Origin of the sequence: Micromonospora sp. NPDC047620 (assembly GCF_043205005.1) — a bacterium.
In the GTDB taxonomy this organism is placed as follows: domain Bacteria; phylum Actinomycetota; class Actinomycetes; order Mycobacteriales; family Micromonosporaceae; genus Micromonospora.
On record NZ_JBIDDG010000015.1, the window covers coordinates 1 to 203,116 of the forward strand.

The following is a 203,116-nucleotide window of genomic DNA, read 5'->3' on the forward strand; positions in this document are numbered from 1 at the left end:
ATTGCCTTACTTCCGCGCCCGTCCGGTCTTCGCCAACCTGCTCTACCGCTACTAACCCCCCCGGCAGGTGGAGGGCCGGTGGAGCCCGCACCCGGCCCTCGACCGTCCACCCTCCCGCCTACTCCCCGCGTTGATCATGAAGTTGTTGCGCGACACGCCGGTGCCGAGGACAACAACTTCATGATCAACGGGCTTAGGCCCAGGGTCAGAGTTCGGGTTCGGGGGTTTGGCGGGGGGTGGGGGTGGTGCCGCGGAGGTGGGCCACCAGGCGCATGCCGTGGTAGACGACCAGGGCGGCGGCGGTGCCCAGGGCGATGCCGTTGAAGGAGAGGTCGCCGGCGGTGAGGGTGTAGTTCGCCGCGCCGACGATCACCGCGACGGCGGCGGTCATCAGGTTCACCGGGTCGTGGAAGTTCACCCGGTTCTCGATCCAGATCCGGGCGCCGAGGATCGCGATGAGGCCGTAGAGGGCGGTGGTGGCGCCGCCGAGCACGCCGGCCGGCACGGTGAGGATCAGCGCGCCGAACTTCGGGCTGAGCCCCAGCAACACCGCCGCCACGCCGGCCACCCAGTACGCGGCGGTGGAGTAGACCCGGGTCGCGGCCATCACGCCGATGTTCTCCGCGTACGTGGTGGTGCCGGAGCCGCCGCCGGAGCCGGCGAGGACGGTGGCCAGCCCGTCGCCCAGGAACGCCCGGCCCATGTCCCGGTCCAGGTTGCGGCCGGTCATCGCGGCGACCGCCTTGACGTGCCCGGCGTTCTCGGCGATCAGCACCAGGATCACCGGGATCACCAGCACCACCGCGCGCAGGCTGAAGCTCGGCGCGTGGAACTGCGGCAGGCCGACCCAGGCGGCGTCCCGCAGCCCGTCGACCGCCTTCGGGTCCAGGTCGCCGAGCGCGGCGGCGAGCAGCCAGCCGACCAGCACACCCAGCAGGATGGACAGCCGGGCCAGGAAGCCCCGGAAGGCGACCGTGGCGAGCAGGATCGCGGCCAGGGTCACCACCGCGATCAGCGGCTGCGCCTTCACCCCGCTGCCGCTGCCGCCGCCGTCCCATGCGACCGGGGCGAGGTTCAGGCCGATCAGCGCGACGATCGCCCCGGTGACGACCGGCGGCATCAGCGCGTCGATCCAGCGCGACCCGGCGAGTTGCACGACCAGCCCGACGCCGGCCAGCGCGACGCCGGCCACGACGATGCCGCCCAGCGCCGGGCCGATGTCCCCGCCGGCCTTCGCGGCCAGCACCGGCGCGATGAAGGCGAACGACGAGCCGAGGTACGAGGGCAGCCGGTTGCCGGTGATCAGCAGGAACAGCAGCGTGCCGAGCCCGGAGAAGAAGAGGGTGGTGGCCGGCGGGAAACCGGTGATCAGCGGCACCGTGAAGGTGGCGCCGAACATGGCCACGACGTGCTGCACGCCGACGCCGAGCGTGCGCGGCCAGGACAGCCGTTCGTCGGGGTGGACCACGTCGCCGGGGCGGACGGACCGGCCGTCGCCGTGGACCGCCCAGGCGGCCCAACGGGAGCGCGGCTCGGTGGAGGACTTGGTCATGTGTCGCCCTTCGCGTCGTCAAGAGGTGACGGGGGCGCTGACGAAACCCAGGAGTCGTTTCTAGCAGAGCGCCGCCCCGCCCCACCCGCCACCCCGGCCACCAGGCACGATCGGTCCCGCACCTGATGTCCCTGTCATGCGGCCGATGGCGTTTTGTCCGGGCAGGAGGGTGCAAGATCGGCGGACGGGGACCGGGACGGGAATCAGCTGCCGGTGAGAACCCGGTCGTGGTCGGGGCCGGACTGGCGGACGATCGTCGGTGCCGGATGCGTGGGGCGGAGCGTGAGCAGGCTGCCCACCAGGCCGGAGAAGAGCACGACCACGCCGAGCGCGATCGCGGTGGCCGACGGGAGCACCACCCGCAGCGTGTCGTGCGGGTTCAGGTCGCCGAAGCCGTCCAGCCCCCAGTAGGCGACCGCCCCGACGGTGCCGGCGACGCCGGCGACGAGCAGCAGCAGGCCGACGGCGACGCTGGTCTCCAGCCGCAGCAGACGGATCCAGCGGTCGGACGCGCGCTGCGGGACGAGCCTCTCCTGCCGGCCGTAGATCTCGGCGAGGCCACCGAAGAGCACGAGCTGCATCCCGACGAGCACCATCAGGCAGGCGTACACGAGCGTGCTGACGTCGAGGCGGACCGGGCCGAGGGTCAGCGGGCCCGGGGTGAGCGCCCCCACGCCGGCCAGCCCGAGCGCGGTCAGCGCGGCGCCCGGCCGGACGAGGGTCTTGCGCGGCGCGAACACCAGCAGGAACCGCAGGTGCCGCCAGCCGTCCCGCCAGGTCCGCAGGTGCGGCGGGCGGGACCGGCCGTCCGGCGACAGGGTGGTCGGCACCTCGACGATGTCGTACCCGGCCAGCGCGGCGCGCACCACCAGCTCGGAGGCGAACTCCATGCCCGGCATGCACAGCCCGAGCGCGCGGATCCGCTCGGCGTTGAAGCCGCGCATGCCGCAGTGGAAGTCCCGGACCTCGCGCAGCCCGAACAGCCGCCGGCCGAGCCAGCTCAGGACCGGGTTGCCCAGGTAGCGGTGCAGGGGCGGCATGGCGCCCGGTGCGATGCCGCCCCGGAACCGGTTGCCCATCACCACGTCGTGCCCGGCGCGCAGCGCCTCGACGAACGGGCCGAGGTCGGCCAGCGCGTACGAGTCGTCGGCGTCGGCCATGATGACGTACCGGCCGCGTGCCTGGTCGATGCCGTTGAGCAGGGCGCCGCCGTAGCCCCGGATCGGGGCGTGCACCACCCGGGCGCCGGCCCGCTCGGCGATCTCCTGCGACCCGTCGGTGGACCCGTTGTCGGAGACCAGCACCTCCCCGACGACCCCGCACTCCCGCAGCGAGCGCAGCGCCTTGCGGACGCAGACCTCCAGCGTCTCAGCCTCGTTGAGGCACGGCAGCAGCACCGTGACCTCGATCTCCGGTTCGTTCGTCATGCTCCCCGTTGCTTTCTGCCGTGGTGGGCGCGAGCCGGTCCGGCTCGCCGTCAGCCGAGATGAGCCCGCCCGGATCGCCGTCGGCCGGCGGGCGTCCGACCGGCTCGCCGTCGGCCGGCGCGGGCCGATCCGTCGGATGTGGTGTCGAGCGCAGCCGCTGCCAGCCGAGAGCGGCGGCGATCGGGAGGAACGCCAGGGCCGGCAGGCCGTATCGGTGGTCGAACATCGAGGTGGCCACCGAGAAGACCATGATCCCGAGGCCGATGCCGGCGTACAGCAGGACGATCAGGCTCAGCCGCAGCCGGCCCCGGCGCGGCCACACCGCCCCGACCAGCGCGATCAGCACCATGGCGGCCAGGACCGGCGGCGGGGTGACGCCGTACCGGCCGTAGCCGTGCAGGAAGCGGCTGGCCGCGTTCGGCTCGACGTCCCGCGACGGCGCCGGTTTCCACTCGTAGCCGGGGCTGGCGGTGCGCGGCACGCAGTCGTAGTCGGCCGCCCAGTCGGTCGGCGCGGGCTGCGGTCGCCACCAGTTGGCCAGGCACGACTCGGTCGGCGCGAGGGGGGCCGGCCAGAAGTAGCGCGCGGTGTCCGACGCCACGGCGGCCAGGTAGTCGCCGGGCTGCTGGCGGAGCACCTCCCGGGCGAACTCGTCGAGGTCCTCGGGGCGTTCGGCGTCGCGGATGGGGCTGTCCCGGTTCCAGATGAACCAGTCGGGTCGGGCGGGGCGCTGGTCCAGCGGCTGCGTCGGGCAGAGCTTGCGCAGCCCCGGCCGCAGTTCCAGCCGGTCGCAGTCGGCGATCTGCGCGGTCCGTCCGTAGAGGAACTTCCCGCCCTCCAGCCCGAGCGCGCCCTTGACGGTGCCGATGCCGGCGAAGGCGGCGCCGAAGAACACGACGATGCCGAGCAGGTACGCGGCGGGTGCCCGCCAGCCGCGCCACGGCACGAGGAGGAACAGCAGCAGGGCGCCGAGGGCGACCACGCCGGTGGGTCGGGTCGCCATGCCCAGCGCGACGGCGACGCCCGCGCCCAGGGCGGCGAGCGTCCCGGGCCGTTCCCGGCGGACCAGCAGCAGAGCCGCGACGGCCAGTGTGGTGGTGAACAGCGTCTCGGTGAGCAGGTACTGCTCCAGCGTGAGCTGGGTGGCGTCGAGCAGGATCGGCGTCGCGGCGAGCGTGGCCGGCCACGGGCCGACGCCCAGGCGGCGCAGCAGCAGGTAGGACGCGACGCCGAGGGCGAGCCCCGCGAGGTGCTGCAAAGCCACCACCGTGGCGACGGTGCCGGTCCACTCGAAGGCCTTGAGCAGCCACGGGTACGTCCACCGGGCCGGCATGTCCGGCCACTGTGCGGAGAGCCTGAGGTACGTGCCGGAGTCGCCCTGGAACCACAGCGCGGGCGGGTACGCCGCCATCGTCGTGATCCGCAGCGCGAGGCCGGCGGCGAGCACGACGACGAGCCCGACGTGGCGACGCAGCAGGGCGGGGAGCGAACGAGCGCCGGCACGACGTGCGGCCGGGCGTCCAACGAGCACGGAAAGCTCCAGGAGACAGCGGAGAGTGATTGAGTGGTCAAGCTAACACGGCGACCGGTGACGGTGGGTGCACCGACCCGGACCCGAGGGCGGCTCAGGCGACGCCGGCGGGTCGGAACTGGACGCTGACGCGGGGCCCGACGGGGCGGGCGCTCTTCGGCACCGCGTGCTCCCAGGTGCGCTGGCAGGAGCCGCCCATCACCACGAGGTCGCCGTGCCCGAGCGGGAAGCGCAGGCTGTCGCCACCGCCCCGGGGCCGCAGCAGCAGCGTGCGCGGCGAGCCGAACGAGACGATGGCGACCATCGTGTCGGTGTGCGCGGAGCGGCCCTGGGTGTCGCCGTGCCAGGCGACGCTGTCCCGGCCGGAGCGGTAGAGGCACATGCCGGCGGTGACGAAGGGCTCGCCGAGCTCGGGGGCGTAGTGCCGGGTGAGCGCGGCGCGCGCCTGCGTGAGCAGCGGGTGCGGCAGCGGCCGGTGGCCGGAATACCAGCACAGCAGCCGCGGCACGTCGACCTCGGCGTCGTACATCGTGCGGCGCTCGGCCCGCCACGGCACGTCCCGCAGCAGCGTGTCGAAGACCTGGTCGGAGCCGGCGACCCAGCCGGGAAGGTGGTCGACCCACGCGCCCCGGGTGAGCGGGTGCCGGCGCAGCCGGCCGGCCAGCGGCCCCAGCGACGGCCCCGCGTCGGTCAGGTCCAGCATCGACGGCTGGTAGGCGCCCCCGGTCATCCGCCCAGCGTACCGGCCCGGTTGGCACAGGTGTACGACGCGGGGATCTCGTCGCCCGCCCGTCACCTGGCGCACACGTCGGCGTCGCCCGGCGTCGGCGGGCCGCCCCTACCGTGAGGCGGCTCCGTCCGGGCCCGGGCGGGCCGCGCGCCGAGGAGACGACCAGTGCAGAGCAGTTCCACCCGCGTGCCGGTGGCGCCGCGCCCGGCGGCCCCGCCGCAGGCCACCCCGGTCCGCCCGGCCCGCCGACCCGCGGCCGTCGTCGGTTGGCTCGCCGCCGCCTGGGTCGTCCCGGTGCTGGCGTACGCGCTGGGCGTGGCCGCCGTGCTCCCGCCGCTCGTGCTCGTGCTGACGGCCGCGCTGCTGCGGGTCGGGCGCACCCTGCTGGACCGGCTGGTGCTGGCGACGGCGCTGCTGCTCGGGGCGCTCTGCGCCGCCGCCCTGCTCTTCTCGGTCTGGCCGTGGGGCCTGCACCCGGTCCCGGTGGCCGGCACGGCGCTGACCGCGCTGCTCGGCCTCGCCCTGGTCACCGGGGTCCGGCCGGGCCTGCCCCGCCCGGTGGCGGCCGACGCGGCGCCGGTCGTCGCGGCGGCGTTGGCGACGCTGGCCCTGGCCTGGCCCTACCTGCGCGCCGACGGACTGGCCGGCCGGCTCGCGTACGCGATGACGGGCGAGGACAACAGCCGGCACCTGGCTGCCGTGGAGGCCATCCGAGCGGTCGGCGGCTACCTGTTCAGCGACCCGGACGGCGCGGCCCGGATCGCGCCCGAGGCGATGGTCTGGTACCCGCAGGGCTTCCACGTGACGGCCGCGCTGCTGGACGGCTTCCTGCGGTCCTCGACCGCGCCCGGCTCGGCGACGAGCACCCTGGACCACTACCTCGGCTGGTCGCTGGCCGCGTACGCCCTGCTGGTGCTCGCGGTGCTCTGGGCCGCCGCGCGGATCGCCGGCCGGCTGCTCGACCCGCTGCGCGCCGCCGCCCTGGCCGGCGCGGTCACCGCGCTCGCCCTGGGCTCGGAGCTGGCCCGCTTCGTGGTGTACGGCTACCCGGGGGAGAGCCTGGGCCTGGCGCTGACCGCGATCCTGGTCGCGCTGGTGTGCCGTCCGGTGGACCGCACCGGCACCCAGCTCTGCCTGCTCGGGGCGCTCTGCGTCGGGGTCGGGTTCGCGTACCTGATGTTCCTGCCGGTGGTCGGGGCGCTGGTGCTGGCCTGGCTGGTCCGGCACCGGCGGGCGGTGCGCCGGCGGCCCTGGCTGGCCGCGACGGTGGCCCTGGCCACGGCCGTGCTCACGCCGCTGCCGAGCGTGGCGGGCCTGCTCTTCACCGACCAGGTCGACAACGCCGCGACCGGCGGCGGCGTCTTCCCGCGCTACGACGCCTATCTGGCGCTGACCGGCGTGGTCGCCGCGGGGCTGCTCGCCGGCGGCCTGCGGCTGCCGGTGTGGCGCCGGTACGCGGGCGCCCTGGGCGCGTCGCTGGCCTTCGCGGCCGGCTTCCACCTCTGGTTCACTCTGCAGGGCACCGACCCGCGCTACTACTACGGCAAGACCCTGCACCTGCTGCTGGTGGTCCTCTTCGTCGGGGTGGGCGCGGTGTTCCTGCTGCGGCCGGTCCCGTGGCGCGCGCGGCGCCACCCCGGCCGGTCCGGCCCGGTCGCCCGGGTGCTCGTGGCGCTGTCGCTGGTGGCGGCGACAGCCGGAGTGGCCGGCGTGGCGCGCGGTGGCGGGATCTTCGCCCAGCCGTTCGGCGCCCGCAGCACCACCTGGGCGGCGGCCTGGTGGTCGGGCCTGCTGGACCGGCCCCGGCAGGCCGACGTGACCGTGCGCGCGCTGGCCCACGCGCCGGTACGCGCCGGCGAGGTCACGGTCGTGGTCAGCGAGCACCGGCGGGAGGGCTACCTGGAGACGCTCTTCCTCGCCACCCTCCAGGGCACCCACGGCGACTCCGCGCCCGCGTTCTACAACCTGCCGCTGTCGGAGCCGGCCCGCTCGGCGGCCGTGGTGGAGCGGGAGCGGCGGCCGATCCGCTTCCTCGCCACCGGGCCGGAGGCCGCGGCGGTCGTCGAGGGTCTCCTGGCCGAGCGGCCGGAGCTGCGCTCCCGGGTCACCCTCGACCTGCTGCCCTGACGGCGGCCGTGAGTAGGGTGCCGACGTGCTCATCTCCCAGTACACGTACTTTGCCTTGAGTTCGACACAGGTGTCGGCAGTCCAGATCACCGCCCGGCTCGGCATCGAGCCCGATGAGGTGATCATTCGCGGCAGCCGTCGGGAAGAGCCGGTAATACCCGCCATGCATCGCTGGAAGGTCACTTGCCGCAAGCCCGGATTGACCGTCGACGAACAGGTCGCACGGATTGTGGACCGCTGTTCGACAACGCCGAACGCATTGGCGCACTTGCCGATGAGTTGGGGCGGATCGACGGGACGTCGTGCGCGAGCACGCTGCAAGTCGTCCGGGTGTTCGAACACCCGGACGGTGAGGAGGAGGACCTGAGCAGCCCGGTCGAAGGCTGGCAGAAGCTCCCTGGGCAACACCAACTGTTGGGCTGGCATCTCGACGGCCGAGCACTGGAGTTCCTTCGGCTGACGGGAGCGGAACTGGACGTGGACGAGTACGCCTACGGATGAAGCACTCAGGTCGACGATTTCGGGTTCAGTTGGTGGTGGGCGTCGCGACCCACCAGTCTGGTTTTTCTTCGCGCCAGGTTAGCTGGCCTGTGTAGTTCCAGTGCCTGCGGAGGTGTTCGAGGAGGTCTTGTTGGGCGGCCTCGATGGGTGCGTCTGGTGGCGTGTCGGGTAGGTCGCCGCATCCAACGGCTTCTGGTGTTTCCCAGACCGAGATCCGCCACCGGTCGGGCGTCCGGTAGAGCAGGACCTGTTGGACGACCCTGTTCATGAGGCTCCCTGCCTGCTGCCTGTAGGCGGCTACTCGGCGACGAAGACGCCCACGCCGGGCAGCGTCTCGGTCATCCCCTTGATCCGTAGCACCTGCATGGCGCGGTCGATCACCGGCTCGGTGACCCCGTAATGCTCGATCAACTCTCGCCGGCTGGGCAGCTTGGAGCCGGGCGAGAACTCGCCGGCCGCAATGCGTTCGGCGAGGTCATCGGCGATCTGCTCGTAGCGGTAACGCGGTGGCACGGTGTTCCCCTCGGTTGGCAACACGAGTAGACCACCTACGTCAGCCCTTGACTACCCAACGGTACCTATGGGAGGTTGCCGAGGAGGTCGATTCCCCCGGTTGGCGCTGTGGGCCGCCCTCGCCGGCGTGGATGCCCGGGCGCATACCCGCGATCGGGCATCCATGCCTCCGGACACCTGCGGCACGAGGAGGCGGCCGTGATCCCTTCCATGTCTTCAACAGGGCGATTCATGACCGAAGCCGCAGGGGCGAGCCGATGAAGCGGGTCTCTTACGACGAGTACGTCCTGGCAGTGGCGCTGACCCTCGCGCGCCGCCATCGGCCGGTCTGGTCATGGCGGCAATGGCGACGCGTCTGCCGGTGCGGAAGCGACCTGCCGTGTCGAAGCCGTCATCTCATCCCGATCAACCGTGGTCACTGGCCCCGCCAGAACGGCCCGAGATGACGACCCATCGTCCGATCGTGCCGACCTGGACGTGCGGCGGCTGCGGCACCGAGTGGCCCTGCCAGACCCGCCGCCGGGAACTGGTGGCCGAGTACGACCGCGCCCCGGTGTCGCTGGCCCTCTACCTGGCCGCCCAGCTCGTCGATGCCGCCCATGACCTGGCCCACGTTCCCGCCGGCCGCCTGCACCACCGGTTCCTCGGCTGGATCCGATGAGCATCCTGCGGGCCGGCGATGAGAAGTTCCACTACAGCGACGGCTCCCACCGGTGGATCCCGCCGGACCCGGACTACGACCAGGAGGTCTGGGACGAGCAGGTCCGCCAGCACAAACTGGGCCACCTGAGGAACGAGAGGCCGAAGGTGCGCATCCAACGCCTCGTCTGAACCCAGCAGTGCCGGCGGTTCCCCTCCGGGATCAGGCCGGCGTGGCGGCGAGGGCGGCGAGCACCGCGTCGGCCACCCGGCCCCGGCCCAGGCCATCCACGGTGGACCAGGCGCGGGCGGAGAGTGCGGCGCGGCGCTCCGGGGAGGCGAGCAGCCCGGTGAGGGTCCGGGCGGCGGCGGCCCGCGCCGCCCGCCCCGGCACCCCGGCGGCGGCCAGCTCCGGCAGCTCGCCGAGGCCGGCGACGAGACCGTGCGCGACCACCCGCTGGTACGACTCCCGCTGGTTGTCCACGACGCAGACCAGCGCGGACGGCGCGCCGAGGCAGCACAGCTCCCACGTCGACGTGCCGGCCGCGCTGACCACCAGGTCCGCCGCGCCGATCAGCGCGGGCAGCTCGTCGGTGGGCGGCACCGGGCGCAGCGACTGCCCCCGCCCCGGCGGCACCGCCGCCAGTTCCGCCTCCACCTCGGGGCGGCCGACCACGACGGTGAGGTCCATCGGGTGCCCGGTGGCCAGCAGCACCCGGGTCAGCACCGGGGCCGCCCCGACCGCGTCGGTGCCGCCGAAGAACGCCAGCACCCGGGGCCGGCCCACCGCCGTCGCGGGCCGGGGCGCCGCCGGCCGGGCGGCCACCACCGAGTCCCGCAGCAGGGCGTACGCGCTGCCGGCGAGCAGCCGGCCGGCCGGCGCGACGGTCGCCGCGCCGAAGTTCTGGTCCAGGTAGAGGTCGGCGTCCTGCCCCCGGGTGTCGCCGTCGACGACGGCCAGGGTCAGCACGCCCGCCGCGCGCAGCGCGCCCGCCCCGGCCGGGTCCAGCTCGTAGGAGTCGAGCACCATGACGTCCAGCGCGTGCCGGCGCGCGGTCGCCACCAGCTCCTGCGGGGTCTCCGGGCCGGGGTGCAGCGGGATGCCGCGGGCGGCCAGTTGCGCGCCCGCCCAGCCGACCCGCTCGACGGTGCCGAACATCTCGACCCGGGCGCCCCGGGCGAGGAACTCCTCGCCGAGGGCGAGACAGCGGACCAGGTGCCCGACGCCGCGCCGCGGCCCGGCGTCGCAGCGCAGTCCGACGCGTAGGGTGCTCAGGACTCCTCCAGCCGCTTCTGTCGTACGCCGGCGTTGACGGCACGCAGCGCCGGTTGCCCGTCGAGCCAGTCGGCGAGCTTGGCCAGCGGCACGCTGACGTCCCCGAAATGGTCGGTCACCGCCCGCACCAGGGTCCAGTCGGCCTCGGTGTCGAGCGTGAGCCGCAGGTCCGACCGGTCCGGGGTGAGCGTCACCCCGAGCACCCGGAACAGCTCCGGGCGGGAGTACGCGTACGAGGTCACGTGCACCCGGTGGTGGTCGGTGGCGAGCCGGTCCAGCGTCCGCAGCGTCTCCGCCCGGACGATCTCCACGTCCAGGCCCCGGGGGAGGGTACGGGCGATGGACGTGCTGGCGTAGTCGAGCCCGGGCACCGCGCGCCAGACCGCCGCGACCAGCGTGATGATCTCGGGGTCGAGCAGCGGGCAGTCGGCGGTGAAGCGCATCACCGCGTCGCCGGGGTAGGCGTCCAGCGCGCCGACGAAGCGGGTGAGCACGTCGTCGACGGGCCCCCGGTGCCACGCCACGCCCAGTCGGTCGCACTCAGCCACCACCGCGTCGTCGGCGGGCTCGGTGCTGGTGGCGACCACCAGGTCGGCGAGGACGGCGCTCTCCCGCGCGGCCCGCACCACCCGGCCGAGGACGCTGCGCCCGGCGAGCGGCCGGAGCACCTTGCCGGGCAGCCGGGACGAGCCCATCCGGGCCTGCACGACGCCCACGATCCGTGGGCCGGCCCCGGCCGTGCCCGCCTCGGGCGGCCGGCCGGCTCCCGTCGGTCCGGGTGCCGGCCGGGGGCCGGCGGCGGTCTGGTCGGGCGCCGCCGGGGTGCCGGCGGCCGGTGCGTCGGTCACTGTGTCTCCTCCGGCTTCGGGGCGAGGGCCTCTCGGGCCCGGCGCTTGGCCGCCCGGGCGCCCCGCTTCGCGATCCGCGCCGGGGCGATGGCCAGCCGGCCCACCCGGTAGCTGAGCGAGCCGCTGAGCAGGTGGATCGTCGCGTCGGCGCGGCGCAGCGCCCGCTCCCGCGAGGTGAGCAGTTCCTCGGTCCACTTGAGCAGCGCGGCCAGCCGGGTCAGCTCCTCGCGCTGGCGCAGCCACGCCTCCCGCAACTGCTGGTAGCTGCGACTGCCGATCGGTGGGTCGGTCGGCTCGACGGCCCGCAGCTCGGTGGCGAGGGCGACGCGCCCGTCGGCGTCCAGCCCGTGCAGGGCGGCGGCGATCGCCGCCTCGGCCTCCACGGCCGCGGCGACGGTCGGCCGGTCCAGGTCGTGGCCGGCGACGCCGCCGAGCACCACGGTCAGGCCCGCCACGTCCAGCGTGGACGTCCACGGGTGGGCGTACCCGCCGGTGAGCAACTCGGCGGCGAAGCGCCACAGGCTCCGGGCGAGTACCACGTCCACGGCGAGCGGTTCGGCGGCCCGCCAGCTCGGGTCGAGCACCGCGTAGGCGTCCCCGGTCACGACGACGTTGTCCACGCTGGCCAGCCCGAACGGGCCGGCGAGCCGGCCGTCGGCGTCGACCTGCCCGGCGAGCCAGCGCGCGTACCCGCCCAGGAGCCGGCGCAGCGCGTCCGTGTCCCGCCGCAGGCAGCCGTCCAGCAGCAGGGTGCGCAGCAGGCGCCCGTCCGGCACCGGCCCGGTGAGCGCCCCCGGGTCCCGGTACGCGGCCAGCCGGCTGGCGAACGGCGCCGCCGCCGGCCCGCCCCGGGTCTCCGCCTTGGCGGCCCGCCACCGCCAGCCGTCCGGGCCGTCGACCACCTCGACCACGCCGGCCCCGGGTGGCCCGGTCTGCACCAGCGCCACGGGCAGGTCGGCGCGCCCCCGAGCGGCCGGGTCCACAACAGCCGGGTCCGCAACAGCCGGGTCCGCAACAGCCGGGTCCGCAACAGCGGGGTCCGCGCCGGCCGGGCCTACGGTCGCCGGGGCGTCGGACTTGCGGGCGAGCACCAGCCAGGCCGGCGCCAGCTCGCCCGCCCGGCCGGCGTGCAGCGCGTCGACCGCGAGCCGGGCCGGGTCCTGGAGCACCGTGCCCCGGGCGACGGCGCGGGAGCACGCGCCGTGCAGCGCCGCGTCGAGGAACCCGGACGTGGTCCGCCGAGCCAGCGCGCCCGTGTCGACCAGCGCGGTCGGCGCCGCCGGGTGCGGGTACGCGGCGAAGCAGGCGTCCGCGCGCAGCCCCCGGGCGCCCAGCCGCCCGCGCAACTGCTCCAGGTTGGCCGGGCGGTCCGCGTCGAGCACCCCGCCGATCAGCCAGGCGGAGTCGTCACGCCCGGCGTACCAGGGGGAGGTGGCGACGAGCCGGTGCAGGCCGAGCGGGTTGTCCAGGCGCAGCAGCAGCGCGCCACCGGGGCGCAGCGCCGCCGTCAGGCGGTCGAGCACGCCGGTCCAGCCGAGCCGCGTCCCCTCCACCGACTCGACCGCGTCCAGGCCGGCGGCGGCGATCACCACGTCGAACCGCTCGCCCGCCGGCAGCCCGGCCGGGCCGGCCACCACGACCTGCGCGGCGCGCTCGGCGAGGGCGACCCCGTCGGGGTGGCTGCGCAGCAGGCAGGTCACCTCGGCGTGGGCCAGCCGGTCGAGCAGCGCGGGGTCGTGCGGCCCGGCCAGCAGCACCCGCGCGCCGGCGGGCACCACGCGGGCGGCCAGCGCCGCCAGCGGCCCGCCCTCGGCCAGGCGCTCCGCCGGCAGGTCGGACCAGGCCAGCATCTCCCCGCCCGGCAGCGCGATGCGCGGCGCCGTCTCAGTCGTCACTCTCGTCCTCCTGGAGGTTCGCCCACCCGAGCAGCTCGCGCAGCTCGGCCGGCGTGCAGCGGTGGTCGGTGCCCAGTTCGGCGCGGGCGATCGAGACGGCGGTGGGCAGGTCCACCTGCTCGCCGTGCAGCTCCGGCCACTGGCGGCGGATCCGGGCGGTCCCGCCGAAGGTGGGGTCCTCGTCCGCGAGCACCATCGGGTCGCCGTACACGGCCGGCTCGCAGCCGGCGGCGATGCCGTAGAAGATGGCGCTGGTCAGCCGGTTCGACGCCACCCGCCGGTGCCGGCGCAGCTCGGTGAGCTGCTTGTCGAGGAAGAGCGGGTCGGTGTCCTTCCACCAGTGGCCGCGGTAGCCGTGGCAGATCACCCGGAAGCCGGCGTTCTCGTAGAGCCGGCGCACCCGGCGCATGCCGTACTCGTGCCAGTAGAGGCAGACGGTGACCGGGCCGGGCTCGGTGTCGCGGATGCGGGCGATCAGCTCCCGGTGGTCGCCCCGCACGTGCTGACCCTCCCAGCCGTGGAACGGGTACCAGATGGTGCCTTCCCGTGCCGACTCCGGCGGGTCCTCCGGCCGCATGGCCAGCAGGTACGCGAAGGGCGCGCCGACGACGGTGACGTTGCGCCGCCCCACCGACCAGGCCCGCCGCCGGGTCTGCTCCGACCACAGCAGGCTCGGGGTCCGCTCGGCGTACGGGTGGCCGGGGGCGAGGCCGTCGCCGATGTTCCAGCCGTGCTGGACGTACCCGTTGATCCGGGGCGGATGGCCGTCGCCGAGCCCGGCGTAGCGGGCCAGCACGTGGGCGTGGCCGTAGAAGTGGTTCGCGTGGTGCATCGGGTCCCCTCAGGCGGCGGCACGGGCCGTGGCGGCGCGCAGCGCCGTGCCGAGGGCGTCGATGACGCGGTCCTGGTCGGCCTCGGTGAGGTCCGGGAACAGCGGCAGGGACAGCTGCTGCTCGTAGAACGACTCGGCCACGGGGCAGGACCCGCGCCGGTAGCCCAGGTCGGCGAAGGCCGGGTGCCAGTGCACGGGGATGTAGTTGACCTGCACCCCGATGCCGGCGGCGCGCATCCGGTCGTACACCTCGCGGCGGCGCCCGTCGAGCACGCGGATCGGGTAGAGGTGCCATGCCGGGGCGGCCCAGGACCGCCGGCCCGGGGTCAGCACGCCGGGCAGGTCGGCCAGCGCCTCGTCGTAGCGGGCGACCAGGCGGGCCCGGCGGGCCAGGAAGTCGCCGAGCCGACGCAACTGGCTGCGGCCCAGCGCGCAGAGCACGTCGGGCAGCCGGTAGTTCAGCCCGAACTCGTGCACCTCCTGGTGCCAGCCGCCCTCGTCCGGCCAGCGCTGCTCGTCGCGTTCCCGGACCAGGCCGATGTTGCGGAACCGGCGCGCCCGCTTCAGCAGGTGCGGGTCGGTGGCGGCGACCGCGCCGCCCTCGGCGGTGGTGAGGTTCTTCGTCGGGAAGAACGAGAACGTGGTCAGGTCCGCCAGCGAGCCGACCGGCCGCCCCCGGTAGGTGGCGCCGATCGAGTGCGCGGCGTCGGCGAGCAGCAGCGCGTCCGTGCCGGCGATCGCGGCGCGCAGCGCGTCGTAGTCGGCCGGGTGGCCGGCGTAGTCGACCGCGGAGACCACCCGGGTCCGGCTGGTCGTCGCCGCGGCGACCGCCGCCGGGTCGAGGGTGAACGTCTCGTCCTCGACGTCGGCGAAGACGATCTTTGCGCCGAGTGCGACCGCGCTGCTGGCGGTCGCCACGAACGTCATGGGCGGCACGATCACCTCGTCGCCGGGGCCGACCCCGGCCGCCGCGTACGCCACGTGCAGCGCCGCGGTGCCGTTGGAGACCGCCGCGCAGCCGGCCCCGCCGGTCCACGCCGCCAGGTCGGCCTCGAACCCGTCGACCTGCGGGCCGGTGGTGAGCCAGTCGCTGCGCAGGGCGGCGACCACGGCCGCGACGTCGTCCTCGGTCACCGACTGCCGGCCGTACGGGAGCAGCCCCGTCATGCGGCGATGCCGAGCATGTCGCGCAGCTGCTCCACGCTGAGCCACTCGTCGTTGCTGTCCGACTGGTACGCGAACCCGTCCGGCACCGGCTCGCAGCCGACCGGCGGCTGGTAGCCCCAGGTGGCGATGGTCGGCTGCACGATGTAGCGGTCCTTCGCGCGCAGGGTCCGGCGGCTGTCGTCCGGCGCGATCATCTCCTCGTGCAGCTTCTCGCCGGGGCGGATGCCGACCTCGTGCGTGGTGGCCTCCGGGGCGACCGCCTCGACCAGGTCGAGGATGCGCATGCTGGGAATCCGCGGGACGAACAGCTCGCCGCCCTGCATCTGGTCGAACGAGTCCATGACGAACTGGACCGCCTGGTCGAGGGTGATCCAGAACCGGGTCATCCGCTTGTCGGTGACCGGCAGGCTCTTGCCCTCGGCGGCCAGCCGGCGGAACAGCGGGACGACCGAGCCCCGGCTGCCGACCACGTTGCCGTAGCGGACGACCGCGAACCGGGTCGGGTGCTGCGCGGCGTAGTGGTTGGCCGAGACGAACAGCTTGTCGCCGACCAGCTTCGTCGCGCCGTACAGGTTGATCGGGCTGGACGCCTTGTCGGTGGAGAGCGCGATGACCTTCTTGACGCCGGCCTCGATCGCCGCGTCCACGACGTGCTGCGAGCCGGTGATGTTGGTGGCGATGAACTCCGACGGGTTGTACTCGGCGGTGTCCACCTGCTTGAGCGCGGCGGCGTGCACCACGTGGTCCACCCCGTGCATCGCGCGGGTCAGCCGGTGCCGGTCCCGGACGTCACCGATGAACCAGCGCAGCCGCGGGTCGTCGCCGAGCTGCTGGCGCAGCTCGTACTGCTTGAGTTCGTCGCGGGAGAACACCACCACCCGGGCCGGGTCGGCCTCGGTGAGGACGTGCCGGAGGAACGTCTTCCCGAAGGAACCGGTTCCGCCGGTGATCAGAATGGAAGACCCATTCAACTCGCTCAATTGGTGCTCCCGTGGTCGTGGTTGTTTCCGCGGCGACCTTGCCCGGTCGACCGGATCGAGACGCTAGACCCGGCGGGTTAACACCTCGACGCCCCTCGGTGAACGGTCGCCGCGCCTGACGTGAATGCGGAACACCTTGCAGGCAAACACTTTTCGCCAGTTCAGGGCCAGGTTGAGGGGCCTTCGGCCTCGGCTACACTCGGCCCGCACGCCGAGGCGTGCGGACCAGTTACGGAGGAAATCGCGGTGGAACTTCAGCGACTGAGGGTCGTCTTCCGCGCGGCGTTGGAGATTTCCGACGACGCCGTTGTGGACAGTCTCGAATATCGCGGAATCGAGAAGTGGGATTCGCTAGCGCACATGTCGTTGGTGGCCGCCATCGAGGACGAGTTCGGCGTCATGCTGGACACCGACGAAGTGATCGACCTCAGTTCCTTCGACCGCGCGCGGCAGATCCTGGAGAAGCACGGTGTCGTCCTCACCGACTGACACCGGCACGGCCGCCGCGTCCGGGCCGGGCGCCGGCCGGGACGCGCTCGCCCGTCGGGTCCTGGTCACCGGGTCGACCCGGGGCATCGGCCGCGCCGTCGCCCGGCGGCTCGCCGCGCAGGGCTGCGCGGTCGCGGTGCACGGCCGGCTGCCCGGCTCCGCCGACGAGGTGGCCGCCGAACTGCCCGGCGGACCGCACCTCGCGGTGCACGGCGACGTGGCGGAGCCCGACCAGGTCCGGGCGGCGATGCGCACCGTCTTCGCGCGGTGGCGGGGGCTGGACGCGCTGGTCGTCAACGCCGGGGTGCACGAGGCGGGGCTGCTGGGCTCGGTGCCGGACGAGACGGTGACCCGGCTGTTCGCGGTCAACGCGGCCGGTGCCGCGCACACGCTGCAACAGGGGTCGCGCCTGCTGCGCCGGGGCGACCGGCCGGCGGTGGTGCTCACCGCCTCGCTGGTCGGTTCGGCCGGAGCGGCCGGCCAGGCCGTCTACGCGGCCAGCAAGGCCGCCGTCGAGGGGCTCACCCGGGCCGCCGCGAAGGAGCTCGGTCCGGCCGGGATCCGGGTGAACGCGGTCGCGCCGGGCTTCATCCGCACCGACCTGCTGGCCGGCCTCGACGAGCCGGGCCGGCGGGCCCGCGTGGACGCCACGCCGCTGCGCCGGCTCGGCGAGCCGGAGGAGGTGGCCGAGGTGGTCGCGTTCCTGCTCTCCCCGGCCGCCGCCTTCGTCACCGGCCAGGTGCTCGGCGTGGACGGCGGGCTGACCCTGTGAACGGTCTGCCGCATCCCGACGCGGCCGGTCTGCCGCATCCCGACGCCCGCCTGGTGGACGCGGCGACCGGCCGGCAGGTCGGGGGCGCCGAACTCGCCGCCCGGGTCGCCGACCTCGCCGCGCTGCTCGACCGCGAACCACCGGGCGTGGTGTTCGCCGCCGCCCCCGCCGAGATCGACGCGGTGCTGCGGATCCTCGCGGCCTGGCAGGCCGGCCGCGCGGTCGCGCTGCTCGACCCGCAGGTCGCGCCGGTCGCGCTGCGCGAGCTGGTCGACCGGTTCCGCCCCGCCGTGCTGCTCACCGGCCCGGAGCCGGTCGACGGCTACGAGCCGGGCCCGGTCGGCCTCGGCGCGGCCTGGCGGCGCACCGGCCCCGCCGGGCCCGCGCCCCACCCCGACCTGGCGCTGCTGCTGACCACCTCCGGCTCGACCGGCAACCCGAAGCTCGTGCGGCTCTCCGGCGCGGCGGTGCGGGCCAACGCGGCGGCCATCGCCACCGCGCTCGGCATCGACGGCGACGAGGTGGCCCCCACCACCCTGCCGCTGCACTACACGTACGGGCTGTCGGTGCTCACCAGCCACCTGCACGCCGGCGCCACCGTGCTGCTGGAGCGCTCCGGCCTCACCTCCCGCGAGTTCTGGACCGCCGTCGACCGGCACCGGGTCACCTCCCTGGCCGCCGTGCCCTACCAGTACGAGATGCTGCGCCGGCTGCGCTTCGCGCCCGCCCGGCACGAACGGCTGCGGACGCTCACCCAGGCCGGCGGCCGGCTGCACCCGGAGCTGGTGGCGGACTTCCACGGCCGGATGGCCGAGGTGTCCGGCCGCCTCTTCGTCATGTACGGGCAGACCGAGGCGACCGCCCGGATGACGGTACTGCCGCCCGACCGGCTGCCGGAGAAGCTCGGCTCGGTGGGGCTGCCGGTGCCCGGCGGGGCGCTGTCGGTCCGCGCCGACGACGGCACGGAGACGACCGCGCCCGACCGGACCGGCGAGATCGTCTACCGGGGGCCCAACGTGATGATGGGCTACGCCGAGACGGCGGCCGACCTGGCCCGCCCCGACGAGCTGGGCGGCGTGCTCGCCACCGGCGACCTGGGCCGGCTCGACGCCGACGGGTTCCTGCACGTCACCGGCCGGATCAAGCGGATCGCCAAGGTGTTCGGGGTCCGGGTCAACCTCGACGACGTGGAACGGTCCCTCGGCCACCACGGGCCGGTCGCCGCGATCGCGGGCGCGGACCGGCTGGTGGTGGTGGCCGAGGGCGCCGACGCCGACCGGCTCGCCCGGATCCGCGCCGAGGTGGCGGAGGCGCTGGGCACCCACTCGTCCGGCGTCCAGGTGCGCGGCGTGGACGCCCTCCCACTGACCCCGACGGGCAAGCCCGACTACCGCGCGCTGGAGGCACAGTGCTGACCGAGGTGTTCACGCTCACCCAGCCCGAGAAGGAACACCGGCTCCGCGACGAACTGGTCGGGCTGCTGGCCCACCACCGGCGCCACTGCCCGCCGTACGCGCGGATCCTGGACGCCCTGGGCGGCGCGGACGGTGACGTCGGGACGCTGGCCGACCTGCCCTGGCTGCCGGTGCGGCTGTTCAAGACCCGCAAGCTGGCCAGCGTGCCGGACGACGAGGTGATCCGGGTGCTCACCTCCAGCGGCACCACCGGCGAGGTCAGCCGGATCCACCTGGACCGGGAGGCGGCGGCCACCCAGTCCCGGATGCTGGCTCGCACGCTGGGCGCCGTGCTCGGCCCGCGCCGGCTGCCGATGGTGGTGGTGGACCGGGCCGGCGTGGTCGGCGACCGGCGCTCCTACTCGGCGCGCGGCGCCGGGGCGCTCGGCATGGTCAACTTCGGCCGCGACCACCTGTGGCTGCTCGACGCCGACGACCGGCCGGACGTCGCGGCGCTCAAGGACTTCCTGGCCCGGCACGGGGACGCGCCGTTCCTGGTCTTCGGCTTCACCTTCATGGTCTGGCGCTACCTCTACGAGGTGGCCCGCGACCACGGACTCGACCTGTCGAACGGGATCCTGGTGCACTCCGGCGGCTGGAAGAAGCTCGCCGACCAGGCGGTGGACAACGCCGAGTTCCGCCGCCGGCTCGGCGCGGACACCGGCCTGGAGCGGATCCACAACTTCTACGGGATGGTCGAGCAGATCGGCACGGTCTTCCTGGAGGGTCCCGACGGCGGCTCCCTCTACTGCCCGGACTTCGCCGACGTCATCGTCCGCGACCCGGTCACCTGGCAGGAGGCGCCGATCGGCACGCCCGGCGTGATTGAGGTGCTCAGCACCCTGCCCATCTCCTACCCGGGCAACGTGCTGCTCACCGAGGACCTCGGGGTGGTACACGGCGTCGACGACGGGCACTGGCCGGGCAAGCGGTTCAGCGTGCTGGGCCGGCTGCCGCGCGCCGAGGCCCGGGGTTGCAGCGACACCTACGTCGGAGGTCAGGCATGACGGTACGGATGAGGTTCCCCGCCGGGCCGGAGGTGTCGGTGGACGACCTGCTGCCCCCGCCCGCCGACCCGCCGCTGACCGTCGGCGACGAGCGGATCGTGGACTTCCTGACCTCGGTCTCCCGGCGGCTGTTGGCCCCGGCGCTGGCCCGCCGCCACCCGGAGCTGGGCTCGCTCGGGTTCTTCCTGCGCCGCCGGGAGTTGCTGCGCGGCGTGGAGCGGCTGCACGCCGGGCTCGACGACGGGGTGCTCGCCTTCCCCCGGGGCGTGGTGTTCCACATCCCGCCCGCCAACGTGGACACCATCTTCGTCTACTCCTGGGCGCTGTCCGCGCTGGCCGGCAACACCAACGTCGTCCGGGTGTCGCCCCGCTCGGCGGCGGCGGCCGACGCGATCCTGGACGTGCTCAACGACAGCCTGGACGCCGCCGACCCGGTCGTGGGCCGTACCCAGCGCATGGTCACGTACGGCCACGACGACGCGGTGACCGGCCGGCTCAGCGCCGGCTGCGACGTCCGGGTCATCTGGGGCGGCGACCGGGCCGTGACCGCCGTGCGTCGGCACCCGCTGGCCCCCGCGGCGCGGGACCTCACCTTCCCCGACCGCTCGTCGTTCGCGGTGCTCTCGGTGGCCGGCTGGGAGGCCGCCCCGCTCGCCGCCCGGCGGGACGCCGTGGCGCGCTTCGCCAACGACGCCTACTGGTTCGACCAGGCGGCCTGCGCGTCGCCCCGGGCGGTGGTCCTGGTCGGCGACGAGCGGCGCGCCGACGCCGTCCGGGCCGAGTTCGTGGCCCTGCTCGGCGTGGCCGTGCGGGAGCGGGGCTGGGACGTGGACGCGGCGATGGCCGTCGAGAAGCGGGTCGGCGCGTACGGGCTGGCCGCCGACGGGGGAGTGGCCCGCATGGTGTTCCACGACAACCTCGTCACCTCGCTGGAGCTGGACGGGCCGGCGGCGATGCCCCGGGAGTGGCTCGGCGCGGGGACGTTCGGCTTCGTCACCCTGGGAGAGCTGGCGGAGCTGGCGCCGTTCGTGCGCCGGCGGGACCAGACGCTGACCCACTTCGGGTTCACCCGGTCCGAGCTGGTCGACTTCGCCCGGCGGCTCGGCGGCCGGGGCATCGACCGGATCGTGCCGTTCGGCGCGGCGCTGACCTTCGCGCCGGTCTGGGACGGCCACGACCTGCTCCGCGAGTTCGTCCGGCTGGTCACGGTCGCCGACTGATTCCGTACCCCGGCGCTCCGCCCGGGCGGTCGCACGAGGAAGCCGGCGCCCGCCCCGGGCGGGGTCGCACGAGGAAGGGGGCCCGGTCCGCGCGGACCGGGCCCCCTTTCGCGGTGCGGGTGGCCTCAGACGAGGTCCCAGCTCAGCGGCGTCCCCTTCGGCACGTCCCGGGTGAAGACGCGGCCGAGCACCCGGTCGAGGTCGGCCGGGGGAAGTCCGCCGGCCGGCCGGATCGAGCGCACGACCGCCGCGGTGACCGGGTCACCGGCCCGGACGTCCTCGACCACCCAGAGGGACCGACGGAACCGCAGCCCCTCCCGCTCGGTCGGGGTGGGCCCGATCTCGGTGCCGCCCAGCGCCGCCCACGCCCGCTCCGACTCGACGGTGAGGGCGGTCAGCTCCGCCGGCTCCAGCGAGAAGTCCGAGTCGACGCCCCCGTCGGCGCGGCGCAGCGTCACGTGCTTCTCGATCAGACAGGCGCCGAACGCCACCGAGGCGACCGGGACGCCGATGCCCGGCGTGTGGTCGGACAGGCCCACCGGCACGCCGAACGTGTCGGCCAGCACGGGCAGCCGGCGCAGGTTGCTGTCCTGCGGCGGCGCCGGGTAGGACGCCGTGCAGGCGAGCAGCACGATGCCGCCGGCGCCGCCCTCCCGGGCCGTGCGGACGGCCGCGTCGATCTCGCCGACGGTGGCCATCCCGGTGGAGATGACCAGCGGTTTGCCGGTGGCCGCGACGAGCCGGATCAGCGGCAGGTCCACCAGCTCCGACGACGCGATCTTGTACGCGGGCGCGTCCAGCTCCTCCAGCAGCTTCACCGCCGTCGCGTCGAACGGCGAGGAGAACACCGTCAGACCGTGCCGGCGGGCCCGCTCGAAGATCGGCGCGTGCCACTCGTACGGGGTGTGGGCGCGCTCGAAGAGCTGCCAGAGGCGCTCGCCGCCCCACAGGTCGTGCCCGTCGGAGAGGCGGAACGCGGGGGCGTCGACGTCGATGGTGATGGTGTCCGGCCGGTACGTCTGGAGCTTGAGCGCGTGCGCCCCGCTGGCCGCCACCGCGTCGACGATGGCGAGTGCCCGGTCCAGGCTGCCGTTGTGGTTGCCGGACATCTCCGCGACCACGAGGGGCCGCTCGCCGGGGCCGACCGCGTACGGGCCGATCTTGACTGTCGCCGTCATCTTCCTCTGCTCTTCTCCGTCCACACCACCTGGTGCGGCGTGCCGTCGATGTCCCGCTCGTAGCGCCGGACCTCGCGAAATCCGAAACGCCGGTGCAGGGCCAGCACCGGCTTGTTGGCGGCCAGCGTCTCGCCGCCCAGCGTCTGCGCCCCGAGGGTGTCGAAGGCGTACGCGATGGCGGCCCGCTCCAGCGACAGCCACGCCGGCAGCAGTTGCCCACGGGCGTCCAGGCCGTCGATGTCCAGGTAGAAGCCCCAGGCGAGGGCCCCGTCCGGGGCGGTGACCCCGGAGAACGTGACGATGCCGGACGGCACCTCGTCGTGCAGGTGCACCAGCACCCGCCGGTCCGGGTCGACCCGGACCCTCGTCCACCAGGCGGTGTGCTCGACCAGGCCGATCTCATGGCTGGTCAGGCTCACCGCGCGCACCTGCGGGTGGTTGCGCCAGAGCAGCATCCGGTGCAGGTCGCCGTCGTCGGCCGGCCGCAGTGGCCCGGCCACCGGAGGCTCGGCCGTCGGAAGCCCGGTCATCGGCGGCTCGCCATCGCGGTGGTCTGGTCCGCCGCCGTCCCGGTCGCGGGTCGCCCGGCCTCCGTGGCCTGCCCGGTCTCCGCGACCTGTCCGGCCTGGTCGGCCTCCGGCGAGGGGAGGGCCGGCGGGACGGGCCGGCCGCCCCGCATCCGGCCCGCCGCCCGGTGGGCCCGGCGCAGCGCCGCGTACGCGAGGTAGCTGTTCCGCCCGACCAGGCGGTGCTTGAGCCCCGCGACTCCGTCAGGGCGGGCGTAGCCCGCGTCGGGCAGGTAGCGGCGGTAGTGCTCGGCGACCCGGCGGAAGAACGCGCGGCGCAGCCGCGGGTGCAGCCGGCCGTCGTTGCCCGCCACCACCAGGTAGTGGCTGATCATCAGGGTGAACAGCTCGGCCCGCAGCCGGTCGTCCGGGGCGTGCCGGTCCAGCCAGTCGAAGAGCCGCTCGTACTGGTCGAAGGCGTCGAAGTGCCGGCGGCTGCGGGTGGAGGTGATCGCGCCGAGCCGGCCCTGCCGGTAGAGGTAGCAGACCCGGTCCAGCACGGAGATCCGCTCCGCGCCGATCAGCAGCGGGTGGCTGAACGGGATGTCCTCGTACCAGCCGGGGAAGAAGCGCAGCTCCAGCTCGGCCATGAACCCGCGGCGGACCACCTTGTTCCAGGCGGTGTGCTGCACCTTCAGCAATTGCGGCCGGTCGGCGAGGCGGACCACGCCCGGCACCCCGCGCAGCAGGTGGCTGCTCGCGTCGACCTCCCGCCGGCCGCCCTCGTGCACCCGCAGGTGGTCCAGCATCAGCACGTCGGGCCGGTCCCGGCGCAACCGGTCCAGCACCGCCGGGATCGTGCCCGGTGGCAGCCAGTCGTCGCTGTCGACGAACCAGACGTACGCGCCGGTGGCCACGTCGAGGCCGGCGTTGCGGGCCAGGCCGAGGCCGACGTTGTCGGTCAGGTGGACGGTGCGGATGCCGACCCGCCCGGCCGCGTACGACCGCAGCATCTCCCCGCAACGGTCCGGGGAGGCGTCGTCCACCGCGATCAGCTCCACCGCGCCCGCCTCGCCGGCCGGGATGTCGGCGCGGATCGACTCGAGGCACTGGTACAGGTACGGCTCGACGCCGTACACGGGCACGACGATGCTCAGCAGCGGCGCTTGCGTCGGCTCAATGACCACGCCGACACCATCGACCGCGCGGATGGACGGCCCCGGAACCTCACGTGGCCGGTGCGGGTGGAGTGTTTGAACAGCCGCCCAGCGTCGGGTTAACGGTTCAGGATCCGCCGTACCGGGCCGCCGACGGCCCGCTTGACCCGGGCCCGCAGGCGCTGCTCACGGAGCGTCTCCATGTCCGTCTGCAACTCGGTGTTGCGGTCACGCAGCCACTGGAGGCGCTCCAGCAGCACCTCGGGAGCGGTCGCGCCGGCCGGGCGCACGGCGGGCGGGTAGGTGGTGGCCCGCACCCGCGCGTCGAACCGGGCGGCGCTGTCGCCGTCGGCGAAGGCGTTGCCCAGGTCGTGCTTGGCGAGGAAGGCGAGCATCGTCTCGTAGCGTGCCTTGTGGCCGTCGTTGAGCGCCGTGTAGTCCGCCTCGTCGTAGAGCTGGGCGGCGTCGACGTCGGCCGGCACCTCCTTCATCACCCGGTGCGGGATGTCGAAGTACCGGGCCAGCTCCAGGGTGCGTGAGTCGTGCGCGAAGAGGTAGCCGGGCGTGCCGGCGACCAGCGCGGTGATGGTGCCGTGGATCCGGGTGCCGAAGGCGAACTCGAACCCGGAGAGGTAGTCCATCCAGGTCCAGGGGTCGACGAACATCCGCACCTTGTCCTCGGTGAACAGCGGGTGCGACGTGTGGATCGGGATCGCGCTGGACTTGCCCCGGTCGTCGGGGGCGTCGCCGTAGAGCAGGGTGCCGAGCGTCTTGAGATCCTGCGGCAGGTAGCGCAGGTTCGCGTACCGCTCGTGGTGCCGGGCGATGATCTTCGCCATCGACTTCACGTACGGCGAGACGGTCAGCGCGAGCCGGTCGTCGGGCGCCAGCGCCGCCTTCCGCTTCTCCACCCGCAGGCTGTCGCCGTGCAGGAACATCGACGGGCAGCCGATCACGTCCACGGCGGAGAAGCCCAGCGTGCGCAGGTAGCCCTCGGTGATCTCACCCCGTACGCCGATGCTGTGCGAGCGGTCGAGCACGGCCCGGACGAAGCGGGTGACGGCGTCGTCGATCGGGCGCAGGTACTCCCGGTTGCCCTTGACGTCGGTCTGCACGCCCACCCCGAGCACCACCACCGGGATCTTCAGCCGCTCGACGAGCTTCGTCATCAGTTCGATGCGGTGGGCGTAGCTGCGCCGGAAGGCGTTGGCGAGCGGGACGACGTAGACGTCGTACCGCTCGTTGATCATGTCGGCGTCGCGCGGGTTGACCTTGAACTCGGTCGGGGTGATCTCGGTGGTGCTGGTCTGCAGCAGCTTGTGCGCGGCGTGGCTGAAGACGAGGTTGCCGTTGTTCTCGCCGATCCAGTTCCTCTCGAAGGCCTCCTCCGGGGAGTAGACGTCGAACGGGCCCTTCTTTGCCCGCATCAGGATCCGCTGGTGCATCCGTCCCCGCCTCTCGTCACCTCCGGGTCACGGAATATTAGGCCACCGGCCGACCCTGGCACAGACGCGCGTCACTCCGCCACGGGCAGGGACGGAACCGTCACGCGGTGGACGGGGACGCAGGGGGACATCCGGGGCGGCGGGTAGGGTGCCCGGCGGCGGCGCCGACCGGAGGCCGCCGCGGGCCGTCCTGCGCCGCCCGCCACCGCCGAGGAGGAGACGTACGTGCTGGTGACCCTGCGGACCGCCGGGCCGCCGGCATGACGGGGGCCGCGACCGTCGCGCCGGAGGCCCGGCCCGCGCCCCCGGCCGGTCGGCTGCCCTCGTTGACCGGGCTACGCTGGGTGGCGGCCCTGCTCGTCTTCGGCTTCCACGCCGGCACGATGGGGATCATCGCCGAGCCGGACCACCGGGCAGTGGTGAACTGGGTCTTCACCCTGGGCCTGTCCGGCGTGCAGTTCTTCTTCATCCTCAGCGGTTTCGTGCTGGTGTGGTCGGCCCGGCCGACCGACTCCCGCCGGGCGTTCTGGCGTCGCCGGATCGCCAAGATCTGGCCCAGCCACGTGGCGCTGTGGGCGCTCGCCCTGCTGGTCGCGGCCTGGTTCGCCGACCCGGTGGACCGCGTCGTCGCGGTGGAGAACCTCTTCCTGCTCCAGGCGTGGGATCCCCGGCCGGGCGCCTTCTACAGCATCAACACGGTCAGTTGGTCGCTGTCCTGCGAGTTCTTCTTCTACCTCTGCCTGCCGCTGGCGCTGCCGCTGCTCCGCCGGGCCCGGCCGTGGGCACTGTGGACCGTGGTCGTCGCGGTGCCGCTGCTGATCCTGGCGCTCTGGCCGGCCCAGGCCCTGGTGCCCGAGGAGAGCCGTTGGTGGTTCACCCAGATCTTCCCGCCCGTCCGGTCCCTGGAGTTCTGGATGGGCGTGGCCGCCGCCGAGCTGATGCGGCGCGGGCGGTGGCGGGGGCCGGGCCTGCCGGTGGCGAGCCTGGTCTTCGTGGCCACCTGGGTGGTCGCCGCGCAGTGGGTACGCGCCGAGCTGTGGGCGGCGTTGCTCTCCGTGGCGTACATCCTGGTCATCACCGCGGCGGCGGACGCGGACGTGCGCGGTCGGCGGTCGCCGTGGCGGTCCCGGCCGATGGTCTGGCTCGGCGAGGTCTCCTTCGCCTTCTACCTGGTGCACGTGCTGGTGATGGTGACCGTGCTCCGGCTCACCGGCGACTGGGGCGTCGGGTACCGCGGCTGGTGGGGGCTGGCCGCGGTGCTCGGTTTCCTGCTGGTCAACCTGGCCCTCGCCGGAGCGTTGCACCGCTTCGTCGAGACGCCGATGATGCGGCTGCTCGGCCCGCGCCGCCCGGCCCGGGCGACGCCGCCGGTCGAGGGTGTGGCCGCCGCGCGGCAGCGACAGCCGGCCGTGCCGGGGGAGCGGGGACGCGTCGTGCCGCACCCCCGGCACGCCGAGCCGGAGGCGGACCACCGGCCGGCGTACGTCGAGTCTCCTGCGACCGCCGGCCGGCCGCACCCCCGGGCGTAGGACGACCGCGTCCATTGGCACAGGTCGACCAACTGGAGCGGCTGGACTACCCGTCCACCCTGGTCCGTGCGGTCCGGGTGGACGGCAGGACGCGCAGGGCACCGGGCCGGAGGGTCGCCGGGACCGCCGCACACGGGACACGCCGAGCGGCGATGCGGACCGGCGGCATCGGCGGTAGCGTGGTCGCGTGCTTCCCGTCGCGCTCACCTGTCCCCTGTGGTGGGTGGCGCGGTGGGCCGCGCGGCTGCTGACCGGCCTCGCCGTCGCGGTCGCGTTCGCCGTCGGCGCCGGGTCCCTCCCCGCCGCCCCGGCCCAGGCCGGAGTGCCGTCGACCGACACCTGGGTGCCCCCGGCTCACGCCTGGGCGCCCCCGGCCCCGGCGCTCCCCGTCACGCTGGCACCCGCCGGCCCGCCCGTGGCCGTCGCCGACCACCGCGTCGTCGCCGTCGGCGCCGCCCCCGACCGGGCCGCCGCAGCCCCCGACCGGGCCGCCGCAGCCCCCGACTGGGCCGCCACCGGCCCCGGCCACCCCGCCGCTTCGGCCGACCCGGGCGCAGCCGCCGGGGCCGTCACCGTCGGCCCGGCCCCCGCGTCGGTCGGGCACACCCCGGTGACGGCCGGCCCCCGGGGCCCGCCGCACGTCTGATCCGCACCACCCCGCGGGGCACGCGCGCCCCGCGCGGGCCCGCCGTACGGCGCAGGAAGGGCTCCTTCCGCTACCGCAGGCGTTGACAAGGGTGCCCGTCCTCCGCTCTCCACCACCCGCACCCGTCCCGGCGGCGGGACGTGGCGCCACCGCGCCCCGCCACCCGGGCGCCGCGTGCGCCCCGCTGCCGCACTCGCTCCCCGTGAGGTGCCGACCATGGAGACCGTCGTCTACCAGTTCCTGATCGAGGTGCCGCGGGCCGCCGCCATCTGGTCCGCCCTGCTCCTGCTGGCCCTGACCGTGCTCGCCGTGCTGGTCGCCCGCCCCGAGCGGGTCCGTCCCGCCGATGAGCCGGTCGCCCCGCCCGCGGTCGACCCCGTGGCGGAGGCGGCCGACCTGCGCCGTTACGCCGAGGAGGTGGCCGTCGCGGCGGGCCGGGCCGCCCACGCCGCCCGGCGGTGGCGGGCCGACTGGCTCGCCGCCCAGGAGGAGGCCGACCGGGCCTGGCGGGCGTACGACGAGGCGGAGACCGCCGCCCGCCGCTTCACCGGGGCCGCCGCCCTGCCCGCCCCGCGCACCCCGCGCACGCCCGCCGAGTACGCCGCCCGCGAGCGCTGGCTGCACCACGCGGCGGTGGCGGCCCACTGGCGCGGCGACCTCTCCACCCGCCAACTCCGGGAGGTGTTCGGCCGCCGGGCCGGCTGGGATCCCCGCCGGCACCCGGTCGAGCAGGAGATCGCGCTGGCCCGGGCGGTACGCGACGCGAAGCGGGCCGACCACCGGGCCGCCGCCGAGCGGGAACGGTCGGCGTGGCGGGACGCCGACCTGGCCGCCGAGGCGGCGCGGGCCCTGGCCGGCGAGGCGTACGCCGCAGCGGTCCGGCTCCGGCCGGGCCGGCTCCCGGCGGCCCGGCCCGTGTCCGCCGGGCGTCGGCCCGCGCTCGCCGCGCGCTGGCGGCCCGCGCGGGCGGGCTGAACCGCCGGGCAATTTCGTGACGCCGGTCATAGCGGTGGCGAACCGGTCATCCGGCGCGGCCCGGCCGATTCCCGCCGACGATTCCGCGCCGATGTCCGCCGCTCGTCCGGTTGTCGACGCAAGGTGCGTCGGGAAACGGTCGTCCCATTGAGTCGCGTCAGTGCCGAACTGACCGCAAAAAAAGTCCCGCGATCAAGGTTTAAGCAGGTGGAAGCGGGTTGGCAGGGCGCGGGCCGGCCAGTAGTGTCGGCCCGTCCGGTGCGGTACCCGATCGCAAGAGGCGACGCCGCGCCGACCCGCCTAATCGTGAACAGGCGAGCCGGGGACCCAGTGCAACATCGGGGTGAATCCGTGGGCCACGGCCCGCGGTAGGGCGTTCTTCCCGCCCGAATCCGTCAGCTAACCCGGTCGGCGGCGTCGGAAGGAGTTCCATCCCCGTGCAGCACCCACCCGCCCCCCGGTCGTTCCGGCGCCTCCACGGCGCCGCGGTGCCCGCGCTCGCCCGGCCGCACGCCGCGAGCTGACCCACCGGTCACCGCCCGTCGCCCGGCATCCCGGGCGCATCCCCTGAGTGGTCCACCACCGCCGGACGCCGTCCGCGCGGTCGGTCCCCCCTGCGCGGACCGGCGGCCGCTCACCCCCCGAGCCCGTGGAGGAAACCGTGAAGCACCACCTCAAGCGACAGCTCCGTCGCCTCACGTCCGAGCGTCCGTACCAGGTGGCCGCCGCGTCGGCCGCGGCGCTCGTGCTCGCGTCGGGCACCGGCGCGCTGCTGGCCGGCGCCGACGAGGCACCCGCCGCCGCACAGGCCCCGGTGGCCGTGAGCGAGCTGCGGGACGGCAGCGTCGCCTCGCGTGGCGACGCCCGCGTCGCGACCGCCCCGTCGACCGGCGCCCCGGCCGCGTCCAGCGCCGCTCCGTCGGCCAGCGCCACCAGCGCCGCCCCGAACCCCGACCTGACCCGCAAGCCGGAGCCGCCGAAGCCACCGAAGGCGAAGTCCCTGGACTACGACTACCAGGCCCAGACCACCTTCTACAACTGCGGTCCGGCCGCCGTCCGGCACGCCCTCAGCGCCGCCGGCATCGCGCGCAGCCAGGACGCCCTCGGCGCCCAGCTGGGCACCGACGAGATGGGCACCGACTCGGCCGAGGACACCACCCGGGTGCTGAACGCGACGGTGAAGGGTGACCCGTACCGGACCCGGATGATCCCGGGCGGTGCCGCGACCCCGGCGCAGATGGACCAGCTCCAGGCCGACGTGGTCGCCGCCATCACGGACGGGCGGGGCGTCGTGGTGAACGTCGCCGGCAGCGCCACGGACACCGACGGCGGCTGGCACTCGTTCCCCGGCGGCCACTACATCGCCGTCGTGGGCTACCAGGACGAGGGCCGGCTGGTGAAGATCGCCGACTCGGCGAACCCGGCGACCGCGTCGTACTGGATGTCCACCATCGCCCTGGCGAACTGGGCCGCCACCCGCGGCTACTCCGCCTGAGAAAGACACCCGTCGGGCGTCGACTCCCCACCCCGGGAGTCGGCGCCCGATGTCGTCTCCGGGTCACGGCCCTCGCCGGGGCGTACGGCGGGTGGCACACTGCGGCCTATGGTCGACGAATCGGGTGACCGGGACGGCCGGCGCGTCCTGCTGCTGCTGCACGGCATGGGCGCGACCGGGGACGTGTGGCTGCCCTGGGCGCCGTTGCTGGAGCGCCGGTGGACGGGGCGGTGGCTGGCGCCGGACCTCGCCGGCCACGGCTGGTCGCCGCCGCTGCCGGCGTACTCGTTCGCCGGGCTGGCCGACCGGATCGCCGCGGGGCTCGCGGCGGGGGACCGGCTCGTCGTGCTGGGGCACTCCCTCGGCGGCGTGGTCGGGCTGGCGCTGGCCGCCCGCCGCGCCGGGCTGCCGGTCGACGCCGTGGTCGGGCTCGGCATCAAGGCCGTCTGGTCCCCGGCCGAGCTGGCGAAGGCCGGGGAGCTGGCCGCCCGGCCGGTGACCTGGTTCGCCAGCCGGGACGAGGCGGCCCGCCGGTACCTGCGGGTGGCCGGCCTGACCGGGCTCTTCGCGCCGGACCACCCCGTGGTCGAGGCCGGGCTGCGGCAGGTCGACGGCCGCTGGCGGCTGGCGATGGACCCCGCCGCGTTCGGGGTGGGGGAGCCGGACCTGCCGACCCTGCTGGCGGCGACGGACGTGCCGGTGCTGCTGGCCCGCGGCGAGCACGACCCCATGGTCACCGACGCCCAGCTCAAGGAGCTGGGCGTGCCGGTCGCCACCCTGCCCGGCCTGGGCCACAACGCCCACGTCGAGGCCCCCGAGGCCGTCCTGGAGCTGGTCGACCCGTACCGCTGACCCGCGAGGTGCCGGCCGGTCAGGTGGTGGCGGAGAGGGTCGCCCCGTCCGGCTCGACCGGCAGGCCGGTCCCGCCAACGGCGCGCGGCGTCGGCGGGTTCCAGTCCGCGTCGAGCTGCCGCCGCGCGGCGTCGAGGAACGCCTCGGCGTACGCCTCGGCCGGGAAGTCGCCCAGGTAGCGGCTCCGGGTGGCCCAGCGGGCGGCGGCGAGCGGGTCGGTGTCGAGCAGCGCGGCCAGCACCTCGTCCACGTTGGACATGTCGCGGCGCAGCACGTAACCCGAGCCGGCCAGCGGGAACCGCTCCGCGAACCGGTCGCCCTCGTCGCCCATGTCGGTGACCGCGTACGGCTTGCCGGAGTAGAGGTAGTCGGAGATCACCCCCGACACGTCGGAGACCAGCGCGTCCGAGCGGTTCACGCACTCCGTCAGGGTCAGCTCGCGGGTGGCGGCGGCGCCGAAGACGTGCTGCCGGCCGGTACGGGCCCGGTCCGCGGCCAGCAGCTCCGTGAGCCGGCCCAGCTGCCGCGCCGAGGCCGGGTTCTGCGACGTGTACGGGTGGGCCCGCAGGATCACCGTCGCGCCCCGCGCCAGCAGCCCGCGCAGCAGCGCCTCGGCAACTGGCAGGGAGCAGTAGTTGGCGTCCGCGTGGTGGCCCGTCCAGGTCGGCGTGTAGAGCACCGTGGGGTTCGGCAGGCCGCGTACCGGCTCCGACCGGACCTCGATCGACTCGACCTGCGGCCGGCCGACCACCACGAACTTCTCCGCCGGGATGTCCACGCCCGCGCGGGCGTACCGGTCGACGGCGGCCTGACCGGCGACGAAGATCCGGTCGAAGATGGCGGAGACCGGGTTGGCGCTGGGCGCCTTGTCGCTGTCGCCGTGGTGCAGCTGGACGTGGGTGAGCTGGGTGAAGCGGATGCAGTGGCTGTTCTTCGCGCCGTGGTTGACGTAGAACGCTACCCGCAGGCTCGGCACCAGCGCCTCGTCCATCGCCTTGGTGGTGGGGCAGTAGACCACCGGCGCCGTGGTGGCCGCGGCGACGGTGGGCAGGAACTCCGGCTCCCGCACCATGACCAGGAACGGCCGGCCGATCCGCTCCAGGTAGGGCAGCCACATGGTGACCTGGTATTCCGAGCCGGGCGGGGCGGAGAAGTGGAGCAGGAACTCGGGCTGGTGCCGGCGCAGCGCGCGGGAGACCGCCGACCCGCCGGCCCCCGGCCGGAACCGCCGCCGGGCCAGGTCCAGCCCGACGGCCCCGGCGCCGGCGGCGACCAGCGCGACGGCGCCCAGCGCCACAGCGGCCGGCAGGGTCGCGGCGGCGGCTGCCGCCACCACGGCGAGCAGCCCCAGCAGGGCGTCGCCGAGGCGCGCGGCGACCAGGGGCGTCCAGGTGCGCACCGGCAGGTTCGCGGCGCGCACCTCCAGGCCGCCGGCGTCCCGCAGCGGCCCGACGAGCAGCACCAGCCCCAGCAGGACCAGCGCCGTCGCGGCCAGCGCGGGGTCGAAACCGGCCTCGAGGCGCCGGGCGTACCCGACCAGGACCGCTGCCGCGACCAGCGCGGTCTCGGCGGCGCTGTCGGCGCCCGGGCGGACCCGCCGTTCCCAGGCGGCCGCCGCGAGGGCGGCCACCGCCAGCCCCAGCCCCCAGCCGGTCGCGCCGGTCAGCGCGACGACGAGGAACGCCAGCACCGCCAGGCCGGTGGCCAGGGCGCGGGCGATCAGCTTCCGGACCAGGTCACCACGCATGTCGGCTCCGTTCCCCGCCGTGGCCCGAGACCCGCGTCAGCCGGCGCTGGCCGGGCTGGCGGCCCGCTCGGCCTGCCCCGGCACCGGCTGGGCCGGTACCTCGCCCGGCGCGCGGCGCACGTCGATGACCTGACCGGTCAGGTCCGAGATCAGCACGTCCAGCGAGGCCTGGGCGACGGTCTCGGCGGCGAGCAGGGTGTGCTCCGGCTCCTCGCCGAACGCCTTCGTGCGCATGGGGGTCGCGGTGCGCTCGGGGTTGATGCAGTTGACCCGTACGCCGAACTCGGCCCACTCGTCGGAGAGCGCCTGGGTGAGGTTGACCAGGGCCGCCTTGGTGGAGGAGTAGAGGGCGTACTGGGCGCGGCCCCGGGTGTAGGAGCTGGACGTGTAGAGCAGCAGCTGGCCCTTGGTCTGCTGGAGGTAGGGCAGCGACTGGCGGGCGGCGATGACCGGCCCGACGAAGTTGACCTGGAGCACCCGGTCCATGGTCTCCTCGTCCATCTCGACGAGGGCGCCCTTCTCCAGGATGCCGGCGGTGACCACCACGTGGTCGATCCGGCCGGTGGCCTCGAAGGCGGTCTTCAGCGCCGCCTCGACGTCCGCGGCGCGCTCCACGTGGGTGCCGGTGCTGGAGCGGCTGAACGGGAAGACCTGCGCGCCGTAGCGGCGGGCCAGCTCGGCCAGGTCGTGGCCGATGCCGTAGCTGCCGCCGAAGATGACGATGGTCCGGCCGGTCAGCTCCTCGGTGTAGCTGCGGTGGTCGGTGACCCGGGGGGCCTGCGCGGCGGCGAGCTGGAACAGCTTGTCCGCGAGGTGCACGTCGACCGGGTGGGTGACCTTGATGTTCTCGTCGGAGCCGTCGATGACCTTGATCGGCGTGCCCGGCAGGTAGCGCAGCACGACGCCGCAGTCGTCGGTGGCGGCGAAGTGGGGGTCGCCCTCGGCGATCCGGTACGCCTCGCGGATCGTGCCCGACCGGAACGCCTGCGGGGTCTGGCCGCGGCGCAGCGACGAGCGCACCGGGATGTCGGTGATGCAGTCGTCCTCGTCGACCTGGATGATCGTGTCGGCCGACGGGATGGCCACGTCGACCGCGGAGTACGTCCAGAGCGCGTTCACGCACTCCCGGACGATCCGGCCGCTGACCAGGGGCCGCACCGCGTCGTGGAAGAGGATGTTGCAGTCGCCCTCGCCGACCGCGTCCAGCGCGATGCGGGTGGTGGCGTTACGGGTGTCGCCGCCCTCGATGACCTTGGTGACCTTGCGGAAGCCGGCCTTGTCGACGATCTGCTGGGCGTCGGCGACGTGGCCGGTGGCCATCAGCACGATGATCTCGTCGATCTCGGGGGCGGCCTCGAAGACCGCCAGGGTGTGCTCGATGATCGGCTTGCCGGCGATCTTCAGCAGCTGCTTCGGGATGCCGAGACCCAGCCGGGTCCCGGTGCCGCCGGCCAGCACCACCGCCACCGTCCGCGAGGGCCGCCACGGCGCCGGGGTCTCCGGTGTGGCGTCCGGGCCAGTGGTGTGGTCCTGCGTCATTGCCGAATCCTCACTCTCAGGGGTGCGTGAACAGACGGTTCCGCCCGCGCGGCGACCGGATGAACCTTAACGCGCCGACCACGTCGCCCCAACGGGACGACGCGGTCCGCCGGCATCTCCGTCGATGCCGTCCGGCGCGCTACTTGCCGTTGGCGAACGCCTCGTACGCCCGCAGGACCTCGTCGGTCGGGCCGTCCATGCGCAGGACGCCCGATTCCAGCCAGATCGTCCGCTCACAGGTGTCCCTGATCGAGGAGAGCTGGTGGCTGACGAGGAACACCGTGCCGGCGCTCTCCCGCAGCTCCCGCACCCGCTGCTCGCTGCGCTTGCGGAAGCCCTTGTCGCCGGTGGCGAGCGCCTCGTCGATGAGCAGCACGTCGTGCTTCTTGGCCGCGGCGATGGAGAAGCGCAGCCGGGCCGCCATGCCGGAGGAGTAGGTGCGCATCGGCAGCGAGGCGAAGTCGCCCCGCTGGTTGATCCCGGAGAACTCGATGATCTCCGGGGTCTGCCGCTGCACCTCCGCCGGCGGCATCCCCATGGCCAGGCAGCCCAGCACCACGTTGCGCTCGCCGGAGAGGTCGTTGAGCAGGGCCGCGTTCACGCCGAGCAGCGAGGGCTGTCCCTGGGTGTAGACCGCGCCGCGGTTGACCGGCAGCAGGCCGGCGATCGCCCGCAGCATGGTCGACTTGCCCGAGCCGTTGCTGCCGATCAGCCCGATCGCCTCGCCCCGGTACGCGGTGAAGCTGACCCCCTTGACCGCGTGCACCTCCCGGATGTTCGGCGCCGAGGTGCGGCTGACCATCCGCTTGAGCGCGCCGACCGGGCCGCCGCCCCCGCCGCCGCCCTTGTGCACCCGGTAGATCACGTGCGCGTCGTCGACCACCACGGTCGGCACCCGGTCCTGGACCCGGGGCAGCGTCACCGTCACGTCGTTGGACGACTCGAACTGCTCAACCACGGCCGTACTCCTGTTCGCCCCGCCAGAAGTAGATGAAACCCCCGACGCCCATCACGATCGCCCAGCCCGCCGCGGCCAGCCAGAGCTGGAGCACGGAGGAGCTGAGCAGCGGCGCCTGCTCCAGCAGCGCGACGCGGGCCAGCTCGATGTAGACCAGCGCCGGGTTGAACTCGACCAGCCGGGAGGCCCAGGCGGGCAGCTGCTCCTCGAAGAGCGCCACGCTGTAGAGCACGCCGGAGCCGTACATCCAGGTGCGCAGGACGAAGGGCATGACCTGCTTGAGGTCCGCCAGCTTCGCGCCCATCCGGGCTACCGTCATGGTGAGGCCGGCGTTGAAGACCGTCTGGAGCATGATCGCCGGGACGAGCAGCAGCCAGGCGAAGGTGATCGGCTCGCCGGTCACCAGCACGATGGCGAGGAGCACCACCATCGAGCCGAGGAGCTGCTGGAACTGGGTGACCGTGACGGCCAGCGGCAGGCAGGCCCGGGGGAAGTGCAGCGCCCGGATAAGGCCCAGGTTGCCGGTGATCGACTGGGTGCCGTTCTGCACGGCGGTCTGGGTGAAGTTGAAGATGAACAGACCGGTGCAGAGGTAGGCGATGAAGTTCGGGATGCTGTCCTGCTTCAGCACCACGCCGAAGATCAGGTAGTAGACCGCCGCGTTGGTCAGCGGGGTGAGCACCTGCCACAGCTGCCCGAGCCGGGCGTTGCTGAACGACGCGACGAGCTTCGCGTTGGCGTACGCGGCGATGAAGTGCCGGTAGCGCCAGAGCCGCCGGGCGTACTCGGCCAGGGGCGGCCGCTCGCCGGCGACCCGGAGCCCGTGGCGGGCGGCCAGCTGCGCCTGGGTGAGGCCGGAGTCGGGGTCGGCCAGCGCGGTGTTGGCCATGGGATGGGCGCTCCGATCTTTCGTGACGACGGATGAGGCGCGACGATGGAACCAAGCGGGGAGCGCCGCCTCGCCGCTGCGTGGACAGTAGTCCGAAACACGTCGGGACGCAACCGTACCGTCGTTGCGCTACATTGTTCCTCGTGACAGCCGAGACGAGCTCCAGGTGACGACCGGAAAGAGGCGGGCGCCGGCCGGCGCGGCGGTGCTGCGGGACGACATCACCACGGCGATCCGCCGCGCGCTGATGCAGGAGCTCGCCGCGGTCGGCTACGGCCGGCTCTCCATCGAGGCGGTGGCCCGTCGGGCCGGGGTGAGCAAGACCGCGATCTACCGGCGCTGGAGCTCCAAGCTCGAACTGGTGCTGGAGATCGTCGCCGCGGCGGCCGCCGGCAAGCTGCCGGCGCTGGACACCGGCACCCTGCGCGGCGACCTCCAACTGCTCTTCCAGGTCGTGGCGCACGCGCTGCGGCACCCGCTGGCCTCGCAGATCATCCCCGACCTGCTCGCCGAAGCGGCCCGCAACCCGACCATCGACCAGACCCTCCAGCAGCTGCTGCGGGCGCGGCAGCAGGAGATCGGCGGCCGGCTGATCGGCCGCGCCGTGCAGCGCGGCGAGCTGCCGCCCGACACCGACCCCGACGCGGCCGTCGACCTGATCGTCGGCCCGCTCTACTGGCGGCTGGCGATCGCGCGGACCCCGCTCACCGACGCGTACCTGGACACGCTGGTCGAGGCGGTGGCCGCCGGGCTCGGCGCCGGCGCCGGCGTGCCCCGCCCCCGCTCGGCGGCCACCGACGCCACGCGCGCCTGACCGGCCGCCCCGGCGCGTCCGGGGCCGGCGCCGCCCGCCCCGTGCGGGCCCCGGGAACTCGCCCGTCCCGAACCCGTGCGGGCCCGGGAACTCGCCGGCCGCCCCGGCGTGTGCCCCGGGCCGGCGCCGCCCGCCCCGAAGGCCCGTCGGGTCAGCGCGGCGCGTCGACCGGCAGCCGGGAGACGATGTGCCGGGCGATCTCCAGCGAGCTGGTCGCGGCGGGGGAGGGCGCGTTGAGCACGTGCACCTGCCGGTCCGCCTCGACGATGAGGAAGTCGTCCACCAGCCCGCCGTCGGGCAGGATCGCCTGGGCGCGGACGCCGGCGCCGGCCCGGACGATGTCCGCCGGGGTCAGCTCCGGCACCAGCCGGGCCAGGCTCGCCGCGAACCGCTTCTTCGACAGCGACCGGGCCACCTCGGTGAGCCCGTAGCGGTAGTGCCGGCGGCCCAGCGCCCACAGGCCCCGGTAGGTCAGCTCGTCCCAGATGTCGCGCGGGCTGATCCGGCCCCAGGAGTAGCCCTCCCGGGCGGTCGCCAGCACGGCGTTCGGGCCGGCGTGCACGCTGCCGTCGATCATCTTGGTCAGGTGCACCCCGAGGAACGGGAACTGCGGGTCCGGCACCGGGTAGATCAGCCCCCGCACCAGGCCCTGCCGCTGCGGCACCAGCTCGTAGTACTCGCCCCGGAACGGCACGATCCGCACCGGCGTGGGCACCCCGGCCAGCCGGGAGATGCGGTCGGCGTGCAGGCCGGCGCAGTTGACCAGGACGTCCGCGACGACCTCGCCCCTGGTGGTGCTGACCACCACGCCCTCGGGGCGGGTGGCCACGCCGGTGACCTCGGTCTCGGTGCGCAGCTCCGCCCCGCCCGCCGCGAGCAGTTCGGCGAGCTTGCGGCAGACCGCCCCGAAGTCGACGATGCCGGTCGAGGCGACGTGCAGCGCGGCGACGGCCGCGACGTGCGGCTCGTACTCGGCCGCCTCGGCGGCCTCGATCAGCCGCGCCGGCAGGCCGTTGGCCGTGGCCCGCTCGTGCAGGGCGCGCAGCCGGGGCAGCTCCTCCGGGTCGGTGGCGACGATCAGCTTGCCGCAGATGTCGTACGCGAGCCCGTGCTGCTCGCAGAACTCGACCATCGACGCGCTGCCGGCCTTGCACATGGTGGCCTTCAGGCTGCCCGGCTTGTAGTAGACGCCGGCGTGGATGACGCCCGAGTTGTGCCCCGTCTGGTGGGCCGCCCAGCCGGCCTCCTTCTCCAGCACGGTGACCCGGTCCCCGGGCCGGTCGGTCATCAGCCGGTGTGCCACGGCGAGCCCGACGATGCCGCCACCCACCACCACGAACCTGGTCATCTCATCTCCCCTGCCGACGCCGCGACCGATGGTAACCAAGCCGTCCCGCGTGCCCGACTCGCGGACGACCCGCCCGGTTGGCCTAGACTGCTCCGGGTCCATCACTCTGGGGGTCACATGTCTGAGGTCATCGCGCTCGGCCAGCCCACGGTCGGCGAGGCGGAGCTCGCGGCCATCGCCGAGGTCTTCGCCTCCGGCTGGCTCGCCGGCTCCGGGCCCACCTGCCGCCGCTTCGAGGAGCGCTTCGCCGCCACCGCCGGCACCCGGCACGCCCTCGCCACCAGCAACTGCGGCTCGGCGCTGCACCTGGCGCTGCTCACGCTCGGTGTCAAGCCGGGTGACGAGATGATCGTCGGCGACTACACCTTCCCGGCCACCGGGCACTCGGTGATGTGGGCCGGCGCCACGCCGGTCTTCGCCGACGTGCGGCCCGACACCTGGACGGTCGACCCGGCCGCCGTCGAGGCCGCGATCACCCCGCGCACCGTCGGCATCATCGCCGTCGACGCGTTCGGGCAGCCGGCCGACTACGACGAGCTGCGCGCCATCGCCGACAAGCACGGCCTGTTCCTGGTCGAGGACGCCGCCTGCTCCGCCGGCGCCACCTACAAGGGCCGGCCGGCCGGCAGCCTGGCCGACGTCGCCACCTTCAGCTTCCACGGCCGCAAGGGCATCACCGCCGGCGAGGGCGGGGCCTACGTCACCGACCGCGACGACCTCGCCGCCCACGCCCGCAAGCTGCACACGTACGGGGTGGAGGGGGCGCTCACCCGCGCCGAGCTGTCGCACCTGCCGATCCCGACCTTCACCGAGCTGGGCTACAACTACCGGCTCTCGGACATCTCCGCGGCGATCATGCTCGCCCAGCTCGACCGGCTGCCGGACCTGCTGGCCGCGAAGCGCCGCACCGCGGCCCGCTACGGCGAGCTGCTCAAGGACCACGAGCTGATCACCACCCCGTACGAGGCGCCCGACCGCGAGCACCCCTGGCAGTCGTACGTCGTCACGCTGGCGCCCTCGGTCGACCGGGGCGCGGTGGCGCTGGCCCTGCGGGAGCGCGGCGTGCAGTGCACCTTCGGCACGTACGCCTCGCACGTCCAGCCGCTCTACGGCCAGACCACGCCCTGCCCGGTCTCGGCGGACCTGTTCGCCCGGCACCTGGCCATCCCGATGCACGCCAACCTCACCGACGCCCAGGTCGAGACCGTCGCGGCCACGCTGGTGGACGTCGTCAACACCGCGGCCGCCAGCCGCTGACCCAAGGAAGGACACGCTCCGCCATGTCGAAGCAGACCGTCTTCATCACCGGAGGCGCGGGTTTCATCGGCCTGCACGTGGTGCCGATTCTGTTGGAGAAGGGCTACAAGGTCCGCATCTTCGACAACATGTTCCGCGGTGACCGGGACCGCGTCGCGGAGCTGGTGGCCACCGGCGACGTCGAGCTGATCGACCAGGACGTCCGCTACGGCGGCGCCGTGCACGCGGCCATGAAGGGCTGCGACTACGTGATCCACCTGGCCGCGGTCTCGATCAACAAGAGCCAGGCCGACCCGTACGAGTCGATCGACATCAACATGGTCGGCAACCACAACGTGTTCGCCGCCGCCGCCGACCACGGCGTCAAGCGGCTGGTCTTCGCGTCGTCGGCTTCGGTCTACGGCGACCCGAAGAAGCTGCCGATGCACGAGGACGACCGGCTCGACCCGCTCACCCCGTACTGCATCTCGAAGCGGGCCGGCGAGGACCTGCTCGGCTTCTACCAGCGCAGCAAGGGCCTGAACTGGATCGCCCTGCGGTTCTTCAACGTCTACGGCCCCGGCCAGAAGCCGACCGCCTACTACACCTCGGTGATCAACCACTTCGTGAAGCGGCTCAAGCACGGCGAGCCGCCGGTCATCGACGGCAAGGGCGAGCAGTCGATGGACTTCATCCACGTCCACGACATCGCCCGCTCGGTGGTCGCCGCGATGGAGGCCGAGCAGGGCAACGTGCCGGTCAACATCGGCACCGGCATCGACACCTCGATCGCCACCCTGGCCGAGATCCTGATCAAGGCCGTCGGCGTCGACGTGCAGCCGCAGTTCAACCCGCGTGAGGTGCTGGTCAGCCGCCGCGCCGCCGACATCACCCGGGCCCGTGAGGTGCTCGGCTGGGAGCCGACCATCGCCGTCGAGGACGGGATGACCGACCTCATCAAGACCGAGGTCGCGTGACCCAGTCGCCGTCCGCCGGGGGCCCGTCGTCGCACGGGCTCCCGGCGAACCCGTACAACCCGCACGCGTGGGTGATCGGCGAGCCGGTGATCGGCGCGGGCACGTGGATCGGCGCGTTCACCGTCATCGACGGTTCCGGCGGGCTGACCATCGGCGCCGGCTGCGACATCAGCTGCGGCGCGCAGATCTACACCCACTCCACCGCCCGGCGTTGCGTGTCGGGGCGTGCCCATGCTTCCGTGGACCGGGCGCCGGTGGTGATCGGCGACCGGGTGTTCATCGGGGCGAACGCGACCGTGATGATGGGCGTCACCATCGGTGACGGCGCGGTCGTCGGCGCGGGGGCCGTGGTCACCAGAGACGTGCCACCGGGGGCGGTCGTGACGGGGGTCCCCGCCCGGGTGGTCTCCACAGTCGAGTTGGACGGCGGCGATGTCCGGTTCGTCCCTGTAGCGGAGAGCTAGGAGCACCCCTCCCGTGCGTATCGCAGTGGTCAACAACTTCTTCCCGCCGCGCGCGGGCGGAAGCTCGCACCTGTCCGAGTCGCTCGCCAAGGGCTACGCCGCCGAGGGGCACGACGTGCTGGTGCTCACGGCCGCCTACCAGGACGCCCCGGCGGTCGAGGAGCGCGACGGGCTGCGGATCGTCCGGCTGCCGGCGTGGATGCTGCCGCAGACCCGGCTGGCCGTGAGCTTCGACATCTCGTTCACCACCCGGCCCAGCCTGCTGCGCCGGGTCCGCAAGCTGCTCGACGAGTTCCGGCCGGACGCCATCCACCAGCACGGCCAGTTCTTCGACCTGACCTGGGCGACCGCGCTCTACGCGCGCAAGCGCGGGGTGCCGGCGCTGCTGTCCATCCACACCCGGCTGGAGAACCCGCAGGCCCGCTACGCGAAGGTGTTCCGCGGGCTGGACGCGACCATGGTCAAGCCGTTCATGTGGCGGTCCAAGCCGCGGCTCGTGGTGATGGACGTGCTCATGCAGGAGTACATCGAGGCCCGCTACCGGGGCGCGCACTCCGGCCTGGTGCCGATCCCGGTCGGGGTGGACCCGGACTGGGTGGTCGGCGGCAACGCCCAGCGGGTTCGCGAGCGGCACGACCTGGGCACCTCGCCGGTGATCCTGTCGGTGGGGCACGTGATCCCGCTGCGCGACCGCATCGCGCTGGTCGAGGCGCTGCCCGAGGTGTTGGCCAAGGTGCCGGACGCGAAGCTGCTCATCTGCGGCCAGGTCTACTACGGGGTGTTCGCGGAGCGGGCCCGGGCGCTCGGCGTCGAGCACGCCGTCATCGCGGCCGGCAAGGTGGCCAAGAGCGAGATCCCCGACTACCTGGCCGCCGCGACGGTGGAGTCGCACGAGCAGGGGCTCGGCCTCGGCACGGCGACCCTGGAGGCGATGGCGGCGGGCGTGCCCGTGGTGGCGCCCGCACGGGCGGACAACTTCCCCGGCATCTCGCTGCGCGACGGCGAGAACGTCCTGCTCTGCCGGCCCGGCGACGTGTCGGGCCTGGCCGAGCGGCTGATCGCCGCGCTGACCGACCCGGCCCTGGCCAAGCAGATCGGCGTCAACGGCCAGTCGCTCATCCGGGAGCGCTTCAGCCTCGACCGGGTGCTGCACCGGCACCTGGAGGTGCTCGGCGAGATGGCGGCGGCCCGCCGCCGCTGACCGTACGACAAAAAGGTGCCCCCCGACCACGAGCGTGGTCGGGGGGCACCGGCGTTTCGCGGGACGGTGTCCGCCGGGCACGGGCCGGCGGGGCGGCCTCAGGGGGTGGTGACCGGCGCGGCGGCCTGGTCGGCGGCGGCGCGGGGCGCCGGAACCTGCTCGACGGGGGCGGCCTCGTCGGGGGCGGCCTCGTCGGGCGTCCCCCGCCGGAGCTGCCGCACCCCGGACAGGGCGGCGATGCCGGCGGCGAGGAGGTCGGCCACCGTGAAGATCAGCCGGGAGGCGAGGGCGATGCCCGTCGCCGCCCCGATGCCCCCGGCGCCGGCGAGGAAGGGCGCCATGGTGGCGACCAGCACGGCCTCCCGGACGCCGAGCCCGGAGGGGGAGAGGAAGGCGAACATCCCGACGGTCATCGCGATGGCGAACGAGCCGATGCTGCGCAGCAGGCCGCCGACGCCGGGAGCGGCCTGGGCGTTGGCCAGCAGCCACAGGTGCACGCCGAACAGCGTGTAGCCCAGGGCGCTCCAGCCGACCACCTTCAGCACGCCGGGCAGCGTCAGCCGGTGCTGCAGCGGCGGTCGGCGCAGCACCTTGAGGACGATCTGGATCAGCCGGGTGAGCACCGCTGGGATCGCGCAGATCAGGGCGATCGGGAACAGCACGGCGACGATGTAGAGCGCCACCCGGACCGGCTCGGCGTACTCGGCCCCGGTCTCGGCGGTCGCGTCGAGCAGCGAGGGCAGGCTCAGCAGGCCGACGCCGAGCGCGGCGACCACGCCGAGCCCCAGCGCGACCAGCGTGGCCAGGAAGGCCCGCGCGCGCGGCAGCCCGGCCCGCCGGCCCAGCTCCATCTGCAGAACGTACGCCCACACGCTGCCCGGGATGTACTTGCCGAGCTGCCCGACCATGCAGATCCGCAGGGCGGCGGGAACGGACACCCGGTGCTCAAGGTCCTCCGCCGCGGCCCGCCACGCCATCGAGTTGGCGAACATCCCGGCGAGCACCGCCAGCACGGCGAGCACCACCGAGGGCCACGCCAGGTCGAGCCAGGTCTGCCGGACGTCCGGCCACTGGCTGACGACGCTCCAGGTCATGCCCGCCGCGATCGCCGCGATCACCACGACCCGTACGCCCAGCGAGAGCCAGCGGGACGGACCCTTCGCCGTGCCGGCCTCCTCGGCCGGTGCGGTCACCGTTTCGACCTGCGTCGCGGTCTCTGCCACGGCCGTCCTGCCTCCGCGTCGCCCTGACCCGTTGGGGTCGCCTGCACAATTCGCCGAGACTAGCGCAGCGCGGGGCGTACCACGAACCCAGCCCGGTCGGCGAGTCGGGCCCTCCCCCGGGCGTGCGCGGATTCTCGCCGGGGCGGTCCAGATGCGCCGGGGTCCTCCCGCGCTGCTACCGTCTGCACGCTGCCCCACACCCCAAGGAGAGCGCTTGTGATCCCGATTTCCGTCGTCAAGCTGGACGAGGCGGCCGAACGGTTGGCGGTCGAGGTGATCCGTTCGGGCGTCATCGCGCAGGGACCGATGGTGGCCCGACTGGAGCGCGAGTTCGCCGACCTGGTAGGCGTCGAGCACGCGGTGGCCGTCAACAACGGCACCACCGCGCTCGTGGCCGCGCTCCAGGTGCTCGACCTCCAGCCTGGCGACGAGGTCGTCACCAGCCCCTTCACCTTCGTCGCGACCCTCAACGCGATCCTCGAGGCGGGCGCCACCGCCCGGTTCGCCGACATCCGCGAGGACGACTTCTGCGTCGACCCGGAGGCCCTCGCCGCCGCCGTCGGCCCGCGCACCAAGGTGCTCATGCCGGTCCACCTGTACGGCCAGCCCGCCGACATGGACGCGATCGCCCCGCTGGCGCGGCAGCACGGCCTCGGCCTCGTCGAGGACACCGCCCAGTCGCTCGGTGCCACGATCTCCGGGCGCGGCGCCGGCAGCTTCGGGCTCGGCACCTTCTCGCTGTACGCCACCAAGAACCTCACCACGGGTGAGGGCGGCATGATCACCACCGACGACGCCGGCCTCGCCGACCGGCTGCGGGTGCTGCGCAACCAGGGCATGCGGCAGCGCTACCAGTACGAGGTGGCCGGGCACAACTACCGCCTCACCGACCTGCAGGCCGCGCTGGGCATCCCGCAGATCGCCGCGTACGGCGAGAACGTCAAGCGCCGCAAGGACAACGCCGCCCGGCTCTCCGCCGGCCTGGCCGACGTCCCCGGGCTGCGCCTGCCGACCGAGCTGCCCGGCCGCTCGCACGTCTGGCACCAGTACACGGTGCTGGTCACCGACGAGGCCCCGGTGAGCCGCGACGAGGTGATCACCCGGCTGACCGAGCGCGGCGTGGGCTGCGGCATCTACTACCCGAAGACCGTCTACGACTACGACTGCTACCGGGACCACCCCCGCGTGGTCGCCGACCCGGCGCCGGTGACCGACCGGGTCGTGCGCCAGTGCGTCTCGCTGCCGGTGCACCACCACCTCTCCGACAGCGACGTCGACCAGGTCGTCGAGGCCGTCCGCGCGGCGGTGGGCGCATGACCGCCAAGCTGCGTTTCGCCCTGGTCGGCACCGGGATGATGGGCTCGCTGCACGCCCGGGTGATCGCCCAGTCCGACCGGGCCGAGCTGGCCCGGGTGATCGAGCCCCGGCGCTCCGTCGGCCAGCAGATCGCCGAGCGGTACGGGGCCAGCTGGGCCCCGAACGCCGACGACCTCTCCGACGTCGACGCCGTGGTGATCGCCGCGCCGACCGAGTTCCACCACGGCCTTGCCGACCAGGTGCTCGCCGCCGACAAGCCGCTGCTGATCGAGAAGCCGGTCTGCGGCAGCCTCGCCGAGACCGAGGAGATCGTGGCCACCGCCGGCAAGCGCGGCGTGCCGCTGCTGTGCGGCCTGCTGGAGCGGTTCAACCCGGCGGTGCTGACCGCCCTCGCCCTGGTCGACCGCCCGGTGCACCTGACCGCCACCCGGCACTCGCCGTACGCGCCGCGGATCCGCACCGGGGTCGCCTGGGACCTGCTCATCCACGACGTCGACCTGGCGATCCAGGCGTTCGGCGGCGAGGAGCCGGTGGGGGTCCGGGGCACCTTCGGCCACTTCCACCCGGACTCGCTCGCCGAGGCGGAGGACGTGGCGGAGACGGTGCTGAACTTCGGCAGCGGCGCCCTGGCCAACGTCTCGGCCAGCCGGATTGGGCAGCGCAAGGTCCGGACGCTGGTGATCAGCGAGGTCGACCGGCTGATCGAGGCGGACCTGATCCGCAAGGACGTGACCATCTACCGGCACGTCTCGTCGGACGCGGCCACGCCGGACGGGCGCGGCTACCGGCAGCAGAGCATCATAGAGGTGCCGGAGCTGCTCACCAACCGGGAGCCGCTCGCCGCCCAGCTCGACCACTTCCTGGACATCGTCGCCGGCACGGCCGACGCCGACGTGGAGCGGCAGCGCATCCTGCCCGCGCACCGGGTGGTCGGCCGGCTCTTCGCCGACAACGGGCGCTGACGGACCGACACGCGAAAGGGCGGGGCGACCACGGTCGCCCCGCCCTTCGTCGTCTTCCGGCCCGGCGGCGGCACCCACGGGCGTGACCCGCCCGGCCGTGCCGCCGGCGTGAACCCCGCCCGGCCGTCCTGCCGGGCGTCTCCCGCCAGGCCCTCGGCACTGAGGGGCCGGGGCACGGGCGTGCCCCGGCCCGTCGTGCTCAGCCCCCGGTGGCGCAGCTCCGGCCGGCCTCGGTGACCCGGTAGATGCTGATCCGCCCGACCGTGTGGGCCAGCTCCAGCCGGTCGCTGGCCTCCAGCCGCTCGCGCTCGTAGTGCCTGTCCCAGGCACCGGGCATGTTCCGCTTTCCGACCACCACGTACGAGATGTTGAACTGGCGCACCTCGCACCCGGCGGGCCGGGCGTCGGCGTTGTTCACCAGCCAGTTCCACGCGTCCCACCGCCGCTCGTAGTTCTCCGTCGGCAGGCCGGGCAGCGGCGGGATGCCGAACAGCAGCGGCACCTCGTAGTCGGCGTAGGCCCAGGTGATGAACTCGTGGTGCCGGTCGTAGGCAACGGTGGCGCCGGGCGGGTTGTTCTCCGCCAGCCACTCGTACGCCTTCTCGTAGGAGGCGCCCACCGGCGCTCGGCCCTTGAACGCGCCGCGCAGCGGCTGCCAGCTCGCCGGCACCGCGGCGAGGCCGAGCAGCACCGCCACCAGCACCCCCGCGGCGACCGCCGTCGGCGCCTCCGACCCGCGCAGCGCCCCGGCCTTCGCGGCGACGCGGGTCAGCAACCACTGCACGGCCAGCCCCAGCACCACCGCGCCGGCGACCGCCAGCACTCCGTACACCGGGAAGATCATCGAGCGGACCCGCTCCCGGACGCCGTACCACAGGCTGGAGAGCGTCATCGCGGCCGCCGAGTCGGACGCGGCGGTCCACACCCCGATCGCCGTCCAGACCACGCCGGCGGCGAACCACGGCCGGGCCCACCGCAGCCGCGGCAGCACCAGACAGAGCGGGGAGAGCAGCAGGCACGGGATGACCAGCCAGAGGCCGAGCTGGATCGTCGGCTCGCTGAGCTGGAAGTCCGCGCCGCCGACCCCCGGGTAGGCGAACAGGACGTACCGCTGCGGGTCGGTGACCCAGTACTCGAACGAGTCGCCGTACCTGCCGAGCAGGGCGGGCGGGTTGGACAGCCGCTCGCCGTTGGCGCCGGCCAGCACCCCGAGCAGCGGGAGCAGCGGCACCAGCGCGGCCAGCACCATCGCGCCGGCCGACGCGGCGACCCGGCGCAGCACCCACCGGCCGCGTACGGCCAGCAGCATGCCGATCGCCAGGACGGCGATGAACAGCACGTCGTACGTGTGCGTCATGACGATCCCGGCGCCGCACAGGCCGGCGAGCAGGCCCAGCCGGACCGGGTGGGCGCCGCGCGCGGCGAGCGCGATCAGCAGCGCGATCGCCCCGGCCATGCAGGGGGCGGTCTGCTCGGTGATCCGACCCGTGATCACCGACATCCACATCGGGCCGAGCACGGCCGGCGCGGCGGCGGCGCTGGCGGCCACCACCGGCCTGCCGCCGAGGGCCCGGACGCAGGCGTAGACGGCCGCCACCAGCGCGAGCGGCCCGACGAGGATCGACCAGGCGCTCAGTACCGTGCTGATCCGCCCGCCGGAGATCTCCGCCGCCTGGGCCCAGGCCACGTTGGCCGCGAGCGGGTAGAAGGAGCAGGACAGCGCCGGATCGGTGGAACCGCTGGTGCAGGCCGAGGAGATCAGCACACTGTCGGTCTCCATGATCCGCCGGGTGAGGAAGCCGTGGTTCATGGCGTCCCATCCGGGCGGGGCGACGAGCCGGCCCAGCATCAGCCAGCCGAAGGCGACGCTGACCACGGCGGGCACGGCGATCCCGAGGACGTCGGCGCGGCGGGGGCGTACCGCCGGCAGCCGCAGCCGGGCGACCCGCGCCCGCCACCCGGCGTCGGTCGGCCGCCCGGCGGCGTCGCCGTCGACGGCGGCGGTGCGGTCGGCGGCGTCCGGCTCGACCAGGCCGCGGGTCACCAGCCGGGACGCGAGCACCGCGAGGCCGGCGAGCAGCACCTCGGCGGCGAGCACCGCCAGCGGACCGTCCGGCAGCCCGAGTTTCGGCAGCCATGTCATGGCGAGGGTGACCAGGCCCAGGGTCAACGCCGGGGCGGCGGCCCAGGTGGCCCACCGGTAGCGGCCCGGGGGCAGCGCGAATCCGAGCAGCGCGCCGGGCACGATGGCGACGGCGAGCGCGATGAGGCTGGTCAAACCGTGGATCCTTTCCAACGGAACTCGCGGTTGCCCCGCGGCGGCTGGTGCGCGGAGCCGAGGTGCGGCCGCCCGTGCGGCCACCCGGTCGGCGAGCGGCCGGACCAGTATAGGAACGGGAGCCGGCCGCGCTGACCCGGCGAACCCGGCGTCGGCGACGCGTCGTCACCCGCGTCGTTTTTGCGGTGGATCATCCCGGACCGGTGACGACTGTGGCCCGGAGGGACCAAATCGTCCCGGTGTGGCGGTACCCGAGCGATACCGGCGCGTTCCTTCGCGTTAAGGTCACACCGGCGTGGTGGCGGGTGGCCGCGGGCGCCGGTGCCGTCGCTGGTCAGCGACGATGGACGAACAGGCGGGTCGCCGCGACCGCCGTCCCGTCCCGTCGCGTTCGGCCGGGGCGCGCCGGTGGCGTCCGGGCGCCGACGGTCGCCGAAGCGGGGAACGCTGCCGTCACGGCGCCAGTGACGGTCGGTGAGCCAGTCGTCGATCTCGTAGGGAGCTAGTCCTTGTTCGGCAAGTTGATGGGACCGGCGGGAGTCGCCGCCCGCGGCGCGCTGCTGCTGCTGGCCTACCTGGTGATGCTCGCCGCCGGCGCGCTCGGTTGGATCGGCGTCTTCGCCGTCGCCGGGCTGGCCGCGCTCGCCGGCGAGTACGCGCTCGCCCGCTGGTCGCCCGCCACACACACGCTGCTCGAGAAGGTCGGCCTGCGCGGCGACTACCGGCAGCTCGCCCGCGACCTCGCGGTCGTCCTGCTGGTGGTCGCCGAGGTCCGGCCGAGCGCGTGGGAACTCAGCCTGGTCCTGGTGCTGCCGTCGACCGTCTGGCTGATCTCGGTCTTCGCCGGCGCACTCGCCACGATGATCGACCGGCGCAACCCCCTGTCGGCGCTGGTGCGCAACATCGACCTCGGCCCGATGCGGGCCGCGCCCCACCCGCCGGACTGGGCGGCCTGGCTCGCCGGCGACCGGCTGGCCCTGGTCAACGTGGTGCTGGCGCCGGCCGCCGTCTTCGCGGCGGTGCTCGACAACGCCGCCCCGGTGATCGGCGCGGGAGTGGTGGCCGTGTTCGCCGCCGCGCTGGTGGGCGGGATCATCGCGCTGACCTGGCTGCGCGGGCGCGGGATGGGTCAGAGTCCGCTGCTGCCCGCCGTCCAGCGCTGGCTGGACAGCCACCGGCCGGAGGTGGCCCTCTACTTCGCCGGCCCGGCCAAGGACGTCTACCAGGCCAACATGTGGCTCGCCCCGACCGAGGCGCTCGACCAGCGCGGCGTGGTGCTGCTGCGCAACAAGGAGGCGTTCCTCGAGCTGGCCGACACCCGGCTGCCGGTGATCTGCGTGCCGGCCGGCGTGGACTTCATGAACCTCGAACTGGGCAGCGTGCGCGCCGCGCTCTACGCCGCGAACGTCGGCGCGAACATCCACATGCTCCGCGAGCCCGGCATGAAGCACGTCTTCGTCGGGCACGGCGACAGCGACAAGCAGGCCAGCGTCAACCCGTACAGCAAGGTGTACGACGAGGTGTGGGTCGCCGGTCTCGCCGGGCGCGAGCGGTACGCCCGCGCCGGGGTGGGCGTGCTCGACTCCGACATCGTCGAGATCGGACGGCCGCAGCTCGCCGGGGTGCACACGTTCGGCGCGGAGTCGGTCGACCGGCCGTTCACGGTGCTCTACGCCCCGACCTGGGAGGGGTGGCTCGACGACGACCCGTACCACACCTCGCTGGTGCTGATGGGGGAGCGGATCGTCAAGGGGCTGCTGGCCGCCACGCCCGGGGTCCGGCTCGTCTACAAGCCGCACCCGCTGACCGGCTCCCGCGCCAAGGAGGCCAAGGCGGTGCACGAGCGCATCGTGGAGCGGATCCGCGCCGCCGGCGGCGACCCGGACGCGACCTCGCTGGACGGCACGCGGCACCTCGTGGTCACCGGCCGGACGCCGGCGCTGTTCGACTGCTTCAACCAGACTGACCTGCTGATCAGCGACGTGTCCAGCGTGGTCTCGGACTTCGTCCAGAGCCAGCGGCCGTACGTGGTGGCGAACCCGGGCGGGCTGCCGGAGGACGAGTTCCGCCGGGAATACCCGACGTCACGGGCGGCGTACCTGCTCTCTCGGGACTGCGGCGAGCTGGAGAAGATCGTGTCCGTCACCCGGGCCGGCGACGACCCGATGACCGACGCCCGGCGGGAGCTGAAGACCTACCTGCTCGGCCCGGCCGAGGCGAACCCCATGGAGCGGTTCCGGGAGGAGATCACGCGGCTCTGCCGCTGAGCACCGGCGCGTACGCGCGACGGCGGTGGACGGGAGCGCCCGTCCACCGCCGTTCTCGTCGGAGGGTCAGCCCTGCCGCTGCGGCGGGGTGTCCACGTCCCGGGAGACGACCTCGCCCCGCTCGTCGACCCAGCCCTTCGGCCGCGCCGGGTTGCCTGCCACGAGCTGGTACGGCGCCACGTCCTTGGTCACCACGGAACCCGCCGCGATCATCGCGTACTCGCCGACCTCGATGCCGCAGACGAGGGTCGCGTTCGCGCCGATCGAGGCGCCCCGGCGGACCACCGTCGGGGTGATCTTCCAGTCCGGGTTCTGCGCGCGGGGCCGGAAGTCGTTGGTGAAGACGGCGCACGGCCCGACGAACACCTCGTCCTCCAGGGTCACCCCCTGGTAGACGGAGACGTTGTTCTGGATCTTGACCAGGTCGCCGACCGTGACGCCGGCGTCGACGTACACGTTGCGGCCGATGACGCAGCCGGCGCCCACCTGGGCGGAGGACCGGATGTGGGCCAGGTGCCAGACCTTGGTGCCGTCGCCGACCCGGGCACCCTCCTCGACGTCGGCCGTCGGGTGGACGAAGACCGAGGGGGACGGGGAACTGCTGTCAGTCATCCTTCAACTCGCATGGGTCGCAGGGCGCGCCGGGCGCCGTCGGTGACCCGCGTTCGGCGTACGCCGGGAGGGGCGGCCGCCCGCGCGGGTCCGGGCTGCCGCGCCGGCCCCGGGCACGGAGAGTGAGGCCGGGGCGCGCGGACTCGGCGTAGCATATCGACCCCTCAGCCGAGCAGCGCCGCCACGGCGTCGGCGACCGGCACGTCCGCCGGCAGGGCGTCGGCGGCCACCACCGCCGGCACCGGCAGCGGCCCGTAGAGGTGGGGGAAGAGGGCGCCGCCGCGCGACGGTTCCCAGCGCAGCGCGTCGCCCAGCCGGGCCGGGTCCACGGTGAGCAGGGTCAGCCCGGTGGCGCCGGTGAAGTGCCGGCGGGCCGTCTCGACCACCTGGTCGGGCCCGGAGAGGTGGATGAACCCGGACTGTGCGTCCGTGGCGGTGCCGGCGAAGTGGCCCGCGGCCAGGGCGTCGTCCCACTCGACGGTGGTCAGCAGCTTGTAGATCACCCCGGCAGCCTATGCAGAACCGGCCCGGTTCTCCGCGGTACCGCCCGCGCCGCCGCTCTCGGTGCGGGTCTCCGGGCTCCGACCCGGGGCCCGCCGCCCGTTCCCGCCGGGGCCGGAGAGGGGTCGGGCCGCCGTCCGCACGGCGGTCTACGCGGGGCCTACCCCTCCCGCTCCCGGCCGGCTTCTGTCACCATTCGTGGTCGACACACCGACGAATGGGGGCCCCGGGTGCGCATCCTGCTGGTCGAGGACGACCGTCGGGTGGCCGCCGCGCTCTCCTCCGCCCTCACCCGCCGGGGATACGAGGTGGAGCACGCGGCGACCGTAGCCGCCGCCCTCTCCGCCGCCCCCTGCGACCTGGTGCTGCTCGACCTGACCCTGCCGGACGGGGACGGCACCGACCTGTGCCGCGAGCTGCGCCGGCGCAGCAGCCAGCTCGGCATCATCGCGGTGACCGCCCGGGGCGAGGAGCGGGACCGGGTGCTCGGCCTGCGGCTGGGCGCGGACGACTACGTGGTCAAGCCCTTCTCCATGACCGAGCTCCAGGCCCGCATCGAGGCGGTGCTGCGCCGCGCGGCGCACACGGTGCCCGCGCGCAACCTGATCGAGGCCGGGCCCGTCCGCATCGACGTGGCCGCGCGGACGGTCGCCGTGGCCGGCCGGCCGGTGGCGCTGACCCGCAAGGAGTTCGACGTCCTGCTCTCCCTGGCCCGGCAGCCCGGGGTGGCGGTGCCCCGCGAGCGGATCCTGCTCGACGCCTGGGGCACCACCTGGGGCGACGGGCACACGGTCGAGGTGCACGTCGGCTCGCTGCGGGGCAAGCTGGGCGACCCCCGCCTGGTGGAAACCGTCCGTGGGGTCGGCTACCGGCTGCGCGGCGAGTGAGGCGGCGCCGTGCGACGTCGGCTGGTGATCAGCTACCTGCTGCTGATGGTGCTGGTGCTGATCGCGCTGGAGACCCCGCTGGCGGCCACCCTGGCCACCCGGGAGACCGACCGGGTGCGCGCCGACCGGCTCGCCGACGCCACCCGGTTCGCCTCGCTGGCCGGTCCGGCGCTGCGCGGCGGGACTCCCGGCCCGCTCGACAACGAGCTGCGCAGCTACGACGACCTGTACGGGATCGGCGCGGCGGTGGTCGACCGGGACCGCCGGACGGTGGCGGCCTCCGAGAGTTGGCGGCCGGCCGCGGGGACCCGGGAGGCGCTGGACACCGCGCTCTCGGGCCAGCAGGCCAGTGGGCCGGAGTCGGTCTGGCCGTGGGTCGACCGGCCGATCGTGGTGGCGGTGCCGATCAACGACGGCGGCGAGGTGCTCGGGGCGGTGGTCACCGCCACCCCGACCGACTCGGTCCGGCGCGCGGTCACCGTCTGGTGGCTGGTGCTGGCCGGGACGGGGCTGCTCGCCGTTCTGGCCTGCGTGCTCACCGCGTTCGGGCTGGCCGGCTGGGTGCTGCGCCCGGTCACCGAGCTGGACGCGGTCACCCACGAGATCGCCGAGGGGGACCGCGGCGCCCGCGTGCAGCACCGGCTCGGCCCGCCGGAGCTGCGCCGGCTGGCGGCCAGCTTCAACCACATGGCCGACGTCGTCTCCGACGTGATGGACCGGCAGCGCGCCTTCGTGGCGCACGCCAGCCACCAGCTGCGCAACCCGCTGACCGCGCTGCGACTGCGGGTGGAGGAGCTGGGGCTGAGCCTGACCGACCCGGACGGCCAGGCCGAGCACCGGCTGGCCCTGGAGGAGACCGACCGGCTCACCCTGGTGCTGGACGCGCTGCTCACCCTGGCCCGCGCCGAGCGGCGGGAGAACCAGCGGGTCACCGTCGACGCGGCGGCCGTGGCCGCGTCCCGGGTCGCCGCGTGGGAGCCGCTCGCCCGGCACCGGGCGGTCACCCTCCGGCTCGCGGCGGAGGACTCACCGGCGTACGCGCGGACCGTGCCGACCGCCATCGACCAGGCCCTGGACGCGCTGATCGACAACGCCGTGAAGTTCAGCGGTGCCGGCGGGGCGGTGACGGTGACCGTGCGGCACCACGAGGGCGGGACGGCGCTGGAGGTCCGGGACACCGGCCCGGGCATGACGGAGAGCCAGCTCGGCCAGGCGACCGAGCGGTTCTGGCGGGCGCCGGAGGTGCAGAACGTCGACGGCGCCGGGCTGGGCCTCACCATCGTCGCCGTGCTGGTCGACGCCTCGGACGGGCGGCTCACCATGCGCCGGGGCGAGCCGCGCGGCCTGGTCGCCGGCCTGTGGTTCCCGGCCCCGATCCAGTCGGCGGACCCGGCAGACCCGACGGATCCGGCCGAGCCGGTCCCCGCCGGTGCTCCCGCGCCGCCCGTCGACGCGCCCGCCGCACCGGTCCCCGCCGGGCCGCGGCACGCCGTGACCGGGTGACGCCCCGCCCGGGCGACGTCGCCGCCGTCCGACCGAGGTCCTCCTGATCGCCCGCCGGCCGGGCGTCCCGTGACCGCCGCCGGCCGGCGGTCGGCCGCCAGGATCAGGGCTTGGCAGCGCGGTACCAGCCGGCGGCACCGGGGTGCAGCGGCAGCGGGGAGGTGGCGATGGCCGAGCGCGGGCTCATCCGGCCGGCGGCGGGATGAGCCGCGGCCAGCTCCTGCCGGCGTTCCATCAGCAGCCGGGTCACCTCCCGGACCAGCGCTTCCGGCAGGTCGGCCCGGACGATCAGGAAGTTCGGGTTGGCCACGGTGGTGACCGGGTCCGTGCCGTACACCGAGCGGGGGACGTCCCGGGAGACGTAGACCTGGGGGTTGCTGCCGCGCAGCAGCTCGGTCCACTCGCCGAGGTCGACGATCCGGGTCGCGCTGTCGTCCGCGAGCTGCTTCACCGCGCTGACCGGCAGCCCGCCGGAGAAGAAGAACGCGTCGATCGTGCCGGCCCGCAGCGCCGCCACCGAGTCGTCGAGGCCGAGCCGCTCCCGGTGCACCCGGTCGCCGCCCAGCCGCGCCACCTCCAGCAGCCGGGAGGCGGTTATCTCGGTGCCGGAGCCGGGGGCGCCCACGGAGACCCGCCGCCCGCCCAGGTCGGCCAGCGTGCGGACCGGCCCGCCGGCGGTGGTGACCAGGTGCAGCAGGTCGTCGTAGACCCGGGCGACCGCGACGACCGACGGGTGCGTCGCCGGCGCGGCCGGCAGCACGTCGGCCTGGGTGAAACCCAGCTCGGCCTCGCCCGAGCCGACCAGCCGGACGTTCTCCGCCGAGGCGGCGGTGACCACCACGCTGGCCTCGACGTTCGGCATCTCCCGGTTGAGGATGTCGGCCAGCGACCGGCCGAAGGCGTGGTAGACCGCCGTCGGGCTGCCGGTCGCGATCCGGATCCGCACCGGCGGCTCGGGGGAGTCCTGGCAGCCGGCGAGGCCGGGCAGCGTCACCACCAGCAGCAGCGACAGCAGCGCCGCCGGACGGCCATGCCCGAACCAGGACGACAGGCGCACGGCGCGGGCGCGGCAGGACCGGGTTCGACTCACGGGCTGCACTCTGCGCCGCGCGGGGCGTCACCGCAACCCGCGGCCCACCGGTCGGACTACGGCCCCGGCACCGGGTCGACGGTGAGGGTCAGTTCGCTGCCGTACGCGACCGAGGCCGGAACGGCGGTCCCGGGCGGTCCGCCGGCGCCCCGCCAGACGCGGACCGCGCGGTGGTCGCGGTCATCCGGCCGTCATGCCGGCTCGGCTGCCCGGGCGGGCTCCAGCGCGGCGCTGTGCAGGATCCGCTCGCGGTCCGGACCGTCGGCGACGCAGACCAGGAAGCACCCGGTGCCGGGGCGCAGCAGCGCCGGCACGTCCAGCAGAGCGGCCCCGCGCACCAGGACGGCGGCCAGTTCCCGGTCGGTGAGCCGGACGCCGAGGATGTGTCGGCGTACGTGCCGCCCCCCGGCGAGCAGGGCGGCCCGCCAGGCCGCCGCGGCCAGCCGGGGCCGCCACACCCGCCGCGCCGTCGACGCGCCGGGGACCGGGCCGCCCAGCAGCTCGCGCCGGCCCTGCCGCCAGCCGGCCTCCAGTGTCCGCGCGTACGCCGGCCGGTCCGCCGGGGGCACCGAGAGCCGGTGCAGCTCGTACCGGCGGCGCAGCCCGCCGACGGTCACCTCGTGCTCGATCGGGACGTCCAACCGGCCGAGCAGTTGCCGGAACCGCAGGGCGGCCTCCTCCCGGTTGAACTCGACGGTCGCCGGACGGTGGTGCGGCACCGGGCGGCGGGCGCCGGCGACGGCCGGCGGGGGCATGCAGCGCAGCAGGCAGGCGGCCTCGAACGCGTCGGCCAGGGTCAGCCAGTCCAGCGGCGGCGGGGTCGACGGGAGGCGCGGCCGGTCGAGCAGGATCGGTTCGGGAGCCAACTCAGGCACTCCTTGTCGGCGTCGGGGTCCCCCTACGGTGGCCCGAAGACGCCGACGGGGAAACCGATCCGCCCCAGCCTTGAGGAAATCTTGCGGCAGCCCTACAACTCGGTGACGACCAGGTCGACCTGGCGTGGCCGGTGGGACGGCCCGGGCTGCTCCAGCACCGTGTACTTCAGGTCGCGCAGCGCCGCCACCAGCCCGTCGGCCGAGCGCGGCCGGGCGCCCGCGGTCAGCAGGTCCCGTACCAGCCGACCCTTGGTCGCCTTGTTGAAGTGGCTCACCACCGACCGGACGGGCACGCCGTCGACCTCCCGCTCGTGCAGCACCCGGACCGTCACGGTGCGGGCGGCCACCTCGCCGCGGGGCGCCCAGGTGGCCGCGTACGCGCCGGAGCGCAGGTCGAGCACCGGCCCGGCACCGGCCGCGGCGTCCATCGCCGGCGCGAGGGCCCGCCGCCAGTACGCCGACAGCGCGCCCACCCCCGGCAGCCGCGCCCCGACCGGGCAGCGGTAGGGCGGGATCCGGTCGGTGAGGCGTACCGCGCCCCAGAGGCCCGAGCTGATCAGCACCGACCGGCGGGCCGCCCGCTGCGCGGCCGGCGGGAGCGAGGCGAGGTCGAGCGCCTCGTAGAGCACGCCGGTGTAGAGCCGGTCGGCGGGGGCGGTGGCCGCCACCCGCAGCCGGGCGTTGCGCCGCAGCTCGCCGCGCTGGCTCTCGCTGAGCCCCAGCGCCGCCCGGGCCGCCTCCTCGTCGCCGCCGTCACTGAGCGCCACCAGCGCGGCCAGCACCTCCTCCCGGGCGCCGGTCAGCTCCGGCAGGGAGAGCCGGGCGAGGTCCAGCCGCCGGCCGGTGCCGGCGTCGGCCTTCCCCTCGGAGGGCGGCAGCAGGATGAGCATCGGTGACTCCTCGCCTCGGCTCGGCGCCCGCGCGCCGGCCCGGCCAGCGTACGGCCCGTCCCTACCGCCACGGCCGCACCGGCGTCTCCGGGTGGTACACGCGATACCCGCCCACCTCGGCGAGCAGCGCCGCGTCGGCCCGGTCGCCGAGCAGCCGGCGCAGCCGCCGCTCCGCCGCCGAACCGGCCGCCAGCACGTACCCGGGCCGGTCGGCCCGCCCCACCTGCCGCCAGTACGCGGGGTAGCGGTTCTGCCCGGGGGTGAGTTCGCCGTCGAGCACCGCGCACACCACCGACTCGTCGGTGTTGAAGATCAGCCGGTTGCAGGTCCAGTAGTCCCCGTACACCTCGTGGGGGCCGCCCGCGCGGAGCCGGTCGGCCAGCTCGCGGGCCTGCCGCTCCTCGACCCGGGACGCCTCGGTGCCGGTGGCGGCGAACTGCACGGTGACCACCAGCGTGGTCGCGGTCAGCGCGGCGAGCACGGCGGTGGCGAGCGCCCCGGCCAACCGGCCGAGCGCCCCGACGGTGCCCCGCCAGCAGGCGACCGCCGCCAGCCAGAGCGGCCACAGCACCGCCGGCAGGGAGAGCTGGAGGACCGACAGGTACCGGGCGTTGTCCAGCGGGCTGGTGGCGGCCAGCGGGCTGCGCACGTACGAGAGCAGGGTCAGCGCCGCGCCCACGACCAGCGCGAGGTGCACCACCGGGCCGACCCGGCGGCCGGGTGAGGTGCCCGCAGCCCGGCGGTACGCGACCACGGCGAACGCGGCGGCGACCACCAGCAGCAGCGGGTAGAGCAGGCCGAACCACCCCTGCCAGCGGGAACAGCCGTCCACCGGGCAGAGGCCGGCGGCGAGCGGCACCCCCTCCAGCAGCCCGCCGTCGAGCCGACTGGTCCACGGCGGGGTCGTCCCGGCCCGGGTGCTGACCTCGCGCAACACCGACAGCGAGTCCTCGCCAGGCGGGGCGACCAGGTTGTCCCGGATCATCGGCGCGATCCCGACGGCGAACCCGGCCAGCAGCAGCGCCCCGGCCCAGCCGAGCAACTCCCGGCGGGCCACCCAGAGCAGCGCCAGCGCGGCCACCCCCAGGTAGGGCAGGATCAGCCAGTCCGACCAGGCGGCCACCCCGGCGAGCAGGCCGAAGAGCCCGACGGCCAGCCGGCGGTGCCGCACGGTGCCCCGGGCGAGTCCCACCACGACCAGCAGCATCAGCAGCACGGCGACCTTGACCTCCGGCCGGCCGCCGACCACGGTCAACTGGTCCCGGACCACCCGCTCCCCGCCGAGGGCGAGCAGCCCGACGACGAAGGCCGCGAACCAGGGCGAGCAGATCCGCCGGGTCAGCCGGTGGATCAGCCAGAGGAAGACGGCGTAGAGCAGCAGCAGCGGCAGGCGCAGCAGCGGCCAGCTCGGCCCGGCGACCGCGATGAGCGGCGCCGCCAGGTAGGACTCCAGCACGCCCATGTAGCGCTGGCCGTAGAGGAAGACGGGCAGCTCGCGGCCCTGCGCGATGTGCATCGCGGCCAGCCCGAAGGTGGCCTCGTCGCTGTTGGAGACGGGCACCGTGTGCAGGGTCAGCACCAGCCGGTAGCCGACCCCGGCGAGCCCGAACAGCAGCGCGACGAGCGCCGGCCGGTCGAGCTGCGGGCGCCACCGCCCACGCTTGCGTACTGGTTGCGACACGACCAACGCCCCCGTCGTCGTCCCGACCGGAGTGTTACACGCCGCCGGGGCCGGGCGGGGCGGATCGGCGCAGCCGGCGGCCGGCGAAGATCGCCTCGCGTGGCCGAGGTCGCCGGGTTGTGGCAGGGTTGCTGACGTGCCACCCACTCCCGCTGGCCAGTTGGCCGTACCGAACCTGCACCGGGCCGCGCGGATCGAGGACGCCGTGCACGCGCTGGTCGAGCGTCGGCTGCGGCGGACCGGCTGGCGGACCAACATCATCGCGTACGCCGGTTACGGCGCGCCCGGTTGGGTGCGGGTGATGTGCCGGGTGCTGCTGGGGCGGCCGGACACCCGCCAGCGGGGCCGACTGGAGAAGGTCCGCGGCTGGCGCAGCTTCACCACGCTGCCGGCCAAGCACGTGACGGTGACCGTCGAGGCCGGCGGGGTGCGCCACGAGGCGCAGGCCGACCGCAGCGGCTTCGTCGACACCGTGGTCGAGGCGGACGTGTCGCCGGGGTGGGGCGCGGTGCGGATCAGCCTGCCGGATGCAGAGCCGGTCGAGGCGCCGGTGCGCATCCTCGACCCGGAGGTGCGTTTCGGCATCCTCTCCGACATCGACGACACGGTCATGGTGACCGCGCTGCCCCGCCCGCTGCTCGCGGCCTGGAACACCTTCGTCCTCGACGAGCACGCCCGGGCGGCGGTGCCCGGCATGGCGGTGCTCTACGAGCGGCTGGCCACCGCGCACCCCGGCGCGCCGGTCTTCTACCTGTCGACCGGCGCCTGGAACGTCGCGCCGACGCTGACCCGGTTCCTGTCCCGGCACCTCTACCCGGCCGGGCCGCTGCTGCTGACGGACTGGGGGCCGACCGCGGACCGCTGGTTCCGCAGCGGCCGGGAGCACAAGCGGGTCACCCTGGCCCGGCTGGCCAAGGAGTTCCCCGACGTGAAGTGGCTGCTGGTCGGCGACGACGGGCAGCACGACCCGGAGATCTACCGCGAGTTCGCCGCCGCCCATCCGCAGAACGTGGCGGGGGTGGCGATCCGCCGGCTCTCGCCCACCCAGGCGGTGCTGGCCGGTAGCCTGCCCGCCCCGGCCGGCAGCTCCTCGGCGGGGCCGGTGGGGCAGAAGTGGCTCTCCGCGCCCGACGGCGCCGGCCTGTGGAAGCTGCTGCGCGACGCCGGCCTGGTCTGACGATGAGAGACATTCTGGTCGCGGGAATCAGCGAAAAGCCTCAGCCGGAGGGTGCCCTCATTTTCGGCGTGATAGTCGTCGTCGTGTCCCTGGTTGGCGTCTTCAACCGCAGGATTGTGTGGGGTGGCCGTCTGTATGTCCCGATAACAGGAATCCTGTTCGGGCTGGTGATGATTGGTATCGCGGTCGCCGGATCTGGCGGGAAGGCTTAGCGTGAGGCTGGCTCTGGCGTCGGTTGGCGGGACCGCCGCGCGGCCGAGGCGGCGCCCATGTGGTGCGTCCACCGGGTGTGCCGGGCGATCCTCGCCGTGGGCCGCGGGGCGACCCCCGAACGGTGAAAGCCGTGAAGGATACTTGCGTAGCTGCTCGACAGGGCTGAATATATTTTCGTGCGCAGAGGCTATGGTCGATTCCTTCCCGGCGCGGCGCTGGTCGCGGCGCTGACGCTCGGCGCGGCCGTCCCCACGGGCGCCCCCACCTCCCGGCCCGTCACGCCGGACACCGTGCCGGTCGCCGCCCAGGCGGCCTGCGTGACCGATCCGGCGACCCCGAAGCGGCAGTCCCGGGCGATGTGGATGGCCAGCGTGGCCAACATCGACTGGCCCAGCCGCACCGGGCTGACCCCGGCCGCCCAGCAGGCGGAGTACCGGTCCTGGCTCGACCTGGCGCGCCAGCAGCGGATGAACGCCGTCGTCGTGCAGATCCGCCCCGCCGCCGACGCGTTCTGGCCGTCACCGTACGAGCCCTGGTCGCAGTGGCTCACCGGCACCCAGGGCACCCACCCCGGCTACGACCCGCTGGCCTTCATGGTGGCCGAGGCGCACGCCCGCAACCTGGAGTTCCACGCCTGGTTCAACCCGTACCGGGTGGCCAACCACACCGACCTCACCAGGCTGGCGGCCAACCACCCGGCCCGCAAGAACCCGGGCTGGACCGTCGCCTACGGCGGCCAGCTCTACTACAACCCCGGCATCCCCGCCGTCCGCGCCTTCGTGCAGGACGCGATGATGGACGCCGTCCGCCGCTACGACATCGACGCGGTGCACTGGGACGACTACTTCTACCCGTACCCGGTCAGCGGGGTCGCCTTCCCCGACCAGGCCACCTACGCCCAGTACGGCGCGGGCTTCGGCAACATCGCCGACTGGCGGCGCAACAACGTCAACCTGCTGGTGCAGGAGATGGGCGCGAAGATCCACGCGGCGAAGCCGTGGGTGAAGTTCGGGGTCAGCCCGTTCGGCATCTGGCGCAACGCCGGCACCGACCCGCTCGGCTCGCGCACCACCGGCCTCCAGTCGTACGACGCGATCTACGCCGACACCCGACGCTGGGTGCGCCAGGGCTGGGTCGACTACATCGCCCCGCAGCTCTACTGGCACATCGGTCACCCGGCGGCCGACTACGCGGAGCTGGTGCGCTGGTGGTCCGAGACGGTGAGCGGCACCGACGTCCAACTGCTCGTCGGGCAGGGCACCTACCGCGCGGGCGCGGCGGGGCAGGACGCGGCCTGGCAGGATCCGGCCGAGCTGACCGACCACCTGACGCTCAACCGCGCGTACCCCCGCGTCGTCGGCGACATCCAGTTCAGCGCCAAGGACGTGCGCGCCGACCGGATCGGCGCGGTCAGCCGGCTCGTGGCCGACCACTACCGCCAGCCGGCGCTGGTGCCCCTCGCCGCCGGGCTGGGCGGCGCCGCGCCCGCCGCGCCGAACCTGACCTCGGCGGTGCGCGGCACCGGCGGGGTGACCCTGAGCTGGCAGCGCGGCGCCACGGGCAGCACCACGGCGTACGCCGTGTACCGGCTGCCCGGCGACGGCGCGGTCGACCCCTGCGACCTCGCCGATGGCCGGCACCTGCTCGGCACCGTCCGCGCCTCGGGCAGCACCGGGATGTTCACCGACGCCACCGCCGCCGCCGGCGGCACGTACCGGTACCTGGTGACCGCGCTGGACCGGCTGCACCACGAGAGCGCGGCCAGCAATGTGCGGCTGGTGACGGCGGCCGGCGGGACGTTCAGCGTGGTCGTGGACAACGCCACCGCCGGGGGCTTCGCCGCCGCCACCACCTGGGGCACGTCGTCGTACTCCTCGGCGCGCTACGGCGCGAACTACCGGTACGCCAACCCGCAGGCGGTCAGCGACCCGGCCTGGTTCAGCGCGGCGCTGCCCGCCACCGACAGCTACCGGGTCGAGGTCTGGTACCCGGCCGACCCCGGCTACAACAGCGCCACGCCCTACCTGGTGGCGACGGCGACCGGGACCGTGACGGTCACCGTCGACCAGCGGTCCGGCGGCGGGCAGTGGCGGGTGCTGGGCACCTACCAGCTCGCCGCGGGGGAGCGCCCCGTGATCGGGGTGAGCCGGTGGACGAGCGCGCAGGGCTACGTCGTCGCCGACGCGGTGCGGATCACCCGGCTCTGAGCGTGCCGCTTTCCCCGGGACGTCACGGCGTCCCGGGGAGAGGGCCGTGCGCTCAGTCCCGACGCAGCCAGAGCACGCCGAGCGGCGGCACCTGGAGCGCGGCGGACGCCGGCAGGCCGTGCCACGGCACGCTCTCGGCGTGCACCTCGCCCAGGTTGCCCACCCCCGACCCGCCGTAGTGGTGGGAGTCGGTGTTGAGCACCTCCGCCCAGGTGCCGCCGGCGGGCAGCCCGATGCGGTAGTCCGACAGCGGCCGGGCGGAGAAGTTCGCCACGCAGACCAGGGTCGCGCCGTCGGGGGCGATCCGCACGAACGAGACGGTGTTGTTGGCGACGTCGTCCGCGGCGATCCACCGGAACCCGGCCGGGTCCGTGTCCTGCGCCCACAGCGCGGGAGTGTCCCGGTAGACCGCGTTCAGGTCGCCGACGAGGCGCTGCACGCCGGCCCGAGCCGGGTCGTGCAGCAGGTGCCAGTCGAGCCCCCGCTCCTCGCTCCACTCCCGGTCGTCGGCCAGCTCGCAGCCCATGAAGAGCAACTGCTTGCCCGGGTGCGCCCACATGTACGCCAGCAGGGCGCGGACCGTGGCCAGCCGCTGCCAGGTGTCGCCGGGCATCTTGCCCGCGAGGGAACCCTTGCCGTGCACCACCTCGTCGTGGCTGATCGGCAGCACGTAGTTCTCGCTCCAGGCGTACGCCAGGGAGAACGTGAGCTGGTGGTGGTGATGCTGCCGGTAGATCGGGTCCTTCGAGGTGTAGAGCAGGGTGTCGTGCATCCAGCCCATGTTCCACTTGAAACCGAAGCCGAGCCCGCCGGCGTCGGTGGAGCGGGTGACCCCCGGCCAGGCGGTGGACTCCTCGGCGATCATCACCACCCCGGCGTGGTGCTTGTAGACCGTCGCGTTCACCTCCTGCATGAACGCGATCGCCTCCAGGTTCTCCCGCCCGCCGTACCGGTTCGGCAGCCACTGCCCCTCGGGGCGGGAGTAGTCCAGGTAGAGCATCGAGGCCACCGCGTCGACCCGCAGCCCGTCGACGTGGAACTGCTCGCACCAGTAGAGCGCGTTGGCGACCAGGAAGTTGCGCACCTCGCGGCGGCCGAAGTCGAAGACGTACGTGCCCCAGTCGGGGTGCTCGCCCCGGCGCGGGTCGGGATGCTCGTAGAGGGGGGTGCCGTCGAAGCGGGCGAGGGCCCACTCGTCCTTGGGGAAGTGCGCCGGCACCCAGTCGAGGATCACGCCGACGCCGGCGGCGTGCAGCCGGTCCACCAGGTAACGGAAGTCGTCCGGGTCGCCGAACCGGGACGTCGGCGCGAAGTAGCCGGTGACCTGGTAGCCCCAGGAGCCGCCGAACGGGTGCTCCATCACGGGCAGGAACTCCACGTGCGTGAAGCCCAGCCCGGTGACGTACGCGGTCAGCTCCTCGGCCAGCTCCCGGTAGCCCAGCCCGGGCCGCCAGGAGCCCAGGTGCACCTCGTAGACGCTCATCGGCTCCTGGTGCGGCTGCCGCCGGGCCCGCCGCTCCAGCCAGGCGGCGTCGCCCCACTCGTACGTGGACCGGTGCACCACCGACGCGGTGGCCGGCGGCACCTCGGCGTACGCCGCCAGGGGGTCGGCCTTGTCCCGCCAGTGCCCGTCGGCGCCGAGGATCCGGTACTTGTAGCGGGCGCCGGCCGAGGCGCCCGGGACGAAGACCTCCCACACGCCGCTGGCGCCGAGGGAGCGCATCGGCCAGCCGTCGTCCGGGGCCCAGCCGGTGAAGTCGCCGACGATCCGGACGCCGCGCGCGTTCGGCGCCCAGACGGCGAACGCGACGCCCTCGTCGAGGACCCGGGCGCCGAGCGCCTCCCAGAGCCGCTCGTGCCGGCCCTCGCCGATCAGGTGCAGGTCCAGCTCGCCGACGGTGGGCGGGTGGCGGTACGGGTCGTCGTGCACCCGGCCGTCGACCTCGATCCGGTAGTCGAGCACCTCGCCTGGCACCGTGGTCTCGAACACGCCGGCGTCGTGCACCCGCCGCATCGGGTGCCGCTCGCCGTCGACGAGGACGGCGACGTCGGCGGCGCCGCGGCGCAGCGTGCGGACGACCGTCCGCCCGCCGGCCGGGTGCGCGCCGAGGACGGCGTGCGGGTCGTGCGTCGCGCCGGCGATCAACTCGTCCATCGGGGATCGTCCTCCTGCGCGGGAACGGTGGGGGCGGTGCCGCCCGAGAGGTCGCCGGGAACGTTCTCGACGGTCAGGCCCTGCGCCGCCGGCGCCTGTGCCGCCGTGCCGGCCGGGGGAGCGGGCCGCCGCACGGTCAGCACGTGCGCGGGTTGCAGGTACGGGTCGAGGCGCACCGCGTTGTGCTGCCCCCAGTCGTAGCTGGCGCCGGTCAGCTCGTCGTGCACCGTGAACCGGTCGTGCCAGTCGAAGCCGAGCGCCGGCATGTCCAGCGTGGTGTTGCCCCACTGCACGCCCTGCGCGTCGAACGAGCAGACCACGACGACCGTGTTGCCGGTGTCCGGGTCGTGTTTGGACCAGCAGAGCAGCGCCGGGTTGTCGATCTCGTGGAAGACGAGGTTGCGGAGCTGGTGCAGGGCCGGGTTCTCCCGGCGTACCCGGTTGAGGGTGGCGATGAACGGCGCCAGGGAGCGGCCCTGCGCCTGCGCGCCCGCCCAGTCCCTCGGACGCAGCTCGTACTTCTCGTTGTCGAGGTACTCCTCGGCGCCGGGGCGGGCCACGTGCTCGAACAGCTCGTAGCCGGCGTACATGCCCCAGGACGGGGAGAGCAGCGCGGCCAGCACGGCCCGGATCTTGAACATGGGCGGGCCGCCGTGCTGCAACGAGGAGTGCAGGATGTCCGGCGTGTTCGGCCAGAAGTTGGGTCGCATGTGGTCGGCCGCCGCGACCAGCTCCTCGCAGTACGCCCGCATCTCGGCCGCCGAGGTGCGCCACGTGAAGTACGTGTACGACTGGGTGAAGCCGATCTTGCCCAGGCCGTGCATGATCGCCGGCCGGGTGAACGCCTCGGCGAGGAAGAGCACGTCCGGGTCGACCCTCTTCACCTCGGCGATCAGCCAGTGCCAGAAGTCGAACGGCTTCGTGTGCGGGTTGTCCACCCGGAAGATCCGGATGCCCTCGCCCACCCAGTGCAGCACCACCCGCAGGATCTCCGCCCGGATGCCCTCCGGGTCGTTGTCGAAGTTCAGCGGGTAGATGTCCTGGTACTTCTTCGGCGGGTTCTCCGCGTACGCGATGCTGCCGTCGGCCCGCGTGGTGAACCACTCCGGGTGCTCCGTCACCCACGGGTGGTCCGGCGCGCACTGCAACGCCAGGTCCATCGCCACCTCCAGGCCCTGCTCGGCGGCGGCGGCGACGAAGTCCCGGAAGTCCTCCGGCGTACCCAGGTCGGGGTGGATGGCGTCGTGGCCGCCCTCGGCGGCGCCGATCGCCCACGGCGAGCCGACGTCGTCCGGGCCCGCGGTCAGCGAGTTGTTGCGGCCCTTGCGGTTGACCCGGCCGATCGGGTGGATCGGCGGCAGGTAGAGCACGTCGAAGCCCATCGCGGCGACGCCCGGCAGGCGCTCGGTGGCGGTGGCGAACGTGCCGGAGCGGGCCGGCGCGTCGACGGTGGCCGGGACGGCCCCCTCGGAGCGGGGGAAGAACTCGTACCAGGCGGAGAAGAGCGCGCGGGGGCGGTCCACCCAGAGCCGGTGCTCCTCGCCGGTGGTGACCAGCTCCCGGACCGGGTGCTCCCAGAGCAGGCCGGCCAGCTCCAGCGCCGGAGCGACCCGCCGGGGCAACGGCAGCCGGTCGTCGCGCAGCGCCGCCACCGCCGCCGACACCCGGTCGACGTCGCCCGCCGGCACCAGCGCGGCGGCGGCCGTCAGCACCCGGGCGCCCTCGGCGAGGTCGTTGGCCAGCTCCGCCGGCCCCTGGCCGGCGGCCAGCTTCTTGGTGACCGCGTTCTGCCAGGTCAGGTAGGGGTCCTGGAACGCCTCGACGGTGAACACCCACTCGCCGACCGCGTCCGGGCGGATGACCGCGTGCCAGCGGTCCTGGCCGGGCTCGCCGGGGCGCATCCGGGTGAACGGCCGGGCCCGCCCGTCGGGGCCCAGCCACACCACGTTGCAGCCGAGCGCGTCGTGCCCCTCTCGGTAGGCGCGGGCCGACACCGGCACGGGCTCGCCCACCACCGCCTTGGCCGGGTAGCGACCGCAGGAGACGACGGGGGAGACGTCTTCGATCGGAAACCGTCCAGTCACCCCGCCAACCTACTGCGCGAGATCGATTCCCGCGCGGCTCAGCCGGCGGCGCCCACCGACCGGTACACCTCCAGCGTCCGCCGCGCCACGGCGTCCCAGGAAAACTGCTCGACGGCCCGGCGCCGGCCGGCGAGCCCGAACTCCGTGGCGCGCCCCGGGTCGGCCAGCACCTCGTTGACCCTGGCCGCGAGGTCGGCGACGAACCGGCCCGGGTCCAGCGGCCGGCCGGAGCCGTCGGCGGCCTGCTCGATCGGCACCAGCAGCCCGGTCCCGCCGTCGACGACCACCTCCGGGATGCCGCCGGTCGCGGTGGCCACCACCGCCGTCTCGCAGGCCATCGCCTCCAGGTTCACGATGCCCATCGGCTCGTATACCGACGGACAGACGAAGACCGTGGCGTGCGTGAGCACCTGGATCACCTCGTGCTTGGGCAGCATCTCGGCGATCCAGACGACTCCCGAGCGGCCCGCCCGCAGCTCGGCCACCAGGCCCTCCACCTCGGCGGCGATCTCCGGGGTGTCCGGCGCCCCGGCCAGCAGCACCAGCTGGGCGTCGGCGGGCAGGTCGCGCGCCGCGCGCAGCAGGTAGGGCAGCCCCTTCTGCCGGGTGATCCGCCCGACGTACACCACGCTCGGGCGGGCCGGGTCGATGCCGAGCCGGTCCACCACGTCGGTGCCGTGGTCCGGGGAGTACTCGTCGGTGTCGATGCCGTTGTAGACCACCCGGACCCGGTCCGGGTCCACCGCCGGGTACGCGGTCAGCACGTCACGCCGCATCCCCTCGCTGACCGCGACGACCGCGTCGGCGGCCTCGAAGGCCGTGCGCTCGCACCAGGACGAGAGCGCGTACCCGCCGCCGAGCTGCTCGGCCTTCCACGGCCGCAGCGGCTCCAGGCTGTGCGCGGTCACCACGTGCGGCACGCCGTGCAGCAGCTTCGCGGTGTGCCCGGCCAGGTTGGCGTACCAGGTGTGGCTGTGCACCACGTCGGTGCCGGCGCACGCCGCCGCCATCTCCAGATCCACGCCCATCGTCCGCAGCGCGGCGTTCGCGCCGCCCAGGCCCGCCGGTTCGGCGTACGCGGTGACGCCCGGCTCGATGCGCGGCGCGCCGAAGCAGTGCACCCGCACGTCGGCGAGCCGACGCAGCTCACGGGCCAGGTACTCCACGTGCACCCCGGCGCCGCCGTACACCTCGGGCGGGTACTCCCGGGTCAGCAGGTCGACGCGAAGGTGCGCGGATTCCGTCATCCCCCGCACCCTAGTGCAGAAGTGTGCCCGTACGAGTGGTGAAGTCCGCGGCGGATGGTTAGCGTCTGAACATGGCTGCCAAGGTGCTCGCGATCGTCCTGGCCGGCGGAGAGGGCAAGCGCCTGATGCCGCTCACCACGGACCGGGCCAAGCCGGCCGTTCCGTTCGGCGGGATGTACCGCATGGTCGACTTCGTCCTTTCCAACCTGGCGAACGCCGGCTATCTGAAGATCGTCGTGCTGACCCAGTACAAGTCGCACTCGCTGGACCGGCACATCACCAAGACGTGGCGGATGTCGACGCTGCTCGGCAACTACGTCACCCCCGTGCCGGCGCAGCAGCGGCGCGGCCCGTGGTGGTTCGCCGGCTCCGCCGACGCGATCTACCAGAGCTTCAACCTGATCAACGACGAGCAGCCGGACCACGTGATCGTCTTCGGCGCCGACCACATCTACCGGATGGACCCGCGGCAGATGGTGGAGGACCACATCGCCTCCGGCGCCGGGGTCACGGTGGCCGGCATCCGGCAGCCGCTGTCGACGGCCGACCAGTTCGGCGTGATCGAGGTCGGCGAGGACGGCCGGCGGATCCGGGCGTTCCGCGAGAAGCCCACCGACGCGGTCGGCCTGCCCGACGCCCCCGACCAGATCTACGCCTCGATGGGCAACTACGTGTTCAGCACGAAGGCCCTCTGCGAGGCGGTCGAGCGCGACGCGGAGGACAAGACTAGCAAGCACGACATGGGCGGCAGCATCATCCCGATGCTGGTCGAGCGGGGCGAGGCCAACGTCTACGACTTCCGCGACAACGAGGTGCCGGGCAGCACCGACCGGGACCGCGGCTACTGGCGCGACGTGGGGACGCTCGACTCCTTCTACGACGCCCACATGGATCTGATCAACGTGCACCCGGTGTTCAACCTCTACAACTTCGAGTGGCCGATCTACACGGAGCAGCCGCCGTACCCGCCGGCGAAGTTCGTGCACCAGTGGGGCGAGCGGGTCGGCCGGGCGGTGGGATCGATGGTCTCGCCCGGCGCGGTGATCTCCGGCTCGCTCGTGGAGAACTCGGTCGTGTCGCCGAAGGTGAAGGTGCACTCCTGGGCCCACGTGGACGGCGCGGTGCTGATGGAGGGGGTGGACATCGGCCGGCACGCGGTGGTCCGCCGGGCCATCCTCGACAAGAACGTGGTCGTGCCCGAGGGAGCCGAGATCGGCGTCGACCTGGAGAAGGACCGGCAGCGCTACACCGTCTCGGACAACGGCATCGTGGTGATCGGCAAGGGACAGAAGGTGGAACCGTGAGCAGTCATCCCCGGGCCGGCAAGCCCGCCCAGCCCGCCGACCTGGTCGACGTGCCGCGGCTGGTCACCGCCTACTACGCCGAGCACCCCGACCCGCAGGACCCGGCGCAGCAGGTCTCCTTCGGCACGTCCGGGCACCGCGGGTCGAGCCTGCGCAACGCGTTCAACTCCGACCACATCCTCGCGGTCACCCAGGCGCTCTGCGACTACCGCCGCGAGCGGGGCCTGGACGGCCCGCTGTTCGTCGGCCGCGACACCCACGCCCTCTCCGCCCCGGCCGCGGTGGACGCGCTGGAGGTGCTCGCCGCCAACGAGGTCACCGTGCTGATGGACAGCCGGGACGGCTACACGCCCACCCCGGCGGTGTCGCACGCCATCCTCACCCACAACCGGGGGCGCACCAGCGGGCTGGCCGACGGCATCGTGATCACCCCGTCGCACAACCCGCCCGACGACGGCGGCTTCAAGTACAACCCCACCCACGGCGGGCCGGCGGACACCGACGTCACGAAGTGGATCCAGGACCGGGCCAACGCCATCCTGGCCGACGGGCTGAAGGAGGTCCGCCGGATCCCCTACGCGCGGGCCCGCGCCGCCGACACCACCGGGTCGTACGACTTCCTCGCCGGCTACGTCGACGACCTGCCGGCGGCGATCGACGTCGACGCGATCCGCGACGCCGGGGTGCGCATCGGCGCGGACCCGCTCGGCGGGGCGAGCGTCGCCTACTGGGGCGAGATCGCCGAGCGGCACCGACTGGACCTGGCCGTGGTCAACCCGACCGTCGACCCCACCTGGCGGTTCATGACCCTCGACGGCGATGGCAAGATCCGGATGGACTGCTCGTCGCCGAATGCGATGGCCTCGCTGATCGCGGCCCGCGCCGACTACCAGGTCTCCACCGGCAACGACGCCGACGCCGACCGGCACGGCATCGTCACCCCCGACGCGGGCCTGATGAACCCCAACCACTACCTCGCGGTGGCGATCGCCCACCTGTTCCGCACCCGGACGAACTGGGGGCCGGCCGCCGCGGTCGGCAAGACCCTGGTCTCCTCGTCGATGATCGACCGGGTCGCCGCCGACCTGGGCCGCCCGCTGCTGGAGGTGCCGGTCGGCTTCAAGTGGTTCGTCCCCGGGCTGCTCGACGGCGCGGTCGGCTTCGGCGGCGAGGAGAGCGCCGGAGCGTCGTTCCTGCGCCGCGACGGGGGCACCTGGACCACCGACAAGGACGGCATCCTGCTCTGCCTCCTCGCCGCCGAGATCATCGCCACCACCGGCCGTACGCCGAGCCAGCACTGGGCGGAGCTGGCCGAGCGCTTCGGCGCGCCCGCGTACGCCCGGATCGACGCGCCGGCGACCCGGGAGCAGAAGGCCGTGCTCGGCAAGCTCTCGCCGGAGCAGGTGACCGCCACCGAGCTGGCCGGCGAGCCGATCACCGCGACCCTCACCGCCGCCCCGGGCAACGGCGCGCCGATCGGCGGGCTCAAGGTCACCACCGACTCCGGCTGGTTCGCCGCCCGGCCGTCCGGCACGGAGGACGTCTACAAGATCTACGCCGAGTCGTTCCAGGGGCCGAAGCACCTGGAACGCATCCAGCAGGAGGCGAAGGACCTGGTGACAGAGGTGCTCAAGCAGGCCTGAGCGCGGGGCAATCCGCGGCCGGTCACGGGAGATCAGAAAGATCTACGGCGTCACCGCCGGGTGACGGAACGAAGGATCCTGGCGGAGATCCGCCCCACGAGGGGCAATTCCGTACCCGGTTGCTCCGGCACCCGGCGCCGGTTCAGCGCGGTGGGGGGAGTTTGCGGCGGTTGAGCTGCTCGCGCAGCCCCTCTGGCAGCAGCTCGCGGAGCTGCTCGGGGAGCAGCGGCAGGTCCAGCAGGCTGAGCTTCAGCTGGTTGCGCTCCTGGTAGCGGCGGGGGTCCAGCCGTACCACCAGCCCTGCCTCCCGGCGGTAGCTGATGTCGATCGCCCCCTCGGTGGCCGCCTCCCGGATGACCAGCCCGTCCATCTCCACCGCCACCGGCGCGGAGCCCGGCGTCAGCTCCAACCGGATCTTCTCCTCCGGGGACAGGACCACTGAGCGGGAGATGCCGGCCATCGGCGCCGACGGGGTGACCACCACCGCCTGCGTGGCCGGGGAGACCAGCGGGCCACCCGCCGCGTAGCTGTACGCGGTCGAGCCGGTCGGGGTACTCACCACCAGCGCGTCGCAGCGGTAGTAGCCGTAGCGCTGGCCGTCCACGGCGAGGGTCGCCGTCACGAACCCGGAGCCGGGCTGGCGGACCAGCGCGACGTCGTTGAACGCGACGATGTCGTCCCCGCAGACGTCGCAGGCCAGACAGCTGTGCGCCTCCACCGTGAAGTTCTTGTTGGCGAGCCGGTCCAGCGCCTCCAGCAGCTCCGGCGGCTCCACCTCCACCAGGAACCCGAGCTTGCCCAGGTGCACCCCGAGCACCGGCTTCGGGTCACGCACCACGGACCGGAGCGCCCCGAGCATCGTGCCGTCCCCGCCGATGCTGATCAGTGCGCTCACATGCTCGGCCAACTCCTCGGCGGGCATCGCCTCCACCGTCGCCGGCACCCGGTGCCGGTCCTCGGTGCGCACGACGAGCCCCGTGTGGTGCCGGGCCGCCCAGTCGGCAATGATCGAGACGATCCCGGTGGCGTCCCGCGTCGGGTGAAGCACCAGCCCGAGCAGGGTGCGGTCCATGCCTCCACCTCACCACATCCGGCCGGGCGCTGCCGGTCACCGGGCCAGATGCCGCACGATCGCCTCGCTGAAGACCGCCTCGATGTCGCACCGCTCCTGGACCTGCCGCCAGTCGCCGCCGTCGCGCACGTGGTAGTGGGTCGACTCCTCGGCGGTCACGGTCCCGAAGTGCAGGCACTGGAACTCGATGAGGTGGAACTGGGTGCCGTCGAAGCCGATGTCCAGCGAGACCAACGGGGTGCCGAGCGTGTCCGCCACCTGCTCGGCGTAGTCGAGCAGGGCTTCGCGGTCCACGCCCCCGTCGCTGTGGAAGTCGAAGTCGCCGCTTCCGCTCGCTCGGAAGTCGCCGGCACGGTTGCGCCGGTAGAGCGTGTAGTAACGCTTGCCGAGCCGGAGCACCTTGAAGTCGCCGGCCAGTCCTGGGATGAAGTTCTGCACCACGAACTTGTGCCGGTGCAGCGAGTGGGGGTGGTGCTCACGCCGCAGCGCGCGCTTGGCGTGCTCTCGTACCCCTGCCCACAGGTCGGCGACCCGGCTGAAACGTCGCGCCACGCGGATCAGTTCCGCGTGGTCGGCCGCCAAGGCGACGAACGTCGACCCCGCGCCGTACGCTGCCTTGACCACCTTCGGCCACGGCCCGTCGAGGGCGGTGGACGCCAACTCCTCCAGCGTGCCGAAGGTGCGAGTGTGCAGCCCGGCCGCCTCCTTGGGGAAGAGTTGGAAGCGCAGTGCCTCCATCATCGCCTTGTTGTGGTGCGCGCGCAGGAAGCGGTAGCTCGGGATGGTCCTCGCCCCGGCCGTCTCCAGCGCGAGGACGAGGTCCTCGATCCAGCTCTTGTAGAGCAGCCCGGCATCCTCTGAGGAGGTGTACAGCACGGGAACGCCCTGAAGGTCCGCGCCAAGGTCCAGTTCGGCCAGCGGGATCACCTCCGGGCGCAGCCCGGCGTCACTGAGGCGCCGGCACACCCGATCGACGTCCATCGTGCACAGGCCGTGCCGTGTGCGGGCCGTCGAATAGAAGGTGCCACGGTAATCGGTCAGGATCAAAACTCTGGCCATACCGCATTTTCGGTGACGGAGTCGTTTCGGGGCGTGATAATCGTCGGCGTGGCGCGAGGTTAGGCGGGTTAACCGGGCCCACCGGGCTGGTTGTCTGCTCGCGCGTCACCCGTTCGAGGGCCGCGCCAGCCATCCGATGGATCTCAGGCCGGGGCCGGTTATCCGGAAGACCTGGCGCCGCCGCACTCAGATCACAACGACATCCGAGGTGGACGACAGGTGTTGCGCAGGTATCGGGATCTTGGTCGTGGCCCGGGCGTCGAGTGGGCGTCGGCTCCGGGGGACGTTGCGGCGGACCGGCCGCTGCGGTCGACGCCGGCATGGTGGCGAGCGACGACAGGGAGCGCGGCCTGATGCGGGTGGACGCGAGGCGGCCTGGTCGCGTCCTCGGTCTGGTGGCGCGGCTGGTTGACCGGGTCGTCACCACTGGCTCGCGGGCCCGCCGGGCGATACACGGGCTGGCCGTGGCTGACCGGTTCGGCGCGCGGGGTGACGGATTCGTGTTTGATCCGGACGGCGTCTACACCTTCGAGACGATCGAGGTAGGGCGCAACGTGGACCTCGGACACCGTCCGGTGATCATGGCTGCCCGGTCCCGGATACAGATCGGCGACAACGTGATGTTCGGCCCGGAGGTCACCATCCGGGGTGGCAACCACCGGGTGGACCAGATCGGCGTACCGATGATCGAGGTCACGAAGGGGCCGGGCGACGAGGACCACGATCGTGGTGTGATGATCGGCGACGACGTCTGGGTCGGCACCCGCGCGGTCATCCTGCATGGGGTCACCGTCGGGCGCGGTGCGGTGATCGGAGCCGGTGCGGTCGTCACCCGGCCGGTGCCGCCGTACGCGATCGTGGCCGGCAGCCCGGCACGGGTAGTCCGGCTACGCTGGCCGGTCGAGACGATCGCCGCCCACGAGCGCGCCCTCTACCCCCCGGATCAGCGGCTGACAGTAGCCGAGTTGGCTTCGCTTACCGAGTTCGCCGTGCCGGAGCCGCGCCCCGCGCCGGCAATGAAGTCGCGCACGGCCGGCGTCCAGGAGCGGTAGTCGAAGTCCCTCGCCCGATCCCGGGCGGCCTGGCTCATCCGTCGCCACTCGTCGTCGTCCAAGGCGAGCGCCCGCAGCAGGCCGTCGTGGACGTCGTCCGGGGTCGGTCCAGCCAGCACGAGCCCTTCGCGCCCCTCCGTGACGTACCGAGCGAGGTCACTTGTGTGGTTCAGCAGCACTGGGCACCCGGCGGCCAGGCTCTCCGGCACCTTCGACGGGAAGCCCGCCCTCGAGTATCCGACGTCGGGGCGGACGAGGACCGAGAAGTGTGCGCCGCCCAGCTCGGCCAGGATGCGCTCACGCGGCACCCGGCCCAGGTAGGTGATCTGCCCGGCGAGGTCCACTAGGCCGTGGGCGTCCAGGTCGGACAGTTCGGCGGCCTGGTCGCGAGTCATGCCGGCGATCGTCAGACGGACCCGGTCACGCTCCGCCGCGGGCAACTGCCGGATCCCCTCCACCACGACGGCCAGCAGGTCCTTGGCGCCGGCGGTGCCGGCGTAGAGCAGGCGCAGGCCGCCCTCCAGCGAGGGCGGCGCGGGGGACGCGTAATTGGCGCAGTCGACCTGCGGCGGTACCACGAGTGTGGGTCGCCGGTGACCGAAATCGCCGTGGAGCGCGGTGGAGATCGCGATGATCCGGTCGGCCAGCCGGGCCGCGAGCAACGCCTGCCACCGGTGTCGGACGAAATGTGGGCTGAGTCGGCCCAGGCTGAACTGCGGCGCGTCGTGCCGCTCCATCACATCGACGGTGATCGGACGGCGCACCACGAGTCGGAGAACTACCCAGGTGGTCAGATTCCACAGCCCCAGCGGCAGGAGGACACCGTCCAGATCGCCCCGTCGTACGCCGGCTCGGCGCAGTGCGGCGAGCACCCGAAGCGGGCGGCGCTGGCGGTGCCACCAACGGGCCACCTTGCCTCCCGTGCTCGGCGGGAGAGTCAGGAGCTGGACCTCCGCCGGCAGCGGCGGATCCACGGGTGGCCGGGTCCCGTCGGCGGGCCAGTCGTTGACCACCACGACGGTGGCGCCAGGTGGAGTCGCCGAACGGGCCAGGTGCAGCAGCCGGTTGGACATGGCATCGCCGTGCGGAAACCGGTACGCCGCCAGCGCGAGGAGGCGGGGGGTGCCGGGACCGGCTGGGTCGAGCGGGCCCGCCACCGGTGGCTGGGACATGAGCTACCCCGTTCAAGGAAATTGTTCCTGTTAATCCGATATCGCCCGATAGTCTAGATCGCCGATATCGCCCGCTGCCGGCCCCCACGCCGGAACGCGTCGGATTGGAGTTCCTGTGCGCCCGAGCATCGCCGTCGCCGGTCTCGACCATTCGCCACCCGCTGCTCGCACCCGCCCGGTCGTGGTCCAGCACTCCGCCGGACGGCCGGGAGCGAACGGCCCCCTGACCGTCGTCGAGCGGGTGCTCGCCTCCCGGCTCGGCGACGAGTACGACTTCGTGCGGATGCACCAGGACCGGGGCAATGGCGGCCTCGACGTGCCGCTGCTCCGCGAGTGGGTGGCGCTGCTGCGCCGCCTCCGGCCGGACCTGGTGCACGTTCGGGGCCTGCAGAACGAAGGCTTTCTCGGCGTCCTCGCCGCACGTCTGGCCCGCTGTCCGCGGATCCTGGTCACGGTGCACGGCACCGTCCGCGATCTGCGCCAGGGCGGCCGGCCGCTGCGGCGTGGGCTGCTGGTGCACGGCGCGGAGCCGTTCACCCTGCGGGCGGCCACCCACGTCGCGACCGTCTGCGAGTACGCCGCGGGAAGGGACTTCCTGCGCGGTTGCCGGGACCGGTTCGTCGGGGTGATCCCGAACGGTGTGCTGGTGCCGGAGGAGCCCGTCCCCCGCGAGCGGGTCCGCGGCGAACTCGGCCTGCGGCCCGACGACGTCGTGATGATTACGGTCGCCAGGCTGACCTGGGAGAAGGGCTACGGAGTGCTCGCCGACGCCCTGCGCCGGTTGCCGACCGCCGCCGGTCGCCGGGTGCTGCTCGTGGCCGGCGACGGTCCGGACCGCCCCGCGATCGCCGAGGCGCTGGGCGCCGCCGCCGCGGCAGGCCCCGACGCGCTCGACGTGCGCCTGCTCGGCTCCCGAGCCGACGTCCCGGATCTGCTGGCCGCCGCCGACCTGTTCGTCTTCCCGACGCTGCACGAGAACCTGTCCAACGCGCTGCTGGAGGCGATGGCCCACGGACTGCCGGTGGTGGCGAGCGCGGTCGGAGGCAACGTGGAGGTGCTGCGCGACGGAGCCGGTGTGCTCGTGCCCGCCGGCGATCCGCGGGCCCTCGCCGACGCCGTGGCTTTCCTGGTGGCCAGCCCGACCGCCCGGGTCGAACTCGGTGTCCGGGCGCGCGGCCGGGTCCGCGAGCGGTACAGCCTCGACCGCATGCTTGACAACCTCGACGGGGTCTACCGCCGGATCCTGGCGGTGGGCCGGTGACGGCCCCGCACGGCACCCGTGTGACGCTGCTCGGGTTCACCGTGCCGGACGACGTGCTCGCGGACGTCACCGCACGCGACGTCGTGCACGCCACCCAGACCCACACCCTCGCCTGGGGGCTGGTTGCCGCGCTGCGCGCCGCGGGTTGCCGCGTGAGCCTCCTCTCCGCCGCGCCCGTCTCCACCTGGCCGCGCAACCGCCGGCTGCTGTTCCGCGGCGGGCGGTTCCACCACGACGGGGTCGAGGGCCGACTGCTGGGCTTCGTCAATGTGCTCGGCGTCAAGCACCTGACGCGCTTCCTCGCCGCCCGCCGGCGGCTGGCCGCTTCGCCAGGCGCGGGAGAGGTGTTGCTCGTGCACGGCGTGCACGCCCCGTTTCTGTGGGCCGGTGCGCTGGCCGCGCGGCGGCGCGGGGTCCGGGTCGTACCCGTGCTCACCGACCCGCCGGGCGTCGCCCTTCCCACCGACGGGCGGTTGGTGCGGCTGCTGCGCCGGCTCGACGTCGCCCTGGTCCGGGCCGCGTTGCGGCGCTGCGCCGGGGTGATCGCGCTGACCGGGCCACTCGCCGAGGACTTCGCGCCCGGGCGTCCCCACCTGGTCATGGAGGGGATCTTCCACCCGCCCGCCGGGGTCCGCCCCCGTGTCGAGGCCGCCCCGGACGTCCGTGAGGTGGTGTACGCGGGAGGGCTCAGTCGCGCGTACGGCGTGGACCGCCTGGTGGCGGCATTCCGTGCGCTGCCCGACCCGGACCTGCGGCTGCTGCTGTTCGGCCGGGGAGAGTTGACGCCCTGGCTGCGCGAGCAGGCCGCCGCCGACCCGCGGATCGTGCCTCCGGACCTGCTCGACCGGGACGTGCTGGCCGGGCGCCTCGCGCGGGCGGCGGTGCTGGTCAACCCCCGTCCGGTCGCGCAGGGTTTCGTGCGCTACTCGTTCCCGTCCAAGACCATCGAGTACCTGTCGGCCGGGGTGCCGGTGGTCAGTACCCGGCTCCCCGGCATTCCCGCCGACTACCTGCCGCACCTCGTGCTCGCCGAGCCGGACACGGTCGACGGTCTCCGTGAGGCGCTGACCCGCGCGTTGGCGCTTCCGCCCGGGGAGGTGACCCGGCGTGGGGTGGCCGGCCGGGAGTTCCTCCGCCTGACCCGCAGCCCCGTGGCGCAGGGGCGGCGGGTGCACGACTTCCTGGCCTCCCTGGCCGCGTCGCCGGACGCCTCCCCGCCGGGCCGCTCGGCCGTGGCGCCCGTCGCGTCCGGGCGCTGACCTCATGGATGAGCGCAGGACGTACGTCCTTGTTTGCGTGACTTATCACCTGTCGTGCTCGTTGTCCCGTTGGTGATCGCGCCGGCGTCGGGCCGGGGGCACCGGTGGAACGGGGGACGACCGTGAAGGTAGTGGTGACGGGCGGTGCCGGCTTCATCGGGGCCAACCTGGTCCGGGCGCTGCTGGACGCGCCGGAGGTCGCCTCGGTCGTCGCGGTGGACGACCTCTCCACCGGTCTCCTGGAAAACCTGGACGGCCTGCCGGTGCCGCTCCTCCGCGGCACCGTTCTCGACCCCGACCTGCTGGACGAGGCGTTCGCCGGCGCCGCCAGCGTGGTGCACCTCGGCGCACTGGGCTCGGTGCCCCGGTCCATCGACCGCCCGCTGCCGAGCCACCACGCGAACGCCACCGGCACCCTGATGGTGCTCGAGGCGGCGCGCCGGCACGACGTCGGGCAGGTGATCATGGCCTCGTCCTCCTCCGTCTACGGCGCGAACCCCGTGCTGCCCCGGCAGGAAGGGCTGCGCCCGATGCCGGTCAGCCCGTACGCCGTCTCCAAGCTCGCCGCCGAGGCGTACACCGTCGCCTACGCGAGTTGCTACGGCTTGCCGGTGCTGCCCTTCCGCTTCTTCAACGTCTTCGGCCCCCGGCAGGCGGCCCACCACGCCTATGCGGCAGTGGTGCCCCGGTTCGTCACCGCGGCCCTGGCTGGGCAGCCGCTGCGGGTGCACGGCGACGGGCGGCAGACCCGCGACTTCACCTACGTCGGCAGCGTCACCTCGGTGATCGTCGACGCGGTCGTCCGCCGGGTGTCCGCACCGGACGTGGTCAACCTCGCCTTCGGCGCACGGATCTCGCTGCTGGAGGTGATCGCTGACCTGGAGGACATCCTCGGCCGGCGACTCGAGGTGATCCGCGAGCCTCCGCGGCCGGGCGACGTCCGGGACTCGCAGGCCGACTGCGGCCGGTTGTACGAACTCTTTCCCACGGTACGGCCCACCCCGCTGCGGGTCGGTCTGGAGCAGACTGTGTCCTGGATGTCCGGACGCGTACTGGCCGGCCAGTAGGGACCGGTGAAAGCCGGAGGCGGCAGGTGATGGAGCCACACGCCATCGACCGCGTCGTGGCGGGCGCCGGGGCCGCCAACGACGTTCCCGGGCTCGATGGGTGACCAGCCCGCCATGCGTGCAGCCCATCCGCCAGCCGGCGCCGAGGATCAGCAAGGTGTGGTGGGCACGCCGTCTCAGCAGGCAGCGGCGGACCCGGTGGAGCAGGCGGACCATGAGGCAGCGCGACGCTCGCGCGGCCGGGCCCTGGTCGCGGGCATCGCCTCCTCGCTCGGTGGCAAGGCCGTCGGCCTGGTCGCGCCGTTGTTGATCACGCCACTCGCGTTCACACACCTCGGCGCCGAGCGTTACGGCATGTGGATGGCCGTCACGTCGCTGACGAGCATGGCACTGTTCGCCGACTTCGGACTCGGCAACGGCCTGCTGACCCGACTCGCCCGGCTGTACACCGCAGGGGACCGGTCCGCGGCCGCGCGCGAGATCGCGAGCGCGTACGCCCTGCTGGGATGCCTCGCCGCGGTGCTGCTCGGCGTGCTGGCGGCCACCGTGCAGATAGTCCCGTGGTCCGCCCTGCTCAACGTCACCCATCCGGACGTGGCCCGCGACGCCCGGGCCGTGGTCCTGCTCTGTTTCGGTTCCTTCCTCGTCAACATCCCTCTGGCGCTGATTCAACGTGTCCAGTACGCCCATCAGCAGGTCGCGCAGAGCAACCTGTGGCAGGCAGTCGGCAGCCTGGTGTCGGCGGGCCTGGTGGTCGCCGGAGCCGTCGCCGACGTCGACCCGGTCCTGCTGATCGCCGGAGCGGTGCTGGCGGTGCCTCTGATGAATGCCGCCAACACACTCTGCTACTTCGCCTGGCAGAACCCGGACCTGCGGCCCCGGCCACGGTACGTGCGCGGGCTCGCCGTACGAGGGCTGCTCCGGTTGGGGCTGCGGTTCTTCGTCATTTCCGTGCTCAGCTCCGTCATCCTCAACGTTGACGGCTTCCTGGTCGGCCGGGTCCTCGGCATGACGTCGGCAGCGAACTACGCGGTGGTCATGCGCGTGTTCAGCGTGCTCGCGCTCTTTGTCACGCTGGTCAATCTTCCGCTCTGGCCAGCCAATGGCGAGGCGTTGGCGCGTGGCGACGTCACGTGGGTGCGTCGGAACACACGTCGGATGTCGTGCCTGTCCGCCGTCGTGGTGGCGCTACCGGGGCTCGGTCTTGTCCTGTTCGGAAACGACGTCCTCCGGTTCTGGATCCGGTCGGAGGAACTCGCGCACGTACCGGTGCCGCTGTTGGTCGCACTCGCCGTGTACTCGGTGCTGATCGCGGTGGCGTCCCCGATCTTCATGGTCCAGAACAGCATCGGGCTGCTCCGCCCTCAGTTCGTGGGGTGGCTCGCCTGTCTCGCCGTCGCGATACCCCTCAAGGTCTTCCTGGCCGGTCGGATCGGCCTGTCCGGTGTGGCCGTGGCGTCGGTCGTGTCGTACGGAGCGACGGTCTTTCCGGCGGCAGTCGTCGGCTACCGCAGGGCGCTCGCCGTGACGTCCTCGAAGAGGCGGATCGACCCCGGGCCGATGGAGCCGGCCTCGTACCGCCCGCGACATCGTCACCGTCAGCCGGCGCGCCCCGGCCGGTGATCGGGCCGCTTCCGCAGGCCCCGCGGTGTGGATCCGCGCGGACCGGCCAGGGCACCCACGAGAACCGCACATCCCTTGGTGCCGCCCCATGCCGATGGCCGGATCGTAAACCCCGGCTGTAGCTCGTGAGGCCAATCGCCAGCTTGGCTTCGGGCCTGAGATCGCCGCTGTTCTGGACAGCCCGTGGCTACCCGAGCCTGTGGATGCGAGTGGGCTCCACGACCCGCGTGGATGCCTCTGCACCTGCATCGGCCGGCGGCTGCCCCGTCCGGCGGCGGTGGGTCGGTGACAGCAAGTAGAGCAGGAGCAGAGTGGCGACGCCGATCAGCCCTGGGCGGGACATCCCCAGCTGGTTGTTGGCAGGGATGTAGCCGATGAGCAGGACAAGTTGCACGAAGATCAGGGTGGGCAGGAGCCGTTTGGAGACGACCGACTCGCGCCAGGTCCTGGCGAAGAACCAGCCCAGCAGCGCCATGAAGAGAATGGTGCCGGGAAACGTCAGATCCGAGGCGAGCCAGGGGTAGATGGTCGACCAGTACAGCCCAGCCGGCCATCCCGTCCGCTCCTCGGTGCGTTGAAGATAGGTGGGATACCGGTCGGCATCCACGCCCAGGTACTGGCTGCCGTAGGAGGCCAGGGCTGGTGTGCTTCCCATGCCGTGCGACCAGGAGAAGGGCGTGTCGAGGTTGTAGGCGAGTCCGAGATAGCCGTGTGTCGGGTAGTGGACGACTGCCGCTACGCCGCTCGCGAGATGCGGGCCCACGATCCGTTCCACAGTCGAGCTCGCCTGGATTCGGTCCTGGGTCCCGAACCACGCGGCCCGGTCCGCCTGGTTGTTCACCATGTAGCCGCAGAACAGTGCCGCAACGACCGCGACCAGGATGGTGGCCCGCCGGCGTCGACCTCCGTGACGTGTCCGGTCCCTCGCGCGTGCCGACGCGATCAGGAGACCACCGGCGATCATCAGGACAACGTCGCCGAGACCCTTCATGGTCCCGATGTAGAGGAAGAAGACCGAATAGGTGTCGATGCCGGCGAGCCCGAGAAACCGTACGCCGGTCGTCAGACGCCGCCAGTGGATGACCAGCACCGGGACGAGCACGGTGCCCAGCACGCCGAGCAACGTCAACACCTGGATGGCGGCGTTGGTCCGCCCGGTGTCCTGCTGGGCCTGGTAGACCGAGAACTTGCTGGCGTACGCCTGAGCGGGGTCCTGGATGCTGGCCCAGATGCTGCCGGGACCGGTCGCACCGTACTCGCCGAGCAGCGCCACTCCGAGGGCGATGTAGTAGACCCCCCCGGCCACGACCAACTGTCGGACGCGCTGGCTGTCCTGGGCCCGCGTCGTCCTGGTTGTCCCGATCGTTCCGGACGGCGGATGGTCAGGGCGTAGCCGGCGGCAACGCGGCGGTAGCGGCGAACACGAAGAGGCAGAGCTTTTCAGGATTCGGGACCTGCGTGGCGAACGTTCCCGTCCAGAACAGACCGAAGGTCCCCAGCATCCACGCGACAGCCAGGAGCAATGGAAGCCATGCCCGCGATCACCGATGAAAAGGAGGTTCGGAGTTCTCCTGCCGCCTTTCGGGGGACAGGACCGTCGTCTGCGGGGCCATTCGTGGTGCCATCGTCGTCATTCGGACCGCTGTCCCGCCTTCGTCTGCTCCGCCCGGCATCTCCCGACGGCTCCCGCTCACTGACCCCGTTGCGAACCATGTCGGACGGCCGGGTGCCGGGTCGGACCAGGATCGCGGCGATCATGCGCGCCCAGTGCAACGTCGATCGGTCGGTCCGAGGGTCCCGGTCGGCTCGCCTGGCCGGTGCTTGTGCCTCGATGGGTGTTATAGCAACCTGGAAACAGGCATGTTGCCTGTTTCGCCAAACATGGTCCCCTCTTGTCATGCCGGCCTGCGTCCCTCGGCCTGGCGTCGCAGGGGATCGGGCTGAACGGTGCTTCGTCCCGTTTGGCCGTTTCTGGACTCCCTCCTACTCGTTGCCCGATTGTGACCGCCGCTCCGGCACCGGCGCGCGGCGTCGCGATCCGCCCACACGAGACGGGAAGCAAGCTGTGACTATCTCGACCACCGGCCGCCGGGTCCTCATCACCGGCGGCACGGGTTCCTTCGGCAAGACGATGGTGCGCCGGCTCCTCGACCGCGGCGTCGGCGAGGTCCGGGTGCTCAGCCGCGACGAGGCCAAACAGGACGACATGCGCCGCGTGCTCGGCGACGACCGGGTCCGCTACCACGTCGGGGACGTGCGCGACTACGACTCGGTCCTGCGGGCCAGTCGGGGCATCGACTACATCTTCCACGCGGCGGCCCTGAAACAGGTCCCGTCGTGCGAGTTCTTCCCGCTGGAGGCGGTGCGTACCAACGTTCTGGGGAGCGCCAACGTCATCGAGGCGGCGGAGCGCAACGGGGTGGGCTCGGTGGTCGTCCTGAGCACCGACAAGGCCGTCTACCCGGTCAATGCGATGGGCATGAGCAAGGCCCTGATGGAGAAGGTGGCCCAGGCGCACGCCCGGAACAACCCGAACAGCGCCACCACGGTCTCCTGCGTCCGGTACGGCAACGTCATGTACTCGCGCGGCTCGGTCATCCCGCTCTTCATCGAGCACATCAAGGCGGGCCGGGCGCCCACGGTGACGGACCCGGGGATGACCCGGTTCCTGATGTCGCTGGCCGACTCGGTGGAGCTCGTCGAGCACGCCTTCCAGCACGCCCGGCCCGGCGACATCTTCATCCGCAAGGCCGCCGCCTGCACCATCGGCGACCTCGCCGAGGCGGTCTGCGAGCTGTTCGACGTGCCCGCCAAGCTCGACGTGATCGGCGTACGGCACGGCGAGAAGCAGGACGAGACGCTGGCGAGCCGGGAGGAACTCGCCCAGGCCGACGACTTCGGCGACTTCCTCCGGGTGCCGCTGGACGCGCGCGACCTGAACTACGCGCTCTACGTGGACGAGGGCGAACTGGGTGTGGGGCCGACGGAGGACTTCAACTCGGCGAACGCACCACGGATGGGCGTACCGGAGATCATCGAGCTGCTGAAGACGCTGCCCGAGGTGCGCGCGGAGCTGGCCCTGCGGGACCCGGTGCTGGCATGCTGAGGCTCGCGGTCACGGGAGCCGGCGGCTTCCTGGGCTGGCACGTACGGGTGCTGCTGCGCGTCCTCGGCTGGCCGGAGCCGGTCGTCGTCACCCGGGCAGAACTGGCCGACCCCCAGCGGGTCGCGGCGAAGGTCGGCGGGGTCGACCGGGTGCTGCACCTGGCCGGGGTCAACCGGGGCGAGCCGGCGGACGTGTCCGCCGGGAACGTGCAGCTCGCGGCGCAGCTCGCGCAGGGTCTCAAGCACTGCCCGACGCCGCCCGGGACGGTGGTCTTCGCCAACTCGGTGCAGGCCGGCAACGGTACGCCCTACGGCGACGCGAAAGCCGCCGCCGCCGGCATCCTGGCCGACACGGGCCTGCCGGTCGACGACGTCCTGCTGCCGAACCTGTACGGGGAACACGGGCGGCCGTTCTACAACTCCGCGGTCGCGACCTTCTGTCGGCTGCTCGCCGAGGGCGGCCAGCCGGAGGTGCACGCCGACCGGGAGCTGAGCCTGGTACACGTCACCGACGCGGCGGCCCGACTCGTCGGCGTTCCGGCCGGGGGATCGTGGGATCCGGCCATGCCGGCGCTGCGGATCGGCGTGCGGGCCCTCGCCGGCCGGCTCGCCGACGTCGCCGCCACCTACCGGACGGGAGAGATCCCGGCTCTGCTGGACCGGCACGACGTCCGGCTGTTCAACACGTACCGGTCGCACTGCTTCCCCGCGCACTATCCGCTGGCGCTGCCGCGTCGGGCCGACACCCGGGGCGAGCTGGTCGAGACGGTCAAGGCGCACGGTGGAGGCGGCCAGACCTTCTGCTCCACGACCCGTCCCGGCATCACCCGGGGCGAGCACTTCCACCTGGCCAAGATGGAGCGGTTCGTCGTGCTGCACGGCACGGCCGAGATCAGCCTGCGCAGGGTCGGCGACACCGAGGTGGTGCGGTTTTCCGTCTCCGGCGACGAGCCGGTGCTGGTGGACATGCCCACCATGTGGGTGCACAAGCTGGTCAACACGGGATCGGACGAGCTGGTCACCATGTTCTGGACGAACGAGGTGTTCGACCCGGACCGGCCGGACACCTGGCCCGAACCGGTGGAGGCCCCCCGGGCGGAGCAGCCGGTGGTCGACGCGTGAGGATCGGCCTGGTCAGCCAGTGGTATCCGCCGGAAGGAGTGTTCATCCCCGGCAACCTGGCGCGCCAGCTGGCGGAGCGGGGCCACGAGGTGCGGGTGCTCACCACCTTTCCGAGCTACCCGCACGGCCGCATCTTCCCGGGCTGGCGGCAACGCTGGCGGCACACCGAGGCTGACGGCCCGGTCGCCGTCCGGCGGGTCCCCGCCTATCCCAGCCACGACACGTCCGCCGCCCGGCGCGCGCTGAGCCACCTCTCCTTCGGGGCCAGCAGCGCGCTGGGCGGCGTCCGTTGGTTGGCCGGCGCCGACGTCACCTACGTCTACCACCCGCCGCCCACCTCGTTCGCCGCGGCGGCGATCGCCCGCGCGGCCCGGCGTACGCCGATCGTGCTCCACGTGCAGGACCTGTGGCCGGAGTCCGTGCTCGGGTCGGGCATGGCACCGACCGGCCGGGCCGGCCGGGCGTTGCAGCGGGGGATCGCCGCGCTGATGCGCGCGACGTACCGCCTGGCCAGCGCCGTCGTGGTGATCTCGCCGGCGATGGCCGATCTGGTGGTGGCCCGTGGCGCGGACCCGGACCGGGTGCGGGTGGTGTGGAACTGGACCGACGACGCGCTGTTCCGGCCGGTGCCGGCCACCGACGCGGCCCGCGCGGCGCTCGGCCACCGTGGACGCTGCACGGTGATGTTCGCCGGCAACATCGGCCTGTTGCAGGGCATCGAGACCGCGATCCGGGCGGCGGCCGCTGCCCGCGACCGGATCGACCTGGTGCTGGTCGGCTCTGGCGCGGACGAGGACGCCGCCCGGCGGCTCGCCGCAGACCTCGGCGCCGACAACGTCCGCTTCGTCGGCCGGCGTCCGGCCGAGCAGATGGCCGAGCTGTACGCCGCCGCGGACTGGCAGCTCGTCTGCCTGCGCGACCTGCCCGCGTTGCGCGGCAGCATCCCGTCGAAGCTGCAGGCCGCCCTGGCCTGCGGCGCCCCGGTGATCGCCTCCGTGGGCGGCGACGCCGCGGCCCTGGTCCGCTCGACCGGCGTCGGGCTGGTCTCCCCGCCGGGGGACTGGCAGGCGCTCGCCGCGCGGTTCTCCGTCGCGGCGGCCGAGTCCCCGGCGGCGCGGGCGGAGCTGGGTCTGCGGGCCCGGCGCGTCTACCAGGAGCGCATGTCGCTGCGGGTGGGCGTGGACCAGTTCGAGGACATCATGAGCAAGCTGGCAGCAGAGAGAGGACGGGCATGACCCGGATCATGACGGTGGTCGGCACCCGACCCGAGATCATCCGGTTGTCCCGGGTGATCGCCCGGCTCGACGACACGGTGGACCACCTGCTGGTGCACACCGGGCAGAACTGGGACAGCACGCTCTCCGACGTCTTCTTCAAGGAGCTGCGGCTGCGCGAGCCGGACCGGTTCCTGCGGGTGGACACCTCGTCGCTCGGCCGCGTGCTGGGCGGCGTGCTGGTCGGCATGGAGGCGGCCATCGCCGAGACGCGGCCGGACGCGCTGCTCGTGCTCGGCGACACCAACAGCTGCATCGCCGCGCTGATGGCCCGGCGGATGCGGGTGCCGGTCTACCACATGGAGGCCGGCAACCGCTGCTTCGACCTGAACGTCCCGGAGGAGACGAACCGGCGGCTGGTCGACCACGTCGCCGACTTCAACCTGGTCTACACCGAGCACGCCCGGCGCAACCTGCTGGCCGAGGGGCTGCACCCGCGCCGGATCCTGCACACCGGCTCGCCCATGCGGGAGGTGCTGGAGCACTACCGGTCGGACATCGCCGCGTCGGCGGTCCTGCGGCAGCTCGACCTCGCGCCCGGCCGGTACTTCGTGGTCAGCGCGCACCGCGAGGAGAACGTCGACCAGCCGGCCCGCCTCCAGCGTCTGCTCGACTGCCTCAGGGCGGTCCGTGACCGGTGGGGGTATCCGGTGCTGGTCTCCACGCACCCGCGTACCCGCAAGCGGTTGGAGGCGTTGGCGCCGGACGCGACCGCCCTGGAGGGGATCGCGTTCCACGAGCCGTTCGGCCTCTTCGACTACGTGCACCTCCAGACCAGGGCCTACTGCACGCTCTCCGACAGCGGCACGATCAGCGAGGAGGCCGCGATCCTCGGCTTCCCCGCCGTGACGCTGCGCGAGTCGATCGAGCGTCCTGAGGCGTTGGACGCCGGCGGGATCATTATGACCGGGCTCGACCCGCAGGGCGTGGTCGAGGCGGTCGAGGTGACCGTGGACCAGGTCGCCGCCCAGGGGGTGCCGTGCCCGGTCGACTACCGGGTCCCGGACACCTCCCGTCGGGTGGTCGACTTCATCCTCTCCACCGTTCGGCGGCACCACGACTGGGCGGGCATCCGCCGCTGAGGTAACGACGAGGCCGGCGACCGGAGCCCGGTCGCCGGCCTTCTCGTGCCCCGTGCCGACAGGACCCGCCGCGGGCCCGTAGTAGGCCTGGACGTGTGGACGCCGCCGACCCGGCGGGTCGGCGGCGTCCACGGAGAGACCTCAGCGGGACAACGGAACCTGCACCGAGGCGGCGTGGACAGGTCCGGTCGGGTGGGCACAGAGCTGGGCGAGCTGGGCGACGACCTTCTCGGGGGCGTCGTACGGGTCGAGGCCGCTGACCTCCATCGGGTCCAGCGCGGGCACCGCCACGTGCGAGACCAGCGGGTGCAGCGGCCGGGTGTCGACCTCCCCGGTACCGAAGAGGTCCTCGTGCAGCTTCTCGCCGGGCCGCAGCCCCGTGTAGACGATCGGCACGCTGCTGTCCGCCTGCTCGGCCATCTGCCGCGCCAGGTCGGCGATGCGGACCGGCTCGCCCATGTCCAGCACCAGCGCCTCCCCGTCCCGGCCGATCTCGGCGGCCTGCAACACCAGGTGCACCGCCTCCTGCACCGTCATCAGGTAGCGGGTCACCTCGGGGTGCGTGACGGTGAGCGGTCGGCCCAGCTCGATCTGCCGTTGGAACGCCGTCACCACCGAACCGCGGCTGCTCAACACGTTGCCGAAGCGGACGCTGAGGAAGGTGCCGGGGAAGCGGGAGGCGGCGTGCGCGGTCAGCCGTTCGGTGATCCGTTTCGAGTAGCCGAGGACGCTGATCGGGTCGGCCGCCTTGTCGGTGGAGATGTTGACGAACCGGGCGACGTCGCGGCAGGCGTCGAGCACGGAGAGCGTGCCCCAGACGTTCGTCTTCACCGCCTCGCCGGGGTGCCGCTGGAGCAGCGTGAGGTGCTTCAGCGCGGCGGCGTGGAAGATGACCTCAGGCCGGCGCTCGCGGATGATCCGTCGGATCCCCTCGTCGTCCCGAAGGTCGGCGAGGATCAGCTCGGGGCCGTCCAGCAGGGCCCGGCCGGCCAGTGACATCTGGAGGGCGTGCAGGGCCGACTCGTCGCGGTCGAGCATCATCAGCTCGCCCGGGTCCGCCTTCATCACCTGCCGGCACAGCTCCGAGCCGATGGAGCCGCCGGCGCCGGTGACCAGGATCCGTCGGCCGGTGAGCCCGCTGGTGCTCATCGGCATGTCGGCCACCACCTGCCGGCGCCCGAGCAGGTCGCCGATCTGCACGTCGCGGACGTCGGTGACGGTGATCCGGTGGTCGACGAGGTCCCGGACGGGGGGCAGCACCTTGAACGCCGCCCCGGTCCGCAGCGTGGCCTCCCGGATCTGCCGGATCAGCGCGGCGTCGGCGTTCGCGACGGAGAAGATCACGGTCGTCGCACCGGTACGCCGGACGGCCTCCGGGACGTCCCGCCGGCCGCCGAGCACGCGTACTCCGCCGATGCGCAGGTCCCGCTTGTCGGGGTCGTCGTCGAGGGCGCCCACGGGCCGGTACCGTCCGCGCGGGTCGCTGAGCATGGCCCGCAGCAGTCCCTGCCCGGCGTCGCCGAGCCCGAACAGCAGCACCGGGTTCGAGGACCGGACGTCCGGTCGCATGGCGAGGTCGCGGCGATGCCGGTAGGTGAACCGGGCGGCGAGCATGAACAGCAGCGCCAGGGCGCCCCCGACCAGCGGGGCGCTCGCCGGCACCGGCCGTACGCCGGCCGGGAGCAGCCCGACCAGCAGGATCGCGGCGGTGGTGGCCGCGGTGCCGGCGACCCCCTGCACCTCCTGGAGGCTGCCCAGCGGGTGGCGTCCGGAGTAGATCCGGCGCACCGCCGCGACGGCCACGTGCACGACGGCGGCGAGGGCGCCGCAGGCGACGGCGCGCGCGAGCTGGCCGGGCGTCAGGTCGAACTCGTAACGGAACCAGACCGCGGCGACGAACCCGCAAACCCAGGCGGTGCTGTCGGTGGCGAGAAATCCGATGGTCCGGCGCCGCGCCCTGGACCGGTGTGACCCCTGCTCGCTGAGTCGGGTCGTCTCTGTCTCCGGCGGCATATGTGCTCCCTGTCCGTCTCCGACCGCTTCCGCCGCGGGGCGGAAGGAGCTTTGAGCTCCTTTAGTTGATACATGCCCGAAAGCGATGTTTGGGAGTTTTCGGGTTTGATGACCGAATTTTGCCCAAGGAGTCGAGGTCGTGTCGGGTCAACGGGCGGGTACGCCCTTGACGACGACGCCGTCCGGCACGTCCCGGACGACGCAGGCGCCAGCTCCGACGGTGCTGTGCCGGCCCACCCGCAGGCCCTGCAACACGGCTGCGGTCGTGCCGACGAGCACCCCCTCCGCCAGGTGGCAGTCGCCGGAGACGGCGGCGAGTGGGTTGACCGACACGAAGTCGGCGAGGGTGCAGTCGTGGCCGACGGTGGCGTTCTGGTTGAGGTGCACGTGCCGGCCGACGGTGACGTTCGTGGTGACGCGGGCCCCGGCGAAGGCGACGAATCCGGGACCGTGCACGGTGTCCGGCCCGATCGTCGCCGCCGGGTGTACGAGGCTCGCCGCCGGCACGCCGTACGCGTCGACGCGCCCCGCGACGGCCCGCCGGACGCGCGGGTCGCCGATGCCGATGACGTGGTGCGTTTCCGGGGGTGCGTCGCGCAGCCAGGCGACTCCGCCGAGGTAGGGGACGTCGAGCCGCTGCACCCGCTTCAGGTTCTCCTCGGACGGGCGGTCGTCGACGAACCCGAGGAGCCGCCAGCGGCGCCGGCCGGCTGCGGCGTCCGCCGCCCGGGCGATCGTCAGGACCTCCCGGCCGTGGCCACCGCAGCCGACGACCACCAGGGGAGTCGTCACGCCGTCGACGCCCCCGCCCGCACCGTCAGGAACTCGTCCACGGCGGCGAGGACGCGGCCGATCTGCGCCTCGTCAAGGACGCTGCCGCTCGGCAGGGCCAGCCCGTCGGCGAACAACCGCTCCGCCACGCCGGTGACGAGACGCTCGGCGTCGGCGTACGCCGGTTGCAGGTGCATCGGTTTCCAGACCGGTCGGGTCTCGATGTCCCGCAGGGCCAGGTGGGCCGCCAGGTCGGCGGCCCACCACCCGGACCGTTCCGGATCGACCACGATGGTCGTCAGCCAGCAGTTGGAGCCCGCGTCCTCCATGCCGATCAGGCGTACGCCGGGGACCGGGGCGAAAAGCTTGGCGTACCGGTCGCGAAGCTGCCGGCGCCGGGCGATCATCCCGTCCAGCCTGACGAGTTGGGCGCGGCCGAGCGCGGCGAGCAGGTTGCTCAGCCGGTAGTTGTAGCCCGTCTCGCGGTGCTCGTAGTGCGGCGTCGGTTCGCGGGCCTGGGTCGCGAGGTGACGGGCCCGGGCCAGCAGGGCCGTGTCGTCGGAGACGAGCATGCCGCCGCCCGACGTGGTCATGATCTTGTTGCCGTTGAAGGAGAGGATGCCCGCCTGGCCGAAGGAGCCGGCGGGCCGGCCGCGATGGGTGGCGCCGAGGGCCTCGGCGGCGTCTTCGACGATCGGGACGCCCGCCGCGTCGCAGACCGGCAGCAGCGCGGTGTAGTCGACGCAGCTGCCGAAGAGGTCCACCGGGACGACCGCCCCGACACGCTGGCCCCGGAAGGTCAGATTTCGGATCAGCTCGGCGACGAGGGTGACGTCGACGTTGCCGGTGTGCGGGTCGCAGTCGACGAAGACCGGTCGGGCGCCGGCGTACCGGACCGCGTTCGCGGTCGCCACGAACGTCAGCGTCGGCACGATGACGGCATCCCTGGGCCCGACTCCCACCCCGAGCAGCGCCAGGTGCAGCGCGGCCGTGCCGGAACTGACGGCAACGGCCCCGCGGGTGCCCACCCGCGCAGCGACCTCGCACTCGAACGCGTCGAGGTCCGGCCCGACGGGCGCGACCCAGCCGGACCGCAGGGCCGCGACGACGTACGACTCCTCCAGCGGCCCGACGTCGGGCGGGGACAGGTGGATGGTCCGGCTCATCGGCCACCTCCGGCGGGAACGGTCAGCTCGGCCTCCCGGCCCGGCGCGGCGGGAACGAGCGAGGGCGTGCCGAGGAACTCGGGCGCGGTGGCCGAGCCCGCCGCGGAGATCCCCTCGCGGCGCAGCACGGTGCGGACGGTCGCGGCGAGGATCGACAGGTCCAGCCGCAGGCTGCGATGGTCGACGTACCAGACGTCAAGGTCCAGCTTCTCCTCCCAGCCCAGGCTGTTGCGTCCACGTACCTGGGCCAGCCCGGTGACGCCCGGCCTGACCTCGTGCCGGCGGGCCTGGGTGGGGGAGTAGCGCGGCAGGTAGTCGGTGAGCAGGGGACGGGGGCCGACCAGGCTCATGTCGCCGCGCAGCACGTTCCACAGCGTCGGCAGCTCGTCCAGGCTGGTGGAGCGCAGGAACCGCCCCAGCGGCGTCAGCCGGTCCCCGTCGCGCACCCGTCCCCGCCGTGGATCGGGCGGAAGCATGGTGCGGAACTTGACCAGCTCGAACACCTGGCCGTGCCGGCCGGCGCGCGGCTGCCGGAACAGCACCGGCCGGCCGAGCCCCGCGGCCACCAGCGCCGCCACCACGAGGACGAGCGGCGCGGTCAGCACCAGCAGCACCACGGCTGCCGCCAGGTCGATGGCCCGCTTGAGGCCCTCCGGTCGGGCCCGCTCCGCCAGATCCCCCGGCGCGTTCACGGAACCATGCACGCTGTCGACCTCCCAGCCAATCGAGTCATCACGGAACAGACAGGTTGTATCAGGCATGAAAGCGTCAAGAGGCCATAATCACGACACTAGGTCCTGATCCCGACAGGTCAACCGGCCAACCGTCCGTCAGGACTCGGCCGGCTACCAAGACGTGACCTTCCATCCGGCCCGACCGGCAGTAGAGTGCTCGACCGTCGACAGGGCGAGGGGGAGGGCCGTGCTGCACCTGAGGGTGATCGCTCCACCGGACCAGTCCGCCGCGGTGGCCGAGCTGCTGGCCGCCGACCCCGGGGTGACCCATCTGGCCGTGCTCGCCGGCGCCGCCCGCCAGCCCGAGGGCGACCTCATCCTCTGCGACGTGGTCCGGGAGAGCGCCGACGGCGTGCTGCGCGACCTGCGGCAGCTCGGCGTGGAGGCACGCGGGGCCATCGCGGCCGACGACGTGGAGCTGGCCATCTCCGCGGCGGCGGACCGGGCGGCCCGGACGGCGCCCGGCAGCGGCGCGGACGCGGTGGTCTGGGACGAGATCGCCGCCAAGACCGGCGAGCAGACGGAACTGTCCGCCACCTACCTCGTGCTGATCACCGTCGCCACCATGCTCGCCGGCATCGGCGTCCTGCTCGACCAGCCGATCCTCATCGTCGGCGCGATGGTCGTCGGCCCCGAGTTCGGCCCCCTGGCCGCGCTCTGCGTGGCGCTGCTGCGCCGCAGGCTGCCGGTCATCGCCCGGTCGGTGCAGGCGCTGGTGGTCGGCTTCCTCGTCGCCATGGTGGTCACCGTGCTCAGCACCTGGGCGCTGACCGCCGCCGGCCTGGTCGACCGCGGGATGCTGCTGGCCGATCGCCCGCTCACGGACTTCATCTGGCGGCCGGACGCGCTCTCCTGGGTGGTCGGCCTGCTCGCCGGTGTGGCCGGCATGCTCTCGCTGACCTCGAAGAAGTCCGGCAGCCTGGTCGGGGTGCTGATCTCGGTGACCACGGTGCCGGCCGCCGCGAACGTGGCCGTCGCCGCCGCGTACGGCGTCTGGCACGAGGCGGCCGGCTCGGCCCTCCAGTTGGTGATCAACCTCTGCGCGATCGTGCTCGCCGGCCTGGTCACGCTGGTGGTGCAGCAGTCGTGGTGGTGGTACCTGGCCCGGCGCGGCCCCGGGCACCGGCTCGGCCGGGCCCGTCGCTGACCCCGTCAGGGCCCCTCGTCACCGCCGTCCAGCCGGCGGGTGAGCAGCGTTCGCAGCGGGATGGACTCGCCGTCCCGGCCACCCGCGCCGACGACCAGCGGCGGCGGGCTGGGCTGCGGCTCGGCCCCGAGCAGTCGGGCGCGCAGGCCGCCCGACACGGTCAGCAGGTGGAACCGCCCGTCCACGTCGACCGCCCGGGTCCGGGCCCGGTCGACGTACCAGCCGCGCAGCCGCGTCCGGAAACGGCCGCGACCGTCGTAGGCCCGGGCCGTGAGCCGTTCCGTCGGCAGCCCGCGCCGGATCGCCTCGGCGACGAACCAGGCCACGAGCTCCGCCGCCTCCGCCTGCTCGGCCGCCCGGCGCCGCTCGTCGGCCGCCGCGTGCGCCCGCACCGCCCGTCGCTGCCGCTCCCGCCACTCCAGGCCGTCGCCCTCGTCCACGACCGCGACGGTACGCCGCGCCGCGGCGCCCCCGGTACCGTGGCTCCCGCGCGCCCGCCGTCGGTACCCGTGGCTCCCGCGCGCCCGCCGTCGGTACCCGTGGCTCCCGCGCCGCACGCCCCCGGTACCCGTGGCTTCCGCGCCGCCCGCGCCCGAGTCGTGGTGCTCGGCGGCCCGACGTCTGCGTGCCCGTCGCCCGGGTTCTTGCCGGCCCCGTTCCCGGCGCCGGGCCCTGGCCGCCCGCTGATCTCGGGCAGCGGTCGCCACCGGCTGCACCCGCCGGCCGCGGGCCCGCCGGGCGGTGCGCGTTCGCGCCCGCCCGGCGGGGTGACCTCAGGCCAGGCCGGCCCGGCGCAGCGCGTCGGCCATGGCGCTGTTGGCCGCTGCCGGCGCGGCGCCGCCCCGGCCGCCCTGCCGCTGCGGCGATCCGCCGCGCCCGCCGCGCCCGCCCTGCCCACCGCCGTCCCGGCCGCCCTGCCCACCGCCGTGACCGCCGTCCCGGCCGCCCCGGTCGCCGCGCGGCCCGCCCTGCCCGCCGCGCTCGCGGCGACCGCCCTCCGGACCGCCGCGACCGGCGCCGGCCTCCGCGTCGTCCTCCAGCCGGAGGGTGAGCGAGATCCGCTTGCGGGGCACGTCGACGTCGAGCACCTTGACCCGGACCACGTCGCCGGACTTGACCACCTCGCGCGGGTCCTTCACGAACGTCCGGGACATGGCCGAGACGTGCACGAGGCCGTCCTGGTGGACCCCGACGTCGACGAACGCGCCGAACGCGGCCACGTTGGTGACCACGCCCTCCAGCACCATCCCGGGCGTCAGGTCGCTGATCTTCTCCACGCCCTCCACGAAGGTGGCGGTGCGGAACTCCGGCCGGGGGTCGCGGCCCGGCTTCTCCAGCTCGGCCAGGATGTCCGTGACGGTGGGCAGGCCGAAGGTGTCGTCGACGAAGTCGGTGGCCCGCAGCCCGCGCAGGATCGTGCTCCTGCCGATCAGGGAGCGCACGTCCTGCCCGGTGCTGGCCAGGATCCGGCGCACCACCGGGTACGCCTCCGGGTGCACGCTGGACGAGTCCAGCGGGTCGTCGCCGCCGGGGATGCGCAGGAAGCCCGCGCACTGTTCGAACGCCTTCGGCCCGAGCCGGGGGACCTTCTTCAGCTCGGCCCGGGTGCGGAACGGCCCGTTGGCGTCACGGTGCAGCACGATGTTCTCCGCCAGCCCGGCGCCGATGCCCGACACCCGGGTCAGCAGCGGCGCGGAGGCGGTGTTGACGTCGACCCCGACCGCGTTGACGCAGTCCTCGACCACCGCGTCCAGCGACCGGGAGAGCTTCACCTCGGACAGGTCGTGCTGGTACTGGCCGACGCCGATCGAACGCGGGTCGATCTTGACCAGCTCGGCGAGCGGGTCCTGCAGGCGGCGTGCGATGGAGACCGCGCCGCGCAGCGAGACGTCCAGCCCGGGCAGCTCCTGGGCGGCGTACGCGGACGCGGAGTAGACCGACGCCCCTGCCTCGGAGACCACCACCTTGGTCAGGTTGAGCTGCGGGTGCCGCTTGATCAGCTCCCCGGCCAGCTTGTCCGTCTCCCGGCTGGCGGTGCCGTTGCCGATGGCGACCAGCTCGACGCCGTGCGCGCCGGCGAGCCGGGCCAGGGTTTCGATCGAGGCGTCCCACTGCCGGCGCGGCTCGTGCGGGTAGATCGTGTCGGTGGCGACCACCTTGCCGGTGGCGTCCACCACGGCGACCTTCACGCCCGTACGCAGGCCCGGGTCCAACCCCATCGTGGGCCGGGTGCCGGCCGGCGCGGCGAGCAGCAGGTCGCGCAGGTTGGTGGCGAAGACCCGCACCGCCTCCTCCTCGGCCGCCTGCCACAGCCGCATCCGCAGGTCGGCGCCGAGGTGGATGAGGATCCGGGTGCGCCAGGCCCAGCGCACCGTGTCGGCCAGCCACCGGTCGGCCGGGCGGCCCTTGTCGGTGACGCCGAACCGGCCGGCGATCGCCGCCTCGTAGCGGCTCGGCCCGGTGGGGGCCGCGTCGGCCTCGCCGGCCTCCTCGGGCTCCATGGTCAGGTCGAGCACGCCCTCCTTCTCGCCCCGGAACATGGCGAGGATCCGGTGCGAGGGCAGCTTCGGGTACGGCTCGGCGAAGTCGAAGTAGTCGGCGAACTTCGCGCCGGCCGACTCCTGGCCGTCGCGTACCCGCGAGACGAGCCGGCCCCGCGACCACATCTGCTCGCGCAGGGTGCCGATCAGGTCGGCGTCCTCGGCGAACCGCTCGATGAGGATGGCCCGGGCGCCCTCCAGGGCGGCGGCGGGGTCCGCGACCCCCCGGTCCGCGTCGACGTAGCCGGCGGCGGCCTCGCGGGGATCCCTGGACGGGTCGGCCAGCAGCGACTCGGCGAGCGGCTCCAGCCCCGCCTCGCGGGCGATCTGCGCCCGGGTCCGCCGCTTGGGCTTGTAGGGCAGGTAGATGTCCTCCAGGCGGGACTTCGAGTCGGCCGCCATGATCTGCGCTTCCAGGGCCTCGTCGAGCTTGCCCTGGCCGCGGATCGACTCCAGCACCGCCGCGCGCCGCTCGTCCAGCTCGCGCAGGTAGCGCAGCCGCTCCTCCAGGGTGCGCAGCTGGGTGTCGTCGAGCAGGCCGGTGGCCTCCTTGCGGTAGCGGGCGATGAACGGCACGGTGGCGCCGCCGTCGAGCAGCTCCACGGCCGCCCGTACCTGACGCTCGGCGACGCCGAGCTCGTCGGCGATCCGCTGATGAACAGAGAGGGTCACGATCTCGATCCGCCTTCGGTGTGGGTTCCGCTGAGCATTGTGCCGGCCCCCACCGACTGCCGTCGCCGCCCCCGCCCCGGCGCGTCGCCGCCCTGCCCGAGCGTGCCGGCGGCGACCGGTCGTCGGTCCGGGCCGCCCTGCGCTAGCGTGGCGATCATGGAACCTCCCGCGGACCCGCGGGCCCGGCGGCTCTTCGGCGGCAGCGCCCGGGCCCTCGGTGACCTCGCCGCCAGCCCGTTCCGGGCCGACCGGGACCGGATCGTGGCCTCGCCGTTCTTCGCCCGGCTGAACGGTGTGACCCAGGTGGTCAGCCCCGGCGGCTCCGGCCTGCTGGTGCACAACCGGCTGACCCACAGCCTCAAGGTCGCCCAGGTGGCGCGCGCGATCGCCGAGCGGCTCACGGCCGACGGCGAGCACCGCGACCTGCTGGAGAAGCTGGGCGGCTGCGACCCGGACGTGGTGGAGGCCGCCGCCCTCGCGCACGACCTCGGCCACCCGCCGTTCGGGCACCTGGGGGAGCGGGTGCTGGACCGGCTGGCCCGGCAGCGGCTCGGGCTCACCGACGGCTTCGAGGGCAACGCCCAGTCGTACCGGATCGTCACCAGCACCGAGATCCGCGGCGCGGCGACCACCGGCCTGGACCTCACGGCGGCGGTGCGGGCGGCCATGTTGAAGTACCCGTGGACGCGCCTGGACCACCCGGACCCGCACCCCCGGCTGCTGGACCCGCCGCCGCGCGGCGCCACCCCGCCGCCCGACGACCCCGGCAGCGGCTCCTCGAAGTTCGGCGCGTACCGGACGGAGGTCGACGACCTGCGGCAGGCCCGGGAGCCGTTCGTCGGCCGGATACCGGACTGGCAGCAGACCGTCGAGGCGTCGGTGATGGACACGGCGGACGACATCGCGTACGCGATCCACGACGTGGAGGACTTCTACCGCGTCGGGGTGCTCCAGCAGGGCGCGGTCTCCGCCGAGCTGATGGCCTGGCAGCGCGAGAGCGGGCACTTCCGGGCCATCACCGACGCGGCCCTGACCGCCGCGGCCCGCCGGCCCGGCTCGGCGATCGAGCGGCTGCGCCGGCAACTGCACCGCAAGGACGCCTGGATCGCCGACGACGAGGCGTTCGCCGCCGCCGTCGAGCACGTCCGCGAGGAGTTGGTGGAGGGGCTGCTGGCGATGCCCTTCGACGGCTCCATCGAGGCGGAGCAGTACGTGGCGCGCTTCTCCGCCCGCTGGACCACCCGGTTCGTCGACGCGATCACGGTCGTCGAGCAGCCCTCGGTCCGCTCCGGCCACGTGCTGCTCGCCCCCGCGCAGTGGCACGAGGTGCAGGTGCTCAAGTTCGTCCACCACCGGTTCGTGCTGGCCCGGCCCGACCTGGCCCTGCACCAGCGCGGGCAGGCCCGGCTGCTGGGCACCCTGGTGGAGGCGCTGCTGGACTGGCTGCTCGACCCCGAGGAGGAGTCCCGGCTGCCACGCCGCCTGCACGACCTGGTGGAACTGGCCGAGGCGGAGCTGCACCCGCGTACGCCGGACCGGCTCGGCAAGGCCCGCGGCCGGGCGATCGTCGACTTCGTCGCCCAGCTCACCGACGGCCAGGCGGTCGCCATGCTGGACTCCCTGTCGGGCCGCTCCGGCGCGCTCTGGACCGACGCGTTCGTCCTCTGAGAACGGTCAGGCGACGGCCTGCCACCAGCCGTCGACGGCCGGCGGGTCGTCCACCACCACCCGCTCGCCGGGGCGGGGCACGGCGAGCCGCACGTCGCGGGCCTTCGCCTCGGCCCAGATCCGGTCCACCGGCTCCGACCAGTCGTGCAGGGCGAGGTTGAACGTCGCCCAGTGCACGGGGAGGAGCAGCCCGCCGCGCAGGTCGAGGTGGGCGGCGACGGCCTCCTCGGGGAACATGTGGATGCTCGGCCAGGCCCGGTCGTACGCGCCGATCTGCATCAGCGTGACGTCGAACGGCCCGTGCTCCGCGCCGATCGCCGCGTAGCCGTCGAAGTAGCCGGAATCGCCGGTGTAGAAGACCTTCCGGTGCGCGCCGGCCACCACCCAGGAGCCCCACAGCGTGCCGTCGCGGCGCAGCCCCCGGCCGGAGAAGTGCTGGGCGGCGGTGGCGGTGATCTCCAGCCCGGCCACCCGGTGGCTCTCGGACCAGTCCAGCTCGACGATCCGCGCCGCCGGGACGCCCCAGCGGTCCAGGTGCGCGCCCACCCCGAGCGGCACCAGGAACGGCGCCGACTGGAGGTCGGTCAGCGCCCGGACGGTCGCCATGTCGAGGTGGTCGTAGTGGTCGTGCGAGATCAGGATCGCGTCGACCGGGGGCAGTTCGTCGAGGCGTACCGGCATCTCGTGCAGACGCCGGGGGCCGACCAGGGCCGACGGCGAGCACCGCTCGCTCCACACCGGGTCGATCAGCACCTTGTGGCCCTCGATCTCGATCAGCGCGGAGGCGTGGCCGTACCAGACGACGTTCAGCTCGCGCGCGACGTCGGTGGCCGGGGCGGCACTCGGGCGCAGCAGCGGCACGGGGGCGCTCGGGCGGCGCTTCTGCTTGCCGAAGATCAACTCACGGATCAGGCCCCGGTCGGGCGCGCCGGGCATCGAGCGGGCGCCACCGGGGTTGTGGAAGGTGCCGTCGCGGAACTGCGGCGAGCGCGCCGCCCGCTCCGCCCGCGCGCCGGTGAGCCGGCCGCCGAGCGCCGCCGGCACGTCCCGGGCCACCCACGCCAGCCCGGCCAGCGCGGCCAGCCCGGCCGCCCCGCGTAGCTGGCGCCCCAGCGCCCGGTCGAGTCCCGCGCGTTCCGCTGGTGCGCCCATCGCCGTCCCTCCGCCGTGTCCCGTCGTACACGGTAGCCGGGTCCCCGGCGGGTCTGCGGGCGGTCAGGGTGGCCCCCGCCGCACGCCCGCCGGGGCCACCCGCGCCGCGCGGCGGCTCAGCCGCCGTTGCTGGGCCGCTGCACGGCCGGGCGGTGGGTGGCGCCGGCGCCGGTGAGGCGGTCGACCGCGGCGAGGAAACGCCGGCCCATCCGGGCCCGGGCCTCGACGGCGGGATGGGTGGCGCCGTAGTCGTCGGCGCCGGCCTGCCCGTCGGCGAAGAGGGCGTACGTCAGCAGGGGCGCGCCGGCCGCGTCGAAGATCACCCCGGCCTCGTGCCGGGCGTCGGCGAACCAGCCGGCCTTGGTGGCGATCCGGGCCCGCTCGGCCGAGGACATGACGCGCCGGACCCCGTCGGTGTACGCGACGGGGGCCCGCAGCAGCCGCAGCACGAAGGCCGTGGCGGCCGGCGAGAGCAGGGTGCCGCCCACCAGGGCGCGCAGCAGGTCGTGGGTCTCCCGGGGGGTGCTGGTGCCGAGGAAGAACCGGTTCGGGTTGGCCACCGGCTGCACCTGCGTGTTCGGGAAGCCCTTGTCCCGCAGGATCTGGTTGAGTTCGGCGGCGGGGCAGACCAGGCCGCACAGCCGCACCGCCGTGTCGTCGGAGACGGTCAACAGGTTGGCCAGCGCGTGGCCGAGCGTCACCGAGCTGGGGTAGGCGCCGTCCAGGCTGAACATGCCGTCCCCGCCGGGCACCACGATCGCGGCGGTGACCTCGACCCGCTGGTCGAGCGTCAGCAGCCCACGGTCGACCTTGTCCAGCACCGCTGTCGCCACCGCGATCTTGTTGACGCTGTACGCCTCGATCCGCCGGTCCGGCTCGTCGGCCACCGCCACCGCCGGCTCGCCGGCCGGGTCGGCGACGCTGACGTACGCCTGCCAGTTGCCGCCGGCGCGGTCGGTCTCCCGCGCGTAACTCGCGGCGACCCGACGGGCGGCCTGCCGGGGTGTGGCCGGAGCCGGTTCGGTGACCTCGGGGGCGGCGGACGCCGGCGCGGCGGCGCCGAGCACCGTCCCGGCGGTGGCCACCGTGCCGAGTCCCAGCGCGGTCCTGCGGTTCACCCGGATGGTCAATCGTCTCTCCCGTCGTGGTGGTCGGCCGTGCTCTCCGGCCCACCACCCTAGGCGAAACGATCGACGCCGGTGATCCCACGACGCGCTCACCCGGCCGATGCCGCTGGTCGCGCCGGTGACGACCACCGTCCGGCTCACGGCGCGAGCACGACCTTGACGCAGCCGTCCCGCTTCTTCTGGAACATCTCGTACGCCTGCGGCGCCCGCGCCAGCGACACCCGGTGGGTGCGCAGGTCCGCCACGCCCAGCGGGTCGTCGTCGGAGAGCAGCGGGATGATCTCGTCGGTCCACCGACGCACGTGGCACTGGCCCATCCGCACCTGGATGCCCCGGTCGAACATCTCCATCAGCGGCATCGGGTCCACCTCGCCGCCGTACACGCCGGAGACGGAGACGGTGCCACCGCGCCGGACCGCCTTGAGCGCCGCCTTGAGCACGACGAGCCGGTCGACGCCGACCTTGTCGATCATGGTCTGGGCGAGTTTGTCGGGTAGCAGCCCGGCGGCGGTCTGGGCGAGCTTGCCGAGGGGAGCACAGTGCGCCTCCATGCCGACGGCGTCGATCACCGCGTCGGGGCCGCGCCCGTCCACCAGGTCGATCAGCGCACCGGGCACGCCATCCAGCTCGCTGACGTCGAGCACCTCGATGCCGTGCCGGCGCGCCATCGCCAGCCGCTCCGGAACCAGGTCCAGCCCGATCACCCGGTCGGCGCCGAGGTGCCGGCCGACGCGCGCGCAGAGCTGGCCGACCGGGCCGAGCCCGAAGACGGCGAGGGTGCCGCCGCGCGGGGTGTCCGCGTACTTCACCGCCTGCCACGCCGTCGGCAGGATGTCGGACAGGTAGAGCCACCGCTCGTCGGGCCCGGTCTCCGGCACCTTGATCGGGCCGAACTGGGCGTGCGGCACCCGCAGGTACTCCGCCTGCCCGCCGGGCACCGAGCCGTAGAGCGAGGTGTAGCCGAACAGCGCGGCGCCCTTGCCCTCGGACGTCACCTGGGTGGTCTCGCACTGGGCGTAGAGCTGCCGCTGGCACATCCAGCAGGTGCCGCAGGAGATGTTGAACGGCACCACCACCCGGTCGCCCGGCTTGAGCCGGGTCACCCCCGGGCCGACCTCCTCGACGATGCCCATCGGCTCGTGGCCGAGGACGTCGCCGGGCTTGAGGTACGGCCCGAGCACCTCGTAGAGGTGCAGGTCGGAGCCGCAGATGGCGGTCGAGGTGATCCGCACGATCGCATCGGTCGGCTCCTCGATCCGTGGATCCGGCACCTCCTCGACCCGTACGTCCCGCTTGCCCTGCCAGGTCAGTGCCTTCATGTCCCGATGTCCCCTCTCGCGTCCTCCGGTGGACTGCTACCCGCCCACGCCGGCTTGAACCGGGACGGTGGACGGGGCAGCTCGACAGGGCCGGCGATGTCGCCCGGTAGGGGTCCCCTATGGGCGGGGCAGCTCGACAGGGCCGGCGAGGCCGCCCACCCGAGCGAGCCGGCGCGATGGAGCCGGCCGGGCGCTGAAGGCGCTCGACGAGCGTCTTTCCGTCGGCGAGGGGCCTGGGCGCTCGGCGACCGCCACGCCGGACCAGCGGGCCGACAGGACGGGGCTGCGAGGCGGGCCGACCCGACCGGGCTGCGAGGCGGGCCGACCCGACCGGGCTGCGAGGCGGGCCGACCCGACCGGGCTGCGAGGCGGGCCGACGGGCCGCGAGGGGTGACCGGGCGGGCGAGTGCCGGAAAGCGGGCGGGCCGCCGCACCCGCAGGGGTGCGACGGCCCGCCGTCGGCGTGCTGCCGGAAGGGTCAGGCGCCGGGGGTGTTGTCGCCCCGCTTCGAGGTGGCCATCAGGTAGTCGCGGTTGAGTCGGCCGATCGTGTTCAGCGGGATGCCCTTCGGGCAGACCACGGTGCACTCACCGGCGTTGGTGCAGCCGCCGAAGCCGGCCTCGTCGTGCGCGTCGACCATGCCGATCACCCGGGTGTAGCGCTCCGGCTGCCCCTGCGGCAGCAGCGAGAGCTGGGTGATCTTGGCGGCGGTGAAGAGCATGCCGGAGCCGTTGGGGCAGGCGGCCACGCAGGCGCCGCAGCCGATGCACTCGGCCGCCTCGAAGGCGGCGTCGGCGTTGGCCTTGGCGACCGGGGTGGAGTGCGCCTCGGGGGCGCTGCCGGTCGGCGCGGTGATGTAGCCGCCGGCCGCGATGATCTTGTCGAACGCGCCCCGGTTGACCACCAGGTCCTTGATGACCGGGAACGCCCGGGCCCGCCACGGCTCGATGTCGATCGTGTCGCCGTCGGAGAACTGCCGCATGTGCAGCTGGCAGGCGGTGGTGCCGCGCTGCGGCCCGTGCGCGTTGCCGTTGATCATCAGGCCGCACATGCCGCAGATGCCCTCGCGGCAGTCGTGGTCGAACGCCACCGGCTCCTCGCCGGCGAGGATCAGCCGCTCGTTGAGCACGTCGAGCATCTCCAGGAACGACATGTCCGGGGAGACGTCGTCGACCTTGTAGGTCACCATCCGACCCTTGTCCTCGGGGCCGGACTGGCGCCAGATGCGCAGGGTCAGGTTCACTTGTAGCTCCGCTGCGTGGGGTGGACGTATTCGAACTTCAGGTCTTCCTTGTGCAGCACCGAGGGCTCGCCGGTGGCGGTGAACTCCCAGGCCGCGACGTACGCGAACCGCTCGTCGTCGCGTTCCGCCTCGCCGTCGGGCGTCTGGTGCTCGGCCCGGAAGTGGCCGCCGCAGGACTCCTCGCGGTGCAGGGCGTCGATGCACATCAGCTCGGCCAGCTCGAAGAAGTCGGCCACCCGGCCGGCCTTCTCCAGCGACTGGTTGAGCCCCTCGCCGTTGCCCGGCACCCGGACCCGCTGCCAGAACTGGTCGCGCAGGGCGCGGATCTCGTCGATCGCCTTGCGCAGCCCGGTCGCGCTGCGCTCCATGCCGCAGTGCTCCCACATGATCTGGCCCAGCTCGCGGTGGAACGAGTCGACGGTCCGGTCGCCGTCGACCGCCAGCAGCCGCTGGATGCGGTCCTCGACGTCGGCGCGCGCCTGCACGGCCGCCGGGTGGCTGGCGTCGACCTTGTCGAACGGCCCGGCCGCCAGGTAGTTGGCGATGGTGTTCGGCAGCACGAAGTAGCCGTCGGCCAGGCCCTGCATCAGCGCCGAGGCGCCGAGCCGGTTCGCGCCGTGGTCGGAGAAGTTCGCCTCGCCGACCACGAACAGGCCCGGGATGGTCGACTGGAGGTCGTAGTCGACCCAGAGGCCGCCCATCGTGTAGTGCACGGCGGGGTAGATCCGCATCGGGACCTCGTACGGGTCCTCGCCGGTGATCCGCTCGTACATCTCGAAGAGGTTGCCGTACTTGGCCTCGATGGCCTTGCGGCCGAGCCGGTTGATCGCGTCGGCGAAGTCCAGGTAGACGCCGAGCCCCGTCTGGCCGACGCCGCGTCCCTCGTCGCAGACGTTCTTGGCGGCGCGGGAGGCGATGTCCCGGGGGACCAGGTTGCCGAAGGAGGGGTAGATCCGCTCCAGGTAGTAGTCCCGCTCGTCCTCGGGGATGTCCTTCGGGCTGCGGGTGTCGCCCTTGGCCTTGGGCACCCAGACCCGGCCGTCGTTGCGCAGCGACTCGCTCATCAGGGTCAGCTTCGACTGGTGGTCGCCGGAGACCGGGATGCAGGTCGGGTGGATCTGCGTGTAGCAGGGGTTGGCGAAGTACGCGCCCTTGCGGTGCGCCCGCCAGGTGGCGGTGACGTTGCAGCCCTTGGCGTTGGTGGAGAGGTAGAAGACGTTGCCGTAGCCACCGGAGGCGAGTACGACCGCGTCCGCGAACTCCGTGGTGATCTCGCCGGTGACCATGTCCCGGACGACGATGCCCCGGGCCTTGCCGTCGACGACGATCAGCTCCAGCATCTCGTGCCGGGCGTTCATCTCGACGTTGCCGAGGCCGATCTGCCGCTCCAACGCCTGGTACGCCCCGAGCAGCAGCTGCTGACCCGTCTGGCCCCGGGCGTAGAAGGTGCGCTGCACCTGCGCGCCGCCGAAGGAGCGGGTGTCCAGCAGGCCGCCGTACTCGCGGGCGAACGGGACGCCCTGGGCGACGCACTGGTCGATGATGTTGACCGAGACCTCGGCCAGCCGGTGCACGTTCGACTCCCGGGACCGGAAGTCGCCGCCCTTGACGGTGTCGTAGAAGAGCCGGTGCACGGAGTCGCCGTCGTTGCGGTAGTTCTTGGCGGCGTTGATGCCGCCCTGCGCGGCGATGGAGTGCGCCCGGCGCGGGCTGTCCTGGTAGCAGTAGGACTTGACCCGGTAGCCCTGCTCGGCGAGCGTGGCGGCGGCCGAGCCGCCGGCCAGGCCGGTGCCGACCACGATCACGGTCATCTTCCGGCGGTTGGCCGGGTTGACCAGCTTGGCCTCGAAGCGGCGGCGGTCCCAGCGGGTCTCGATCGGGCCCTCGGGTGCCTTGGTGTCGGCGATCGGGTCGCCCTCGGTGTAGAGATCCATGTCAGGACACCAATCCGGTGAGTACGGCGAACGGGACCACCAGGAAGCCGGCGCAGAGCGCGACGGCGAAGACCAGCGCGGCGTTGCGCGCCCGGCGCTCGCCCTTCGGGGTCTGCTGCCCCAGGCTGCGGAACGCGCTGAACGCCCCGTGCCGCAGGTGGAAGCCCAGCGCGACGATCGCCAGGGTGTAGAAGAGCGTGACGTACCAGCGCTCCGGCGCGAAGTCGGCGACGACGTTGGCGTACGGCTTCGTCGGGTCGCCGACCGGGTTCAGGTGACCGGTGGTCAGGTCCAGCAGGTGGTAGATCACGAAGAGCAGGATGATCACCCCGCCCCAGCGCATGGTGCGGGCCGCGTAGCTGCCCTGGACCTTCGGGCGGTGCGCGTACCGGACGGGGCGGGCGGCGCGGGAGCGTCGGGCCAGGGCGGTGGCGGCGGCGATGTGCGCCACGACGGCGACGGTCAGCGCGCCGCGCTGGATCCAGAGGAACCAGACGCCCGGCAGCATCGGCTTGCCGATGTCGCGCAGCCAGTGCGCGTAGTGGTCGAACGAGGTCTCCCCCGTGAACACCTTCAGGTTGCCGAGCATGTGCAGGATGAGGAACAGCACCAGGATGATGCCCGTCACCGCCATGACGGCCTTGAGGCCGACATTGGAGCGGATGGGCGACCGAGTTCTCGTGACTACCACCCGATCGACGCTAGGAGCACATGGATCAGTCGTCCAATGCATCGACCTCGCAGTCTTGATAGCTATAGGCTATGTAGATGCAGCTCCATCAGCTGAAGTACTTCGTCGCGGTCGCCGAAGTCCGACATTTCACCCAAGCTGCCGATCTGGTGGGCATCACGCAACCCTCCTTGAGTAAGCAAATTCACGCCCTGGAGGACGCCCTCGGCGCCCCCCTCTTCGAGCGGGTAAGGGGCAACATCGCGCTGACCGCGGCGGGGGAGGTGCTGCTTCCGCTGGCCAAGCGGATCCTCGCCGACGTGGACACGGCGACCCGCGAGGTGCAGGAGCTGGTCGGCCTGCGGCGCGGCCGGGTCCGGCTCGGCGCCACCCCCAGCCTGGCCACCTCGCTCGCCCCGCCGGTGCTGCGCCGGTTCCGCGACGCCCACCCCACCGTCGACCTGCGGGTGGAGGAGAGCGGCTCGCAGGACCTGGTCCGCGACCTGCTCCGCGGCGACCTCGACCTGGCGCTGATCATCATGCCGGCGCAGGGCACCGATCCCGGGCTGCGCGCGGACCCGATCCTGCGGGAGAGCCTGGTGGTCGCCTCGGTGGAGGAACTGCCGGTCGCCCCCGGCGCCGGCCAGCTGCGCGTCGGCGACCTGCGCGACCAGCCGATGGTGATGTTCCGGGAGGGCTACGACCTGCGCGACGCCACCATCCAGGCCTGCCGGGAGGCCGGCTTCGAGCCCACGATCGCGGTCGACGGCGGCGAGATGGACGCCGTGCTGAGCTTCGTCGAGGCCGGGCTGGGCATCGCGCTGGTGCCCGGGATCGTGGTGGCCCGCCGGGCCGGCGTCCGGGTCACCCGGCTGGCCCCGCCGGGCGTCCGGCGGACCATCGCGGTCGCCCGGCGCCGCGACGTGGTGCCCACCCACGCCGGCCGGGAGCTGCGCCGGATACTGCTGGAGTACGTCCGCGACGCCACCGCCAACGGCGACCTGCCGCCCGGCGTCGAGCCGCTCTGACCCGCGGACAACCCGTCGGCAAGACGACCCCGGGTGCGCAAGGCGGAAGGCGAATCCCGGCCGGCGGTCGACCTACGCTGCCCGCATGGCAACCGGCAGCGCCGTGGTGATCGGCGCCAGCATGGGCGGCCTGCTGGTCGCCCGCGCACTCACCGAGGCGTACGACCGGGTCACCCTCGTCGACCGCGACGTGCTGCCCGAGCGGGCGGACAGCCGCCGGGGCGTGCCGCAGGGGCGGCAGTTGCACGTCCTGCTGGCCCGGGGCCGGCAGGCGTTCGAGGAACTGCTGCCCGGCATCACCGCCGAGCTGACCGCGAACGGCGTGCCCACGGTCGACCTGCACGAGCAGGTCCACTGGTACAACGACGGCCACCGGATGCGACGCGCGCCGTCGCCGCTGCTCGGCTTCGGGGTCAGCCGGCCGCTGCTGGAACAGGTGGTCCGGCGGCGGGTCGCCGCCCTGCCCGGGGTCCGGATCGTGTCGGGCTGCGAGGCGGAGGGGCTCACCACCACCGCCGACCGGCGCCGGGTCACCGGCGTGCGGCTGCGCCCCCGCGACGGGGAGCCGCACACCGCCGAGGCCGACCTGGTGGTGGACGCCGGCGGCCGGGGCAGCCGCAGCCCCGTGTGGCTGGCCGAGCTGGGCTACCGGCCGGCGCCCGAGGACCGGGTACGGATCGGGGTCACCTACGTCACCCGCACCTACCGCCGCGAGCCGCACCACCTGGAGGGGCTGCTCGGCGCGCTCACCAACGCCGTGCCCGGCCAGCCGCGGGGCGGCATCGTCGCCGTGCAGGAACAGGACCGGTTCGCGGTGGCGCTCAGCGGCATGCTCGGCGAGGAGCCGCCGGCCGACGACGAGGGGATGGCCGCCTTCGCCGACCGCCTCGCCGCCCCGCAGATCGCCGAGCTGCTGCGTACCGCGCGGCCGGCGAGCCCGCCGGTGACGATGCGGTACCCGGCCAGCGTGCGGCGCCGCTACGAGCGGCTGCGCCGCTTCCCGGCCGGCTACCTCGTGGTGGCCGACGCGTTGTGCAGCTTCAACCCGGTCTACGGGCAGGGCATGACCGTGGCCGCGCTGGAGGCGCTGTTGCTGCGCCGGCTGGTCCGGCGGCGGCCGGACCGGCTCGCCCGGAGCTTCTTCCGGGACGCGGGTCGCCTGATCGACGGGCCGTGGTCCATCGCGGTCGGCACCGACCTGCGCTTCCCCGAGGTGCCCGGTCGGCGTTCGCCGCGGGTGCGCCTGGTCAACGCGTACGTCGGCCGGCTGCACGCCGCGGCGACCCGGGACGCGGCGCTGGGCGCGGCGTTCCTGCGGGTGCTCAACCTCGTCGACCCGCCGGCGCGGCTGCTCTCCCCGCCGGTGCTGCTGCGGGTGCTGCGCGGCGCGTCCGCATCGGCGCGCTGACCCGCCCGGCTCAGCCGCGCCCGGCGGCCCGCCCGCGTCGGCGCGCTGCCGGGCTCACCCGGCCGTCGTGGAGACGAACACCGGCGTCGCCCGGGCCGCACCGGGACTACCTGCCCTCGGCGTCGTCCATCGCGCGGTAGATCCGCTGCTCCGACACCGGGTACGGGGTGCCCAGGGCCTGGGCGAATACGTTCACCCGCAGCTCCTCGATCATCCAGCGGATCTGCCGGACCGCCACCGACTGCCGGCGGCTCGGCGGCAGCGCGGCGAGCATGTCCCGGTACTCCTTCTGCACCACCGCGATCCGGTCCTGCTGCTGCTTGTCGCGCTGCGGGTTGCCGGGCAGCCGGTCCAGCCGCCGCTCGATCGCCGTGAGGTAGCGCAGCAGGTCGGGCAGGCGCGCGTACCCGGTCTCGGTGACGAAGCCGGCGTGCACCAGGCCGGTGAGCTGGGCCCGGATGTCGGCCAGCGCCGCCACCACGGCCAGGTTCTGGGTCTTGCCGAGCCGCTGCTCCACCGCGTGCGCGGCGGCCAGCACCCGGCGCACCCGGTCCATCACCTCGACCACGGTGTCCACCAGGTCGGCGCGGACCTTCTCGCGCAGGGCGGCGAAGCCCTCGGCGTCCCAGGCCGGCCCGCCGGCGTCGCCGATCAGCTTGTCGATCGCCGCCCCGGCGGCATCCTCGATGAGCTGCTGCACACCCCCGTGCGGGTTGCGGCTCAGGGCCAGCTTCGCCTCGTTGCTCAGCCGCCCCTGGAGGAACCTCGCCGGCGACGGCACGGTCAGCCGGAGCAGCCGCCGGGTGCCCGCCCAGTGCGCGGCCTCCTGCTCGGCCGGCGAGTCGAACACCTTCACCCCGACCGTGGTGCCCTCGTCCACCAGCGCCGGGTACGCCGTCACCGCGTACCCGGCCCGGACCTGCTCGATGGTGCGCGGCAGCGTGCCGATGCCCCAGTCGGTCAGCCCGGTGCGGGCCACGTCCGGCGCGGCGGCGGCCACCACCTGGCGTACCTCCGCCTTGAGCTGGCGTTGCAGGGCCGGCAGGTCCTTGCCCTCGGCGACCGGCTTGTTCTCCTCGTCGAGCACCCGGAAGCTCACCCGCAGGTGCGCGGGGAGCCGGTCGAGGTCCCAGGCGTCGCGGGGCACGGTGACGCCGGTCATCCGGCGCAACTGCCGGGTCAGCGCGTCCAGCAGCGGCTCCTCGCCGGCCGGCATCGCGGCGAGCGCCGCGCGGGCGTAGTCCGGCACCGGCACGAAGTTGCGGCGCACCGCCTTGGGCAGCGAGCGGATCAGCGCGACCACCAGTTCCTCGCGCAGCCCGGGGACCTGCCAGTCGAAGCTCTCCGCCGGCACCTGGTTGAGCAGCGGCAGCGGGATGTCGACGGTCACGCCGTCGGTCGCGGTGCCCGGCTCGAACCGGTAGGTCAGCGGCAGGGTCACCCCGTCGGCCGACCACTCGTCGGGGTAGTCGGCCTCGTCCACCCCGCCGCGGCCGGCGTTGACCAGCAGCTCCCGGGTGAAGGTGAGCAGGTCCGGCTGCTCGCGGCGGGTCTTCTTCCACCAGGCGTCGAAGTGCCGCCCGGAGACCACGTCCGCCGGGACGCGGGCGTCGTAGAAGTCGAAGACGGTCTGGTCGTCGACGAGGATGTCGCGGCGGCGGGCCCGGTTCTCCAGCTCCTCGATCTCCGCCAGCAGCCGCTGGTTGTCCCGCCAGAAGTGGTGGTGGGTCTGCCAGTCGCCCTCCACCAGGGCGTGCCGGATGAACAGCTCGCGGGACAGCGCCGGGTCGATCCGGCCGAAGTTGACCTTGCGCGAGGTGACCAGCGGGACGCCGTAGAGCGTCACCTTCTCGTACGCCATCACGGCCGCCTGCTTCTTCTCCCAGTGCGGCTCGCTGTAGCTGCGCTTGACCAGGTGCTGGGCGAGGGGCTCGACCCACTCCGGCTCGACCCGGCCGTTCACCCGGCCCCAGAGCCGGGAGGTCTCCACCAGCTCGGCGGCCATCACCCAACGCGGCGGCTTCTTGAACAGCGCCGAGCCGGGGAAGAGCGCGAACTTGGCGCCCCGCGCGCCCAGGTACTCGTGCTTCTGGGCGTCCTTGAGCCCGATGTGCGACAGCAGGCCGGCGAGCAGCGACTGGTGCACCCTGGGGGTGTCGATCTCCTCCGGCAGGTCCGCGCCGCCCCGGCGCCGGCCGCCGCCGTCGGCGTCGCGCGCCGGTCGCCCTTCCTCGGGCGTACGCAGCACCTGGCGCAACTGGCTGACGATGTCCTGCCATTCGCGTACCCGCAGGTAGTTGAGGAACTCCGCCTTGCACATCCGGCGGAACGCGCTGGAGGACAGCTCGCGCTGCTGCTCGCGCAGGTGCCGCCACAGGTTGAGCAGCGTCACGAAGTCCGACTCGCGGTCGGTGAACCGGGCGTGCGCCTGGTCGGCCTGGGCCTGCCGGTCCGCGGGCCGTTCGCGGGGATCCTGGATCGACAGCGCGGCGGCGATCACCATCACCTCGGTGGCGCAGCCGTTGCGCTCACCCTCGACGACCATCCGGGCCAGCCGCGGGTCGACGGGGAGCTGGGCGAGCCGCCGGCCGAGCGGGGTGAGCCGCTTCGCCGGGTCGGCCTCGGCCGGGTCCAGCGCGCCCAGCTCGTGCAGCAGGTTGACGCCGTCGGCGATGTTGCGTCGGTCCGGCGGGTCGATGAACGGGAACGCGGCGATGTCGCCGAGCCCGATCGAGGTCATCTGGAGGATGACCGAGGCGAGGTTGGTGCGCAGGATCTCGGGGTCGGTGAACTCGGGGCGGGACAGGAAGTCCTGCTCGTCGTAGAGGCGGACGCAGATGCCGTCCGAGGTGCGCCCGCAGCGCCCCTTGCGCTGGTTGGCCGACGCCTGCGAGACCGGCTCGATCGGCAGCCGCTGCACCTTGAGGCGGCTGCTGTAGCGGGAGATGCGGGCCGTGCCCGGGTCCACCACGTACTTGATGCCGGGCACGGTGAGCGAGGTCTCCGCGACGTTGGTCGCGAGCACCACCCGGCGTCCGGCGTGCGGGGCGAAGACCCGGTGCTGCTCGGCGGTGGAGAGCCGGGCGTAGAGCGGCAGGATCTCGGTGCCGCGCAGCGCCGGCTTCTTCTCCACCAGCTTGCCCAGCGCGTCGGCGGTGTCCCGGATCTCCCGCTCGCCGCTGAGGAAGACCAGGACGTCGCCGGGCCCCTCGGCGGCGAGTTCCTCGACGGCGTCGCCGATGGCCTGGATCTGGTCCCGGACGTTCTCCTCGTCGTCCCCGTCGTCCTCGCCCTCGGCGACCTCGACCAGCGGCCGGTAGCGCACCTCGACCGGGTACGTGCGCCCGGACACCTCGACCACCGGCGCCGGGACGCCGTCCGGCGCGTCGTCGGTGGGCGGCCCGGCGAAGTGCCGGGCGAACCGCTCGGTCTCGATGGTCGCCGAGGTGATGATCACCTTCAGGTCGGGGCGGCGGGGGAGGAGCTGCCGGAGGTAGCCGAGGATGAAGTCGATGTTGAGGCTGCGCTCGTGCGCCTCGTCGATGATCAGGGTGTCGTACTGGCGCAGCATCCGGTCGGTCTGCAACTCGGCGAGCAGGATGCCGTCGGTCATCAGCTTGACCAGGCTCCGGTCGCTCACCTGGTCGGTGAAGCGCACCTTGTAGCCGACCACGTCGCCCAGCTCGGTGCCGAGCTCCTCGGCGATCCGGTCCGCCACCGTACGCGCGGCCAGCCGGCGCGGCTGGGTGTGCCCGATCAGCCCGTTGATCCCGCGTCCCAGCTCCAGGCAGATCTTGGGCAGCTGGGTGGTCTTGCCGGAGCCGGTCTCGCCGGCCACGATCACCACCTGGTGGTCGCGGATCGCGGCGGCGATGTCGTCCTTGCGCTCGCTCACCGGCAGCTGCGCCGGGTAGGTGACCACCGGCACGGCGCCGCGCCGGCTCTCCAGCCGCGCCTCGGCCCGCGCGACGTCGGCGGCGATCTCGGCGAGCGCTTCGTCGCGCCGCTGCGGGTCCCTGAGCCTGCGCACCCCGTCCAGCCGCCGTTGCAGGCGACGCTGGTCGCGGAACATCAGGGGACGGAGGCGGCGGTGCAGCTCGCGGGCGGGGTCGGTCGCGGCGGGTGCGGCTGGATTCTGCATGTCGTCGCCAAGGATAGGCAGCCGGCGGCCGGACCGCCCCCGGGTTACCGGTCCGCCCGCGCGCGCCCGCCCGCGGGCGGGCGCCGACGGGTCTAGAGTTGACCGCCGACCGACGTCGAACCACGGGGATGCGCGATGACGATGCGGGACACCGACCGGGCCCTGGTGCAGGCCGCCACGGCGGTCGCCAAGCTGCGCTGCCGCAGCGAGAACCACACGGTCGCCGCCGCCGCGCGGACCACCGACGGCCGGGTCTTCACCGGGGTGAACGTCTACCACTTCACCGGCGGCCCCTGCGCGGAGGTGGTCGCGGTCGGCGCCGCCGCCACCCAGGGCGTCACCGAGCTGGAGACGATCGTCGCGGTGGGCGACCGGGGGCGCGGGGTGATCCCGCCCTGCGGGCGCTGCCGGCAGGTGCTGCGCGACTACTTCCCCACCATCCGGGTCATCGTCGGGCCGATGGACGCGCTGCGCGTGGTGCCGGTCGCCGAGCTGCTGCCCGAGACGTACGTCTGGGCCGACCACCAGCTCGACGGCCCGTCGCTGCCGGCGGCCCGCACGGGCGCCGGGGACTGACGGCTCAGTCGCCGGCCGCCGCCTCCAGCATCGACCGGGGGACGGGCACGCTCTCGAACCGCACGTTGCCCTCCGGGACCATCCAGCTCATCACCTGCACGGCCAGCCGCCCGGCCCGCACGGCCGGGTCGTTGTGGTACAGCTCGCGGGCCTCCTCGGGGCTGATCGAGAGCACGACGAAGCCGCGCAGCCGGTCGTCGTCGGCCTCCACGAAGGGCCCCGCCGCCAGGACGAGACCCTGGTCCACCAGCCCCGCCTGGTGGGCCAGGTGGGCGTCCTGCAACCGGTCGGCCACGTCCAGCGGCAGCTCCGGGGCGTCCGGCGGGCGCACCAGGAGCACCACCGTGTGCTGGTCGAATCGCATCCCTCCAGCGTAGGGCCGGGACGTGCCGCCGGGCGGCGGCGCGGCGGATCGACCACCGCTGGTTAGGCGGCCCTAACCGGGTGGGCTAAGGTAAGGCGAACCTAAGCACAGCTTGCGGGAGACTCGTGACCACCCTCGCCACCCCACCGGCCCCGGCCGGCACCCGGCCCCGCGCGCATGGCGGCCGCCGGGCAGCGGTCGCCGTCGCCGCCGCGCTGGCGCTGCTGCTGGCCGTGCTGGCGAGCTTCGCGCTCGGCAGCCGGTCGCTCGCCGTCGACGAGGTGTGGCGCGCCCTGGTCGCCCCGGACGGCGGCGAGGCCACCACCATCGTCCGGGAACTGCGGATGCCGCGCACCGCCCTCGGCCTCGCCGTCGGGCTGGCGCTCGCCGTCGCGGGGGTGCTCTTCCAGGCGCTGACCCGCAACCCGCTCGCGGAGCCGCGCATCCTCGGGATCAGCGCCGGCGCCTCGTTCGGCGTGGTGCTCGCCATCTCCGTCTTCGGCGTCGGCACCCTCGCCGGCTACGTCTGGTTCGGCATCGGCGGCGCGCTCCTCGCCGGCCTGCTGGTCTTCGCCGTCGCCACCCGCGCCCGCGAGGGCGCCAGCCCGGTCACCCTCGCGCTGGTCGGCGCGGCCCTCGACGCCAGTCTCGCCTCCGTGGTGTACGCGCTGCTCAGCATCGACGCCCGCACGTTCGAGGACTACCGGTTCTGGGTGGTCGGCGGGCTCACCGGCCGGGACCTTTCCGTGGCCGCCCAGGTGCTGCCGTTCGTGCTCGCCGGGCTGGTGCTGGCCGCCCTCGTCGCCCGCGGCCTGGACGCCCTCGCCCTCGGCGACGACGTGGCCCGGGGCCTCGGCCACCGGATCGGGCTGGTCCGCCTCGGCGGCGGCGCCGCCGCCGTGCTCCTCACCGGGGCGGCCGTCGCCGCCGCCGGGCCGATCGCCTTCGTCGGGCTCGCCGTGCCGCACCTGGCCCGCGCCCTGGTCGGCGCCGACCACCGCTGGACCCTGGCGGTCTCCGCGCTGCTCGGGCCCACGCTGCTGCTCGGCGCCGACGTCGTCGGCCGGCTGGTCTCCCCGCCCGGGGAGGTGCCGGCGGGCATCGTCACCGCCCTCATCGGCGCCCCGCTGCTGGCCTGGCTGGTCCGGCGCGCGAAGGTGGTGACGGCGTGATCGGCTCCGCCCTGGTCGGCGCCCTGCCGCCCGCCCCGCTCGTTCCCCGCGCGAAGGTGGTGACGGCGTGACCGCCCCCGCCCGCCCCGCCGACCGGAAGCCGGCCGACCGCCCGACGGGCCGCCCCCGCGCCGGCGTCGTCGCCCTGCCCGGGCGCTCGCTGGTGCGGGTCGGCCCGGTCAGCGTGCAGATCCGCCGCCGCTCGGTGCTCGTCGCCGCCACGCTGGTCGTGCTGCTGCTGGGCGCCGGGGTGCTCAGCCTCTCCCTCGGCACCCCGTACGTCGCCCCGGTCGACGTGCTGCGCGCCCTCTCCGGCGCCGGCACCCCGTACGACCTGGTGGTCTTCGACCTGCGGCTGCCCCGGCTGGTGCTGGCCGCGGTGGCCGGCGCGGCCTTCGGGGTCGCCGGCACGCTGATCCAGAGCGTGGCCCGCAACCCGCTCGCCAGCCCGGACGTCGTCGGCATCACCCAGGGCGCCGGCCTCGCCGCCACGGTGGCCCTGACCAGTGGGGCCGCCGCGGCGATCGTGGCGCCGGCGGCGCTGGCCGGCGGCCTGGTCGCCGCCGCGCTGCTGTTCGTCCTCGGCGCCCGGCACGGGCTGGCCGCCCAGCGTTTCGTGCTCGCCGGCGTGGCGGTCGCCTTCGCGCTGCGCGCCCTGATCGAGGTGGTCATGCTGACCGCCGACCCGATCGACGGGCTGCGCGCGCAGATCTGGCTGATCGGCACGCTCGCCGGCAAGGGCTGGACCGAGGCCCTCTGGATCGCGGCCACCCTGGTCGCGCTCCTGCCCGTGCTGGCGTGGGCCGGCTGGGCGCTGAACAGCACCGCGCTGGACGACGACACGGCACGGGGGATCGGCCTGCGCCCGACGGCCCGCCGGATCGGTCTCGCCAGCACCGGGGTGCTGGCCGCCGCGATGGTCACCGCCCAGGTGGGCGCGGTCGACTTCGTCGCCCTGGTGGCCCCGCAACTGGCCCGGCGGCTGGTCCGCGCGGAGCGCCCGCCGCTGGTCTGCGCCGCCCTGCTCGGGGCGCTGCTGCTGGTGTTGGCCGACCTGGCCGGCCGGCGGCTCTTCGCCCCCACCCAACTGCCCGCAGGGGTGCTGACCGCCGCCATCGGCGGCCCGTACCTGATCTTCCTGCTGGTCCGCGGCCGTCGGCGGCCCTCGTGATGTCCCACCCTGGCAAGGAGGCGTGATGCTCTCCACCCGCGACCTGGTCGCCGGCTACGACGAGCGGACGGTGCTGGACGGGCTCGACCTGGACCTGCCCGCCGACGCGTTCACCGTGATCGTCGGGCCCAACGCCTGCGGCAAGTCCACCCTGCTGCGCACCATGGCCCGGCTGCTCACGCCCCGGCGGGGCGCGGTGCTGCTCGACGGGGCCGCCATCCGGGACCTGCCGACCCGCGACGTCGCCCGCCGGCTCGGCGTGCTGCCGCAGAGCCCACTGGTGCCGGAGGGGGTCACCGTCGCCGACCTGGTCGGCCGGGGCCGGCAGCCGTACCAGCGGTGGTGGCGGCAGTGGTCGGAGGAGGACAGCGCCGCCGTCGACCGGGCCATGGCGCTCGCCGACGTGGCCGGGCTGGCCGGCCGGCCCGTGGACACCCTCTCCGGCGGTCAGCGGCAGCGCGTCTGGATCGCCATGACCCTCGCCCAGGACACCGAGGCGCTGCTGCTCGACGAGCCGACCACCTTCCTCGACCTCGCCCACCAGGTGGAGGTGCTGGACCTGCTGCACCGGCTGCGCGCCGAGCGGGGCCGGACGGTGGTGGCCGTGCTGCACGACCTCAACCAGGCCGCCCGGTACGCCGACCACCTGGTCGCGATGCGGTCCGGCGCCGTGGTGGCCGCCGGGCCGCCCCGGGAGATCCTCACCGCCGACCTGGTCCGGGACGTCTTCGGGCTCGACTGCGTGGTCGTGCCCTGCCCGGTGACCGGGGCGCCCCTCGTGGTGCCCGCGCTCACCACTCCCTCGCTGACCCGGCCGTCCGACGCGGCCGACCTGGTCGGCTCAGCTCCGGCGGGACCGCCGGCCCCGGCAGCCCGCCCCCCGGCCGAGGACGCGCTCACCCCGCGCACCGGCTCGTACCCCTCGAAAGGAATCTGATGCGTCGTCTCGCCGCCGCCCTCACCGCGGCGCTGGCCCTCGGCGTCGGCCTCACCGCCTGCGGTGAGAGCGACCCGGTCGCCAGCACCACCACCGGGGAGACCCGGGAGATCACCCACGTCATGGGCACCACCAAGGTGCCGGTCGACCCGAAGCGGGTCGTCGTGCTCGACACCGACAAGATCGACACCGCGCTGTCCCTCGGCGTCACACCGGTCGGCGCCGCCACCGCCGGTGAGGCGAAGAGCTGGCCGACCTACTTCGGCGAGGAGAAGCTCGCCGGCATCAAGGAGGTCGGGGTGCTCACCGAGCCCGACCTGGAGGCCATCAACGCCCTCAAGCCGGACCTGATCCTGGGCAGCAAGTTCCGCCAGGAGAAGTTCTACGACGAGCTGAAGGCCATCGCGCCGACCGTGTTCACCGAGAAGGTCGGCACCACGTGGAAGGAGAACTTCCTCCTCGACGGCAAGGCGCTCGGCAAGGAGCAGCAGGCCAAGGACCTGCTCGCCGCGTACGAGACCCGGGCCAAGGAGTTCGGCGCCAAGCTGGGCAACGCCGCCGACCGCAAGGTGTCCATCGTCCGCTTCATGCCGACCGAGATCCGGGTGTACGGGCCGGACTCGTTCTCCGGCATCGTGATCGGCGACACCGGCCTGGGCCGCCCCGAGCGGCAGCTGCTGACCGGCAAGGAGGACCGGCGGATGGACCGGGTGAGCCCGGAGCGCATCGGCGAGGTCGACGGTGACGTCATCTTCGTGACCGCGTACGGCGAGAAGGCCGCCGCCGAGCAGGCCAAGGTGACCGGCGGGACGCTGTGGAAGGCCCTGCCGGCGGTCAAGGCGGGCAAGGCGCACGTCGTCTCCGACCAGATCTGGATGACCGGCATCGGCGTCGGCGCCGCCAGCCGGATCCTCGACGACCTGGAGAAGTACCTCACCGCCTGACCGACGTCCGCCCGGGCTCGCCGGGCAAACCGCCAGTGGTGGCCGCACCGTCCCCGGTGCGGCCACCACTGCGTTGTGCGGGTCAGGCCCGGCCGGCGGGGGCCGGTTCGGCGGCCCGGTGGCGGCCGGTCAGCAGGTGGTCGACGCTGAGCCGGCCGGCACCGACCGCCGCCAGCAGCAGGCTCGCCGCGCCGAGGACGAGGACCAGCTCGTAGCCGCCCTTGTCCACGAAGAGGCCGTTGCCGGCGTGCACGAAGATGAACGCGCCGAGCATGTCCAGCGCGAGCAGGACACCGGCGATCGGGACGACCGCGCCGAGGATCAGCGCCGCGCCGCCGAGCAGCTCGACGCCCGTGGCGAACCACGCGGACATGGTCGGCAGGGGTACGCCGGCCTGGTCGAAGAAGGCGGCGGTCCCGTCGACGCCGTTGGTGACCAGCTTCTGCCAGCCGTGGGCGAAGAAGACGATGCCGACGCCGATCCGGGCGAGCAGCATCGCGACGTCACGGACGGTGGTGGGCAGGGTCATGGTTCTGCTCCTCATGCTGGGTGGACTGCCGAACGGCCGGTCGGGTCGACGCGCGCCGTGTCGCGGGCGGCCGCGACGCGACCGGCGGACGGGACACCGCGCGGCCCGGATCTCGGTCCGCCGGGCCTGTCGGGTGCCGCCTGGGGACCACCGTACCGGCAGATGGTTGAAGGCTCAATGGTTGACGTGGAAAGTGATTGTCGCCGCGCCCGCCGATCGCCGTCCGAGCTGCGCGGTCGTGCCCGGAGAAGGTGGCCTCGGGGGTCGCCGCCCGGGCGCGGTGGACCGCCGGAACGGCGAACGCGCCACCCTCCGGGCGGTGTGGCCGGCTCCGGAAGGTGGCGCGTGTCGTGGCCCGGGGGCCCGTCGGGAGGGCGGGTGGTGGTGGACGGGTCAGGCGGCCGTGGCCCAGATCGCCTGGAAGGCGGCCGCCTCGCCGGCCAGCCAGCGCTCGATCTGCTCGGGCCGGGCGTCGGCGGGCATGTGGTGGGCCTCGCCCCGGCGGACGTCCACCAGGACCGGCTCGGCGTGCGGGAGCACCGCGTCCATGTGCCGGGCCATCAGGTGCAGGGTGGCGAGCACTGCCTCCGGGCTGGGCGGGGCCTCGTCGAAGTGCAGGCGGACGGCCTCGGTGCGACCGTCGGCATGGCGTACGCCGAACTGGGGGTTGATCTTGACGGGCAGGTCGCCGAGCATGGCGAGCGCGTCGCGGGTCTGGGCGAGGTCGACGGCCCTCGGCTCGCCGAGGGAGTGCAGCCAGGCCCGCGCGCCGGGGACGAGGGCCTCGTAGAGCGGGCGCCAGCGGGGCTTGACCGCGTCGGCCACCTGGTCGAGGTGGGTGCCGCCGGTGTGGAAGGCGATGTCGGCCTTGAGTGCCTTGACGAACTGGCCGTGCGGGTTGAAGCCGGAGCGGCTGGTTCGCTGCTTGCGCAGGCCCCCGACGAAGGTGGCCTTGGTCGGGCCGGTGCGGTCGACGTAGCGGGTGAAGCCGAGCAGGGTGGCGTAGGGGGTGGGTGGGGCGGAGGCGGGCGTGGTCACGGGCGTCCTCCCAGGTCAGGACTTCGATTAGTACATACATTCTAATCGACAGGTGTGACACTTCCCAGTGCGAGAAGGGGGCGTAGGGCCTCACTGGTCAGACCCCGTACCTTGCGCAGGTCTACGGCGATCAGGTCCGTCCTGTTCAGGTCCGCACCGTCCAGGCGCGCGTGGTCCAGGCGCGCGTCGTTCAGGTTCGCGCCGCGCAGGTTCGCGCCCCGTAGGTCCGTCCAGCTCAGGTCCGCGCGGGACAGGAGCGCGCGGCTCAGGTCCGCGCCGCTCAGGTTCGCACTGACCAGGTGCGCCTCGACCAGTGCCGCGCCGCTCAGGTTCGCGCGGGACAAGGAAATCCCGGATAGGGACAGTTGAGTGCCGGTGAAGTCGAGGCGGCGGTTCTGGTCCTGTTCGGGGTGTGGCCGCCGGCCCAGGACGGTGACCGCCGCGCGTACGTCCTCAGGCGCCGCTGGGATCTCCGACGGCTTGGCGGCCTTGGCCGGGGTGGGGGCGTTGGTGCGGATGAAGGCGCACAGGACCTCGATGATCGTGGGCTCGTCCTCGGGTGAGTCACGCATGATCCGTTCGAGGGAGTAGATAGTTTGTCCGGCAACCGCGCAGTGCCCGGCCCGCTCGGGCGGATGGCCAGGCCGGACCGGGGCGGCCGGGTTTCAATCGCTGCAAGCGCTCGTCGTTGGGTGGCTCCGCCGCGGGTAAACCGGAATGCCCACGACAGGGAGTCAGGTGCCCGCAGAAAGGACAGCCCCGGTGCTCGGAGGAATCGCGCCGAGGCGTCGTTCAGGACCCTCGTGCTCGACGTCCCCGATGACGGTGGTCACGACCTTGTGGACTCCGGTGCCCGGCGGGGCGCCCTCCTGGTCGGCGAAAAGGAGGTGTCCCGTGCCGACGAGCATGGGTGCGAGGGTCTCGATGTCGGCGTCGACGGCGATCCGGCCCAGTTCGCGCTCGGTGACGAGGTAGGACGTGATCATGGCCGTGGCGTCCGACAGGATCGGCATGCGGGCCGGCCTGGCCTGGCGCAACCGGGTGAGCAACTCGTCCCGGGCGAGGACGAGGCGAATGATCGCCAGGGTGACCGCCCCGAACAGCTCCGTCAGTATCCCGGTGAGGTTGTCGACGACGGTGCCCGTGCCGACGGCCTCCTGCAGGGCGGCGGCCTGGGTGTCGATCCGGGCCATCCGATCCAGCACGAACTCGACGAGGAAGGCGTCGAAATCGGCGAAGTGGCGGTGCAGGACCCCCTTGGCGACCCCCGCCTCCGTGGTGACCGCGCGGCTGGTCAGCCCGCTGGGTCCGTGCTGGAGCAGGACGCGTTCGGCGGCGTCGAACAACTGCTCACGGGCGTCGCGGATGGCCACCCCGGTCGGCACTGTGCGTTCCTCCATCGATGGTCTGGCATCTGGTTGACAAAGTGGGCACACGCCCACTTAAGGTGGGCGCATGCCCACTTTACCTCCGGAGCATTCCCGGTCCTCCCGGCTCGAGGCGCATCAGGCCCGAGAGATAGCGGAGTCGTTCGGCGTCGACGCGGCACGCTACGACCGGGCCCGGCCCCGCTACCCCAGCGCGCTGGTGCGGCGGATCGTCGCCGCCAGTCCCGGGCCCGAGGTCCTGAACGTCGGCTGCGGCACCGGTATCGAGGCCCGGCAGTTCCAGGCGGCCGGTTGCGCGGTGCTCGGGGTCGAGCCCGACGCGCGGATGGCCGACTTCGCCCGACGCGGCGGGGTCGAGGCCGAGGTGGCGACGTTCGAAGCCTGGGACGCCGCCGGTCGGACGTTCGACGCGGTCATCGCCGGAACGGCCTGGCACTGGGTCGACCCGGTCGCCGGCGCGGCCAAGGCCGCCCGGGTGCTGCGGCCCGGTGGCCTCCTCGCGCCGTTCTGGCACGTGTTCCAGCTCCCACCCGATGTGGCGCAGGCCCTCGCCGCGGCCTACCAGCGGGTGGTACCCGACTCGCCGTTCACCTTCCCACCGGACAAGCAGGGCTTGGACGCGTACCAGCCGCTGGCGACCAGGGCCGCCGACGGGATCCGCGCGGTGGGCGGGTTCGGCGAACCCGAGCAGTGGCGATTCGACTGGGAACAGTCCTACACCCGCGACGAGTTGCTCGACCTGCTGCCCACCCAGGGCCTGCTCACCCGGCTCCCGCCGGAGAGGCTGGCGGAGGTGCTGGACGGGGTCGGGGTCGCTGTCGACGCGTCGGGGGGCAGCGTCACCATGCCCTACACCACGGTGGCTGTCACGGCGGTACGAACCAGCGGCACCTGACCGGCGTTCGTCCACGGCGGCCCGCGCGCTCGGGGAAGGACCGCCCAGGCATCCTGGACGGCCCTTCCCGGGCAAGAAACTAGAGCTGACCGACGGAGGTGACCCGGACGACCGCGGCGCCGGCCTCGTCGGAGGCGGCGAGGTCGACCTCGGCGCTGATGCCCCAGTCGTGGTCGCCCTCCGGGTCGTCCAGGATCTGCCGGACCGTCCACTTCTCCCGGCCCTGCTCGATCATGAGCAGCGCCGGCCCGCGCGCGTCCGGCCCCACCCCGATCGAGTCGTACGCCTCGAAGTACGGCTCCAGCGCGTCGGCCCAGGCGTCCGCGTCCCAGCCCGACGCGCCGTCCAGCTCGCCGAGGTCGTACCAGCGGCGCAGCGCGGCCAGCTCGACCCGGCGGAACAGGGCGTTGCGCACCAGCACCCGGAAGGCGCGGGCGTTGCGGGTGACCGCCGGGACGCGGTCGTCCAGCGCCTCGGCCGCCTCGGCGGCGTCGGCGGGGTTGCGCAGCCGCTCCCACTCGTCGATCAGGCTCGAGTCGACCTGGCGGACCAGCTCACCGAGCCACTCGATGAGGTCGACCAGCTCCTCGGTCTTCGCGTCCTCGGGCACGGTCTGCCGCAGCGTCTTGTAGGCGTCCGCGAGGTATCGCAGCACGAGGCCCTCGGAGCGGGACAGCCCGTAGAACTGGACGTACTCCGTGAAGGTCATCGCCCGCTCGTACATGTCCCGGACCACGGACTTGGGGGAGAGCTGGTGGTCGGCCACCCACGGGTGGCCCTGCCGGTACATCTCGTACGCCGACCCCAGCAGCTCCGCGAGGGGCTTGGGCCAGGTCACCTCGTCGAGCAGCTCGAGCCGGGCCTCGTACTCGATCCCCTCGGCCTTCATCGCGGCGACCGCCTCGCCGCGCGCCTTGAACTGCTGCGCGGAGAGCACCTGGCGCGGGTCGTCGAGGATCGACTCGATCACCGAGAGGACGTCGAGGGCGTACGCGGGGGACTCGACGTCGAGCAGCTCGATCGCCGCGAGGGCCAGCGGCGACAGCGGCTGGTTGAGGGCGAAGTCGAGCTGGAGGTCGACGGTGAGACGGACCCGCCGGCCGGTCTCGTCCGGCTCGTCGAACTGCTCGACCACCCCGCCGGCGCGCAGCGCCCGGTAGATCGCGATGGCGCGCCGGATGTGCCGGCGCTGGGCGGCCCGGTCCTCGTGGTTGTCGGTGAGCAGGTGCCGCATCGCCGCGAACGCGTCGCCGGGGCGGCCGATCACGTTGAGCAGCATCGAGTGGCTGACCTGGAAGCTGGACGTCAGCGGCTCGGGCTCGGCCTCGACCAGGCGCTCGAAGGTGGGCTTGCCCCAGCCGATCGACCCCTCCGGCGGCTTCTTGCGCACCACCTTGCGCCGCTTCTTCGGGTCGTCGCCGGCCTTGGCCAGGGCCTTCTCGTTGTCGATGACGTGCTCCGGGGCCTGCACCACCACCCGGCCGATGGTGTCGAAGCCGGCCCGACCGGCCCGCCCGGCGATCTGGTGGAACTCGCGGGCCTTGAGCAGCCGGGTGCGTACGCCGTCGTACTTGGACAGGCCGGTGAACAGCACGGTGCGGATCGGCACGTTGATCCCGACGCCGAGGGTGTCCGTGCCGCAGATGACCTTGAGTAGGCCGGCCTGGGCGAGGGTCTCCACCAGCCGGCGGTACTTGGGCAGCATGCCGGCGTGGTGCACGCCGATGCCGTGCCGGACCAGCCGGGACAGGGTCTTGCCGAAGCCGGAGGTGAACCGGAAGTTCCCGATGGCCTGGGCGATCATGTCCTTCTCGGCCCGGGTGCAGACGTTCACGCTCATCAGGGCCTGGGCGCGTTCCAGGGCGGCGGCCTGGGTGAAGTGCACGACGTAGACCGGCGCCTGCTTCGTCTCCAGCAGCTCCTCCAGTGTCTCGTGCAGCGGCGTCATCGCGTACGAGAAGAGGAGCGGGACCGGCCGCTCGGCCGAGCGGACGACGGCGGTGGGCCGGCCGGTGCGCCGGGTCAGGTCGTCGACGAAGCGGGTGGTGTCGCCGAGCGTGGCCGACATGAGGACGAACTGGGCCTGCGGCAGCTCGATCAGCGGCACCTGCCACGCCCAGCCGCGGTCCGGCTCGGCGTAGAAGTGGAACTCGTCCATGATCACCTGGCCGACGTCGGCCCGGTCGCCCTCGCGCAGCGCCAGGTTGGCCAGGATCTCGGCGGTGCAGCAGATGATCGGGGCGTCGGCGTTGACGCTGGCGTCGCCGGTCAGCATGCCGACGTTGTCGGCGCCGAAGACCTCGCAGAGGGCGAAGAACTTCTCCGACACCAGAGCCTTGATCGGGGCGGTGTAGAAGGTCGTACGGTCGTCGGCCAGGGCCGCGAAGTGCGCCGCGATCGCCACCAGGCTCTTGCCGGAACCGGTCGGCGTATTCATGATCACGTTGGCGCCGGAGACGATCTCGATGACCGCCTCCTCCTGGTGGGGGTAGAGGTCGAGGCCGCGCTCCTTCGCCCAGCCGGCGAACGCGTCGAAGAGGGTGTCGGGGTCGGCGCTGGTCGGCAGCGCGGCGGTGAGCGTCATAGCGGGTCCCATGGTGCCTGGATCATGCCCCTGCGCGCCAACCGGCGTGGGCGGCGATGGTGTTAGGAAGGGCCCCTTCTACAACAGAATCCGTTAGCAGGGGACCCCTCCTTTCAGCTTCGGCGGTAGATCAGGTCGAAGATCGGGCGGCCGGCCGTCAGGGCCCGGCGCTCGAACTTGGTGACCGGGCGGTGCGGCGGGCGGGGAGCGAAGCCGTCGTGCGCGTTGACCAGCCCCGGGTCGGCGTCCAGGGTCTCCCGCATCGCCTCGGCGTACTCGGCCCAGTCGGTGGCGCAGTGCAGAGTGCCGCCGGGCGCCAGCCGGGAGCGCAGCAGCGCGACGTGGGCCGGCTGGATGATCCGCCGCTTGTGGTGCCGCGACTTGGGCCACGGGTCCGGGAAGAAGACGTGCACCGCGTCCAGCGACGCCGCCGGCAGGCCCGTCACCAGGTCCAGCGCGTCGCCCTGCGCCACCCGCACGTTGCGCAGGCCGCGCCGGTCCACCAGGTCCAGCAGGTTGGCGATTCCGGGCGTGTGCACCTCGACCGCCAGATAGTCTCGATCCGGGTCGGCGGCGGCCATCGCGGCGGTGGTGTCGCCCATCCCGGACCCGATCTCCACCACCACCGGGGCCCGACGGCCGAACAGGCCGGCCAGGTCCACCGGCGTGCCGGGCTCGTCCGGGACGAGCAGGCCGTGGACCGGCCAGAGCCGGTCCAACGCCTCCGTCTGGCGGCTGCTCATCCGGCCGCGGCGCGGATGGAAGGTGCGGATCGTCCGGGCGGCGGGCGCCGCGGGCGCGGCGGCGGGAGAGTCGATGGAGGTCACAACGACCCGAGCGTACGCGACGACCGCGCCGGATCGGATGTGATGTTCGCCCGGGGATGAGAGGATCCATCCCGTACGGCAGACCGGGCTCCTGGTGTTGCCCGGCACTGCCTCAACGCGCCGGGAGGGGGCGTCGTGTCAGTGCACCGCGGCGGTCTGGCGCTGACGATCGCGACCGCGCTCGCCGGCCCGTTGCTCGCGGCCTTGCCGGCCGGGGCCGCCCCGCCGACCACCGCCCTCCCCGCTGTCACCGGCCGCCCCGTTGCCGCTGGCCATCCCGCTGCCACCGGCCTTCCCGTCGTCGCCGGCCGCCCCGTTGCCGGATTGCGGGCGGAGCCCGCGCCGGGGGGCCCGCCGCAGCCGAAGCCGCCGGAGCCCGCCGTCTTCGTCGAGGTCAGCCCGAGCACCGTGCAGCCGGGCTTCCTCGTCGGCATCCGGGCCAGTTGCAATGACAACTCGATCCCCGCGATCGTGGTCTCGGACGCCTTCGGCCGGGTGCAGGTGCAGCCGCAGCGCGGGCTGCTCACCGCCGCGCCGATGGTGCGCGAGCGCACCCGGCCCGGCAACTACCGGGTCAAGCTGGAGTGCCCCGACGGGGAGACCGCCTCGACCATGCTCCAGGTGGTCAAGGCGGTGAAGCCCAGTCGCGGCCCGGCGACGGGCTTCGGCGGAGGCGCCGGCGGGTTCACCGGGCTGCTGCTTCCCGGTGGTCTCGCGCTGACCGTGGCCGGCATCGTCCTCGCGGTGGTCGCGGCGCGCCGCCCGCGCTCCGTCCGTGGCGCCGCCCGACGCTGAGCCCGCCCATGGCCACCTCGCCCGCCCCGCAGCCGCCCGCCGCAGCGGCCCGCCGGCGTCCGCCGCCCGGACGCCGCCCCTGGTCGGTGCCGCTGGCCGTGGTGCTGGTGCTGGTCGGGGTCTTCGCCACCGGGGCGGGGCTGGGGCGGACGGCCGGGCCGTTCGACTGGGCCGCCGGCGCGGGGGAGTCGCGTCCGGCCCGCGGCGAGAGCGGCGCCCTGTCGGCCAGCCGGCCCGTACGCCTGTCGATCCCCTCGATCGAGGTGGCCGCGCCGGTGGCGCCCGTGGGCGAGGCCCGGGACGGCTCGATCGCCGTGCCGCCGCTCGACCGGGCCGACGAGACCGGCTGGTACGACCGGGGCCCGACCCCGGGCGAGCCGGGCCCGGCGGTCATCGTGGGGCACGTGGACACCAAGAGCGGCCCGTCGGTCTTCTACGACCTGCACAGGCTGCGCCCGGGCGACACGGTCGAGGTGACCCGGGCGGACCGCTCGGTCGTGGTGTTCCGGGTCGACTCGGTGGAGCACTTCCCGAAGGAGCGGCTGCCGGCGGAGCGGGTCTACGGCGACGAGGGTCCGCCGGGTCTGCGCCTCATCACCTGCGGCGGCGACTGGCTCGGCGGCCGCACGGGCTACGCCGACAACATCATCGCCTTCGCCACCCTGCTCTCCTCCCGCCCCGCCTGACCCATCCGGGACGGGTCAGGGTCGGGGCGGGACCTGCTGGACGACCTCGAATTCCAGGAGGCTGGCGCCCGAGGCGACCGGCGGGCGCCGCTCGCCCGTGCCGGCGTGGGCGGCGCGGGAGGGGCCGGCGGCCCACGCCTGGTAGGCCTCCTCGCTCTCCCACCGGGTGTAGACGAAGTAGCGGTTCTCCCCGGCGACCGGGCGGAGCAGCTCGAAGCCGAGGAACCCGGGGGAGTTCTCCACGGCGCCGGCCCGGGCGGCGAACCGCTTCTCCAACTCCTCGCCCGCGCCGGGAGGGACGTCGATCGCGTTGATCTTCACGACTGCCATGGCTCCACCCTAGTCACGCCGTCGGGGCTCAGAACGACTCGACCGCCGGAACCAGGTCGGCGTCCACCACGATCGGGGCGTGGTCGGACGGGCCCTTGCCCTTGCGGGCCTCCCGGTCCACGTACGCCGAGCGGACCGCCCGCGTGAACGGCGCCGAGGCGTACACGAGGTCGATCCGCATGCCCTTGTTCTGGTGGAACATGCCCGCCCGGTAGTCCCAGTAGGTGAACGGGTGGGGGCCCTTCATCGGGGTGGGCACCACGTCGGAGAGCCCGAGGTCGCGCAGCTCCGCGAGGGCCGCCCGCTCGGCCGGGGTGACGTGCGTGGAGTGGGTGAACACCGCCGGGTCCCAGACGTCGGCGTCGGTCGGGGCGACGTTGAAGTCACCGCAGACGGCCAGCGGCACCCCGCTCGCCAACTCCGTCTCCAGGGCGTCCCGCAGCGCCGCGAACCAGGACAACTTGTATACGTAGTGCGGGTCGTCCGGCGTGCGGCCGTTCGGCACGTACACCGACCAGACCCGCAACCCGTCGCAGGTCGCGGAGATGGCCCGGGCCTCCGGCTCGGGGAACCCCGGCTCGCCCGGGAACCCCACCACCACGTCGGTCAGGCCGACCCGGGACAGGATCGCCACCCCGTTCCACCGGCCGTCGCTGTGGCTGGCCACGCGGTAGCCCAGCTCGCCGACCTCGGCCACCGGGAAGGCCCCGTCCGGGCACTTCGTCTCCTGCAGGCAGACGACGTCCGGCCCGGTGCCGGCCAGCCACTCCAGCAGCCGGGGCAGGCGGGCCTTCACCGAGTTCACGTTCCAGGTCGCCAGGCGCATGGGTCCAGCCTGCCCCATCCGCGCCCGCGCCGCCGCGTCAGCTCCCGGGGTGTCGCGCCGGCGGCCCGTCAGGTGTTCGGGGTGTCGCCCGGGCGGGTCTGCTCGGCCAGGAACCGCTCCAGCTCGGCGCCCAGCTCGTCGGCGGTCGGCAGCGGCCCCGTCTCCTTGGCGAGCAGGCTCCGCTCGCCCCGGCCGCGCGCGAACGCGTCGTACTGCTCCTCGAGGGCCTGCACCAGCTGGGCGGCCTCGTCGGTCTGCGCGACCTGCCGGTCGATCTCCAGCCGGACCACCTCGGCGGCCGAGCGCAGCCCGTCGCGGGGCAGCAGCAACCCGGTGCTGCGGGACACCGAGGCGAGCAGCACCTCGGCGGCGGCCGGGTACTCGGTCTGCGCCACGTAGTGCGGCACGTGGGCGGCGAAGCCCAGGGCGTCGCGGCCCAGCTCGCCGAGGCGGAACTCCAGCAGGTGCCCGACGCTGCCCGGCACCTGCACCCGCTGCAGCCACGGCTCGTAGCCGGCGATCAGCTCGCGCCGGGTGGCGTGCGCGGTCACCCCGGCGGGGCGGGTGTGCGGCACGGCCATCGGGATCGCGTTGAGCCCCACGGTGAGCCGGACGTCCAGCCGCGCGGTGAGCGCGCCGACGGCGGACACGAAGCGCTCCCACTGCAGGTCCGGCTCCGGGCCGGTGAGCAGCAGGAAGGGCGTCTCGTCGTCGTCGCGCAGCACGTGCAGCTCCAACGCCGGGGCGTCGTACGACTCCCAGTGGTCCTCGACGAAGGTCATCACCGGCCGGCGCGAGCGGTAGTCGAAGAGCTGGTCGACGTCGAACCGGGCGATCGGGCGGGCGTCCAGCGAGGTGAGCAGCTGCTCCCTGGCCAGGCGGGTGGCGCTGCCGGCGTCGACGAACCCGGTGAGGGCCTGGATCAGGACGGGCTGACCGAGGTCGGGCAGCTCGTCGATGAGTTCGTAGAGCTCGTGTGGGTCGAGCACCGGTGCGGACCTCCCTGGGTCGTGCGTACGGGTCGCCGCGCGGGGACGGCACCCGCTCGGGGAACGTACCCGCCATCCTCGTGCATTCCTGCCGGCGGCTCCCGGGGGGCCGCCGCGTGATCAGCAATCAGGGCGTATCCCCGCAACTCCACCGTCGGACGCCGAGCGATGACCGTGAGGCGGACCAGCCTATCGGCCGAAAGGGTGAACTGGGGGATCATGCACTCGGCGTCGACGCTTCGTCCCCCTTCCGTGCGGCCAGGGGGCGCGCGGGCGCCGTCGCGAGGTCTGCCCGCTACGCGAGGTGCGCCCCCGGCTCGCCCCGGAACGGCCGGGCCGTCCTGCGGGTGGGGGTGCTTTCGTGAAAAATGCCACGAGATCACCCGGGGTGATCGGAGTTTGGGTCTGCCTAGCCTCGGCTGATGCGTGACGACCGCACCCTCGATAGTCAGATCACCCCCGGTGACCCGATCGACCGTTCGGACGATACCCCCTTGCACGATCGGCCGACTGGGCTCCGTTCCGCCGCGACGTACGCCCGGAAGCTGCTGCCCGCGCCGGCCCGGGCCCGGGCCGCCCTCGCCGCCGGCGTGCTGTGCTGCCTCGGCCTGACCGCCGTCGCCCAGGGCGCCCGGGACGACTCCGCCGCCGACCCGGCCCCCGTCGCCGCCCCCTCCGCGCTAGCCGAGCGCGCCGAGGCGGACGCTGCCTCCCGCGGCCTGGAACGCGCCCCCGCCGCCACCCCCGCCAGCCCCACCCCCGCCGCCGACCCGGACACCGCCACCCCTGCCCCGAAGAAGACCAAGCGCAAGCCCGTCGACCCCGCCCCCGTGGCCGGTCTCGACAACGCCCAGATGGAGAACGCTGAGGTGATCGTGCGGACGGGGCGGAAGATGGACATGCCCCGGCGCGCGTTCGTCATCGCGGTCGCCACCGCGATGCAGGAGAGCAACCTCTACAACGTCGCCAGCGGGGTGCTCCCCGAGTCCCAGAACTACCCCCACCAGGGCATCGGTTGGGACCACGACTCGGTCGGGCTGTTCCAGCAGCGCTCCAGCAGCGGGTGGGGCGAGGTGGGGCAGCTGATGGATCCGGAGTTCGCCACCCGGCAGTTCCTCGCCGCGTTGGCGCAGGTGCCCGGCTGGCAGCAGATGCGGCTGACCGACGCCGCCCAGGCGGTGCAGATCTCGGCCTACCCGGAGCACTACGCCAAGCACGAGTGGCGGGCCACGGAGGTCGTCGAGGCGATCCTGGAGGCCGGCCAGTAGTCTTCCACCGACCACAGTGGACGGTTGCGTTCCGGGTGTCCGGGGTACGGATGTTGTCGGTCCGGGGTACACATGGAAGAGGCACCACCGACAGGAGGACGACATGTCTCTGATGCAGCGGATCAGCACCTTCCTGCGCTCGCCGAAGGGCCAGCAACTGATCGACCGTGGCCGGCGCGAGCTGGCCAAGCCCGGCACCCAGCAGAAGCTGAAGGGCCTCGCGGCCAAGCTCCAGAACCGCCGCTGACCCCCGACGACCTCTCCGACCCCCGGGAGAACCCGTGACCGATTCCGCGCCCGCCGACGGCCAGCCCACCCAGCCCGCCGCGGGAGCGCCCCAGCCGCCGGCGGTGGTGCCGGCGCCTCCGCAGGAGGTCCCGGAGGCGCCGCCGCTCAAGCTCTGGGACCGGATGCGGGAGGATCCGCAGTACGCCCCGGAGCACCTCGCCCTGGAGGCCGTGCGCCGGCTGGGGCCGGAGGCGGCGCAATGGGCCGCGCGGGCCCGGGCCGAGCAGCCCGGGGTCTCCGTCGAGGCCCTGGCGGAGCAGGCCGTACGCAAGTTCGTCAACCACGCCCGGCTCTCCGGTGCCGTCTCCGGGGCGGCCGGGCTGCCCGGTGCCGTGATCGACGTGGGCGTGCTGGCCTGGACCCAGGCCCGGATGGTGCTGCACGTCGCCGCCGCGTACGGCGTCGACCCACGGCACCCCGACCGGGCCACCGACCTGCTCGTGCTGCAGAAGGTGCACAAGGTGGCCGAGAGCGCCCGGCTCGCGCTCGGGGTGGCCGCCGGGCGGGAGCGCGCCGGTGCCCTGTTCGGCAGCGGTGGGCAGAACCCGCTCGGCAGGGTGATGCTGCGCCTGGGCGTACGCCTGGCCCAGATGGCCGGGGTGCGCGCGGCGAAGCGGCTCTTCGCCAAGGTGGTGCCCGGGGCGGCGATCATCCTCGGCACCTGGGCGAACTCGTCGGCCACCAAGGACCTGGCCGTGCGTTCCCGCGCCCTCTACCGCCACTACGGCACCCTCGCCGTCCCCGAACCCCGCCGACCCTGATCCCCCGGGTCGGCTCTCCGTCCGCGCCGGCTTCCCGGCCGGTCCGTGCCGGCGACGACCAGTCCGTGCCGGCGGCGACCAGTCCGTGCCGGCGACGACCTGTCTGTGCTGGCGATGGCGGTCCGTGCCGGCGATGGCCAGTTTGGGTCGGTCAGGAGGCGAGGCCCGAGGCGCGCCAGGCCACGTCGGCCAGGCGGTCCTGGCCGGCGGCGTTGGGGTGGAACCAGTCCAGCGGGTTGACGAGGTCCAGGTCGAACCGCACCCGGTGCACCGCCCCGCCGTCGTAGCGGCAGCGTGAGCCGTACGCCTTGCAGGCGGCGGCGAGCTGGGCGTTGTAGTCGTCGATCCGCTCCCGGACGGCCGCCCGGCGGGCCCGGTCCAGCGGGTCCGTCGAGGCCGGGTCGGCCAGCAGCGCCGGGCAGATGCCCCGCTTCCAGGCCCGGACCGCCCGGGCGTCGGTGTGCCCGACCTCCCAGAGTCGGTACAGGTCCGGGATGCTCACCACCAGCACCCGCGCCTTCGGCCGGCCCTGCCGCAGCACCCGCAGGCCCCGGTCCACCTCCGCGCGGAACCGCGTCACGGGCGTCATCGCCTCGATGCCGCCCCGGCACACGTCGTTGGCCCCGATCAGCACGGTCACGTGGTCGACGCGGTCGCGTACCGCCTGCTGGGCCTGTCCCTCCAGCGACGCCGCGCGCGCTCCGGGGCGGGCGTGGTTGTAGGCCCGGCCGCGGATGGCGGGGGTGCGGTCGAGCAGCCGGCGGTAGAGGCTGTCCACGCGCAGCCCGTCCCCGGTGGACCACGAGTTGCGCTGGCACGAGGTCAGCACCAGGCAGGAGCCGAAGCCGGTGCTGATCGAGTCGCCGAGCGCCGCGATGCCGCCGGGCGCGCCCGGCGACGGCGTCTCGCGCGGCGGGCGGGAGCCGGAGCCCCCGCCGCCCTCGCAGGCGAGGGCGACCAGTGCCAGCAGGCAGGCGACGGCGGCGACCCAGCGTCGAGGCATCTCTTCCCCAGTCCCGCAGCGGAGAGCAACAGCGCGGTAACTGTACGCGCGGGTCGGGGTGTGGTCACCCGCTGCTGTCGGCTATGCGGCACAGCCCTGTTCCGCCGCGCCTCGACCTGCTAATGGCAGCCGCCTGAGGTGGGCGACGGGGCGTCAGCGGGCCGGGCGCCACGGCGGACGCTGCCCGTGCAGCCACCAGTGCAGGGACGCCGTGATCCGGGGCAGCACCAGGTAGGTCATCAGCGGGGTCAGCGTGAGGGTCATCAGCAGCACCCGGGCGGCCAGCGGCACGTCGGGGAGGAGCCGGCTGGTCAGCAGCGTCGCGGTGAGGCTGAGCGGGAAGAACGCCAACCAGATCGTCACGGCCTGCTTCCAGCGCGGCGGGGACGGCGGCGGCACGGCGGGATCGGCGCTGACCGGCACCGTCTCGACGACGTGCTCCCGCGGCGGGTCGAACCAGCCCTCGATCCCGGTGCGCCGCTCCACCCGGGTGTGCTCCACGATGCCCTGCGCCGAGGACAGCCACCAGTGCCGCTGCGGCGACTCCTCCCACCGGCGCAGCGTCTCGTGGTCGGCGAAGCGGTAGATGATGTGCCACTCGCCGGAGCCGGGCGCGGTGCGTACCCAGCCGGAACCGAGGAATCCCGGGAACGCCTCGGCCAGCGCCGTGCCGGCCCGCATCCAGGCCACCATCTCGCTGGTCCGGGCGGGATCGGTGCGCCGCGCGACGGCGACGGTCACCGGCAGGGCGTGGGTCATGGTCATGCCGACCATCCTCCCCGGCCGCGGCGGGATCCGGCGGCTCATGGCGCACGGGTGTAACGCACCTTACCGGCGGCGTGACGCGGCCCACGCGGCCCGCGGCGGGGCCGGGGTGGCCGCCGAGCGGGTTAAGCCGGCCGATCGGGGGTAGGTCCGTGCAATGACGAGATCGCAGCCCCGGCGCGCCCGTGGCACGGTCGGCCACGCCTACAGCGCGCTCAACATGCGGCTCCTGCTCGCCGGGTTCGGGCTGGTCACCATGGCCGTGTTCGCGGTGCTGGCGTTCCGCGCCGACCTGGTGTGGCTGGGGGTCCTCTGCGTGGTCTTCGCGGTGGTCGCCGTGGTCGACCTGATCATCATCCAGCGCCGCCGTGCCGCCCGCCGCCGGGAGGAGCCGGGCGCCCGCCACTCACTCTTCGAGTGACAGGAGTACGAGATGCCCATCGCGACCACCAACCCCGCCACCGGACAGGTGCTCAAGAGCTACGACCCGATGTCGGCCGAGCAGATCGACGCCGCCATCGAGCGCGCCGACCTGGCGTACCGCCAGCTGCGGGGCACCACGATCGCGCAGCGCGAGCGGTGGCTGACCGCGGCGGCCGACCTGCTGGAGGCCGAACGCGACGAGACCGCCCGGCTCATGACCACCGAGATGGGCAAGACGTACGCGGCGGCCAGGGCCGAGGTCACCAAGTGCGCCACCGCCTGCCGCTTCTACGCGGCGAAGGCCGCCGAGTTCCTCGCCGACGAGCCCGCCGACGCGGCGGCGGTCAAGGCCACCCGGGCGTTCGTCCGCTACCAGCCGATCGGGCCGGTGCTCGCGGTGATGCCCTGGAACTTCCCGCTCTGGCAGGTGATGCGCTTCGCCGCGCCGGCGCTGATGGCCGGCAACACCGGCCTGCTCAAGCACGCCTCCAACGTGCCGCAGACCGCGCTGCTGCTGGAGGACCTCTTCCGCCGTGCCGGCTTCCCGGAGGGGGCGTTCACCACGCTGCTGGTCGGCTCGGCCGAGGTCGACCGGGTGCTCAGCGACCCCCGCGTACGCGCGGCGACGCTGACCGGCAGCGAGGGCGCCGGCCGCTCGATCGCCCAGATCGCCGGCCGGGAGCTGAAGAAGACGGTGCTGGAGTTGGGCGGGAGCGACCCGTTCGTGGTGATGCCCTCGGCGGACCTCGACCGGGCCGCCGAGGTGGCGACCACCGCCCGCTGCCAGAACAACGGCCAGTCCTGCATCGCCGCCAAGCGGTTCATCGTGCACGCCGACGTGTTCGACGCCTTCGCCGAGAAGTTCGCCGCGCACATGTCGGCCCTGCGGGTCGGGGACCCGATGGACCCCGACACCGACGTCGGCCCGCTGGCCAGCGAGGGCGGGCGCGACGAGATCCACGCCCAGGTGCGGGACGCGGTCGACAAGGGCGCCACGGTGCTCTGCGGCGGCGAGCCGCCCGCCGGCCCTGGCTGGTTCTACCCGCCGACCGTGGTGACCGACCTGAGGCCGGAGATGCGGATGTGGTCCGAGGAGGTCTTCGGGCCCGTCGCCGGCCTCTACCGCGTGTCGTCGTACGACGAGGCGATCGAGGTGGCCAACGGCACCGCCTTCGGACTCGGGTCGAACGCCTGGACCCGCGACCCAGAAGAGCAGGAGCGCTTCGCCACCGACCTGGACGCCGGCAACGTGTTCGTCAACGGGATGACCACGTCCTACCCGGAACTGCCCTTCGGCGGGGTGAAGAACTCCGGCTACGGCCGGGAGCTCTCCGCGCTGGGCATGCGCGAGTTCTGCAACACCAAGACCGTCTGGGTGGGCGAGGGGGCCGCCACGGCCGGCGCGGGCGCGCACGCCGAGTAGCGGTGCCGAGCGCCGCCGGGCAGCTTTAGCCGGACACCGTCATGGGTACGGAGTGACGCCATGACGGTGTTCGGCTTCCACGCGTCCCACGAGCAGATCCATCCCCGCTCCCTGCTGGACGCGGTGGTCCACGCCGAGCGGGCCGGCTTCGACGCCGCCATGTCCTCGGACCACTTCTCGCCCTGGAGCGAGCGGCAGGGCCAGTCCGGCTTCGCCTGGTCCTGGCTCGGCGCGGCCCTCCAGGCCACCAACCTGCCCTTCGGCGTGGTCAACGCGCCCGGCCAGCGCTACCACCCGGCGATCATCGCGCAGGCGATCGGCACCCTCGCGGCGATGTACCCGGGCCGGTTCTGGGCCGCGTTGGGCACCGGCGAGGCGAGCAACGAGCACATCACCGGCGACGGCTGGCCGCGCAAGGACGTCCGCAACGCGCGGCTGCGGGAGTGCGTGGACGTGATCCGCGCGCTGCTGGCCGGCGAGGAGGTCAGCCACGACGGCCTGGTCCGGGTCGACCGGGCGAAGCTGTGGACCCGGCCGGAGCAGCCGCCGGCGCTGATCGGCGCGGCGGTCAGCGTGGCCACCGCCCGCTGGTGCGCCGAGTGGGCGGACGGGCTGATCACCGTGAACGCGCCGACCGCGCACCTGCGGCAGATGATCGAGGCGTACCGGGGTGCCGGCGGGCGCGGGCCGCTGCACCTGCAGGTGCACGTGAGCTGGGCGCGGGAGCAGGCCGAGGCCGAGCGGCTCGCGTACGACCAGTGGCGCAGCAACGTCTTCGCGCCGCCGGTCTGCTGGGACCTGGACACGGCGGAGCACTTCGACGTGGTCTCGGCGCAGGTGCCGATGGAGCGGGTCCGCGAGGTCGTCAACGTCTCCGCCGACCCGGGTCGGCACGTCGGCTGGCTGGAGGAGTACCTGGACCTCGGCTTCGACCAGATCGCCCTGCACCACGTCGGGCAGGAGCAGCGGGCCTTCATCGACACGTTCGGGGCGAGGTGCTGCCGAAGCTGCGCGGCGTCGGGTGAGCGGAGCGGGCACCTAGGCTCGTACCCATGGAAGCCCTGTTCGACGTCGTCGTCTTCCTCGCGATCGCGACGCTGGGTGCGGCGCTGGCCCGGAAGCTCGGGCTGCTCGCGCCGATCCTGCTCGTGGTGCTCGGCCTCGCCCTCGCCTTCGTGCCGGGCTTCCCGCAGGTGCGGCTCGACCCCGAACTGGTGCTCGTGGGCATCCTGCCGCCCCTGCTCTACGTCGCCGCGCTCGAGACCTCGGTACCGGCGTTCCGGCTCAACCTGCGGCCGATCCTGCTGCTCGCCGTCGGGCTGGTGCTGTTCACCGCGTTCGCGGTCGGCCTCGTCGTGCATCTGCTGCTGCCGGCGGTGCCGTTCGCGGTCTGCCTGGCCCTCGGCGCGGTGGTGGCACCGCCCGACGCGGTCGCGGCCACCGCGGTGGCCCGGCGCATCGGGCTGCCCCGACGGGTCGTGACGATCCTGGAGGGGGAGAGCCTGCTCAACGACGCGACGGCGCTGGTGCTGCTGCGGGTCGCCACCCTGGCCAGCATCGGTGCCGCCGTCGGCGTCACGGAGGTGGCCGTGGAGGTCGTCACGGCCACCGGCGGCGGCATCGTGGTCGGCGTGGTCGGCGCGGTCGTCTTCGGCTTCCTGCACCGGCACATCACCGACCCGCTGCTGGACAACGCGCTGTCGCTGATCATCCCGTTCGCGGTCGCCTTCGCCGCCGAGGAGATCCACGCCTCCGCGGTGGTCGCGGTGGTGGTCACGGGACTGGCGCTCGGGCACCGGCTGCCCCGGCTGATGTCGGCCGCGTCCCGACTCCAGGTCGGGGCGTTCTGGCGGTTGACCCGGTTCCTGCTGGAGGGCCTGGTCTTCCTACTGGTCGGCCTCCAACTGCCGGAGGTGCTGCGGGAACTCGACGAGCCGGCCGGATTCCTGGTCGCGATCACCGCGGCGGTGCTGCTCACCGTCTTCCTGACCCGGTTCGTCTGGCTCTTCCCGGCCACCTACCTGGCCCGGCTGGTGCCCAGGATCCGTCGCCGGGAGTCCCCGCCGTCACCGCGCTACCCGATCGTGCTCGGATGGGCCGGCATGCGCGGCGTGGTCACCCTGGCCGCCGCCCTCGCCCTGCCGCTCACCCTCGCCGACGGCCGGTCCTACCCGCGCGCCCTGTTCATCTGGCTGGCCTTCGCGGTGATCGTGGTGACCCTGGTCGGCCAGGGCGCCACCCTGCCGCTGGTGGCTCGCCGGATGCAGCTGCCGCCCGACGACCCGGTGCAGGACGCGCTCTCGGCCGCGGGCGTGCAGCAGCAGGCCAGCCGCGCGGCACGGGAGCGCCTCGACGCGCTCGCCGACACCGCCCCCGCGCCCGTGGTGGAGCGGCTGCGGCGGGCGCTGGACGAGCGCACCAACCTGGCCTGGGAGCGCCTCGGCGGCACCGCGCGGGAGACGCCATCCCAGGCGTACGGGCGGCTGCGGCAGGAGATGATCGACGCAGAGCGGGAGGTGTTCCGGGAAGCCCGGGACTCCGGCCGCATCCCCGAGGAGGTGCTGGTGCGCGCCTACCGGGAGCTGGACCTGGAAGAGTCGCTGCTACGGCGGGAGGTCGTGGAGTGAGTTGTCAGCACCTGACCGGGGCGGGTACCGCCGTGCCGGAGACCACCGACGTCTGCCCGGAGTGCGTGGCCATCGGCAACGAGTACTGGGTGCACCTGCGGTCCTGCCTCACCTGCGGGCACGTCGGCTGCTGCGACTCGTCGCCGCACCAGCACGCCTCGGCACACTTCGCCGCCACCGCGCACCCGGTCATGCGGTCGATCCAGCCCGGGGAGACCTGGCGCTGGTGCTTCGTGGACGAGGAGATCGGCTGAGCCCGCCCGGAGTCAGGGCAGGCGGCGGGCGAGGACCTGGCCGGGCCACGGGTCGCGGCCCGGACGCTCGACCGTGAACGGTTCGGTGGGGGTGAAGCCCTGCCGCTCGTACCAGCGGACCAGCGCGCCGTCCCCGCCCGCGTAGCAGTCGACCCGGAGCAGGCTGAGCCCGTGCCCCCGGGCCAGCTCCGCGGCATGGGCGAGAAGCCGGCCGCCGATCCCCGAACCGCTGTGTGCCCTGTCGGTGACCAGCAGGTTGACGTACAACTCGGGCTCGGTGGCGGGCGGCACGTAGTCCGTCGCCGCGCCCACCACCAGCGCCCCGACCGGCCGGTCGCCGAGCGTCGCCAGCCACAGCCCGCCACCCGCCGCCCAGGCGTCGGCCTGCGCGATCCGCCGCGGATCGGTCGACGCCGGCTCGGTGCCCCACTGGCCGGTGCGCCCCCGCGCCACCAGCCAGGCGGTCGCGTCGTCGAGCAGCCGCAGCACGGCGGGCGCGTCGGCGGGGCCGCCGGGACGCAGGGCGAGGCTCCGCTGCTCGGTCATGGTGGGCATCGTGCTACAGCGGTGGGCGTCGATTGCTGCCGCGGTCGTGCGTCGCGTCCGTCCGCCAGCGGCGGACCAGGTCCGCCGGGCGTGCCGCCGCGGCCCGGTCCCGGGCGACCGCCAGCAGCAGCGTGCGCAGGTCCGCCGGGGCCAGGCGGGCCAGCGCGGCGCGCGCGCCGCCCGGCAGCCGCCCCCACACCCGCCGCTCCGCGTCGTCCATGCCGGCCACCATCTCGTACGCCCCGCACCCGGTCCACCGATATCGGCGCCGGCGTCCGGGACGTGGTGGCATCTCGTCGTGCGGCGGCGCGCGACAGTGAGATTCGCCGCGCGACGCGCCGAGGTGCTGATCTCCTAGAGACAACTGCGCCCTCGGCCTGGCAGGCTGCCACCCATGACCCTGAAGCTGCGTTCCGTGGGAACGAGCGACCGTGGGCTGATCCGCAGTGGGAACCAGGACGCCCTGCACGCCGGCCCCTGGCTCGTCGCCGTCGCCGACGGCATGGGCGGGATGGCGGCCGGCGACCTGGCCAGCGCGATCGCCATCGAGGCGGTCGCTCCGCTGGACGTGGAGACCCCGGAGGACGCGCTGGTGGCCGCGCTGCAGAGCGGCATCGAGCTGGCCACCACGCGGATCCGCCAGGCGGTCGCCGAGGACCCGGAGCGGCAGGGCATGGGCACCACCCTGACCGCCCTGCTCTTCGCCCGGACGGGCAGCTGCCTGGCCCTCGCCCACGTCGGCGACTCCCGTGCCTACCTGTTCCGGGAAGGGGTGCTCAAGCAGATCACCCGGGACGACACGTTCGTGCAGATGCTCGTCGACCAGGGGGTGATCACCCCCGACCAGGCCAGCAGCCACCCCCGCCGGGCCGTGGTCACCCAGGCTTTGCAGGGCGACGAGGTCTCCCCGGCGTACGCGACGATGGTGCCCTGGCCCGGCGACCGCTGGCTGCTGTGCAGCGACGGCCTGTCCAACGTGGTCCGCCCGGACACGCTCGCCGAGGTGCTCGCCGAGCACCCGGACCGCGCGGAGTGCGCCCGCAGGCTGATCGACCTGGCGCTGCGCGCCGGCGGGCCGGACAACATCACGGTGGTCATCGCCGACGTGGTGGAGGAGTAGGCCGGCTCAGCGGCGGCGCGGGGTGGCGTGCCGGGTGGGCACGGCCGTGGTCGGGTCCTCCGGCCACGGGTGGCGCGGGTATCGGCCGCGCAGCTCCGCCCGCACCTGCGGATAGCCGGTGCGCCAGAACGACGCCAGGTCGGCGGTGACCGCCACCGGCCGCCCCGCCGGGGAGAGCAGGTGCAGCAACACGGGCACCCGGCCGTCGGCGATCCGCGGCGCGTCCCGCCAGCCGAACGTCTCCTGGAGCTTCACGGCGAGCACCGGCGCCGCCGGGTCGGCGTAGTCGAGCCGGATCCGGGAGCCGCTCGGCACGGTGATCCGCTCCGGCGCCACCTCGTCGAGCCGGGCAGCCAGCGCCCACGGCAGCAACCGGCGCAGCGCGCCCGCCACGTCGACCCGGGCCAGGTCGGCCCGGCGGCGGGCGGCGGCCAGCTCCGGGCCGAGCCAGGTCGGCGCGTCGGCGAGCAGCGCCGCGTCGCCCACGTCGGGCCAGTCGCCGCCGAGCGCGTGCCGGCAGAACGCCAGCCGCTCGCGCAGCGCCCGCGCTGCTGGGGTCCAGGTCAGCAGCCCGAGGCCGGTGCGACGCAGGCCCGTCAGCAGGGCCGTCGCCACCTCCTCCGCGCCGGGCCGGACCGGCCGTTCGGCCAGCTCGATGGCGCCCAGCCGCACCACCTCGCGCGCCACCACGTCCTCGCCGGACCAGCCGACCTCCCGCTCGGCGCGCAGCAGCGGCCCGCCCGCCTCGCGGGCGGTCGCCTCGTCGAGCGGGGTCGCCAGCCGCACCCGGGCGGCCGGCGCGCCGGGGGCGCGGTCCGCCACCGCCACCGCCAACCATCCGGCGCCCGCCAGCCCCGACCCGGGCGCCAGCTCCGCCGCGGTTCCGCCGCTCATCAGGTACGCCGAGCCGCCCGGCCGCCGTGCCCGGGCCAGCCGCTCGGGGTGGGCCAGCCCGACCAGCAGCCCGGCGGCGAGGTCGTCGGTCAGGTGGTCCTGGCCGGGGTTTCCGGTCGGCCCGAGGTCGTCGGCCGGCCGCGCCCGGCCGGTGTCTCCGGCCGTCGCCGTGTCGGGGCGGGTCGGGCGGGTCCGGCCGGTTCCGGCCGCCGGCGCCGGTCCCGATGGGGCCGGGGGCAGGGCGGCGCGCAGGCGGCGTACCTCCGCCCGCCAGCGGGCCGTGGCGCCCGGGTCCGCGCCCGCGCGCAGCCGGCGCCACGCGGCGGTCAGGTCGTCGCCCGGCCCGGCGACGGAGTCCTCCGCGAGCAGCGCCACGACCTCGGCCGCCCGGTCCGCGCCCACCCGGGCCGCCCCGTCGAGCAGCGCCCGGGCCAGCCGGGGATGCGCCCCGACGGCGGCGATCGCCCGGCCCCGGTCGGTGATCCGGCCCTGAGCGTCGACCGCGCCGAGGGTGGCGAGGGCGTCCCGGGCCACCGTCATCCCCGCTGCCGGCGGCGGGTCCGGCAGGGCCAGCCCGGCGCCGTCGGGCGACCCCCAGGCGGCGAGTTCCAGGGCGAAGCCGGTCAGGTCGGCGGTGGCGATCTCCGGCTCCGGTTGCGCGGCCAGCCGCTCGTGCGTGACCGCCGACCAGCAGCGGTAGACGTGCCCGGGCGCCTCCCGGCCGGCCCGGCCGGCGCGCTGGGTCGCCGCCGCCCGGGACACCGGCACCGTCACCAGCGCGCCCAGGCCCCGGGCCAGGTCCGTCCGGGCCACCCGGGACAGCCCGGCGTCCACCACCACCCGGACCCCCGGCACCGTGAGGCTGCTCTCCGCCACCGAGGTTGCCAGCACCACCCGCCGCCGGTCGGCGGGCCGCAGCGCCGCGTCCTGGTCGGCGGCGCGCTGCCGGCCGTGCAGCGGCAGCACGGCGATCGTGTCGCGCAGGTCGGCCAGCCGGCCCGCGACGGCGGCGATCTCGCCGGCCCCGGGCAGGAAGACCAGCACGTCCCCGTCGTGCTCGCGCAGCGCCTGCCGCACCGTCGCCGCGACGTGGTCGAGCAGGCCCCGGTCGACCGGGCCGGCGCCGGGCGCGGCCACCGGCCGGGGCGGCGGCGTCCAGACCCGCGTCACCGGGTGCAGGGCCGAGGAGGCCCGGACGACCGGCGCGGCACCGCCCCCGCCGCCGAGCAGCGCGGCGAACCGGTCCGCCTCGGGGGTCGCCGACATCGCCAGCAGCCACAGGTCGGGGCGGAGCGCGGCCCGGGCCTCCACCGTGAAGGCGAGCGCCAGGTCGGCGTCGAGGTGCCGCTCGTGGCATTCGTCGAGCAGCACCGCGCCCACCCCGGCCAGCTCGGGGTCGCGGTGCAGGCGGCGGACCAGCAGGCCGGTGGTGACCACCTCGACCCGGGTGCGCGGGCCGGACCGGCGCTCGCCGCGCACGGCGTACCCGACCCGCTCGCCGACGGGCTCGCCGAGCAGCGCGGCGATCCGGCGCGCCGCCGCCCGGGTGGCCACCCGGCGCGGCTGGGCGACCAGCACCCGGCCCGCCACCTCGTCGGCCACGGCCAGCGGGGCGAGGGTGGTCTTGCCGGTGCCCGGCGGGGCCACCAGCACCCCGGCGCCGGCCGCGCGCAGCGCCGCGACCAGTTCCGGCAGCACCGGCCGTACGGGCAGGTCGAGGGGCACGTCCGAGAGCACGGCCCAGTCTCGCACCGCCCGCTGCGGCTGAGCCGGGGCGTACCCGTGGATCCCGGCGACGAAGGCCAGGCCAGCACCGGTCGTCGGTCGGTGCCACGGGTTCGGACACGGCGAGGGCCGGACCCACCGGCCCGGCCCTCGCCCACCATTTCCCTAGTACGTGCCGTCGAGCTGTCCCCGCAGCTTGGTCAGCGCGCGGGCCAGCAGCCGGGAGACGTGCATCTGCGAGACGCCGATCTGCTCGGCGATCTGCGACTGCGTCAGGTTGCCGTAGAACCGCAGCGTGAGGATCTTCTGCTCCCGCTCGTCGAGGGTGGCCAGCGCCGGGCCGAGGGCGACCCGCAGCTCGGCCAGCTCGAATTCGCCGTCCTCGCCGCCGAGCATGTCGCCCAGCTCCGTCGCGCGGTCACCGTCGCCGGTGGGCGTGGAGAGCGAGACCGCGTTGTAGGCCCGCGCGCCCTCCAGGCCCTCCAGTACCTCTTCCTCGGTGAGCTTGAGGTGGGCGGCGATGTCGGCGACCGTCGGCGAGCGGCCGAGGGTCTGCAGCAGCGAGCTGTTGGCGTCGGAGATGGCCAGCCGCAGCTCCTGGAGGCGGCGCGGCACCCGGATGTCCCAGGTGCGGTCGCGGAAGTGCCGCTTGAGCTCGCCGATGATCGTCGGGATGGCGTAGCCCGCGAAGTCGACGCCTCGCGACGGGTCGAACTTGTCGATCGCCTTGATGAGGCCGACGGCGGCGGTCTGGGCCAGGTCGTCGGTGGGCTCGCCGCGACCGCTGTAGCGGTGGGCGAGGTGGTTGGCGAGCGGCAGCCAGGCCTCGATCGCCTTGTCGCGCAGGGCGGCGCGGGACGGGTGGCTGGCCGGCAGCGCGGCCATCGCGTTGAGCAGGTCGGCGGCGCTGTCGGTGAGCGCCCGCGGGTCGAGCTTCTCGGTGGTGCTCGGGGCCGCTGTGGTCGCCTGCTCGCTGATCGTTGGCGCGGTCATGGGTGGTCCTCCCTGCACCTCGTCCGCGGATAGAAAGACGTGACACTTTGGTTTAGCTTCAGATGTCCGTTCGGAAGTCACCTTAGCCCGATCGGTCCGACGAAATCTAGCCGAAAGTACGATGTGCTTAAGTGATTTACTCTCACCAAAGACGCAAAGGGGACAAAATCCCATCGGATGTGAGTCGGCTTACGCGATGCGTACGGTCAGCCCGGCATCGGCCGAACATCGGCGCATCGGCATCTGGTGGGCCACTCCGGTCGGCCGGGCGGCCCTGCGGGCGCGGATGACCAGCCGCCACTGTCGGCTTTCCGTCGTTGTCCTATGTACGGGACCGGCCGTAGCGTGCGGTTACATCTTCCGGAGGTGCCGTGCTCGACCCCGTCGCTCCCCAGCTCGTCGTGAACAGCCGCACGCTGTTCTTCAGCTGGCTGCCGGCGGATCCACAGGCGGTCGCGGCGCTGGTGCCCCCGGGGCTGACCCCGTGCCCGGACCGGCAGGTCTTCATCAACCAGTACGTCGTCGACGACGAGAGCCAGACCTCCGGCTTCGGTGCCCACTCGCTGACCTACCTCGGGGTGTGCCTGGCCGGCGTCGACGCCCCCGGCGGGGCCAGCCTCGGCGGCTGGTGGACGCACTACGTGACCTCCAGCGAACGGGTCCGCGACTACGCCACCGCGCGCGGCGCGCCCGCCGTCGTCGGCCGCACGAGCATCGCGCGCCGGGGTGAACACCTGGTCGCCGAGACGGCGATCGCCGGCACGCCGCTGATCCGCGCGCGCTGCCAGGTCGGTGAGACGGGCCAGACGATCAACAGCGGCCACCACCGGTACTTCACCGCCCGGGACGGGCAACTGCTCAGCGCCGTGTACCCGTTCGTCGCCGAACCGGTCGACCCGTTCGTGATCGAGTCGGTGGAGTTCCTGGACCCGGGGCACCCGCTCTACGCGCTACGCCCGGAGAACCCCCTCACGATCGGCTTCGGCTTCTACTCCCCGCGCGCCTCGTTCGCCTACCCCGGCGGCCTGACCGTGTACACCCCGGAGACCGACGGCACGCCCCGGGCCGCCGGGTCCGTACGCGCCCGGGCCGCCGCGGTCTCCGTGCCGGCGTAGCCTCACCAGGTGCCGGCCCGGCGCGCCCGCAGCGGCCGGCCGTCGGGGTCGTAGACCAGCCGGTACGCCGGCAGCGCCCACGCGCGGGTGTACCAGGGCAGCCGCTCCGGCCGGTGCGGCAGCAACCGGCCTGGCGGCCGGGGGCCGACCCGCCCGGAGTCGTGCCACCGCCGCAGCGCGTCGGCGGCGGCGGTGATCGCCGCCACGGCGTCGGCGGGGTCGATCAGGTCGGCGTCCTCGCCGCCCTCGGGGTCCCGGTCCAGGTGCTCGCGCCACAGGCGCAGCCGCAGGTCCCGGGCGAAGACCCGGGCCCCGTCGCCCAGGCCGCCCGGGTCCGTCGGCGCCCGCCCGTCCCGGGTGTCGTCCAGCACCGCGCAGGAGAGCTCGCTGTCGTGGGTCCAGGACCGGCGGTTGAAGTTGTCGCTGCCGACGCTGGCCCAGACGTCGTCGACGACGCACACCTTGGCGTGCACGTACACCGGCGTGCCGGCGTGGTTCTCCAGATCGAAGACGTGCACCCGGTCCGGGGCCGCCCGCTCGCACAGCGACAGCGCCTGCTCGCGTCCGACGGAGTTGGGCGGCAGCGCCAGCCGGCCGTCGACGTCCGGATAGCGGGGGACCACCGCGACCAGGTGCAGGTCGGGGCTGTCCCGCAGCGCGCGGGCGAACAGGTCGGCCACCTCCGTGGACCACAGGTACTGGTCCTCCAGGTAGATCAGCCGGCGGGCCCGGCGCACCGCCTTGGTGTAGCCGCGGGCCACCGTACGCTCGCCGTCCGGGGCGAAGGAGTAGCGCGGGCGGACCGCCGGGTAGGTGCGCAGCACCTGGACGCGGTGCGGGCCGCAGGGCGGCGGGTCGGCCGGCTGGTCCGGCAGCGGGTCGGGGCGCAGGTCCGAGCGGCGCAGCCGGTCTCGCAGGTAGGCCAGGGGGTTCTCCGAGTCCAGCGGCACCGGGTCGGTCCACCGTTCGCGGAAGGCGGTGTCCAGCGCGCCCACCACCGGCCCCCGCACCGCGAGCTGCACGTCGTGCCAGGGCGGGTGCTGCCCGTATCGGGCGGACATCTGCACGACCTGCCGGTCGCCCCGGTGGCCGGCGTCGTCCCGCCGGCTGTGGCACAGGTCGATGCCGCCGGCGAAGGCGACGTCCCGCTCCGGCGCCCGCGGGTGGCGCAGCACCACCAGCTTCTGGTGGTGTGAGCCGCCCCGGCGGACCCGCTGGTCGAGTAGCACCTCGCCGCCGGCGGCGGAGATCGTCTCGCTGAGGTTGCGGTTCTCCGCCTCGCTGTAGGCCAGCGCGTCGAGGTGGGAGCGCCAGATCAGGCCCTTGACCACCACGCCGCGCTGGGCGGCCTGCGCGAAGAGTTGGGCCACGGTCGGCCCGTCGGGGCGCAGCAGCTGGTCCGGGTCGCCCCGCCAGTCGGTGAAGAAGAGATGGTCGCCCGCCTCCAGCGCCGACACCTCGTCGACCAGCCGGTCGAAGTACGCGGCACCGTGAATTAACGGCTCCGCAAGGTTTTCGCTGGTCCAGACGGGTAACTCTGACACCGGGTTGGCGCGTTCCCGTGCGCTGAGGAACCAGTTGCGCGGTCCCACCGTTCCAGCCCCCCGAGGTCGACAACGTCCTCACGGTAGGACCCCCGTCGCGGGTCCGCATCCCGGCCGGCGCCCCCGGCGACCGGTCGGCCGACCCCCGACGCCACCCGACACGACGCGAGTAACCGAGGAGGCAACACCATGCCCGGCGAGACGACGAACTCCGTGCCCGAGTACCGCGAGCAGGCGGTGGAGAGCGAACGGGGTGCGCTGGTGGCGGTGTTGCTCATGGTGATCCTGGGCGTCGCCGGCATCTTCGCCGTCTCCTGACGCCACGCGCCGCCGTCCGGTGCCGGCACTGCTCTCGACGCGCCGGTGGCGCCTCCGGTCGTCCGCCGGAGGCACCACCGGCCGCGCCTGCGCTCAGGGCCGGGGCGCCTGACCGTCGGTGTGCGGCAGCCGCTCGGCCGGGACGACGCCGAGCCGGCCGGCCTGGAAGTCCTCGACCGCCTTGAGCAGCTCGTCGCGGGTGTTCATGACGAACGGGCCGTAGTGCGCCACCGGCTCCCGGATCGGCTCGCCGCCCATGATGTAGAGGTCCAGCGCCGGGGTGCGGCTGTCCTGGCGGGCGTCCGCCGCGAAGGTCAGCGCGTCGCCCGGGCCGTGCACGGCGAGCTGACCCGTGTGCACCGGCCGCCCGTCGGTGCCGACGGTGCCACGGCCGCCCAGCACGTAGACCAGGGCGTTGAAGTCCGGCCGCCACGGCAGGTCGACGCGCGCGCCCGGCTGCACGGTCACGTGGGTGATGGTGATCGGGGTGTGGGTGGAGCCCGGCCCCCGGTGCCCGGCGACCTCGCCGGCGATCACCCGGATCAGCGCGCCGCCGTCCGGCGTCGTGAGCAGCGCCGCCTCCTTGCCGCGGATGTCCTGGTAGCGGGGCGGGCTCATCTTGGCGACCCGGGGCAGGTTGACCCAGAGCTGCGTGCCGTGGAACAGCCCGCCGCTCGTCACGAGGTGCTCCGGCGGCGCCTCGATGTGCAGCAGGCCGCTGCCGGCCGTCATCCACTGGGTGTCGCCGTTGGTGATGGTGCCGCCGCCGCCCTGCGAGTCCTGGTGGTCCATGATCCCGTCGATCATGTAGGTCACGGTCTCGAAGCCGCGGTGCGGGTGCCAGGCGGTGCCCTTCGGCTCGCCCGGCGCGTAGTCCACCTCGCCCATCTGGTCGAGGTGGATGAACGGGTCCAGCTCGGTCACCGGCACGCCGGCGAAGGCCCGGCGGACCGGGAAGCCCTCGCCCTCGTAGCCGCTCGGCGCGGTGGTCAGCCGGCGGACCGGCCGGAACGCGGTGGACTCGTCGAGCCGGGGCAGGCGCGGCAGGACGAGCACGTTGTCGACGGTGATGGCGGGCATCGGAGGCTCCTCAGTTGTCGGGGTGCGGGGTCGACGCGTCGCGGTCCGCACGCAGGCGCCGGCCGAGCCGCTCGAAGATCCGGGTGAGGCAGGTGACCTCGGCGTCGTCGAGGTCGTCCATCAGGTGGGCGCGCACCGACCTCAGGTGGTGCGGGGCGGCTTCGCGCAGGGTCAGCAGCCCGGCGGCGGTGAGCACCGCCTCGCTGCCGCGGCGGTCCTCGGGACAGGGCTCCCGGGCGACCAGGCCGCGCCGCTGCATCGACGAGATCTGGTACGTCAGGCGGCTCGGCGAGAAGACCAGGCGCCCGGCGAGCTCGCCCATCCGCAGCCGCTGTCCCGGCGCCTCGGAGAGCAGGACGAGCACGTGGTAGTCGGCGAAGCTGAGCGCGCTGTCGGCGCGCAGATCCTCCTCCAGCCGCGTGAACAGCCGCTGGCTGGCCTCGATGTAGGCCCGCCAGGTGGCGAGTCGGGGGGCGTCAAGGCTCTCGGTCACGCCGCTACGGTAGCACTCTTTCAAAACTTAACTAGTGGAGTGTGAGCGCGGTTACCGCCGCTGTCCAGAACGGATCATCCAGCTTTGAAAGACGGCGCCGGAAACCCGAGTGGCGGGTGCGCGGGTGTGTCAGACTCCGGCGTCGTGGACCATCTCGAACTGACCGCCCCGGGCCTGCTGCTGCGTCCGTGGCGGGAGGAGGACGCGCCGGCGGTCCTCGCCGCGCTGCGCGAGCCGGCAATCGCCCAGTGGAACCCCCCGGCGGGGCCGGTCGACCGGGAGGCGGCGCTGGCGTGGGTGCGTCGCCGGGCCGACTGGTCCGCCGGGGACCACGTCTCCCTGGCGGTCGCCGACCCGGCCGACCCCGCCAGGCTGCTCGGCTCGGTGTCGCTGTTCCGGATCCACGACCGGAACGCCTCCATCGGCTACTGGACGGTGGCCGCGGCGCGCGGTCGCGGCGTCGCCTCCAGGACCGTCGTCCGGCTCACCGGGTGGGCGTTCGCGGCGCTCGGGCTGCACCGGATCGAGCTGTGCCACGCCGTGGCCAACCCGGCCTCCTGCCGGGTGGCCCAGCGGGCCGGTTATCCCGCCGAGGGCACGCTGCGGGAGTCCTACCGCTACGGCGACGGCCGCCGCTACGACGAGCACCTGCACGCCCGCCTCGCCACCGACCGCTGAACAACGCCCTGCGCCCCGCCCGCCACCCACCCGGGTCCGGCAGCTACCCACCCCGCCGCCCGGGCGGGACGTCCCCGGGCGGCGGTCGCCCGGGTCCGGACGTCACCGGGTCTGCGGCGCCGCCGTGAGGTGCATCCGGCCGACCAGTTGCCGAGCCTGCTCGGCGAACTGCGTGTCGACGATGACCGCGTACTGGCTGGCGCGCAGCGAGCTGGCGGAGGTGAAGTCGCGCCGCCCGCCGGTCATCGCGTGCGTGACCGCGCCGAACACCGCCCCCCAGATCGCGCCGACCACCAGCGCGACCAGGATGATCGCGAGCCAGTTGCCGCCCGCCGTGAAGATGCCGAACAGCAGCCCGACGAAGAGCCCGAACCAGGCGCCCGTACCGGCGCCCAGCAGTGCCGCCCGGCCGGTGGTCAGCCGGCCGAGCACCGTCTCGACCAGGGTGAGGTTCGTGCCGACGATGGCGGTGTGCTCCACCGGGAAGCGGTTGTCCGCCAGGTAGTCCACCACTCGCTGGGCGGACGGATAGTCCGGGTACGAGCCGATCGTCACGGTGGGCGGGCCCATCTCCGGGCCGTGCCCGTCGCTGGCATGGGCAGCCGGCCGACCGGCGGGACCGGACGGGAGGGTGTCGCCGCCAGGCATGCCGGGCCGCCAGCCCGAGGTCCCACTCGACGGTGTGCTCATCAGCCTCCTCCTTCGTCAACCGCCCGGGTTCCCGCCGCCGTCCACGGGTAACGCCGTCTGGGGCGCGGACCCGGACCCGCTGGACCGGCCCGGGTCGACAGGACGCCGCGTCCGGCCGGCCCGTTCGAGAGGACGCTGTGCCCGGCCGGGCCGCTCTGGCCGGGCCGCCCCGGCCGGCCCGCTCCGGCCGCCCCGCCCCGGCCGGGCCGCCCCGGCCGGGCCGCTGCGGCGGTCGCCCACCGGCGGCCGGGGCGGGGTCAGCGGCCGGCGTCGCGCAGGTACATCGAGGTGGCCTCGTCCGCCGGGAAGAACGACTCGATGGACAGCTCCTCGACCGTCACGTCGAGTGGGGCGCCGAAGGTCGAGACGGTGCTGAGGAAGGAGAGTTCGCCGCCGGGACCGCGCAGCCGCAGGGGCACCACGACGTCACCCGCGCGGGGCAGTTCGGCGTCCGGATCGGCCGACCCGCCCGGGTAGCCGCGCAGCTCCTCGTGGAGCCTGGTCAGCTCCGGGTCGGCCGTCAGTCCCAGGTGCCGGCGCAGCCGGCCGAGCAGGTGGTCGCGCCACTCGGCGAGATTGACGATCCGGGGGGCCACGCCCTCGGGGTGCAGGGTCAGCCGCAGCGCGTTGACGGGCGGCCGGAGCAGGTGCGCCGCGACGCCCTCGGTGAGCAGCGGCAGGGCGGCGTTGCCGGCGACCAGGTTCCAGAGCCGGTCCACCGCGACCGCCGGGTAGGGCTCGTGCGCGCGCAGGACCCGGCGTACCGCGTCGAGGACCCGGCGCAGCTCGGGGGAGTCCAGCGGCGCGTGGGGGTAGACCGGGGCGTACCCGGCGGACAGCAGCAGCCGGTTGCGGTCTCGCAGCGGCACGTCGAGATGCTCGGCCAACCGCAGCACCATCTCCCGGCTCGGCGTCGCGCGGCCGGTCTCCACGAAGCTGAGGTGCCGGGTGGAGATCTCCGCCTCGACCGAGAGGGCGAGCTGGCTGAGCCCGCGCCGCTCCCGCCACTGCCGCAGCAGCGCCCCCACCGGCGCCGACCGCCCCTCGACCACCGCGGCAGCGCCCACGTCCCGATCCTACGGTCGGTGGCGCCGGCGCCTCGGTCGCGGAGAATGGGGGGATGCGTCTGGTGATCACCGCCGACACCCACGTGCCGGTGCGGGCCAAGGACCTGCCGGCGCCGCTCTGGGCGGCCGTCGACGCCGCCGACGTGGTGCTGCACGCGGGAGACTGGGTGGACGAGGCGCTGCTCGACGTCCTGGCCGCCCGGGCCCGCCGGCTCGTCGGCGTGTACGGCAACAACGACGGGCCGGCGCTGCGCGCCCGGCTGCCGGAGGTCGCCCGGGTGGAACTCGACGGGCTGCGGATCGCGGTCGTGCACGAGACCGGGCCGAAGGCCCGGCGCGAGGAGCACTGCGCCGCCCGCTTCCCCGACACCGACCTGCTCGTCTTCGGCCACTCGCACATCCCCTGGGACACGGTCGCCCCGGGCGGGCTGCGCCTGCTCAACCCGGGCTCGCCGACCGATCGGCGCGCCCAGCCGTACGCCACCTTCGTGACCGCGCGGGTGGCGGCGGGACGGCTCGACGAGGTCGAGTGGCACCGCCTCCCGCCGCGTCACTGACCGCGGCCGGTCTCCTCCTGGAGATCGTCGATCAGCTTGGACGCCTCGGCCTTGGTGAGCCCCTCCGGCAGGTCCTCGCCGGCCTCGCGGGCCAGCGTGGCCAGGTACGACTCCTGCGCCGCCGTCGGCGGCTCCTCGCCGGTGACCCACTCGTCGGGGTCCTTGATCGCGCCCTGCGGGTTGGCCCGGGTGCTGTCGCGGTCCGTCATCATCTCCACCTCTCTTCGAACAGACGTGCCAATACCCCGCCCCGGGCCGATCCATGCGGTCACCGGACGGGTCCTGCCGTCCGCCGGCGATCCGGCGCGGACCCTCACCCGGCCCGCCGGCCCGCCGGCCCGCCGGGGCAGCCGTCGCGCGCCGACATGCCCGGGTCGTCTCGTCCGCCCGCCGGACGTCGGGGCGCATACGATCACCCGGTGAGCGCGGACCGGGCGGGTGTGGTGGTGGTCGGCGCCGGCATCGCCGGGGTGGCGTGCGCGACGGAACTGGTCCGTGCCGGCGTGCCGGTGGAGATCCGGGAGCGCGCCCGGGTGGCCGGTGGCCGGCTGGCCAGCCGCCGCTTCGACGGCCGGCCCGCCGACACCGGCGCCGCGTACCTCACCGTCAGCGATCCCGACTTCGCGGAGGTGGTCGAGGGGTGGCGGGCCGCCGGGCTGGCCCGGGAGTGGACCGACACCTTCGTCGCGTACGGCGCCGACGGCCGGCGCGAGGTGCCCGGCCCGATGCGCTGGGCGGCGCCCCGGGGGCTGCGGTCGCTGGTCGAGCACCTGGCCCGGAACCTGCCCGTGACCGTCGACCGGCTCGTGCTGGGCGTCGAGCCGGGGCCGGTGGTGGACGGACGGGCCTGCGAGGCGGTGGCCCTGGCGATGCCGGGGCCACAGGCGGCCCTGCTGCTCGACCCGGCCCTGGACGCCGCCACCCGGGTCGTGCAGGCGCAGCGGTGGTCGCCGTCGCTGGCCGGGGTTCTGCGCTTCCCGAGTCGCCGGTGGGCCGCCTTCCGGGGCGCGTTCGTCAACGACCACCCGCTGCTGAGCCTGGTCTGCGACGACGGCGACCGGCGCGGCGACGGCGCGCCGGTGCTGGTCGCGCACACCACGCCCGGGTTCGCCGCCGGCCACCTCGCCCAGCCCACCGGCGCCGGGCCGGCGATCGAGGAGGCCGTCCGGGACCTGCTGGGGCTGCCCGAGCCGGCGGTGCACGTGCACGTGCACCGCTGGAGGTACGCGAAGCCGACGGCCGGCCGGGGCGGCACCTACCACCTGGACGCCGACGGCGTCGGGCTGGCCGGCGACGCCTTCGGCGAGCCCCGGGTACAGAGCGCCTGGCTCTCGGGCCGCGACCTCGGCCGCGCCCTGGTCGCCCGCCTGACCTGACCGCCGCCCCGGACCGTAGTTGGCCGCCGACTGACCGGTCGCCCCCGCCAGGCCGAGCGCCCGCCGCCGACTGCCCGGTCGCCCCGGCCCGCGTCGACCGGTCAGCTCGTGGCGGCGACGGGCTCGCCGGCGCGGCCCCGCTCGGACGGGTCGGCGGTGCGCTCGCCCCTGCGGTCCAGCAGTTGCATCACCGGGGTCGCCGCGACACCGTGTACCACCACCGACACGATCACCACGAGGCCGACGGTCGCCCAGATCAGGTCCGCCTGCGCGAAGTCGGTCTTCGCCGTCGCGTACGCGAGGTAGAAGAACGAACCGACGCCACGGATGCCGAACAGCGCGATCACCCAGTGCTCGGCGGGCCGGCCCGGCGCGCCGAGCAGGGACAGCCGGCCGACCAGCGGCCGGACCACGAAGACCAGCGCCAGCCCGACCGCGGCGGCCGGCCAGGTCAGCGGGGCCAGCAGCCCGCCCACCACCGCGCCGCCGAAGAGCAGCAGCAGCATGACGGTCAGCAGCCGCTCGATCTGCTCGGCGAAGGCGTGCAGCACCGAGTGGAACTCGTGGGTCCGTTCGGCGGCCCGGATCGCCCGGGCGGCCACGAAGACCGCCAGGAAGCCGTACCCGCCGACCACCTCCACCAGCCCGTACGCCAGGAAGGTCGCGGCGAGCGCGAGAAAACCCTCGGCGTGCCGGGCCAGCCGCAACTCGCTCGGGGCCCGGAAGAAGAGCTTGCCGAGCAGCCAGCCGATCAGCCAGCCGCCCGCCACCCCGGCGACGACCTTCCAGAGCACGTCCACGGCGAGCCAGCGGCCCAGCCAGTCCGCCGGGGCGAGGCCGGTGGTGGCGATGGCGATGGCCGCGTACACGAAGGGGAAGGCCAACCCGTCGTTCAGTCCGGCCTCGGAGGTGAGGGCGAAGCGGACCTCGTCCTCGGAGTCCTCCACGTCGGTGGGCTCGCCGACCTGCACGTCGGCGGCGAGCACCGGGTCGGTGGGGGCGAGGGCCGCCCCCAGCAGCAGCGCGGCGGCCGGCACGAGCCCGGCCCACCACCAGCCGAGCAGCGCCACCGCGGCGATGCACACCGGCATGGCGATGGCCAGCAGCCGCCACGTCGACGACCAGCGGGCCCAGCTCAGCGGCCGGTCGATCTTGAGGCCGGCGCCCATCAGCGCGACGATCACGCCGACCTCGGTGAGGTGGGTGGCGATCTCCGGGTACGCGAGCGGATCGGGGTTCGGCAGCCCGGTGGGGAGGACGAAGACCAGCATGCCGAGCCCGAGGAAGGCGATCGGCATCGACAGCGGCCGGCGTTCGAGCACCCGGGGCAGGACCCCCGCCAGCAGCGCACCCAGACCGACCACCGCGAACGCCACGTCTACCGGCTCCACGACACCACCTCTCCGCGTCGCCCACGGCGTGCGGGCGGGCGGGGAGAGTCCTTGCCCCCGGAGGTCTTCTCGTATTCCTGTCCCGATCGACTCCGTGTCCCGGTCCGGTGCGGCGCGACCGTCACGCCGCGGCGGCGATCGGCGAGTCCGGGAGGGCGGCGAGCAGGTCCGCGGGATCGTCGTAGACGGCCAGCGCCCCGGCCCCGGCCAGCTCGCCCCGGCTCGTCCCGCCGCAGGTCAGCCCGACGCACGGGATGTCCAGTCTGCCGGCGGCTGCGACGTCCCAGACCGAGTCGCCGACGAAGACCACCCGCTCGGCGGCCAGCCCGGACCGCTCCAGCGCGGCCACCAGGATGTCGGGTGCGGGCTTGCTCTCCTGCGCGTCCGCCGCGCAGGTCACGGTGTCGATCACGTCGTCGGCGGCCAGGGCCCGGCGCAGCGCGGCGACCTCGTGCTCGGCGGCGGAGGTCGCCAGCACCACCCGCAGCCCCCGCTCCGCGCAGGCCCGCAGCAGGTCGGCCGCGCGGGGCAGCGGGACCAGCCGCTCCCAGTACTCCGCGAAGAGCGCGTCGTGGGCGTCCCGCAGCTTCCCGTCCGCGCCCCGGTCCCGCTCCGGGCCGAGCAGGTGGTCGAGCAGCTTGTCCGAGCCCATCCCGATGGCGCGGTGGATCTCCGCCATCGGTACGTGCCGGTCGGTCTGGCGCAGCGCCTCCCACCAGCTCACGGTGTGCAGGTATGTGGTGTCGACCAGGGTGCCGTCCACGTCGAAGAGGACACCGGCGGGCTGTTCGGTGGGCATGGTGTTTCTCCTACCCCCTGCCGGGCCGGCTGACGCCACCGCTCAGTCGGACGGGATCAGCAGCTCGAACCAGACCGTCGAGCCGCGTACGGTCGGGTCCGTCCCCCACGCGTCACTCAGCTCCTCGATCAGCCCGAGCCCCCGGCCCCGGCTGCTGAGCGTGTCGGTATGCGCCCGGGTGACCGTGCCCCGGGTGCCCGAGTCGGCGACCGACACCAGCAGCCGCTCCGGGCTCAGGTCGATCTCCACGCGGGCGGCGGTGCCCGCGTGCAGCAGCGCGTTGGTGGTCAGCTCGCTGGTGCAGAGCACCGCCGCGCCGATGATCGACTCCGGCACCTGCCACTCCGTGAGCTGCCCGGTCATCCAGTGCCGCACCCGGCTCGGCGCGGTCGGCTCGGCCGGCACCTCCATGCTCGTCGACCGGCTCGGCCGCAGCGCGTGCTCCACCGCCAGCACCGCGACGTCGTCCTCGGTGGCGCCGGGCACCGCCGCGGTCGCCACCGCGCACAGCGCGCGCGGGTCGCCGCTGCCCGCCCCGGCCACCGCCTCGGCCAAGGCGTCCAGGCCCGCCGTCAGCCCCTGCCAGCGCCGCTCCACCACGCCGTCGCTGAACAGCAGCAGCGTGTCGCCGGGGGCGAACCGGACCGTCGCGGTGGACGGCCGGCAGCCCAGGCCCAGCGGGGCGCCGGCGGGCACGTCGACGTACTCGGCGACCGGCTCGCCGTCCGGGGCGCACCGACGGATCAGCGGGGCGGGGTGGCCGGCGCTGGCCAGGGTGAGCTGCTGCCGCTCGGCGTCGACCACCCCGAAGACCACGGTCACGAAGAGCTCGTGCGTGTCGCCCTCGGCGCCCAGGCTGGTGACCAGCCGGTCGAGCCCGGCCAGCACGGCGTCCGGGCGCGGGTCGGTCAGCGCCAGCGCGCGCAGCGCGGCCCGTACCTGCCCCATCCGGGCCGCGGCCTGCACGTCGTGGCCGGCGACGTCGCCGAGCACGATGCCCAGGCCGCCCGTCGGCAGCAGGAACGCGTCGTAGAAGTCCCCGCCGGCGGCGTTGCCGTCGACGCCCGGGTCGTAGCGGGCGGCGATCCGCATCCGAGGCAGGTCCGGCAGGTGCTCGGGCAGCATGCTGCGTTGCAGGAGCTGGGCGGTGCCGTGCTGCGTCTCGAACCGGCGGGCCCGCTCGGCGGCCTGGCCGACCAGCTCGGCGGACGCGGCCAGCAGGGCCCGCTGGGCGGCCGACCAGACGCGCGGGGCCTGGTAGCCGACGGCCAGCCCGCCGCGGACCACCGACGCCCGCAGCGGCACCGCGGCCAGCGCCCGGATCTTCTGGTCGTGCCGGTCCACCGCGATCTCCCGCAGCGGCTGGCCGTCGTCGACGAAGAGCGGCACGCCGGTGCGGGCGGCCGACGCGACCGGGCCCTCCCAGTCCGGCGGGACGCGCCGCCACAGCGGGGGGAGCCGCTCGTCGGCCTCGTCCATCAGCTCGCCGCGTACGCGCCGGACCATCCGCCACCCGCCGCCGCCCTCGTCCACCGCGAACGAGACCCGGTCGGCGTCGAACGAGGTGATCGCGTAGCGCAACGTCACCCGGGCCACGTCGTCCAGGGTGAGGGTGCCGGCGAGCGCGGCGGCGAAGTCGCTGAGGCTCTGCAACTGCTGGGTGACCTGGGCGGTCTCCGCGGCCACGGTCAGCACGCCGACGATCCGCCCGGCGCTGTCCCGCACGGGGGAGTGGCCCCGGGTGAAGACCCGCTGCTCGACCGGGCCGGTACGCCGGCGCAGGGGAAAGGTGGTCTCCCGCTCCAGGAACGGCTCGCCCGAGCGGTAGGCGCGCTCGACGGCGTCGCCGACCCCGGGCATCGGCCAGACCTCCGGGAACACCTCGCCGGCCGGCCGGCCCACCGCCCCCGGGTGCCGGTCGCCGATCAGCTCCGCGTACCCGTCGTTGTAGAGCAGCAGGTGGTCGGCGCCCAGGGTGAGGGCCATCGGCACGGGCGAGGCGAGGACGACCTCGGCCGTCGCGCGGACCGCCGGGTCCCACGAGTGCCACGGGCCGAGCGGGGTGCCGGCCCAGTCGTGGCCGAGGACGGCGGCCGCCGCGCCCGAGGCGGAGGGCGCCCCCGACACCGGGGCTGGTGGGTTGGGGACCCGTCCGACCGTTCCTGGCATGACCGCAGCCTAACCGGACCATCCGGCACCCGTTCCCGATCATGTCCCGCGCGTCGTCCACGGCAAACGTTGGGCCAGGTCGGGGCGGGTCTGCGATGACATGTCGGGAAAAAGACGGGGACCGGCACGGCGTGCCGCGTCGGTGACCGGGTAAGCGCCCGGCGCAGTCCATGCGACAGGAGGGACATCATGCCGGAAACCCTCGCGGTCAGGCAGGTCGACATCGGCGACGCCGTGGCCGACATGTGGAGGTCGGTGCTGCTGTTCATACCGCGGGCCATCGCGTTCATCGCGATCCTCGTGGTCGGATGGCTCATCGCCAGAGCCGTGCTGAAAATCGTCGACGCGGCGCTGGAACGGGTGAACTTCGACAAAGCGGTCGAACGGGGCGGCATCAAGCGCGCGCTGGAACGCACGAAGTACGACGCCAGCGACATCCTGGCGAGACTCGCGTACTACGCCGTGCTGCTGTTCACCCTGCAGTTCGCCTTCGGCGTCTGGGGACCCAACGCGATCAGTGACCTGATCCGCGGCGTGGTCGCCTGGCTGCCACGTGCCTTCGTGGCGATCATCATCGTCGTCGTGGCCGCCGCGATCGCCAACGCCGTCCGGGATCTGGTCACCGGGGCGCTGGGCGGGCTCGCGTACGGCAAGATCCTGGCCGACCTGACGGCGATCTTCATCCTCGCGCTGGGCGTGATCGCCGCGCTGAACCAGGTGGGCATCGCCACCGCGGTGACCACACCGGTGCTGATCGCGGTGCTCGCCACGGTGGCCGGCATCCTGATCGTCGGCGTCGGCGGCGGTCTGGTGAAGCCGATGCAGAACCGCTGGGACGGCTGGCTGAACCGGATGGCCGAGGAGTCGCGGGCGGTGCAGGAGCACCGCCGGGCCCGGGAGGCCGGCCAGACCGACGTCGGCCGGCAGATGGCCGACCGGGCGGCGGCCGAGCGCACCCAGGTCATGCCGCAGGAGTCGACGATGGCCGGCGGGCGCGGCACCTACCAGTCGGGGAACGTGGGCGACGAGACCCAGCAGTTCCGCCGCTGACCGAGCCGTTGACGCCAGTCGGGAGGGGTGTCCGCGAACGTGGCGGGCGCCCCTCCGGCGTGCCGGTGGACGCGGTCGGCCCGCTCAGACCTGGGGGAGCGGACCCGGCGCCGGGGTGCCCAGCGAGCGGGCCAGCGCGCAGACCGCGAGCAGCCGCGTGAGCAGCCAGTCCGGCTCGGACTCGGACCAGTCCACCGGCGCCGCCGCCGGCTCCCAGCCGTGCTCCAGCGCGGCCGCGCGTACGCCCTCCGCGTAGCCCGCGAGCGCGGCGGCGCTCAGCGACCGCCGGTCGCCGTCCAGGCTCTCCCGCACCGCCGCGGCGTGCTGGTCGACCAGGGCGAGCAGCCCCGGCCGCGCCGCGGCGGCGGCCAGCCCCTCGACGCCGACCGAGGCGGACAGGAGGGCCAGGGTGGCTCGCGCCGAGCCGGCGGCGGAACGGGCCTCGACCCGGTTGAACGGCACACGCATGGGAAACGAGGCTATCCGGCCGACTCCCCGGTCGACCTCGGCCACTCGGCGGGTTTTTGGTCCTCCACCGATCGGTCAACCCGGCCCACCGGGATTGACCCGGTGCGGGCGGGGCAGGAGGAGAACCGCCCGGACGGGCGCAGCCGACACCGTGGAGGAACGGATGGGACAGCACGTGGACGGACCGGACGAACGGCACCGCCGGCCGACCGGGGTCAGCGACGAGACGGTGGCCGCGCTCGGCAAGCTCAGCGAGGCGCTGGAGTGCGTCGAGCGGGTCCGCGGCCACCTCTACTCGCTGCACCAGCTCGTCGGGCACGCCGACCTGATGCTCGACGACGCCGTGGAGATGTTCCGCGCCGCCGGGCACCCGCACATCGCCGAACGCATCGACACCGAGCTGCTGGGCCGCAACGTGATCGCCGGCCGCTGGACGTTCCAGATCGTCGAGGACTTCGACGACGGGTACTACGCCCTCTTCCGCGACCTGGACCGGGCGGCCCGCGAGGAGCTGGTCGGCGGTCGCCGGCACCTCTACGAGGCGGAGATGAAGGAGCGGCGGCGGAGCCGGGGCCGCCCCGGTCACGAGGCGCGCCCCGACGAGGTGCGCTGACGCGCCGTTCCGCCCGGCCGTGAGGCGCGCGCGGGCGGGGCGGGCTGGCGCGCCGGGCCGCTCGAGTCGCCCGGGCCACGAGGCGCGCCCCGGTGCTTGGGCTGACATCCCGCCCCGGCCCCGGCGTGCGGCGGGAGCGGGGCTAGTGGGCCGCGACCGCATGCTCCTCGGCCGCGATGCGCAGCGCCGCGACCAGCCGGCGGTAGAGGTCGTCGCCGGCCAGCAGCTCGGAGTGGGTGCCCTGGGCCCGGATCCGGCCGTGCTCCATCACCACGATCCGGTCGGCGTCGAGCACGGTGGAGAGCCGGTGCGCGATGGTCAGCACAGCCCCGGCCGCCGCGCGCTGCCGGACGCACTCCTGCAACGCCGCCTCGGTCAGCCCGTCGACCTGCGCGGTCGCCTCGTCGAGCAGCAGCACGTCGGGGGTGCGCAGCATGGCCCGCGCCAGGGCGATGCGCTGGCGCTGCCCGCCGGACACCTCCGTCGACGACAGCGACGTGTCCAGTCCGTCCGGCAGCGAGTCGACCTTGTCGTCGAGCCGGACGGCGCGAAGAACCGCCCGGATTTCCTCGTCCGTGGCGTCCGGGTGGGTGAAGCGCAGGTTGTCGCGGATGGTGCCGGGCACCACGGGGGTCTCCTGCTCGACGTACGCGAGCCGGGCCCGCACCTCGTCGTGACCGTGGGCCGCGTACGGGCGGCCGTCGAGGAGCAGTTGCCCCCGCTCGGGCTCCAGGAAGCGCAGGATCAGCGAGAACAGCGTGGTCTTGCCGGCCCCCGACGGCCCCACGATCGCGGTGTGCCCGCGCCGGGGGACGGCCAGGTCGATGTCGTGCACCGCGGCGGGCGCGTCCGGCCCGTACCGGGCGGTGACCCCACGGAACACCAGCACCGGCTGCTCCGCGTCGGGCACGCCCGGGCGCTCCGTCGGGGCGGACACCGGGCCCGCCGGCTCGGCCGGGATGGTCTCGACCTGGCGGATCCGCCCCGCCGCGGCGATCCCGGCCTGCAACGCCGTGGTGTTCTGGGTCAGCTCGGTGATCGGCCCCATGAGCTGGAACGTGTACAGCAGGAACGCGATCAGGCTGGAGATCTCCAGCAGGTCACGCTGGGCCCGCCAGGCGCCGATGCCCAGGATCGCGATCACCGCGAGCTGGATCCCCGTCCAGGCGATGGTCCAGACCGACGCGGTCACCCGCGCCGCCCGTACGCTGTGCGTCGCCGCCTGCCGTGCGTCGGCGACGATCCGCTCGGTCAACCGGGCCTCGGCCCGGCTGGCCTTGACCGTCCGGATCGCCCGCAGCGCCCCCTCCAGCGCGCCGCCGAGCGTGCCCATCGATTCCTGAGCTGCGGCCTGCGCCGTCGCGATGCGGGGCATGAGGGCGCCCATGACCGCCGCGACGACCAGCACGGCCACGATGGTGCAGCCCAGCAGGAACAGGTCGAGCACGCCCATCAGCACCAGCGTGCCGAGCAGGGCGATGCCGGCGTTGACCAGGCCGACGATACTGCCGGACGCCTCGCGCAGCAGCTGTGTGTCGGAGGTGGCCCGGGTGACCAGTTCGCCCGTGGGCCGGCGTTGCAGGTCGCCGACGCGGGCCCGGAAGTAGTGCCGGACGATCGCGGCCCGGGCGTCGAGCACGATGTGCTCGGCCAGCGTCCCGAGCAGCCGCCACTGCCACAGCGTGATGGCCGCGCCGACGACGACGAGCGCCAGCAGCACGCAGATCGGGCGGGCCATCGACCCGCCGGCGCCCAGCGTGTCCAGGACCCATTTGGTGACCATCGGTGTCGCGAGCCCGGCCGCGTTCGCGGCGAGCCCCAACACGAGCCCGAGGGCCATCGTCCGCCTGTGCGGGGCGAGGAACGACGCGAGCGTACGTAACCGGGGTAGCGCCGACGCGGAGGAAGTCATGCCCTGAGTGGAACAGTAGTGTTCCAATTCAGTCAAGCGCTATTCCGAAACGAGGTGTTGCTATCCTCGGCGCGTGACCGACGTGCAGGTGTCCGGCAGCCGGGCCCGGACCCGCCAGGCCATCGTCGACGCGGCGATCGAGGTGCTGGGGCGCAACCCCGCCGCCTCCCTCGGCGACATCGCCGCCGCCGCCGACGTGGGACGTACGACGCTGCACCGCTACTTCGCCGAGCGCGCCGACCTGCTCGCCGCCGTCGGCACTGAGGCCGCTGCCCGGCTGGCCCGCGCGACCGCCCAGGCGCGGATGGCCGAGGGCAGCGGGGCGTCGGCCGTGCGCCGGCTCTGCCAGGAGTACTTCGATCTCGGCAGCCTGCTCTCGCTGATCTTCACCGAGCCGGGCCTCGCCGCCGCCCCGACCACCGAGGGGCCGGCCGGCTGCGATCCGGCGTTCGCCGCGATGGTCGAGCGCGGCCACCGCGACGGGACCATCGACCCGGAGCTGCCGGCGGACTGGGTGCAGAGCCTGGTCTGGTCCCAGCTGTACGCCGGCTGGGCCTACGTCGCCGAGGCCGGCGCCTCCCGGCACGAGACGCTGCGCCTGATCCTGCGGACCGTCGACGGCGCGATCGCGGTCAAGCCGGGCTGATCCCGCGCGGCTAGGGCCCGCGATGTCCGCGGCCACCGCAGGCGTGATGACATCCTTCAACTCCCGGCACCGGTGGAACACCATGGGTGTCAACCGGCCCTGTCGGCACCCGTGGTGTTCCACCCGTCACGCCTGCTGCCCGCCGTCGGCGGCCCGGTGCGGTCGAGGCCGCATCGGGCGGGCCGGATGCGAGCGCCCGGAGCCGGTGCGGACGCACTGGGGGCGGGGCAGGGGTGGTGCGGGAGGAGGCCCGTGAGGGCGTGCGACGTGCGCCGCCGTCGCCCCGCGACGCTACCAAGATGCGGGCCAGTGCTCCGCCCTTTAGGGCGGGGGTGAAGGCCCGCGCGGGAGGCCGGCTAGGCCCGAGCGTGCTCTAACCCGGCTGGTTCTGCTGCTCGATGTACTGGTGAAGGGCTGTCAGGGGTGCGCCGTCGACGGAGCCTGCGAAGTGCGAGGCCGACCAGAGTTTGTTGGCTCGGTAGAAGTGGCGGGCGATGTCGGGAAACTTTTGACGTATCCGGCGGGAGGATACGCCCTTGAGGCTGTTCACCAGCCGGGTGAGGGCGATCTTGGGTGGGAGGTTGACCAGTAGGTGCGCATGTTCGGCCTGACCGTTGAACTCGATTAGGTCGCACTCGAAGTCGGCGCACACACCCGCGTGATCTCTTCCATGCGGGTCAGGTGTCGGTCGGTGAATACCTTGTGTCGGAGCTTGGTCACGAAGATCAAGTGGGCGTGCAGGGCGAAACTCAGTGCCTGCCAGTGCGGATGTCTCCGGAGTCTTTGTCATAGGCCAATGCGAGACTGTCCGATGTGCAGCTCCGGTACAACTACCGTGTCTATCCGACGCCCGTCCAGCAGGAAGCGTTGGCGCGGGCGTTCGGGTGCGCGCGGGTGGTGTTCAATGATGGGCTGCGCGCACGTCAGCAGGCCCGTGAGCGGGGCTTGCCGTACCTGTCGGACGGCGTCTTGTCCAGGCAGGTCATCACCGAGGCCAAGCGCACCCCGCAACGGGCGTGGCTGGGTGAGGTTTCGGCGTTGGTGTTGCAGCAGGCTCCCTCGCGGACGTGAACACCGCCTACCGCAACTTCTTCGCCTCGATCACGGGCAAGCGTAAGGGCCGCAAGGTCGCGCCGCCGCGGTTGCGGTCCCGCAAGGACAACCGGCAGGCGATCCGCTTCACCAGGAACGCCCGCTTCCGGGTGCTGGACAACGGCCGGCTGCGGCTGCCGAAGATCGGTGACCTGCACGTGCGCTGGTCACGTCAGCTCCCGGCCGAACCGTCCTCGGTCACGGTGATCCGGGACGCGGCAGGCCGGTATTTCGCCTCGTTCGTCGTGCAGGTGGACGACTCGCCGTTGCCGCCGGTCGCATCCGAGGTGGGTATCGACCTCGGGCTGACGCATTTCGCCGTGCTGTCCGACGGCACGAAGGTCGCCGCGCCGAAGTTCCTGCGCCGCGCGGCCCGCAAGCTGCGCCGGTTGCAGCAGGACCTTTCCCGCAAGGCCAAGGGCTCGGCCAACCGCAAGAAGGCCGTGGTCAAGGTCGCCCGCGCGCACGCGAGGGTGGCCGACACGCGCCGGGACTGGCAGCACAAGCTCTCGACCCGGATCGTCCGCGAGAACCAAGCGGTGTACGTCGAGGACCTGTGCGTCGTCGGTCTCGGCCGGACCCGGCTCGCGAAGTCCGTGCACGATGCGGGCTGGGCGTCCTTCGTCGGGATGCTGGAGTACAAGGCCGCCCGCGCCGGCCGCATCTTCGGCAAGATCAACCGGTTTGCGCCCACCAGCCAGACATGCTCGGCGTGCGGCCGGCTCGACGGACCGAAGCCGCTGTCCGTCCGGTCGTGGACCTGCCCCTGCGGGATAATCCACGACCGGGACGTCAACGCGGCCAAGAACGTGTTGGCCCAGGGACGCTGGGACAACTCAAACGCCTGTGGAGCGCAGGTAAGACCGGCACCCGTGCCGGCACCGCGCCGAGAAGCAGGAATCCACCCAGGCGCTGCGCGCTGTTCCACGCGCAGCGCGGAGGGAATCCTCGTCCTTTAGGGCGGGGAGAACGTCAATCGGTCGAGCGCGCGTCGGCCGGGCGGCGCCGGGCCGCGTCGTCGGCGATGATCACGGTCGCCACCATCAGAGCCACGCAGAGGCTGAACAACCAGGAGTCGTCCGAGACCAGCTTGGCGGAGACGGGAGCCTGGAGTGCGGCGAGGAGAAAGCCGAGCCAAGCCAGGCGGCGCTGACGCGGGGAGAGGAAGCCGGAGCCCTGTTGCATCCCGAAAGTCTTGCGCGCGACCCAGGGGTTGCCGTCAGCCGAACGGCCGATTCTGGATGAGCTGTCCGTTTCTCCACCCGTCCGGACCACACTTTTTGTCCCTGCGGGGGAGGCCCGGTCGCGGCGCCGGTGACACGAGGCAGGATGGTCGTCCGTGTCCACTGTCCCGCCCCGCGCCTCGCTGCTCCTGCTGGCCTACCTCGCCTTCGTCAGCCTCGGCCTGCCCGACGGGCTGATCGGGGTGGCTGGCCCTCGATCCGGGCCGACTTCGGCGTGCCCACCGAGGCCGTCGGCCTGGTGCTCACCGCCGGGACCGCAGGCTACCTCACCTCCAGCGTGCTGGCGGGCTTCACGCTGGCCCGGCTCGGGGTCGGCTGGCTGCTCGCCGGCAGCACCCTGCTGGCCAGCCTCGCGCTCACCGGCTACGCGCTGACGCCCGGCCTCGCCCTGATGGTGAGCTGCGCCCTGGTGCTCGGTCTGGGCTCCGGCGCGATCGACTCCGGGCTCAACGCGTACGCCGCCGGCGCCTTCGGTCCGCGCCACATGAACTGGATGCACGCCTTCTTCGGCCTCGGGGTGGCGCTCGGACCGCTGATCATGACCGGGGCGCTCAGCGCGGGGCTGGCCTGGCGCTGGGGGTACGGCCTCGTGGCGACGGCCCAGCTCGTCCTGGCCGCCGCGTTCGCGCTGTCCGGGCCTGGCGGGATCGGGCCCCGGCCCGCGAGTCCGTCGGGCCCCCGGCCGGCGCGGCGCCCGTCGCCCCGCCGACCGTCACGTCGGTACGCGAGACGCTGCGGCTGCCGGCGGTCTGGATCGGCGCGCTGGCCTTCGCCGTCTACGTGGCGATCGAAGTGGCCGCGGGGCTCTGGGCGTTCCTGCTGCTCACCGAGGGCCGCGGCCTCGGCGCGGCGGTGGCCGGAGTCTGCGTCTCGGGCTACTGGTGGAGCCTGTTCGTCGGGCGGGTGGTGCAGGGCGTGGTGGCCGAGCGGTTGGGCGCGGCGGTGGTGCTGCGGGGCAGCCTGGTCGGGATGGCCGTCGGCGCGGCCCTGATCGCGGTGCCAGCCCCGGCCTGGCTGGCCGTGGCCGGGCTGTTCGTCGTCGGGTTCGCCGCCGCCCCGGTCTTCCCGCTGCTCACCCTCACCACCGTCGACCGGGTGGGCGCCGCGCACGCGGAACGGACCATCGGCCTCCAGATCGGCGCCGCCGGGCTGGGCGGGGCGCTCGTCCCGGCGGGGGTCGGGGTGCTGCTCGGCAACACCTCGGTCGAGCTGCTCGGGCCGGCGCTGGTCGTGCTCGCGCTGGCGCTGATCGCGCTGCACGCGGCGGGCACCCGGGCAGCACGACCGCCACCGGGCCGGGGGCGCCGACCGGCCGGTGCCGGCGGCCCGCTGAACGGGACCGACGCGGGTGGCCGCGGTGGCCGCCGCGCCGGCCGTGGCTCACATCGTGTCGGGGCCGGTCCGTCCCGTCGTGGAGGGGCGGTAGGCGCGCTCCGGGTCGGTCGGCTCGCGGCCCGCCCCGGCGGCCTGCCCGCCGCGGTCCACGGCCTCCGGCCCGTGCCCGAACGCGGCCTCCTCGCCGGCGTCGTTGCCCGTCGCGTCGTCGGTCTGGCCGTCCAGGGTCGACCGCGCGACGGCCTTGTCCAGTTCCTGCAGGGGAATCCGTTCCTCGTCCCGCCACACCGTGTTCTCGTCCGTCATACCCATCGCGGTACCCGGGCCCGCTCCCCGCAAACGGCGATGGCCGCCGGGGAGCCGGCGGCCATCGGAGTTCGCTGCCCGGGGGCGGGGGGATCAGGGCTGCGGCCGGTCGACCCTGCCGCGCCAGGCGCCAGTCTCCTGACCGCGCCGCTCGATGAACTGCTTGAACCGATCGAGGTCGCCCTTGGCGCGCCGGTCGACGATGCCCAGCTTGTCGCCGGCCTGCTCGACCACGCCGTGCGGCTCGAACTCGAGCTGCAGGGTGACCCGGGTGGTGTCCGGGTCCAGCCGGTGGAAGGTCACCACTCCGGCCTGCTTCGTGCCGCCGGTCGAGCGCCAGGCGACCCGTTCGTCCGGGAGCTGCTCGGTGATCTCGGCGTCGAACTCGCGCTTCACCCCGGCGATCTCCACGGTCCAGTGGGTCATCGTGTCCGACAGCTGCCGGACCTCCTGCACCCCCTCCATGAAGTGGGGGAACTCCTCGAACTGGGTCCACTGGTCGTACGCGGTGCGCACCGGGACGGAGACGTCCACGTGTTCGGTAACGCCACTCATCAGGCATCCTCCTTCGTCCGCCGGTGTCGGGCCGGATCGTGCGGGGATCCGGTCACCAGCGGGTCGTCTCGTTCTTGTGGCCGAGCGCCGCCCACACCTCGGAGACCGTCTGGTAACGGATGCCTTCGGGCAGCCGCTCCAGCTCCGCGAGGATGTCCGCCGGCGCGTCGTTGTCCTGCGCGTTGGCGATCAGCGCCTCCCGGTCGCCCGGCAGGGCGGCCATCGTGATGAACCGTCCGAGCCGGCTGCGCCGTTCGACGTCCTGGGAACTCATCCCCTTGGGCGCGCCCGTACGCAACTCGCCGGCCGGGGCCGTCGTCGGCTCCGGCTGGTCCTCACCGGCCGGCTCCGGCACACGGGACTCGTCGACCCGCGAGCCGCCGGTCCCCGGCCCCTGCACGAGGCCGCTGACCTCCCGGCTCATCTGCTCGTCGACCCTCGGTCCGTGCTTGCTGCTGCCACGTTCCATGCCTTCTGCGCTACCCGGTGGCACCGGCGGTAAACCGCCATCCGGTGACACCGGCGGTAAACCGGCAGCGGTCACGTGTCGGCGGGCGTCTTCGGGGGCAGGACCGGCTCGTCCGGGTCCGGCTCGCCGGCCTGGAGCACGCGGCCCCGCTGCAACTCGGCGTTGATCTGCACGCCGAGCATCAGCGCCGAGTTGGACAGGTAGAGCCAGACCAGGAACGCGATCACGGCGCCGAGGCTGCCGTAGGTGGCGTCGTACGAGCCGAAGTTGGCCACGTAGACGCCGAAGCCGAAGGAGGCGACGACCCAGGACACCAGGGCGACCGCCCCGCCCGGGGTGAGCCAGCGGAACCGCGGCTGCCGGACGTTCGGCGCGATCCAGAACAGCAGGCTCAGCAGCACCATCATGACCATGGCCAGCACCGGCCACTTGGCGACGCTCCAGGCGGTGCGGGCCAGCCCGCCGACGTTCAGCAGGTCGCCCACGGCGTCAGTGACCGGGCCGCTGACGATCAGGCCGGTGGCGACGACAGCGAGCAGCACCAGCGAGACCGCCGCGAGCCCGATCTGCATGGGCCGCAGCTTCCAGACCGGCCGCCCCTCCGCCACGCCGTAGACGGCATTGGAGGCCCGGGTGAACGCCCCGATGAAGCCGGACGCCGACCAGAGCGCCCCGAGCAGGCCGAAGCTCAGCAGCACGCTGGCCGAGTCGTTCTGGTCGACCACGCCCCGGACCACCGAGACGAAGCCCTCGTTGGCCACCACCGAGCCGGCGCCCATGTCCCGGGCCAAGTCGAGCACGGTGTCCACGGTCTGCTCGCCGTTGGACACCAGCCCGACCAGGGCCACCACCACGATGGTGGACGGGAACAGCGCGAGCACCCCGTAGTAGGTCAGGGCGGCGGCCCAGTCCGCGCAGTTGTCCTTGACGAAGTTCCGCGCGCTGCGCACCAGCACCCCGCGCCAGGTCCGCCAGCTCAACTGCCGCACCCTGCGGGGGATCCGCAGCCGCTGCTCCCCGGTGCGCGCCGTGCCGGGCTCCGTCGTCGTCATGGCCCGCTCCCTGTGCCCCGGCCGCCGGACGCCCGGGCGCCTCCGGCTTGGCCTGGCCCCGCCGGTACCCCCGGCCGGAAAACGACAAACCCGGCCGCCCGGTTTGCCGACCGGCGGTGGGGGAACGGTCAAACCAGAACCCATCGACGCGGAGGAGGACGAGATGCCCGGGCGCGAGGTACTGCCCAGCACGCTGCGACGCTCCCCGGAGAAGGCGCAGCGCACCTGGGAGAAGACGCACGACTCGGCCGTGGAGACGTACGGCGAGGGGGAGCGGGCGCACCGCACCGCCTTCGCCGCCGTGAAGCACCGGTACGAGAAGGTGGGCGACCACTGGGAGCCCAAGGGCCGCAAGGGCCCGAGCGACCGCCAGGCGGCCGGCGGCGGACCGGAGCGCCGGGCGCCCACCGCCGGCGGGGTGGACGCCAACGCCACCAAGGACCATCTGATGAAGGTGGCCCGCAAGCTGGACGTCCCCGGCCGGTCGAGCATGACCAAGCCCGAACTGGTCAAGGCCATCGAGAAGGCGAACAACCGGCAGACCGCGAAGGCCCGCGGCCGCTGAGGCCACCATCGCGTACGACGCAGGGGCTGCCCTACCGCGGGCAGCCCCTGCGTGCGCGCGCTCACCAGTGGCCGCCGCCGGGCGCCTCGATGTGCACCGCCTTGGTGGCGGTGAACTCGTCCAGCAGTTCCGGGCCGTACCCGAAGCCTTGGCCGCTGCCCCGGCGCGGATGCGCGGCACCGCCCGGCGCCCCGCCGAACACCGCGTTGATCTTCACGGTGCCCACCGGCAACTCCCGCCAGGCGCGCTGGGCGTGGCTCATCGACCCGGTCAGCACCGTGGCGGACAGCCCGTACGGGGAGTCGGCGGCGCACCGCAGCGCCTCGGAGAACGAGTCGACCACGACGATCGCGGCGACCGGCCCGAACGTCTCCTCGCGCACCAGCGTCATGTCGTGCCGACAGTCGGTGACCACCGTCGCCGGGTAGAACGCCCCCGGGCCCTCGGGCAGCGTCCCGCCGGTGCGGATCCGGGCCCCCTCCGCCACCGCCGCGATCACCTGCCCGTGCACGTGGTCGCGGTGCCGCCGGTCCACCAGCGGTCCCAGCTCGGTCGCCGGGTCCGCGCCCGGGCCGACCCGCAGCCGCTCCGCCCGCTCCACGAGGGACCCCGTGAGGTCCTCGGCGACGTCCCGGTGCGCGTAGATCCGTTCCACCGCAACGCAGATCTGCCCCGCGTTGGCGAACGCGCCCGTCGCCGCCTGCCCGGCCGCCCACACCGGGTCGACGTCGCCGTCCACGACCAGCGGGTCACTGCCGCCGTTCTCCAACACCACCTTGGCGCCGGTCCGCGCCGCCGCCGCCGCGATGGCACGCCCGGTAACGGTGGAGCCGACGTGCGCGACCACGTCGACCTCCTGCGCGGCCAGCGCCGCCCCGACCTCCGGGCCGCCGGTCAACAGCGACAGCACCCCGGGCGGCAGCGCGGAGTCCAGCGCCTTCGCCAGCAGCCAGCCGGTCGCCGGGGTGCGCTCGCTCGGCTTGTAGAGCACCACGTTGCCGGTGACCAGGGCGGCGCCGAGCAGCCCGCACGAGACTGCCACCGGGTCGTTCCACGGGGTGATCGCGGCGACCACCCCGCGCGGCTGCGGCACCATGAAGTCGAGGGCGTGCGTGCCGCCGTGCAGGGTCCGCCCGCCGCGCACCGGGGCGAGTTCCGCGTACTGTCGCAGCGTGCCGACGCCCGCCTCCACGCCGCCCCGCGCGTCCGCGAGAGGCTTGCCCATCTCGGCCGTCGTCGCGCGGGCCAGCTCGTCGGCGACCGCCGCCACCGCGTCCGCCGCCCGGTGCAGGGCCGCCACGCGCTCGGCGGGGGCGGTCGCCGCCCACTCCGCCGCGACGCCGCGCGCCGCCTCCACCGCCTTGCCGACCTCGTCCGCCGTGGCCACCGGCACGGAGCTGACCGGGGACCCGTCCGCCGGATCGCGTACGACCAGCTCGCCCCCCTCGCCGCCCGCGCCCCACACTCCGCCTATGAGCTGCGCAACCGTGTACATGCGGCGGTGGATCCCCGTGCCCCGACGCGGCAAACGCGTTTCGCCCGGTTGCTGGCAGGGTAGGCGGACCGGATGAGTTCGCCCGGCGCGGAGTGCGCGGACGCCGTCGTCGTCGGAGCCGGTCACAACGGTCTGGTCGCCGCCAACCTGCTGGCGGACGCCGGCTGGGACGTCCTGGTGCTGGAGGCCACCGCCGCGCCCGGCGGGGCGGTGCGCTCCGCGGAGGTGACCGCCCCCGGCTACCTCAGCGACCTCTACAGCTCCTTCTACCCCCTCGGCTACGCCTCGCCAGTGCTGCGCGGCCTGGAGCTGAACCGGTACGGCCTGCGCTGGCGGCACTCGCCGGACGTGCTGGCGCACCTGCTGCCCGACGGTCGGGCGGCTGTGCTCAACCGCGACCCGGAGGCCACCGCGGCCTCGCTCGAGGCGTTCGCGCCCGGCGACGGCAAGCGCTGGCTGCACGCGTACGACGACTGGCGGCAGGTCGCCGAGCCGATGCTGGACACCATCACCAGGCCGTTCCCGCCGGTGCGCGGTGGCCTGACCCTGCTGCGCCGGCTGCAGGTCTCCGGCGCGCTGCGGCTGGCCCGGCGGCTGGTGGTGCCGGTCCGCAAGCTCGGTGACGAGCTCTTCGACGGGGAAGGGGGCCCCGCGCTGCTGGCCGGTTGTGCCCTGCACACCGACCTGTCGCCCGAGGAGGCCGGCTCGGGCGTGTACGGCTGGCTGCTCGCCATGCTCGGCCAGCAGGTCGGCTGGCCGGTGCCCGAAGGCGGCGCGCAGAAGATCACCGATGCGCTGGTGGCCCGGCTGACCGAGCGCGGTGGCCGGATCCTCTACGGCGCCCGGGTCGACCGGGTGCTGACCGCCCGGGGCCGGGCGATGGGCGTGCGCACCGTCGGTGGCGCCCTGTGGCGGGCCCGCCGGGCCGTGCTGGCCGACGTCCCCGCCCCCGCGCTCTACCTGGACCTGGTCGGTGCGGCGGCGCTGCTGCCCCGGCTGGTGGAGGACCTGGCGCACTTCCGGTGGGACGGCTCGACGCTGAAGGTGGACTGGGCACTGTCCGCGCCCGTGCCGTGGACCAACCGCGCGGTGGCCACCGCCGGCACCGTGCACCTCGGAGCGGACCTGAACGGGCTGACCGGCTACGCGGCCACACTGGCCCGCTCGGAGGTCCCGCGCGACCCGTTCCTGCTGGTCGGGCAGATGTCGGTGGCCGACCCCAGCCACTCGCCGCCGGGCACCGAGTCGCTCTGGTCGTACACCCACCTGCCGTTCCGCCGGCACTGGCGGGCCGAGGAGATAACCGACCACGTCGACCGGATGGAGCGGGTGCTGGAGGAGGCCGCGCCCGGTTTCCGCAGCCTGATCGTGGGACGGCACGTGGCCGGGCCGGCCGATCTGGAGGCAGGCGACCCGAACCTGGTCGGCGGGGCGGTCGGCGGCGGCACCGCCGCCGCGTACCAGCAGCTCTTCCTGCGCCCGATCCCCGGCCTCGGCCGCGCGGACACCCCGGTGGACCGGTTGTTCCTCGCGAGCGCGTCGGCGCATCCGGGCGGCGGGGTGCACGGCGCCCCCGGCGCGAACGCCGCCCGCGCCGCCCTGGCCCGCGACCGCGCCCTCACCGGTCCGGTGTACGCCGCCACGATCGACGCGGCGCACCGCGCGATCTACCGCTGACCCGACCGCACCACCACGCGCGTCCGGCGTCGCCGGCCGCAACCGGGGATTCCGGCTGTTCCGGGGGTTCCGGCCGCACCCGGGGGTTCCGGCTGTACCGGTAGATCCCGGCCCCCCTGTGGATCCCCGCGGCTTCCATGGATTCCCATCGGGTCAGCCGGCGGGACCGGCGGCTGACCCACGCTGCCGTCACCAGCTCGTCGAAGATGCCGGCTGGCTGCCCGCTGCTGGCTGCCCGCTGCTGGCTGGCGGGTCTGCTGCCCGTCGGCGGCAACGGAACCCGGCGGTGGCACGGCGGTTCGTGCGCTCGGTCTTACCGAGAGTGACGCCCCCGTGCGCCTGCCGGACCACCTCCGATGCGCCTTTGCTCTGCACCCGGATACGCACCGGCAACCGTCGGTAACGGCATGCGGCGAGCCCTGCCCGGACCGCTGTCGGATAAGGGCAGGTCAGGCTGGTGGTGCGTGGGTGGGTGCAGAGCAAAGCGCCAAACCGGCAGTCCGGCGACGCGGGATCGATTGTCACGGTGCGTGACGTGACAATCCGTGACGGCGATGGACGAGTGGACGGCGTTCGGCGGGGCGGATCGGCTGACGCGTCGGCCGCGCCGAACCGCGCCGAACCGCGCCGAACCGCGCCGCGCCGCGCCGAGCCGAACCGCGCCGCGCCGCGCCGAGCTGCGCCGAGGCGGTGCCGGTCGCCTCGCGTCCCACGCCGTCGGCGCGGGAGCGGTTCCGCGCCCGGCGCCCGCCGTTCCCGGTGCCTCAGCGCTCGACGTTGCGGTGCTTGGTGCGCAGCTTGAACGGCATCAGCGCGCTCTCGATCTTGGTGGCGGTGGTCATCTTGGACGCGCCGTCGCGCCGCTCCTCGAAGCGGATCGGCACCTCCAGGATGGTGTGCCCCAGCTTGGTGGCCAGGTAGTGCATCTCCACCTGGAAGCTGTAGCCGTTGGACTGCACGCGCTCCAGGCCGATGTCGCGCAGCGCGTCCGCCCGCCAGATCTTGAAGCCGGCGGTGAGGTCGCGGATCCGGACCCGCAGCAGGGTGTGCACGTAGAGGTTGGCCCAGCCGCTGAGCGCCCGCCGGTAGAGCGGCCAGTTCTCGTCGAGCTCGCCGCCCGGCACGTACCGGGAGCCGATGACCACGCCCGCCTGGGTGGAGAGCAGCGCGCCGAGCATGCCCGGCAGCGCCTCCGGCGGGTGCGACAGGTCGGCGTCCATCTGCGCCACGTACTCCGCGCCGCCGTCCAGCGCGCGCCCGATCCCGTCCACGTACGCCCGACCGAGGCCCTCCTTGCCGGCGCGGTGCACGACCTCGATCCGGTCGGGGTGCTCGATGGCCAGCTTGTCCGCCACCTCGCCCGTGCCGTCGGGAGAGTTGTCGTCGGCGACGAGGATCTTCAGGCCCGGCAGCGGCAGGGCCAGGAGCCGCTCGACCAGCACCGGGAGGTTGCCCGCCTCGTTGTAGGTGGGAACCACGACGGTCAGGCGTGCGTCCCGCCAGGGCGCGGGCAGCTGCACGGGTTCGATCATGTCGGACATCCTCAGTCGGCGGACAGGGCTCCCTGAGAGCGTAGCCAGTTGCCACATCCGGGTCGAAAAGGCACCCCGTTCCGCCGGTCATCCGCCCCCTGGTGGGGCGAGGACCGGGCCTGAGCGGTGTCCGTGGATCAGCGGAGGCGGCGGGTGACGGCGGTGACGGCCAGGGCCAGGCCGGCGAGGGCGGCGGAGACGGCCGGCTTGTGCGTACCGACCCAGAGGGTGGCCGAGCGGGTGCGGGCCCGGTCCGTGAAGACGCCCTCCGCGCCGCGGTCCCGCTCGTCGTCGCCGGGGCGGTCCAGGTTGTCCCGCCAGGCGGCCGGGTCGACGGGCGTCCCGGTCTGCTGGCTGTCGTAGCCGTCACGAGCGAGCTTCCGGTCCAGCAGGCCGGGCGCCAGGATGTCGCCGAGCCGGGCCCGCCAGGTCGGCCCGCCCACGTTCAGCTCGCGCGGCCCGTGGTCGGCCGCCCAGACGATCGCCTTCGCGGCCACCTCGGGCGCGAAGATCGGGGGCACCGGCTGCGGATGCCGGGGCAGCCGCGTGCGCACCCAGGAGAACTGCGGGGTGTTGACCGCCGGGAGCTGCACCATCGACAGTCTCACGCCCGGGCAGTCGTGCAGCAGCTCAGCCCGCAGCGAGTCGTTGAAGCCCTGGATGGCGTGCTTGCTCGCGCAGTACGCCGACTGCAGCGGGATCCCCCGGTAGGCCAGCGCCGAGCCGACCTGCACGATCACGCCCCGCCCGCGCGCCCGCATGTGGCGCAGCGCCGCGAGGGTGCCGTGCACGGTGCCGAGATAGTTGACCTCGGTGACCCGGCGGAACTCCGGGGCCGGGATCTCCCAGGCCGGGGCGAAGACCGAGACCATCGCGTTGTTCACCCACACGTCGATCCCGCCGAACCGGTGCGCCACGTCGTCGGCGGCCCGCTGCACCGCGCCGGCGTCGGCCACGTCGACCCGGTAGGCGTGCACCTCGGAGGCGCCCAGTTCCCGGCAGTCCCGCTCGGCGGCGGCCAGGCCGGCCTCGCCCCGGGCGAGCAGCGCGAGCCGGGCGCCGCGCTCGGCGTACCGGCGGGCGACGGCGCGTCCCACGCCGGCACTCGCCCCGGTCACCACCACGGTCTGCGTCATCGATCCGCCTTCTGCCGCTTGGCGATGTCCGTCAGCCGGGTCAGCGTCTCCCCGTTGCGCTGGTGCAGCACGAGGTCGTTGATCTTGTTGCGTACCCAGCGCAGCGGGCCGGCGGCGAAGTCCTCGCCGATGCGCACCCGGGTCGCGCCGTCGCCGACCGGTTCGAGGGTGAAGGCCACGATCGCCTCACCCGCCGGCCAGAGCCCGGCGCGGATCACGAGCCGGCGCGGCGGCTCGCAGGCGAGCACCGTGGAGGAGTCCTGGAGGGAGAGCGGCCACGGCCCGGCCTTGTGGTGCAGCTGGGTGCCCACCCGGGGCCAGGCGTCGTCCACGTCCCGGACGTGCACCGTGCCGACGACCCAGTCGCTGTAGGTCCACCCGTCGGCCAGCACCGCCCAGACCTGCTCCGGGCGAGCTTCGATCACTTTCTCCACAATCGCCACTGCGTCCCCATACCCTGACGCGGCCCGGCCTAACAGCGCCCGCGGGTTAGCTTCTCCGGGGCGACGGGTAACGCCACCCCGGGCCGGCGTGTCGACGCCGCCGGCGTGGGCGACGCGGCGGCGCGTTGAAGATGACGTTTACTCCCCTGGGCGCCGGGAACCCGCCGGCTGTGCGACAGGACCAGGTGGAGCCGGATCAGCGCAGGTCAGCCCGGGTTTGTGCCGGCGCTGACCGGGTCGCGTCCGGGCCCGTCCTGTTCGACGCGGTGCTGCTGGACCGGGACGGCACGTTGGTGGAGGACGTGCCGTACAACGGTGACCCGGAGAAGGTGCGGCCGATGCCGGGGGCGCGGGCGGCGTTGGACCGGTTGCGGGCCGCCGGCCTGAAGCTGGCGGTGGTGACGAACCAGTCGGGCCTGGCGCGGGGCTGTTTCGGCGAGGCGCAGATGCGGGCGGTGCACGCCCGGGTCGAGGAACTGCTGGGGCGGTTCGACGCGTGGTTGGTGTGCCCGCACGACGACGGTGACGGGTGTGGGTGTCGCAAGCCGGCGCCGGGGCTGGTGCACGCCGCGGCCCGGGAGTTGGGCACGGTGCCGTCGCGGTGCGTGCTGGTGGGTGACATCGGCCGGGACATGACGGCGGCGTTGGCGGCGGGGGCGGCGGGCATCCTCGTGCCCACGCCGGTGACCCGCCCCCAGGAGGTGGCTGCCGCCCCGCAGGTCGCGGCGGACCTGCCGGCGGCGGTGGTGGAGATCCTGCGCCGCCAGACGGCTCTCGACCCGGCCACGTACCGCCAGCCGGTCCTCGACCCGGCCACCTACGGCCAGCCGGTCCTCGACCCGGCCATCCCCGGCCTGGCCGGCACCCGAGGGTGGACCGGGACCGGCACCGTTCCGCCGGCCAGCCGGCGGGAGCGGGGCGGGACGGTGCTGGTGGTGCGGTCGGACTCCGCGGGGGACGTGCTGGTCACCGGCCCCGGCATCCGCGCCGTCGCCGCCACCGCCGGCCGGGTGGTGATGCTGTGCGGGCCCCGGGGGCGGGCCGCGGCGGAACTGCTGCCCGGCGTCGACGAGATCGTCGAACACCCGCTGCCCTGGATCGACCCCACCCCGGAGCCGGTCGACCCGGCCGACATGGCGACGTTGACGGATCGGCTGGCCGCCGTCGGCGCCGACGAGGCGGTCATCTTCACCAGCTTCCACCAGTCCGCCCTGCCCCTGGCCCTGCTGCTCCGGCTGGCCGGCGTCGGCCGGATCAGCGCGATCAGCGACGACTACCCCGGCGCTCTGCTCGACGTGCGCCACCGCGTCCCGGCCGGCGTACCCGAACCCGAGCGTGCCCTCTCCCTCGCCGCCGCCGCCGGCTACGCCCTCGCCCACCACGACGAACCGGCCCTGCGCCTGTGCCCGGCGCCGGAGCCCCCGCCCGAGGCCGGCGAGCCGGGCTACGTGGTGCTGCACCCCGGCTCGGCGGCACAGGCGCGGGGCTGTCCGCCGGAGCTGGCCGCCCGGATCGTCCGCACCCTGAGCAGCGCCGGTTACCGGGTGGTGGTCACCGGCGGCCCCGGCGAGCGGGAGCTGACCGCCCAGGTGGCCGGCGACGACGCCGTCGACCTCGGTGGGCGGACCGGGCTCGCCGAACTGGCCGCCACCGTCGCCCGGGCCGGCGCGGTGGTGGTGGGCAACACCGGCCCCGCCCACCTCGCCGCCGCCCACGGCGTCCCGGTGGTCAGCCTCTTCGCCCCGACCGTCCCGTTCGGACAGTGGGGGCCGTGGCGGGTGCCGACCGTACGGCTCGGCGACGCCGAGGCCCCCTGCCGGGACACCCGGGCCGCCCGGTGCCCCGTGCCCGGGCATCCCTGCCTCAGCGGCGTCGGGGCCGGGCAGGTGCTCGACGCGCTGCGGCTGCTCGGAGTGGCCCCGGCGGCGCTGCCGGCGCGCGATGGGGGCGGCGCGGGAGACCGCGTGCCGGCGGTGGCCAGCACCGGCGGGAGCGGCCGATGAACGTCCTGCTGTGGCACGTGCACGGCTCCTGGACCACCTCGTTCGTGCACGGCAAGCACCGCTACCTCGTGCCGGTCACCCCCGACCGGGGCCCCTACGGCCTCGGCCGCGCCCGCACCTACCCCTGGCCGGACACGGCCGTCGAGGTCACCCCCGACCACCTGCGCACCGCCGGCGTGGACCTCGTCATCCTCCAACGCCCCGAGGAACTCGACCTCGCCACCGAGTGGCTCGGCCGCCGCCCCGGCCGGGACATCCCCGCCGTCTACGTCGAACACAACACCCCCAAGGACGGCGCCGTCCCCCACAGCCGCCACCCCATGGCCGACCGGGACGACCTGCTCATCGCCCACGTCACCGCGTTCAACGAGCTGTTCTGGGACACCGGCGCCACCCGCACCACGGTGGTCGACCACGGCATCGTCCCGCCCGCCGCCGAGTACACCGGCGAGCTGGAGCGGCTGGCGGTGGTGATCAACGAGCCGGTACGCCGCGGGCGGGTCACCGGCACCGACCTGCTGCCCCGGTTCGCCGAGATCGCCCCGCTGGACGTCTTCGGGATGAGGGTCGCCGGGCTGGCCGACCACCTGGGCCTGCCGGCCGACCGGCTGGTCAGCCACGACGACGTGCCCCAGCACCGGATGCACGCCGAGCTGGGGCGGCGGCGGGCGTACCTGCACCTGTGCCGGTGGACGTCCCTCGGGTTGAGCCTGATCGAGGCGATGTCGATCGGGATGCCGGTCGTCGCGCTGGCCGCCACCGAGGCGGTGACGGCGGTGCCGCCCGGCGCCGGAGCCCTGTCCACCCGGGTCGACACGCTGCTGGACGCCGCCCGCCGGTTCGTCGAGGAGCCGGCGGAGGCGCGCCGGGCGGGGGCCGCGGCCCGCGCCGCCGCCCGGGAGCGCTACGGCCTCGACCGTTTCCTCGCCGACTGGGACCGGCTGCTGGAGGAGGAAGTATGCGCATCGCGATGATCTCGGAGCACGCCAGCCCGCTCGCCATCCTGGGCGGCGAGGACGCCGGCGGTCAGAACACGCATGTCGCCGAGCTTTCCGCCGCGCTCGCGGCCGCCGGACACGACGTGCGGGTCTACACGCGCCGCGACGCGGTGGACCTGCCCGTGACCGTACGCAGCGCCGACGGCTACGACGTCGTGCACGTCCCGGCGGGGCCGGCCGAGCCGGTCGCCAAGGACGCGCTGCTGCCGCACATGAGGGAGTTCAGCCGGTGGCTGGTCGACCGGTGGCGGGGCGGGGAGTGGATGCCCGAGGTGATCCACGCGCACTTCTGGATGAGCGGCCTCGCCGCGCTGGCCGCCAGCCGGCAGACCGGGGTGCCGGTGGTGCAGACGTACCACGCCCTGGGCGTGGTGAAGCGGCGGCACCAGGGCGTGCAGGACACCAGCCCGGCCCGCCGCATCGGCTACGAGCGGGAGCTGGGCCGCTCGGTCGACCGGGTGATCGCGCAGTGCCAGGACGAGGTGGGCGAGCTGGTCCGGATGGGCGTGCCCCGGTCCCGGATGACGGTCGTCCCGTCCGGGGTCAACCTGGGCACGTTCGCCCCGCTCGGCCCGACCGCCGACAAGGAGGACGGCCGGCCACGGATCCTCACCGTCGGCCGGCTGGTCGAGCGGAAGGGCTTCCAGACGGTGGTCCGGGCGATGGCGTACGTCCCCGGGGCCGAGTGCGTGGTGGTCGGCGGGCCGCCCGCCGGCCTGCTGGAGACCGACCCGTACGCCCGCCGACTGCGCGCCCTCGCCGGCACCTGCGGGGTGGCCGACCGGGTGAAGCTGGTCGGCGCGGTGCCGAGGGAGGAGATGGGGCGCTGGTACCGCTCGGCGGACGTCCTGGTGGCCGCCCCCTGGTACGAGCCGTTCGGGCTCACCCCGCTGGAGGCGATGGCGTGCGGGGTGCCCGTGGTCGGCACCGCCGTGGGCGGCATCAAGGACACCGTGGTCGAGGGCGTCACCGGCGACCTCGTCCCGGCCCGGGACCCGCGCACGCTGGGCACCGCGATCCAGCGGCTGCTCGACGACCGGATCCGCCGCTTCGCGTACGCGGCCGCGGCGCGGGAACGGGCCCGGCGGCGGTACTCGTGGGCGGCCACCGCCGAGCGGCTGGTCGAGGTCTACGGCGACGTGGCGGCGGTGCGCCGGCCCACCCGGGTGGTGGCCTGATGGCGGCGGCCCCGACGCCGCTCGACGCGCACCTCGCGAACCTGGCCGCGGCGCTGCTGCCCTTCCGGCAGTACGAGGAGCTGCTGGCCGGTTGGGGGGAGACCCTGGCGCGTCGGCTGGTCGACGGCGGCCGGCTGCTGGTTGCCGGCAACGGTGGCAGTGCCGCCGAGGCCCAACACCTCACCGCCGAACTCGTCGGCAAACTCCGCGACGACCGCCGACCACTGTCCGCCCTCGCCCTGCACGCCGAGACCTCGGCCCTCACCGCCATCGGCAACGACTACGGCTACGACGAGGTCTTCGCCCGCCAGGTGCGCGCCCACGGCCGCGCGGACGACATCCTCCTGCTGCTGTCCACCAGCGGCACCAGCACCAACCTCCTCGCCGCAGCCCAGGCCGGCCGCGACACCGGCCTGCACTGCTGGGCCCTCACCGGACCCGCCCCCAACCCCCTCGCGGACCTGTGCCACGACACCCTCGCCGTCCCCTCACCCGACAGCCAGGTCGTCCAGGAACTCCACCTCGTCGCCAGCCACCTGCTCTGCGAGTACGTGGAGCAGGCGCTGCCGACGGCGCTCGCCGGGCCGGGGGCGCCCGTGCGGACCGGGGTCGAGGTGGTGCTCGACGGTGGGGCAGGTCAGCAGGTCGACGCGTGATGAGGAGGGGAAGCGTGACGGGACCCGTGGTGGTGGTCGGCGACACCCTGCTGGACCGCGACGTCGAGGGGGTGGTGAACCGGCTCTGTCCGGACTCGCCGGTGCCGGTGCTGGACGAGACCGCTCACGTCGACCGGCCCGGCGGCGCCGGACTGGCAGCGGTCTTCGCCGCCGCGCGGGGCGCGGAGGTGGTGTTGGTGACCGCGTTGGCGGACGACGCCGGCGGGGCCCGGCTGAGTTCGTTGCTCGACGCCGCCGGGGTGCAGGTGTACGCCCTCGGCCTGCGCGGCGGCACACCGGAGAAGATCCGGCTGCGCGCCCGGGGCCGGGTGCTGCTGCGCCACGACCGGGGCGGCGCCGCCGGCACGCCGGGCGAGCCCTCCGACGCGGTGCTGCGGGTGATCGCCCGCGCCTCCGCCGTGCTGGTCAGCGACTACGGCCGGGGGGTGGCCCGGCAGCCCGCGCTGCGGGCGGCTCTCGCCGAGACCCGGGCGCCGGTGGTCTGGGACCCCCACCCGCGGGGACCGGCGGCGGTGCCGGGGGTGCATCTGGCCACCCCGAACGAGTCCGAGGTGCGGGAACTGGTCAAGTCTCCGCCCGGCGCGACCCGGCTGGCGACCGCGTCCCGGGGCGCGCAGGCGCTGCGGCAGCGCTGGCGGGCCGGCGCGGTCGCGGTGACCCTGGGCGGGGACGGCGCGCTGCTCTGCCACGCCGGCTCGACCCCGCTGGTGCTCTCCGCACCGACCACCGCCGAGGGGGACACCTGCGGCGCCGGCGACCGGTTCGCCGCCACCGCCAGCCTCGCCCTCGCGCGGGGCGCGCTGGTCTCCGAGGCGGTGCAGGAGGCGGTCGCGGAGGCGTCGGCGTACGTGGCGGGCGGGGGAGTGGCGACGGCGCTGCCGCCGGCGCGTCCGCTGCCGCCGGCGGTGTCCAGCCCCGGCGGGGAGCGGGTCGGTGTGGCCGCGGTCGCCGCCGTGGTGTCGGCGGTACGCGCGGCCGGCGGCACGGTGGTCGCCACCGGCGGCTGCTTCGACCTGCTGCACGCCGGGCACGTGGCGACGTTGCAGGCCGCCCGGCAGCTCGGCGACTGCCTGGTCGTCTGCCTCAACTCCGACGCGAGCGTGACCGGGCTGAAGGGCCCCGACCGGCCGGTGATCCCGCAGGGCGACCGGGCCCGGTTGCTCGCGGCGCTGAGCTGCGTCGACGCGGTGATGATCTTCGACGAGTCCACGCCGCACGCGGCGCTGTCCTGGCTGCGGCCGGACGTCTGGGTCAAGGGCGGCGACTACGCCGGCGACGGCGGCGAGCCCGCCCTGCCGGAGGCGGACGTGCTGCGCCGCTGGGGCGGGCACACCGTGGTGGTGCCGTACCTGGACGGCCGCTCCACCACCGGGCTGATCGCCGCGGCCCGGTCGGCCGGCCCCGCCGCCGGCCCGGCCGACGCGCCGCCGCTCACCGACACCGTGCCGCCGGCCTGTCCGCCGCCCGGCCCCGGGTCCGGGGGCGCGTCGGCGCAGCGGCCGAGCACGGCGGAGGGCACCCGGTGAGCGGCGCGCCGCCCGGGGCCGGGCAGACGGTGCTGGTCACCGGCGGGTCGAGTGGCCTGGGCGCGGCCGTGGTCGCGGCGGTGGCCCGGGCCGGCGGCCGGCCCGTGGTGCTGGACCGGCACGCGCCGGCGGACGGGGTGCCGTGGGTGGAGTGCGACCTGGCCGACACGCGGGCCGCCGAGGCCGCCACCCGGCGGCTCGCCGAGCGGTCCGGCGGGCTGGACGCGGTGGTCACCGCGGCGGGGGTGGACGTGCCGGGCCGGCTGGCGGACCTCCCCGGCGAGACCTGGGAGCGCGTCGTGACCGTGGACCTGCTCGCCACGGCGGCCGTCGTCCGGGCCGCCCTGCCGTTCCTGCAGAGCTCCCGGGGCAGCATCGTCACGGTCGCCTCGACGTTGGGAGTGAAGGCGGTCAGCGACGCCACCGCCTACTGCGCCGCCAAGTTCGGCGTCGTCGGCTTCACCCGCGCCCTCGCCGCCGAACTCGCCGGCACCGTCAACGTCACCCTGCTCATCCCCGGCGGCATGCGCACCGCCTTCTTCGACGACCGCGACCCCCAGTACCGGCCCGGCCCCGACGCCAACCTCAACGATCCCGCCGACACCGCCGCCGCCGTCATGTTCGCCCTCTCCCAGCCCCCCGGCTGCGCCGTCCGCGAGATGATCGTCTGCGCCGAACAGGAAACCTCCTACCCGTGATCCTCGCCCTGCGCGCCCTCGGGGTCGGCGACCTCGCCACCGCCGCCCCCGCCCTGCGCGCCCTGCGCACCGCCCACCCCGACCAGGAACTCGCCCTCGCCGCGCCCGCCTGGCTGGCCCCGCTGGTCGACCTCGTCGGCGGCGTCGACCGGCTGGTGCCCACCGACGGCCTCGGCCGCCTCGACGCCACCGTGCGAAGGCCCCACCTCGCCGTCAACCTGCACGGCCGCGGCCCCGAGTCCCACCGCATGCTCGCCGACACCCGGCCCGGCCGGCTGCTCGCCTTCGCCAACCCCGCCGCCGGCCACCGCGACGGCCCCGACTGGGCCGACGACGAGCACGAGGTGCACCGCTGGTGCCGGCTGTTGCGCTGGTACGGGACGGCGGCGGACCCGGCCGACCTCGGGCTGCGCCGGCCGCCGGCGGGGGACACCCCGGCCGGGGCCACCGTGCTGCACCCCGGCACCAAGGTCATGGCCAAGCGCTGGCCGGCGGAGCGGTTCGCCGCGCTCGCCCGGGAGCTGACCCGCCGGGGGCACCGGGTGGTGCTGACCGGCAGCGCCGACGAGCGGGCGCTCGCCGAGCGGGTCGCGTACGACGCGGGGCTGCCCGGCACGGCGGTGCTGGCCGGCCGGACGGGCCTGGCCGGGCTGGCGGCCCTGGTCGCGTACGCCCGGCTGGTGGTCTGCGGGGACACCGGCGTGGCGCACCTGGCCACCGGCTACGGCACCGCCTCCGTGGTGCTCTTCGGCCCGGTCCCGCCGGCACGGTGGGGGCCGCCGCCGGACCGCCCCCGGCACCGGGCGCTGTGGGCCGGCGCACGGGATTGGCCGAGGTGGGACGGGGTAGGAACGCATCCGACGTTGGCGGCCGTGGGTGTCGACGAGGTGGTGGCCGCCGTGGACGAGGCGGAACAGGCGGTGCGGGTTTCCGGTGCGGTTGCGGCGTAGTGATCCGGGCAGGCCCGGGTACGGGCGTCGCCGGCGCGGCAAGGGGTGGCTCTTCCTCGACCCGGCCGGCGAGCCGGTCCGCGACCCGGACGCGCTGGGCCGGCTGCGGGAGCTGGTGATCCCGCCGGCCTGGCGGGACGTGTGGATCTGCCCGCACCCGAACGGACACATCCAGGCCACCGGCGTGGACGCGGCGGGACGCAAGCAGTACCTCTACCACCCGACGTGGCGGCAGAAGCGGGACGAGGCGAAGTTCGACCACGTGCTGGAGGTGGCCCGCCGGCTGCCGGTGCTGCGCGAGCGGGTCGGGCAGGACCTCTCCGGCCGGGGGCTGAACCGCGACCGGGTGCTGGCGACGGTCACCCGGCTGCTGGACATGGGAATGTTCCGGGTCGGCAGCGACCAGTACGCGGCCGGCGACGACCCGACCTTCGGGGTGTCGACCCTGCGACCGGAGCACGCCCGGTCCCGGGGCGGCTGCGTGGTGTTCGAGTTTCCCGCCAAGGGCGGCGTCGAGCAGGTGCGCCGGATCGAGGACCCGGAGCTGTGCCGGGTGCTGACCAACCTGCGGCGCCGGCGGCGGGCGGCCGACCGGCTGTTCGGCTACTGGGACGGCCGGGACTGGCGCGACGTGCGCAGCGACGAGGTCAACGAGTACCTGCGCGACGCCAGCGGCGGGGAGATGACCGCGAAGGACTTCCGGACCTGGCACGCCACCGTGCTGGCCGCCACCGCGCTGGCGACGGCGGGGGCACAGCGTTCGGTCACCGCCCGGAGGAGGGCGGTCGCGGGGGTGATGCGGAACGTCGCGGAGCTGCTCGGCAACACCCCGACCGTGGCACGTACGTCCTACGTCGACCCGCGTGTGGTCGACCTCTACCACGACGGCGTGGTGGCCCCGGTCGACGGACGGACGCCCCGGGAGAAGGCCGAGCAGATCGTCCTGGAACTGCTGGAGGAGGCCTGACCGGCCCCGCCGTCGGTCCTGGGGGAGAGTGGCGACGGGGCCGGGGTCCAGGACAAGTCCGGGTGGTCACCGGGCGGCCGCCCGCCGCCTCCATGGGCGGCGGGCGCCTCGCCGCGGCCCCCGTTGGCGCCCGACCCCGCTGTCGCACTCGGCGGGGAGGGGATCGGCCGCCTCGGATGTCAGTCTGCCCCGACCGGGTTGACCGTGGACGCCGTCGAGTTGACTTTCCGTGCCGGCTCCGCCTGACTGGCGCGCCAGGATTGCGGCGTCATGCCGTGGGCCGCCCGGAAGACCCGGCTGAAATGCGCCTTGTCGGGAAATCCCCAGCGTGCCGCGATCGTCTGGATCGGCTGGTTGCGCAGGCCCGGGTCGGCCAGGTCGTGCCGGCACCGCGCCAGTCGCAGGTCCCGGATGTACGACGCGACCGTCGACTCCTCGGCCTCGAAGAGCCGGTGCAGGCTGCGCAGCGAGATGTGGTGGGCGTCCGCCACCAACTGGGGGCTCAGCGTCGCGTCGCCCAGGTGCCGTTGGATGTAGCCCTGGACCTGGGTGACCAGCGCGCGCCGGCGTACCTCGGTGGGCACGGCGTCCTCGGCCACCAGGTGCCGACCGAGCATGGTGGACGCGAGGTCCAGCGCGACGGTGCCGAGCCGGGCGGCGTCGGCGGCATGGTACTGCTCGGGGTGGTTGGCGACCTGGACGAGGAACTGCGCCAGCAGCGCGCCGATCCCCTCGGTGCCCGACATCCGGCCACCGAGCAGGGGCGCCAGCCGGTCCGGCGGCAGCGGCAGCGCGCCGTGCGGGATGAGCGCCACCACCGACCGGGCCGCCTCCTGACCTCGGTCGTCGCCGAGGTGCCGGACGCCGTGCGGGCGCGAGGCGTGGTAGAAGGTGAACTCGTCGGGCCCCAGCATGCTGCTCCGGCCGGCCTGGCTGACCACGCCGTCGCCGTTGACGGTCAGCGCCAGCATGTAGACCTCCGGATCCGACTGGCGCACCAGCTTCGGCGTCCGGACGCAGTCCACCGACGGGTACCGGTAGTTGACCACCCGGATCGGGCCGAGCTCGATGATCTCGGCCCGGGCGGCGAAGTCGTGCGCGTGCTCCGTCCGGATCCGCAGCGGGGTCGCCGTACGGGCCACCATGTCCAGCCACATCCCGAAGCGGTCTGCTGGCGGAACCTGTTCCGTGTCGATGGTGGTCCGCCGCAGCATCCCCGCCCCCGTCCCTTGCTCTCCGCCCGGTGGCCATTGTGGGCGACGGGGCCGGCGGCGGCCAGGGAGGGTTCGCGTTCAGTCCGTCGCCGAGCGGCTGCGGACCAGCACCTCGACGCCGTCGAGCACCCGGTCGAGGCCGAACTGCCACTCCGCGTCGAACTCCTCGTCGTCGTCGGCGGCGACGCCTTCGGCCAGCAGCGCGCGGATCGCCGGGTACGGGCCGTGCCGGGTCAGCCGGGCGAGTTGCTGCCAGTAGCGTGCGCCGGCCTCGTCCGGGCTGATCTTGGTCCGCGTCGCCGCCTCGGTGATGTCCGCCGTCAGGGTGGCCCAGTGCCGGGCGTACCCGTTGACGAGCAGGATCGTCGAGAGGCGCTCGGCGGCGCGCAGGCCGGTACCGCGCAGGGTGTCCAGCCCCTGTTCCATCCAGCGCACCTGGTTGGGGCCCATCGGCGGGCCGCCGACCGGGACGTGCCGGGTCCACGGGTGGCGGTGGATCGTTGTCGCGTTGCCCAGCGCCCAGCGGGCCAGGGCCGGCCGCCACCCCTCGTCCGCGCCGCGCGGCGGCGGCGGATCGCCGTACGCGGCGTCGGCCATCAGCTCCAGCAGGTCGCTCTTGGCGGAGACGTAACGATAGAGCGACATGGTGCCCACGCCCAGCTCGCCGGCGACGCGGCTCATCGACACCGCCGGCAGTCCCTCGGCCTCGGCCACCCGGATGCCGGCGGCCACCACCTGCTCCAGGCTGAGGCTGCGCCTGGGGCCCTTCCCAGGGCGTTCGCGCAGGCCCCAGGCGATCTCCACACTCTCGGGCAGCTCGACGTCGGCGTCGCTCACCCTCACCTCCCGATCCGGCTTGACCGCCATCCTAGCCACTGCGTATGGTCTACGCAGAATAGCGTACGTCATACGCTGAATGCGGAGGGTGAGCGGTGATGGGAGCAACAGCACCTGAGGCGGTGGAGACGATCGACCTACGCAAGTCGTACGGCGGGGCCACCGTGCTCGACGGCCTGACCATGCGGGTCGCCCGGGGCAGCGTGTACGCCCTGCTCGGCCCGAACGGGGCCGGGAAGACCACGACCGTCCGGATCCTGGCCACGCTCGCCACCCCCGACGGGGGCGTGGCCCGGGTGGACGGTCACGACGTGGTGCGCGACCGGCGCCGGGTGCGGCGGACGATCAGCCTCGCCGGCCAGCACGCGGCGCTCGACGACCAGCAGACCGGCACGGAGAACCTGCACATGATGGCCCGGCTGGCCGGGCTGTCCCCGGCCGCCGCCCGGCGACGGGCCGCCGACCTGGCGGAGCGCTTCGACCTGGTCGCCGCCGCCGGACGGCGGGTGGTGACCTACTCCGGCGGCATGCGTCGCCGCCTCGACCTCGCGGCCAGCCTGGTCGGCGAGCCGTCCGTGATCTTCCTCGACGAGCCCACCACCGGCCTCGATCCGCGCAGCCGGCAGGGGCTGTGGGAGGTGGTGGCCGAGCTGGCCGGGGCGGGGGTGACGGTGCTGCTCACGACCCAGTACCTGGAGGAGGCCGACCGGCTGGCGGACCGGATCGCGGTGCTGCACGGCGGCCGGCTCGCCGCCGAGGGCAGCGCGGGCGACCTCAAGCGCCGCTTCGGCGCCCACCGCCTGGAGCTGACGCTGCGCGACGCGCCGAGCTTCGCCGCGGCGGAGCGCCGCCTCGGCGACCGGGTCACGCACCGCGACCCGGCCCGGCTGGAGTTGGCGGTGGCGACCGACGGGGGCGCGCCGCACGTCCGGCACCTGCTCGACGAAATCGACCCGGACCGGCGGGACCTCGCCCGGTTCACCGTCCGCGAGGCCACCCTGGACGACGTCTTCCTCACCCTCACCGGCGACCCGGTGGCGACCGCGCGGGAGGTGGCCCGTGTCTGAGCTGACCCTGCGGCCCTCCCGCGCCGGCGAGGCGCTCGTGATGGCGGCGCGCTGCCTGCGGCTGTCCCGGCGCAACGTCGACGCGCTGCTGACCTCGCTGCTGCTGCCCGTGATCCTGATGCTGCTCTTCGTCTACCTGTTCGGCGGCGCGATCGACACCGGCACCCGGTACGTCACCTACGTCGTCCCCGGCGTGCTGCTGCTCTGCGCCGGCTTCGGGGCGGCGGGCACGGCCGTCAGCGTGACCACCGACCTGACCGAAGGAGTGATCCAGCGGTTCCGCACGATGGACGTCAGCGCCGCCGCGATCCTCGGTGGGCACGTCGTGGCCAGCGTCGTCCGCAACACCGTCTCCACCGTGCTGGTGCTCGCCGTCGCCGTCGCCATCGGCTTCCGCCCGACCGTCGCGCCGCTGCGCTGGCTGGCCGCCTTCGGGGTGCTGCTGCTCTTCCTGCTCGCCGTGTCGTGGCTCTCGGCCGCGTTCGGCCTGCTGGCCCGCACCCCGGAGGCGGCCGGCGGCTTCACCTTCCTGGTGATGTTCCTGCCCTACCCGAGCAGCGCGTTCGTGCCGGTGGAGACCATGCCGAGCTGGCTGCGCGGCTTCGCCGACCACCAGCCGGTCACCCCCGTCATCGAGACGCTGCGGGCCCTGCTGCTGGACACCCCGACGGGTGCGGCTCCGGCCCGGGCCGTGGCCTGGTGCCTCGGAATCCTGCTCGTCGCCGTGCTGGCGAGCGTGGTGCTGTTCCGCCGCCGGGTCGCCTGAGCGCCGCACGGGGACCCGCCGCGCGCCGTCGGGTCGGCGCGCGACAGGTCCCCGTCGCGTGCCGACCCGGCGGCGCGCCGACCCGGCCCGGCCGGCCCGCACGGGACGCGCGACGGCGGTCACCCGGAACGGGCGACGGCGGCACCGGACCTCGTCCGGTACCGCCGTCGTCGACGTGTCAGTCGTTGAGCACCTGGGCGAGCCGGTCGCGGAAGCGCCGCTCCGAGTCACTGACCACGTCCCCGCCGAGGCCGAGGATGCCGCCGCTGGACGCCGCGCCCACCACCTGCTCGGCGATGTCCACCAGCCAGTGCTTGTACGCCCCGGCCTCGCCCTCGTCCACCTTGGCCGCCAGCAGCGCCGCCGCCTCCTTGGCCCGGCCCAGCACGTCCTCCAGGTAGGCCCGCGGGTCGGACGGCGCGATGACCGGCAGCTCCTCGCCGGCCTCGGGGTCGCCCACCCGGGAGACGACCTCCCCGGCGACGGCGGCGACCAGCGGGCTGGCCGACTCCCGGCCGGCGGAGATGGTCTCCAGCCCGGCCGCGTTCTCCGCCATGGTGCGCTTGGTGCCGTCGGACTCGGCGGCGCTCGCCGCGGTCAGCACCGACTGCGGCAGGCCGACCAACAGCCCCCATTCCTCGTCGGAGAAACCGAACCCGGTGTACGCCGGCTGCTCGATCACGGCAACGCCCCTTCCCGCACTGAATCGCTCGTCGTCCACGGCCCCGCCAGCGGTGCCCGGCCCAGGCTAGTCGAGGGTCAGCAGGCCCTGTTCGGACACCACGCTGACGGACAGCGTCTTGTACCCCACCTCGTCGAAGAGAACCGTCATCCGGTCCTCCTCGTAGCTCAGCACCAAGCCGGGGCCCCACTCCGGGTGCCGGACCTGGCTGTGCACCGGGAACGGCCCGACCGCGCCGTCGTCGGCGGTGCTGGTGCCGGCGTGGCAGTTGTCGCAGTGCCCGCAGACCTTGGTCATCTGCTCGCCGAAGTAGGCCAGCAGCGTCTGCCCCCGGCAGGCGGTGGTCTCGGCGAAGGCCCGCATCATGTCGGTGCGGGACCGGGTCACGCTCTGCTGCCGCTCCGCCTCGGCCAGGGCCGCCGCTGCGGCGTCCACGGGCGTGGGCGAGTAGCGGGGCGCGCCGACGCGCTGCCTCGCCCGCGGCTCGGCCGCGCCGACCTGCTCCAGCAGGGCGAGGTGCTGGCCGAGCTTGCGCGGGCCCAGGCCGGTGACCTCGCGCAGCTCCTTCTTGGTGCGCGCCTTCTTGCGTAGCAGCGCGGACAGGTCGCGCAGGTCCGTCTCGTCCGGCAGCCCGCCGCTGAAGAACCGTTGCAACCCGACGTCCTCGGCCTGCCAGAGCAGCAGCACCCGCGCCGGCGCGCCGTCCCGGCCGGCCCGCCCGATCTCCTGGAAGTAGCTGTCCGGCGAGTCGGGCAGCGCCATGTGGACCACCCAGGCGATGTTGGGCTTGTCGATGCCCATCCCGAACGCCGAGGTGGCCACCATGATCGGAACCTGGTCGGCGAGGAACGCCTCGTGCAGTTCGGCGCGGGCGCCGGCCGCCATGCCGGCGTGGTAGTGCTGCGCCGGGAACCCGGCGTCGGTGAGCCGGGCCGCCAGCTCCTCCGCGGAGCGCCGGGTGGGCACGTAGATGATGCCGGGCCGGGTGTCGTCGCGCAGCAGGGCGAGCAGCCGCCGCCACCGGTAGTCCTCCGTCGGGCAGTGGGCGACCTCGACGAACAGGTTCGGCCGGTCCAGCCCGGACACCACCACCTCGGGCTCGCGCAGCCGGAGCCGGGCGACGATGTCGTCGCGTACGGGCGGGGAGGCGGTCGCCGTCAGCGCCACCACCGGCGGCCGGCCGATGCCCTCGACGAGGTGGCCGAGCGCCAGGTAGTCCGGGCGGAAGTCGTGTCCCCACGCGGAGATGCAGTGCGCCTCGTCGATCGCCACCAGCGCCGGCTTCAGCGACTTCACCTCGGCCGTCCGGTCGGGGTCGGCGAGCTGCTCAGGGGTGATGAAGAGGAACTCCGCCCGCCCGTCGCGGATCTCGGCGACCGCCTCGGCCTGCTGGGCGGGCGACTCGTCGGAACTGATCCGCACCGCGCGCAGCTCCGGCCGCTGCCGCTCGTTGAGGGCCGCGATCTGGTCCTGCTGGAGGGCGAGCAGCGGGGAGATCACCACGGTCGGGCCGGGGATCAGGCTGGCCGGGATCTGGTAGATCGCCGACTTGCCGGCGCCGGTGGGCAGTACCACCAGGGCGTCGCGGCGCTTCATCACCGCCCGCATGGCGGCCAGTTGGTGGGGCCGCAGCGCCGTCCAGCCGAAGAGGCTCTTGGCCGCGCGGCGCAGGGTCGTCGTGTGCGTGGACAGTTTCATCGAGGGCCGGAGGTACCCGCCGTGATCAGCGGCGAAACCGCCGCCCGGTGGGTGGCACGGACGATGCCCCGAAGGCCGGCTCCGTTGACAGCCGGGACACCCGCCGGCCACTATGAACACTCGTTCATGAACGAGTGTTCATTGCGTTCCGGAGGTGGTCGATGATCGTCAACGAGCAGCAGGCGCAGGCGTGGAACGGTTACGAGGGGCGGCACTGGGCCGCGCACCACGACCGCTACGACGCGGTGAACAGCGGGTTCAACGAGGCCCTGCTGGCGGCCGTACGCCCCGGTGACCGGGTCCTCGACGTCGGCTGCGGCAACGGCCAGCTCACCCGGCTGGCGGCCGGGCGGGCGGGCGCCGGCGAGGCGCTCGGCGTCGACCTCTCCGCCCCCATGCTGGAGCGGGCCCGGGACCGGGCCGCCGCTGAGCGGGTGGACAACGTCCGGTTCCACCGGGCCGACGCGCAGGTCCACCCGTTCCCGCCAGGGGCGTTCGACGTGGCGCTGAGCCGCTTCGGGGTGATGTTCTTCGCCGACCCGGTGGCCGCCTTCGCCAACATCGGCCGCGCGCTGCGGCCCGGCGGTCGCCTCGCCTTCCTCTGCATGGACGACATCCGCCGACGCGACCTCGGCCAGGTGCTCGCCGCCCTCGCCGCCCACCTGCCCCCGCCGGACGGGGACGGGACGGGGGTGGCCGAGCCGCTGTCGCTGGCCGACCCGGCGGTGGTCGACCGGGTGCTCACCGCGGCCGGCTTCACCGACGTCGACTGCGCCGCCGCCGAGGCGCCCCAGGTCTGGGGACGGGACGCCGCCGATGCCGCGGCCTTCCTGGCCGGCTGGGGGCCGATCCGCCACCAGTTCGACCGCGTGGACCGGGCGACCGTCGCCCGGGCCACCGCCGCGCTGACCGAGGCGCTGCGCCGGTACGAGCAGCCCGACGCGGTACGCCTGCGGGGCACCGCCTGGCTGGTCACCGCCCGCCGCCCCGGCTGACCGGGGCGGTCGGCCGGCCTTCGACGATGTCTCTACGATTCGGGTGATGTCACCCAGGACAGCGGCGGCTCTGCGGGGCGGCGACCGGAGTCTGCGCGATCACCTGATCGCCACGGCGGAGCGGCTGATCGCCGACCGTGGCGTGGCCGGGTTGACCGTGCGCGACATCGCCCGCGCCGCCGGCGTGGCCGACGGCGTGCTCTACAACCACTTCGCCGACAAGGAGGAGTTGCTCGCGCACGCGCTGCACGCCCACGTCCGCGCCGCCGAGGAGCGGGCGGGCGGGCCGGCGCCGGGGCCGGGCACCGGGACGGTCGGGGCGAACCTGCGCGCGCACCTTACCCGGGCCCTCGCGCTGCACGCGGCGGTCCTGCCGGCCTTCACCGGGCTGCTGCACCAGCCCCGGGTGCTCGCCCGCTTCGCGGAGCTGCCCAGTCCCGCCGCGGGCGGCTCGGTGCGCGCGGAGTTGGCCGACTACCTACGGGCGGAGCAGCGGCTCGGCCGGGTGGCCCCGGACGCCCGGCCCGACGCCGTCGCGGCCCTGGTCGTCGGGGTCTGTCACGACCTGGTGCTCGGCCACCTGCTCGACCCGGCCGCCCCGGCCCCGGCCGAACTGCCCGCGCGGACCGTCGACGACCTGGTCGTCACCCTGCTACGCGGCATCGCCCCGGCGCCCGACTGAGCCGGGGGCCGGGGCACCTGTCGCGGCGCCGGGGAACACCGCTCAGCGCAGGCGTGGGAACACCTCGCGCTGGTAGAGGTCGAGCATGCCCGGCCAGTTTGGCCCCGTGTTGGCGATGTAGACCTCGTCGAAGCCGGCCTTGGCGTACTCGTCGATCTTGGCCAGGTGCGCGTCGGCGTCCCGCCCGCAGACGAACGCGTCCTTCATCATCTCCGGCCGGACCAGCTCCGCGGCCTGCTCGAAGTGCCGCGGCGAGGGCAGCACCTGGGACAGTTCGCCCGGCACCCCGGCGTTCGGCCAGCGCTCGTATGCGATCCGCATCCCCTCCTCCTCGGTCTGCGCGTACGCCGCCTTGAAGCCGGCCTGGCACGGCTTGTCTCCGCCGCCGCCCGCGCGGAACCGCCGGACCAGATCGGCGTCGGGGGACGTGTTGACGAAACCGTCGCCGATCCGGGCCGCCAGGTCGACGGCCTTCGGGCCGAAGCCCGACACGTAGATCGGCGGGGGAGTGTCCGGCAGGGTGTAGATCCGGGCGTGCTCGACGGTGTAGTGCCGGCCGTGGTGGTTGACGAAGCCGCCCCGCCAGAGTTCGCGGATCACCGCGACGGCCTCCTCCAGCATCTCCAGCCGGACGTCGGTCTGCGGCCAGCCGTCGCCGAGGATGTGCTCGTTGAGCGCCTCGCCGCTGCCCACCCCGAGCACGAACCGGCCGGAGTGCATGACCGCGCTGGTGGCCGCCGCCTGGGCGACGATCGCCGGGTGGACGCGCACCGTCGGGCAGGTGACGGCGGTGGTGACCGGGAGTCGGCAGACCTGGCTGAGCGCGCCGATCACCGACCAGACGAAGGGGCTCTGCCCCTGCGCGTCCGTCCAGGGGTGGTAGTGGTCGGAGATCCAGAGCGCCTCGAAGCCGGCCCGCTCCGCGGCGCGCGCCTGTTCGAGCAGCTCCGCCGGCGCGTACTCCTCCGTGGACAGGAAATAGCCGATCCTCATGCTTCCCCCTCGCCGTGTCGTACCGGGTCCAACGAGGCAGGCGGTACCCGGTGGCCGCCGTCGGAACCGGCCGGGCCGCGCGGGTGGGGATCAGCGCCGGAACATCGCACGGATCGCGGCGAGCAGCAGCAGGCCGCCGACCACCAGGCCGAGCAGGCGTACGCCGGGGACGTCGGCCGGGCTCGTCGCGTCGGCCAGCAGCAGGGGATCCATCCCCGAACTGTCCCCAGCTCCGCGCCCGACGGCAACTGTAAGGTTTATTGACTATTCCTTCGGGTGATGTGACCATGGCAGCACCGCCGCCGCTGGCGGGCCGCCGGGGCGCGGAGAAGACGGGGGTACGACGACCGCATGAGCGAGCGAACCACCAGAAACCACGCGGGCGGGCCGAGGTGATGGCGTGAGCGCCGGAAGCCTGGCGGCCCTGGCCGCCGCCGTCCTGCAACCCGGCTTCGTCGGCACCACCCCGCCGCCCTGGATCTGCCGCTGGCTCGGCGAGGGGCTCGGCTCGGTGGTGCTCTTCGCCCGCAACGTGGTCGACCCGGAGCAGGTGGCCGCGCTGACCGCCACCCTGCGCGCCGAGCGCCCCGACGTGGTCGTCGCCATCGACGAGGAGGCCGGCGACGTGACCCGGATCGAGTCCGCCCGGGGCAGCTCCCGGCCCGGCAACTTCGCCCTCGGCGCGGTGGACGACCCGGCGCTGACCGAGCAGGTCGCCCGGGACCTCGGCGCCGACCTCGCCGCGCTCGGGATCACCCTGAACTACGCGCCGGACGCCGACGTCAACTCCAACCCGGCCAACCCGGTGATCGGCGTCCGCTCCTTCGGCGCGGAGCCGGCGCTGGTCGCCCGGCACACCGCCGCCTGGGTGCGCGGCCTCCAGGCCGGCCGGGTCGCCGCCTGCGCCAAGCACTTCCCCGGGCACGGGGACACGCGGGTCGACTCGCACCACGCGCTGCCCCGGATCGCGGCCGACCGGGCCCGCCTGGACGCCGTCGAGCTGGCCCCGTTCCGGGCCGCCGTAGCCGCCGGCGTGCAGGCGGTGATGACCGGCCACCTGCTGGTGCCGGCTCTGGACCCGGAGCTGCCGGCCACCATCAGCGGCCGGATCCTGGGCGGGCTGCTCCGCGACGAGCTGGGCTTCTCCGGCGTCGTGGTCACGGACGCGGTGGAGATGCGGGCCGTCGCCGGCCGGTACGGCTTCGCCGGCGCGGCGGTGCGTGCCCTCGCGGCCGGGGCCGACGCGATCTGCATCGGCGGCGAGCGGGCCGACGAGGAATCGGCGCGGCTGCTGCGGGACGCCGTCGTCGCCGCCGTCGTCGCCGGCGACCTGCCCGAGGAACGCCTCGCCGAGGCGGCCAAGCGGGTCGGCCAGCTCGCCGCCTGGACGGTGACCGCGCGCGCCGACCGGCCGCCCCGACCCCGCCCCTCCGCCGAGGGCTCCGCCGTCGGGCTGGCCGCCGCCCGCCGGGCGCTGCGGGTCACCACCGCGCCCGCCGGCGTCGGCGCCCTGCCGCTGGCCGGCCCCGCGCACGTGGTGGAGTTCGAGCCGCCGCGCAACATCGCGATCGGCCCGGAGACGCCGTGGGGCCTGGCCGCCCCGCTGGCCGACCTGCTCGCCGGCACCACCACCGCCCGGTACGCCGAGGCCGACGTGCCCGCCGATCCGACCGCCGGTGCGGCCGGCCGGCGCGTGGTGCTGGTGGTGCGCGACCTGCACCGGCACGACTGGGTGCGGGCGGCGGTGGGCCGCGCGCTGGCCGCCCGCCCGGACGCGGTCGTGGTCGAGTTGGGCGTGCCCGAGGCGGTCACCGGTGCCGTCCACGTCGCCACCCACGGCGCCACCCGGGCCGCCGCCCGCGCTGCCGCCGAGCTGCTGACCGGTCGCTGACCCGCCCGCCCTGCCGACGTCGCCGCCCGCCCGGGTCGCCCCCGCTACGCCTCGGCGACGACCAGGTCGGCGTACTCCGGGTGGCGGTCGATGAAGGCGGCCATGAACGGGCAGCGCGGCACCACCCGAGTGCCGCGCTCGCGGAGCTGGTCGAGGGTGTCCCGGACCAGCGTCGCGCCGACGCCCATGTTCTGGAATTTCGGGTCCACCTCGGTGTGGGTGAAGACCAGCACCTCGCCGCGCGGCACGTACGCGGTGAACCCGGCCAGCGCGTCGTCGACCAGGATCTCGAACCGGTGCTTGGCGGGGTTGTCCTCGACCAGGGTGCTCACCCGGCCATTCTGCCCCCGCCACCGGCCAGCCGGTCCAGTTCGGCGAGCAACCGGTCCACCTCGTCGACTGTGTTGTAGTGGTAGATGCTGGCGCGCACCGCCCCGCCGCTGTCCCGCAGCCCCGTCGCCTGGAAGTACTCGTAGGCGTAGTAGTCGCCAGCGGAGAGGCAGAACCCGGCCGCGCCCAGCTCCTCCTGGGTGCGCTGCGGGGAGAGCCCGGCCAGCCGGAACGACACCGTCGGGCAGCGCCGGGCGGGGGAGCCGAGCACCCGGACGCCGGGCAGCCCGGCCAGCCCGTCGAGCAGCCGGTCCAGCAGCGACTCCTCGTACGCCTGCGCGGCGGTCAGCCCGGCCCGCAGCCGCTCCCGGCGGCTGCCGGTGGCCGCCGGATCCAGCCCGGCCAGGTGGTCCACCGCGGCGGCGACCCCGGCCAGTAGCGGGAAGCTCGGCGTGCCGTACTCGAAGCGGTCCGGCACGGCGTCGGAGGAGGGCCGCAGCTTCGCCGGGCGCAGTCGCTCCCAGGCGGCCGGCTCGGCCACCACCGCGGCCAGGTGCGGCCCCGACCACTTGTAGGCGCTGGTGACCAGGAAGTCGGCGCCCAGCGCGGCGAGGTCGGTGGGGCCGTGCGGCACCGAGTGCACCCCGTCGACGCAGACCAGCGCGCCGGCCGCGTGCGCGGTCTTCGCGATCGCCGCCACGTCGGGGACGGTGCCGATCGCGTTGCTGCCGGCGGTCACCGCGACCAGCCGTGTCCGCTCGCCGACCAGGTCCGCGTACTGCCCGGCCGGCAGTTCCCCGGTGACCCGGTCGAACTCGGCCCAGCGCACCGTCGCGCCGGCCGCCTCGGCGGCCTGCACCCAGGGGCGGACGTTCGCGTCGTGGTCGAGCCGGGAGACCACCACCTCGTCGCCCGGCCGCCAGCCTGCGCCCAGGGTCCGGGCCAGGGTGTACGTCAGCGCCGTCGCGCTCGGGCCCAGCACCACCCCGTCGGCTTCCGCGCCGAGCAGGTCCGCCACCGCCGCGCGGGCGGCGGCCACCATCTCCAGGGACCGCCGGCCCGGCGGGAACGCGGCACTGCGGTTGCCCACCGCCGCGCGCATCGCGTCGGCGACCGCGTCGACCACGGGCGCGGCGGTCTGGGTGCCCCCGGCCCCGTCGAGGTGGACGAAGCCCTCGGCCAGGGCGGGGTAGGCGGCGCGGGTGCGGGCGATGTCGAACGGCATGCCCGAGACCCTAGCCGCGCCGGCCGCCACCTGGGCGGATGATCATCACAGTGCCGGGGTCGCGGTCGTCTCGTACCCTTGGCCGCGTGACGAACCGACGCGTTTACTCCCCGCTGACCCCCACCCGCCGGGCTGCCGGCCTGCTGGCCGGCCTGGCGCTCGGCGTCGCCCTGCTGGCCGGTTGCAGCTCCGAGGGCGCCCGCACCGACTGCGGCCTGGACGCCTGCACGGTCACCTTCGACCGTGGCGTGGAGGCCCGCGCCACCATCTTCGGCGTGGAGGCCAAGCTGGTCGGCGCGCAGGGCGACCAGGTGACCGTCGAGGTGGCCGGCGAGCAGCTGTCGCTGACCACGGGCCAGCAGGCCACCGAGGTCGGCGGATTCTCCGTGACACTGGACAGCGTCACCGACCAGGAGGTCAAGATCCGGGTGGCGAGGAACCCCGGCAACTGACCCGCCCGGGGCGGTGGTGGCCGACGTTTGGGGATCTTCGCATTCGGAGATTGTGGCGCCATGTCACTCACCTGGAACGCCGAAGCCACCGCCTCCCGTACGGCGAACAGCCGGTGGCTCGAACTGTTGGCCCGGGCCGGTTTCATCGGCTACGGCATCGTGCACCTCCTGTTCGCCTGGCTGGCGTTGCAGATCGCTTTCGGGAAGCCCTCCGACGACGGCGACCAGTCCGGCGCGCTGCGCACCATCGCCGCCCAGCCGCTGGGCAGGTTCCTCGTCGTCACCATCGCGGTCGGCCTGTTCGCCATGGCGATCTGGCAGGCGCTGGAGGCGGCGGTCGGGCACCGCGCCGAGCGCGGCAAGGAGCGGGTCTGGGAGCGGCTGGCCTCGCTCGGGCGGACCCTCGTCTACCTCTACTTCGCCTGGACGGCCGTCAAGGTCTTCTCCGACGCCGGCTCGAACAGCGCCGACCAGCAGGAGGCGCTGACCGGCCGGGCGATGGAGTCCTCCGGGGGTCGCTGGCTGGTCGGCCTGGCCGGGCTCGTGCTCGCCGCGATCGGCGTCGGCCTGGTGATCTACGGGCTGGTCAAGCGCTTCGAGAAGCATCTCAGGAGCGGTGAGATGAGCCCGCGGACCCGCCAGTTCGCCCGCCGGCTCGGCGTCGCCGGCTACGTCGCCAAGGGCGTCGCGTACGGCATCGCCGGCCTGCTGATCATCCTGGCTGCCGTCAACTACGACCCGGAGAAGGCCCGGGGCCTGGACGCGGCGCTGCACACGCTGCGCGACCAGTCGTACGGTCAACTGCTGCTCACCCTCGTGGCCCTCGGCATCGCCGCCTTCGGCCTGTTCTGCTTCCTCCAGTCCCGGTACCGCAAGGTCTGAGCCTGGTCGATTCCGGGGCTGTCGGGCACTATTAGGCCTTTGCCCCGAAACAGGCCGCTCGGTCCAGAGGAGGAGAGAACCCGTGCAGAGCTACCTCGGGACGATCGTCGCCGCGCTCGCCGCGGCGGCGATCGCCCTGTTCGTCGTCGAGGTCGTGCATCGCGTGGTCCGGCGGCTCGGCCGGCGCTCGCTGCTGCTGACCGAACTCACCGAGCACGCGCACCGGTCGAGCCAGGTCGCCGCCACGGTCCTCGCCGTCCAGTTCGCCGTCCGCTTCAGCACCGGCTACGCGGTCGGCGAGCAGTGGCGGCAGGTGCTGCTGCACGCGCTGGTGCTCGGCGTGATCGCGAGCGTCGCCTGGCTGGTCGCCTCACTGCTCGTGGTGGCGGAGGACACGGCGCTCGCCCGGTTCCGGGTGGACGTGCCGGACAACCGGCACGCGCGGCGGGTGCGGACCCAGGTGGTGATGCTGCGCCGGTTGACCATCGCGGTGATCGTCGTCCTGGCGGTCGGCGTCATGCTGATGACCTTCCCGGCCGTACGCGGCATCGGCGCCGGCGTGCTGACCAGCGCCGGTGTCGTCGGTGTGGTCGCCGCGCTCGCCGCGCAGAGCCTGCTGGGCAACGTCTTCGCCGGCCTCCAGCTCGCCTTCAGCGACGCGGTGCGCCTCGACGACGTGGTGGTGGTCGAGGGGGAGTGGGGCCGGATCGAGGAGCTGACCCTCAGCTACGTGGTGGTGCAGATCTGGGACGACCGCCGGCTGATCCTGCCCACCTCGTACTTCACCACCAAGCCGTTCCAGAACTGGACCCGGACGGAGGCGGCCGTGCTGGGCACCGCCGAGTTCGACGTCGACTGGGCGATCCCGGTGCAGGCCATGCGGGAGGAACTGCGCCGCCTGGTGGAGAGCACCGACCTGTGGGACGGCCGGGTCTGCGTGCTCCAGGTGACCGACGCGACCGGCGGCATGATCAAGGTGCGTGCCCTGGTCAGCGCGGCCGACGCCGGCAGCCTGTGGGACCTGCGCTGCCTGGTCCGCGAGCACCTGGTCGCCTGGATCCGGGACCAGCGGCCGACCGCGATGCCCCGGATGCGTACCGAGATCGGCGACGCGGAGAGCAACCTGCCATGGCAGTGGGTACGGCCCCGCCGGCCGGTGCGCCGCCTCGCCGACGGCGAGGTGCCCGACGACGCCCGGGTCTTCGGCGGCAGCGACGACGGCGACGCCCGCAGCGAGGCCTTCGTCGGCCCCGACGAGCCCGCCGAAACCCGCCGCTGACCCCCCGCCCCCCGCCCCGCCCCGCGATCTTGCACATTGTGCCCTCCGAATGCGGAGAACGTCCGCTTTGCCGGGGCGGAAAGTACAAGATCGCGCGGCGGGGCGAGGGTGGGGGAGCGGGAGGGGGGGGGAGGGTCGTGACCTGTGGGGGGTGGGGGCGGTTGGAGGTGTGGGTGGGGTTGTGCCTCGTGGGGTGACCGGGCGGAGTGCGCTGGCTCGGGAAGTTTGACCGGGCGTTTCGTGGGGACCTGCTGCGCGACGCTTCTGCACCTCCTCCCGCGTGCCGTCCATCGGCACGAGGGACGCGGCGGCCCGGGCTCACCGGCCGCCGCGCGAAGGATTGGCGGGCGGCGACTCCGGGCATACAGCGCGGTGATGATGAAAGGAGGACAGCATGGCTGACGTGGCGAACGCCCGCACATCCCGCGACGGGAGCGAGCCGTCCACCGCCGAGCTGGTGCAGCGGGCCACGGAGCAGGTCTCCCGCCTGGTCCGCGACGAGCTGGCCCTGGCCCGCGCGGAGCTGACCCAGAAGGGCAAGCATGCCGGCATCGGCATCGGCCTCTTCGGCGGCGGCGGGGCGCTGGCACTCTACGGCCTGGGCGCCCTGGTCGCCACCGCGATCCTGCTGCTCGATCTGGTGCTGCCGGCCTGGGCCGCGGCCCTGATCGTCGCGGTGGTGCTCTTCGTGGTGGCCGGCATCCTCGCCCTGGTGGGCAAGAAGCAGGTCAGCCAGGCGGTCCCGCCGGTGCCGGCGGCCACGGTGCGCAGCGTCCGGGCCGACGTCGACACGGTCGCCGCCGCGGTGAAGGACAGGGGGCGGGCATGACGACGGGCAACGGCCGGGGCACCGGCGACACCGAGGCCCTCCGGGAGGAGATCCGGCGGACCCGGGTCGAGTTGGGCGAGACCATGGAGGCGCTGGCCGCCAAGGCCGACGTCAAGGCGCGCCTGAGGTCCTCCGCCGACCAGGCGAAGGAGCGGATGCGGGAGCAGGCCGCGCAGACCGTGGCCCGGGTGCGCGGGCAGGCGGCGCAGAAGGCGCAGCTCGCGCGAGGGCAGGCGCAGGAGACGGGCGCGGTCGTCCGGCGCAACCCGGCGCCGTTCGTGGCCCTCGTAGCCGGCGCGGTGGCCGCCGCTATTGTGCTGGTGATCGTCCGGGGGAGGCGCAGGTGAGCAGGAACATCGGGAGGGCCGCATACAAGCCGGTCGGCGTGCTGATGGGCATCGCCGCCGGTGCGGTCGCGGGCATGATCTTCCGGCAGGTCTGGAAGGTGACGGCGGGCGACGGCGAGGCGCCCAGCGCCACCGACGAGGACCGCGGCTGGGGCGAGATCCTGGCGGCGGCGGCCTTGCAGGGCGCCATCTTCGCGGTCGTCCGGGCCGCCGTCGACCGGGGCGGCGCGGTGGGCGTACGCCGGGTGACCGGGCACTGGCCGGACTGACCCGGCTGTCGCCGAAGGCCCCCTCGCCGTGACGGTGAGGGGGCCTTTCGCACGGCGGTAAGCGCCCACCCAGCGGATCTTCGGCATCCGTCAGGTCACATGTCGGAGAATTTCGTCGGGTAGGCTGTGCAGAGTTTTTGCGTACGTGGTTTGCTGTTCCACGCTGTTGAGAGATGGCGTGGGTTGAGAGAAGTCTCCTTCAATGGGGGCCGCCTCCGGCGCCGCTGCTCGAAAACGGCCAATCGGCCGCACGGCGTGCTCGGCCGCCAGTTTTAGAAGGAGATACACATGGCGCAGGGAACCGTGAAGTGGTTCAACGCTGACAAGGGCTTCGGCTTCATCACCGTCGACGGCGGGGGTGCTGACGTGTTCGTCCACTTCTCGGCCATCCAGACCAGCGGCTACCGCACGCTGGAGGAGAACCAGCGGGTGGAGTTCGAGATCGCCCAGGGTCAGAAGGGTCCGCAGGCCGAGCAGGTCCGCCCCATCTGAGCCTGCCGGTCGGCAGTCGCCGACCAGTGGATGATCCGACGCCCGGATCACCAGTGAAGCCCCGTATCCCGCCCGGGATGCGGGGCTTTCCGCGTATCCGGGCGCGGTCGGCGCGCCCAGGCCGGGGCGAAAGCGCAGGGGCCGCTCAGCGGCGTCGGCGGGCGCGCAGCCCGGACCAGAGCAGGGCAAGTCCCATCAGGACGACGAGCGGCCCGAGGATCACCCAGATCCGCTGGTCGGTCATCATGCTGCCCTCGACGTAGCCGAGGCCCTGCACCGTCCAGACCGCCCCGCCGACCACGGCGAGCAGGCCGAGAGTGAGCGGCAGCCAGCCCTTCATCGCGATTCCCCTCCGTCGATCCCCGTCCCGGGGAACCGTCCGACGAGCCGCTCGCTGCCCGGCCCGACCACCCCGACGTGCCGCCCCGGCCGGGGGAAGGTCCGCTGCTCCATGCCACCGAGCCTAGTGATCCCGCTTGTGGGGCCGCGCCACGGGCCGTACGGTTAACAAGACGGACGTACGGTTTGGGAGGGTCAGCTAGTCGATTGGCTAAGCGATCCTGTGTGCTACGTTACCGGCCGTGTCATTGCTGCGTCTGGGTCCGGCTGCGGAGTACATCGGTGTGCATCCTGTGACTTTGCGTCGGTGGGCGGATGAGGGACGTGTGGCGGTGACGTGGGTGGGTCGGGAGCGTCGTTTCGACTCTGCGTTGCTCGACGTGTTCGTGGGCCGTGTTGAGGCGGACCGGCCGCGGCGTGAGGCGTTGTATGTGCGGGTGTCGGGCACGACGGTCCAGGAGTCGTCGCTGGTGGCCCAGGAGGCGGATCTGCGGGCTACGGCTGTCGGCGAGGTAGTGGCGGTGTTCAAGGACAGGGCGTCTGGGCTGCGGGAGAACCGGCCCGGTCTGACCCGGCTGTTGAAGGCAGCCGCGGCCGGCGAGTTTACGGTGGTGAGAGTGACCCACAGCGATCGGTTGGCCCGGTTCGGCACCGCGTGGTTGATCGCTCTTCTGGCTCGTGACGGGGTGACCGTCGAGGTGTTGCATTCGAAGGGTTCGGCCGGTGGGATCGAGGAACTCTTGGATGATTTCATGTCCCTGGTGGCCATGTTCGCCGGCCGGATGTATGGGATCCGGTCCCGTGATGCGAAGCGTCGACTGTTGGCGGCCGCGGGTGAGGGCGTGGGGTAGTGGCTGGCGCGTGGCTGACGTCAACCACGACCTGCACGGCGTATCGGGCGGTGTGCGGCGGTAAGCCGGGCGTGGCTGGCGTGCAGGCGCCGGTGGCTGGGCGGGTGTTGGCTGGGCGTGTGGGGTGGCTGGCGGACCTGGTGCGGGGTATGGCCGATCGGGTGATCGCTGCGCATTGGTCGGATGCCGATCTTGCGGTTCTTGCCGGTGGTGTCGGGGTTGATGGGAGGCGCCTGCCGAGCAGCGGGTGGATGGCGCTGCGTCGGCTTGGCTGGGGTGCCGTGGCGCCGGCGGGTGTGGTGGTGTCAGACCGGGTTCGTCGGATTGCGGAGGAGGAAGCGGCCCGCGCTTTGCGTTTGGCGTGTCACCGCCGGGCGGTCGTTGCCGCGCTGCTCGCGTCGTGGCCGGACGATCCGTTCGCCCGGACCGGTGAGGATTGGTCGGCGTTGCGGGCGCGGCTACCCGACGGCACCGACAACGCGACGATCCGCAACCGCACGCGGCAGATCGCCGGATACATGGACGTGCATGGTCGGCTGCCGGCGGACTTGTGTGAGTTGGAGGGTCAGCCGGTCGTTTCCCGGCAGGTGAGCCTCGCGGCGGCCGATCGGCAACAGGTCGTCGTCGGCAGGGTCGACGGCCGTATGGTGCGGGTGTGGTCGCAGCTACCGGTGTGCGCGGCGCCGGCCTCGTACCGCGACTGGGTGTGGCATGCCTTCGACCTGGTGCTGCCGGCGATCGTGCCCACCTGGGCGAAGGTGTGTAGCCCGACGTTGCGGCCCCGCGATGGCAGGGTTCGTGTTGACCTGCCCTGGCAGACCCCCCACTGCCCGGCGCCGGTGGACGGGCACACTCGTGGGCTTGGTGTCGACTGGGGTGTGAACACGCTGCTGACCGCGGCCGTGGCCGACCTCGACCAAGCTGGCTCGGTCCTGGTGCAGGGGCGCCCGTTGCGGTTCGACGCGGCCGGCGTGTCGGCGAAACTGGTGCGACTACGGCGCCACCGCGAACACCTGCACACAAAACTCGACCATCTGACCCGGCTGCGTGACGGCCGGCCCGCCGATGCCCCCGCCGACCCGGCCCTGGCTAGCAAGCTTGTCCGCCTGCAGGCCGAGCATTCGGCGGTGTGCGCCCGGATCCGGCATCTCAACAAGGCTCTTGCCTGGTCGTCGGCGCGGTGGCTCGTCGACCACGCGACCGCGGTCGGCGCCACCGTGATCTACGTCGAGAACCTCGCGACACTCGAGGCGGGTGGCCGGTCACGAAGCCTCAACCGGCGACTGTCTGGTGCGGTGCGCGGCACCGTGTTCACCGCCACCGCCCACCTCGCCGCGAAAGTAGGTACCGCAGTCGTCACCGTTCCGGCACGTGGAACCTCATCCGGCTGTCCCCGCTGCGGCGGCGCGGTCACGCACGTCAAAACGCCACAGGGGCGCGCGGCCGGGTACCGGTGGGCCACCTGCTCGTGCGGCCTGTCACTGGACCGCGACCACGCCGCCGCAGAACGGATCGCGGCCCGGGGCCTGGCCAACCAGACCAAAACCCGCCGCGACCGTAACGGCAACACCACAATCCGCGCAGCCACCGACACACCAGTGCGGCGCCGGGCGCGTCGACCAACCCCAACCGCGACGACCAAGCCCGTGCGGGAGCGACGCAAAACCGAACCCACGCCGAAGCAGACCCGACCTACAGGTGCCAAGACTTCACGCCTGCTGCCCTTGCGACGGCAGGTTCCCGCCCCGGCAGAACCCCCACCGGGAACTGCCGGCAAGCGTCCGGCGGGACGGACACCCCAGGAAACCAACCCGTCAGGGCCGGTTTGCCAGGTGCCGCACACGGCTTCCACCACCGCCCAGCGACACCCACACCGGGTTCGCGGGGCACTCCTCGGCCGCGGCTTCCACCGCCACGTGCACGCCACCCCGGTCACCGACCGGGGCCGTCGCACCGGCAAACATCCGCCTTACTGAGGATCACATAGGAAACCAGAGACGCTGTGATGTGGGATCCGACGACATACCTGCGCTACGGCGACGAGCGCTCCCGGCCCTTCCACGACCTGCTCGCGCGGGTCCCGGCCGCGCGGCCGCGCGCCGTGGTCGACCTCGGCTGCGGGCCCGGCAACCTGACGGAGACCCTCGCCGGACGCTGGCCGGACAGCCGCGTCGTCGGCCTCGACTCCTCCGCGGAGATGATCGCGCGGGCACGCGCCACCGCGTCCCCGGTCTCCTTCGCGGTGGGCGACGTCCGGGACTGGCGGCCGGAGTCCGACGTGGACGTAATGGTCAGCAACGCGGTGCTGCAGTGGGTCCCCGGCCATCGTGAGCTGCTCGCCCGCTGGGCGCGTGAGCTGCCCGGCGGGGCCTGGCTGGCGGTGCAGGTGCCGGGCAACTTCGACGCGCCCTCACACCGGGCGCTGCGCGAGGTCGCCGGCCGCCCGGCCTGGCGCGCCGACCTCGCTCCGCTGCTGCGCGAGGCCCCGGTCGACGACGCCACCGGCTACGCCGGGTTGCTGACCGGTGCCGGCTGCGCCGTGGACGCCTGGGAGACTACCTACGTGCACCTGCTGCCGGCCCGCGCCGACGCGGACCACCCCGTGCTGACCTGGATGGAGGGCACCGCGCTCCGGCCGGTCCGCGCGGCCCTGGACGCCGCCGGCTGGGCTGGCTTCCGGGCCGAACTCGGCGTACGCCTCGCGCAGGCGTACCCGGTGCGGCACGGTCAGGTGTACTTCCCGTTCCGACGCGTCTTCTTCGTCGCCCGTACCGGCGCCCGTGCAGAGGAGAATATGTGACCGACCTGCAAACCTTCATCGCCGGACTGCCCAAGGTGGAGCTGCACGTGCACCACGTCGGCTCCGCCTCGCCCCGGATCGTCGCCGAACTGGCCGCCCGCCACGAGGGCCGCAGCCCCGTGCCCGCGGACCCGGCCGCGCTCGCCGACTACTTCGCCTTCCGCGACTTCGCGCACTTCATCGAGGTCTACCTGAGCGTCGTGGACCTCATCCGCGACCAGGAGGACGTCTGGATCCTCACCCACGAGGTGGCCCGCGATCTGGCCCGCCAGCAGGTCCGCTACGCCGAGCTGACCGTGACGCCCTACTCGCACGTGCACCGGGGCATCCCCGCCCCGGCGTTCTGCGAGGCGATCGAGGACGCCCGCAAGCGGGCCGAGGCGGACTTCGGCATCGAGCTGCGCTGGTGCTTCGACATCCCCGGCGAGGCGGGCCTGCCGGCGGCCGAGGAGACCCTGCGGATCTCGCTGGAGGAGCGCCCGGACGGGCTGATCAGCTTCGGCCTGGGCGGCCCGGAGATCGGCGTGCCCCGGCCGCAGTTCAAGCCGTACTTCGACCAGGCCCGGGCGGTCGGCCTGCGCTCGGTGCCGCACGCCGGCGAGACCACCGGCCCGCAGACGGTCTGGGACGCGCTGCGCGACCTGGGCGCGGAGCGGATCGGGCACGGCATCTCCGCCGCACAGGACCCGGAGCTGCTGGCCCACCTCGCCGAGCACCGGATCGGCATGGAGGTCTGCCCGACCTCCAACGTGCGGACCCGGGCGGTCGCCACCATCGACGAGCACCCGTTGCGGCAGTTGGTCGACGCCGGCCTGCTGGTCACCATCAACTCCGACGACCCGCCGATGTTCGGCACCACCCTCAACGACGAGTACGCCGTCGCGGCCCGGCTGCTCGACGCGGGGCCGGAGGGGCTGGCCGCGCTGGCCCGCAACGCGGTGACCGCCTCCTTCCTGGACCCGGCGGGCAAGCAGCGGATCGGCGCCGAGATCGACGCCTACGTGGCGGCCGCCACCCGCTGAGCGGGACGGGGAAGCCGGCGCGCGGCGTGGCAAAAAAGCGTCGCGCGCCGCGCGGAAGGTGTGGCGGGAGAGCGTCGCGCGCCGCGCGGAAGGTGTGGCGGGAGAGCGTCGCGCCGCGCGGGAGGGTGTGGCAGGAGGAAGTGTGGCGCGCGGCGGGAGCAGGTTGTGGGGGGGCCCGTTCTACCCCCCCCCCCCCCGCACCCCCCGCCCGGGGGTGGTGGACGCCCATTACGCGGGTAAAATTTGGGTTGTTGTA

189 protein-coding genes, 4 pseudogenes and 1 riboswitch are annotated in these 203,116 nt (G+C 74.0%); of the genes and pseudogenes, 98 read left to right on the top strand and 95 right to left on the bottom strand.

Going from position 1 to position 203,116, the window contains the following annotated elements:
• Positions 1–205: 205 nt before the first annotated feature.
• From ACGF5C_RS19665 to ACGF5C_RS19680, 4 genes are all read right to left on the bottom strand, one after another.
• Positions 206–1,552 (bottom strand): uracil-xanthine permease family protein, encoded by a 1,347-nt coding sequence (locus ACGF5C_RS19665; protein ID WP_393303497.1) that lies wholly within the window; start codon positions 1,550–1,552, stop codon positions 206–208.
• A gap of 203 nt (positions 1,553–1,755) precedes the next feature.
• Positions 1,756–2,979, bottom strand: coding sequence for a glycosyltransferase family 2 protein (locus tag ACGF5C_RS19670; RefSeq protein WP_393303499.1), 1,224 nt, complete (start codon positions 2,977–2,979; stop codon positions 1,756–1,758).
• Positions 2,921–4,510 (bottom strand): hypothetical protein, encoded by a 1,590-nt coding sequence (locus ACGF5C_RS19675; protein ID WP_393303501.1) that lies wholly within the window; start codon positions 4,508–4,510, stop codon positions 2,921–2,923. The genes ACGF5C_RS19670 and ACGF5C_RS19675 overlap by 59 nt, the downstream gene beginning before the upstream one ends.
• Positions 4,511–4,604: 94 nt before the next feature.
• Positions 4,605–5,240: an alpha-ketoglutarate-dependent dioxygenase AlkB gene (locus ACGF5C_RS19680; protein WP_393303503.1), complete on the bottom strand. Its 636-nt coding sequence runs from the start codon at positions 5,238–5,240 to the stop codon at positions 4,605–4,607.
• Positions 5,241–5,405: 165 nt separating this feature from the next.
• Here ACGF5C_RS19680 and ACGF5C_RS19685 point away from each other — a divergent pair, with 165 nt between their 5' ends.
• The 3 genes from ACGF5C_RS19685 (at position 5,406) to ACGF5C_RS19695 (ending at position 7,868) form a co-directional block, all read left to right on the top strand.
• Entirely contained in the window at positions 5,406–7,367 is a 1,962-nt protein-coding gene (locus ACGF5C_RS19685; RefSeq protein ID WP_393303505.1) for a hypothetical protein, read from the top strand.
• Between the two features lie 118 nt (positions 7,368–7,485).
• Positions 7,486–7,734 carry a hypothetical protein gene (locus tag ACGF5C_RS19690; protein WP_393303800.1) on the top strand — a complete coding sequence of 83 codons (249 nt, stop codon included), beginning with the start codon at positions 7,486–7,488 and terminating at the stop codon, positions 7,732–7,734.
• The gene (locus ACGF5C_RS19695; protein ID WP_393303507.1) at positions 7,698–7,868 is read left to right on the top strand and encodes a hypothetical protein; all 171 of its coding nucleotides are present in this window, start codon (positions 7,698–7,700) and stop codon (positions 7,866–7,868) included. Before ACGF5C_RS19690 ends, ACGF5C_RS19695 begins: the two co-directional genes overlap by 37 nt.
• Positions 7,869–7,893: 25 nt before the next feature.
• Here ACGF5C_RS19695 and ACGF5C_RS19700 read toward each other — a convergent pair whose 3' ends face one another.
• Together ACGF5C_RS19700 and ACGF5C_RS19705 are read right to left on the bottom strand one after the other, a co-directional pair.
• Positions 7,894–8,136 carry a hypothetical protein gene (locus ACGF5C_RS19700; RefSeq protein WP_393303509.1) on the bottom strand — a complete coding sequence of 81 codons (243 nt, stop codon included), beginning with the start codon at positions 8,134–8,136 and terminating at the stop codon, positions 7,894–7,896.
• A gap of 29 nt (positions 8,137–8,165) precedes the next feature.
• Positions 8,166–8,405: a winged helix-turn-helix domain-containing protein gene (locus ACGF5C_RS19705; protein WP_393303511.1), complete on the bottom strand. Its 240-nt coding sequence runs from the start codon at positions 8,403–8,405 to the stop codon at positions 8,166–8,168.
• Between the two features lie 418 nt (positions 8,406–8,823).
• Between ACGF5C_RS19705 and ACGF5C_RS19710 the strand changes: the two genes are divergently transcribed.
• Complete coding sequence (locus tag ACGF5C_RS19710) at positions 8,824–9,042, top strand: flavin reductase (RefSeq protein WP_393303513.1); 219 nt, start codon at positions 8,824–8,826, stop codon at positions 9,040–9,042.
• Positions 9,039–9,212, top strand: a complete 174-nt coding sequence (locus ACGF5C_RS19715) for a hypothetical protein (RefSeq protein WP_393303515.1) — start codon at positions 9,039–9,041, stop codon at positions 9,210–9,212. The genes ACGF5C_RS19710 and ACGF5C_RS19715 overlap by 4 nt, the downstream gene beginning before the upstream one ends.
• Before the next feature lie 31 nt (positions 9,213–9,243).
• On the opposite strand, the gene ACGF5C_RS19720 is transcribed toward ACGF5C_RS19715, so the two are convergent.
• From ACGF5C_RS19720 to pseB, 6 genes are all read right to left on the bottom strand, one after another.
• Positions 9,244–10,296: a PseG/SpsG family protein gene (locus ACGF5C_RS19720; RefSeq protein ID WP_393303805.1), complete on the bottom strand. Its 1,053-nt coding sequence runs from the start codon at positions 10,294–10,296 to the stop codon at positions 9,244–9,246.
• A complete protein-coding gene (locus ACGF5C_RS19725; protein ID WP_393303807.1) occupies positions 10,293–11,015 on the bottom strand; it encodes a cytidylyltransferase domain-containing protein in 723 nt (240 codons plus the stop codon). Before ACGF5C_RS19725 ends, ACGF5C_RS19720 begins: the two co-directional genes overlap by 4 nt.
• Before the next feature lie 125 nt (positions 11,016–11,140).
• On the bottom strand, positions 11,141–13,039 hold the full coding sequence (locus ACGF5C_RS19730) for a class I SAM-dependent methyltransferase (RefSeq protein WP_393303517.1): 1,899 nt from the start codon (positions 13,037–13,039) through the stop codon (positions 11,141–11,143).
• A complete protein-coding gene (locus tag ACGF5C_RS19735) occupies positions 13,029–13,871 on the bottom strand; it encodes a hypothetical protein (protein WP_393303519.1) in 843 nt (280 codons plus the stop codon). The genes ACGF5C_RS19730 and ACGF5C_RS19735 overlap by 11 nt, the downstream gene beginning before the upstream one ends.
• Before the next feature lie 9 nt (positions 13,872–13,880).
• A complete protein-coding gene (locus ACGF5C_RS19740; RefSeq protein WP_393303521.1) occupies positions 13,881–15,038 on the bottom strand; it encodes a DegT/DnrJ/EryC1/StrS family aminotransferase in 1,158 nt (385 codons plus the stop codon).
• On the bottom strand, positions 15,035–16,018 hold the full coding sequence (gene pseB / locus ACGF5C_RS19745) for a UDP-N-acetylglucosamine 4,6-dehydratase (inverting) (protein ID WP_393303523.1): 984 nt from the start codon (positions 16,016–16,018) through the stop codon (positions 15,035–15,037). Before pseB ends, ACGF5C_RS19740 begins: the two co-directional genes overlap by 4 nt.
• Before the next feature lie 246 nt (positions 16,019–16,264).
• Between pseB and ACGF5C_RS19750 the strand changes: the two genes are divergently transcribed.
• The 5 genes from ACGF5C_RS19750 (at position 16,265) to ACGF5C_RS19770 (ending at position 20,960) form a co-directional block, all read left to right on the top strand.
• On the top strand, positions 16,265–16,507 hold the full coding sequence (locus ACGF5C_RS19750) for an acyl carrier protein (RefSeq protein WP_393303525.1): 243 nt from the start codon (positions 16,265–16,267) through the stop codon (positions 16,505–16,507).
• 61 nt (positions 16,508–16,568) lie between these two features.
• Positions 16,569–17,279: an SDR family NAD(P)-dependent oxidoreductase gene (locus ACGF5C_RS19755; protein WP_393303809.1), complete on the top strand. Its 711-nt coding sequence runs from the start codon at positions 16,569–16,571 to the stop codon at positions 17,277–17,279.
• 5 nt (positions 17,280–17,284) lie between these two features.
• Complete coding sequence (locus tag ACGF5C_RS19760) at positions 17,285–18,694, top strand: AMP-binding protein (protein ID WP_393303811.1); 1,410 nt, start codon at positions 17,285–17,287, stop codon at positions 18,692–18,694.
• Positions 18,688–19,740, top strand: a complete 1,053-nt coding sequence (locus tag ACGF5C_RS19765; RefSeq protein WP_393303527.1) for an acyl-protein synthetase — start codon at positions 18,688–18,690, stop codon at positions 19,738–19,740. The genes ACGF5C_RS19760 and ACGF5C_RS19765 overlap by 7 nt, the downstream gene beginning before the upstream one ends.
• A complete protein-coding gene (locus tag ACGF5C_RS19770) occupies positions 19,737–20,960 on the top strand; it encodes an acyl-CoA reductase (RefSeq protein WP_393303529.1) in 1,224 nt (407 codons plus the stop codon). Before ACGF5C_RS19765 ends, ACGF5C_RS19770 begins: the two co-directional genes overlap by 4 nt.
• Positions 20,961–21,085: 125 nt before the next feature.
• Here ACGF5C_RS19770 and pseI read toward each other — a convergent pair whose 3' ends face one another.
• From pseI to ACGF5C_RS19790, 4 genes are all read right to left on the bottom strand, one after another.
• The gene (gene pseI, locus ACGF5C_RS19775) at positions 21,086–22,138 is read right to left on the bottom strand and encodes a pseudaminic acid synthase (RefSeq protein ID WP_393303531.1); all 1,053 of its coding nucleotides are present in this window, start codon (positions 22,136–22,138) and stop codon (positions 21,086–21,088) included.
• Positions 22,135–22,638: a GNAT family N-acetyltransferase gene (locus ACGF5C_RS19780; RefSeq protein WP_393303813.1), complete on the bottom strand. Its 504-nt coding sequence runs from the start codon at positions 22,636–22,638 to the stop codon at positions 22,135–22,137. Before ACGF5C_RS19780 ends, pseI begins: the two co-directional genes overlap by 4 nt.
• Positions 22,639–22,664: 26 nt before the next feature.
• A complete protein-coding gene (locus ACGF5C_RS19785; protein ID WP_393303533.1) occupies positions 22,665–23,831 on the bottom strand; it encodes a glycosyltransferase family 2 protein in 1,167 nt (388 codons plus the stop codon).
• A gap of 89 nt (positions 23,832–23,920) precedes the next feature.
• On the bottom strand, positions 23,921–25,246 hold the full coding sequence (locus ACGF5C_RS19790) for a polysaccharide pyruvyl transferase family protein (protein WP_393303535.1): 1,326 nt from the start codon (positions 25,244–25,246) through the stop codon (positions 23,921–23,923).
• A gap of 260 nt (positions 25,247–25,506) precedes the next feature.
• Here ACGF5C_RS19790 and ACGF5C_RS19795 point away from each other — a divergent pair, with 260 nt between their 5' ends.
• From ACGF5C_RS19795 to ACGF5C_RS19815, 5 genes are all read left to right on the top strand, one after another.
• Positions 25,507–26,775 carry an acyltransferase family protein gene (locus tag ACGF5C_RS19795; protein WP_393303537.1) on the top strand — a complete coding sequence of 423 codons (1,269 nt, stop codon included), beginning with the start codon at positions 25,507–25,509 and terminating at the stop codon, positions 26,773–26,775.
• Between the two features lie 187 nt (positions 26,776–26,962).
• The gene (locus tag ACGF5C_RS19800; RefSeq protein WP_393303539.1) at positions 26,963–27,421 is read left to right on the top strand and encodes a hypothetical protein; all 459 of its coding nucleotides are present in this window, start codon (positions 26,963–26,965) and stop codon (positions 27,419–27,421) included.
• 216 nt (positions 27,422–27,637) lie between these two features.
• Positions 27,638–28,396 (top strand): hypothetical protein, encoded by a 759-nt coding sequence (locus ACGF5C_RS19805; RefSeq protein WP_393303540.1) that lies wholly within the window; start codon positions 27,638–27,640, stop codon positions 28,394–28,396.
• A gap of 287 nt (positions 28,397–28,683) precedes the next feature.
• Positions 28,684–28,825: riboswitch (cyclic di-AMP (ydaO/yuaA leader) on the top strand.
• A gap of 220 nt (positions 28,826–29,045) precedes the next feature.
• On the top strand, positions 29,046–29,891 hold the full coding sequence (locus tag ACGF5C_RS19810; protein WP_393303542.1) for a C39 family peptidase: 846 nt from the start codon (positions 29,046–29,048) through the stop codon (positions 29,889–29,891).
• A gap of 108 nt (positions 29,892–29,999) precedes the next feature.
• Positions 30,000–30,743 carry an alpha/beta fold hydrolase gene (locus tag ACGF5C_RS19815; protein ID WP_393303544.1) on the top strand — a complete coding sequence of 248 codons (744 nt, stop codon included), beginning with the start codon at positions 30,000–30,002 and terminating at the stop codon, positions 30,741–30,743.
• 19 nt (positions 30,744–30,762) lie between these two features.
• Here ACGF5C_RS19815 and ACGF5C_RS19820 read toward each other — a convergent pair whose 3' ends face one another.
• The 4 genes from ACGF5C_RS19820 to ACGF5C_RS19835 form a co-directional block, all read right to left on the bottom strand.
• Positions 30,763–32,490, bottom strand: a complete 1,728-nt coding sequence (locus ACGF5C_RS19820) for a CDP-glycerol glycerophosphotransferase family protein (RefSeq protein ID WP_393303546.1) — start codon at positions 32,488–32,490, stop codon at positions 30,763–30,765.
• Positions 32,491–32,526: 36 nt separating this feature from the next.
• Positions 32,527–34,029 carry a D-ribitol-5-phosphate cytidylyltransferase gene (locus ACGF5C_RS19825; protein ID WP_393303548.1) on the bottom strand — a complete coding sequence of 501 codons (1,503 nt, stop codon included), beginning with the start codon at positions 34,027–34,029 and terminating at the stop codon, positions 32,527–32,529.
• A gap of 139 nt (positions 34,030–34,168) precedes the next feature.
• A complete protein-coding gene (locus tag ACGF5C_RS19830) occupies positions 34,169–34,987 on the bottom strand; it encodes an ABC transporter ATP-binding protein (protein ID WP_350706519.1) in 819 nt (272 codons plus the stop codon).
• Positions 34,980–35,876, bottom strand: a complete 897-nt coding sequence (locus ACGF5C_RS19835) for an ABC transporter permease (protein WP_393303550.1) — start codon at positions 35,874–35,876, stop codon at positions 34,980–34,982. The genes ACGF5C_RS19830 and ACGF5C_RS19835 overlap by 8 nt, the downstream gene beginning before the upstream one ends.
• Before the next feature lie 205 nt (positions 35,877–36,081).
• On the opposite strand from ACGF5C_RS19835, the gene ACGF5C_RS19840 reads away from it, so the two are divergent.
• Complete coding sequence (locus tag ACGF5C_RS19840) at positions 36,082–36,690, top strand: TetR/AcrR family transcriptional regulator (protein WP_393303815.1); 609 nt, start codon at positions 36,082–36,084, stop codon at positions 36,688–36,690.
• 151 nt (positions 36,691–36,841) lie between these two features.
• Here the strand turns inward: ACGF5C_RS19840 and lhgO are convergent, their stop codons facing one another.
• Complete coding sequence (gene lhgO / locus ACGF5C_RS19845; RefSeq protein WP_393303552.1) at positions 36,842–38,038, bottom strand: L-2-hydroxyglutarate oxidase; 1,197 nt, start codon at positions 38,036–38,038, stop codon at positions 36,842–36,844.
• A 117-nt stretch (positions 38,039–38,155) separates the two neighbouring features.
• On the opposite strand from lhgO, the gene ACGF5C_RS19850 reads away from it, so the two are divergent.
• The 4 genes from ACGF5C_RS19850 to ACGF5C_RS19865 are packed head-to-tail and all read left to right on the top strand — an operon-like array spanning position 38,156 to position 41,916.
• A complete protein-coding gene (locus ACGF5C_RS19850) occupies positions 38,156–39,295 on the top strand; it encodes a DegT/DnrJ/EryC1/StrS family aminotransferase (protein ID WP_393303554.1) in 1,140 nt (379 codons plus the stop codon).
• Positions 39,296–39,318: 23 nt separating this feature from the next.
• Entirely contained in the window at positions 39,319–40,251 is a 933-nt protein-coding gene (locus ACGF5C_RS19855) for an NAD-dependent epimerase/dehydratase family protein (RefSeq protein WP_393303556.1), read from the top strand.
• Positions 40,248–40,715 carry an acyltransferase gene (locus ACGF5C_RS19860; protein WP_393303558.1) on the top strand — a complete coding sequence of 156 codons (468 nt, stop codon included), beginning with the start codon at positions 40,248–40,250 and terminating at the stop codon, positions 40,713–40,715. Before ACGF5C_RS19855 ends, ACGF5C_RS19860 begins: the two co-directional genes overlap by 4 nt.
• A 13-nt stretch (positions 40,716–40,728) precedes the next feature.
• Positions 40,729–41,916, top strand: a complete 1,188-nt coding sequence (locus ACGF5C_RS19865) for a glycosyltransferase family 4 protein (RefSeq protein ID WP_393303560.1) — start codon at positions 40,729–40,731, stop codon at positions 41,914–41,916.
• A gap of 98 nt (positions 41,917–42,014) precedes the next feature.
• On the opposite strand, the gene ACGF5C_RS19870 is transcribed toward ACGF5C_RS19865, so the two are convergent.
• Entirely contained in the window at positions 42,015–43,139 is a 1,125-nt protein-coding gene (locus ACGF5C_RS19870; RefSeq protein ID WP_393303562.1) for a lysylphosphatidylglycerol synthase domain-containing protein, read from the bottom strand.
• A gap of 216 nt (positions 43,140–43,355) precedes the next feature.
• On the opposite strand from ACGF5C_RS19870, the gene ACGF5C_RS19875 reads away from it, so the two are divergent.
• Both ACGF5C_RS19875 and ACGF5C_RS19880 read left to right on the top strand, forming a co-directional pair.
• On the top strand, positions 43,356–44,456 hold the full coding sequence (locus tag ACGF5C_RS19875; RefSeq protein ID WP_357694785.1) for a DegT/DnrJ/EryC1/StrS family aminotransferase: 1,101 nt from the start codon (positions 43,356–43,358) through the stop codon (positions 44,454–44,456).
• Positions 44,453–45,418 (top strand): Gfo/Idh/MocA family protein, encoded by a 966-nt coding sequence (locus ACGF5C_RS19880; RefSeq protein WP_393303564.1) that lies wholly within the window; start codon positions 44,453–44,455, stop codon positions 45,416–45,418. Before ACGF5C_RS19875 ends, ACGF5C_RS19880 begins: the two co-directional genes overlap by 4 nt.
• A gap of 199 nt (positions 45,419–45,617) precedes the next feature.
• Here ACGF5C_RS19880 and ACGF5C_RS19885 read toward each other — a convergent pair whose 3' ends face one another.
• Positions 45,618–47,696 carry a DUF6541 family protein gene (locus ACGF5C_RS19885; RefSeq protein ID WP_393303566.1) on the bottom strand — a complete coding sequence of 693 codons (2,079 nt, stop codon included), beginning with the start codon at positions 47,694–47,696 and terminating at the stop codon, positions 45,618–45,620.
• Between the two features lie 509 nt (positions 47,697–48,205).
• Here ACGF5C_RS19885 and ACGF5C_RS19890 point away from each other — a divergent pair.
• On the top strand, positions 48,206–49,963 hold the full coding sequence (locus tag ACGF5C_RS19890) for a CDP-glycerol glycerophosphotransferase family protein (RefSeq protein ID WP_393303568.1): 1,758 nt from the start codon (positions 48,206–48,208) through the stop codon (positions 49,961–49,963).
• A 66-nt stretch (positions 49,964–50,029) separates the two neighbouring features.
• Here the strand turns inward: ACGF5C_RS19890 and ACGF5C_RS19895 are convergent, their stop codons facing one another.
• Positions 50,030–50,575: an acyltransferase gene (locus ACGF5C_RS19895; RefSeq protein ID WP_357694777.1), complete on the bottom strand. Its 546-nt coding sequence runs from the start codon at positions 50,573–50,575 to the stop codon at positions 50,030–50,032.
• Between the two features lie 164 nt (positions 50,576–50,739).
• Positions 50,740–51,078, bottom strand: coding sequence for a DUF952 domain-containing protein (locus ACGF5C_RS19900; RefSeq protein WP_393303570.1), 339 nt, complete (start codon positions 51,076–51,078; stop codon positions 50,740–50,742).
• Between the two features lie 228 nt (positions 51,079–51,306).
• Here ACGF5C_RS19900 and ACGF5C_RS19905 point away from each other — a divergent pair, with 228 nt between their 5' ends.
• Both ACGF5C_RS19905 and ACGF5C_RS19910 read left to right on the top strand, forming a co-directional pair.
• Positions 51,307–51,963 (top strand): response regulator transcription factor, encoded by a 657-nt coding sequence (locus ACGF5C_RS19905; protein WP_393303572.1) that lies wholly within the window; start codon positions 51,307–51,309, stop codon positions 51,961–51,963.
• A gap of 9 nt (positions 51,964–51,972) precedes the next feature.
• The gene (locus tag ACGF5C_RS19910) at positions 51,973–53,466 is read left to right on the top strand and encodes an ATP-binding protein (RefSeq protein ID WP_393303574.1); all 1,494 of its coding nucleotides are present in this window, start codon (positions 51,973–51,975) and stop codon (positions 53,464–53,466) included.
• 103 nt (positions 53,467–53,569) lie between these two features.
• On the opposite strand, the gene ACGF5C_RS19915 is transcribed toward ACGF5C_RS19910, so the two are convergent.
• The 4 genes from ACGF5C_RS19915 to ACGF5C_RS19930 form a co-directional block, all read right to left on the bottom strand.
• The gene (locus tag ACGF5C_RS19915; RefSeq protein WP_393303817.1) at positions 53,570–54,523 is read right to left on the bottom strand and encodes a TAXI family TRAP transporter solute-binding subunit; all 954 of its coding nucleotides are present in this window, start codon (positions 54,521–54,523) and stop codon (positions 53,570–53,572) included.
• Between the two features lie 224 nt (positions 54,524–54,747).
• Positions 54,748–55,422, bottom strand: a complete 675-nt coding sequence (locus ACGF5C_RS19920) for a hypothetical protein (RefSeq protein ID WP_357451847.1) — start codon at positions 55,420–55,422, stop codon at positions 54,748–54,750.
• Between the two features lie 101 nt (positions 55,423–55,523).
• A complete protein-coding gene (gene yaaA, locus ACGF5C_RS19925) occupies positions 55,524–56,321 on the bottom strand; it encodes a peroxide stress protein YaaA (protein WP_393303576.1) in 798 nt (265 codons plus the stop codon).
• Positions 56,322–56,382: 61 nt separating this feature from the next.
• Complete coding sequence (locus tag ACGF5C_RS19930; RefSeq protein WP_393303578.1) at positions 56,383–58,002, bottom strand: hypothetical protein; 1,620 nt, start codon at positions 58,000–58,002, stop codon at positions 56,383–56,385.
• A 136-nt stretch (positions 58,003–58,138) separates the two neighbouring features.
• Between ACGF5C_RS19930 and ACGF5C_RS19935 the strand changes: the two genes are divergently transcribed.
• From ACGF5C_RS19935 to ACGF5C_RS19945, 3 genes are all read left to right on the top strand, one after another.
• Positions 58,139–59,179 (top strand): App1 family protein, encoded by a 1,041-nt coding sequence (locus ACGF5C_RS19935; RefSeq protein WP_393303580.1) that lies wholly within the window; start codon positions 58,139–58,141, stop codon positions 59,177–59,179.
• Positions 59,180–59,181: 2 nt separating this feature from the next.
• Complete coding sequence (locus ACGF5C_RS19940) at positions 59,182–59,391, top strand: hypothetical protein (protein ID WP_393303582.1); 210 nt, start codon at positions 59,182–59,184, stop codon at positions 59,389–59,391.
• 357 nt (positions 59,392–59,748) lie between these two features.
• Positions 59,749–61,599, top strand: coding sequence for a family 10 glycosylhydrolase (locus ACGF5C_RS19945; RefSeq protein ID WP_393303819.1), 1,851 nt, complete (start codon positions 59,749–59,751; stop codon positions 61,597–61,599).
• A gap of 52 nt (positions 61,600–61,651) precedes the next feature.
• On the opposite strand, the gene glgB is transcribed toward ACGF5C_RS19945, so the two are convergent.
• From glgB to glgA, 3 genes are read right to left on the bottom strand one after another with little or no spacing between them, the layout of a single operon-like run.
• Positions 61,652–63,754 (bottom strand): 1,4-alpha-glucan branching protein GlgB, encoded by a 2,103-nt coding sequence (gene glgB / locus ACGF5C_RS19950; RefSeq protein WP_393303584.1) that lies wholly within the window; start codon positions 63,752–63,754, stop codon positions 61,652–61,654.
• Positions 63,742–65,838 (bottom strand): maltotransferase domain-containing protein, encoded by a 2,097-nt coding sequence (locus ACGF5C_RS19955; RefSeq protein WP_393303586.1) that lies wholly within the window; start codon positions 65,836–65,838, stop codon positions 63,742–63,744. Before ACGF5C_RS19955 ends, glgB begins: the two co-directional genes overlap by 13 nt.
• A gap of 38 nt (positions 65,839–65,876) precedes the next feature.
• Complete coding sequence (gene glgA, locus ACGF5C_RS19960) at positions 65,877–67,085, bottom strand: glycogen synthase (protein ID WP_393303588.1); 1,209 nt, start codon at positions 67,083–67,085, stop codon at positions 65,877–65,879.
• Positions 67,086–67,156: 71 nt separating this feature from the next.
• Here glgA and glgC point away from each other — a divergent pair, with 71 nt between their 5' ends.
• Both glgC and pgm read left to right on the top strand, forming a co-directional pair.
• The gene (gene glgC / locus ACGF5C_RS19965) at positions 67,157–68,389 is read left to right on the top strand and encodes a glucose-1-phosphate adenylyltransferase (RefSeq protein ID WP_350706479.1); all 1,233 of its coding nucleotides are present in this window, start codon (positions 67,157–67,159) and stop codon (positions 68,387–68,389) included.
• Positions 68,386–70,032, top strand: coding sequence for a phosphoglucomutase (alpha-D-glucose-1,6-bisphosphate-dependent) (pgm, locus tag ACGF5C_RS19970; protein WP_393303590.1), 1,647 nt, complete (start codon positions 68,386–68,388; stop codon positions 70,030–70,032). The genes glgC and pgm overlap by 4 nt, the downstream gene beginning before the upstream one ends.
• Positions 70,033–70,174: 142 nt before the next feature.
• Here the strand turns inward: pgm and ACGF5C_RS19975 are convergent, their stop codons facing one another.
• Positions 70,175–71,104, bottom strand: a complete 930-nt coding sequence (locus ACGF5C_RS19975; RefSeq protein ID WP_393303592.1) for an NAD(+)/NADH kinase — start codon at positions 71,102–71,104, stop codon at positions 70,175–70,177.
• Positions 71,105–71,140: 36 nt separating this feature from the next.
• The gene (locus ACGF5C_RS19980; protein WP_393303594.1) at positions 71,141–72,085 is read right to left on the bottom strand and encodes a hypothetical protein; all 945 of its coding nucleotides are present in this window, start codon (positions 72,083–72,085) and stop codon (positions 71,141–71,143) included.
• A 578-nt stretch (positions 72,086–72,663) separates the two neighbouring features.
• On the opposite strand from ACGF5C_RS19980, the gene ACGF5C_RS19985 reads away from it, so the two are divergent.
• Positions 72,664–73,215 (top strand): acyltransferase, encoded by a 552-nt coding sequence (locus tag ACGF5C_RS19985; protein ID WP_393303596.1) that lies wholly within the window; start codon positions 72,664–72,666, stop codon positions 73,213–73,215.
• Here ACGF5C_RS19985 and ACGF5C_RS19990 read toward each other — a convergent pair.
• Complete coding sequence (locus ACGF5C_RS19990) at positions 73,107–74,387, bottom strand: glycosyltransferase (protein WP_393303598.1); 1,281 nt, start codon at positions 74,385–74,387, stop codon at positions 73,107–73,109. The two genes, ACGF5C_RS19985 and ACGF5C_RS19990, sit on opposite strands and share 109 nt — an antisense overlap.
• 115 nt (positions 74,388–74,502) lie before the next feature.
• Between ACGF5C_RS19990 and ACGF5C_RS19995 the strand changes: the two genes are divergently transcribed.
• The 4 genes from ACGF5C_RS19995 to ACGF5C_RS20010 all read left to right on the top strand — a co-directional run bounded on the left by ACGF5C_RS19995 (position 74,503) and on the right by ACGF5C_RS20010 (position 79,597).
• Positions 74,503–75,648 (top strand): glycosyltransferase, encoded by a 1,146-nt coding sequence (locus ACGF5C_RS19995; RefSeq protein WP_393303600.1) that lies wholly within the window; start codon positions 74,503–74,505, stop codon positions 75,646–75,648.
• On the top strand, positions 75,645–76,907 hold the full coding sequence (locus ACGF5C_RS20000) for a glycosyltransferase (protein ID WP_393303602.1): 1,263 nt from the start codon (positions 75,645–75,647) through the stop codon (positions 76,905–76,907). The genes ACGF5C_RS19995 and ACGF5C_RS20000 overlap by 4 nt, the downstream gene beginning before the upstream one ends.
• 134 nt (positions 76,908–77,041) lie before the next feature.
• On the top strand, positions 77,042–77,974 hold the full coding sequence (locus tag ACGF5C_RS20005) for an NAD-dependent epimerase/dehydratase family protein (protein ID WP_393303604.1): 933 nt from the start codon (positions 77,042–77,044) through the stop codon (positions 77,972–77,974).
• Between the two features lie 162 nt (positions 77,975–78,136).
• Complete coding sequence (locus tag ACGF5C_RS20010) at positions 78,137–79,597, top strand: lipopolysaccharide biosynthesis protein (protein WP_393303606.1); 1,461 nt, start codon at positions 78,137–78,139, stop codon at positions 79,595–79,597.
• Between the two features lie 187 nt (positions 79,598–79,784).
• On the opposite strand, the gene ACGF5C_RS20015 is transcribed toward ACGF5C_RS20010, so the two are convergent.
• Positions 79,785–80,870, bottom strand: a complete 1,086-nt coding sequence (locus tag ACGF5C_RS20015) for a hypothetical protein (RefSeq protein WP_393303608.1) — start codon at positions 80,868–80,870, stop codon at positions 79,785–79,787.
• Between the two features lie 792 nt (positions 80,871–81,662).
• Between ACGF5C_RS20015 and ACGF5C_RS20020 the strand changes: the two genes are divergently transcribed.
• The 4 genes from ACGF5C_RS20020 to wecB are packed head-to-tail and all read left to right on the top strand — an operon-like array spanning position 81,663 to position 86,180.
• Complete coding sequence (locus ACGF5C_RS20020) at positions 81,663–82,703, top strand: polysaccharide biosynthesis protein (RefSeq protein ID WP_393303610.1); 1,041 nt, start codon at positions 81,663–81,665, stop codon at positions 82,701–82,703.
• Positions 82,697–83,824 carry an NAD-dependent epimerase/dehydratase family protein gene (locus ACGF5C_RS20025; RefSeq protein WP_393303612.1) on the top strand — a complete coding sequence of 376 codons (1,128 nt, stop codon included), beginning with the start codon at positions 82,697–82,699 and terminating at the stop codon, positions 83,822–83,824. Before ACGF5C_RS20020 ends, ACGF5C_RS20025 begins: the two co-directional genes overlap by 7 nt.
• A complete protein-coding gene (locus tag ACGF5C_RS20030; RefSeq protein WP_393303614.1) occupies positions 83,821–85,059 on the top strand; it encodes a glycosyltransferase family 4 protein in 1,239 nt (412 codons plus the stop codon). Before ACGF5C_RS20025 ends, ACGF5C_RS20030 begins: the two co-directional genes overlap by 4 nt.
• A complete protein-coding gene (wecB, locus tag ACGF5C_RS20035) occupies positions 85,056–86,180 on the top strand; it encodes a non-hydrolyzing UDP-N-acetylglucosamine 2-epimerase (protein ID WP_393303616.1) in 1,125 nt (374 codons plus the stop codon). Before ACGF5C_RS20030 ends, wecB begins: the two co-directional genes overlap by 4 nt.
• 141 nt (positions 86,181–86,321) lie before the next feature.
• Here the strand turns inward: wecB and ACGF5C_RS20040 are convergent, their stop codons facing one another.
• The 4 genes from ACGF5C_RS20040 to ACGF5C_RS20055 all read right to left on the bottom strand — a co-directional run bounded on the left by ACGF5C_RS20040 (position 86,322) and on the right by ACGF5C_RS20055 (position 90,834).
• Entirely contained in the window at positions 86,322–88,193 is a 1,872-nt protein-coding gene (locus tag ACGF5C_RS20040; RefSeq protein ID WP_393303618.1) for a polysaccharide biosynthesis protein, read from the bottom strand.
• A 147-nt stretch (positions 88,194–88,340) separates the two neighbouring features.
• Entirely contained in the window at positions 88,341–88,985 is a 645-nt protein-coding gene (locus ACGF5C_RS20045; RefSeq protein WP_393303620.1) for an acetyltransferase, read from the bottom strand.
• Positions 88,982–90,130: a DegT/DnrJ/EryC1/StrS family aminotransferase gene (locus ACGF5C_RS20050; RefSeq protein ID WP_393303622.1), complete on the bottom strand. Its 1,149-nt coding sequence runs from the start codon at positions 90,128–90,130 to the stop codon at positions 88,982–88,984. The genes ACGF5C_RS20045 and ACGF5C_RS20050 overlap by 4 nt, the downstream gene beginning before the upstream one ends.
• Positions 90,127–90,834 carry a sugar transferase gene (locus tag ACGF5C_RS20055; RefSeq protein ID WP_393303624.1) on the bottom strand — a complete coding sequence of 236 codons (708 nt, stop codon included), beginning with the start codon at positions 90,832–90,834 and terminating at the stop codon, positions 90,127–90,129. The genes ACGF5C_RS20050 and ACGF5C_RS20055 overlap by 4 nt, the downstream gene beginning before the upstream one ends.
• 217 nt (positions 90,835–91,051) lie before the next feature.
• Here ACGF5C_RS20055 and ACGF5C_RS20060 point away from each other — a divergent pair, with 217 nt between their 5' ends.
• Positions 91,052–92,011: a DUF389 domain-containing protein gene (locus ACGF5C_RS20060; protein WP_393303626.1), complete on the top strand. Its 960-nt coding sequence runs from the start codon at positions 91,052–91,054 to the stop codon at positions 92,009–92,011.
• A 5-nt stretch (positions 92,012–92,016) separates the two neighbouring features.
• Here ACGF5C_RS20060 and ACGF5C_RS20065 read toward each other — a convergent pair whose 3' ends face one another.
• Together ACGF5C_RS20065 and ACGF5C_RS20070 are read right to left on the bottom strand one after the other, a co-directional pair.
• A complete protein-coding gene (locus ACGF5C_RS20065; RefSeq protein ID WP_393303628.1) occupies positions 92,017–92,451 on the bottom strand; it encodes a hypothetical protein in 435 nt (144 codons plus the stop codon).
• Positions 92,452–92,784: 333 nt separating this feature from the next.
• On the bottom strand, positions 92,785–95,223 hold the full coding sequence (locus ACGF5C_RS20070) for a Tex family protein (RefSeq protein ID WP_393303630.1): 2,439 nt from the start codon (positions 95,221–95,223) through the stop codon (positions 92,785–92,787).
• A 156-nt stretch (positions 95,224–95,379) separates the two neighbouring features.
• On the opposite strand from ACGF5C_RS20070, the gene ACGF5C_RS20075 reads away from it, so the two are divergent.
• Positions 95,380–96,891 (top strand): dGTP triphosphohydrolase, encoded by a 1,512-nt coding sequence (locus tag ACGF5C_RS20075; RefSeq protein WP_350706438.1) that lies wholly within the window; start codon positions 95,380–95,382, stop codon positions 96,889–96,891.
• Positions 96,892–96,897: 6 nt separating this feature from the next.
• Here ACGF5C_RS20075 and ACGF5C_RS20080 read toward each other — a convergent pair whose 3' ends face one another.
• The 6 genes from ACGF5C_RS20080 to ACGF5C_RS20105 all read right to left on the bottom strand — a co-directional run bounded on the left by ACGF5C_RS20080 (position 96,898) and on the right by ACGF5C_RS20105 (position 104,357).
• A complete protein-coding gene (locus ACGF5C_RS20080) occupies positions 96,898–98,043 on the bottom strand; it encodes an MBL fold metallo-hydrolase (RefSeq protein WP_393303632.1) in 1,146 nt (381 codons plus the stop codon).
• A gap of 116 nt (positions 98,044–98,159) precedes the next feature.
• A complete protein-coding gene (locus ACGF5C_RS20085; RefSeq protein WP_393267460.1) occupies positions 98,160–99,173 on the bottom strand; it encodes a serine hydrolase in 1,014 nt (337 codons plus the stop codon).
• A 134-nt stretch (positions 99,174–99,307) separates the two neighbouring features.
• On the bottom strand, positions 99,308–100,489 hold the full coding sequence (locus ACGF5C_RS20090) for a zinc-dependent alcohol dehydrogenase (RefSeq protein ID WP_393303634.1): 1,182 nt from the start codon (positions 100,487–100,489) through the stop codon (positions 99,308–99,310).
• 478 nt (positions 100,490–100,967) lie between these two features.
• A complete protein-coding gene (locus ACGF5C_RS20095; protein ID WP_350706426.1) occupies positions 100,968–101,732 on the bottom strand; it encodes a succinate dehydrogenase/fumarate reductase iron-sulfur subunit in 765 nt (254 codons plus the stop codon).
• Positions 101,729–103,666 carry a fumarate reductase/succinate dehydrogenase flavoprotein subunit gene (locus ACGF5C_RS20100; RefSeq protein WP_357697572.1) on the bottom strand — a complete coding sequence of 646 codons (1,938 nt, stop codon included), beginning with the start codon at positions 103,664–103,666 and terminating at the stop codon, positions 101,729–101,731. The genes ACGF5C_RS20095 and ACGF5C_RS20100 overlap by 4 nt, the downstream gene beginning before the upstream one ends.
• Before the next feature lies 1 nt (position 103,667).
• A complete protein-coding gene (locus ACGF5C_RS20105; protein ID WP_393303636.1) occupies positions 103,668–104,357 on the bottom strand; it encodes a succinate dehydrogenase cytochrome b subunit in 690 nt (229 codons plus the stop codon).
• Positions 104,358–104,434: 77 nt separating this feature from the next.
• Between ACGF5C_RS20105 and ACGF5C_RS20110 the strand changes: the two genes are divergently transcribed.
• Together ACGF5C_RS20110 and ACGF5C_RS20115 are read left to right on the top strand one after the other, a co-directional pair.
• Positions 104,435–105,364, top strand: a complete 930-nt coding sequence (locus ACGF5C_RS20110) for a LysR family transcriptional regulator (RefSeq protein ID WP_393303638.1) — start codon at positions 104,435–104,437, stop codon at positions 105,362–105,364.
• An 85-nt stretch (positions 105,365–105,449) separates the two neighbouring features.
• The gene (locus ACGF5C_RS20115; protein ID WP_393303640.1) at positions 105,450–106,772 is read left to right on the top strand and encodes an FAD-dependent oxidoreductase; all 1,323 of its coding nucleotides are present in this window, start codon (positions 105,450–105,452) and stop codon (positions 106,770–106,772) included.
• A gap of 106 nt (positions 106,773–106,878) precedes the next feature.
• On the opposite strand, the gene hrpA is transcribed toward ACGF5C_RS20115, so the two are convergent.
• Positions 106,879–110,913, bottom strand: coding sequence for an ATP-dependent RNA helicase HrpA (hrpA, locus tag ACGF5C_RS20120; protein WP_393303642.1), 4,035 nt, complete (start codon positions 110,911–110,913; stop codon positions 106,879–106,881).
• Positions 110,914–111,048: 135 nt separating this feature from the next.
• On the opposite strand from hrpA, the gene ACGF5C_RS20125 reads away from it, so the two are divergent.
• Positions 111,049–111,489, top strand: coding sequence for a cytidine deaminase family protein (locus ACGF5C_RS20125; RefSeq protein ID WP_393303644.1), 441 nt, complete (start codon positions 111,049–111,051; stop codon positions 111,487–111,489).
• Positions 111,490–111,493: 4 nt separating this feature from the next.
• Here ACGF5C_RS20125 and ACGF5C_RS20130 read toward each other — a convergent pair whose 3' ends face one another.
• Positions 111,494–111,853 carry a YciI family protein gene (locus ACGF5C_RS20130; protein WP_393303646.1) on the bottom strand — a complete coding sequence of 120 codons (360 nt, stop codon included), beginning with the start codon at positions 111,851–111,853 and terminating at the stop codon, positions 111,494–111,496.
• Positions 111,854–111,978: 125 nt separating this feature from the next.
• Here ACGF5C_RS20130 and ACGF5C_RS20135 point away from each other — a divergent pair, with 125 nt between their 5' ends.
• The 4 genes from ACGF5C_RS20135 (at position 111,979) to ACGF5C_RS20150 (ending at position 116,077) form a co-directional block, all read left to right on the top strand.
• On the top strand, positions 111,979–113,025 hold the full coding sequence (locus tag ACGF5C_RS20135; RefSeq protein ID WP_393303648.1) for a FecCD family ABC transporter permease: 1,047 nt from the start codon (positions 111,979–111,981) through the stop codon (positions 113,023–113,025).
• A gap of 67 nt (positions 113,026–113,092) precedes the next feature.
• Positions 113,093–114,196: a FecCD family ABC transporter permease gene (locus ACGF5C_RS20140; RefSeq protein ID WP_393303650.1), complete on the top strand. Its 1,104-nt coding sequence runs from the start codon at positions 113,093–113,095 to the stop codon at positions 114,194–114,196.
• A gap of 25 nt (positions 114,197–114,221) precedes the next feature.
• Positions 114,222–115,133 (top strand): ABC transporter ATP-binding protein, encoded by a 912-nt coding sequence (locus tag ACGF5C_RS20145; protein WP_393303652.1) that lies wholly within the window; start codon positions 114,222–114,224, stop codon positions 115,131–115,133.
• Entirely contained in the window at positions 115,133–116,077 is a 945-nt protein-coding gene (locus ACGF5C_RS20150) for an ABC transporter substrate-binding protein (protein WP_393303654.1), read from the top strand. Before ACGF5C_RS20145 ends, ACGF5C_RS20150 begins: the two co-directional genes overlap by 1 nt.
• 82 nt (positions 116,078–116,159) lie before the next feature.
• On the opposite strand, the gene ACGF5C_RS20155 is transcribed toward ACGF5C_RS20150, so the two are convergent.
• From ACGF5C_RS20155 to ACGF5C_RS20170, 4 genes are all read right to left on the bottom strand, one after another.
• Positions 116,160–116,606 (bottom strand): DoxX family protein, encoded by a 447-nt coding sequence (locus ACGF5C_RS20155; protein WP_393303656.1) that lies wholly within the window; start codon positions 116,604–116,606, stop codon positions 116,160–116,162.
• Between the two features lie 393 nt (positions 116,607–116,999).
• The gene (locus tag ACGF5C_RS20160) at positions 117,000–117,644 is read right to left on the bottom strand and encodes a hypothetical protein (RefSeq protein ID WP_393303657.1); all 645 of its coding nucleotides are present in this window, start codon (positions 117,642–117,644) and stop codon (positions 117,000–117,002) included.
• A gap of 41 nt (positions 117,645–117,685) precedes the next feature.
• Complete coding sequence (locus ACGF5C_RS20165; RefSeq protein WP_393303659.1) at positions 117,686–118,216, bottom strand: pentapeptide repeat-containing protein; 531 nt, start codon at positions 118,214–118,216, stop codon at positions 117,686–117,688.
• Positions 118,217–118,378: 162 nt separating this feature from the next.
• Positions 118,379–119,044 (bottom strand): TetR/AcrR family transcriptional regulator, encoded by a 666-nt coding sequence (locus ACGF5C_RS20170; protein ID WP_393303661.1) that lies wholly within the window; start codon positions 119,042–119,044, stop codon positions 118,379–118,381.
• 55 nt (positions 119,045–119,099) lie between these two features.
• Between ACGF5C_RS20170 and ACGF5C_RS20175 the strand changes: the two genes are divergently transcribed.
• Complete coding sequence (locus ACGF5C_RS20175; RefSeq protein WP_393303663.1) at positions 119,100–119,927, top strand: class I SAM-dependent methyltransferase; 828 nt, start codon at positions 119,100–119,102, stop codon at positions 119,925–119,927.
• A 79-nt stretch (positions 119,928–120,006) separates the two neighbouring features.
• Here ACGF5C_RS20175 and ACGF5C_RS20180 read toward each other — a convergent pair whose 3' ends face one another.
• Both ACGF5C_RS20180 and trmB read right to left on the bottom strand, forming a co-directional pair.
• Positions 120,007–122,511, bottom strand: coding sequence for a DEAD/DEAH box helicase (locus ACGF5C_RS20180; RefSeq protein ID WP_393303665.1), 2,505 nt, complete (start codon positions 122,509–122,511; stop codon positions 120,007–120,009).
• A gap of 113 nt (positions 122,512–122,624) precedes the next feature.
• Positions 122,625–123,254: a tRNA (guanosine(46)-N7)-methyltransferase TrmB gene (gene trmB, locus ACGF5C_RS20185; RefSeq protein ID WP_393303821.1), complete on the bottom strand. Its 630-nt coding sequence runs from the start codon at positions 123,252–123,254 to the stop codon at positions 122,625–122,627.
• 225 nt (positions 123,255–123,479) lie between these two features.
• Between trmB and ACGF5C_RS20190 the strand changes: the two genes are divergently transcribed.
• Both ACGF5C_RS20190 and ACGF5C_RS20195 read left to right on the top strand, forming a co-directional pair.
• Positions 123,480–124,133, top strand: a complete 654-nt coding sequence (locus ACGF5C_RS20190; RefSeq protein ID WP_393303823.1) for a hypothetical protein — start codon at positions 123,480–123,482, stop codon at positions 124,131–124,133.
• Between the two features lie 8 nt (positions 124,134–124,141).
• Entirely contained in the window at positions 124,142–124,819 is a 678-nt protein-coding gene (locus tag ACGF5C_RS20195; protein ID WP_357697604.1) for a class F sortase, read from the top strand.
• Between the two features lie 15 nt (positions 124,820–124,834).
• Here the strand turns inward: ACGF5C_RS20195 and ACGF5C_RS20200 are convergent, their stop codons facing one another.
• From ACGF5C_RS20200 to ACGF5C_RS20210, 3 genes are all read right to left on the bottom strand, one after another.
• On the bottom strand, positions 124,835–125,149 hold the full coding sequence (locus tag ACGF5C_RS20200) for an antibiotic biosynthesis monooxygenase (RefSeq protein WP_357452010.1): 315 nt from the start codon (positions 125,147–125,149) through the stop codon (positions 124,835–124,837).
• 28 nt (positions 125,150–125,177) lie between these two features.
• Positions 125,178–125,975 (bottom strand): exodeoxyribonuclease III, encoded by a 798-nt coding sequence (locus ACGF5C_RS20205; RefSeq protein ID WP_393303667.1) that lies wholly within the window; start codon positions 125,973–125,975, stop codon positions 125,178–125,180.
• 68 nt (positions 125,976–126,043) lie between these two features.
• Positions 126,044–126,964: a proteasome assembly chaperone family protein gene (locus ACGF5C_RS20210; protein WP_393303669.1), complete on the bottom strand. Its 921-nt coding sequence runs from the start codon at positions 126,962–126,964 to the stop codon at positions 126,044–126,046.
• A gap of 422 nt (positions 126,965–127,386) precedes the next feature.
• Here ACGF5C_RS20210 and ACGF5C_RS20215 point away from each other — a divergent pair, with 422 nt between their 5' ends.
• The 3 genes from ACGF5C_RS20215 to ACGF5C_RS20225 all read left to right on the top strand — a co-directional run bounded on the left by ACGF5C_RS20215 (position 127,387) and on the right by ACGF5C_RS20225 (position 129,281).
• The gene (locus ACGF5C_RS20215; RefSeq protein ID WP_393303671.1) at positions 127,387–128,232 is read left to right on the top strand and encodes a peptidase M23; all 846 of its coding nucleotides are present in this window, start codon (positions 127,387–127,389) and stop codon (positions 128,230–128,232) included.
• Between the two features lie 103 nt (positions 128,233–128,335).
• Positions 128,336–128,479, top strand: a complete 144-nt coding sequence (locus ACGF5C_RS20220) for a hypothetical protein (protein ID WP_350706387.1) — start codon at positions 128,336–128,338, stop codon at positions 128,477–128,479.
• A gap of 34 nt (positions 128,480–128,513) precedes the next feature.
• Positions 128,514–129,281 carry an EcsC family protein gene (locus ACGF5C_RS20225; RefSeq protein ID WP_393303673.1) on the top strand — a complete coding sequence of 256 codons (768 nt, stop codon included), beginning with the start codon at positions 128,514–128,516 and terminating at the stop codon, positions 129,279–129,281.
• 151 nt (positions 129,282–129,432) lie between these two features.
• On the opposite strand, the gene ACGF5C_RS20230 is transcribed toward ACGF5C_RS20225, so the two are convergent.
• Together ACGF5C_RS20230 and ACGF5C_RS20235 are read right to left on the bottom strand one after the other, a co-directional pair.
• Entirely contained in the window at positions 129,433–130,284 is an 852-nt protein-coding gene (locus ACGF5C_RS20230; protein WP_393303675.1) for a GDSL-type esterase/lipase family protein, read from the bottom strand.
• Between the two features lie 153 nt (positions 130,285–130,437).
• The gene (locus ACGF5C_RS20235; RefSeq protein WP_393303677.1) at positions 130,438–131,049 is read right to left on the bottom strand and encodes an antibiotic biosynthesis monooxygenase; all 612 of its coding nucleotides are present in this window, start codon (positions 131,047–131,049) and stop codon (positions 130,438–130,440) included.
• Positions 131,050–131,206: 157 nt separating this feature from the next.
• Between ACGF5C_RS20235 and ACGF5C_RS20240 the strand changes: the two genes are divergently transcribed.
• From ACGF5C_RS20240 to ACGF5C_RS20260, 5 genes and pseudogenes are all read left to right on the top strand, one after another.
• Complete coding sequence (locus ACGF5C_RS20240) at positions 131,207–131,470, top strand: DUF6343 family protein (protein ID WP_350682876.1); 264 nt, start codon at positions 131,207–131,209, stop codon at positions 131,468–131,470.
• A gap of 12 nt (positions 131,471–131,482) precedes the next feature.
• Positions 131,483–132,895: an NADP-dependent succinic semialdehyde dehydrogenase gene (locus tag ACGF5C_RS20245; protein ID WP_393303679.1), complete on the top strand. Its 1,413-nt coding sequence runs from the start codon at positions 131,483–131,485 to the stop codon at positions 132,893–132,895.
• Between the two features lie 60 nt (positions 132,896–132,955).
• A pseudogene (locus tag ACGF5C_RS20250) lies at positions 132,956–133,920 on the top strand (TIGR03885 family FMN-dependent LLM class oxidoreductase).
• Between the two features lie 27 nt (positions 133,921–133,947).
• Positions 133,948–135,522, top strand: coding sequence for a Na+/H+ antiporter (locus ACGF5C_RS20255; RefSeq protein ID WP_393303681.1), 1,575 nt, complete (start codon positions 133,948–133,950; stop codon positions 135,520–135,522).
• Entirely contained in the window at positions 135,519–135,776 is a 258-nt protein-coding gene (locus ACGF5C_RS20260) for a UBP-type zinc finger domain-containing protein (RefSeq protein WP_393303683.1), read from the top strand. The genes ACGF5C_RS20255 and ACGF5C_RS20260 overlap by 4 nt, the downstream gene beginning before the upstream one ends.
• A 12-nt stretch (positions 135,777–135,788) precedes the next feature.
• Here the strand turns inward: ACGF5C_RS20260 and ACGF5C_RS20265 are convergent, their stop codons facing one another.
• Positions 135,789–136,322, bottom strand: coding sequence for a GNAT family N-acetyltransferase (locus tag ACGF5C_RS20265; RefSeq protein WP_393303685.1), 534 nt, complete (start codon positions 136,320–136,322; stop codon positions 135,789–135,791).
• 13 nt (positions 136,323–136,335) lie between these two features.
• Positions 136,336–136,542, bottom strand: a complete 207-nt coding sequence (locus ACGF5C_RS20270; RefSeq protein ID WP_393303687.1) for a hypothetical protein — start codon at positions 136,540–136,542, stop codon at positions 136,336–136,338.
• Between the two features lie 174 nt (positions 136,543–136,716).
• Here ACGF5C_RS20270 and ACGF5C_RS20275 point away from each other — a divergent pair, with 174 nt between their 5' ends.
• Positions 136,717–137,442, top strand: a complete 726-nt coding sequence (locus ACGF5C_RS20275; protein ID WP_393303689.1) for a PP2C family protein-serine/threonine phosphatase — start codon at positions 136,717–136,719, stop codon at positions 137,440–137,442.
• A gap of 6 nt (positions 137,443–137,448) precedes the next feature.
• Here ACGF5C_RS20275 and ACGF5C_RS20280 read toward each other — a convergent pair whose 3' ends face one another.
• Together ACGF5C_RS20280 and ACGF5C_RS20285 are read right to left on the bottom strand one after the other, a co-directional pair.
• Entirely contained in the window at positions 137,449–140,073 is a 2,625-nt protein-coding gene (locus ACGF5C_RS20280; RefSeq protein ID WP_393303825.1) for an ATP-dependent RNA helicase, read from the bottom strand.
• A gap of 153 nt (positions 140,074–140,226) precedes the next feature.
• Positions 140,227–141,054, bottom strand: a complete 828-nt coding sequence (locus ACGF5C_RS20285) for a SigB/SigF/SigG family RNA polymerase sigma factor (RefSeq protein WP_393303691.1) — start codon at positions 141,052–141,054, stop codon at positions 140,227–140,229.
• A gap of 371 nt (positions 141,055–141,425) precedes the next feature.
• Here ACGF5C_RS20285 and ACGF5C_RS20290 point away from each other — a divergent pair, with 371 nt between their 5' ends.
• Positions 141,426–142,169 carry a hypothetical protein gene (locus ACGF5C_RS20290; protein WP_393303693.1) on the top strand — a complete coding sequence of 248 codons (744 nt, stop codon included), beginning with the start codon at positions 141,426–141,428 and terminating at the stop codon, positions 142,167–142,169.
• 2 nt (positions 142,170–142,171) lie between these two features.
• Here ACGF5C_RS20290 and ACGF5C_RS20295 read toward each other — a convergent pair whose 3' ends face one another.
• On the bottom strand, positions 142,172–143,713 hold the full coding sequence (locus ACGF5C_RS20295; protein WP_393303695.1) for a phospholipase D family protein: 1,542 nt from the start codon (positions 143,711–143,713) through the stop codon (positions 142,172–142,174).
• A gap of 189 nt (positions 143,714–143,902) precedes the next feature.
• Between ACGF5C_RS20295 and ACGF5C_RS20300 the strand changes: the two genes are divergently transcribed.
• Positions 143,903–144,031 carry a hypothetical protein gene (locus tag ACGF5C_RS20300; RefSeq protein WP_350706359.1) on the top strand — a complete coding sequence of 43 codons (129 nt, stop codon included), beginning with the start codon at positions 143,903–143,905 and terminating at the stop codon, positions 144,029–144,031.
• Positions 144,032–144,124: 93 nt separating this feature from the next.
• Here ACGF5C_RS20300 and ACGF5C_RS20305 read toward each other — a convergent pair whose 3' ends face one another.
• A complete protein-coding gene (locus tag ACGF5C_RS20305) occupies positions 144,125–145,111 on the bottom strand; it encodes a pirin family protein (protein ID WP_393303697.1) in 987 nt (328 codons plus the stop codon).
• 10 nt (positions 145,112–145,121) lie between these two features.
• On the bottom strand, positions 145,122–145,604 hold the full coding sequence (locus tag ACGF5C_RS20310; RefSeq protein WP_393303699.1) for a MarR family winged helix-turn-helix transcriptional regulator: 483 nt from the start codon (positions 145,602–145,604) through the stop codon (positions 145,122–145,124).
• A 144-nt stretch (positions 145,605–145,748) separates the two neighbouring features.
• On the opposite strand from ACGF5C_RS20310, the gene ACGF5C_RS20315 reads away from it, so the two are divergent.
• Positions 145,749–146,282, top strand: coding sequence for a GNAT family N-acetyltransferase (locus tag ACGF5C_RS20315; protein WP_393303701.1), 534 nt, complete (start codon positions 145,749–145,751; stop codon positions 146,280–146,282).
• Between the two features lie 102 nt (positions 146,283–146,384).
• Here the strand turns inward: ACGF5C_RS20315 and ACGF5C_RS20320 are convergent, their stop codons facing one another.
• Together ACGF5C_RS20320 and ACGF5C_RS20325 are read right to left on the bottom strand one after the other, a co-directional pair.
• Positions 146,385–146,852, bottom strand: a complete 468-nt coding sequence (locus ACGF5C_RS20320; RefSeq protein WP_393303827.1) for a general stress protein — start codon at positions 146,850–146,852, stop codon at positions 146,385–146,387.
• Positions 146,853–147,229: 377 nt separating this feature from the next.
• Complete coding sequence (locus ACGF5C_RS20325; protein ID WP_393303703.1) at positions 147,230–148,039, bottom strand: helix-turn-helix domain-containing protein; 810 nt, start codon at positions 148,037–148,039, stop codon at positions 147,230–147,232.
• Between the two features lie 53 nt (positions 148,040–148,092).
• Between ACGF5C_RS20325 and ACGF5C_RS20330 the strand changes: the two genes are divergently transcribed.
• On the top strand, positions 148,093–148,596 hold the full coding sequence (locus ACGF5C_RS20330) for a metallophosphoesterase family protein (RefSeq protein ID WP_393303705.1): 504 nt from the start codon (positions 148,093–148,095) through the stop codon (positions 148,594–148,596).
• On the opposite strand, the gene ACGF5C_RS20335 is transcribed toward ACGF5C_RS20330, so the two are convergent.
• Complete coding sequence (locus ACGF5C_RS20335; RefSeq protein WP_393303707.1) at positions 148,590–148,805, bottom strand: DUF3072 domain-containing protein; 216 nt, start codon at positions 148,803–148,805, stop codon at positions 148,590–148,592. The genes ACGF5C_RS20330 and ACGF5C_RS20335 overlap by 7 nt on opposite strands.
• 231 nt (positions 148,806–149,036) lie before the next feature.
• Between ACGF5C_RS20335 and ACGF5C_RS20340 the strand changes: the two genes are divergently transcribed.
• A complete protein-coding gene (locus ACGF5C_RS20340) occupies positions 149,037–149,972 on the top strand; it encodes an NAD(P)/FAD-dependent oxidoreductase (RefSeq protein ID WP_393303829.1) in 936 nt (311 codons plus the stop codon).
• Positions 149,973–150,073: 101 nt separating this feature from the next.
• Here the strand turns inward: ACGF5C_RS20340 and ACGF5C_RS20345 are convergent, their stop codons facing one another.
• From ACGF5C_RS20345 to ACGF5C_RS20355, 3 genes are all read right to left on the bottom strand, one after another.
• The gene (locus tag ACGF5C_RS20345; protein ID WP_393303709.1) at positions 150,074–151,363 is read right to left on the bottom strand and encodes a cation:proton antiporter; all 1,290 of its coding nucleotides are present in this window, start codon (positions 151,361–151,363) and stop codon (positions 150,074–150,076) included.
• A gap of 121 nt (positions 151,364–151,484) precedes the next feature.
• Positions 151,485–152,162: an HAD family hydrolase gene (locus tag ACGF5C_RS20350; RefSeq protein ID WP_393303711.1), complete on the bottom strand. Its 678-nt coding sequence runs from the start codon at positions 152,160–152,162 to the stop codon at positions 151,485–151,487.
• Between the two features lie 42 nt (positions 152,163–152,204).
• Positions 152,205–154,331, bottom strand: a complete 2,127-nt coding sequence (locus tag ACGF5C_RS20355; RefSeq protein ID WP_393303713.1) for a SpoIIE family protein phosphatase — start codon at positions 154,329–154,331, stop codon at positions 152,205–152,207.
• A 189-nt stretch (positions 154,332–154,520) separates the two neighbouring features.
• On the opposite strand from ACGF5C_RS20355, the gene ACGF5C_RS20360 reads away from it, so the two are divergent.
• Positions 154,521–155,381: a hypothetical protein gene (locus ACGF5C_RS20360; protein WP_393303715.1), complete on the top strand. Its 861-nt coding sequence runs from the start codon at positions 154,521–154,523 to the stop codon at positions 155,379–155,381.
• Positions 155,382–155,465: 84 nt separating this feature from the next.
• On the opposite strand, the gene ACGF5C_RS20365 is transcribed toward ACGF5C_RS20360, so the two are convergent.
• On the bottom strand, positions 155,466–155,849 hold the full coding sequence (locus ACGF5C_RS20365; protein WP_393303717.1) for a DUF6401 family natural product biosynthesis protein: 384 nt from the start codon (positions 155,847–155,849) through the stop codon (positions 155,466–155,468).
• Positions 155,850–156,012: 163 nt separating this feature from the next.
• Between ACGF5C_RS20365 and ACGF5C_RS20370 the strand changes: the two genes are divergently transcribed.
• A complete protein-coding gene (locus tag ACGF5C_RS20370) occupies positions 156,013–156,462 on the top strand; it encodes a hypothetical protein (protein ID WP_393303719.1) in 450 nt (149 codons plus the stop codon).
• Between the two features lie 142 nt (positions 156,463–156,604).
• Here ACGF5C_RS20370 and ACGF5C_RS20375 read toward each other — a convergent pair whose 3' ends face one another.
• Entirely contained in the window at positions 156,605–158,374 is a 1,770-nt protein-coding gene (locus ACGF5C_RS20375; protein WP_393303721.1) for an ABC transporter ATP-binding protein, read from the bottom strand.
• A 73-nt stretch (positions 158,375–158,447) separates the two neighbouring features.
• Between ACGF5C_RS20375 and ACGF5C_RS20380 the strand changes: the two genes are divergently transcribed.
• Positions 158,448–159,020 (top strand): TetR/AcrR family transcriptional regulator, encoded by a 573-nt coding sequence (locus ACGF5C_RS20380; RefSeq protein ID WP_393303723.1) that lies wholly within the window; start codon positions 158,448–158,450, stop codon positions 159,018–159,020.
• Between the two features lie 373 nt (positions 159,021–159,393).
• Here the strand turns inward: ACGF5C_RS20380 and tnpA are convergent.
• Positions 159,394–159,817, bottom strand: a pseudogene (tnpA, locus tag ACGF5C_RS20385) (IS200/IS605 family transposase).
• A 16-nt stretch (positions 159,818–159,833) separates the two neighbouring features.
• Here tnpA and ACGF5C_RS20390 point away from each other — a divergent pair.
• Both ACGF5C_RS20390 and ACGF5C_RS20395 read left to right on the top strand, forming a co-directional pair.
• Positions 159,834–160,091, top strand: a complete 258-nt coding sequence (locus tag ACGF5C_RS20390) for a helix-turn-helix domain-containing protein (RefSeq protein WP_393303725.1) — start codon at positions 159,834–159,836, stop codon at positions 160,089–160,091.
• Positions 160,088–161,071, top strand: coding sequence for an RNA-guided endonuclease InsQ/TnpB family protein (locus ACGF5C_RS20395; RefSeq protein ID WP_393303727.1), 984 nt, complete (start codon positions 160,088–160,090; stop codon positions 161,069–161,071). The genes ACGF5C_RS20390 and ACGF5C_RS20395 overlap by 4 nt, the downstream gene beginning before the upstream one ends.
• A 13-nt stretch (positions 161,072–161,084) precedes the next feature.
• Here ACGF5C_RS20395 and ACGF5C_RS20400 read toward each other — a convergent pair whose 3' ends face one another.
• The gene (locus ACGF5C_RS20400; protein ID WP_393303729.1) at positions 161,085–161,297 is read right to left on the bottom strand and encodes a hypothetical protein; all 213 of its coding nucleotides are present in this window, start codon (positions 161,295–161,297) and stop codon (positions 161,085–161,087) included.
• Between the two features lie 144 nt (positions 161,298–161,441).
• Here ACGF5C_RS20400 and ACGF5C_RS20405 point away from each other — a divergent pair.
• Positions 161,442–161,984: pseudogene (locus ACGF5C_RS20405) on the top strand (MFS transporter); the annotation flags it as partial.
• Positions 161,985–162,148: 164 nt separating this feature from the next.
• Positions 162,149–162,601: pseudogene (locus ACGF5C_RS20410) on the top strand (MFS transporter); the annotation flags it as partial.
• 135 nt (positions 162,602–162,736) lie between these two features.
• On the opposite strand, the gene ACGF5C_RS20415 reads toward ACGF5C_RS20410, so the two are convergent.
• The 4 genes from ACGF5C_RS20415 to ACGF5C_RS20430 form a co-directional block, all read right to left on the bottom strand.
• Complete coding sequence (locus ACGF5C_RS20415; protein WP_357697669.1) at positions 162,737–162,997, bottom strand: hypothetical protein; 261 nt, start codon at positions 162,995–162,997, stop codon at positions 162,737–162,739.
• A 93-nt stretch (positions 162,998–163,090) separates the two neighbouring features.
• Positions 163,091–163,552, bottom strand: coding sequence for an SRPBCC family protein (locus ACGF5C_RS20420; protein WP_350706327.1), 462 nt, complete (start codon positions 163,550–163,552; stop codon positions 163,091–163,093).
• A 52-nt stretch (positions 163,553–163,604) separates the two neighbouring features.
• Positions 163,605–164,021, bottom strand: a complete 417-nt coding sequence (locus ACGF5C_RS20425) for a DUF2795 domain-containing protein (RefSeq protein WP_393303731.1) — start codon at positions 164,019–164,021, stop codon at positions 163,605–163,607.
• A 71-nt stretch (positions 164,022–164,092) separates the two neighbouring features.
• Positions 164,093–165,073 (bottom strand): YihY/virulence factor BrkB family protein, encoded by a 981-nt coding sequence (locus ACGF5C_RS20430; RefSeq protein ID WP_393303733.1) that lies wholly within the window; start codon positions 165,071–165,073, stop codon positions 164,093–164,095.
• A gap of 163 nt (positions 165,074–165,236) precedes the next feature.
• Between ACGF5C_RS20430 and ACGF5C_RS20435 the strand changes: the two genes are divergently transcribed.
• Positions 165,237–165,638, top strand: coding sequence for a ChaB family protein (locus ACGF5C_RS20435; RefSeq protein ID WP_350706322.1), 402 nt, complete (start codon positions 165,237–165,239; stop codon positions 165,636–165,638).
• 61 nt (positions 165,639–165,699) lie between these two features.
• On the opposite strand, the gene ACGF5C_RS20440 is transcribed toward ACGF5C_RS20435, so the two are convergent.
• Positions 165,700–167,133, bottom strand: a complete 1,434-nt coding sequence (locus ACGF5C_RS20440) for an aldehyde dehydrogenase family protein (RefSeq protein WP_393303735.1) — start codon at positions 167,131–167,133, stop codon at positions 165,700–165,702.
• 72 nt (positions 167,134–167,205) lie between these two features.
• On the opposite strand from ACGF5C_RS20440, the gene ACGF5C_RS20445 reads away from it, so the two are divergent.
• Positions 167,206–168,810 (top strand): phytoene desaturase family protein, encoded by a 1,605-nt coding sequence (locus ACGF5C_RS20445; protein WP_393303737.1) that lies wholly within the window; start codon positions 167,206–167,208, stop codon positions 168,808–168,810.
• A gap of 764 nt (positions 168,811–169,574) precedes the next feature.
• Here the strand turns inward: ACGF5C_RS20445 and ACGF5C_RS20450 are convergent.
• The 3 genes from ACGF5C_RS20450 to ACGF5C_RS20460 all read right to left on the bottom strand — a co-directional run bounded on the left by ACGF5C_RS20450 (position 169,575) and on the right by ACGF5C_RS20460 (position 171,903).
• Positions 169,575–170,342 carry a polyprenol monophosphomannose synthase gene (locus tag ACGF5C_RS20450; RefSeq protein ID WP_357697678.1) on the bottom strand — a complete coding sequence of 256 codons (768 nt, stop codon included), beginning with the start codon at positions 170,340–170,342 and terminating at the stop codon, positions 169,575–169,577.
• Between the two features lie 137 nt (positions 170,343–170,479).
• Positions 170,480–171,478: an SDR family oxidoreductase gene (locus ACGF5C_RS20455; protein ID WP_393303739.1), complete on the bottom strand. Its 999-nt coding sequence runs from the start codon at positions 171,476–171,478 to the stop codon at positions 170,480–170,482.
• On the bottom strand, positions 171,475–171,903 hold the full coding sequence (locus ACGF5C_RS20460) for an SRPBCC family protein (protein WP_393303741.1): 429 nt from the start codon (positions 171,901–171,903) through the stop codon (positions 171,475–171,477). Before ACGF5C_RS20460 ends, ACGF5C_RS20455 begins: the two co-directional genes overlap by 4 nt.
• 188 nt (positions 171,904–172,091) lie before the next feature.
• Here ACGF5C_RS20460 and ACGF5C_RS20465 point away from each other — a divergent pair, with 188 nt between their 5' ends.
• Genes ACGF5C_RS20465 through ACGF5C_RS20500 form a run of 8 tightly spaced genes read left to right on the top strand, consistent with a single transcriptional unit; the run spans position 172,092 to position 180,918 of the window.
• Positions 172,092–173,924, top strand: coding sequence for an HAD-IIIA family hydrolase (locus ACGF5C_RS20465; protein ID WP_393303743.1), 1,833 nt, complete (start codon positions 172,092–172,094; stop codon positions 173,922–173,924).
• Positions 173,921–174,898, top strand: coding sequence for a glycosyltransferase (locus tag ACGF5C_RS20470; protein ID WP_393303745.1), 978 nt, complete (start codon positions 173,921–173,923; stop codon positions 174,896–174,898). Before ACGF5C_RS20465 ends, ACGF5C_RS20470 begins: the two co-directional genes overlap by 4 nt.
• Positions 174,883–176,100, top strand: coding sequence for a glycosyltransferase (locus ACGF5C_RS20475; protein ID WP_393303747.1), 1,218 nt, complete (start codon positions 174,883–174,885; stop codon positions 176,098–176,100). Before ACGF5C_RS20470 ends, ACGF5C_RS20475 begins: the two co-directional genes overlap by 16 nt.
• Positions 176,100–176,756, top strand: coding sequence for an SIS domain-containing protein (locus tag ACGF5C_RS20480; RefSeq protein WP_393303749.1), 657 nt, complete (start codon positions 176,100–176,102; stop codon positions 176,754–176,756). Before ACGF5C_RS20475 ends, ACGF5C_RS20480 begins: the two co-directional genes overlap by 1 nt.
• A gap of 14 nt (positions 176,757–176,770) precedes the next feature.
• On the top strand, positions 176,771–178,303 hold the full coding sequence (locus ACGF5C_RS20485) for a PfkB family carbohydrate kinase (RefSeq protein WP_393303751.1): 1,533 nt from the start codon (positions 176,771–176,773) through the stop codon (positions 178,301–178,303).
• Positions 178,300–179,001, top strand: coding sequence for an SDR family oxidoreductase (locus ACGF5C_RS20490; protein WP_393303753.1), 702 nt, complete (start codon positions 178,300–178,302; stop codon positions 178,999–179,001). The genes ACGF5C_RS20485 and ACGF5C_RS20490 overlap by 4 nt, the downstream gene beginning before the upstream one ends.
• Complete coding sequence (locus ACGF5C_RS20495) at positions 178,998–179,951, top strand: glycosyltransferase family 9 protein (RefSeq protein ID WP_393303755.1); 954 nt, start codon at positions 178,998–179,000, stop codon at positions 179,949–179,951. The genes ACGF5C_RS20490 and ACGF5C_RS20495 overlap by 4 nt, the downstream gene beginning before the upstream one ends.
• Entirely contained in the window at positions 179,935–180,918 is a 984-nt protein-coding gene (locus ACGF5C_RS20500) for a DNA topoisomerase IB (protein WP_393303757.1), read from the top strand. Before ACGF5C_RS20495 ends, ACGF5C_RS20500 begins: the two co-directional genes overlap by 17 nt.
• Positions 180,919–181,097: 179 nt before the next feature.
• On the opposite strand, the gene ACGF5C_RS20505 is transcribed toward ACGF5C_RS20500, so the two are convergent.
• Both ACGF5C_RS20505 and ACGF5C_RS20510 read right to left on the bottom strand, forming a co-directional pair.
• On the bottom strand, positions 181,098–182,132 hold the full coding sequence (locus tag ACGF5C_RS20505; protein WP_393303759.1) for a helix-turn-helix domain-containing protein: 1,035 nt from the start codon (positions 182,130–182,132) through the stop codon (positions 181,098–181,100).
• Between the two features lie 78 nt (positions 182,133–182,210).
• Entirely contained in the window at positions 182,211–182,969 is a 759-nt protein-coding gene (locus ACGF5C_RS20510) for a TetR/AcrR family transcriptional regulator (RefSeq protein ID WP_393303761.1), read from the bottom strand.
• Positions 182,970–183,067: 98 nt separating this feature from the next.
• Here ACGF5C_RS20510 and ACGF5C_RS20515 point away from each other — a divergent pair, with 98 nt between their 5' ends.
• Both ACGF5C_RS20515 and ACGF5C_RS20520 read left to right on the top strand, forming a co-directional pair.
• Positions 183,068–184,036 carry an ATP-binding cassette domain-containing protein gene (locus ACGF5C_RS20515; RefSeq protein ID WP_393303763.1) on the top strand — a complete coding sequence of 323 codons (969 nt, stop codon included), beginning with the start codon at positions 183,068–183,070 and terminating at the stop codon, positions 184,034–184,036.
• A complete protein-coding gene (locus ACGF5C_RS20520) occupies positions 184,029–184,802 on the top strand; it encodes an ABC transporter permease (RefSeq protein ID WP_393303764.1) in 774 nt (257 codons plus the stop codon). The genes ACGF5C_RS20515 and ACGF5C_RS20520 overlap by 8 nt, the downstream gene beginning before the upstream one ends.
• A gap of 178 nt (positions 184,803–184,980) precedes the next feature.
• Here ACGF5C_RS20520 and ACGF5C_RS20525 read toward each other — a convergent pair whose 3' ends face one another.
• Both ACGF5C_RS20525 and ACGF5C_RS20530 read right to left on the bottom strand, forming a co-directional pair.
• Positions 184,981–185,484, bottom strand: coding sequence for a hypothetical protein (locus ACGF5C_RS20525; protein WP_350686206.1), 504 nt, complete (start codon positions 185,482–185,484; stop codon positions 184,981–184,983).
• 66 nt (positions 185,485–185,550) lie between these two features.
• Positions 185,551–187,182: a RecQ family ATP-dependent DNA helicase gene (locus tag ACGF5C_RS20530; RefSeq protein ID WP_393303767.1), complete on the bottom strand. Its 1,632-nt coding sequence runs from the start codon at positions 187,180–187,182 to the stop codon at positions 185,551–185,553.
• A gap of 161 nt (positions 187,183–187,343) precedes the next feature.
• Here ACGF5C_RS20530 and ACGF5C_RS20535 point away from each other — a divergent pair, with 161 nt between their 5' ends.
• Both ACGF5C_RS20535 and ACGF5C_RS20540 read left to right on the top strand, forming a co-directional pair.
• Complete coding sequence (locus tag ACGF5C_RS20535; RefSeq protein ID WP_393303769.1) at positions 187,344–188,177, top strand: class I SAM-dependent methyltransferase; 834 nt, start codon at positions 187,344–187,346, stop codon at positions 188,175–188,177.
• 46 nt (positions 188,178–188,223) lie between these two features.
• Entirely contained in the window at positions 188,224–188,859 is a 636-nt protein-coding gene (locus ACGF5C_RS20540; RefSeq protein ID WP_393303771.1) for a TetR/AcrR family transcriptional regulator, read from the top strand.
• A 42-nt stretch (positions 188,860–188,901) separates the two neighbouring features.
• On the opposite strand, the gene ACGF5C_RS20545 is transcribed toward ACGF5C_RS20540, so the two are convergent.
• Positions 188,902–189,852 (bottom strand): TIGR03557 family F420-dependent LLM class oxidoreductase, encoded by a 951-nt coding sequence (locus ACGF5C_RS20545; protein WP_393303773.1) that lies wholly within the window; start codon positions 189,850–189,852, stop codon positions 188,902–188,904.
• 90 nt (positions 189,853–189,942) lie between these two features.
• A complete protein-coding gene (locus ACGF5C_RS20550) occupies positions 189,943–190,065 on the bottom strand; it encodes a hypothetical protein (RefSeq protein WP_350686202.1) in 123 nt (40 codons plus the stop codon).
• 187 nt (positions 190,066–190,252) lie between these two features.
• On the opposite strand from ACGF5C_RS20550, the gene ACGF5C_RS20555 reads away from it, so the two are divergent.
• The gene (locus tag ACGF5C_RS20555) at positions 190,253–191,743 is read left to right on the top strand and encodes a glycoside hydrolase family 3 protein (protein ID WP_393303775.1); all 1,491 of its coding nucleotides are present in this window, start codon (positions 190,253–190,255) and stop codon (positions 191,741–191,743) included.
• 44 nt (positions 191,744–191,787) lie between these two features.
• Here ACGF5C_RS20555 and ACGF5C_RS20560 read toward each other — a convergent pair whose 3' ends face one another.
• Both ACGF5C_RS20560 and ACGF5C_RS20565 read right to left on the bottom strand, forming a co-directional pair.
• Positions 191,788–192,075 carry a GNAT family N-acetyltransferase gene (locus tag ACGF5C_RS20560; protein WP_393303777.1) on the bottom strand — a complete coding sequence of 96 codons (288 nt, stop codon included), beginning with the start codon at positions 192,073–192,075 and terminating at the stop codon, positions 191,788–191,790.
• Positions 192,072–193,298, bottom strand: a complete 1,227-nt coding sequence (locus ACGF5C_RS20565; RefSeq protein ID WP_393303779.1) for a cysteine desulfurase-like protein — start codon at positions 193,296–193,298, stop codon at positions 192,072–192,074. Before ACGF5C_RS20565 ends, ACGF5C_RS20560 begins: the two co-directional genes overlap by 4 nt.
• An 86-nt stretch (positions 193,299–193,384) precedes the next feature.
• Here ACGF5C_RS20565 and ACGF5C_RS20570 point away from each other — a divergent pair, with 86 nt between their 5' ends.
• The 7 genes from ACGF5C_RS20570 (at position 193,385) to ACGF5C_RS20600 (ending at position 197,848) form a co-directional block, all read left to right on the top strand.
• Positions 193,385–193,750 (top strand): hypothetical protein, encoded by a 366-nt coding sequence (locus tag ACGF5C_RS20570; protein ID WP_393303781.1) that lies wholly within the window; start codon positions 193,385–193,387, stop codon positions 193,748–193,750.
• Positions 193,751–193,810: 60 nt separating this feature from the next.
• Entirely contained in the window at positions 193,811–194,632 is an 822-nt protein-coding gene (locus ACGF5C_RS20575; RefSeq protein WP_393303783.1) for a DUF1206 domain-containing protein, read from the top strand.
• An 82-nt stretch (positions 194,633–194,714) separates the two neighbouring features.
• Positions 194,715–195,911: a mechanosensitive ion channel family protein gene (locus ACGF5C_RS20580; RefSeq protein WP_393303785.1), complete on the top strand. Its 1,197-nt coding sequence runs from the start codon at positions 194,715–194,717 to the stop codon at positions 195,909–195,911.
• A 394-nt stretch (positions 195,912–196,305) separates the two neighbouring features.
• Positions 196,306–196,740 carry a phage holin family protein gene (locus ACGF5C_RS20585; protein WP_357452198.1) on the top strand — a complete coding sequence of 145 codons (435 nt, stop codon included), beginning with the start codon at positions 196,306–196,308 and terminating at the stop codon, positions 196,738–196,740.
• Entirely contained in the window at positions 196,737–197,087 is a 351-nt protein-coding gene (locus ACGF5C_RS20590; RefSeq protein WP_393303788.1) for a DUF3618 domain-containing protein, read from the top strand. The genes ACGF5C_RS20585 and ACGF5C_RS20590 overlap by 4 nt, the downstream gene beginning before the upstream one ends.
• 8 nt (positions 197,088–197,095) lie before the next feature.
• A complete protein-coding gene (locus tag ACGF5C_RS20595) occupies positions 197,096–197,356 on the top strand; it encodes a DUF4235 domain-containing protein (protein WP_393303831.1) in 261 nt (86 codons plus the stop codon).
• Between the two features lie 288 nt (positions 197,357–197,644).
• Entirely contained in the window at positions 197,645–197,848 is a 204-nt protein-coding gene (locus ACGF5C_RS20600; protein ID WP_007075740.1) for a cold-shock protein, read from the top strand.
• Positions 197,849–197,993: 145 nt separating this feature from the next.
• Here the strand turns inward: ACGF5C_RS20600 and ACGF5C_RS20605 are convergent, their stop codons facing one another.
• Positions 197,994–198,188, bottom strand: coding sequence for a hypothetical protein (locus tag ACGF5C_RS20605; RefSeq protein ID WP_393303790.1), 195 nt, complete (start codon positions 198,186–198,188; stop codon positions 197,994–197,996).
• Between the two features lie 241 nt (positions 198,189–198,429).
• On the opposite strand from ACGF5C_RS20605, the gene ACGF5C_RS20610 reads away from it, so the two are divergent.
• The 4 genes from ACGF5C_RS20610 (at position 198,430) to ACGF5C_RS20625 (ending at position 202,860) form a co-directional block, all read left to right on the top strand.
• Positions 198,430–199,038, top strand: a complete 609-nt coding sequence (locus ACGF5C_RS20610; RefSeq protein ID WP_393303792.1) for an IS607 family transposase — start codon at positions 198,430–198,432, stop codon at positions 199,036–199,038.
• Positions 199,039–199,187: 149 nt separating this feature from the next.
• Complete coding sequence (locus ACGF5C_RS20615) at positions 199,188–201,014, top strand: zinc ribbon domain-containing protein (RefSeq protein WP_393303794.1); 1,827 nt, start codon at positions 199,188–199,190, stop codon at positions 201,012–201,014.
• A 29-nt stretch (positions 201,015–201,043) separates the two neighbouring features.
• Positions 201,044–201,838, top strand: coding sequence for a trans-aconitate 2-methyltransferase (locus ACGF5C_RS20620; RefSeq protein WP_393303796.1), 795 nt, complete (start codon positions 201,044–201,046; stop codon positions 201,836–201,838).
• A complete protein-coding gene (locus ACGF5C_RS20625) occupies positions 201,835–202,860 on the top strand; it encodes an adenosine deaminase (RefSeq protein WP_393303798.1) in 1,026 nt (341 codons plus the stop codon). The genes ACGF5C_RS20620 and ACGF5C_RS20625 overlap by 4 nt, the downstream gene beginning before the upstream one ends.
• The last annotated feature ends 256 nt before the right edge of the window (positions 202,861–203,116 follow it).

What these genes read in the sequence shown, in the direction of transcription:
- ACGF5C_RS20515 (WP_393303763.1), top strand. Translation starts at nt 183,068, where the DNA reads ATGGGAGCAACAGCACCTGAGGCGGTGGAGACGATCGACCTACGCAAG.
- ACGF5C_RS20040 (WP_393303618.1), bottom strand. Translation starts at nt 88,193, where the DNA reads ATGCCGCCGGAGACAGAGACGACCCGACTCAGCGAGCAGGGGTCACAC.
- glgC (WP_350706479.1), top strand. Translation starts at nt 67,157, where the DNA reads ATGGCTGCCAAGGTGCTCGCGATCGTCCTGGCCGGCGGAGAGGGCAAG.
- pseI (WP_393303531.1), bottom strand. Translation starts at nt 22,138, where the DNA reads ATGACGGCGACAGTCAAGATCGGCCCGTACGCGGTCGGCCCCGGCGAG.
- ACGF5C_RS20600 (WP_007075740.1), top strand. Translation starts at nt 197,645, where the DNA reads ATGGCGCAGGGAACCGTGAAGTGGTTCAACGCTGACAAGGGCTTCGGC.
- ACGF5C_RS20540 (WP_393303771.1), top strand. Translation starts at nt 188,224, where the DNA reads ATGTCACCCAGGACAGCGGCGGCTCTGCGGGGCGGCGACCGGAGTCTG.
- ACGF5C_RS20320 (WP_393303827.1), bottom strand. Translation starts at nt 146,852, where the DNA reads ATGGGCCCGCCCACCGTGACGATCGGCTCGTACCCGGACTATCCGTCC.
- ACGF5C_RS20300 (WP_350706359.1), top strand. Translation starts at nt 143,903, where the DNA reads ATGCCCGGCGAGACGACGAACTCCGTGCCCGAGTACCGCGAGCAGGCG.
- ACGF5C_RS20240 (WP_350682876.1), top strand. Translation starts at nt 131,207, where the DNA reads ATGACGAGATCGCAGCCCCGGCGCGCCCGTGGCACGGTCGGCCACGCC.
- ACGF5C_RS20450 (WP_357697678.1), bottom strand. Translation starts at nt 170,342, where the DNA reads ATGATCGAACCCGTGCAGCTGCCCGCGCCCTGGCGGGACGCACGCCTG.
- ACGF5C_RS20455 (WP_393303739.1), bottom strand. Translation starts at nt 171,478, where the DNA reads ATGACGCAGACCGTGGTGGTGACCGGGGCGAGTGCCGGCGTGGGACGC.
- ACGF5C_RS20215 (WP_393303671.1), top strand. Translation starts at nt 127,387, where the DNA reads ATGCGTGACGACCGCACCCTCGATAGTCAGATCACCCCCGGTGACCCG.
- ACGF5C_RS20335 (WP_393303707.1), bottom strand. Translation starts at nt 148,805, where the DNA reads ATGACGGACCGCGACAGCACCCGGGCCAACCCGCAGGGCGCGATCAAG.
- lhgO (WP_393303552.1), bottom strand. Translation starts at nt 38,038, where the DNA reads ATGACCAGGTTCGTGGTGGTGGGTGGCGGCATCGTCGGGCTCGCCGTG.
- ACGF5C_RS19850 (WP_393303554.1), top strand. Translation starts at nt 38,156, where the DNA reads ATGTCTGAGGTCATCGCGCTCGGCCAGCCCACGGTCGGCGAGGCGGAG.
- ACGF5C_RS20545 (WP_393303773.1), bottom strand. Translation starts at nt 189,852, where the DNA reads ATGAGGATCGGCTATTTCCTGTCCACGGAGGAGTACGCGCCGGCGGAG.
- ACGF5C_RS19855 (WP_393303556.1), top strand. Translation starts at nt 39,319, where the DNA reads ATGTCGAAGCAGACCGTCTTCATCACCGGAGGCGCGGGTTTCATCGGC.
- ACGF5C_RS20535 (WP_393303769.1), top strand. Translation starts at nt 187,344, where the DNA reads ATGATCGTCAACGAGCAGCAGGCGCAGGCGTGGAACGGTTACGAGGGG.
- ACGF5C_RS19665 (WP_393303497.1), bottom strand. Translation starts at nt 1,552, where the DNA reads ATGACCAAGTCCTCCACCGAGCCGCGCTCCCGTTGGGCCGCCTGGGCG.
- ACGF5C_RS20585 (WP_357452198.1), top strand. Translation starts at nt 196,306, where the DNA reads ATGGCTGACGTGGCGAACGCCCGCACATCCCGCGACGGGAGCGAGCCG.
- ACGF5C_RS19735 (WP_393303519.1), bottom strand. Translation starts at nt 13,871, where the DNA reads ATGCACCACGCGAACCACTTCTACGGCCACGCCCACGTGCTGGCCCGC.
- ACGF5C_RS20480 (WP_393303749.1), top strand. Translation starts at nt 176,100, where the DNA reads ATGGCGGCGGCCCCGACGCCGCTCGACGCGCACCTCGCGAACCTGGCC.
- ACGF5C_RS20435 (WP_350706322.1), top strand. Translation starts at nt 165,237, where the DNA reads ATGCCCGGGCGCGAGGTACTGCCCAGCACGCTGCGACGCTCCCCGGAG.
- ACGF5C_RS19940 (WP_393303582.1), top strand. Translation starts at nt 59,182, where the DNA reads ATGAGAGACATTCTGGTCGCGGGAATCAGCGAAAAGCCTCAGCCGGAG.
- ACGF5C_RS20425 (WP_393303731.1), bottom strand. Translation starts at nt 164,021, where the DNA reads ATGGAACGTGGCAGCAGCAAGCACGGACCGAGGGTCGACGAGCAGATG.
- ACGF5C_RS20550 (WP_350686202.1), bottom strand. Translation starts at nt 190,065, where the DNA reads ATGGATCCCCTGCTGCTGGCCGACGCGACGAGCCCGGCCGACGTCCCC.
- ACGF5C_RS20605 (WP_393303790.1), bottom strand. Translation starts at nt 198,188, where the DNA reads ATGAAGGGCTGGCTGCCGCTCACTCTCGGCCTGCTCGCCGTGGTCGGC.
- hrpA (WP_393303642.1), bottom strand. Translation starts at nt 110,913, where the DNA reads ATGCAGAATCCAGCCGCACCCGCCGCGACCGACCCCGCCCGCGAGCTG.
- ACGF5C_RS19990 (WP_393303598.1), bottom strand. Translation starts at nt 74,387, where the DNA reads ATGTCCCAGCCACCGGTGGCGGGCCCGCTCGACCCAGCCGGTCCCGGC.
- ACGF5C_RS20440 (WP_393303735.1), bottom strand. Translation starts at nt 167,133, where the DNA reads ATGTACACGGTTGCGCAGCTCATAGGCGGAGTGTGGGGCGCGGGCGGC.
- ACGF5C_RS20195 (WP_357697604.1), top strand. Translation starts at nt 124,142, where the DNA reads ATGGCCACCTCGCCCGCCCCGCAGCCGCCCGCCGCAGCGGCCCGCCGG.
- ACGF5C_RS20265 (WP_393303685.1), bottom strand. Translation starts at nt 136,322, where the DNA reads ATGACCGAGCAGCGGAGCCTCGCCCTGCGTCCCGGCGGCCCCGCCGAC.
- ACGF5C_RS20375 (WP_393303721.1), bottom strand. Translation starts at nt 158,374, where the DNA reads ATGACTTCCTCCGCGTCGGCGCTACCCCGGTTACGTACGCTCGCGTCG.
- ACGF5C_RS20470 (WP_393303745.1), top strand. Translation starts at nt 173,921, where the DNA reads ATGAACGTCCTGCTGTGGCACGTGCACGGCTCCTGGACCACCTCGTTC.
- ACGF5C_RS19825 (WP_393303548.1), bottom strand. Translation starts at nt 34,029, where the DNA reads ATGACGCAGGACCACACCACTGGCCCGGACGCCACACCGGAGACCCCG.
- ACGF5C_RS19710 (WP_393303513.1), top strand. Translation starts at nt 8,824, where the DNA reads ATGACGACCCATCGTCCGATCGTGCCGACCTGGACGTGCGGCGGCTGC.
- ACGF5C_RS19805 (WP_393303540.1), top strand. Translation starts at nt 27,638, where the DNA reads ATGGAGACCGTCGTCTACCAGTTCCTGATCGAGGTGCCGCGGGCCGCC.
- ACGF5C_RS19795 (WP_393303537.1), top strand. Translation starts at nt 25,507, where the DNA reads ATGACGGGGGCCGCGACCGTCGCGCCGGAGGCCCGGCCCGCGCCCCCG.
- ACGF5C_RS20615 (WP_393303794.1), top strand. Translation starts at nt 199,188, where the DNA reads ATGGCCGATCGGGTGATCGCTGCGCATTGGTCGGATGCCGATCTTGCG.
- ACGF5C_RS19740 (WP_393303521.1), bottom strand. Translation starts at nt 15,038, where the DNA reads ATGACGGGGCTGCTCCCGTACGGCCGGCAGTCGGTGACCGAGGACGAC.
- wecB (WP_393303616.1), top strand. Translation starts at nt 85,056, where the DNA reads ATGACCCGGATCATGACGGTGGTCGGCACCCGACCCGAGATCATCCGG.
- ACGF5C_RS20165 (WP_393303659.1), bottom strand. Translation starts at nt 118,216, where the DNA reads ATGCGTGACTCACCCGAGGACGAGCCCACGATCATCGAGGTCCTGTGC.
- ACGF5C_RS20370 (WP_393303719.1), top strand. Translation starts at nt 156,013, where the DNA reads ATGGGACAGCACGTGGACGGACCGGACGAACGGCACCGCCGGCCGACC.
- ACGF5C_RS20130 (WP_393303646.1), bottom strand. Translation starts at nt 111,853, where the DNA reads ATGCGATTCGACCAGCACACGGTGGTGCTCCTGGTGCGCCCGCCGGAC.
- ACGF5C_RS20590 (WP_393303788.1), top strand. Translation starts at nt 196,737, where the DNA reads ATGACGACGGGCAACGGCCGGGGCACCGGCGACACCGAGGCCCTCCGG.
- ACGF5C_RS19820 (WP_393303546.1), bottom strand. Translation starts at nt 32,490, where the DNA reads ATGCGTGGTGACCTGGTCCGGAAGCTGATCGCCCGCGCCCTGGCCACC.
- ACGF5C_RS20220 (WP_350706387.1), top strand. Translation starts at nt 128,336, where the DNA reads ATGTCTCTGATGCAGCGGATCAGCACCTTCCTGCGCTCGCCGAAGGGC.
- ACGF5C_RS20080 (WP_393303632.1), bottom strand. Translation starts at nt 98,043, where the DNA reads ATGGGCGCACCAGCGGAACGCGCGGGACTCGACCGGGCGCTGGGGCGC.
- ACGF5C_RS20475 (WP_393303747.1), top strand. Translation starts at nt 174,883, where the DNA reads ATGCGCATCGCGATGATCTCGGAGCACGCCAGCCCGCTCGCCATCCTG.
- yaaA (WP_393303576.1), bottom strand. Translation starts at nt 56,321, where the DNA reads ATGCTCATCCTGCTGCCGCCCTCCGAGGGGAAGGCCGACGCCGGCACC.
- ACGF5C_RS20155 (WP_393303656.1), bottom strand. Translation starts at nt 116,606, where the DNA reads ATGACCCTGCCCACCACCGTCCGTGACGTCGCGATGCTGCTCGCCCGG.
- ACGF5C_RS20420 (WP_350706327.1), bottom strand. Translation starts at nt 163,552, where the DNA reads ATGAGTGGCGTTACCGAACACGTGGACGTCTCCGTCCCGGTGCGCACC.
- ACGF5C_RS20365 (WP_393303717.1), bottom strand. Translation starts at nt 155,849, where the DNA reads ATGCGTGTGCCGTTCAACCGGGTCGAGGCCCGTTCCGCCGCCGGCTCG.
- ACGF5C_RS20235 (WP_393303677.1), bottom strand. Translation starts at nt 131,049, where the DNA reads ATGACCATGACCCACGCCCTGCCGGTGACCGTCGCCGTCGCGCGGCGC.
- ACGF5C_RS20255 (WP_393303681.1), top strand. Translation starts at nt 133,948, where the DNA reads ATGGAAGCCCTGTTCGACGTCGTCGTCTTCCTCGCGATCGCGACGCTG.
- ACGF5C_RS20200 (WP_357452010.1), bottom strand. Translation starts at nt 125,149, where the DNA reads ATGGCAGTCGTGAAGATCAACGCGATCGACGTCCCTCCCGGCGCGGGC.
- ACGF5C_RS20145 (WP_393303652.1), top strand. Translation starts at nt 114,222, where the DNA reads ATGCTCTCCACCCGCGACCTGGTCGCCGGCTACGACGAGCGGACGGTG.
- ACGF5C_RS19835 (WP_393303550.1), bottom strand. Translation starts at nt 35,876, where the DNA reads ATGGCCAACACCGCGCTGGCCGACCCCGACTCCGGCCTCACCCAGGCG.
- ACGF5C_RS20530 (WP_393303767.1), bottom strand. Translation starts at nt 187,182, where the DNA reads ATGAAACTGTCCACGCACACGACGACCCTGCGCCGCGCGGCCAAGAGC.
- ACGF5C_RS20355 (WP_393303713.1), bottom strand. Translation starts at nt 154,331, where the DNA reads ATGCCAGGAACGGTCGGACGGGTCCCCAACCCACCAGCCCCGGTGTCG.
- ACGF5C_RS20360 (WP_393303715.1), top strand. Translation starts at nt 154,521, where the DNA reads ATGCCGGAAACCCTCGCGGTCAGGCAGGTCGACATCGGCGACGCCGTG.
- ACGF5C_RS20205 (WP_393303667.1), bottom strand. Translation starts at nt 125,975, where the DNA reads ATGCGCCTGGCGACCTGGAACGTGAACTCGGTGAAGGCCCGCCTGCCC.
- ACGF5C_RS20150 (WP_393303654.1), top strand. Translation starts at nt 115,133, where the DNA reads ATGCGTCGTCTCGCCGCCGCCCTCACCGCGGCGCTGGCCCTCGGCGTC.
- ACGF5C_RS19980 (WP_393303594.1), bottom strand. Translation starts at nt 72,085, where the DNA reads ATGGACGTCGATCGGGTGTGCCGGCGCCTCAGTGACGCCGGGCTGCGC.
- ACGF5C_RS19770 (WP_393303529.1), top strand. Translation starts at nt 19,737, where the DNA reads ATGACGGTACGGATGAGGTTCCCCGCCGGGCCGGAGGTGTCGGTGGAC.
- ACGF5C_RS20275 (WP_393303689.1), top strand. Translation starts at nt 136,717, where the DNA reads ATGACCCTGAAGCTGCGTTCCGTGGGAACGAGCGACCGTGGGCTGATC.
- ACGF5C_RS20180 (WP_393303665.1), bottom strand. Translation starts at nt 122,511, where the DNA reads ATGACGCTCACCGCCGCGCTGCCGACCAGCGCCGACCCCGACACCCTC.
- ACGF5C_RS20115 (WP_393303640.1), top strand. Translation starts at nt 105,450, where the DNA reads ATGGCAACCGGCAGCGCCGTGGTGATCGGCGCCAGCATGGGCGGCCTG.
- glgA (WP_393303588.1), bottom strand. Translation starts at nt 67,085, where the DNA reads ATGACGGAATCCGCGCACCTTCGCGTCGACCTGCTGACCCGGGAGTAC.
- ACGF5C_RS20285 (WP_393303691.1), bottom strand. Translation starts at nt 141,054, where the DNA reads ATGACCGCGCCAACGATCAGCGAGCAGGCGACCACAGCGGCCCCGAGC.
- ACGF5C_RS19715 (WP_393303515.1), top strand. Translation starts at nt 9,039, where the DNA reads ATGAGCATCCTGCGGGCCGGCGATGAGAAGTTCCACTACAGCGACGGC.
- ACGF5C_RS20175 (WP_393303663.1), top strand. Translation starts at nt 119,100, where the DNA reads ATGCCCACTTTACCTCCGGAGCATTCCCGGTCCTCCCGGCTCGAGGCG.
- ACGF5C_RS20100 (WP_357697572.1), bottom strand. Translation starts at nt 103,666, where the DNA reads ATGGATCTCTACACCGAGGGCGACCCGATCGCCGACACCAAGGCACCC.
- ACGF5C_RS20620 (WP_393303796.1), top strand. Translation starts at nt 201,044, where the DNA reads ATGTGGGATCCGACGACATACCTGCGCTACGGCGACGAGCGCTCCCGG.
- ACGF5C_RS20270 (WP_393303687.1), bottom strand. Translation starts at nt 136,542, where the DNA reads ATGGACGACGCGGAGCGGCGGGTGTGGGGGCGGCTGCCGGGCGGCGCG.
- ACGF5C_RS19790 (WP_393303535.1), bottom strand. Translation starts at nt 25,246, where the DNA reads ATGCACCAGCGGATCCTGATGCGGGCAAAGAAGGGCCCGTTCGACGTC.
- ACGF5C_RS19680 (WP_393303503.1), bottom strand. Translation starts at nt 5,240, where the DNA reads ATGACCGGGGGCGCCTACCAGCCGTCGATGCTGGACCTGACCGACGCG.
- ACGF5C_RS20090 (WP_393303634.1), bottom strand. Translation starts at nt 100,489, where the DNA reads ATGAAGGCACTGACCTGGCAGGGCAAGCGGGACGTACGGGTCGAGGAG.
- ACGF5C_RS20050 (WP_393303622.1), bottom strand. Translation starts at nt 90,130, where the DNA reads ATGAGCCGGACCATCCACCTGTCCCCGCCCGACGTCGGGCCGCTGGAG.
- ACGF5C_RS20305 (WP_393303697.1), bottom strand. Translation starts at nt 145,111, where the DNA reads ATGCCCGCCATCACCGTCGACAACGTGCTCGTCCTGCCGCGCCTGCCC.
- glgB (WP_393303584.1), bottom strand. Translation starts at nt 63,754, where the DNA reads ATGGACGAGTTGATCGCCGGCGCGACGCACGACCCGCACGCCGTCCTC.
- ACGF5C_RS20430 (WP_393303733.1), bottom strand. Translation starts at nt 165,073, where the DNA reads ATGACGACGACGGAGCCCGGCACGGCGCGCACCGGGGAGCAGCGGCTG.
- ACGF5C_RS20170 (WP_393303661.1), bottom strand. Translation starts at nt 119,044, where the DNA reads ATGGAGGAACGCACAGTGCCGACCGGGGTGGCCATCCGCGACGCCCGT.
- ACGF5C_RS19670 (WP_393303499.1), bottom strand. Translation starts at nt 2,979, where the DNA reads ATGACGAACGAACCGGAGATCGAGGTCACGGTGCTGCTGCCGTGCCTC.
- ACGF5C_RS20505 (WP_393303759.1), bottom strand. Translation starts at nt 182,132, where the DNA reads ATGCTGCGGCGGACCACCATCGACACGGAACAGGTTCCGCCAGCAGAC.
- ACGF5C_RS20245 (WP_393303679.1), top strand. Translation starts at nt 131,483, where the DNA reads ATGCCCATCGCGACCACCAACCCCGCCACCGGACAGGTGCTCAAGAGC.
- ACGF5C_RS19945 (WP_393303819.1), top strand. Translation starts at nt 59,749, where the DNA reads ATGTGGATGGCCAGCGTGGCCAACATCGACTGGCCCAGCCGCACCGGG.
- ACGF5C_RS20230 (WP_393303675.1), bottom strand. Translation starts at nt 130,284, where the DNA reads ATGCCTCGACGCTGGGTCGCCGCCGTCGCCTGCCTGCTGGCACTGGTC.
- ACGF5C_RS19700 (WP_393303509.1), bottom strand. Translation starts at nt 8,136, where the DNA reads ATGAACAGGGTCGTCCAACAGGTCCTGCTCTACCGGACGCCCGACCGG.
- ACGF5C_RS20110 (WP_393303638.1), top strand. Translation starts at nt 104,435, where the DNA reads ATGCAGCTCCATCAGCTGAAGTACTTCGTCGCGGTCGCCGAAGTCCGA.
- ACGF5C_RS20445 (WP_393303737.1), top strand. Translation starts at nt 167,206, where the DNA reads ATGAGTTCGCCCGGCGCGGAGTGCGCGGACGCCGTCGTCGTCGGAGCC.
- ACGF5C_RS20415 (WP_357697669.1), bottom strand. Translation starts at nt 162,997, where the DNA reads ATGACGGACGAGAACACGGTGTGGCGGGACGAGGAACGGATTCCCCTG.
- ACGF5C_RS20575 (WP_393303783.1), top strand. Translation starts at nt 193,811, where the DNA reads ATGTCACTCACCTGGAACGCCGAAGCCACCGCCTCCCGTACGGCGAAC.
- ACGF5C_RS20330 (WP_393303705.1), top strand. Translation starts at nt 148,093, where the DNA reads ATGCGTCTGGTGATCACCGCCGACACCCACGTGCCGGTGCGGGCCAAG.
- ACGF5C_RS20565 (WP_393303779.1), bottom strand. Translation starts at nt 193,298, where the DNA reads ATGCCGTTCGACATCGCCCGCACCCGCGCCGCCTACCCCGCCCTGGCC.
- ACGF5C_RS19880 (WP_393303564.1), top strand. Translation starts at nt 44,453, where the DNA reads ATGACCGCCAAGCTGCGTTTCGCCCTGGTCGGCACCGGGATGATGGGC.
- ACGF5C_RS20075 (WP_350706438.1), top strand. Translation starts at nt 95,380, where the DNA reads ATGGAACCTCCCGCGGACCCGCGGGCCCGGCGGCTCTTCGGCGGCAGC.
- ACGF5C_RS19975 (WP_393303592.1), bottom strand. Translation starts at nt 71,104, where the DNA reads ATGGACCGCACCCTGCTCGGGCTGGTGCTTCACCCGACGCGGGACGCC.
- trmB (WP_393303821.1), bottom strand. Translation starts at nt 123,254, where the DNA reads ATGAGCAGCCGCCAGACGGAGGCGTTGGACCGGCTCTGGCCGGTCCAC.
- ACGF5C_RS20350 (WP_393303711.1), bottom strand. Translation starts at nt 152,162, where the DNA reads ATGCCCACCGAACAGCCCGCCGGTGTCCTCTTCGACGTGGACGGCACC.
- ACGF5C_RS20125 (WP_393303644.1), top strand. Translation starts at nt 111,049, where the DNA reads ATGACGATGCGGGACACCGACCGGGCCCTGGTGCAGGCCGCCACGGCG.
- ACGF5C_RS20025 (WP_393303612.1), top strand. Translation starts at nt 82,697, where the DNA reads ATGCTGAGGCTCGCGGTCACGGGAGCCGGCGGCTTCCTGGGCTGGCAC.
- ACGF5C_RS19815 (WP_393303544.1), top strand. Translation starts at nt 30,000, where the DNA reads ATGGTCGACGAATCGGGTGACCGGGACGGCCGGCGCGTCCTGCTGCTG.
- ACGF5C_RS19895 (WP_357694777.1), bottom strand. Translation starts at nt 50,575, where the DNA reads ATGACTGACAGCAGTTCCCCGTCCCCCTCGGTCTTCGTCCACCCGACG.
- ACGF5C_RS20400 (WP_393303729.1), bottom strand. Translation starts at nt 161,297, where the DNA reads ATGCAACAGGGCTCCGGCTTCCTCTCCCCGCGTCAGCGCCGCCTGGCT.